Origin of the sequence: Streptococcus oralis subsp. tigurinus, from assembly GCF_002356415.1 — a bacterium.
Lineage (GTDB): Bacteria > Bacillota > Bacilli > Lactobacillales > Streptococcaceae > Streptococcus > Streptococcus oralis_F.
The window spans coordinates 978,367-1,209,052 of record NZ_AP018338.1; the positions used below are offsets into that span (position 1 = coordinate 978,367).

Below are 230,686 nucleotides of genomic sequence, written 5' to 3' on the forward strand. Positions count from 1 at the left end.
AATGATCCTGAGTCAGCCCAATGGCGTAGACAAAGTCAGCGGTCAGAGGCGCAATCAGATCGTAACTCTGCACCAGAACTGTGTCCACTGTCGCTGGAATGGTGCGATACTGGGACAAACTCATTCCAGAATGGAGCAAGGCTAGGAAGTCCTCCAGACTAACTTGTGAACAAGCAAAAACCGTCGCAAATTGTTCTAAAACATGGCAGAAAGCCTTCCAAACTTCGGCTTGTCTTTCCTGTTCTAGAGTTTCCATAGTGGTTGTCAATTCTTGCATCTGCTTGCTTAAAGCAGCATTTTTTAGAAAAGTATTCCACTTTTGCAAGAGATTTTCAGTCTTTTGCTTCCGACTGGCAAATAAGGTTTCAAGTGGCTCCAAAACTCGCAGACGAAGGGCATTCAAGTGTTCCAAATCAAATTTTCCGAGGTGGGATTTGGTAAAGGTCTGCTGAAAAGCTGACAAGCCATTGATGCCAAGATAGCGGAGATATTGTTCAAAAGCATCAATATCAGCCTGACTGAGGTCAGTATACAGACCAGTTCTGAGGAGATTAATCAAATCCTCCTGACGGAAACGGTAACGTTTTAAACGTAAAATAGACTCCACGTACTGGGTCAAGGGATGATGAGCCATGGATTCACTTCTACCAAGATAGAATGGTATCTGGTACTGGTCAAAAATGGTTTTCAACGATAACTGGTAAGAAGCCACATCACCCAGCAAAATACGGAAATTCTTGTAACTCAGTTCTGGATGGTCATGTAATTTCTGACGAATAGCGCGAGCCACCAACTCCAACTCTTCCTTTTGTGTCAAACAAGACCAGATTTGCAGATTTTCACGGTCCTTCTCATCAACATCCAAAGTGAGTTCTGAAAAGTCGTAAGAAGACTCCAGCAAACGAGAGGCCTTGTCAAAACTATCCATATTCTCATGAGTCTGAGAACGGTCTTGAGCAGGCGTTTGGTATTTAGCAGCTAAATGATGGAGAAATTCTACACTGGCTTGGTAGAGATTGCCTTCAGCGAACGGACTGGTATAGGCCTTCTTACTTGCATAAGCACCAATGACAATCTCAACACCTTTACGATGGAGCAGATCCACCACATGCTCTTCCTCGGCGGAAAAACGAGTAAAACCGTCGATAACCAAAGCCAGCTGACTAAAATCACTACTTACCTTATCATTCTCAATAGCCTCAATCAAATGGGATAACTGACTTCCCTGAGCCAACTGGCTTTGATTGAGATAGGCAGTCACTTTTTCAAAAATCAAGAGTAAATCTTCTCTCTTGTCCTCATCGGTCAAACTTTCCAAGTCCAAAAAGCTCATCTGAGCAGTCGTCATCTCGTGATAAAGTTCAATCAACTGCTGGATAAATTGAGGGTCTTGTTTAATAGCACCATAAACTCGTAACTCTTTGGGATCAAGTTCAGCAAGGCATTTATAAAAGGCCATCCCAAGGCCGATGTCATCAAGACTGGTCTTTGTAGGCAAGTCATTTAAAACCAGGTAACGAGCCATTTGGGCAAAGCGCGTGACGGTAATAGCAAAAGAAGCCTGCTGGGACAAGCATTCCAGCACGGCGCGTTCCTTTTCAAAAGAAAGAGAGTTGGGAGCAATGTAGAAAACTCGCTTACCAGCAGCAACCAGCTCTTCCGCCTCTCTGGTTAGGATTTCAGTCAAAGAAGTCCGAATATCAGTATAAAGTAATTTCATCTCTGCCTCGTTGGAATTTTTCATTACCTTTTATTATACCATTTTTTGACTGCTAATCCTATAAATAGAGAGTTCTTAAAACTTCTGAATCATAACCACCCGTCTAACGGGTGGTTTGCACCAGGGCTATAAGCCCAAATCACCAGCCAGCGCCTAAAGACGCTGGCTTTCACGTTGTTCAAGCCTCATTGCTCTTGACTCGTCACTTGCCTCTTAAAGAGACCTTGGTACTACTTACCACTATCCCTAAAGGGATCCTCATATTCTTTTACACTTAATTTATCTAGTGCTATATCATGCTTTTCCTGTTCTTGAATATATTTCTTAATTGTGGCTTCATTAAGCCCTACTGTACTTACATAATAACCTTCTGCCCAGAAATGCCGATTCCCAAACTTGTACTTGAGGTTGGCGTGTTTGTCAAACATCATGAGTGCACTTTTACCTTTTAAATACCCCATGAAACTTGAAACACTTATCCTCGGTGGAATACTGACTAACATATGTACATGGTCTGGCATTAAGTGACCTTCGATAATCTCAACACCTTTATAACTACATAATCGATGGAATATTTCTCCCAAACTGCTTCGATATTGATTATAAATTACTTTTCGTCTATACTTAGGGGTGAACACAATGTGATATTTACACATCCACTTTGTGTGTGATAAACTATGTGCCTTTTGTGCCATATTTTTCTCCTTTCGCTTTACAATTGGCTTGAACACCTTTATTGTATCGCGTTTGGAGTTTTTTGGTATAACCTTCGATGCGCACCCGCATAGCGGGTGGTTTATTTGTCTCGCACCTTGCGGAGCGAGACGGACTAGTAGTCACATAAGAAAAAATGCCGGAAAGTTCCGGCATTGAATGATAAGCACTAACTTGCTGAAAATAGATTTATCCATAAGTACCAAAATGCTGTAATGTTAACCATGAAATGGAGCAAAATGGGATAATAGAGAGAGTGAGTTTTTCGGTAGAGTAATGCTAAAATCGCTCCTCCACTTGCATAGGTGAAAAAGGCGAGTGGTGTTAAACCTGAACTGACATGCACATAGCCAAAGGCGCAGGCCGATAGTAAAACATCTCCATACCAAGGTGAATCTTTCAAAAAAGTATTCATAAGAACTCCCCGATAAACCATTTCTTCTGCAATTGGTCCTAGTAGACAAGTAAGAATCAAAAAATATAGTAACTCTTGTCGACCTGTCATCTCAATCAATTCATTTAAAGCGATTTGATTGGACGTTGCTGGGGTTAAAAAAGAAAACACAGAATCTGAAAGATAATTGACTCCATAAGCAAGAAGCAAATAAACTGGATATCTCCATTTCCATTTCAACTCCAGCATTTTTTTACCTTCGAACACTAGTAAATAAAGTACTGTTAGAAGAGTTACGCTGAGCTCTAAAAAAGCAAGAAGTAAGAAATATTCTCGACTAGCAGGTACAAATCTAGCTGCAAAGTGATTAAAAATCCACCGAAACCAAGTTGATTTGTAAAAAATTAAGGATAATGCTAGTAAAATTTGAATAATTCGTTTTTTCATACTATGCCTCAGCTTTCTCCCCTTGTTTCTTCATATTACTAATAAATTTTACTTAAAATCTCGCAGCACTTCCTTTGCAAAGATGATTGCCTCCGCCAATATATCCTAAATCATAAGTGCCACTGGGACAAAATCCATGAACTGGCATAGTCAATACCGACGCCATTTGCCAACCGTAATAACCATTAGCCTCTTTACCATATCGATTTGCTCCACCTTGTATCATCTCTAATTCTTCATTTGTTAGATTTATATTTTTTTTCATTAAAACCATGATGTATTCCTCCACTATTGTTCAGATTAGTTGAGTAATCTGCTACTCATACCGACTTATAAAAAACTATTTTAAGTTAGTTTTTTTAATATTTGTCTAGTTGCAACTTTGACAACTTTAGTATAGCATATCTTTACAAAATATCCTCTTCAAATCTTGAATTGTCATCCAAACATCCTAAATTGACATAGTAATCCTTATTTCCCTCAAAATATGCTATAATAAAAGCAAAACACCTAGAAAAGGAAGTCTTATGATTAAACTACTAGCCTTGGATATGGACGGAACCCTCCTCAATGAAGCCAAGGAAATCCCGCAAGCCCACATCACTGCCATTCACCAAGCCATTGAAAATGGTGTCAAACTGGTTCTCTGTACAGGTCGCCCGCTTTTCGGTGTCCTCCCCTACTATAAACAACTAGGACTTGACCTACAGAACGAGTACGTCATTGTCAATAATGGTTGCTCAACCCATCAGACCAGTGACTGGAGTCTAGTTGACTGGCAAGAACTCAGTCCATCTGACATTGAATACCTCTATGACTTAGCAGAAAAAAGCGACGTCCAGTTGACTCTTTTTGATGAGAAGCATTATTTTGTCCTCGGTGGCAAGCCTAATCAAATCGTTCAAAATGATGCCAAGCTAGTCTTTTCAGACCTGACTGAAATCTCCCTTGAGGAAGCCACTAGTGGCAAATATCGGATGTTCCAAGGTATGTTTTTAGGAACAAAAGAACAAACAGACGATTTTGAGCAGCGGTTCGCTGAGGAACTCTGCCAACAATTTAGCGGAGTTCGTTCGCAGCCTGTCATTTATGAAGCCATGCCACTTGGAACAACAAAGGCTACTGCTCTTTCTCGACTAGCAGCGATTTTGAAGATCGATCCCTCAGAGATTATGGCCATGGGCGATGCCAATAACGATATCGAAATGCTTCAGTTTGCAGGACTGGGCATTGCTATGGGAAATGCCAGTGACCATGTCAAATCCCTTGCTAATGACGTTACAGCCAGCAATGAAGAAGAAGGCGTTGCGCGTGCGATTGAGAAGTATATTTTATAAAAAGAAAAGCAAATAGACAGTTAATACTGCTATTTGCTTTTTTGCTACTTAACCAAATAAGCAATCAAAGTTATGATCCATAAATGAGCTGGGTAGAAAATATAAAAGAAATACTTATTCCATATAGTTTGTTCGCCACGTTCCCCATTATACAAGGCCATAAAAGGAAAGACGGTGACAAAGAGCCAGTCAGAATTGAAAAGCATCATTTCCAGTGTTTGGTGCCAAGTGTCGTAAATTTGGATGGAAGTCACTAACAAGAAGGCCCACAGAAAGGCATAGAGGAGATTTCGCAATCCCTTGCGATTCCGACAAGAGTAACTAATCAAGAGAAAAGGAAGCATAGTGATACCACCTTCAGTAAAAAGACAACCGAAAATCAAGAGACCTGCAACTCCAATCCGACGCCACAACTTCTCCTTTTTATCCAACTCTTTTCTAGGAAAGCCAATCCAAAGCATGGTGACACCGATTGCCAAAGTCAAGAAAATGTTATTATTAACCATTACTCCCTTGGAGGCAAACAGAGCATTAAGTACGCTATTTCCTGCGAACATGATAAGAGCCCAACTCCAGAGACGGATGAGATAGTCTTTCAGATTTCGAGTATGTATGAATCCTTCCATAGCCATATAGGCAAACCAAACTCCCACACAACGGGTCAAGGCGTGAAAGATACCTTCCCACAGAGGAGAAACGATTCCTGTGATATGGGGGATATGGTCTAAAACCATTATAGCCGCCATCAGGTACTTCAACTGCGTTGCATTCCATTTTTTCATAATAAACCTCTTTCATTTTGATCTACATAGAGTATAGCATACATTTCCACACATAATCGTACACTCATCTTACATTTAAAAAGCCTATCTTACATTTTTGTAAGACAGACTTTTAGCAACTAATTTTTATAAAAGAATATCATTTGATTTTATGCTTATTCATTTTTTCTTGGAAAATATCTGTAATGATTTGGCGCAATTCTTCTCGTTCCTTCTCAGGAATCTCACCATTTCTTTTCGCAATAGCATAAAGTTCTGGATGTTCGATTGAAATGCGTTTAATCATACGTGTCGTAGCATGTTTTAAAAGAAGAAAAGCACAAAACGAACAAGTTCTCTTCTGAATGACAGAAAAAGAGCCTGCTCGTTTTTTGTTGAGTCTAAGTAGACTTTAATTCTATATTAATAATCACTATTCAATCACTATCTCAGAGAGAATGAGAGAGCCATTCATTAATCATACTAGCGATTTCTTTGGGGGCTTCAGTATAAAGCTCATGGCTAACGTTTTCTAGAAAAATAGTATCAAAATAGTCTAGTAATTCTTTTAGGGCTTCCTCTCTCCATGTAGCTTCATTAGAATTGCAAGGACTAATAAACAAGGTATCTCCCACTTCTATCTTAAACGCTTGTATCTTCCTCCATAGGCGGAGTATCGCTTCTATATTTTCATAATTTATAGCTAACTCATATCTATTATACTCAAAATTCCAGTGATAGGACTGTCTTACGGCTTTCTCCATATTTTCTGACCAATGCTTTGCTTCAGATTTTTCTTTAGAAATAAGAACATCTAAGTCCGAAATAATTTGAGATTTGATATAGTTTTTAGTTTCCTCTAATTCCACATCTAAAGTTAAAATCTTATCTAAATCTAGATAGCCACCATCCAAAAGAATTAGTTTCTTCACTTCTTCAAATTCCGATGCAAGATAACGAGCTAAATCTCCTCCAAGAGAATGACCTATCAGACAGATAGATTCTCCCTCTACAATCTCATTTTTGAACCATGATTTCAATTCTGTTTCATCTCGAAGATGCGTTTCATATGGATTGAGAAAATAGACCTGCGAATCTAGTTCTAGAAGAAAATCCTTGCTATGATAGACATTGCTTCCCAAACCGCCAATAAAATATATTTTCATTCTCTAATTCTCTACTTAATACTATGCTTATTCATCTTTTGTTCAAAGATAGTCGTGATAATTTGACGTAATTCTTCTCGTTCCTTCTCAGGAATCTCACCATTTCTTTTAGCAATAGCATAAAGTTCTGGATGTTCGATAGAAATTCGCTTTATTGTCCGAGTTGTTGCATGTTTTCGCACGAAAAAGGGAATGCGTTTGATCCATTCCTGAGGCACTAGGGCAAGAATTTTAGCTGCGGTTTCCTTATCACTAATCTCAGATGTTGTCAATCCTTGCTTAATCATCTCTTGTTCTTTCTCAGTAAAATCTTTTAATTCCATGATTCTTCTCCTAGTTAGTAAATGACTCTATGATAGATTATATACTAATCCTGACCAAAGTACAAATAGAATAATATCAAAAAAACTTAGTAGATCTTTATTTCACTAATCATCACGCGCTATCTCTCCAACTAGCTCAAAGTCTATCATTTGGTAGTTTTCATCCAAGCGAATTAAGGAAAAATATTCATTCCAAAATAGGTGGTCGCTACGACTTTTCCACTGAACTCCATACCATAGTTGGGTCGAGTCTAGAGGTTGGGCAGGAGGGACAGTCCATAATTTATCACCAAAAGTAGTTCGCATATTCCCTTCCTCAAACCTAGCTAGTAAATCCACACCATCCAGCTTGTAAGAAATCGCTTTTGTTTTTGCTGCTGAAATACGGTCTTCATCCAGCTTAAACTGGATAATTTTACAGTCCTCTAAGACAGTTTCTTTTATTTCATCCCCGTATAAGGCAATACTTCCAAGGATTAAACCATCTTTGCCAAGAAGATAGGGAGCATACGACACAGCATTGCTATCTCGATGAAAACCTTTTTCGATAAAAATACTCTTATCAGCCTGATATTTTTTGATTTTCCCTGAAGAAAGAGCCTCATCATAATCGTTACTAAAGCTGTCATTATCCCTGATGTAGATGTCAAAACCTTCTTTTAGAAGATCACTCACACTTGTTTGTGTTAGCGTGATTGGCTTATCATCTATCTTTAGTTCAGGCGCTTTGGGAGGTGAACCGATCTGTCCGTATGCAATCATAACAAATATGGCCACCATAAAAGAAACCACAAGCGCAATCATAGCTTTGCCCGTGCGTTTTCTGGCATTAAAAAGTGCCATAATCGGTGGTAGGATGACAATTCTAGCCAAGATAGCATTACCAGTTCCACCCCTACTCATTATTTGGACTACAAAAACACCAGCAATCGCAATTATCGACAAATAAACCAAAAGCTCGCCAAGCCCCATCTTGTCTGTACGAGTTTGTTCATTTACCGGCTCATCTAAGACGGATTTCCCATTCACTACCAGCCTTTTGAGGAAGAAATACATGCCAAGTCCAATCCCCAAAAATGCCAATGCAAGAAAAGCCAGCGAACTGATTACAACTATTCTACCCATTTCAATTTTCTCCTTAGTTGATACATTCAACCTTTAATTTCTTTTTCAAGGTTCTATTCGCAATCAGTAGCACAAGCAAAAGAAAGGGCGCCCCATTAAGAACAAATATGGGGAAAGCTTTGATAGCAATCCATAATATCGTCCCTTTTTTCTCAATCCAACTACTCCCCCAATCACCATTGATCAATGGAAATAGTGATTCTATATAGCCTTGATACCATAGAAAAAATGGATTTTGGGAGCAATTCGCATTCAACCAGATAATTATCAAGCAAAACAGAATCAAGTAGACCATACCAACAAATACACTAATTCGTCTGGTGGTTTTTGTTGCCTGCTGACAGATTCTTTCTTTAATCTCTTGATTGATCCCTTCCAGACCACTATTCTTGCAAGCCTCCTTTTCAAACCGATAGAGTAAATACCGATTCAAATTGTAGAATGACCGTCGCCCTATCCTCTTTTCGCATGGTAAACTGAACGAAAAAATCCTCGCCCTTTAAATACGAATACTCACTTGGATGGCCATAGGAATTTCTAGGTCCTTTTGAGAAGCATTTTTCGCTTACATGGTCTTCGATGAGTGCCAGATAGCGTTGATGATATTCGTCCATCAGGTCCTTCCACTTGGGATGAATCTGATGTGAGGGTATCTTGAGTACAATCGTTTCAGCATCCAGTTCCTTGTTGCATTCATAGATTTCTTCTTCCAACAAGGTTAATTTCTGTAATAATTCCAATAAAGGGGGTAAGAGTTTCTCTACCATTTTTTTGTATTTTTCTGGGGTATTTTTTAGCGTCAGTTCCATTTCTTCTAACCTCGATATTCATGTGTCAGTTCTGCCAATTCTCTATCAGACAACGTCCCATCAGTATAGAGTTTTGTCAGTAACTGATCATCAAAATCAAAAGAATAATATTCTGTCACAAATTCTTGAAATCGTTCGAACGTATCAAAGATGTAGGCCAATAACCAGGCCCCGTCATTATGATTCTCAATATTATTTTGATGAACGGCACCATCATACCAGATACAAAATGTCGTTTCTTTCCTTTCCTTTGAAGTTAAAAGATTCAGCCATTTATCGTCAATACCTTCATAAATTCTGTCGATAAGGTCCTGTTTCCATTGGTCAGCAGCAAACTGATTGAGACTGCTTTCATGATCAAATCCCTTTATCAAGATGACATCTTTTGTAAAAATCACATCCAAAGAATCCCCAGAACCGTTATCAATACTGTATCGGATAGTAAAGTCCGTTTCTTTCTTTCGTATCAATCTCAAATAATCTTTTGATGAATCCGTTACATAATCATCCAAAACAAACAAGGTCTCTAAGCTTTTCTGTATATTGTCCCAGTCTAAGTGCTTCATAGCTCACCTTTTTACCTATCATTTCCATTACTGGCTAAAATCACATGATTTATAGCGGGAAGAAACAAATCCTGAAATCGAAAACTGAGGGATATTCCATTCATTTGCTAGGTAAATGCTGCATTCAATTTCATCTCCCTTAGAAGTTCTTGCAATAAATTCATATCTTCCTAACTCTTCATTGTTTCTGTTTCTTTCAATCTTTTCGAAATAGCTTTCTTTAAAAAACTTCTGAAATGCTTCCCAGATCAGCTCTGCCTCATTAAGGGATAATTCGACTTTTAGACCATATTTCAATCCTACCTTACAACGCATCTTTCGACCAGCTTCATCGGCTTTGCAAGTTTTTATGCTTCCCTTATTATGTACCCAATCCGTACTGTCTAATTTATTGATTTTTCTGACCAACAAGTTTTTAAAATCGGTCATTTGTCCTAGAAAGTATTTGCTTGCAATTTCAAAAATCTCTAAATTCTCCAAAACACAATTCCTTTCTTATAACCTCGAAACCTTCTTGATTAGCTACTCTAATAACCTAATCTGCATCTACCCAGAGATGGTATTTCTTACAGTGGAGACATCTAAATAAATACCCACAAAGGGAACCATCCTTTACAAGATAATCTTCTACATCTGCAAACTCATCGCGCTCGTGGTATTCTGCTAATACTTCATCAGCAATATCCATTGCCTTCAACTCCTGTGTTCCAACCGTTCCCAAATAGGCACAGTAATCATCACAGCATGAGAGCCAATATTCTCCCTGCCAGCTTAGGTATCCTGGTGTTTGGTAGAAAAGCATATTGTTTTTCTCTTCATCTGGCTCTCCGATCCATTCTGCTTCTTGAACAAATTCTGCATCGAATTTTCTCGCTGCTTCCCCATTTGCGATGCACATCGGACAGAGATAGTCGACATCATCGATACAGTAAGGCCGCATAGCATAATAAACACTTGATTTTTTACCGCAACAAGGACAGATTTTCTCTTCTCCCTCCTCAAAAGCACCCGTAGCCAGCGGATCAGGATGGTAGAGAAACTGAGGTAAATCTTTTAAACATTCCCTTCTCTCAGCCTCCTCTGTCTCTGTTAATGGACGCGGTAAAGCGAAGTCGTTTCCACGCTTTTTGCTCAACTCTTGTAAAGTGGTGAATTTCTTCATTTGTTTTCGGTCTGTTTTATCAACCATAGTCGAGAAGACTTTAAAGGCACTCTCCATCATACCAAGTTTTTGATACACATCCACCAATACCTTCTTCGCCTCTATCTCCTCAATCTGAGAAAGTCTATCCACAAATTGATAGAGAGCTAAAACACTTGATCTGTCACCATCTTGAAGATTGAAATCCTCTTTTAAACGTATCCATTCTGTCAGATATTCTTTCATTTTATCACCTTATTTTATACTTTTAATTTCAGGCAAGTTAGTAAATTTCACAAATAACCTCTCTAGCGGCTTGAAACTGCTTGTCGAATTTCACTAGCAGGTAAAGTGGCCCAGCCAGAGAGTCACCTGCATCATATCCTAGAGCAAATTCGCCATAAGAACCGTTTTTATCAAAGATTAGCTCAGTTAATTCCAGTTCTGAAATAGCTTCATCAGGCCAGTTATCTTGAATAACCTTTTGAGCTTTTTTATCTATCTGCTCCAGATCCCTGTAGAGTCTAGACATCAAATCATCCGATAACAAGAGTAGATCCTGTTCACAATAGCCTGTAAAATGAATATCTACGGCTTTATTGCGACATTGCCCTAAAAAATAGATCCCCGAATCATGTTTTTCCCAGTTTATTCCTTTCCATAATGCCAACAAATCTTCTTTTTTCATTTTTTATCTCATACCATCCTCGATTAATATTGGATCTTGGAACCCTTTATATATAAAAATACTTCTCGTTTTTCCTTCTATTATACCACTTAAACGACAAAAGCCTGTAGTTTCAGTGTACTGCAGGCTTACTATGTAGAAAGAAACAATGATGACCACAACATTCATACATTTCAGGGGCTGATATTGATAATATGTTCCTTTGTAGTTTTAGAGCTGTATTGTTTCTCAATTTGAGAGCTGTTAATACTTATCGGTCAATAAACTTTCCAATGCTTCTATATGGTTATCCCTTAAAACTTACTTAGGAATCTAATAGCAGATTTTTGAGCTTTTTCTATTTTTTCAATCTCCACATTTTCCACTGCAGAAGATGATATCCATCTCTTGCCAAATAATAGTTGAGTTGCTTCTATCATCAAACCACAAGCATAAGGATCTTTTTCTTCAGTAATGGCTTGAATAAAACTGGCCTTTGCTTTTTTGGATATAATTTCTGCTTTTACTCTATGGAAGGATAGTTGCATAAGACTCGTCGCAGACCATGCACGACAAAGGGCGTCTTCATCATCAAGCATTTGTCTTGTTAAAAGTTCAATTTCTTTTGCTGATCCTATCCAACCTAAAGCTATGACCACCTTTTGACGAAGAATAGGATTCTTTATATCTAAAAGTACAGTAAAGATAGGAATCAGTTGGTCACAAAATGAGCTATAAAAATCTCGATGTTTTGATTTAGAAAGGATTTCCGCTATAAGATAGGCAATCAATACACTTTGTTTTTCATCTTTAACTTCATCCAACTGTTCAAATAAAAACTCTAAGCCATCTTTTCCATGTTTATTAAAGCTACCTTCTAAATGCAGATTTCTACCTTCATTCCAATCTTTGCAAATCAGTTCGTAATGATATGCGATTTCTTTGGAACTACCCAGATCAGCTACAAATTTGATTCTTTTGCCAGAAGGAAAGCCTTCTTTTTCCAAGTCAAGGTATGCTTTTTGTAAATCTTCTTTATCCATTTTTAACCTCAAGCTGTTTAATTCTTTGAGATACCTTTGCAAAGCTTTCTAAGAAATAGTAACCATGACATTACCATTGAGCTCTAAAATCTTCTGGTAAAACTCTTTCATCGCTTGGAAATAATCGCAAATTTCTTCTTTAATCTCTTCCTCTTCGTCATCATAATCCCAAATATCGGGGTAAAGGTCTGCCTTTTTACAAGCTTGCATACTAAAATGCGCCATGGCTTCTTCCATATCAAAGTTTTTCAAAGCCGAACAAATCTCTGATACTTTTGATTTTTCTGTATAGGCAATATATTCCGCAACATTTTCAAGTGGCGTCACACCCAAAACAGCCACGCTCAAAGGATCATTCCGACTAGGGTTTGAACTTCCAACCCCTGTAAGCACAAAATGAAGAACATCCCACATTTTATCTATATCAAGTAAAAGTTCTGCTTCCTCTTCTACTACCTCAAATTGATCATCTCCTTCACCATTAAAGGCCTTCAGTTGATGTAAGTACTGATCGTTTATATATTGAAAATTAGCAATCATTCCCATTTGTTTTTCCTCCAAAATTTCTATGTTGAATGATGTTATTTACGTTTTATAAAAGCTTATTATCACTAAAGTGTAATTCTTACTTGATGAATAGTATCTTCAGATGTTTTCCTTATAAAGTGTTATAATGTAGGTGTATCCAAAATGTGGATTATCGCCTAAAAAGGAGAATAGCGATGGGCTTTTTTATATTTGCTTTGACTTTTTATTTTATTTTTTGCCTGTTCTTAGTCTTTACGATTTATCTCTATTTTAAACTGGCAAGTGCCGTCAGCGCTGGCAAAGAAGTTCCTAAGTGGATGTATCAGTTCGGGCAAGGTTTTCAAGGACGCTACCATATTGAATATGAAGATATCACTAATAGGAACGCTCTCAAAGAAGCCAACCTATTTATTTTCTATTTTGTTCTAGCTAATATCTTCACTTTAGTGGCACTGTATGTTAAAATGGACAATTTTCCAGCAGCTCTTTATACTTGTTTAAAGGCTCAATTCGCCATTGTTGTAGGGAGCATGCTGTTTAGACAGTTTGTCAACTTGGTAATATTTATAGTAAGTCGTTCAAAGAAAGATCGTGGTCCCTATTCATCAACCAATGCTATCATCGGGGCTACCTTCTTGACCACCTTAATCTTTATGTTCTGTATCATGATAACTGGTGTCCCCGCTAAACCTATTCCAGTTCAAATCGACAAGACCAGTGTGGTGGTAGGTGAAACAAGAGCTTCAGAACTACTGAATCAGGGGTTCAGTTTTACTGGAAAAAATCCTGAGAGTGAGATTGTGAACAAACGCAATGACCATTTCTACTATGGAGAACTGCTTGAAATTGTCCGAGGTGGTCAATCTTACGGTCTGATGAGCATTACACCAAAGTGGAAAGATTCTGATAAACTCGAGAACTGCGTCGTCACATACTATGAAATCTCAGCAGACAATCCGCAACTATCCCAAGTTAAAATCAGCAACCAAGACCTCTCCAAACTCACAATCACTGATTTTAAAACGAGAAACTTAACAGATATCTTTTCACTAAAACCTGCTGATGCTAAAGAAGTGAAGCACGATACCTACTTCAGTCTGAGGCTGCAAACTGCCGACTATGTACTATGGAACAGCTATCAATTTGTGGCGAATTTCAATAGTGATCAGTCCCCAAATCGATACGGAGTAAGAGCTCAGAATACAATCTGGGAGTGAAAAATCAACTACTCCTGATAGGATAAGGTAACGCTATCTATCTCTTTGAAATAGACCCTCATCTTAAACAAAACTCTTATATTTTTATAGGGAACTCCGTCGCTCTCCTCTTCACTAGTGGAGGGCCTTTTTATTCCAAGCATGTCATATAAATCAGCGGTTAACTCTTTTCTTTTATCAAATTCGTAATAGACATCCCCAATATACATACTTGCCGGATCAGAGATGACAGCCTTTATCAACGTTCCATCTAAAAGAGAACATCCTTTATCGCTTAGGTTTTTCACCTGAATTTTAAATTTTGTATAATAAGATAGACTTCCAACATTATAGACTCTAGATAATATATAGCTTTCACTGACTTCTCCAGGTTGTAAGTAAATCTTTTTGAGTTCCCCTATTGTGGTGGATTCTAATTCAACATCCTTATTTAAACAATCATCAAGCGTATCACTCCCCAGTACAAAAGAAGTCGAGTTTACCACAAATACAAATCCATTAGGATTCTCAGGGTGTGTTCGTAGTTGGGGTTCCAATTCTTGACGAATTTTCTCAAAAGATGTTATGTTTAATTTCCCATTTTCTGCATTACAAACTTGTTGATAAATACTGGTATCAATTGTCCCATCAAGATTTCTCCTCGAGCTCTTTAATCGAATACCACTGATATCCATTCGTACCCCGAAGCAATCAGTTTCAGCTAAAATAGGATACTTCAGGCTAGTATAGTTGATAAAGTCCAACATCTTGTCATAGGATTCTTTTAGTTGATCTAAATTTTCAACCTCAGTAGAATAGACAAAATTTTCAGGATGGAGATAGGAAAGGACATCATCACCTAGATTATGATTTTCCTTATATTCCGCAAGGGCTCTTGTGCAAAATACTTCTTCAAAATCAGAATGAATAAAGGGGGAACCCATTGCGAGCCAATCATGGGACACACTACAAGTAAAAGAAATGTCAGGATAATCCTTCAGGGTCACAAACCAATAATAGGGATGACTAGGATCTTCTTTTATCACATAAGTACTCTCTCCATAGACTTTATTGAGATATCGAACTAGTCTTTCTTTGTCTTCTTTATGCGAGGTACAGGCATTTAGTAGAAGGGCGCCAACTATAATAATAAATAGACAGGAAATTTTTTTAAATAGTTTCATTTTTTTCCTCTTCCTTGCTATCTAATAAATATTCTCTACGATAAAGGTACTTTTATAAGTTGACTTCTTTCCTTCTGATTATTATCATTTCATTACTTTCCTTTATTATACTACATAAATACAAAAAAGACTGGAACGAATGGTTGCCTATCATTACAGTCTTTTACACCTTATTATCTATTTCTCCACAAAAACTACAAAGCCTTTTGGCGAGATGACAAGCTGATTATCCAATTCTTGGCAATGACTGGCTAGCGCTACAGAATCACGATTTACAAGATAGTTTTCAGTTGACTGGTTAAAAATAGCTTGGACTTTTTGTCCATCATAATCCCATTCTAGGGACACTACATCTGGCTTGATTTCTTTCAGGCTATAGGTTCCATGTTGGATAATGTCTGAAACATCCTTGCGAAGCTGAATCAATTTCTTCATGAACATAAGCATCTCATTACTGTCAGAAACACGCTCCCAAGGCATAACACGACGACAATCAGGATCTGGACCTCCGTCTAATTCTAACTCGGTTCCGTAATAGATACACGGTGTTCCCCTTTGTAAAAAGAGGCAAGCAAGGGCAGATTTAACAAGTTGGACATTTCCCTTGGCCGTAGCCAAAATGCGCTCCGTATCATGCGAATCCAGAAGATTGAACATCACTTCCGAAATCTGTTGTCTATAGTACATAGACTGGCTATTGATTTCATCGATAAATTGACTGGTCTTCTTGGCACCACGCAAGAAATAGTCCTTAATGCTATCAGATAATGGATAGTTCATGACCGCGTGAAATTCATCGCCATTTAGCCAAGGCTGAGACGTGTGCCAGACCTCTCCAAGAATATAAAGGTCAGGCTTTTTAGCCAGGACAGCCTTCCGGAACTCTCTCCAAAATTGGTGATCCACTTCATTGGCCACATCCAAGCGCCAAGCATCGATATCAAACTCTTCAATCCAGTAGGTCGCTACGCTCAACAAATAGTCCCTAACTTGAGGATTTGCCGTATTGAGCTTGGGCATATAGCTGGCAAAAGCAAAGGTATGATAAGGGAGCTTTCTTGGGTTCCCCAGCTTATCCTTTGTCACGGGGAATTCTTGAACATGGAACCAATCTTTGTAAACGGAATCTTCACCGTGTTTAAGGACATCCTGCCACTGTGGTGATTTGTCCCCGATATGGTTGAAAACAGCGTCCAGCATGATTTTCATACCTCTCCGATGGGCTTCCTTCACCAGTTGACGGAAGATTTCCTTGTCTCCAAAATGACGGTCAATTTCGAAATAATTCGTCGTATTGTACTTGTGATTGCTTGGAGATTCAAAGATAGGACAGAGATAAAGTCCTGTAATCCCTAAGTCTTGCAGGTAATCCAGATGGTCAATAATACCTTGTAAATCACCACCAAAGAAATCGCTCGTCTTTGGTTTGATAGAGGAATCCCAAGCTAGCGAACCTTCTGGAGAAATCTCAGGATTACCATTGGCAAAACGTTCTGGGAAAATCTGATACCATACCGTCTCAGCCACCCAGTCAGGAACATGGCAAGCATCAATTTCATGGATATACGGAATTTTAAAGCCATTTCCTTCGTAATGAAGGTTTTCTAGCGTATTTTCAACACAACCCTTATCGCCATATAAGATGCTCTGACCTTGCTTATCCTTGAGTTCAAAGAGATACTGAAGTCGTGCATAGCCGACCGTAACATCCACTTGCCAGTAATCAAACAAAGCATCGGAGGTAATTTTGGTCATCTCCTTGATTGCTTCATAACAGTCCTCTATAAAAATAAAAGGATCTCCATAATGCAAGTGGACGCTTTCAGTATCTCCCCTTTTCGTTCGAATGCGAATGTGCATTGTCTTGTCTTTGTAAAGATAGGCGTACTCCGACTCTGGTCTGTGGTAAATGGCTGTTAATTCCATTGAGCTATCTCCTAATTTACTTTGATTCATTTAAAACGCAAACGTTTTCAAAATCGTGATTCTAGTATACTACTTTCGTATTTTATTTGCAAGGCTTGTCCGAAGGCGCGTGGTTCACACCAGCCCGTCCGGCAGGAAGCACATCTTCTCCTGCAATCACTGCTTTGCACAAATCGTTTTCTGCAGTGAGCTTTACCGGCGCGTCCACTGGAACAATCACGGCTGCAAATTCATTGTCTGGCGCTGTATTAGCCGCTTGGAAATCAATCACCCACGCAGAAGTACCCTGTGAGAACCGGATCAAGGAGCTGCAGGACTTCATCGCCAAGCAGAAAACCGACATCACAGAGTTTGATGAGACTCTGGTAAATAAGCTCATCGAGAAGATCGCCGTCTTTTTTGGCCACTTCACCGTGGAATTTAAGTCCGGCCTCACAATCGACATCGAAGCGTAAAAAGGCTCCTCACCACTGAAACTAATCAGTAGTGAGGAAGCCTTGGTTCATTATTCCTCTATGCTGGATGATGCCCACTCCATTTCTTTTTTCATGAGAACCTCCGTGTTTTATTCTTATGAAAATTGTAATGAAAAGTTGTCCGATCATCTACCAATCAAAGATGTCAGAAATTATCGATCTTTGTTATGTTTAGTTGCGTGATTCCCCGCAAAAACCTTGATTTTACCTTGACATCTAACTCACTAACTCCACTTAATGACATCTATCTCTATCAACCTTTCTTGGTTTTGTTCCTTTTACTTGATGGTTTAGCTCTCCTGTTTTCTCTTTTAGCTTTAACCAGCCATAAATAGTATTACGCGAGATTTGGAAAACGTGTGATGCTTCTGTTATACTACCTGTTCGCTCACAATAACCGAGAACTTTTTTACGAAAATCTATTGGATAAGCCATAAGAAGGTTACACCAAATTATGTACTATTTTTTGTTCAGTTTACTATAAATGAATCACTCTTTAAAAATGGTAGCACCAAATCAACCCACTCTTGAGGCAGGTAAGCTGATAAATAGCCGTGATTATAGCCCTTTGCTTCATACAAAATCGTATTTGGATGTAGCTGCTGAAATAATTTCGCCGATGCTTTCACACAGTTTAATTTTTTTTGACCATAGATATACAAAACCTGAGCTTTGCTAGCAGAAATCATATCTTTCAGCTTGTAACACCCCATATAGTTTTTGTAAATGGTTGCCATTGTTTTGACAGGCGTCCTTGGCAGATCCTCCAAATAATAAGCTTTTATTTCCTCTGGATAAGCCAGTTTAGGATAGAGTTTGTTCATCATGCTCAACTGAAGTTTGCAAGAGAATTTATTGAACATCAGTTTACCGAATAGAGACACTAAAAGGATGCTGATTTTAGCTAACCTTGGTTGAGGAATACAGAGGCTTCCGTCTATGATGGTCTTCTCAGCAATTTCACTGTCTAAAGACAAAAGCTCCATGGCAATTTGACCACCAAGTGAAACACCACCGATTGCAAACAATTTCCCACCACAGTTTGCTTTGATATAGTCTAGAATCTCCAAAGCAGAATCTTCAGTAGAAACATAATCAAGTTGATATTCCTCGCCGTGGCCATTCAAAGTGGGTAGAATAACACGGTATTCTTCTGACAAGATTCGTGCTTGACGAAGATAATTCCACCAAGAACTGCCACCACCATGTATCAGTAAGATAGGAGGCAAATTCTTATCACCAAATTCATGGAATTTCATCTTTAAACTCCTTACTTTAGGACTTTCACTAGCTACATCCTTGTTTAATCAGCTCGTACAAGCAAAGCTACACACTCCACGTGATGTATCTGCGGAAAAAGATCAACCGGCTGGACTTTCTGCAGTTCATAACCCATTTCTTGCTAGAGTTTGATACCACGCGCCATAGTAGCGACATTACATGAAATATAAGCAATGCGGTCTGCTTCTGTTTGGCTACTTGCCTTGATAAAGCTTTCGGTCAAGCCCTTGCGTGGAGGATCAACCAAGATAACAGTTGGTTGAATACCTTCCTTGAGCCAGTTCTTCATTTGAACGGTATTCAAAAACCAAAGACCCCATGAGCGTCGGTGTGATTCCGATTTGGTTTAAATGAGAACAAATTGATCGAAATTTATCAAATAAAGAATTGATTCCTCCTCCAATCGTTGATATAAAATCGATTTCGTTGTGAATAATAAACTAATTTTTACCTTCTACTCTTTCGGTTTTGAAAATACTTCTACTCGTTGAGGTAGAACTTTGATTTCTACAGGTAGGTTATCCGATTTATCGCCGTCAACATCTGACTCCAATTCACTATCTGAAGAGATCTTAATATTACGCGCTCTGATATACTCAATATTATCATTGCTGACAACATCTCCTTTTAGTAGATCAGGAATAACGGATAATTTAGAGAATATAGAAGCATCTTTCAGAATCAAAATATTGGCATAGCCGTCCTTGTTTTCTTCAAAGATTTTTTTATCAGCAAAGTAATTTGTCAAGAGAACCAAAACATGGCTAGCTTCACCAACATAATTTCCATTTTCCGTCTCCACCTTAATGTTAAAGACCTGATCCGTCATGACAGATTTCATGGTATTTATAGCATAGGCTAAAATACCGAATTTTGTCTTGTCCTCGATTTCAACATTGTGAATCGCCTCAGGCAGAGAACCGATACTAAAAATATAACCAAAATAGTTGTCATTCGCTTTACCGATATCAATCTTGTTGGTTAAGTTAAAATCGAGTTCATCAATCGCACCATCGATGTCTTGATTGATTTCCAAAAGTTTCGTAATGAGGTTACCCGTACCGCCTGGGATAATCCCTAACTTAGGAATGTAGTCTCTCTCAGTAATACCCGAAATGACTTCATTGACAGTCCCGTCACCACCAAAAACAAGGACAGCATCATACTTCTCTTTAGAAGCTTCTGCTGCAAAGTTTGTCGCATCAAGAGCTTTCTCAGTGATTCTGGTTTCCACATGCTCAAAATAATCTAAGGCTTTATTTTCTAACTTAACTTTATAATCCAAGGCTTTTTCACCACCAGATGTTGGATTAATAATGATCATAATTTTTTTCATTTATAGTTTTCCTGCCATTAGATTTCCTTACTTTAACTAATTATCTCAAGTTTGGTCTAGATAAATTTTGACCGCTTGGTATTCCTGCTCTTTAGCATAGGCAAACACCTCTGAATCTCTAATGTAATCAAAGATATTTTCCTCTAAATCTTCATCCCAGGTCGATTCATGAAACATTTGATTCTCTTGACATGCTTCATAGAAAATATCAAGGTGAACTTGATAAAACTCTTCATCTTCATTTGGGGCTTGCCTTACTAAGGATAGTTGAAACAAGGGCTTATCAGATACAGTTGTAAATGTCCCTGTCTCAAATAAAATCATTTCATCCTCAATAGGATCACTACACAAGTCTTCAAAAATTGCTACCATATCCTCTAAGGGCATCTTATCGGTGATTCTTTCTCTTAAAAATTCAAGTGATTGCTTTATGCTTCTCCTCTTTCTAGATGATTTTTCGTTCTTGGAAAAATCCTATTAATACTCAATGAAAATCAAAGAGCAAACTAGGAAGCTATCCGCATACTGTACTTGAGTACGGAAAGGCGAAGCTGACGTGGTTTGAAGAGATTTTCGAAGAGTATAAAAAATAGAATCCCTACACCCTTTATTATACTACATAAATAGAAAAAAAGACTGAACCAGATGGCTTTCACCCTAGTTTCAGTCTAGATCTTTTTGATAATCGGAATAGCCACTGTAAGGATGTCTATCCCAAAATTAATTCCCTGTACTTGGTAGTGATAGATTGGAACAGAATAAATTTTCTGAACTCTTTTTTTGAGGTGACTATCTAACATTTCAAGTAAAACCCCATCTGAGAAATGAGGAAATTTTGGTCCGCTAATAAAATCTTCTTCGAGCAAATTCAGGTCCAACCCCTCATCGATAGATCTGCAGAATAGAGTCTTACCAAAATCTATACAGTATTTTAGCTTTTGATTCTTTAAACCTTCGAGAAAAATTTGCAGGTGATTTTCTCGAGAAAGTTGACACCGTAATTCATACCAATCATACTTGATTTTCTCACCAATATTAATCCACTTCATTCTTGACCAACCTCTTCTATCCTGATATCACTCTCTTCATTTTTATAGAGAATTAAGTCTATGACTAGATTCTTGGCACAAATACGAAAATGAACCAAATCTTCTTCAGCCAAAACTCCACCCGCCTTATGAATCACTTCTGTAATCAGACTACTAGTATCTAGCTTACAAATAGGGGATTCAAGCTCTGGTAAACTAGGAATCTGATTAAGAGTACCAAAAAAGTCTCTATCTATGATTTGGTAAAAATGACAAAATGGAAATTTCAATCTAATCAGATGTTTCTTGCCCTTCAAAGTTATCGTAGAAATCTCGTAATTACTATTTTTATTAAGAACTGCACTAACTTCATACTCATCTTCTGGTAAAGATTTCCACTCAATCATTAAATCTTTCTCTCCACTATTTTCAATCGTCTCATACGCTTTCTCACTATGAAAATCTATAGTAGTATAACAAGCACATAGCTATAAGTTTCATCTCACATTTTTTAAAAATCTTCAGGAGTAACTTCTTCAAGATAGTCATCCAGATGATGGTAAATTTGCATATCTTCATCTGAACTATCTTGTAAAACGGCAAATACCTTCACTTTCTCATCATTGACAAATACGAAATTCTGTTCACCAAAATAAGCCTGATAACCCTTGTCAACTAAGGTCCAGAGTTCACCTTTTTTTAAACTGAAAATATCATTTTTCACTAGATAGGTTTTCCCAATTTCTATTTTCATAATGCCCTTTCTCCTTAATAAACCGGATAGTGCTAGAAGTTTCCCTTTACTGCTTAATCCGTTCACGCAAGCAGTGGCGTACACTCACAAGGAATTTATTTTGACTATTGCATCTCTTCCATCGCTTCTTTAATATATCCTTCTACATCTTCAATCTCTAAAAACGATGGGTCTAAGTGACACAAGAAGTGCCAATCTTCGGTGCCACGTATTCTGTAGAGAATCGCTTCACCATCTTCACTTCCGAAAAAGCTTCTGTCGACTTCATATCCACTGCCTTCTAAAAAGTCTTTTGCCTTACGGAAGTTTGCTTCTCTGGCTTCGATATAGGCTTTCACTTCATCGTTATTCACTACATAAGCATCGACTTTTGTAGCTCCTTCGACCACTTTATCGTTTTTAACGGATAGATTCGAAATCTCTTTCCAAATAATCTCGACATTTTCCTCAGGTTCAAATGAGAATCTAGATAAAGGGACAATATTCCCATTAAAGACAATTTCCATATAATCCGGCAAGTGTTTAGGGTTAAAATACTCCACTTCAAACCCATCTTCGTTTTCTAGAGTATACCCCGGGATTTGAGCGACAAATGCTTTCCCTTCTTCTAAAGTCTCAAAAATGACTAAATCCTTTGAGTAATCACTTTGATACAATTTCAATATAACCATCGATAATCATCAATCTTTCATTATTGGTCCGCATAACGCCTATCTATTATTTTATTACAACCGTTTCTCCCCATCGTCTAAGCACTTCTTTTAAAGGCTCATCCAAATAAGTATAAACTTTGTCTTGAATCCACTCAGGAATTCCATAAGCCGCCTCTGCTATGCTCCCTGTGATGGCAGCGAGAGTGTCACTATCTCCGCCGAGAGAAATAGCATTTCTGATAGCATCTTCGAAGTCTGTACTTTCAAGAAAGGCAATGATAGCTTGAGGTACCGTATCCTGGCAAGTTTCATTGAAACGATAAGTAGGACGAATTTCATCTAGTGATTGAGAAAGGTTATACCCATACTCCTGCTCTATGTGTTCCTTGATGAATCTCTTACACTCCGTAGGGTTGTCGTTGATCGGTTTTCCATAGTCGCTACTGTAACCTCCAAAGTAATAACGACACATAAAGATAGCATCAGACGTCGCCATAGCTCCTTTGATCCCCTCTGGATGGTTATGAGTCACCTCTGCAGAAAGTCGTGCAAGAGCTCTTCTGGACGGCCAAGCTCCCGTTCGTGCACAGAAACTACAATCCATGGCCCAGGCACATGGAGAAACACGCATTGCCGAGCCATTGCCAAAGCTATTATAAGGTTCTCGATCGTTGCCATCAACCCAATTACCAAATCTTGCACCGTATCCTGCATCAGGATACATTCTACCATACTTCTTCATGGCATCAATGAAGTCATTCTTCTGACCGCCATTCATAATTGCTTCTGCCACAGCACAGGTCATCACCGTATCATCTGTGAAAAAACAATCCTCACGAAATAATGGAAAGTCTTTCGTTTTGATATTATTCCATTCGTAAACAGAACCAACAATGTCTCCAACTATTGCTCCAAGCATAAGATTCCTCCTTATGAACTATTGGTTGAGACTGACATTTCTACTTGCCATACTCTTTTATTTTATCAGCATATTCAGTCAAAAGATTTTTTGAATAAATTTTTTCATTACTTGAATTTCTTACTTCTTTCCAAAGAATAGAAGCTACTTTTAGTTTATTCGAGTAATTGTGACTATTTTCGTCTGCACAGAAATCCTTTAGAAATTGGTTCCACTGACAAACTGAATGATCATACTTGGCATAATCTGAATTTCCATAATAAACTTTTAGCATATCCTGTATTGTGAAACTCAAATCATTGTCACTTTTTACTTTTCTCCAAGCAGTAGCCATATCAGCAGTAAATTTAAACGGTGAAACCTCTGTTAAAGTTGAGAAATATTCTCTAAAGTGTGCATTAAAAGAGAATCCACATTCAAGTAAGGGAGTATTTAAGGTAAGGACTTCGACTCGTTTCTTATTCCTTTTTATTGATGATTTTTTAATCAAATTACCCTTAAAGTACTGCTCAATAATATCATTCAGTTCTTGTTTTGTCCCTCTATATTCAAGTCCTAATGACTTGCATATCTGTGAAAGTTCATCACGGTACCAATAGTACTTATTAAATTCATCAAAGGATACGATTTTGTCAAACTCAGGTCTACTCTCTATCAATATTTTACCTCCTTCCTCAAAAATAGTTTAGGTTTTCATCTTAAAATAATGGAGTTTTAGTTTCTTTGTTTTGAGAATTATCCACGTTTCACTAACAAACTTACACACGGCGGTTCGGACTTACCGTATCATTTCGTTAGATTCCCTCCTAATTCTACGAGTCCTATCGCATGGGCCGAACATCCACTTCTACTTCACTGATGAATTAGTTCGAACAAGCAGTGATACGGCCTCAACATGAAACGAGTGAACACTAAGTATGTTAAGTAAATCTGTTTATATGTAGAAACATGTCTATAACGCTTTTAAGGATAGCACAAGATTGTCGTTAAAAGGTATTACCTAGACAAACTAGAATTTGTTCATTTTATTAAATCAGCTATTTCTTTCTTCCCATACGCTTTTACATTCTGAATTACATTCTGTTTCCTCTTTATTGATTCAAACAATGATATATCTAGTACATTTGCGAATTCTGCAAACTGAACCTGCCCGATTCTTCTTATTTCTTTAAGTTTCTCAGCATCTCTTACCTTTCTCTCTGCCTCACTTTTGGGGTATCCTTGCCCAAATGGCTCCGAGACAAGAGCTTCTATTGTTTTTTCAAGATTTTCAGTACCTGACCATGTATAATCTTCACCTAATGGTAATGATATCGCATTTCCATTATTAATCTGAGCAAATAAATAGGCATCATTCGGTGTAGGTGCATACCCGCAAATGACATCAGGCATACTATTACAAGCAAGCATCATTCCTTGTCCGGAAGAACAGCCCGTAACAACGAAATCAACTGTCCTACTTGCCAACAAGATACCTACAAGAATAGAAATCTCTATATACGAATATTTTTCATTTTCTTCTATCGTACAGCCAAAATTTATAACCTCAGATTTCTTTGGAGCATACTTTAATACAGCATCATAGATTATTTGATTTTTGGTCGCTTGCGAACTTGCTTGAATAACTCCAATTCTCATCATTTCCCCTGTTACTTCTAATTTAATTATTTCTTTTTCTTTGGTTTGGGTGCCGGTAATGTATCATACTTCGAATTGAACAAGCCTTTGTTTTTTACACTTTATTTACTTATCGGGTGCAACTTTTGACATCAATACAACACATTCAACGTGTGGAGTTAGTCAACATCTATATTATATAACGAAAGTGATAGAGTTGTTTTAAAAATTAAACTTTAGAATGAAAATATTTAAAAAAAGTAGATCACTTTTAGAAGTGTCCTACTTGTATTATTTTCATTTAAAAAGGAATAAATCCTCAACAAAAGGGTTTACTCCCGCGCCTGCGGGAAGGACAGAAAAGAAATGGCGCCAAATCAAGGTTTTATTATTGAAATTTACCAGAAAATACCCACTCTTTTTTTACTTACAATTATTTTAATAAAAAGAACTCGCCTGTCAAATAAAACGTTAATGTATATCATCTTTGTCTATCTTAGTTATTATGTTTTTCAAATCTGATTTGAGCATTTCTTTTACTTATCTTAGTTTCACTCATTTTAGAAATAGAATTCTACTAATGTCATGCGTGCAGTATTTGGAATTGATGTAAGTAAGACAAGTTCTGAGGTGGCAATTTTAGTCAACGGTGAGAAGGTTCATGGCTATACCATACTCAATGATGCCATTGGATTCAATCGCCTGTTGGGGGACTTGAAAACAGTTCATAACCCTGAGATTATATTTGAGGCCACAGGCGTCTATTCTCGACGTCTTCAGGCCTTTCTTGAGGAATATGGTTACGCTTACACACGGCTAAATCCTCTGAAAGCTAAGAAGCAATTGGACAGTCTGCGAGTTCGTAAAACAGATAAAATTGACGCTGAAAAGTTAGCTAAATCTCAGCTTGTGCACAATCGTAAACCAACTTACGTGCAGGAAGAAGTTTATCAACACCTTCGTGATTTAAGCCGTTTCTATCAAAATCTGACAGAAGACCTTGTTCGAGCTAAAAACCGTCTGCACAAGGTCCTACAAATCACCTTTCCTGAATTGGAAAATCTCTTATCCACACCAACTGGCGAGCAATATTGGAACTTAGTGATGGCTTTTCCATGCAAAGAGTTTGTATTAAGACTATCTCAAAGTGACTTGTGTGAGATTATCCGTCAATCTACCTCCAAACGCATCTCTGAAAAGCGTATTGCTTACCTGACTGATAAACTTATAAAACTCGCTAAACAATCTTTTTGTGTGGTCAAGAAAACCTCTCCAATGCTTGAAGAGGTTCGTTACTATGCTCAAGAATTGCTTCGTCTTTCTGATCGCAGACAAGTTGTCCTAAACGACATGGTAGCTCTAGCTCAGCCTTTACCAGAGTATGACATCTTACGGTCAATTCCTGGCATCGCAGAAACCATAGCGACTTCTATCATTGGCGAATTGGGAAATTTTCGTCGCTTTCACTCTACCAATCAAATCAACGCTTTTATTGGCATTGACCTGAGACACTATGAATCTGGGAACTTTCTCGCCAAGGAACACATCACTAAACGAGGTAATCCCTATGCCAGAAAAATCTTGTTCAAGTGCATTCACAACATCGCTTCAGCTAGTCATACCAATCCCTGCCATATCGCTGACTTGTATGAGAAACGAAAAAGACAATCGACAATAGCTTCAACTAAGCCACATACGATTGCCTCTATACATCGTCTCATTCGAACAATGTATTACCTCATTACGCATAACAAACTTTACGATTACTCTTTGACCCAAAATCGATAAGACTGTCTATGTCGTATTATTGTAACACCTTGTTTCAAAAAATACCAGATGAGGTGTTTTTTAGCATGCCCTTTTATGGCTCAAAAAGTGTTAAAAATAAGACAGTAACCTCGGAATAGCTACTGTCTTATCTCATTTTTCACTTAAAGCCTTGACAGACTTGACAAATGGTAGAAAATAAGCGATATCTGATTTCTTCCAAAGCCATAATAACAAAGGGACAAGCAAGTAAATAGAGCCAATCATCAAGTCCAATTGGGGCTGTGTTAAATAGCGTGTGGAAGAGCGGTAGATAAGATAGGATAATAAAGAGAACAATTTCTAGAACAATTCCTAAGCTAATAATCCTATTAGCAAAAAGTTTAACTTGGAATATAGAGCCCCTACCCTTACGACTATTCATGGCCATACCAATCTGAGTAAAGATAATCGCTCCCAAAGTCATGGTGGTTGCCTCTCGATAGAGGGGACCTGAGCTAGCCAGATGGTTTAAATTTCCTTGATTTACCCAATAATTAAGGAAGAAAGCACCCATAGCCAAGGTTGCTTCAATCAATCCATACCAGACAAAAGCTTTAAGCAATAGTTGGCGATTAAGTAAGCGGTCCGATAAACGTCTTGGTGGCTTGTCCATCACTCCTTCTTCAGGTGGTTCAACCCCCAATCCCAAAGCAGGTACCATATCTGTTCCTAAGTCAATAGCTAGGATTTGCATAACGGTTAAAGGAAGAGGAATGCGCCCCAAAGAGAACAAGAAGAAGGCAGATGGTACAGCTTCCGGTGTATTGGAATTAAAAATATAGGTCAGGAATTTTTGAATATTTCGATAAACGGCACGTCCCTCTTCAACAGCATGGACAATAGAAGCAAAGTGATCATCCGTTAAAATCATATCGGCAGATTCCTTGGCGACGTCAGTTCCGGATATTCCCATAGCTACCCCGATATCAGCCTTTTTCAGAGCAGGGGCATCATTTACTCCATCACCAGTAACAGCAACAACTTCACCAAGTTCCTGAAGTGCATTGACTACACGATATTTTTGTTCAGGGGCTACACGGGCAAAAACAATCTCACCTTTAAGCGCTTCTTTAAGCTGATCGTCATCCATGTCAGCCAGTTCAAGTCCTGAAACAACACGCGCATCATCACCCTGCACAATTCCGATTTTCTTGGCAATACTAAGAGCCGTCAAGCCATAGTCACCTGTAACCATGATAATACGAATATTAGCTCGGTGACATTTTGCAATAGCTTCACGTACACCCTGACGTGGGGGATCACTCATGGCAACAAGACCCAGAAAAACCATATTTTCTTCCAAAGTCTGCATATCCCACTTGTCTTCTCCAATATGATCACTTTCTAAGGGCCTATAAGCCACAGCTAAAACACGCAAGCCGTCACGAGCAAATTTATCGTTAGCAGCAAGAATAGCCTGACGTTCTGCAGCAGTCATAGATTTGATTGCCCCTTGACCATCATAATAGTCTGAGCAAAGTTCCATCACTTCTTTAGGCGCACCCTTAGTGATGGAAATATGGTGACTGCCATCTAGACCTTTTTCGAGACTATGTACCGTTGTCATTCGTTTACGATCAGAATCAAAGGGAATTTCTTTGATACGAGGAGCCCAAGCGTGATTTTCATTTAAATTAATCCCTGCTTTTTCGGCTAAAACATTAAGACAAGCCTCAGTCGGATCACCTAAAATCGTATAATTGGGATTATCAGCACTAGGTTCCACAACCTGTGCATTACTAGCCAAATGAGAAAAGCGAACCAAACGATTCACGAGGTCATTCTCCTTCAGAGAAACAGGGCGGCCATCCTTCTCAATATGCCCTTCTGGTGCATAACCTAGTCCAGTTACCTCATAATTACCTGACAAGGTCCATAAATGATTAACTGTCATGGCGTTTTGAGTTAGGGTCCCTGTTTTATCTGAGCAAATAACAGAGGTCGCTCCAAGAGTCTCAACCGAAGACAACTTCTTAACCAAAGCATGATCCTTAGCCATGCGCTGAACGGCCATGGCTAGAGATAGGGTAACCGTGGGAAGAAGCCCCTCAGGAATAAAGGCAACAATCATACCCAGGGCAAAGATAAAGGATTGAGACAAAGGTTGGTGAACAAATAGGGTTGCTGCAACCATAAAGAAGAGACCAATAGAGACTGCAATTACTGAAATTTGCTTGGTCAAATGATCTAATTCTTTCTGAAGAGGGCTTTTTTCCTGAGTAAGGTTTTGTGTCAAATCTGCAATTTGTCCAAACTCTGTTTCCATTCCGATAGCAGATACTATAAAACACCCAGACCCAGAAGAAACTGTAGTTCCAGCAAACACCATATTGTCATATTCTAACTCGGTTTTTTCAGGATCTAAATCCGCTTGGTCTGACTTGTAAATAGGGCTAGACTCACCAGTAAGAGCAGACTGATTAACTCGCAAATCTGTCACGGCAATCAAGCGTCCATCTGCAGAAATACGGTCTCCTTCTTCAATGAAAACCAAGTCCCCTGGCACCAAGTCCTGAGCAAGAATCTTATCTTCCTTCCCATCCCGAAGAACCCGTGTGTAAGATGGAAGAAGCTTATTAAGGGCTGCCGTAGCCTGACTTGCTCTATATTCTTGAATAAAACTAAAGAGACCATTAATAATGTTGACCAACCAGATAGCAATCCCCAACTCTAGACTATGAGAAAGCATAGCGATAAAGCCACCAACCCACAATAAGAGGGCCATGAGACTGGTAAAATGTCTGACAAAAGTCAACCAAATAGGTTCTTGTTTACTCTCCTTTAATTGGTTAGGCCCGTAAGTCGCCTGCCTTTTCTGGACTTCTTGTGAGTTTAAGCCTTGAGGACTTGTTTGCAACACCTGATAAACCTGATCAGGGGCACAGGTCCCTAATTTAGCACCTTTCTGACTAGAATTACTCATAATCCTTTCCTCGATTCTAAATCATTAAAACGATTTTATATTTTCGCCCCTATTATACTCCTTTTTCAGAAAAGGTAAAAGAAAAGGGCTCTATAATTTCTGTAGTGGGTAAAACCACCATAGGGATTATGGAGCCTATTTTGCTGTAGAAAACATACTAAGATTAGTAGTGAAGAAATCTCCGACGGGAGAGAGTACTCACTACTTTTTCTTTATGTTAAAGTAGTGGTGTCTTGTAAAGTCGTAGGGCTCTATGGCGCTAGACGTCGCTTGACAAACTGGCAAGACACCTTGTTTTAGGTGGAGTTTGATCAAAGTATGTGGGACGCTAAACGTCGCGTATTGAAAATAAAATCACTAAAACATGGAATTATTCAAGACAAAAGAGGTAATGTCATGCATGCAGTATTTGGAATTGATGTCAGCAAAACAAGTTCTGAGGTGGCAATTTTAGTCAACGGTGAGAAGGTTCATGGCTACACCATACTCAATGATGCCTTTGGTTTCAATCGCCTATTGGGCGACTTGAAAACAGTTCATAACCCTGAGATTATATTTGAGGCCACAGGCGTCTATTCTCGACGTCTTCAGGCCTTTCTTGAGGAATGCGGTTACGCTTATACACGGCTAAATCCACTGGAAGCTAAGAAGCAATTAGACAGTCTGCGAGTTCGTAAAACAGATAAAATTGAAAAAATCAATAACAACCTGGTTTGGATTTCTCTTTTACTACTATTTTTTCTTCTCTTTTCCCATATGCAACCACTCTTGTTTCAATGGAGTTTAATAACACAGTAGCACAAACTTTTTATGGAATAGTTGTTCTTCTGATTTCTTTTACAAATATATGGATATATGAAGAGTTACCTCATCTCAGCAATAGCCAAGTAACTATTAAAAAAGCTAGAGAAGAAAATCGTTACACGGTTTGGGATATTGCTATATGGGATATTGCTATAAAACTAATTGGTTTGATTCTGACTTTAACAATTTTTCCATCAGCAATGGCGTGGGCTGTCGGTATTACAGCAGTCATTGTAATTTTGCCAAGGAGCATTAAGTAATCCGTACAAAAGATTCCAACAAATGACAAATAAGTTTTCAAACCTAGTAAAAAATATGAGAGGTTACCTTAATACTTCCCCATCATACGACAAAAGAGAGTGGGGCAGAAATCAGTAATTCGTTAGAATTCGATTTCGTCGTCCCACCTCCGCACAGTTGAGTAGGGCTGTAAAAGCTGATGAAATCAGCGTAGTAGAGCCCACTCAACCACTGCGTCTTGCTCGACAATCCAAAAACAATTGAGAGGCTAGGACTTTTGTCCCAGCCTCTTTTTACTTTCCCTTTCGTCAAAGGTTTCTAAGCTTTTACAAGCAGTGATACCGCCTCAACGTGTGCTTACATCTTGCTTTCCCTTCTATAAATTGACTAAAGTTAAATTTGAGGTATTAGAGGAATTGATATATTCTCTTTCTAATCTATAGTTATACCTATTCAGTTCGAGTTTCAGCTAAATATATTCCCCATTCAGCTAATTCTCTAGGCAAATCATAAACAGTTTTTCCATTACTTTCATAGATTTCAGAGATTCCTGATGAAGTCTTAGAAAAAGTTTTCCAAGCTGTCACTAGTTCTTCTACAAATTGAATATTATGAGGTTCAAAAAAGTCATTAAATTTCGATAGTTCTTTACTATAAACTGTCACAACATTATAGCTATCAAGCATGATCTCATCATGACTTTTATGCCCACCAAATCCAAACTTACTTAGTCCATCATTAACAAGTAAATCACCGTATCTAATCAACAGTGCTAGGCATTCCTCTCTTGAACAACCATCAATATAATAAACATCCTTATGGGATTCCTTGATAATATTCTTTGCTATCACTTTTTCTCTATCAATACTGACAGGCAATTCTAAAATAAAAAACAAGGGCTCATCATGAATCGCAATAAAGTGTTGAAAAACCTCTAATATTTTTTCTGCGTGTACATTCGCCGTCAAATGATGTTCAGTTAACTTTGTAAATGATTCAAACAGGTTTTCTACCAAGCTAACTTGGTGACCTTTTACTAAATTCAACATTATGCGTCCTCCAGAGAATTTAAACAATATCCACATTTATAATCTCATTATACCATTAAACCCCTAAAAAGACTGCAACTTCCCAGTAACAGTCTCTTATAAATCTACCTCAGTTCCTTATGCTGAATCACATTCGGAACAGAAAATATTGGTGGTAAAAGAAGCATTTCAATAATTTATTCATGGCTGTGTTAGGCACGTTTCTCTAATAAGCTTACACACTCAGCATTTCGAACTTACCGTATCATTTCGTCGGTTTCCCTCTTCATTCTACGAGTCCTATACCATGGGCGGAACATCTGCTTCTACTTCGCTGATGCCTCAGCTCGTACAAGCAGTGATACCGCCTCAACATGATGCGTTTGAGGAAAAAGATCCACCGGCTGGACTTTCTTCAACTCATATCCCAACTCTTGGTAGAGTTTGATATCACGCGCCATGGTTGCAACATTGCAGGAGATATAGGTGATACGTTCTGCTCCTGTTTGACTACTTGCCTTGATAAAGCTTTCTGTAAGGCCTTTTCTTGGTGGGTCGACCAAGATAACGGTTGGTTGAATACCTTCCTTGAGCCAATTCTTCATGGCATTTTCAGCTGTGTCACAGACATAGTGAGCATTTGTAATATTGTTTAATGCAGCATTCTTCTGGCTATTCTCAACCGCTTCTGGAATTACTTCAACACCATAGACTTCCTTAACGTGCTTGGCGACTGATAAACCAATGGTTCCAATTCCTGAATAAGCATCAATAACCACGTCATCTTCTTTTAACTCCGCAAAGTCAATGGCTGTTTGATAGAGTTTCTCTGCCATTTGAGTATTAACTTGGTAGAAGGCTGGTCCAGCGATTTGGAAGTCATTCCCCAACATTTGGTCGGTAATATAGTCTTGACCATAAAGAGTCTTCCACTCCTTACCAAAAATCGCATTGGTATTCTGGTCGTTGATATTTTGCATGACAGACACAATCTCTGGAAACTGCTTGATTAATTGTTCAATCAATTGGTCGACACGAAAAACTTTAGGACGAGTGGTTACCAAAATAACCATAATTTGTCCTGAGTAATGACCACGGCGGACAACGAGGTTCCGAATCAAGCCAGACTGTTCCTTTTCGTCATATGGTTTTAAATCAAAACGACGAAGCAAATCGCGTAGAACTACCACAACTTGGTCAATGACAGGATCCTGAATAAAGAAATCTTCAAGAGGCATGAGGTCATGCGAATTCTTACGGAAAAAGCCAGTTTCCAAGATACCATTCACTCGACGAACGGGCACCTGTGCCTTATTTCGATACTTAACAGGATTCACCATACCAAGTGTTGCAGCAACTTCTACATCCGAAATTCCTGCAATCTTGTAAAGACTATCCTTGACTTGCTTGGTTTTAAACTTGAGCTGCTCTGGATAGGCAAGATGCCCTAAATCAGCGATACCTGAGCGTAGATAAGCTAGGTCAAGGTCTTGGTTACGATGTGGAGAGTAAGTAAGGTATTCTTCAACTTTTCCATAGCCAATCTTTTTATTGATTTTAAGGACACGCATAAGGATTTTCTCAGTTGGTAAAGCATTTTCTACAAAGAAAACCAAACCATCTACCTTAGCAACCCCTGCCCCTTCATGAGTCAAATCAACAATTTCAACTTCTACAATATCATTTTTCTTTAGCATATTTTTCACTTTCTATCGGCCGACAAAAAAAGACGGCAACATTTCTGTTACCATCTATTATATCATGAAATGACCTAAGCACCAAAACTCTTGAAGAAGTTGACAATGGCTTGCCAAAGGGAGCTAAAGAAGTTGCCCCCGTCTTCTAGCGCTTTATTGGCATCAAAGTTGAGGTTGATATTTTTAAAGCTATCTCCAGCTTGAGAGACAATGCTTTCCTTGAGGTCATTTAGGGTTTTAGTGAAATCAGCATTGTTCAAAATGTCACTCTTTGAGAGATTGAGGGCAAAATTGATAATGATATTGACCTGGTTTCCTGTTATAACCTGATCGAGTTTGTAGTTTTTTAGTGTGTCTTCTACAATTTTGCGAACATCTTCTTCTGTCAGATTACCTTTGGCTTCTTTTGCTTTTGCGATTCCTGCCTTGATATCTGCCAAAGCGACATTGAGTTTATTGGCATCGTAGCCTGATTTGTCCTTGTTTTCAGCATTAATATCGGATAAGGCTTTTAGCTCCTCTTGGGCCAAGTCTTTATTGGCTTGCGGTACTTTGGCACCATTGGCCTCTAACGAATAGTAAATCCCTGCTAGGGCGCTCTCTCCTGTAACTGGAATAGGAGCTGCAACTGTGATTTTGGCATGCTCCACTCCCAGCGTCACTGCTGCGTTACGGTACATATCCTGCGTCACCTTGGTGATATTTTCTGGCGTTTCAATCTTGACTTCTAGAGGCGACTTATCACCTAGCTTTTGAATCTTAGCTGAAGAATAGAGCTGTAGACTAGCATCATTAGCCACATTCATAATTTTCGAGTAGATATCAGGTGTCATAGTTTTGATATCTTTGGTGTCTTTTGATGCGTCATAGCCAAGTTTGCTAAGAGTTTGATTTTTCTGGTCTTCAGATAGAGAAGAACCTAGGACATATTCGGGTTGTACATAGGTTTCATCGATTACTTTTTGAACATCGGTTGCTGCGTGGACACTAGTCATAGCTGTTGCGGCCCACACTACTACAGCACTTGTTAGAAAGAATTTCTTTCTCATGGGATATTCCCTCCTTTACCTTTCTAGGGTAATAAAACAATCTTAAAGAAAACTTATAGTGAAAAACACCTGGTCAAACCAGATGTTTAGAAGAAATTAAAGAATTTAATGATATAGAGATTAAAGCGAACCTGTCTTGAGTAGTAATAATTTCCACCATTTTCATAGAGTTCTGCACCATGAAAGATAGAAATTGGGTTGATATAGGTGTAGGTCTTCCCTGTAGTATTACCAAGGATAGGAGCGACCGTTTCTCGGGAGTAACGCTTGGCTAATGCTAGTGTATTTTCCTTGCCATTCTGAGCGATAAAGTCTATATAGGCAGGCCCAAAATTATAGGCTTGAACAGCGGTCCAGATATCTACCCCCTTGCTCTGAGCCAGATAGAGGTTATCTGTTAAAGTCTGTACCCCTTGGCGAATACTAGAGGCATCGTCTTTGATGGTATTGGTAGCGCCACTAGCAGACTCACTAGACTGCATGACATCTCGCTCTTTTCCCTTCGTTTCGGTATAAATCATGGCGAGAACTAACTCTTCATTGGCTGGAGTATCTCTTTCACTGAGGATTTCTCGCACCATGGGTTGGTAGGTCATGACTTGTTTAACATCCTGATGGATATGATAAGCTTTGTATCCTGCGAAAAGGAAGACTGCTAGCACAAGCACTCTTCTTATAAATTTAAACATTATTTACTTTGAATATCCTCGATATTTTTGATTAAGATAGAATAGGTTCCATTGTCATTTTGGATAAACTCAACCGATTCTGCGTCTTGGTAAACATTATTTGGAACGATGAGCTCAATTCCATTTGACAAGGAAAGCTTTTGATTTTCAAATTTCTTGAGCTGACGACTGGCATCAATTTCATCGAACTGGACTGGTTCTGGTACGGCTTCCTTGACTTGATCAATAAAGCTCAAACGAGCTGTCAGATTGTTGTCAAAAAGGTCATTAGCCAATTTTTCAGGTGACAGTTCATTGTTTTCTTCCAGATTGTTGAAAATCGCTGATTTGACCTTGGATTGAAATTGAAAATCATCTGTGTTAAAAGATTCAGCAATTCTCTGGGCCGTTTTTTCCAGTTCCTTGATAGATTTCTTTGGCGAAATCTTTGGGGCAACAGCTAGGAGATTTTCTGAAAAATAGTTCAAGAAAGTCCCATTGTACTTGATGCGTTTTTCGATGAGATGATACTTGCGACTTTGAAGATTGACCACCAGAGCCTCATCAGCCCCCGTTCCAAATCCAGGCAGGTTATTCTGAGTCAACTTGATTGGATTATCAACTTCTCCACCGAGGTGGGTCAAGGTCTCACGTAGAGCAATTCGCAAGAAAGCGAAATGTTCAACGCCTTCTTTAGAAAACTGTACAAAAACCAAGTCATTGGTCTTGAGATTTTCAGAAATGCTGAACTCCTCTTTCCAGAGATTAGCCAGTGTTACTGATGTCTCCAACAAATCGTCTGTGATGTGATTGAAGAAGGGATTTTCTTCTTCGAAAATCCCAGTCTTTGCTTCATCTGAATACACGCGTTCGATTTTTTTGCGTAGGTATTCCTCGATTTTTGGAGTGATATTGAGAAACTTATCCGCTAGAAACAACTCGGTATCATCTGGGCTGAACTGATGGATGATAGCTTTCTTAATATAAATGTCCATAAAAGTATTAGTCCTCGTATAGTGGGAAAGCATCTGTCAATGCTTTGACTTCACTTCTCACTTCTTCTAAGACAGCTTCATTACCTGCATTTTTAAGGGTTTTAATGATGAGTTCAGCCACTTTACGGCTTTCTTCTTCACCAAATCCACGCGCAGTGATGGCTGCAGATCCGATACGAATCCCACTTGTCTTGAATGGTGACAAAGTTTCGTAAGGGATTGAGTTTTTATTTAGGGTAATATTGACTTCATCCAGCAAGTTTTGAGCAACTTTTCCGTTTTCTACAACCTTAGTTACATCCACTAGGAAGAGGTGATTTTCAGTTCCTCCAGAAATGATACGGAAATCAGGGTCTTGCAAGAAGACTTCAACCATAGCCTTGCTGTTTTTGATGACATTAGCAGCGTACTCCTTGAAGGCTGGATCCAAAACTTCTTTGAAGGAAACGGCCTTAGCCGCCACAACATGCTCCAAAGGACCACCTTGAATACCTGGGAAAATAGCTGAGTTGATTTTCTTAGCTAGGTCCTCATCATTTGTCAAGATCAAACCACCACGAGGTCCACGAAGGGTTTTGTGGGTCGTTGTTGTTATAATATGAGCGTATGGCACTGGACTCGGATGTAGACCAGCTGCAACCAAACCAGCGATATGAGCCATGTCCACCATGAGCTTAGCTCCAACAGCGTCTGCAATTTCACGGAATTTTGAGAAGTCGATAATTTGAGAATAGGCTGAAGCACCAGCTACGATTAATTTTGGTTTTACTTCTTGGGCTTGTTTCAAAATGGCATCAAAGTCCAAGAGTTCTGTTTCAGGATCCACACTATAAGAAACAAAGTTGTAGGTTTGACCAGAGAAGCTGACAGGAGCTCCGTGGGTCAAGTGTCCACCTGCAGCCAAATCCATCCCCATAACCGTATCACCTGGTTCAATCAAGGCCATGTAAGCAGCACAGTTTGCTTGGCTTCCTGAGTGGGGTTGGACATTGGCAAATTTTGCACCGAAAATTTCTTTCGCGCGTTCAATAGCCAGAGTCTCTACAACGTCCACCACATCTGTACCACCGTAATAACGGCGTCCTGGGTAACCTTCGGCATATTTGTTCGTCAAGATAGACCCTTGAGCTGCCATAACAGCCTTGGAAACTACGTTTTCCGAAGCAATCAACTCAATGTTGTTTTGTTGGCGTTCTTCTTCTTTGGCAATAGCATTCCAGAGATCAGCATCATATGCTTTAAAATCATCTTTGTCAAAAATCATAGGTCTTCTCCTTTATAATATGACAGGTCTTTTAGTTTAAGAAAATATACTAAAAGATGCGAATAAACCGTTTTTGCACTTTATCACAAGTATAACCAACTTTTTCATAAAATGCATGAGCTCCCAGACGATGATCAGCAGAGTTTAAGCGGATAAACCCATAACCCCGTCTTTTTGCTTCTTGATCCAACCCTTGCAGTAAACTTTTACCGATACCTTGCCCTTGCGCTTGAGGCGAAACCGCTAAGCCTAAGATATTAAATCCTGCTTTGGAATAGAGGGATTCATAAACTTCAGCATGGACATATCCAAGCAAGACATGGCTGACTTCATTCTCATAGCCAAGTAGGAAATGATGGGAATCCTGAGACAGTCTAGCTAGTTGACTAGCTGTGTCCTCTGGACTAAAAGAATAGCCCAAAGCCTCTTGGTTAATCTCACATATAGCATTCACATCTGTTACTTGCAAATCTCTTAGCATCTCATTCCTCCTCAAAAGAAATCTCTGGCAACCGAGCAAGAATATCTTCTCGCTTAATCGCCCCTTGGCGTAAGATTTTCACCTTGTCTCCAGATAAATCCAAAATCGTCGAATCCTGTCCAGTTAGAAAAGCGTCGTCCTCCAAACCCAGAACCTCTTGGTCAAAATCCTCTAGAATTTGAGCAAAGGTCACTCCACTTGCCTGACCTGAAATATTGGCAGACGGACCAATCAAAGGACCTGTCTCGCGAATCAAATCAAGCGTAATGGGGTGACTTGGCATTCGAAATCCAACAGTTGCAAGACCAGAATTGACCCAATAGGGAACTCTGTCATTGGCTTCGAGAATGATGGTCAAGGGACCTGGCAAGAAAGTCTCTACAAGTTTTTGAAGATAGGTTGGCTGATTCTTAGAAAAGTGCAAGATATCCTCTAGAGAAGCGACATTAAGATTGAGCGCCTTGTCTCTAGGACGACCTTTGAGTTGGTAAACATGGTTGACAGCTTTTTCATCTAAGGCCTTAGCAAAAAGACCGTAAACCGTCTCTGTAGGCAGAACAACAGCTCCGCCCTTTTCCAACTCTTGTCTAATCCTGTCCATCATCAACTATAACCATCCTATCTTGACCAAATTGGTCCTTGAGTGTTCGTACTCGTTTTTTAGGAAGATGTTTCCTAAAAAGCGCAGGAACACTTTGACCTTGCTTGTATCCAATTTCAAGGTAAATCTTACCACCATCTGTGAGATAGTCTTTTGCATCTTCCGCAATTCTGCGGTAAATAGCTAGGCCATCCTCATCTGCAAAGAGAGCTAGATGAGGCTCCGAATGCAAAACATTCAAACCGACTTCTAACTCATCTTCTCGAGAGATATAGGGTGGATTGGATACAATTATATCATATTTTTCAGAAATTTCTGCAAAACAATCAGATTTTTTAAAAAATATATTAAGATTTTGATTGCTAGCATTCTCTGATGCAAGCTCTAAGGCATCTTGGGAAATATCTGCTGCTGTTACAGACCAATCTGGTCTGTTTTTAGCTAATCCAAGAGCTATGGCGCCACTTCCAGTCCCAATATCTAGGACATTAAGATTTTCCTCAGGATTTTCTGTGAGGATGAGTTCCACCAACTCTTCTGTTTCTGGACGAGGAATCAAAACTCGCTCATCTACTTTTAACTGCATTCCAAAGAAATCTGTATGACCGATAATGTACTGGGCAGGTATATGTGCTGCTAATTTCTTGTAAATTTCCTCCACAAACTTTTTTTCTTCCTCTGTTACTTCTTTCTGAAGGGCAAAGACAAAGTCTGTAAAAGATAGATTTTTTAGGCTACGATAGACAAAAGAGAGGCTTTCAGCTTCCTCTCCTTGTTTGAACAACTCTTCTTCAAAATCTGAAAATAATTGAGCTAATTTCATTATTTGTTTAATTCTTCTAATTTTTGTGTTTGGTCATAGAGCACCAAGGCATCCACAACTTCATCTAGTTTACCAGACAAAATGGTATCTAGTTTCTGGAGAGTCAAGCCAATACGGTGGTCTGTGACACGGTTTTGTGGGAAATTGTAAGTACGGATTCGTTCTGAACGGTCACCAGTTCCGATAGTAGACTTACGCTCGGCGTCTTGTTCATCTTGGGCAATCTGCGCAAAGTGGTCAGCAACACGCGCACGAATGATCTTCATAGCCTTCTCACGGTTTTTCTGCTGGGTACGTTCTTCCTGCATTTCAACCTTGATATTGGTTGGCAAGTGAACGATACGAACGGCAGTCGCAACCTTATTGACGTTCTGTCCACCAGCACCAGATGCGTGGTAGATATCGACACGAAGGTCTTTTGGATCAATATCGTATTCTACTTCTTCCACTTCAGGCATGACAAGAACTGTGGCAGTTGATGTATGGACACGTCCTTGGCTTTCTGTCACAGGGACACGTTGGACACGGTGGGCACCAGATTCATACTTAAGTTTAGAGTAAACTGACTGACCTGATACCATAGCAACCACTTCTTTAAAACCGCCGACACCATTCATAGAAGCCTCCATGACTTCAAAGCGCCAGCCTTGGGCTTCCGCATACTTTTGATACATGGTTAGAAGGTCTCCAGCGAAAAGTGCTGCTTCGTCTCCACCAGCCGCTCCACGGATTTCAAGGATGATGTTCTTGTCATCATTTGGATCTTTTGGAAGGAGCAAGATTTTTAGTTTTTCTTCGTACTCTTCTTTTTCAACCTTAGCGTCTTTGAGTTCTTGCTTGGCCATTTCTTCCAAGTCCGCATCTCCGCCTGATTCCTTAATCATCTCTTCAGCATCGATGATATTTTGAAGAACTTGCTTGTATTCTCGGTAGGCCGTTACAGTATCACGAATTGAAGCTTCTTCTTTTGAAAGCTCCATGAAACGTTTGGTGTCAGACACTACATCTGGGTCACTAAGCAATTCTCCTAATTCTTCATAACGGTCTTCTACAGCTTGTAGTTGATCATAGATGTTCATTTTTCTTCATTCTCCTTATTGATTTCAGGCGCAAAATAATGTTTACGGCAGACTGAGATATAGGTTTCATTTCCACCGATCTGAATTTGTTCGCCATCATAGACTGGCACACCATCTTGAGTTCGCAACACCATAGTCGCCTTTTTCTTACAGTACTGACAGATGGTCTTTATTTCTTCAATCTTGTCTGCTAAGAGCAAAAGGTGTTTGGAACCTTCGAACAATTCATTGCGAAAGTCATTCTTCAAACCAAATGCCATGACAGGAATGTCTAACTCATCGACAACACGAGCTAGGTCGTAAACATGGTGACGCTTGAGAAACTGGGCCTCATCGACCAACACACAGTAAGGTTTTTCTGGTAAATCACGGATAAATCCAAAGATATCCGTCGTTTCCTCAATCGCAATGGCTGGGCGTTTCATGCCAATCCGACTCGACACATATCCAACACCGTCACGCGTATCCAGAGCAGAGGTCATGATAACAACACCTTTTCCTTGCTCTTCATAGTTATAGGCTACCTTGAGAATCTCAATCGTCTTACCAGAGTTCATGGTCCCATAACGATAATACAACTGTGCCATGCTTCTATTTCACGTCCATTTCTAAATTTTTGCTACATTCTAGTATATCATAATTTTCTGAAGCTTTAAACGGCAAAATGTGGTAAAATAGAAGAAATCAAAAACTAGTGGAGGAAGCTATTATGCCATTTGTACGCATCGATTTATTTGAAGGACGCACGCTCGAGCAAAAGAAAGCTCTGGCTAAGGAAGTAACGGAAGCTATTGTCCGTAACACTGGAGCCCCTCAATCAGCCGTTCATGTCATCATCAATGACATGCCAGAAGGAACTTACTTCCCACAAGGAGAAATGCGCACCAAATAAGCTAGCTTAAGCAGAATTGCTTAGGCTTTTTCAATCTCCAAGTAGCATCCATTGAAGAAATAGTCTAATTTTGTTACAATTTGAAGAGATGCTTGGATACATATCCTAAGAAAAGAAATACAAAAGGAATTAGTATGATTACACGTGAATTTGATACCATCGCTGCTATCTCTACTCCACTAGGTGAAGGAGCCATTGGTATTGTCCGCTTGAGCGGAACTGACAGTTTTGCCATTGCGCAAAAAATTTTCAAAGGAAAAGACTTGAGTAAGGTTGCCAGCCATACCCTCAACTACGGTCACATTATTGACCCGCAGACAGGGAAGGTCATGGACGAAGTTATGGTTGGAGCTATGAAGTCTCCAAAGACCTTCACTCGTGAGGATATTATCGAGATTAACACTCACGGTGGGATTGCGGTGACCAATGAAATTCTCCAGCTAGCTATTCGTGAAGGAGCTCGGTTGGCAGAACCTGGTGAATTTACCAAGCGCGCCTTTCTAAATGGACGTGTGGACTTGACTCAGGCTGAGGCGGTGATGGACATCATTCGTGCCAAGACAGATAAAGCTATGAACATTGCGGTCAAACAACTAGATGGTTCCCTTTCTGACCTCATTAACAATACTCGCCAAGAAATCCTCAATACACTTGCCCAAGTTGAGGTCAATATTGACTATCCTGAGTACGACGATGTTGAGGAAGCTACTACTGCTGTTGTTCGTGAGAAAACTAAGGAGTTTGAACAACTCTTGACCAATCTCCTTAAAACAGCTCGCCGTGGTAAAATCCTTCGTGAGGGTATTTCAACAGCTATCATCGGCCGTCCCAACGTTGGAAAATCCAGCCTTCTCAACAACCTCTTGCGTGAAGATAAGGCTATCGTGACGGATATCGCTGGTACTACACGAGATGTCATCGAAGAATACGTCAACATCAATGGTGTACCTCTCAAATTGATTGATACAGCTGGAATTCGGGAAACAGATGATGTTGTGGAACAAATCGGGGTTGAACGCTCCAAGAAAGCCCTCAAGGAAGCTGACTTGGTACTTCTTGTCTTAAACGCTAGCGAACCACTAACAGCCCAAGACAGACAACTCCTAGAAATCAGTCAGGACACTAATCGCATTATTCTTCTCAATAAAACAGACCTGCCAGAAGCGATTGAAACTTCAGAACTTCCTGAAGATGTCATTCGTATTTCAGTTCTTAAAAATCAAAACATTGATAAAATTGAAGAACGTATCAACAACCTCTTCTTTGAAAATGCTGGTTTGGTTGAGCAAGATGCTACTTACTTGTCAAATGCCCGTCACATTTCCTTGATTGAAAAGGCTGTTGAAAGCTTGCAAGCTGTTAATGAAGGTCTTGAACTGGGGATGCCAGTTGATTTGCTTCAAGTTGACTTGACCCGTACTTGGGAAATCCTTGGAGAAATCACGGGTGATGCGGCTCCAGATGAACTCATTACCCAACTCTTTAGCCAATTCTGTTTAGGAAAATAAGAAATCCATGATCGTTCTTGCGGTCATGGATTTTATTGTCGTTATTAGTAATCTGGTCTTAAGACACCTGTTACAGTTGCCTTAGTTGCTTCGTAGTCGCCATCTACGACGACTTTGATAATGCGTTTGGCATCTTCTTCTGGCGCTGGAACAAGAGGTAGACGAGTTGGTCCAGCTTCAAATCCCATGTAGTTGAGAACAGCCTTAACTGGAGCAGGGCTTGGATAAGAGAAGAGGGCGTTGACCTTAGGAATGAACTGACGCTGAATAGCTGCAGCTTTCTTCATATCGCTTTCTGCAATGGCAGTAAACATCTCATGCATTTCATCCCCATTTGTATGAGAGGCAACAGAGATCACACCATCTGCACCCAAGTTCATAGCATGGAAGGCATCTCCGTCCTCACCTGTATAAATCAAGAATTCCTCTGGCTTATGCTCGATCAAGTAAGCCATATTTGCCAAGCTGGTACATTCTTTAACACCGATGATATTAGGATGGTCAGCCAAACGAAGCATGGTCTCAGGAGTTAATTCGACAACCACACGGCCTGGAATGTTATAGATAATAATTGGTAGGTCAGAAGCATCTGCAATGGCCTTAAAGTGCTGGTACATGCCTTCTTGAGAAGGTTTATTATAGTAAGGCACAATAGCAAGCCCAGCTGCAAAACCACCAAAGTCTGCTACTTCTTTGACAAACTCGATCGAGTCTCGGGTATCATTGGTACCTACACCCGCAATCAAAGGAACGCGCCCATTGACAATCTTTTGTACAGCCGCAAAGAGTTCCAACTCCTCATCGTGGGTCAAAGTTGGACTCTCAGCAGTCGTTCCAGCTAGAAGAATTCCATCTGTATGATGGGCCAATAAATGCTCGATCAAGGCTGGGATAGCATCAAAGTTAATGGAACCATCCTCATGGAAAGGGGTAATAAAGGCCGTGATGATTTTACACTCTTTTAAATCTTGATAAGACATGAGAAACACCTCTCTATTTCAAAGAAGGAGTTCATCTGAACTCCTAAACGATATGACTATTTTAATTCAAATTTCAACTCAGCTGTTGGACGAACCAATCCACGTTCGTGAAGCGTTTCTGCAATCTGAACTGAGTTCCAGGCAGCACCTTTGAGAAGGTTATCTGAAACAACCCACATGTGGATTCCTTTTTCAGCATCCAAATCCTTACGGATACGACCAACAAAAGTATCACGCGAACCCACTGCATTGACGGCTTGAGGATAGATTTGGTGCGCTACGTCATCCTCAAGAACAGCACCTGGAAAGGCTGCGATGGCTGCTTTGACTTCTTCGATTGGAGCCACTTCTTTTGTTTCAATATAAACTGACTCAGAGTGAGCTGACAAGACTGGAATACGCACACATGTTGCAGATACTGAGATGCTATCATCTTCCATGATTTTCTTAGTTTCCTTAGTCATCTTCATCTCTTCGTAAGTGTAATCATTGTCAGTGAAGACATCGATTTGTGGAAGAGCGTTAAAGGCGATAGGGTAGTGTTTCTTGTCACCACCTGAAGGCAAGATTTCCGCATGCAAATCACGTGGATTCACACCATCATTCAAGACTTCACGAAGTTCACGTTGTGTTTCAAGAATCGCACCCATACCAGCACCAGAGACTGCTTGGTAAGTTGAAACGATGATGCGGTCCAAGCCCCATTTTTGGCGGACCGGCTCAAGAGCCACCATCATTTGGATTGTTGAACAGTTAGGGCAGGCAATGATTCCGTTGTGGGCATCAAGTGCATGGGCATTGACCTCTGGGACAACCAATGGTACATCTGGATTTTGACGGAAATAAGATGTATTATCCACTACTACCGCACCAGCTTGAACTGCGTATGGTGCATACTTAGCTGATGTCGAACCACCTGCTGAGAAGAGTGCAATATCAACACCCTCAAAAGCTGTCTCAGTTGTTTCTTCAATCGTAATATCTTGGTCTTTAAATTTCAAAGTCTTGCCTGCTGAACGTGCAGAAGCAAGGTAACGGATTTTATCGATTGGAAGTGTTGATTCTTCCAACATTTTTATCATCTGAGCTCCGACAGCACCTGTCGCGCCGACTACAGCAACTGTATATCCCATAAATAACCTCTTTCGGAATTTTCTAAAAATTTCTATAATAGATGTATTATACTACTTTTTACAGAAATTGAAAAGTATTTTTAGACTATATTTTCTGAAAACTAAAAATCCCTAGTCATTGACTAGGGACTAAGAGGCATCTTCATGTGATGAGCAGGTTCACACAACTCATCAAGGTCCACTCCTGTGTTATGACCTCCTTATGCTCAATAGCAGTCCGAAGACTACCTATCGACTCATCGCATCTACTATTCTACTAAAGAGAATCACTTTTGTCAACAAACAAATTTTGGGGTTCATTCTCCTTGTTGTATAAGAAAAACCTTGGCTTCCCAAGGTTATTTCATTTTATACCATGCTAATTGCCGGGATTGAACCGGCGACCTCATCCTTACCATGGATGCGCTCTGCCAACTGAGCTAAATCAGCTTACCTGAAAAGTATACTATAGTTCTATGTTCTTGTCAAGCGCTCTCTTTTAATTTTATAGAATGGAAAAAGCTAGATCCTGCAAGAATCTAGCCTATAAACTTCTTATTTTGTAAGGTCAATTCGCTGTCCCAGTTTATTGATCAAAATCGCACCTACGATAAGCGATGCAAACTCTCCAATTCCTGTAGAGAACCATGTGAAGAAGAAGGGAGCTTCCGTCAAGATATGAAGTTCTGCTGCAATGGTAACCATTGAAATAGAGAAGAGGATTGAAAAGAAGAAATGATCTTTTCGAATTAAACCATTGAACAAATAGTCTTTCTTGTACTTGCTAAAGAGCCATACACCTAGACTAAGGAAAACTAGAGTAGATCCCCCGCCGACAAAGACATCTATTAGGCCAAAACTACTAAATAAATTAGCAATCATACATCCAATTGTCACACCAATGATGTATTTTGGATTGTAAAATGCCAAGAAATTCAACATTTCTGAAATACGGAACTGATACGCCCCAAAACTAAGAACATTGATTGGTGGTGTAATAGTCAAAACCACATAAATAGCAGCAACAATAGCAATATCTGCCATGTCACGAACAGTTAAATTTTTCATATTTTCTCCTTTGGCGGTTTCCCGCGTAAAATACGCTTGGTGAAAGAAGCTAAGCACCAAGGGTTGAGTGAACCAACCTTACTAGTATAGCACATTATATGACTTTATGCTATACTAAAATCATGAAAAATCAAATAAAAGCTTTTTTTGATAACGAGCTTCTCTCCTACTTATTTTTTGGTGGTACTACTACTTTAGTATCTATTTTATCACGTTTAGCTATCTACCATATCAACCGTCAGGAAATCCTAGCAACCGCAGTCGCTAATATTATCGGTATTCTTTTTGCCTTTATCACTAATGATACTTTTGTCTTTAAACAAGAGAGAAAGAATTGGGCAATCCGTCTGGCTAAATTTTTCTTAGCTCGTCTGTCTACTCTTGGACTGGACGTTCTTTTAACATATATCTTCGTTACATCTTATCCTAATATTATTGGTCAGTTTGTTGAACAAAATATAGATAGGGTTAATACTATTGAGACTATCTTGGCTCAGATATTGATCATTATTTTAAACTATATTCTCAGTAAAATTTACATTTTTAAAAAGGGCAATTCATCTCTAAAACATTAATCTTGCAATTCGTTCGGTTTCAGGATATAATAAGTCAGAAAATTAGGAAAGGAATTTATGAAAATGTTAAAGGATCTTAAAGAATTCTTGCTTCGTGGTAATGTCGTTGACCTTGCTGTCGGTGTGATCATTGCCTCTGCATTTGGTGCTATCGTTACTTCATTTGTTAATGATATCATCACTCCACTTCTATTGAACCCAGCCTTGGAAGCTGCGAAAGTACAAAACATCGCTGAGCTTGCATGGAATGGTGTTACATATGGTAAATTCTTGAGTGCTATTATCAACTTCCTTGTAGTTGGTACTGTTCTCTTCTTCGTTATTAAAGCTATGGAAAAAGCTCAAAGCCTTACTAAAAAAGAAGAAGTTGCTGAGGAAGCTCCAGCTGGTCCAACTGAGTTGGAAGTACTTCAAGAAATCAAAGCTCTTCTTGAGAAAAAATAAGACAAATAAAGGATTTAGTATAAAGCTAAATCCTTTTTTTCTTTACTCTTTTGGTAACTTACCAGCCTTTTCCAGCATTTTCTTAATCAAGTATGGCATCTTCACATTTTCACGGCCTTTTTTCTCAATGAGCTTTTTCACAAATTCTGGCATCTGAAGGTCGTCTGTCTCTTTCATGATGTCCTTGGTAGTTGCTGAAAGCGCTAACTCATCAAAAGTTTCTTCTTCTGGAAGAAAAGCTTTAAATCCTTTGTCTTCATTGGCTCTTACAGTAGCAACTAAGGCGTCAATTAAACGACTATCCGTATTGGGTTTAGGTGGACGATGGTAATGCACCCCCAATTCCTGACATAGCTCATAACATTCCACACATTATCAAACAAGACTTCAATGTGCTCACTGATAAAACTAATAGGTACAAAAATATAATGGTCTGGATGCTCTGTCTGTTCTCTGAGATATTCTAATACATCTGTCTTAATCCATGGAATCCCGATATCACTCTCACTCTGCCAAGTGTTGGTATATTGCTCGGAACTCAAACTCAGTTTTGCAGCAACTAACTTGCTATTTTCAAAAATTTGGTCGATATATGGGTCACCAAAATCCAAGGCAAAAATGGGTACACTGTGGGCTGAAAAGATGACTTTAAAACTATCCTGCTTCACTTCTTCTTTTAAAATCTTAGCAATTTCATCTGCCCAATAGTTTAAGAGCGCTTCTTCCTGATACCAGTCCTTAATGACCAAAAACTGAATTTGCTTGCTTTCTAAAAATTTCTCATAACCCATGACAGAGTAGAAAGAATAATGGGGCTCCAAAATCAAGCAAATACACTGCTCGATTCCGTCTACTTCCATCTGACCAATCACATCTGGAATAAAGGGTTTGGAAAACTTATTAGCAAAATAAACACTATACTCATTCCCCAGCCTAGCTTCTACCAATGCAACCTCTTGACGGGTAATTTTTTGCGGAGGCGTGCCACCAATTCGTACATAATTATCGTAGAGAGTTTGAATTTCGTGGTTTCGAGGTCTCACTCCACGACGAATATTTGTGAAAAAACAGCCACACCTTCAAAAGTAATCTCTTTCTGGCGAACCGAAAGTCATCATTAAAATTGCTTTTTTCATAATCGCTTCCTTGTGATATTTTTATCAAGTTTATTTTACCATTAATTCGTTGATTAGTAAACGCTAACATTGTATATTCCCCTAACTTCTGGCTTTTGTTTTTCTCTTCTTTCTATGATACAATGGAAAAAATGAATTCAAAAGGAGTTTTTTATGACTTATCCAAATCTCTTGGACCGTTTCTTAACCTACGTTAAGGTCAACACGCGCTCTGATGAACACTCTACTACTACTCCAAGTACGCAGAGTCAGGTTGACTTCGCAACCAATGTTCTTATCCCTGAAATGAAACGTGTTGGATTGCAAAATGTTTACTACTTACCAAATGGTTTTGCTATCGGAACACTGCCTGCCAATGATCCAAGTTTGACCCGTAAGATTGGTTTCATCTCTCACATGGATACTGCTGATTTTAATGCTGAAGGCGTAAAACCGCAAGTTATCGAAGACTATGATGGCGGAGTCATCGACTTAGGTACTTCTGGTTTCAGACTCGATCCTGCTGACTTCAAGAGTCTTGAAAAATATCTAGGCCAAACGCTTATCACAACTGACGGAACGACCTTGCTGGGCGCTGATGACAAATCTGGAATTGCTGAGATTATGACCGCTATCGAATACTTGACTGCTCATCCTGAAATCAAGCATTGTGAAATTCGAGTTGGTTTTGGTCCAGATGAAGAAATCGGTGTTGGTGCCAATAAATTTGACGCAGAAGATTTTGATGTGGACTTTGCCTATACTGTTGATGGTGGTCCGCTAGGAGAACTGCAGTACGAGACTTTTTCAGCAGCTGGTGCTGAGCTTCATTTCCAAGGACGTAATGTCCACCCTGGTACTGCCAAAGGACAGATGGTCAATGCCCTTCAGATGGCGATCGATTTTCATAATCAACTTCCTGAGAATGACCGGCCAGAGCTGACAGATGGTTACCAAGGTTTCTATCATCTTATGGATGTGACAGGTAGTGTCGAGGAGGCGCGTGCAAGCTACATCATTCGTGATTTTGAAAAAGATGCCTTTGAAGCGCGTAAAGCAGCCATGCAGTCTATCGCTGATAAGATGAATCAAGAACTTGGTAGCGACCGTGTCACTCTAAACTTGACAGACCAGTACTACAATATGAAGGAAGTCATTGAGAAAGACATGACGCCTGTTACCATTGCTAAAGCTATTATGGAAGATTTAGGCATCACGCCTATTATTGAACCAATTCGTGGAGGAACAGACGGCTCTAAGATTTCCTTTATGGGAATCCCAACTCCAAATATCTTTGCGGGTGGAGAAAATATGCACGGACGTTTTGAGTACGTTAGCCTTCAAACTATGGAACGTGCAGTTGATACCATCATTGGTATCGTAGCTTATAAAGACTAAAAAAGACGAGGTAGCTCAGCTACTTCGCCTTTCTGTTTATTCTGCTGGTTTTTCTTGATTGTCAGCACTTGTTGTAGATTCTATTGTTTCCTTTTCTGAAGTTGATTCAGCATGTTTAGAATCACTTGTGTTGCTTGGTTTGTTTTCGTCGCTTACTGTTTCACTGTTAGATTCTGCAGCTGCTGATGTTTCAGTTTTGGAACTTGTGTTCTCACCATTTGCTTCAGCATTTGTTGCTGGAGTTGCTTTTTCACTTGCGCTTGATTTTGACTTGATTTCTTGATTCAAGACCAGAATAGCTTTTGTCAATTCAAGTAAAGCAGCTTTATCTTTACTCTTAGCAGAAAGTTGATCTAGTAATGCATCCACCTTATCAAAGTCAGCATCAGAACCCTTATTGTTTTCTAAATAAGCATGAAGCGACATGAGAATATCGTAGAGTTTTTGATAGAGTACAAGTGTCTGAGGATCTTGCTCAGCATTTTCTTTCTCTTGTTGAAGGGCGCTAGCGATACGAGTCAAGACATCTTTTACCTGACTGTTTACTTCATCCAAGTCTGCATCAGCCTTATTTGTAGCAGCTTTGAGATTTTCTACTTCTTCTGCCAAGGATTGTCTGATTCCTTCTTCTTGGATTTGTTCCAAGAGTTGATTTGCCTTGCCCAAAAGACTTTCTACTTCTTCCTTGCTAACATGGTTGACATGTTCTTCAGGCATAAAGTCTCCGTACAATTCTTTCAAGAAGGCATAAATAGCTGTCTTGGCAGTTTGGTTATCGACTTTTTCAGTATCTAGAACTGTTTTCGTTGATTTCGCTGTTGTTGGCTGAGCTTTCAAAGCTTCTTCTACTTCTTGTTTTGTTTGATAGATGCTTGGGAATAATTTGTTCAATTCCGCTGCCTTAAGGAAGGATTGAGATTGATACAAGGTCCAAGTCAACTGAGCGACTTTGTTTCGAAGTTCATCACTCAAACGACCATCATTTACGTGTTCGTAGAAATACTTGATGTATTCCACTGTTGTAACACCTGTTCGATCATTAAAGTCTTGAAGAGCTTGAAGTTGTGATTCAACCGCCACTAAAGCAGCCTCATCTTTAGCCAATTTAGCTTCTTGGAGTCGAACGAGAAGGTCTTTCTTAGGAAGGCCATAAGACTCTGTATCCAAGGTATTGATTTTATCAATCAAGGCCTGATATTTCTTATCTAAAGCACTTGTTTCAACTGGTTTAACACTTTCATCAATATGGATATATTGCTTATCAAAGAGATCCAGTGTTGCAAGATAACCTGCTGTAGAGTTAGTTGCCAGTTTCTTCATGTTTTCAGTAAACTGACCTAAAGCTAACTCAATCTGTCTTTGTTCAATAGGCTTGTCTTTGTAGATACTTCTGCTATCAGCTAGAAGTTGATCTACTTTCGCCAAGACTGCTTTCTCATCAAAAGCTCCAGGTTGATAGTTGGATTGTAGGGCTGGAATTTTGTTTTTCAAAGCCACTTCATATCCCTTCGTTTGAACCTTGATGTAGTGATTGTGGTCGCCATGAGGAATCACAAAACTACCATTTTCTACCTGCAAGCTATAAGGAGATACCCCATCTCGCAAAGCAGTGGTATAGAGTTCATTTAGGAAATCAAGTTCTGGATTGCCAGTTTGAAGAGGAATCCGAACGTGTTCTTTACGAACAGCATATGGATGGATATGAGTTGGATCGTAGGCTTGGTCTGGATTTCCAAAGACAAAGAATCCGTTTGAAATTCTAATAGCTTCAAGTGGAACTCCATAGGTCTTAGAAATATAAGCAATTTTTTCTTCATCGCTAGCATCTCTTGAGAAAGACTCTACCGTTTTAGCAAGAGGTTTTACAGGCTCTGCATCATGATGGTTTTTCAAATGATCTTGGGCCAACTTAATCTGCTCTGCTGTCAAATCTTTCTTAAAGAAGTAATGATTGTGGTCACCATGACTCATGACAAAGCCTTGCTCATCCTCACTGATGACACGATTGGCATCAAAACCGTGACCATGGTCTTCATCATGTTTGTGGCCATGATTATTTTTATCGTGTTCATCACGGGCTGGACTTGGTACTGATGGCGTTTTACTTTTCAGATGGTCTTGTGCGGCCTTAATTTGTTCAGCTGTCAAGTCCTTCTTGAAGAAATAATGATTGTGGTCACCGTGACTCATGATAAATCCTGCCGCATCCTCACTGATAACGCGATTGGCATCAAAACCATGATCATGGTCTTCATGGTGATGACCATGTGCATCTTCATCATGATCATCATCGTCATCATGGGCTGGACTTGGTGTTGCTGAGCTTGCACCTTTCAAATGATCTTGCGCCGCCTTGATTTGTTCTGGTGTCAAATCTTTTTTAAAGAAGTAATGATTGTGGTTGCCATGTGACATGACAAAGCCTACCGCATCTTCACTGATAATTCGATTGGCATCAAAATCATGACCATGTTCGTCATGGTGATGACCATGTGCATCTTCATCATGATCGTCATCATGAGATGGAGTTGGTGTTCCTGTTCTTACACCTTTCAAATGATCTTGTGCCGCCTTGATTTGTTCTGCCGTCAAATCTTTCTTAAAGAAGTAATGATTGTGGTCGCCATGAGTCATGACAAAACCTTCTGAATCTTCACTTATAATTCGATTGGCATCGAAACCATGACCATCTTCTTCCTCGTGGTGGACATGTGGTGACGGATTACTTAATACAGAACTAGAAGAACTTCCTCCCTCTTCCGTGTTAGAGTGTGATGGAGGATTGTTTAGAGATGACTTAGGAATATAATGATAGTGGTCACCATGTCTTACTATATAAGCATCACCTGTATCTCTGACAATGTCATTAGGATTAAAGACATAACCATCATCTGCTGCGGTAACACCATTATTCGGTGTCACTGACAAAGGTTGACTGAGAGCTGTAGTATTCCCTGATAAATATGCTTTTGCAGCTGCTAATTCACCTGCCGACAAGTCGCTCTTAGGAATGAAATGATAGTGACCACCATGTGGTACTATATAACCATCACCTGTGTCTTTAATGATATCTGAAGCGTTAAAGACATAACCATCATCTGTTGTATAGCGTCCCTGAGACCTTGCTACAGCAACATTAGAGTTGACCTTCTCATTATCTTTGACATGTTCTTGTTTTTGACGGTTGATTTCATCCTTAGTTCGAACATTATCAGCATGAGCTGCATCTTTCAGGTAGACATAATATTTTCCATCTACCTTGATGATATACCCTCCCTTGACTTCATTGACAATATCTCCATCCTTAAGTTGGTAGTTTGGATCCTTCATCAAAAGTTCTTCACTGAAAATCGCATCAAAAGGAACTTTCCCATTGTAATAATGGAAATGATCACCGTGTGAAGTCACATAACCTTGATCTGTAATTTTCACGACAATTTGTTCTGCCTGAATATCTTCTTTTTTGCTAACTTGATCTGGTGTCTGAGTCTCTGTTTTTTGAGAGTCTTGTTTACCATCAACATAAGATACACGATTTGTATCTTTTTTTTCTTCTACCTGGTGTTGATTCAGCGCATAGATGCAAAGACTTAGGGAAAGGACTAAAGCCGATCCCGCCGCAAGATACTTTTTCTTAATTTTCATAATTTCCTCATTTCAATTCTTCTGCAAGAACATTTATATTTTCTTCTAGATTTTCTAAGTAAGTTTTGTCATTTTTGGGGTCTGCTTCCAAAGGATTCAGTGTTTTCAGACTAACTCCTGTTGATTTGATCAAGGTTTCAGCAACTTTAGAGGAAGCATTGCTCTCAGTAAAGATGGTTTTGACCTTATAGGTTTTTACAAATTCTTGGATTTCTGTCAACTGTCTCGGACTCGGCTCTTGTTCTGGAGAAATACCAGCAATTCCAAGTTGTTTCAATCCAAAACGTTTAGCCATGTAAGAAAAGGCTGTGTGTTGCGTAACAAAGGTCTTTTGACTCGCTTTTTCAAAAATAGGCTGGAATTTCTTAGTCAATTCCTGAGCTTTTTTGATAAAGGCTTGAGCATTTTTTTGGTAAGTTTCTTTGTGCTCACTATCAACCTCTGAAAGTTTGTCCGCAATAATCTGTGCTTCTTCGCCTGCTTTTTCAGGATCTAACCAAGTGTGCGGGTCGTAAAGTGTTTTTTCATCAATACCGTCACCAGCTTCTACATCTTCCAAACCTGGTACACGCTCCAAGGTCATCCCTTCAGACGCTTCTAAAACCTTAACTTTTGAATTTTTCAAGTTAGGATCTAGACTTCCAGCCCAAGATTCGAGCGTATGAGAATGGTAGACAAAAACATCCGCATCATAAATGGCAGCAATGTCATTTGCTGACGGTTCAAAGGAGTGAATCCCACTACTTGACTGAATCATCCGTACGTCATTCAAGTCACCTGATACCTCTTTGACCATGGCATAGATTGGGTAAAAACTTGTTACAATCTTCATTCCTTTTGCTTCTTGTTTTTCTTTTTGGCTACATGCTCCTAAGACAAGAACCAACAGACCTGCCATTAATAATAGAAATGTTCTTTTTTTCATCATTACTCCTTAACTAGTATTTAACCATTTAATTAACTAGTAAATAGTTTATCTTTATTTACATTATATGTCAAGTTATTTTGCACATTTTCATGAAAAAATGAGAACTAGAACTCACATTCTGCTCTCATTTTTCGATTTTATCTTTTCTAGCTCTCCTATCCTGTTTTTAGGAGTTAGAAAATGTTGCTACGACTACTTACTCTCCCTTAACAAAGCCAATAATTTTTCAGCTTCTGCCATAATAGTATTGTTGTCTTGGGCGCCAAATAGCAAGTTATTCTTTAATCCCGTGAGAGTTTCTTTGGCATTAGACTTGATAATTGGATCTTGGATTTTTCCAAGTAAATCTTCAGCCTCTCTCAGTTTTTCTTCAACCTTTTCAGTATCAACCTGAGGTTCTTCTGATTCCTCTGGCGATTCTTTTTCTGGCTCCTCAGTTGGTTTTGGAGACTCTGGTTTCTCACTCTGAGGTTTTTCTTCCTCAGGTTTTTCTGTCCGAGGTTTCTCTACTGATGGTTTTTCCGTATGATTGTTATCAGCTTGACCATTTTGGTTTCTTTGAACATGGTCACTTGCATTTCCCCAACCACTATCTGAATGCGGACGTTCGTTTGGATGTTCGACATAGTACTTCACAGTCGCAAAGAGATCCTCTAAAGTATAGCCCTTAGGAGCCTCATAAAGACCTTCGTCAAACCACTCAAATTTGATGTTATGGTAATGGTCGTAATGAGGTATAATCAAACTTCCATTTTTGACTTCCACAGTATGTTGGAGATTGTAAGGCATACGATCAAGTGGCACCTTCTTAGCTGCTTTTACTCGATTGTAGATAGCTTCTGCTCCCTTAGCCTCAGTATTTCCTGAACCTTGGTGATCTGTTGAAGGAGGTGTCAAACCTTTCTCTTTAGCATAAGCCTTGGCTGCTGCTCTTTCAGCTTCAGACAAACTATCTTTCTTAATCCAATGACTGTGGGTCATATGCGGAGTTACATAGGCATCCCCCTCATCACTGGTGATATCACGAGGATCAAAGATATAACCGTCTTCTGTTGTATACTTGCCCGCCAACTTGGCTACTTGAATCTCATCATCAGTGTAGGCAAGTTGCGCATTTGGTTTTCCTAAACGTTCTGGATGACGAATCGGTGCTAAGAAGGCAAGAATATCATCCACTAACTTGACTTTATCACTTGAGACATCATTGAGACGTTCCAACAGTTTATCCAAAGCCTCAAAATCAACTTGTCGACCTTTATTATCAAGTAAGTCCTGATGAATTCTTGCTAGTAAATCATAAGCCTTATTGTAAAATCCTCGATCACCAGATGGGAGATTGGTTTTCTTAGCTCCGAGCTTATGAGACAAACTTTCTTGCTTGTCTAGTTTACTATCAATAGCTGCAGTAGTTTCAGCTGATAATTCCTTGGCAGGAATATAACGAGATGTTCCATTCTCCTCAAATACATAACCATCATCTACTTTTCGAATCACCTGTTTAACTAATTTTTCATCAATTGGATTGCTTGGAGTTGGTTGAGGAGTTGGTTGAGGAGTTGGTGCAGGTTGCGGGCTTGGACTAGGTTCCGGAGTCGGTTGTGGACTTGGTTGTTCTGGTCTTGAATCTGGCACCCTATGGTCCGAACTGTACTGAAGAGGAATAATACGAGCGATTCGTTCTTCCAATTCAGACATCTGTGAATAAGGGATGAAATGGTAATGATTCCCATGAGGCACAGCAACTCCTCTAGCTGTTCGACTTGTAATCTGTGCTGGGTCGAAAACGAGGCCATCAGATTCCACATGTCGTTGGCTGAGTGGCAAGGCATAAAGTTCTTTCAAGAGACTATCAATGTCATCACTTTGACTTGCTTGGCTATCGTCGCTACCGTTGTTAGCCGTATTCGTGTTCGTATAGCCACTACCTTGATTATTATAGGATGGGGTCCATCTATCTACATCGTAACTAGCACTGTTGTTATTGGTACGGCGATAAGTAGGCGTGTTTGATTGACCACTTCTACCAGATAGGAAGGCTTCTGCGGCAGCCAATTCGCTGGCTGATAACTCACTTTTAGGAATATAATGGTAATGGTCGCCATGAGGAACAATGTAAGCATCACCTGTATCTTCAATGATATCAGAGGCATTAAAGATGTAACCATCATCTGTGGTGTAGCGTCCTTGTGAACGTGCCAAGGCTACCGCACCATCATTTGCTGAAGTTCCTCCTTCACGATGCTGACTATGCTCTTGTTTTTGTCGATTAATTTCTTCTTTTGTACGGACATTATCCGCATGGGCCGCATCCTTAAGGTAGACATAGTATTTTCCGTCCACCTTGATAACATAACCACCCTTGATTTCACTAACAATATCTTCATCTTTTAGTGTATAGTTTGGATCCTTCATCAGCAACTCTTCACTGATGATAGCGTCATAAGGAACCTTACCATTGTAATAATGATAGTGATCGCCGTGTGAAGTGACATATCCCTGGTCAGTTATCTTGATGACGATTTGTTCGGCATTGATGCCTTCTTTTTTACTGACCTCATCAGGAGTGAGATCCTCCGTTTTTTGCGCTGTTTGTTTTCCATCAACATAAGACACACGGTTATTTTCCTTGACCGTTCTAGCTTGATACAGTCCCAACTCGTAAGAACAAACACTTAAAATCAGGGCTGCCGCAGAACAAGCAAGGTATTTCTTATTAATTTTCATTGAAACTCTCTTTCTTTTTGATATTTCTAGTTGCAATTCATTTCTAAATTGCAGAAACTCCTTTCTATTACTTAACTGGTTAACAGTTTACTCTAAAATTTCTACCTTGTCAAGGATTTTATGAACCGGTTAAGTAACTTTTACTATTTTTTTACTTTTTAATAATTATTTCAGATACGAACTATGAAGTCTAACTCTCATTTCTCCAACTAAAAAAAACAAAAAATCCCTGCAACTGAGTTGCAAGGACTTTTCGATTAATCAAAATTAACGTATTCTTTTTGAAGTTCAAGAACTTCTTCCATTGTTGAGCATTCTGTAAGGGCACGGTTAGCGTACTCTTCCATCTTAGCAGTATCCAATTTCTTCATCAAACTACGTGTACGAAGGACTGATGTTGCTGACATAGAGAACTCATCCAAGCCCATTCCGACAAGAAGTGGAACAGCTTTTTGGTCACCAGCCATCTCACCACACATACCAGCCCATTTACCTTCAGTGTGAGCTGCCTTGATCACATTGTTGATCAAGCGTAGGATTGATGGGTTGTATGGTTGGTAAAGGTATGAAACTTGTTCGTTCATACGGTCTGCTGCCATTGTGTATTGGATCAAGTCGTTTGTACCAATTGAGAAGAAGTCAACTTCTTTTGCAAATTGGTCTGCAAGCATGGCTGCTGCAGGGATCTCAATCATAATACCAACTTGGATATCATCCGCAACTGCAACACCTTCAGCAAGAAGATTTGCTTTTTCTTCGTCAAAGACTGCTTTCGCTGCACGGAATTCTTTCAAAAGCGCAACCATTGGGAACATGATACGCAATTGACCGTGAACAGACGCACGAAGAAGAGCACGGATTTGTGTACGGAACATTGCATCTCCAGTTTCAGAAATAGAGATACGAAGGGCACGGAATCCAAGGAATGGGTTCATTTCGTGAGGCATATCGAAGTAAGGAAGTTCCTTATCTCCACCGATATCCATTGTACGAACAACAACAGGTTTACCGTTCATTCCTTCAAGTACAGCCTTGTAAGCTTCATACTGCTCGTCTTCTGTTGGGAAGTCTTGAGAATCCATGTACAAGAACTCTGTACGGTAAAGACCAACAGCTTCGGCACCGTTGGCATTGACACCTTCAACGTCTTTTGGAGTACCGATATTAGCAGCCAATTCAAAGTGTTTACCATCAGCAGTCACTGTTTGAGCATCTTTCAAAAGTGCCCATTCAGCTTTTTGCTTCGCATAAGCTTCACCAGCAGCCTTGAATTCTGCCGCTTGCTCATCAGTTGGGTTGATAATCACTTCACCAGTGATACCGTTAACAGCAAGGATATCACCATCTTTAACAATTTCAGTGATGTTGTTTGTACCCAATACTGCCGCAATTTCAAGTGTACGCGCCATGATAGCTGAGTGGCTTGTACGTCCACCAATGTTGGTTACAAAAGCTTTTACAAAGTTTTTGTCCAATTGAGCTGTATCTGAAGGAGTCAAGTCATGCGCAATCACGATCACTTCTTCATTGATAGAAGCTGGGTTCGGCAATTTTTTACCAAGGAGATTTGCCAATACACGTTTTGTCACGTCGCGGATATCCGCTGCACGTTCTTGCATGTATGGGTTGTCTTCCATGCCTTCAAAGATAGTGATAAACATGTCTGTCACTTCTTTCAGACCTGCTTCTGCATTCACTTTCTTCGCACGGATTGTCTCCTTGATTTGGCTGATCATTTCTGGGTCAGCAAGAACCATTAAGTGAGCGTCAAAAACTTGAGCAGCTTCTTCACCAAGCGTACCTACTGCTTTCTCACGAATAACAGAAAGCTCGTCTTGTGATGCTTTTAGAGCGGCATCAAGGCGAGCTTCTTCTGCGTTTGTATCTTCGACTGTAATAGTCTCAAATGACAAATCCGGTTGAACGAGTAGATATGCTTTTGCAACTGCAACACCGTCAGATGCTGCGATTCCTTTAAGCATTTCTGTCATTTTCCTTATGCCAATCCTTCTTTTTCCATAGTTTCAGTGATAGCAGCGATTGCGTCGTCAGCATCTGCACCTTCAGCTGAAATTGTAACGTCAGCACCTTGGCCAACACCAAGACTCATAACACCCATGATAGATTTAAGGTTTACTGATTTACCTTTGTATTCAAGAGTGATATCTGAAGCAAATTTGCTAGCTGTTTGAACCAACAATGTTGCTGGACGTGCGTGAATACCTGTTTCTGCCACTACGTGGAAATCTTTAGAAGCCATAGTTTGACTCTCCTTTAGTTATTTCTTTTTTGGATTATATGTGATAACCCTTACAAGACTGTATTATATCACCTTCTAGATAATTTTTCAAGTGTTTTATGGACTTTTACTGAAAATGAAATTGCTTCTTTTTCTATCGTACAGGTACTATGGGAAATTTAGGCACTAATTATTAAAAGAATATTACCCTCAAAATTCCAATTATCAAAGCTATTTTTTCTTAATATCAATCAGAAGATAATCCTAGTAAACAATGAAAAAATAATACTATTTAGTCATAATTGATATAACTCAGCAAATCTATTATTTGAAAAGGCTTCATCAAATACTGAGATTCTAAAACCTACTCTTACCATCAACAGTAGAGAATTTATCCAATTTGCTACTTAAAGTAAAATAAGCTTGTAGCACCTAACAGTAAAAAGGTAGATATATCTAAGTGGTATAAGTAGAACTAAAACTTTGATTGATTCCATTCAAATAAAGTATCCAACCAATCAAAAACGACATTATGGGAGAGCCTTAAATTATTGACTTGGCAATGAGCGTCCGCACCACTTTCCGCCTCAAATACTTGAAGTTTAGTTTGCTGATTTTTAGATTTAAGTGATTCATAAATCACCTTGGTTTGATGCTGCAGTTCAGCACCCTCACCCTTTCCCATGATAAACAGGCATGGGCATTGAATTTTTTGATAATCCACAATCTTTGCATGGTTAAATACATCATCAATAGCACTCTTAAAATCAGAAGTACCAAACTGCCATGCATACTTTTTAAGATTCAAATTTGCTGATTCATTCAAATTTCCAGCGAATTTTAAAATGGCATTTATTAACCAACTAGGTGCTTTCAAACTTGATCCAAATTCTTTTCTGAAAAGTTCTGCAACGTCGTAAATAGGGGTACTAGCAATCCAAGCATGAATTCTTGGATCCTTTTCAACAGCTTGTGCGGTAAAATATCCCCCTCCGCTGACACCATAAATGGCTAAATCATTTAGTTTAGGATTTCTATTTTCCAACCAGTCTATGCATAATGAAATTGGAATAGAGGCATCCACATCAAAGACCAGCCCTCTACTAGGATTGCTCCCTTGACCGGGAAGGTCAACCATTAAAACATTATAATTTCGTATCCATCCAGGATATCCTGCAAAGTAAAATAAATCTTCGCGATAAGTATCACCTCCACCAATCATGATTAGCGTTGGGCAATTATCGCCGCTATGAAGATAATAACCAGGCAAGTAAGAACCCTGATAGGTAATAGTTAATTTTTCAATCGGTGCACCTAGTGAATGAATTGCACTAGAAAACACCTTCTCCATTTGACGAACGGTCGGTAAATACTCTTCAGAAAATGGATCGGTAAATTGGATTGCCGAGCGAAGTGAGTAGGTCTGTGCAAGATAATACTGCGCCTTTGTTTGTTCACTCAACCCTGAATTACTTGCTTCTTGTTCAAGGTAGTTTACATGCGATAAAAATACATTTTTCCAGTCATCAGGCTTTGGTGAGTTCCCCAATCTTTGAGCAAGATAATAAAGCTCTCCATGAGAGAAACCAAAAATTTCACCGATTCCTAACAACCAATTGAAGAAAAAATCCGTATCACCATTCTTAAAAAATATTTGAGTCGATTGCCGTTTTAAAATAACATCATTTTCTTTCACCACGCGCCTCCTAATTCTGTATTCTTTCATTCATTTAATCTAATTATAATCTGATAACATTCTCTATCAAACAAAAGTATCCAGATATCCATTTTTTAATCTTATAATCACAGATAGTGTATCACATAAAATGAACTTTTTCAAACATTGTATTTATATACTCCTTATGAAAGGATACGAAACTCATAAGTATCCTATATAAAATTAACCAATGATCCATTTTTATGAATACATCATAATCTGTCATTTCCATTTTGGTTATATTTTATATATTCTAATACAAATATTGGGACATCTTGTGTAGAAAATTTCTTTTTTCGTAAATATTACAGTTTCTATTTTGTTAAAGTATTATCTCAGCTATACTTATTACTGTTCTTACGATTTTTGCTATTTTCTTCGTTTTCCTTTCTGATAACTTGCTGAAAATCTTCTATTTATATTGCCAATATACAGTATGTAGTTTTTTTATTTTGAGAAAGTTTGACAGTTCAACGGAAATCAAAATTTATGTTTTCGAAAACACTATATCTTGTGTTTTGATTTTAAAACCGTAACTTTTTGGCACAAGATTTAGTTTAAAAAGTTTGACAAAGTTTTTTTTTCTGATATACTAAGAAAGTAATCTATTTTGAAAGAGGAGTTACGAAAATGGTAACCGTTTATTCTAAAAATAACTGTGTACAATGTAAAATGACTAAACGTTTCTTGGATAGCAACAATGTCGCTTATCGTGAGATCAATCTCGATGAGCAACCAGAGTACATCGATCAAGTTAAAGAGCTTGGTTTCAGCGCTGCTCCTGTCATCCAAACACCAACTGAGGTCTTTTCAGGTTTCCAACCAGGAAAACTAAAACAGTTAGCATAATTTTAGTGCATCATCCAGAAGAAATTGCTTCTAGGGCTAACTTAGAGGCCTTTCTTTTGTAATCAGGTTAGATAAGGAAAATTTTATGGGATTAAAACATCTTGAAGACGTGACTTACTTCCGTCTCAATAACGAAATCAACCGTCCTGTTAATGGACAAATCATGCTTCATAAAGATAAGGAAGCCTTGGATGCTTTCTTTAAAGAAAATGTAGTTCCAAACACTATGGTTTTTGATTCAATCACCGATAAAATCAACTACCTCATTGAACATAACTACATCGAAACTGCATTTCTCAAGAAATACCGTCCAGAGTTTTTGGAAGAATTGCATCAATTCATCAAAGACCAAAACTTCCAATTCAAGTCGTTTATGGCAGCCTATAAGTTTTACAATCAATATGCCTTAAAGACAAACGACGGTGAATATTACCTCGAAAGTATGGAAGACCGTGTCTTCTTTAATGCGCTTTATTTTGCAGACGGGGATGAAGCGATTGCGACTGATATTGCCAATGAAATCATCCACCAACGCTACCAACCAGCTACTCCTTCCTTTTTGAACGCAGGTCGTGCTCGTCGTGGGGAATTGGTATCTTGTTTCTTGATCCAAGTAACTGATGACATGAACTCTATCGGACGTTCTATCAACTCAGCCCTTCAACTTTCACGTATCGGTGGTGGTGTGGGAATTTCCCTCAGCAACCTTCGTGAAGCTGGAGCTCCTATCAAAGGTTATGAAGGTGCTGCTTCTGGTGTCGTACCAGTTATGAAGCTTTTTGAAGACAGCTTCTCTTACTCAAACCAACTCGGGCAACGTCAAGGTGCTGGGGTTGTCTACCTCAACGTCTTTCACCCAGATATCATCGCTTTCCTTTCCACTAAGAAAGAAAATGCCGATGAAAAAGTTCGTGTTAAGACTCTTTCACTTGGTGTTGTAGTACCCGATAAATTCTACGAATTAGCTCGTAAAAATGAAGAAATGTATCTCTTTAGCCCTTACTCTGTAGAGCTTGAATACGGTGTACCGTTCAACTACATCGACATCACTGAAAAATACGATGAATTGGTCGCAAATCCAAATATCCGCAAGACAAAAATCAAGGCGCGTGATTTGGAAACTGAAATCTCTAAATTGCAACAAGAGTCTGGCTATCCTTATGTAGTCAACATCGATACGGCTAACCGTGCGAATCCTGTTGATGGAAAGATTATCATGAGCAACTTGTGTTCTGAAATCCTTCAAGTTCAAGAACCAAGCTTGATCAACGATGCTCAAGAATTCCTTCAAATGGGAACAGACGTCTCATGTAACCTTGGTTCAACCAACGTGGTCAACATGATGACTTCACCTGACTTTGGTCGTTCTATCCGTGCTATGGTTCGTGCTTTGACTTTCGTTACAGATAGTTCGCACATCGTAGCTGTTCCTACAATCGACCACGGAAATAGTTTGGCTCACACCTTTGGTCTTGGGGCCATGGGGCTTCATAGTTACCTTGCACAACAACTCATCGAATACGGATCTCCTGAGTCAATTGAATTTACAAGCATCTACTTTATGCTTATGAACTACTGGACCTTGGTAGAGTCAAACAATATCGCCCGCGAACGTGGTATCACCTTCCACAACTTTGAAAAATCAGACTATGCTAACGGAAGCTACTTCGACAAGTATGTGACAGGCGAATTTGTTCCAAAATCAGACCGTGTTAAAGAACTCTTCAAAGACGTCTTTATCCCAAGTGCTGCTGACTGGGCTGAACTTCGCGAAAAGGTTCAAGCAGATGGTCTTTATCACCAAAACCGTCTAGCTGTTGCTCCAAATGGTTCGATCAGCTACATCAACGATGTTTCTGCATCTATCCACCCGATTACGCAACGTATCGAAGAACGCCAAGAGAAGAAAATCGGTAAGATCTACTATCCTGCTGCAGGTTTGTCAACAGAAACGATTCCTTACTACACTTCTGCCTACGACATGGATATGCGTAAGGTAATCGATGTATACGCGGCTGCAACTGAGCACGTGGATCAAGGACTTTCACTCACCCTCTTCATGCGTAGCGATATTCCAAAAGGTCTTTACGAATGGAAGAAAGAAAACAAACAAACGACACGTGACTTGTCTATCCTTCGTAACTATGCCTTTAACAAGGGTATCAAGTCTATCTACTACGTCCGTACCTTTACAGACGACGGTGGAGAAGTCGGTGCTAACCAATGTGAAAGCTGTGTGATTTAATTTTAGTCAAAGGCAACCACATTTTCTCAGATTACTGATTAAGTTACCCGCCAGACAAAACTTGATAAGTATCTTAAATACTATGAAAAACCAAAAAGTCGGTCTTCCGACTTTTTGTGCGATACTCTTCTCAGACTATGATAAAATAGAGATGATTCGACAATCGCATTATTACATACAGAAAGAGATTTCAAATGGAAACTTACTACAAAGCCATTAACTGGAACGCCATCGAAGATGTCATCGACAAATCAACTTGGGAAAAGCTGACAGAGCAATTCTGGCTCGATACGCGTATCCCCTTGTCAAATGACCTAGACGACTGGAGAAAACTATCAAACAAAGAAAAAGACTTGGTTGGAAAAGTCTTTGGTGGTTTGACCCTTTTGGATACCATGCAATCTGAAACAGGAGTTCAGGCGCTTCGCGCAGACATCCGTACACCGCATGAGGAAGCTGTTTTTAACAACATCCAATTTATGGAATCTGTCCACGCAAAATCTTATTCTTCTATCTTTTCGACCTTGAACACCAAGGCTGAAATCGAAGAAATCTTTGAATGGACCAACACAAATCCCTACCTACAAAGAAAAGCGGAAATTATCAATGAAATCTATCTCAATGGTAGCCCACTAGAAAAGAAGGTTGCCAGCGTCTTCCTTGAAACCTTCCTCTTCTACTCTGGTTTCTTTACACCGCTTTACTATCTCGGTAACAACAAACTGGCCAACGTTGCGGAAATCATCAAACTGATCATTCGTGATGAGTCTGTTCACGGAACTTATATTGGTTACAAATTCCAACTTGGTTTCAATGAATTACCTGAAGAAGAGCAAGAAAAACTTAAAGAATGGATGTACGACCTGCTCTACACTCTCTACGAGAACGAAGAGGGCTATACAGAAAGCCTCTATGACGGTGTTGGCTGGACTGAGGAAGTTAAAACCTTTCTTCGTTACAATGCCAATAAAGCTCTTATGAACCTAGGACAAGATCCACTCTTCCCAGATTCAGCAGATGATGTCAATCCAATCGTTATGAACGGAATTTCAACAGGAACTTCTAACCACGACTTCTTCTCTCAAGTCGGAAATGGTTACCTCCTTGGTGAAGTTGAAGCCATGCAAGACGAGGATTACAACTACGGTTTAGACTAATTTGACCAAACATTCAAAATATCATGGTTTGTTTAAAACAACCATGATATTTTTGTTTTATGTGACTACTAGTCCGTCTCGCTCCGCAAGGTGCGAGACAAATAAACCACCCGCTATGCGGGTGCGCATCGAAGGTTATACCAAAAAACTCCAAACGCGATACAATAAAGGTGTTCAAGCCAATTGTAAAGCGAAAGGAGAAAAATATGGCACAAAAGGCACATAGTTTATCACACACAAAGTGGATGTGTAAATATCACATTGTGTTCACCCCTAAGTATAGACGAAAAGTAATTTATAATCAATATCGAAGCAGTTTGGGAGAAATATTCCATCGATTATGTAGTTATAAAGGTGTTGAGATTATCGAAGGTCACTTAATGCCAGACCATGTACATATGTTAGTCAGTATTCCACCGAGGATAAGTGTTTCAAGTTTCATGGGGTATTTAAAAGGTAAAAGTGCACTCATGATGTTTGACAAACACGCCAACCTCAAGTACAAGTTTGGGAATCGGCATTTCTGGGCAGAAGGTTATTATGTAAGTACAGTAGGGCTTAATGAAGCCACAATTAAGAAATATATTCAAGAACAGGAAAAGCATGATATAGCACTAGATAAATTAAGTGTAAAAGAATATGAGGATCCCTTTAGGGATAGTGGTAAGTAGTACCAAGGTCTCTTTAAGAGGCAAGTGACGAGTCAAGAGCAATGAGGCTTGAACAACGTGAAAGCCAGCGTCTTTAGGCGCTGGCTGGTGATTTGGGCTTATAGCCCTGGTGCAAACCACCCGTTAGACGGGTGGTTATGATTTTTGTTTTATTTTGTTTTTTTCTATTTGATTGATTGAGCGTTTTATGGTAAGATAATAATAGTAGAAATCGAGGTGATAAGGATGCTAAAGCAAGAAAAACTAGATAGTATTCTAGAAGCAGTAAACACAAAAGGCACTATTACTGTAAAAGAGATTATGGAGAGTCTTGATGTGTCAGATATGACAGCTCGTCGCTACTTACAAGAATTGGCAGATAAGGATTTGCTGGTTCGTGTGCACGGTGGCGCTGAAAAACTTCGTACAGGTTCTCTCTTAAACAACGAACGCTCAAACGTCGAAAAACAAGGCTTGCAGATTGCTGAAAAACAAGAAATCAGTCGTTTTTCTGGTCATTTGATTGACGAAGGTGAAACTATTTTTATCGGGCCAGGAACAACCTTAGAATGTTTTGCTCGTGAGCTCCCTATCGATAATATTCGTGTTGTAACAAACAGCCTTCCTGTTTTTCTCATCCTAAACGAACGAAAACTAACAGATTTGATTTTGATTGGTGGAAATTATCGCTCTATCACTGGAGCTTTTGTGGGAACACTTACCCTGCAGGATTTAGCCAATCTTCAGTTTTCTAAAGCTTTTGTAAGCTGTAATGGTATTAAGGATAAGGCAATTGCTACTTTCAGTGAAGAAGAGGGCGAGGTACAACGAATCGCTCTGAATAATGCCAATAAAAAATACTTACTGGCAGACCACAGCAAGTTTAATAAGTTTGATTTTTACACTTTCTACAATATCTCAGAGATTGATACCATCGTTTCAGATTCCAAACTAAGTCAGGAAACATTTGAAGACCTGTCAAAACAAACAACCATTCTTTTATCAAAATCATAACCACCCGTCTAACGGGTGGTTTGCACCAGGGCTATAAGCCCAAATCACCAGCCAGCGCCTAAAGACGCTGGCTTTCACGTTGTTCAAGCCTCATTGCTCTTGACTCGTCACTTGCCTCTTAAAGAGACCTTGGTACTACTTACCACTATCCCTAAAGGGATCCTCATATTCTTTTACACTTAATTTATCTAGTGCTATATCATGCTTTTCCTGTTCTTGAATATATTTCTTAATTGTGGCTTCATTAAGCCCTACTGTACTTACATAATAACCTTCTGCCCAGAAATGCCGATTCCCAAACTTGTACTTGAGGTTGGCGTGTTTGTCAAACATCATGAGTGCACTTTTACCTTTTAAATACCCCATGAAACTTGAAACACTTATCCTCGGTGGAATACTGACTAACATATGTACATGGTCTGGCATTAAGTGACCTTCGATAATCTCAACACCTTTATAACTACATAATCGATGGAATATTTCTCCCAAACTGCTTCGATATTGATTATAAATTACTTTTCGTCTATACTTAGGGGTGAACACAATGTGATATTTACACATCCACTTTGTGTGTGATAAACTATGTGCCTTTTGTGCCATATTTTTCTCCTTTCGCTTTACAATTGGCTTGAACACCTTTATTGTATCGCGTTTGGAGTTTTTTGGTATAACCTTCGATGCGCACCCGCATAGCGGGTGGTTTATTTGTCTCGCACCTTGCGGAGCGAGACGGACTAGTAGTCACATAATCATAAAAATTCCCCTGCCTTTTGGCGGGGAATTTTTGTTGAATTTTAATCAATAAGTTGTGTCTCAGCTAGTTTCTTGTACCAGTGAGCTGATTTCTTTGGATAGCGCTCCTGGGTTTCAAAATCAACATAGAAGAGGCCGTAACGCTTTTCGTAACCATTTGACCAAGAAAAGACATCCATTAGCGACCAGATAAAATAGCCTTTGACATTGGCTCCATCGGAGATTGCATCTGCTATCACTTCCATGTGTTTCTTAACATAATCAATCCGTCCATCATCGTAGACTGTCCCATCCACAAACTCATCTTTGTATCCGAGACCATTCTCTGTGATGTAGATTTTCTTGTAATTTGGGTAATCTTTCTTCACGCGCATGATTTGATCATACAAACCTTGAGGATAGATAATCCAGTCCCAGTCCGTACGTGGGACATAGTCAGGCGCCACTCGACGTCCAACTCCCTTAATCTGATACTTAGAGCTTCCTTTTTCACCCTTACCGTTATGAATGATTTCTGTTTCGCCATCAAAGGCTTGCATCCAATCACTCATGTAGTAGTTAATTCCAAGGAAGTCATTCAGGTCTTTTGCTGCTTCTAGGACTGCGAAGTCTTCTTCACGCAGATCTAAACTTCCACCATTGACTGCTAGGATATGGTTGACACCTTCCATGGTTTCTTCAGAATATCGTCCTAGATAAGTCGCATCTAGGATAAACTTGTTATGGATAATATCTTCTAACTCGGCTGCACGAACATCTGCTGGATTATCTGGATTCAGAGGATACTTAGTAGGCAGGGCATGAACCACACCAATTTCACCTTTATAACCTTTATCTTTATATAGCTTGACTGCACGCGCATGCGACACCATCATATTGTGATGAGATTGGAAGACTTTGGCAAGGTCGTACTGGACACCTGGAGGGAACTTCCCAACCAAATACTGACCATCTCCTATCGGTCCAATTTCATTGAATGTTGTCCAATAGTTTACTTCTGGAAATTCTTCAAAACAGAAGGCTGCATAATCCACAAAGTGATCAATGTTTTCTCTATTCAGGAAATCTCCGTTTGAATGAAGAGCCTCTGGTGTATCAAAGTGATGGAGTGTCACGAAAGGTTCAACATGCCGCTTGTGACATTCTGCAAACAACTTGTGATAGAACTCAACTCCCTTGGCATTGACTTTCCCGTAACCAGTTGGAAAGATACGTGACCAAGCGATTGAAATACGGATACCATTGACACCATACTCTTCTGCAAGTTTGAGGTCAACTGGGTATTTGTGATAGAAATCACTGGCTGGCTCAGCAGTGTACCAGTAGTTGTCCTTAAGATATTTATCCCAGGCAACTGGCCCTTTACCATCAGTATTGGTTGCACCTTCTGCTTGGTAGGCTGCTGTTGCTCCGCCAAAAATAAAGTCTTTTGGTAATGTTTTTGACATTTGATTCACCTTTCAAGAAATAGAAATGAGATGGAGATATAGTTGGGAGGAGTTCCTCCATCTCACTTCTTCGCTATTTACATTTTAATCTTCGAACTGCGCTTGAACAAAGGCAAGAGCGCCTTTTCCATCGCGAGTCAGTTTAATGTATTGGCCACCTTCTGTCTTAGCAAGTTTGATACCCAGTTTGTCGGTTTCGGCCTTCATGTCTTCAAAGTTTGAAGCTACTTGAGGAGCAAGGATAACCAGATCAAACTCAGGCAACATTTCACGGTGAGCTCCATAGCCACCAGCTGCTGCTTTAACAGGAACCTTGTACTCCGCAGCTGCCTTGTTTAGAGCATTTGCAAGGAGACCACTTGTTCCTCCGCCTGCACAGAGAACGAGAACATTTGTTTCTTCTGTAATTGTGTTTTGCGCTGCTCCTACACCTGCTTTTTCAAGAATCGCATCTGCTTTAGCAGTATTGAAGTTTGAAGCTACTTTTTCTTTCAATTCATCATTGGCTTTACCTGAACGTTCTTCTTCAAGTATTTGTTCATCATAAACCTTGAGGAATGGATAGTAGATGGCTACGTCTACAAGGATTAACAAAGCAGCAAGTACAAATGATAAAAATTGGAAGTTTGTTCCGAGAACAATACCGAGCGGACCTGGTGTTGTCCAAGGAAGGTTGGCAGTGAATGAGTTCATGCCAAGCGTTTCGATAAAGAATTTGAAAATCCAGACGTTTGCGATTGGCGCAAAGATAAAGGGAATAAAGAAGATTGGATTCAAGACAAGTGGTGCACCAAACAGGATTGGTTCGTTTACACCGAAGAAAGTTGGTACTACTGACGCACGACCGATTGCACGGTTTCGTTTTGATTTGGTCAACCACATGAACATGAATGGAACAACCAGTGTCGCACCAGTACCACCCATGGTAACGATAAACATTTGTGTACCAGAAGTAAGAATCTTGTCAGCGTGCATACCTTGTTGGAGAAGGTTCAAATTGACTTCAGCATTTGCATAGGTAATCGCTGCGATTGCAGGTTCGACGATGGAAGGACCGTGGATACCCACAAACCAGAAGAAGGCAAAGGCCCCAAAGATAATGGTAATACCTAGATAACCATCAGCAGCAGAGAATAATGGTGCAAAGAATTTACCGATTGATTCAGCTACGCTTGCACCAACAAAATGACGAGCTAGTAAATCAAGAGCATAAAGAGAAACCACTGATAGAGTGAATGGAATCACATCTTTAAATACTTGTGAGATATTTGGTGGAACTTCGTCAGGCATGCGAATAGTGACGTTGTTCTTAACACAAACCTTATAGATGGCTACAGTAACAAAGGCAGCAAGGAAGGCTGAAAGCAAACCTTTTGTCCCCAAGAATCCAGTAGCTAGGCCATTTTCGATAGGATCAGCTGCCAACATCAACAAACCAACAATTGCTGCCAACAATGTTGACATATAGTTGATTTGATTGGTTTTCTCCATGCTACGGTTTACTGAGTCAGTCAATGACTTAGCTGTTGTACCAGCTACCAAGAGAGCTAGAATCCCCATTGAATAGCTATAAGGTTTCATGAGGAGATTAACAACATCATCAGACCATTTAAAGCCCCATGAGTTAGGAACAAAGGCAATCAAGATAAAGATACTTGAGAAGAGAATGACTGGCATACCAGCAATGAAACCATCACGAATAGCACGAAGGTAGATATTACGAGACAGTTTTTCAAAGAAAGGCTTTCCTTTCTCAATAAATGCAATTAGTTTGTTCATTACTTAACTCCTCTCTTGTAGAGTTCGATTAAATGGTGCATCAAATCTTTTAACAAGATAGTTGTCATCAAGTGGTCTTGGCCATGCATCATGGTCACACTATAGGCCAAATCTTCACCAGCTGCTTCCTTGGTCAATAGACTTGTTTGCGCGTGATGAGCCTCGGCGATACAGCCACCAGCTTCCTCAACTAAGCTATCTGCTTTCGCAAAATCGCCAGCTTCAGCAGCCTTCAAGGCTTCCAATAGTTTTGAACGAGCATCGCCAGCATAGGCTACGATTTCAAAACCTAACAATGTTACTTCTTCTCTATTCATGATAGAATCCTCCTTATGTATTTTTAATTAAATTTTTATGACAATAAACGTTGGATATGTAGAACTAGATAAACTCGTTCACTTTTATACAAATCAAGACCCGTATGTTGCGTAATCACATCATAGATCTTGGAGCCGACCTCAAATGCCTTTGGATAGGATTGTTTGATATGGTCTTCCATATCTAGAAGAGATTGATTATCATCTCTAGATCTGTCTAAATAATCCAAGAAATAATTCAAATGAATCATAAAACGATCATAGAAATGGTTATTCTCTTTGGTTCGTTGAATAGCGTAACTCTTCAGCACTTCTTCAACATTCCTGAGAATTTCTTTCCTCTTATCTATCGACTCAACCACTTGAACTTCGTTCTCACCTTCGGCATTAATGAAATGATAAGCGATCCGAATAATTTCATCCTCAGGGAAATGATCTGTCAACTTCTGACGATAGATTTCAAAGGCTTCCTTTGCGATTTGAAAAGCTACAGGATACTTGGCAGAAATATCTGGCAGATTACTATCCTTGTACCTTCCTTGTGCTAGAGCTTGGTAAGAACAGTAAATATGATCTGTCAAGGTTACGTAGAGATACTCTTGAATCGGATAATGATATTTCTTAGAAAGCTTATCAATAATCTCATAGGTCACTGTGATAAAATCAAGCGGGACATCTTTGAGCAGAGCCATAAAGTTTTCCCTAGACTCTTCTGTCTTCATCCGAAAGATTTTCTCAACTTGTTCTTCAGCAATCAAATCCCCTTTCTTCTTTCCAAATGCAATCCCTTTACCAATTACAATCACCTCTTCTCCTTTATCATTTCTGACAAGTGAAACATTGTGATTCATTGGATTTAGAATTCGATACATGTCAACCTCCTTTTATCTCTTAATGGTATATGAGTATAAAAAATGACCACAAATGAACTAGAAAATCTTTTGATTTCTAATTCACCTGTGATCATGCCTAATATTACTTAGTAACACTCACCTTGTATTAACTTGTGATTTAAGTATAGCACAAGTAAGTTTTTTTGTAAACCTTTACATGTAACTTTTTTTTTAAAATTTTTTTAGATTCATGTTCCTAAACTAGGAGGAAGATTTTACACGCGTTCTTTCCATGAAGTCGCTGTTGTTTGAAGAACCTTGTTGAGTTCGTCAATGTTTTCAAAACCAGTTGTGCGAAGCCATTCGCGAGCTGCTGCTTCACCAACTTTGATGTAAGCTTCAACTGATCCAGCCCATGTAGCACGGCCACAAAGAACGCCGTTGAAGTTTGCACCTGATTCATGGGCAAATACAAGAGTATCTTGGAAGAGTTTAGCTGATACACCAGCACTCAAGTAGATGTATGGAAGATTTGTTGCTTCATCTTGAGCTTTGAAGAAGGCTGCTGCTTCTTCACGTGTATGCACGATTTCACCATCACTAAATCCTTCAACGTATTTGACGTTGACTGGAACCTCCACTTTCAAGACATCGATGTTAAAGCGTGGGTCTGAGAAGACCTTCATAGCACCGATAACCTTGTGTGGTTTTACTTTGGCGTATTCTGCAGAACCTGCGTCAGCAATCTTTTCATCGTAAGCGAGGATTTCAAGGAAGAATGGAATGTCTTCCGCCACACATTCAGAACCGATGCGTTCGATGTAGGCTTGTTTTTGTTGGTTGAGTTCGTCAGAGCTGTCTACGTCATAGTAAAGCAAGAATTTGACTGCATCCGCACCTTGTTCTTTAATGCGTTTTGCAGACCAAACATCCAAGCAGTCAGGCAAGCGTTTGGTGCTTGTTGTGTCGTAACCAGTTTTCTCATAAGCAAGGAGAAGACCAGCATTTGGAGCAAGCGCTTTTGTAGCTGGAAGTCCATACTCAGGGTCGAGAAGCATAGAGGATGCGTATTTTGTCAATTCATCTGCTACCAAGACTTTGAGTTCTTCCATTTGAGCCACTGTTGGCTCTTCTGTTTGGTATTGAGCCATGAGGCGTTTCAAAGCACCACGTTGGTCAAAGGCAAGGGCTGAGATGATTCCATTTTCATCTGAAAGTTTTTCTAAGCGTGCACGTTTTTGTTCTGTTAAAGCCATTTTATACCTCTTTTACTATTAATTGATCATATAGAGCTTGATAGTTGGCCATATTCACATGACCTGTTATCTTTTCTTGAGCATTGAGCATACCAAGGACATTGGCCTTGATGAGGAGTTCTTGATCAGATTCCTTATGAAGAAGTCCTGATGAAATCCCTGCTACAGTAGAATCTCCAGATCCGACAGGATTAACTACCTGAATTCTTGGAATATCTACTTTATAGAAAGTATCCCCTTGTTTTGCAAAAGCACCATTTGCACCAAGTGACACGATAATCCACTCAATCCCTGCAAATAGAGGCTCCTGAAGAACTTCTTTTAATTCATCCAGATCCTCAGAAACTTCTTTCCCAAGAAGCTGAGACAATTCTTCGTTATTTGGTTTAATTACTGTTGGTTTATGTGGTGATTCAAGGACAGCCTGAAGAGCTGCACCTGAGCAGTCTAGAACAACTGGTTTCTCTGCTTGATTAGCAAGCTTCACCAAGTTTGCATAATAGTCAACTGGAAGACCAGCTGGAAGACTACCTGAGATGGTTACTACTTCCACAGTGTCAAGAAGATTTTTGAAATGAGCCAAGAAATCTTGCCCTTCTTGTTCTAGAACTTCAGGCCCTTTCTCAAGAATTTCTGTTTGATTTTCACCATGTAGAATAGCGATACAGTTACGAGTCTCTCCTTGAATTGAGAAGAAATCTTTCGTTACTTTATCATCGATATGTTCTACCAAAAATTCACCAAGTTTACCACCAACTAAACCAGTAGCTACAACAGAATCACCAAATTCTGAAAGAACTCGCGTAACATTGAGACCTTTACCACCAGCTGTCTTGGTCACGTCCACCACACGGTTGACAGTGTCAATTTTTAATTCATCCAAAGGATAAGAAATATCAATGGATGGATTCATTGTGACTGTTAAAATCATGCGTCACCTCTTAGTCGTGGTATTCACCGCGATCCCATTTTTCAAGGAATTCTGTAAAGAAGTTTGCATCTGCTTGATGAGCATTGTGAGTTTCAACGTGCTCAATTTTCGCAATCAATTTTTTGTTTTCTTCTGATGGTTTGTATTCAGCTTTGATGAAAGCTTCAATGATATCGCACATAAGCAATTCACCAGTGATTTTACCACCAAAACCAATAACGTTGGCATTCAATTGTTCTTTTGCATAAAGAGCTGTTGTCATATCACGAACCAAGGCAGAACGAACTCCTGGAACTTTATTTACAGCGTTGTTGATACCAACACCAGTACCACAGATACATACCCCAAGATCAGCTTGACCGCTAGTTACAGCTTCACCAACTTTTTTACCAAAGATTGGGTAGTGAGTACGTGTGTGGTCATAGGTACCAAAGTCGATAACTTCATATCCTTTTGATTTCAAAAATTCTGAAACCGCCATTTTTTCATCTGTTACGATGTGGTCACATCCAATTGCAATTCTCATTTTTAACTTACCTTTCTTACTGTAATCTAATTAGCACATTTTGTTCAACATATCCACACGAATTTGGTGACGACCACCGTCATATTTACCGTTAACAAATCCTTTAGCAATGTTTTTAGCCAATTCATCACCAACAAGTTGTGCACCCATAGTGATCATACGTGAGTTGTTGTGTCCACGAGTCATATAAGCTGAACGTTCATCTGAAACTTCTGCAGCAACCATTCCTTTGATTTTAGTTGCGACCATGAATGGACCAGCACCATAAGCATCAATCACGATACCAAGGTTTTGTTCTTCTTTGTTTACTTCTGAAGCAACAGCAAGAGTCACATCAACAAAATCTTGACCTTCAGCTGTAACATCCACAACGTGGAAGTTTTCTTTTTCCAAGAAGTCTTTCACAACTTCTTTCAATCTCAAACCTGCAGCATCTGCACCGATAACAATAGACATATTGTATACTCCTTTTTATTTTTCTAGGCTAGTAAAGACTTTTATAGTTAGCAGTTTACCTACAAAAGGTTTTCTAGCAGTTTAGTGACAAATTTGATTGAATGAGATGAATATCACCTTATCCAAGTCCAGGAAATCAAGTTCCTAGAAACAAACTTTCTCCTCGAAAGAGAATATAACAAGTGGTTATTTGTTTGTTACAAACATCATTTGTTGCTTACAAACATAATATACTCCTATTTTTATAAAAAGTCAACAGTAAATGTTTGTTTTTGTGTTTTATTTTTTATCTAAAAGACTTCAATATCAAAGCCAATTTGATCCACTTGACCAGGTTCTAAGAGACGAACGTTTTTCTTATCTTCTAAATGATCTCCTTCTTCAAGAGATGTAGATAATCCAGACCAAGGTTCAAACGCAATGAATGGTCCCTTATTCAAAGTTGACCAAATGATGAGATTTGAGAACTCTGCAAAGTGGACTTTCAATCCCTTATCATGTTTACGAGAACGAAGGGCAATTGTTCTAGATTGCAATTCATCCAAGGTGACTGCATCTGTGCTGAAAAGATCATAACTAAGATCTATTTCTTTTTGCCCCTCTAGCCATGGACTTCTATCTTGAAAATCTAGCATACCCGTTTCTGGGAAAGGACGTGGGACAGAGCAAGTCTCTTCTTTCTCAAACTCTAAATAGTAATCTTCATAGACTTCATCATCAAATAGAGGACAATTAAATCCCGGATGGCCTCCGATAAAGTATGGCATAACTTTGCTAGTTTCTTTATTAAAGACTTTGTATTGGGTACGAACGGTCTTGCCAGTAACCCTATAAGTGATTTCAAGTCGAAAATGATAAGGATAGTTTTGATAAGTATTCTCATCATCTTCGATAGCGAAGGTTACACTGTTTTCAGTTTGATCAACTAATTCAAATTCTTTTTTGCGAACCAAACCATGTCGAGGAATAGTTCCTTTCGTCTCCGTTCCATCTCCGTGACTGTAGAAGGCTGTATCCTCTCTTAAAGAGCCACAGATTGGAAAAAGTACTGGAGCTTGCCCACTCCAATAGGTGGCATCTCCTTGCCACAAGTACTCAACGCAATCCCGATCCTTAATAGACGACAAGGCACCACCAAAAGTTTTAAATTGGACCGTCAATTGCTCTGATTTTATTTCAATTACCATTATTTTCTCCGATTTCTTGATAGTTTATAAAAAACTAGGCTGTCACTCCCCATTAGGAAACTGACAACCTAGTTTTCACAATTTACATTTTATAGGAGCGAATTATTTAGCATTTGCTGCGTATTCTTCATTACGTTTAATCATTTGTTTTCTATACCAAGCAAAGATACCTACATAGAATACAAGGAAGACTACTGCGCCAAGGATTGCTTTAATATCACCTGTTGTGGCATTACCAATTGCCCAACCAAGAAGTTTTTCGATTGGTCCTTCAAGAGTTGAATGAGTAATCAATTGAGTTTGACTCACACCTTCTGGGAAGGCACCCACACCTTTAGCAAGTTCAGTTGCAAATGGTGCAATAAGTGTACCTGAAAGAAGGAAGAGTGGCAACAAGAGAGTTCCGAAGATGATCATACGGAGCAATTTACCACGAGTAACAACCAAGAGAGCTGGAGTTACACCCATTGCGATGATACCCGCAAGTGGCAAGATACCATTTCCGACTTTAGAAAGAAGTACAGCTTCTACTAGCATGATTGGAGCAAGTACGTTGGCACAAGCCCAGATTTCAGCACGACCAGCGATGAAAGGCCAGTCAAGACCGATGTTAAATTTACGTCCTTGAAGACGTTTAGTAGCAACGTTTGTAATACCTTGTGAAAGTGGTTCCACGGCTGCGATGAACCAAGATCCGATAAGTGAGAAGAGTTCCAAAGATACACCAGCAGTCAAACCAAGGCTCAACCAACCTTTAATTACAAGTTCCCAAGAAGATGCATCTTCTACTCCAGCAACTGGATGTGGAGTTCCCATTAAACCAATAACGATACCAAGAATGAAACCGATGAAGAATTTAGATCCCCAGAAACCGATTTTCTTGTTCAATTTTGCAGCATCAAAGTCATATTTATCTAGACCTGGCAATACTTTATCAAAAATCTTATCCAAGACCATGATAACTGGGTTCATCATGTAGTTCATGTGAGTTGAAGTCATTGGTGATGAACTTGGTGCATTAAGAAGGTCGTCGAATGTTGGTTTCATCAAGTCAGAGTTGATGATTTTCAAAATACCTACAAGGACAACTGCTGCAGTTGCGATGAAAAGGGAAACCCCTTGGCTAACTCCATTGTTGTCTGCATACCATTTGATCAAAAGACCAGTGATTGACAAGTGCCAGATATCGAAGATATCAACGTCAAGTGTGTCTGTTTTCTTCATTGCAAGCATCACAACGTTGACAATCAACATCACAAGCAAGAAGTAAAGTGTCCAGGCAGAACCCCAAGTGATGGTAGCAAGTGGTGCCCAACCAACGTCAGTGATGTTCAATTGAATACCAGTGTTTTCAACGAATTTTGCAAGTGATGCTGAGAAAGCTCCGTTGAGCATACCGATAATAGCACCGATACCAGTAAGGGCGATGGCAAGTTTGATACCACCTTCAAGCGCTTTGGAGAATTTCACTCCAAAAAGTAGGGCCAATACTGTCAAAATGATCAGCATGATGATAGGGCCACCCATAGCCAAGATAGGTTTGAAGATATCGTTGGCCAGATTGATAATGACATCCATAATAGTTCCTCCCGTTTTTCTAAGTTATATGAATGTTAACAAGATAAAGGATAAATTAGCTTAGTCCATGTTCTTTGATAGCTGCTTCAATATTGTCAAATACTGGAGCACTCATCGCTGGAATACGGAACAAGATTGGTCCAGCTTCAATTACTGGAATTCCTGGTTCAAAACCAAGGTCAGTTGCAGCGATTGGCGTGAAGATATCGTATCCCTTGATAAGGTCTTCGTTTACATCTTTCACCATGACTGCATCACAGTGAACGTCATAACCACGATTTGATAGTTCTTCTTCTAGAGCACTTTTAATTTGGTGACTTGAGTTAACACCTGCACCGCAGGCAGCAAGGATTTTAATCATTTGGATTTCCTCCGATTTTAGATTTTAATAGACAAGATTAAGCTGTTGCTTCAGCAATATAAGCATAAAGTTTTTCTGGTTCAGAAATTTTTGATAGATCTTCTAGATGATCCTTCCCTGTAAAGAAATCCATCAACTGAGCCAGAATATTCGTTTGACTTGAACTTGAATTGTTAATGATAAAGAAGAGCAGTGAAACTTCAACCTCTCTATCAGGAGCAATCATATTGTGAAAAGTTACTGGTTTTTCTAATCGAACAACCACTACTTTCTCAGCTAGATTATGAACAATATCTGTATGAGGAATCGCTACATTTGGCAAATCCTTTCCTAGAAATTCCATATCTAAGCCAGTTGGAAATGACTTCTCACGCGCGATCAAGGCTTCACGATAAGTTGGAGTAACGATTTCTCGTTCTTCCAATAAGGTTGCCACCTGATTAAAAAGTTGTTCTTGATTATCCGCTTCTAAGCAAAACACTAGGTTTTTGTCAAAGAAATGATCTAACCCCATAACCTTTTCCCTTCTTTCAATTATCTTTTATGGTATAAGTATAACACTATATGAAATCGTTGTCAATATTTTTTTGTTTCATTTTGTTCATTTTTTTGTAATTTTTGTTTTGTTTCAAGAATATAATCAATATCAAACATTTCTATTTTAAAATCTACAAAAAAAGAAGGCTCAAGCCTTCTTCTCTTTCCTTACTCAATAGTAGATAAAATCTCTTCTAACTTATGGTAATCTTTTACACTATCAATTTCATAAATGCTATTGTCTTCTAATTCTTCAACATACACATCTAATTCTTTGATATTATCCTTAACCATGTTGTCCCAGTAGAGATCTACAAATTCACCACTTGCATATGCTTTGTCAATAAAGCCAACAATCTTCTCTGCAGTTGGAGCATCCCAGAATGAAACCCCACTCAAAATTCGACCAGCTTTGCTGTCAACAATGATGTCTTGAACCTTATAGTCATCACCATAAACCAAGAACCACTCGTTCGTACAGTCTTCACGATAAACGCTGAAATAGGTAGAACGTTTGAGATCGTTTCTAAACATATTTTTGAAAAGATAGTTATCTGCATCGATGACGTAGCTGTTAGCCAAATCTTCTTTTACTAGATAAAGTGAGTAAAAGTTATTGTAATCAGCATACTTGTCGTTAAAGACTAAACGGACACCATATTTCTCTTTTAGGTAGTCAAATTGTTCTTTTAGGTAACCGACAACTATGATAATCTCATCAATTCCTCTCTCTTTCAAAAACTCGATTTGGTATTCTACCAAAGGTTTTTGATTAACCTTAACCAAAGCTTTTGGGGTATTTTCAGTCATAGGGCGCAGACGAGTTCCTAATCCCGCTGCTAAAATAATCGCTTTCACATGAATCTCCTTTATTCTTTAATAATAATATAAACACCAGCCATAACAATAAGTGAAGTGATAATTGTCAGCATATCTAGCGGTGCACCTAAGAAAATAGCTGCAAATAAGACAGTCCAAACTACATAGCTCACATTCAAACCTGTCGCTTTCGCAGGTTGCAAACGATTAATAGCGATATAATAAGCTAAGTAGGAAATCATATCAAAGGCCGCAAAGACAATCAAGAGGCCGAATAATTGCCCATCTGCCACTTCTGCAAATGAATGGTGAGAAAAGAGCACAATCACAAGATAGGACAAGAATGAGGTTACTTGTCGGATTAACAAGGCTTCAATTTCACTTAATTCACTTTCCATGGCGTAGGAACTAAGAACACTTTCACTCCCCCAGGCAATGGCACAGATAAGGGCACAAAGAATCCCAATGTAAAACGAGTTTACTTGTTCAACCTTGTAAGTCTGAGCAATGATCGCTGCAATAATCAAGAAAACACCGAATACTGTATTCTTTGAAACCTTGTGTTTCAAAATGAAGAAGGCGAGCAAAACTGAAATTGCTGGGTAAATAGCCGATACAGATGAAGCTAGAGAACTACCGATATATTTAACCGCATAAAGATTGGCCTGCATGCCTATTGGTCCTGCTAGTAAAGCTCCGATAATTACACTTACATTTCGAATATTTAAGAAAATCGAGAAGCGAACTTTTCCTTCTTTTACCAAAAGAAAAGCTAACAAGATAAAGATACTCAAGAAATCATGAGCAGCAGCCACCACAAAAGGCGAAAGATTTGTAAAAATTGAAAAGATATAAGCACTAATCGTTAGACCTAATCCCCAGAAGATACCAGAGAGCAGACCAAAGGAAACACCATTTTTATTCTTCATCCTAACCTCCATAATAAGTCAAACCTTCGACAGCTCTTTGGTAACGGTTGATACCATAATCTCCAAAATCAGCTCCTTGAGCTTCTTTATACACTGTCCACAAACTCCAGATAGTATCTTGTAAGATTTTATAGATACGAATCTTCTCACGTGATACAGGCGTTTTATCACTTTCATAGTAGGAAAGGAAATCATCTTCCTCTTGCTTTGTAAATTCAGACTCTAAGAAAAGAGCTGCCAAATCCCACATCGGGTCATTCATAGAAGAGTATTCCCAGTCAATCAAATACAAACGACCTTGTGGTGACTCGATAAAGTTTTCTGGTACCAAATCGATGTGACAGGACTTTCTATCAACACCCAAATCAGCCAATCTCTTTTCTAGTGAAAATACATCTTTTCTTACAGTTTCATAGTTTTCATAAGGGATAGGTCCCTCAATCAAGGATTCATATTTGCTGATTTCCTCAAAAGGAGCAAATTCTCCTCTTAATTCTTTCCCTGAAGCGTGGATGGTTTGTAAAATTGGTGCAATCTTTTCAAACTTGGACTTGATTGATGTTGAATCAAGAGTTACTGCTGATTCGATGTACTCATTTACTTTGATCCCTGACTCAATATCAAAGAGATAATTTTTGACATCTAAATCTAAATCCTCTAAAAGTTCAAGATTGTACTTTTCATTTTGACGATTGATGAGTTTTTCAGTCCCTTTACCAAAAAATTTCACAATATACTGTTTGTTGGTTGTTTTAACCAAATAGTTTTGGTTGGTCATGCCTCCCAGCTGTTCAACACTGAGTACTTCCTCTTCATTAGATAGTAAAGAAGAAATTTTTTCTTTGATGAGTTTCTCCACAATTAACCTCCATCTTCTACACTTCCCACTTAAACACTGTTTTGAAAGCAGTATTTAGGTCTGTAGCAAAGACACGATGAATGTCCTTGATTTCTCTCACAGGTTCTTCAACATAAAGGATATTCTTCAGTCGATTCGCAAACTTTTTAACTTCCATCATTTGAATGGCCTTCTCAAAATCAACGCGTCCTGAGCGAGACGATCCCACTAATAACAATCCTTTTTCCAAAGCATCTCGTGTATTGATATTAACCTTGTATTCGCTCACTCCCATCATGAGAATCGTTCCCTGTGGACGAATATAACGAATCAAGTCATTGATAGCTGGACCTGTACCATCGCCACCACAACACTCAAATCCATGATCAAAGGTCAAATCCTCTGGGATATTATCCGTAATGTAGCACTCTTTTGCAAAAGAGAAGAGCTCCAGCTTTTCCCAATGGCGACCAATGACGATAATCTCTGCTTCTGGCAAGGTATAATTGATAATATTTGCAACCACAAAGGCCAAACTACCATCTCCGATAACTGCGATGCGCTCTCGCTTGCTATGAGCAAGATGTAGGAATCGATCCATGGCATGCATACCGACACTCACAAACTCGGTAATGGCGGCAACTGTGTCCTCGATGTCATTATAAGACACAACACGATCTTTGGGAAGAGAAACAAACTCTCTCATAAAGCCATCATAGCCACTAGATAGGAAGTAGGTTCCTGTCATGTAGTTCTCGTAGAACTCCTTGTCACTCTGCATAGGCGGTTGATTTGGAATCATGACCACCTTTTGACCGACTTCATAAGTCCCAGTCGGATCTGAAATAACAGTTCCACAAGACTCATGAATCATGGCCATAGGAAGCTTTTTAGCCAATATCTTTGGATCGCGTTTCCCTTGATAGTAACGTTGATCCGCATGACAAACCGCCATATAATTTGGACGAATCAGGATATGATTCTCCTGATCAATATCCTCTTCTTGGTATTTTACATTGATAAACTTTGGTTTTGTCAGTTGATAAATTTGATTAATCATAGCCTTAGTCTTTCTCAATCATGCTTTTTGCGATTTTCAAGTCTGTCACAGTTGTGATTTTAAGGTTTGAATATTCCCCTTTAGCTAGAGCAACATCTTTTCCTTTGATAACAAAAATCTTACATGCATCCGTTAGGATTTCCTTTTCTTGATCAGATAGGGAACCATACAAATCCATGAAATCCTTGCAGCGGAAGGTTTGAGGTGTCTGACCTTGATAGAGGTGAGCACGGTTTGGAATATCCGTGATAAACTGACCATTGGTGCTTTCAACAATGGTATCAACTGCTTCTACTACTGTATCAACTGCATCATGATTTTGAGCTAGCTTGATATTGTCCTGGATCATGCGAAGTGTGATAAAGGGACGAACTGAGTCGTGAGTAATCACGATATCTTCTGGAGTGATTGGACGATAGGCATCAATGGCTTCTATTATCTTCTCGATACTAGTATTGCGATCAGCACCACCCTTGGTAATGATGATACGGTCCTTGTGGAGAGAAAGATACTTGTCAACCAAGTCCTCAGCATGAGAGACCCAATCTCCATGAACTCCAACCACAATTTTTTCAATACTTGGTTCTAAAACAAATTTTTCAATTGTGTGAATCAAAATAGGACGATCACCCAACTCCAAGAATTGTTTAGGTAAATTACTGATTCCCATGCGTGTGCCAGTTCCTCCGGCTAGGATTCCTGCATAGATCATTTATATTCTCCTTTAGTTTATTCTAAAAAACTCATTACCATCTATTATATCACAATCTGTCTCCATCATGAAGAAAAGACAGAGTGTCATTTAGTATAATCAACACACCATTTAAGGTAAAAAGTGAACAATGTATTACTAAATCCAGAAAGATCATAACAAATTAAGAAATAAAATTAGGTTATCCTCTATATTAGCCATTCAACGTTCGGTTAATATAGAGTTCTTTAGAATATAATAGGAACCTTAAAGAAAACTTAAACAAAAATTATTTCTTTAGCAAAGGATACTGGATGTCCATAGTATATATCTTAAAAGTTGTTTGAGGGATTCATTATAAAAGCTCATATATCTCATGAATTAAACAAATAATAGACTTTTGCACCTAAAATTGATAAAATAAATAGAAAAATAATAGGAAAAGGAAACTGTAAACCGCCATGATGAATATGCAAAACATGATGCGCCAAGCACAAAAACTTCAAAAACAAATGGAACAAAGCCAAGCAGAACTTGCTGCCATGGAATTTGTTGGAAAATCAGCTCAGGACCTTGTCCAAGCAACTTTGACTGGAGATAAAAAAGTTGTCAGCATTGACTTCAACCCAGCAGTTGTAGATCCAGAAGATCTCGAAACACTTTCAGATATGACTGTTCAAGCAGTTAACGCTGCTCTTGAACAAATTGATGAAACGACTAAGAAGAAACTAGGAGCTTTCGCTGGAAAATTGCCTTTCTAATCCACAAAAAAAGAGAAACAGATGTTTCTCTTTTTTTCTTAGAAATCAAAGAATTCCATTGCTTTCTTTAAGAGTAATTCCGTATATTCCGGATCGTCTTGAGCCATTGTGACTTGTGACTGGACCATTTCAAGATCATCAGTAATCATGCCATCTGCACCGAGACGAACTGCTTTATCAAATGCCTCCGAACCATTTACGGTCCAAACGTAGAGTCTCTGATCAGTAGTCCAGAGTTTATTGACAAAGTATTCATCCAAAGTTGAGTACTCCATAGTGTAACCCGTTGCCTTGGTTCTTGGGAAGATACTGTTATAGGGAAGAATAAAGTAAACTGGAATTTCAGAATCATAAGTCAACACTTTATCAATCACATGGTAGTCTAGTGATTGCATCTGATGTCCATATTTCTTGATAGTCGCCCCATACTTTTCGAGGAAATGGTCCATCATTTGCGGACTATCTTTTTTACTGGTTTTAATCTCAATCAGCAATTTTTGGTTTAAAGCATTTGCACGCTCTAAATAGGCATCAAAGCTTGAAATCTTTGTTTGATAACCATTCTCGTAAATATCTGTATTTGTTAATTCATCCAGAGTCAAATCTTGCGGTGTAGCATTAATACCTGTTAAATTTTTGAGGTTGGCATCGTGCATCATCACGAACTGACCGTCTTTCGTTTCCTGCACATCCATTTCGACGAGGTCTGGTTTTAGTTGGGCTGTCTTTTCTAAAGACTGTACCGTATTTTGAACACCATTTTTATTACTTACTCCTCTGTGTGAAATCACTAAAGGTGTATTGGTATCCGGAGACTCCAGATAGATATAACCTTCTAAAGCAAAAAAGATACTTGCACACCCCATGACTCCCCATCTCATCAGATGGTCTTTCTTTCTCCTTGGCATGATCTCCAACTCTTCTCCCGTCAGGAAGGAAACAAACTTCACTAGGAAATAAGTCAGGGTCATGTAATGGAGGTTTTTAATCAAGATAAAATTAATCACACCAAGAATCAAGGATTCTTTTTGAGTAAAATTATCCATTACAGCCTGAGCAAAGAGCAAGGGAATTAACAAGACAAAGAAGAAGAGATAGGTTTTAATGATAATGAGTAGGAGATGCCAAGAGAAGAAAAGGACGTTTTTCTTCGTCTTTTGGAGACTATATTTCACACTTTCTCTTACTGTCTTTCTTTCAAAGAGAATCTTAGGAAGAGCAAACATGAAACGAACAGAAATGTAGAGAAAGATCCAAGCGGATGCTATGATCAACAGCCCTACCAGCCAGTTCTTATCTTCTAGATATGTAACGATAAAATCGGGGATAATAATTTTATTGAGATAGTAGATTTTTAAAATTTTCCTAATAAAAGGAAAAAGTAGAGCTACATAAAAGAAGACAAAGGCCATCTTACAAAAGCTCAATCGTTTGACAAATAGAAAGCTCTGGTGAAAGACTTTTCGACTATATTCAATCAGGGTTCTCTTTTCATGGTAGAGAAGGTGACGCGCCCCGATGAACAAAAGACAGATTTGAAAATAAGCCACTAAAAGATTGATTGCTATTAAAATGAGAAAGGCTAAACTGACAAAAGGCGAGCCTTGTATAATCGCCCAAAAGTTATTGTAGGAGATAAACAAGTAACCTGTTTGTCTTAGAAGTATGCCAGCTATCCATGAATTCAATGGTAACCAAACAAACTCTACCATCATGAAAATCAAGAAAAATAGAAATAGTATTTTATCTAGGTTATAGTAAATTTTCCTAAAACCTAGCTTTTTAGGTTTTTCAGGTTTCATAGGCACTCCTAATCTAAAAATTGAGATAAGTCTAAGCTATTAAAGGGATTCATAGAAAAACTACTCTGGTCTTCTAATAATAGCTTTCCTTCATCCGATTCCAAAAATGCTTCGTAAACACGCGCCGTCATGCGGGCATCCTCTAAACTATTATGAGACTTCCCATGAAAACCTAAAAAATTCGCTACAGTTTGCAATTTAAGATTGGCTATGCCGTGTAAGTCAGAACTACGCCGTTCAAAAGCCTCATCATATAAATCAACCTTATACTGGTCATGATAGTCCAAGCCATGTTCCAAGAGAATAGGCAGATCACTTTTAGCCGCATTGTATCCAACTATAGGTAAATTGCCAACAAAAATCTGAAAATCCCTTAAAACTTGCTCCACCATTGGCGCATCTTTCAAGGTTTCAGCTGTGATTCCAGTCAAGCCATTGATAAAACTCTTCAAAGGCGCTGTAGTATGAACATAAGAATCAAAGGCACCTATTTCTTGACCATTTTGAAAGCGAACTGCCGATACCTGAATTAAATGGGTAACCCCTTCGTATTGATTGAACTCCAAATCAAAGGCAATATAATCTCTTAATTTTTCCATCTTTTACCTCAGTTCCGACTCAATTTAAACCATAAATAATAAAAGAAGCTATCAGGTTAGTGAATAACTCAAACAGCTTCTTTATTTTCCTCCAAATAAGCGAGCAAAAAAGCCTTTTTTGGTAGCTTGAACTTCTTCTTTTGCTTGATCCAACTCTAGTTTCAAGGTTTCTTGATCCTTCATAGCTTGAAGAGTTAACTGTTGCTGTTGGTCCAACTGTTTGTCCTTTTCTGCAATCTGTCGATCTTTAACACGCATCTGTTCATCTTTTTCTACCAACTGCTGGTCTTTGGCCTTGAGCTGCTCATATAAACGAAGAATTTCAGCATTTTTCTCATCGACTAAGATTTCCATCAGTTCGCGTTGTTTGACATCATCACTGACTGGTTCATCTTCAAAAATCGTTTTTTTATAGATTTCTTCTAGCTTAATCAAGCCACTTCGAGTAACTACAGTTACACCTTTGTCATTTTTTTTCGTGTCCTCTTCTGGAAGTTCTTTGACACGATTGTTGATTGCTTGACGAGAGAGTCCTAAGACCTCTGCAATCTCACTGACGGTCATTTCAATACTCATAATATCCTCTGAAACGTTTTCTAGCTTTTCTTTATTTAAATCTTATCATAAGCTAGATAAACTGTCAAATTTCCGCTTAATCTAAGGCCTTTAAAAAGGCTAGTAAGACTTGGGCAGAACGACGTCCAGCTTCGATAATAAACTCATCAAAAGAGATAGAGGCTTCGTGATTGGCATTGTCACTCATGGCACGAATGACTAGGAAAGGTAGGCCAAGAGCCTGAGCTGCTTGTGCAATAGCAGCCCCTTCCATTTCAACTGCTAAAACATCAGGAAAGTGGGATTTGATACTAGCAATCTTATCATCTCCAGCTATAAAGCTATCTCCTGTAGCAATCAAGCCTAGGTGCCAGGTCTGTTCTAACTGAGATAGACTCTCTTGGATTTTGGCTACAAAGGTTTTGTCTGATTCAAAATAAAGCGGTTGTTGCGCCATTTGGCCATAAGCATAGCCAAAAGCAGTCACATCCACATCATGGTAAGCTAGTCTATCTGCAATCACGACATCACCAACAGCAATCCCATCTGCAAGAGCACCTGCTGATCCTGTGTTGATGATAGCTTCTACTTGGAAATGGTCAGCTAGAATAGCTACACTCATAGCCGACATGACCTTTCCAATCCCACTCTGAACTAGAACGACTTCTGTATTGCCAACAGAGCCAGTGTAGTAGGTGTTTCCCAAGACTTGGATTTCTTGAGTTTTGTCCAAGTTCTGAGTCAAATATAGGAGTTCTTCTGGCATGGCAGCAATGATTCCAATTTTCATTTCAAGTCCTTTCAATTACAAGAGTTTCATCGCTAAAATTAACAAAATCAAAAGTAGGATAACTGCAAACAAGATGCGATTGAGTTTCGAATTAAAAACATTTCTCTTAGTGTTCTCAATGCGGCGACTCTTATGAATTGTTGGTTCTACTTCGATTGTAAGTGTATCTTGACTAAAACCGTGGTCTCTAGAGTGTGAATAACCAAAATGTTGTGAAGATGTTGGTAGGATCTTTGTTTCCTCATCATCTTGAAGAGGTGGTCCTGAGATTTTCTCACCACGATTGGCACGTTCAATCATTTCGTCTGTTAATAAAGGTTTTCCCATGGGTTGCTCCTCTATTTCTTTTGTAGTTCCCAGTACTGGATCGCCATAATGGTCTTGGCATCACAGATATGACCTGACTGGATCAGGTTCTTGGCTTCCTCTAGACCTACTTCTAGGACTTCCAAGGTTTCATCATCATCTTGAGGACGAGGATTTTCCACCTTAACCAAATCACTGGCGAGATAGAGTTTTAGTTTTTCATTACAAAATCCAATCGCAGAATAGAAATCGTACAACAGTTCTAACTTAGCTGTGTAGGCAACTTCTTCTTCCAATTCACGAAGGGCCGCCGCCATTGGATCAGCATTTTCACCAAGTTCAAGTTTACCAGCAGGAATCTCATAAGAAACCGCCTCAATAGCTTTTCGGTATTGCTTAACGAGAACGATTTTGTCTTCAGCTGTCACAGCTAATACACAAACAGCTCCATTGTGAAAAATCAAGTCACGTTGGGCAGTCCCCTTTCCTTCTGGTAGTTCCACCTGGTCTTGTACTAGTTTGAAAATAGGACCTTGATAGATTTCCTTCCGACTAATCGTTTTTTCTTCAAATTCCATGACAAACTCCTACTGGTTCTTTGGATGATGAGGGAGGCGAGTCGCATATTCATCTTTGTTGACCTGACGTCCACGGCCGATAGCAATGGCATCAGCAGGAACATTCTTGGTAATGGTTGATCCCGCTCCAACCAGAGAATTATCCCCAAGTTCTACAGGAGCAATAATAGTTGAGTTTGAGCCAACAAAGACATTATTGCCAATGACAGTTTTGTATTTATTTTTGCCATCGTAGTTGACTGTAATAGTTCCTGCACCGAAATTAACGTTGCTACCCACTTCACAGTTTCCAATATAAGTCAAATGACCCGCCTTGGTATTTTCACCGATTGAAGATCCTTTTACTTCAACAAAATTTCCAATGTGAACTTGAGCAGCCAGACTTGAACCTGGACGAATATGGGCATACGGGCCAACAGTCACGCCGTCTGCAACTGTACTTTCCTCAATCATAGAGTTGGTAATCACAGCTCCAGCTCCGATAGTGCTATCCACTACGTAAGTACCGTTTGTCAAAACAGTCTCAGCACCAATCTTCGTTTGACCTTTCAAGGTAACATTAGCTTCGATTTGGACTTCGGGAGCAATCTCAACATCAATGTCGATGTAAGTTGCTTCCGGATTGACAAAACTAACACCATTAACCATATGCTTTTGGTTGATACGGCGACGCATCACTGCTTCTGCAGTCGCAAGAGCTACACGGTCATTTACGCCAAGACTTTCATCAAAATCCTTGAGAGTATAGGCCCCAACCTTTTCACCCGCATTACGGAAAATACCAATCACGTCAGTAATATAGTACTCACCTTGGGCATTGTTGGTGTTGATGTTTTTAAGGGCTTCAAAAAGACGCTCATTGTCAAATACATAAGTTCCTGTATTGATTTCCTTAATTTGCTTTTCAAAGTCTGTGGCATCTTTCTGCTCAACAATACGAAGAACTTCAGCATTATCGTTACGGACGATACGACCGTATCCGAAAGGATTTGCCGCTTCAGCTGTTAGAATCGTCGCAACATTTTTGTGGTTGATATGGAAATCCAAGAGGTTTTTCAAACTTTCACCTGTAATCAGAGGAGTATCCCCAGCGATAACCAAAGTATGACCAGAGCAATTTTGCAAAATTGGCTCTGCCATCATGACAGCATGCCCAGTTCCTAGTTGTTCTGTTTGGGTAACAAAGTCTGTCTGACCGGCTAATACTTGCTCAACTAGCTCTGCCTTGTGACCAACTACAGTAACTGTTTTTTCAGGTTGAATAGCACCAACACTACGAAAAACATGTTCCAACATCGAAATTCCAGCTACTTTGTGAAGTACCTTTGGAAGATCTGATTTCATGCGAGTACCTTTTCCCGCTGCTAAAATAATGGCATAATTTGACATAATCTTCTCTTTTCTCTAGAAATTCCCTTATATTATACCATAATTTAGTTTCTTAGGAGTAAACAAACAGAGAAATAGGGAAAAGACGCCCATATATTCACTTTTTCCGATGTTTTCTTTGATTTTTTTATCTATTTACGTTAAACTATTTAAATATGAGAAAAAAGATTCATCCAGCTATTATTTTTACTTTATTTACTATATTTATAGCTATTTTGATCCTCAATAGACCAACTTATGAAGACCATCCCGTCAAGTCAAAACCAAATGCTGTCCAGGTTGAAAATCAGGCCTTGCATAATCTTGACAAACCTATTATTGATGTCTCTGGTTGGCAAAGACCTGAGGAAATCAACTACGATACCTTGTCTCAAAATATTTCAGGTGTTATTGTTCGCGTCCACAATGGGGCTCAACATACTGAAAAAAATGATGCCGCTTATGCCAATGGTATTGATAAAGCCTATAAAAGTCATATTACAGAATTTCAAAAGCGCAATGTCCCAGTTGGAGTCTATGCCTATCTAGCTAGCCCCAGCAAGGAAGAAATGGAAAAAGCCGCTGAAGTTTTCTATAATGCTGCTTCTCCTTACAACCCTAGTTACTATTGGTTGGACGTGGAAGAAAAAACAATGTCTGATATGAATGAAGGGGTTGAAGCCTTTCGTGCTAAACTGGAATCTTTAGGTGCTAAAAACATCGGCATCTATATTGGAGTTTACTTCATGCAAGAACACAGTATCAATACAGATAAGTTTACTGCTATTTGGATTCCTTCCTACGGGACAGACTCTGGTTACTTTGAAACAACACCCAATACCAGTTTAGACTACGACCTCCATCAATACACTTCAAAAGGAAGAATTGCTGGATTTGAACATCATTTAGATATTAATCTTATTTCTACCTTGAAGGAAAAAGAAGAAACCTTCAGAAAACTATTTTTAAGACCATAAGACAAGTGAAAATCGCTCTCTTTTTCACTTGTTTTTTCATTTTCTCCTCGTCTGTGTTATAATTGATAGAATAGAGAAAGAATTTTATGAAATTGAGGATTTTATGATGTTTTCATGGATTGCAAGAGTTATTAAAGGAATCGTCATCGCCTTAGGATTTATCTTACCAGGAATTTCAGGCGGTGTTTTGGCAGCTATTTTGGGAATTTACGAGCGAATGATTAGCTTTCTGGCTCATCCCTTTAAGGATTTTAAAGAGAATGTCCTATACTTTATCCCAGTAGCAATCGGGATGTTGCTAGGCATTGGTTTGTTTTCTTATCCAATCGAGTGTCTGCTAGAAAATTACCAGGTCTATGTTTTATGGAGTTTTGCTGGAGCTATCATCGGTACAGTTCCAAGTCTCCTTAAAGAATCTACTCGAGAATCTGATCGTGATAAGATTGACCTAGTCTGGTTCTGGACTACCTTTATCCTTTCGGGTGTCGGGCTATACGCACTAAATTTTGTTGTTGGGTCTCTTAGTGCCAGTTTCGCTAGTTTCATCTTAGCGGGTGCTCTTTTAGCTCTAGGTGTCTTGGTGCCTGGTTTAAGTCCGTCAAATCTACTCTTGATTTTAGGGCTGTACGCTCCAATGCTAACTGGTTTTAAGACCTTTGATTTATTCGGAACCTTCCTTCCTATTGGGATTGGTGCAGGAGCAACCCTCATCATTTTTTCAAAATTAATGGACCATGCCTTGAACAACTACCACTCCCGTGTTTATCACTTTATTATTGGAATTGTGCTATCAAGCACCCTCTTGATTTTGATTCCAAATGCTGGAAGTGCTGAAAGCATCCAATACACTGGACTTTCTATCGTGAGTTATGTTCTCATCGCCTTCTTCTTTGCACTTGGTATTTGGCTTGGTATCTGGATGAGTCAATTGGAGGATAAATATAAATAATGGCAAAGAAAGTGAAGATTAAAAAAACCTTGGTCGAACAAATTTTGACCAAGGCGGGTATTGACCATACTGGTATTCAGATCAACGCGCTTGAGGGTGAACTTCCTTCGGAATATGATCGAACACATATCTTTAAAACCTTGGCTCTGCTGGGTGATAAGACGGGGCCAATCATCGGAATCGTTCCCATAACAGAACACCTCGCTGAGAAAAAACTAGCAAAGGTTTCTGGTAATAAAAAAGTGAGTATGATTCCACAAAAAGATTTGGAAAAAACGACAGGCTATATTCATGGGGCTAATAACCCTGTCGGCATTCGCCAAAAACATAATTATCCCATTTTTATTGATCAGACTGCTTTGGATTTAGACAAAATGATTGTCTCTGCTGGAGAAGTCGGGCATAGTATCATCATCCGACCTCAAGACTTAGCCAGCTTTGTAAAAGCGGACTTTGCTGACATCTTGGAGGAAAATAACTGATGAAACTCTATTTTGTCCGTCATGGTCGGACTGTCTGGAATCTTGAAGGACGTTTTCAAGGTGCTAGCGGCGACTCTCCCCTTCTTCCAGAGTCCATTGACGTTTTAAAACAACTGGGGCAGTATCTCAAGGAGATACCTTTTGATACGATTTATTCTAGTGATTTACCCAGAGCAGTTAAGTCTGCTGAAATTATCCAAAGTCAACTCCAGTCCCCTTGTCCTTTAAAGAGCATTCCTAACCTACGTGAATGGCAACTTGGAAAACTAGAGGGATTAAAAATCGCTACGCTCAATGCCATCTACCCACAGCAAATCAAGGCCTTTCGCTCTAATCTGGCCCAGTTTGATACGAGGATGTTTGAAGCCGAATCTCTCTACTCTACGACTCAGCGAACCATTCAGTTTATCAAATCTCTGAAAGGAAGTCCGGCTGAAAACATTCTGATCGTTGGTCATGGAGCAAATCTTACTGCTAGCCTTCGTACACTTTTAGGCTATAAAGAAGCTCACCTCCGCAAAGATGGAGGCTTGGCCAATGCTAGTCTGACAGTTTTAGAGACCGATGATTTTGAAACCTTCACTCTGGAAAGATGGAATGACACTTCCTATCAAGAAAAATAATGGAACTTGATCTTAATGGTCAAGTTCTTTTTAGTTTTCAAAGAATATCCGTGAATTTCTTTACTATTTATGATAAAATGGGAGTATCGCAAAAAATGACTCATCGTATCAAATTTTGAGTAAAATTAGGAGGAACCCATGTCTACAGAACATATGGAAGAACTAAATGACCAGCAGATCGTTCGCCGTGAAAAAATGGCTGCGCTCCGTGAACAAGGAATCGATCCCTTCGGAAAACGTTTTGAACGTACTGCTAACTCTCAAGAACTAAAAGACAAATTTGCAGAACTTGATAAAGAACAATTACATGAATTAAATGAAACTGCTACTATCGCTGGACGCTTAGTAACTAAACGTGGAAAAGGGAAAGTTGGCTTTGCCCATCTCCAAGACCGTGAAGGTCAAATCCAAATCTACGTTCGTAAAGATGAAGTCGGTGAAGAAAACTACGAAATCTTCAAAAAGGCTGACCTCGGTGACTTCCTCGGTGTCGAAGGTGAAGTCATGCGTACGGATATGGGTGAACTCTCTATCAAGGCAACTCATATCACTCACTTGTCTAAAGCACTTCGCCCACTTCCAGAGAAATTCCACGGTTTGACAGACGTTGAAACCATCTATCGTAAACGTTACCTTGACTTGATTTCTAACCGCGAAAGCTTCGAACGTTTTGTTACTCGTTCAAAAATTATCTCTGAAATCCGTCGTTATCTAGATCAAAAAGGCTTCCTTGAAGTGGAAACACCTGTCCTTCACAATGAAGCTGGTGGTGCTGCTGCTCGTCCATTTATCACTCACCACAACGCCCAAAACATTGACATGGTGCTTCGTATCGCGACCGAGCTTCACTTGAAACGCCTTATCGTTGGTGGTATGGAACGTGTTTATGAAATTGGCCGTATCTTCCGTAACGAAGGAATGGACGCTACTCATAACCCTGAGTTTACTTCTATCGAAGTTTACCAAGCTTATGCTGACTTCCAAGATATCATGGATTTGACCGAAGGCATTATCCAACACGCTGCTAAGGCAGTTAAGGGAGATGGTCCAGTTAACTACCAGGGCACTGAAATTAAGATCAACGAACCATTTAAACGTGTTCACATGGTAGATGCTATCAAGGAAATTACTGGTGTAGACTTCTGGCAAGACATGACTTTCGAGGAAGCTAAAGCTATCGCTGCTGAGAAGAAAGTTCCAGTTGAAAAACACTACACTGAAGTTGGTCACATTATCAACGCCTTCTTTGAAGAGTTCGTTGAAGAAACCTTGATTCAACCAACCTTTGTCTATGGTCATCCAGTAGCTGTCTCTCCACTCGCGAAGAAAAATCCTGAAGACGAACGCTTTACTGACCGTTTCGAGCTCTTCATCATGACTAAGGAGTACGGTAATGCCTTTACTGAGTTGAACGACCCAATCGACCAGCTTAGCCGTTTCGAATCCCAAGCAAAAGCTAAAGAACTTGGTGATGATGAAGCAACAGGTATCGATTACGACTACATTGAAGCTCTTGAATACGGTATGCCACCAACAGGTGGTTTGGGTATCGGTATCGACCGTCTCTGCATGCTCCTCACTGATACAACTACTATCCGTGATGTATTGCTCTTCCCAACAATGAAATAAACTCTTATCCTCTGGTACTTGCCAGAGGATTTTTCGATACAAAAAGAGACTGAGAAAAAACTCAATCTCTTTTCTTATTCTTGATTTTTAACTTGACTGGTGGCTACATCTTCCCCAAACCATTTCTGGCTGATTTCCTGAAATTTTCCTTCTTGGTATAGTGATACAAAAGCTTGATTCAGAGCAGCTAGCAAAGTTTTATCAGCAGGTCTAACACCCACTGCAAAAGCTTCACTTTCAAATCCAACTGAAAAGACATTGTAGTCATTTAATATTCCTTCAGACTGGAGATAATAATTGGCATATACCCGGTCAATCACAAGGGCATCAATCCGATCATTTTTTAAATCAATCAAGGCTTCATTGAAACTTTGGTATTGATTGGCCTTCTGGTCTTTCACTCGGTTCTTGAGTAGTTCGGGTTGTCCTTCAAAATTCAAATAGCCAGAAGATCCTGCCTGGGCCCCTAAAACTTTGTCAGTCATATCCTGAATTGAGTGGATATTTTGAGACTTTTTAGAGACCAAAACTTGTTGATTTTCCATGTAAGGAATGGTAAAGGCAACCTTCTCTTTCCGTTCATTTGTTGCTGTATAGCCATTCCAGATGGCATCAATAGTACCATTTTGTAGTTCGGTTTCTTTCATATCCCAGTCGATGGGTTGAAATTTAATCTGAATTCCTAGCTTTTCAGAAACAGCTTGGGCTAGGTCGATATCAAAGCCCGCATACTGGCCATTCTTTTCCTCAAATCCCATGGGAACAAAGGTATTGTCAAAGCCAATGGTAATGCTTCCCTGTTTTTGATATTTGGCCCAATTATCCTGATTTGGATCACTTGCCTTCTGAGTACAAGCCGTCAGGAAGAAGCTAAAGAACAGAGCAAGTACAAGGGCAATTTTCTTTCTCTTCATAGGCACCTCCTAGTCCTACTTTGGATCAACCTTAAGGATCTGATCAGCAATGTTTTCCGCAAACTGAAGATCGTGGGTCACAACAATCTGGGTCATCCCACGCTCTTTATTTTGAAGGATAAGTTTTTCTACTTCTAATCGCAATTCTGGGTCTAAGGCTGATGTAGGCTCATCATATCCAATAATTTCTGGGTTTATCATCATGGCGCGTGCTAAGGCCACCCGTTGTTTTTGCCCACCTGAAAGTGAGAAAGGAAAGGCATCTGCATGTCCTGCTAACCCAAGCTGTTCTATCAAACCACGCGCCTTCTTCTCAGCAACTTCCTTCTCCATGCTCATTGTTTTTATAGGCGACAGAGTTAAGTTATCTAGAACTGACAAATGCGGAAAGAGTTGAAAATCTTGGAAAACAAATCCCAGAAGATTGCGCTTTTCTAGTTCGTCTATAGCTAGCGCTTCGCCGTTATAGTAGATTTCCCCCGAATCGATGGTTTCCAGTCCAGCTAGCATACGTAATAGGGTTGTCTTGCCGCTTCCTGATGGACCTACGATTGCAAGGATTTGCTTTTCAGGAATTGATAGGCTGAAATTGGTTAAGATTTGTTTGCCACCAAAGGCCTTGTTAATATTTCGTAATTCTAACATAGCAATCCTCCTATCTGTAATAACTGTACTTCTTCTCAAGTTTTTTCGCTACAATGGTTACAAGACCAATCATAATCAAATAAATCGCTCCAGCTAAAAACATAGGAACAAGACTGGCATCTCGATTGGCTGCTGTCCGACTTGCCAAAATCAAATCTGAAATCCCAAGGGCATAAACCAATGAAGTATCCTTGACCAAACTCATAATTTCATTAAAGACGCTCGGTAAGACAATCTTTGTAACCTGAGGCAAAATAATATAGCGCACTGTGTCAAATGGACTAAACTTCAAGACCTTAGCAGCCTCATATTGACCTTTAGGAATGGTTTCAATCCCACCACGAAAGATTTCAGCAAAGTAGGCTGCATAGTTCAATACAAAAGCGATCACAGCAGCAGGCAAACGATCTAAACGTATCCCAATGCTAGGGAGAACATAGTAAATAAAGATTAATTGCAAGAGCAAGGGAGTCCCTCGCATCACCCAAATATAAAGGTCAATCAGATAATGGAGGGGTTTCCAGCGGACTTGTAAAGCAAAGGCAACGACAATACCTAAAGGAATTGAAAATATCAAGACCAGAGCAAAGACTTGAAGAGTCATACTTGCACCGTTCAATAAACTTGGTAATATCTCAAACATATAAGACATACTGCACCTCCTAAAAATTATTGTTCCTATTATAGCATAAATAAACAATTTAGCAAGTCTTTTTGTAAAAAAATTCTATTTTTCAAAAAAACGTATCTGCCAAATTGACGGATACGTTCTTTTAGAGAGATAACTTTTAAAGTGTTTCTAAGAGTTCTTGCATTTGAACATCATCTGGAACGAGTTTTAAATAAGCTTCAGCTTGTACTTTGGCTTCTTCAAAATACCCCAATTCACGCAAAAGATAAGTATACTGCTCCAGAAATTCAGGATTATCCTTGAGATCAAGCGATAGTTGTTGATAGAGTTCATACGCCTTATCTAAATCCTCGATTTCCTGATAAGAACGGGCAATCATCCACTTGGTCAGGAGGTTTTCTGGTTCTTGACTTTGGAGAGCGATGATATCTTCGTACCGCTCTTGTTCCATATAAATCGTTGCAAGGCGAAGGAAAATTTCTTCTGTATCCTCTGCATCTTCTTTTGCAGTAAGGAGAAACTGCTCAGCACCACTAGGATCATGCAATTCATACGAAAACTGAGAAGCAGCCAGTAAGAGCCGAGTTTCAAATGGATTTTTCTCCAAACCTTGTTTAACGATACGAAGGGCCTCTTCCACCTGATGTTCCTTGTGCAATGCTTGACTATAACCATATTCATATCCTTCAAAATCAGGTGAAATGGTATCAATTTGCTTAAAGTAAAGAACAGATTTTTGATACTCTTCTTGGTCAAAGTAAAGGCTAGCCAGTTCAAAGGCAGTTTGGTCATCGTATTCCAATTCTAAAGCTTTTTCTAAGAATTCAGTTGCGGCTTCAAACTTGCCTAACTGGGCATAAGCGTAACCAATTCGTTGATAGGTTGAGACACCCGTTTGCTCATAGATGGAGCGATTGTCTAATTGAGCATAGCCCTGAATAGCTTCCTGATAATTCCCTAACTCGCTATCCAACTCAGCCAAACCAAAAACTAATAAGGCATCATCTGAGTAATTTAAGGCTTCCAGTAACTTTTCACGCGCTACATCTGTCAATCCTTCCAACTGATAGAGGTCAGCCTTCAAGGCCAAAGCCGACACGTACCAGTCACTTTCGGGTGTGATTTCCTCAAGGTAAGCAAAGGCTTCCTCAACATTGCCATCCTCACTAGTAATGCTTGCTAAATTCAGATTCACTTCTGGAAATTCTGAAACGATATGTTGGTAAATTTCTTTTGCTTGAGGATAAAAGCCAATTCCCTCTAGATAGCTTGCTAGTTCATAGAGAACTTCACTTGAATCTGTTTCGAGGGCTTTGTGAAAATACTGATCCGCTTTGGTTAAATCCTGTTCATCCAAAGCCTGGAGCATGCGTTGACTATTGTTCACTCTTGATTTCCTCCCCTTCTTCTTCATACAGACCGCTGACTTTTTTATACCAGTTAAAGATAGCTGAGATAACGACCTTGGCAGAAGCATAGACAGGAATTCCCAGCAAGACTCCCCAAATACCAAACATAGAACCTGAAGTTAGGAGAACAAATAGGACATTTATCGGATGGATGTTTAACTGACTACCTAAAATAAGCGGAGAAACGAAGCGACCTTCAATCGTTTGTTCAACAATAAAGACAATAATTACTTTCAAAAGCATCACAGGTCCTGCTATCAAGCCCAAAACCAAAGCAGGCAACATCGCTAGAAAACTACCTAGATAAGGTACTAGATTAAGGATACCAGCCGTGATCCCTATAGTCACAGCATATCTGAGACCAATAATCTTAAAGAAGATAATAAACATAATTGCCACGATAATAGCAACTGTAACCTGCCCTCTAACATAGTTTGACAACTGTTTATTAACATCTGACAAAACTTGTCCGACAGGTTCTTTTAACTTGTTTGGGATGAATTTAGTCAGGTAATCTCGCAAGCCTTTCCCATCTCTCAAAAGATAAAAGAGCATGAAGGGTACGATAATAACCGCAACAATGACCTGGGAAACGCTACTGATAAAGGCGCTAACCCAGTTAACAGCTTGAGAAGAGATTTTGCTGGCCCACATGGTCGCCTCACTAGAAACATTGGAAAGAACCTGCTCCAACTGTGGTCTAAAATCATCTGGCAAGCGTTTGGTTACAAGGTCATTGATCACCTTATCAGCATCTTCCAGGTATGTCGGCACATTCTTCGCAAAATTTAAGACTTGACGTTGCAGATTAGGAATTGCGACTGCCAGCCCCCAAATGATAAAGAGTCCAATAATAACAAAAACAATACTAATGGCAAGGACACGATTGATCTTGTGCTTCTCCATCCAGTCCACAATCGGATTGAGGAGGTAATAAAGTAAACCAGATAAAATAACTGGCAACATGACAACTCCTAGAAAATCCAAAACTGGTAAAAAGATAAAACTAATCTTACTTAGAATAAAAATGTTTAGCCCCAGTAACAAGGTTACTAAAAATACAGTGATGGCTTTATTATCCAAAAACCACTTGAAGAACCAAGATAGGCTAAAATGTTTCTCTTTATGTTCCATAAATACATCCTTTCTGTCATCCTCTCATTATACCATTTTTAGACTAAAATAACTCTTTTTTAAAGTGCTTACATGAATAGACAAAAAGAAAAATCTCCTCTATTGAACTGCACCCCAAAAGTTAGATTTTTCTGTCTAACTTTTAGGGTGCAAATCAAATTGAGGAGATTTATTTAATCTTTAATATGACTTGATAGTTGTTTTTGGTATTCTTCGTTTGATTTTGCTTTTTCTTCAGCAAATTTCTTGCGGAATTCTTCCATTTCTTTACTTGTCACAATCTTATCTTGAATCTTCAGATATTTATAACTGTTTTCGCCTGTTTTATCGCCGACCCAACCATCTGCTCCTGTTCCTGGAACTTTCTTTGTAACAAGCATTTGGGCACCATCAGAGTTAACAGGGATGATCAAAGCACTGTCTGTCAACCATGCTTGAGCTTTAGCATATTTTGAATAGCGTTTTTCGAGATCTGTTTTCTCACTGTTAGCATCATCAAGTAATTCTTTGTATTTATCCAATCCTACTGCCTTAATGGCTGAACTATCTGATCCTGGTGCAATACCAAGTGCTCCAAGAAGAGTTGGTCCAGATGTTGGATCAAATGCATCAAGATAGGTTGATGGATCTGCATAGTCTGGGCTCCATCCACTGTTTGGATTGATATCCCAGTCGATATTGTCTTTTGAAGTTGCAAGAACGGTCATACTTCCCAATTCATCATCAGAAACTTGTTGGATATCAACCACTACATTTTCAGCTCCAAGAGCTTCCTCTATTGATTGTTTATACGATTGAGCTTGACGTACAAAATCTGTTTGAGTAGAGGATACTGGCAAGTCCAAATGAATAGGGAACTGAACACCGTCGGCTTGAAGAGTTTTCTTAGCCGCTTCAAGTTTAGTTTTAGCTTTCTCTACATTATGAAGTGAATCTTGTGCATCATCTAAGCTAACATCGCTCCAAGCAGTATCCAACTTGTCAAGTTCTGTTTTTGTTACTTGACCAAAAGATTGATCCCCAATTTGAACAAATGTTGGAGGTGTAAAGCTAGTACGTAATTTACGAGGGGCAACTTCATCACCAAATACTTGAGAGACAGCAGCCTTACGATCTGCTCCAAAAGCCAAGGCTTGGCGGAAATCTTTGTTCAACAAAGCTTTCTTAGTAGATGTCTTTTCTTCGTCCGTTGTTTTAGAAGTATGGTTATAGGCTACACGGTCAATATTAGTTGAAATGTAGTAGCTACCTCCTCTTTGTTGACCATACACAATGTTGTCTTTGTATTTTTCTTTGAATCGCTCATAGTTTGCAGAATTCTTAAAGAGGGGAGCTGCTGGGTAGTGGCCTTCATCAAAACCACGACCAAGAGAGTCTGCATCTTGACCATCAAAGAAGGTCAATTTTATATCATCAATGAAGACATTTCCTTTATCCCAATAGTTTTGGTTTTTTGTCATCTCGATTGAAGATTTCGATGTGAGACCTTTCAGAAGGTAAGGACCATTGTATAGAATACTTGTAACATCAGTAGGTTTACCAAAATCATCCCCCTTAGAGGCTAAAAAGTCTTCATTGATTGGTGCTAAAACACCCATCGTTGTCTTGGAATTCCAGAAAGATTCAGGATTATTAAGCGTATAAACAAGAGTATAATCATCTGTCGCCTTAATTCCAACAGTAGAAAAATCATTTGTTTTTCCGTTAATATAATCATCCAACCCTTTGATTGAATCCTGTACGAGATAGAGGGCTTGTGATTTCTTAGCGACAGCATGTTTCAAACCTGTCACGAAATCCTGAGCCTTTACTTCACCATATTCTTCGCCTTCATTAGTGTACCACTTAATCCCTTTCCGGATTTTATAGGTGTAAGTCAAACCATCTTTAGAAACACTCCAGTCCTCTGCTACAGAGGGCACAAGATTTCCATATTGGTCATTCTCAAGCAAACCATCGATGACATTCCCAGTCACCTGTTTGGTACTGGAATTTCCAGAAACTGTATAGTCCAAAGTTGCAGGATCCGATGAGAAGACATAAGTATAAGTCACAGGTTGGTTGGCATTTTTACCACCAGACGAACAAGCTGCTAGTAGTGCTGATGACAACACTGCTACTGCAGCCGTTAGAAAAATACGTTTTTTCATAAGACACTCCTTTAAATCAAATATATGATTATTATATCACTTTGATTTTTGAAAGCAAGGTAAAAACTAAATAAATCTTCCTAAGATGTTTTCTGTAATTTTCAAAAAATGATGAAAGTCAGTTAAGAATTTCATTTTGTGGTATAATAAATTTATCATTATTAAGAGGTATGGACATGAAAGAAACTGTTTATTTTGGAACTTACACTCGTCGCTTATCTAAAGGGATTTACAAAGCTGATTTTAATACAGAAACAGGCCAGCTTGCAAATCTTGAACTCTTTGCTGCTGAACCAAGTCCGACCTACCTTGCCTTTGACCAACAGCAACACTTATACACCGTAGGGAGTCAGGATGGTTTGGGTGGAATCGCTGCTTACAAGGCAGATGGCACTTTGTTAAATCATGTAGTGGAAGAAGGCGCTCCTCATTGTTATGTGGCAGTAGATGAAAAACGTGGTCTCGTTTATGGGGCCAACTATCATAAAGGTCAAGTTCTAGTTTATAAACGTCAATCGGATGGTAGCCTCATCCAAACAGATCTAGATCAGCATAGCGGACAAGGTCCTCATGAAAACCAATCTTCCCCACATATACACTTTACGGATCTAACACCTGACCAATATCTCGTCACATGTGATCTAGGAACGGATGAAGTAACGACCTACGATGTTAGCCCAGAAGGAAAACTAAGTAAACTCTACACTTATCACAGCCAAGCTGGAGCAGGTGCTCGCCACATCGTTTTCCATCATCATTATAAGATTGCCTACCTCATCTGTGAACTCAACAGTACCATTGAAGTCTTGATTTACGATGGTGTTGGTGAATTTGAACGCATGCAAGTCATTTCGACTTTGCCAGATGGATATGAGGGATTTAATGCTACTGCTGCCATTCGTCTTTCAAAAGACGGTAAATACCTCTATGCATCCAACCGAGGTCATGATTCCATTGCAGTATTTAGCATCCTAGCTGATGGTAGTTTGGAATTATTAGAGATCGTTCCAAGTCATGGTAAAACACCACGTGATTTCGACCTAACTCCTGACCAAGAATTTCTAATTGCAGTTCACCAAGACTCAGATAATGCAACCGTCTTTAAACGTAATCCTAAAACTGGTCGATTAGCTGAGCTTTCTAACGATTTCCGAGTTCCCGAAGCCGTTTGCATCACATTTAAACATTAATGTAAAATAAAAATAAACTTGCTTAAGCAAGTTTATTTTTATTTTATAGTTTATTTCCGACATTGATACGGTTAATGGCACGTTGCAAAGCAACCTTAGCTCGCCGTTCTTGGTCAATCAAGTGTTTATCTTGTGCTTCTTCAATCTCACGTTCAGCACGAAGTTTAGCACGTTGGGCACGGCTAATATCGATATCACGAGCACGTTCTGCTGAGTCCGCTACAATAGTAATGATGTCATTGGCAATCTCGATAATCCCTCCGTTCACTGCAATCCAGTTCACATGAGTATCATCATCGATTCGTTTTACCTTTACTTCATCAACCGCTAAAACCGCAATCATATTTTCATGTCGTGGCAAGATCCCCATCTCACCATCCAGAGTTCGTACCGATACAAAGCTGGCATGGTGATCATAGACGAGGCCATCTGGTGTCACGATCTGGACAGTTAAATGAGCCATAGATCACCTCTTAAAATCCCATTTTCTCAGCTTTTGCAATCACATCTTCGATTGAACCGACACCACGGAAGGCATCTTCTGGTAGATGGTCATGTTTTCCTTCAAGGATTTCCTTAAAGCCGCGAACTGTTTCCGCTACTGGTACATAAGAACCAGGTTGGCCAGTAAATTGTTCGGCAACGTTAAAGTTTTGAGACAAGAAGAACTGGATACGACGGGCACGTGCAACCAAAGTCTTTTCTTCATCAGAGAGTTCATCCATACCAAGGATAGCAATGATATCTTGCAATTCATGGTAACGTTGAAGGACACGTTTGACCTCAGCAGCAACTGCATAGTGCTCCTCACCAACAATCTCAGGTGCCAAGGCACGAGAGCTTGAAGCCAGTGGATCAACGGCTGGGTAGATACCCAACTGTACCAACTTACGTTCCAAGTTTGTTGTTGAATCCAAGTGAGCGAAGGCTGTTGCTGGCGCTGGGTCAGTATAGTCATCCGCTGGCACATAGATAGCCTGGATAGAGGTTACAGAACCCTTCTTGGTTGATGTGATACGTTCTTGCAATTGACCCATTTCTGTAGCAAGTGTTGGTTGGTAACCAACGGCTGAAGGCATACGACCCAAAAGGGCAGATACTTCTGAACCAGCTTGAGTGAAACGGAAGATATTATCGATAAAGAGAAGCACATCTTGGCCTTCTACATCACGGAAGTATTCAGCAATTGTCAAACCAGTAAGGGCAACACGCATACGTGCTCCAGGTGGTTCATTCATCTGGCCAAATACCATGGCTGTTTTCTCGATAACGCCTGATTCTTTCATTTCCCAGTAAAGGTCGTTCCCTTCACGAGTACGTTCCCCAACACCAGTAAATACTGAAATACCACCGTGTTCTTGGGCAATGTTGTGAATCAATTCTTGGATCAAGACAGTTTTACCAACTCCGGCACCACCGAAGAGTCCAACTTTCCCACCTTTAAGGTAAGGGGCAAGAAGGTCGATAACCTTGATCCCTGTTTCCAAGATTTCAGATGAGGTAGACAATTCATCAAAAGTTGGAGCTTTCTTATGAATTGGCTGACGCTCAGCGTCTTCAGCGAAAGGAGCATCCAAGTCAATGGTATCTCCCAAAACGTTGAAGACACGTCCCAAAGTTTCTTTACCTACTGGCACGGAGATTGGACGGCCTGTGTCCAAAACTTCCATACCACGAGTCAAACCATCTGTTGATTCCATGGCGATGGTACGAACCATACCATCACCTAACTCCAAGGCTACTTCAAGGACGATTTTTGTTTTTCTTTCGTCATTTTTGTAGACGACAAGTGCATTATTAATCTCAGGAAGTGTTTCCCCTGCTGCGAACAAGACGTCGACAACGGGTCCAATAACCTGAGCAATTTTACCTGAACTCATCTCCTTCTCCTATTCTATATAAGATACTGTCGGTTCCTAGTTCAACTAGGGCCTAAGTTCATTTTGATATGAGGGAGGCAAAGCCTTATTCTAAGGCACTAGCCCCCGCTACAATTTCTGTAATTTCTTGTGTAATCGCCGCCTGTCTGGCACGGTTATACTGGATTGTCAAATCATTGATGACTTTCTTGGCATTATCAGTCGCCGTTTGCATGGCTGTCATACCTGCAGCATTCTCAGCTGTCTTGGCATCAATGATAGCCCCGTATATCATACTTTCTGCAAACTGAGGTAACAACTGCTCTAGAATCTCATCACGACTCGTTTCCAACTCAAATGTCAAGCTATACTCTTCATCCGCTTCATTTGGATCTAAGTCAACGATTGGAAGCATTTGTTCTACACGCATTTGACTTGTGAGAGTATTGACATGATGATTGTAGCAGACGTATAATTCATCAAAAAGTTCGTTTTGATACATTTCAATCGTTTTTGAAATAATTTTACGAACTTCATCAAAACTAGGTTGATCTGCCAAGCCACGTAGTTCATAGATTGGCTGAATACCACGAGCCTTAAAGAAATCAGCTCCCATCCCACCGATACAGATGATCTCAAAACCTTTACCATCTGGATGGTATTCATCTTTCAACTCCATAACGGCTTTAAGGATGGAAGCATTATAACCTCCAACCAAGCCACGGTCTGAAGTGATAACGATATAGCCTGTTTTCTTAACTGGGCGACTGATGAGCATCGGATTGGTTGAACCACCAGATCCGTTACCATGCAGAATATCCGTCAAAAGCTTACGAACTTTCTGAGCGTAAACTTGGAAGTTGCGCGCTGCTTCTTCAGAGCGACCTAGTTTAGCAGCCGATACCATTTGCATGGCATTAGTGATTTGACTAGTATTTTTTGTTGAGGCGATTTTTGTTTTAATATCATTTAGAGATACTGCCATCTGACACCTCTATTCTTATTGGAAGCTGGATTGTTTGAGAAACTCTGTAATCGCAGCATCCAAGACTGCTTCTTCTGGCAAGTCTTTTGTTTCACGAATAGTTTCCAAAATCTCTGGATGTTGTGCATCAAAGAAATCATGAAACTCTTCCTCAAAACGAACAATGTCATCTACAGGAATCGTATCCAAGAAACCATGTGTCAAAGCATAGAGAATGGTTACTTGTTTCTCAACAGGTAGTGGTTTATGAACAGGTTGTTTCAATACTTCTACAGTACGACGTCCACGGTTCAACTTAGCCTGTGTTGCTGCATCCAAGTCAGAACCAAACTTAGTGAAGGCTTCCAACTCACGGTATGAAGCAAGGTCGATACGAAGTGTACCAGCAACCTTTTTCATGGCTTTGATTTGTGCAGAACCACCTACACGGGATACAGATGAACCCGCATCGATGGCTGGACGAATACCCGCATTGAAGAGACCATCACCGAGGAAGATTTGACCATCTGTGATTGAAATCACGTTGGTTGCGATATAAGCAGAGATATCTCCTGCTTGTGTCTCGATAAATGGTAGAGCTGTGATTGAACCACCACCAAGTTCATCAGAAACTTTAGCTGAGCGCTCAAGCAAACGGCTGTGGAGGTAGAAAACATCCCCTGGGAAGGCTTCACGACCTGGTGGACGACGAAGCAAGAGAGAAAGTTCACGATAAGCGACCGCTTGTTTTGAAAGATCATCATAAACGATCAAAACATGCTTCCCTTGGTACATAAACTCTTCTGCCATGGCAACCCCAGCATAAGGAGCTAGGAAGAGCAATGGAGAAGGTTGTGAAGCAGAAGCTGTCACAACGATTGTGTAGTCCAAGGCACCGTACTGACGAAGTGTTTCAACTTGCGTACGAACAGTTGACTCTTTTTGTCCAATCGCTACATAGATACAGATCATATCTTGACCTTTTTGGTTCAAAATAGCATCAATAGCGATGGTTGTTTTCCCTGTCTGACGGTCACCGATAATCAACTCACGTTGACCACGACCAATCGGAACAAGGGCATCAATAGCTTTCAAACCTGTTTGCAATGGTTCTGATACAGACTTACGTTGCATAACACCAGGAGCCGACGCTTCTACTGGACGAGACTTATCAGTATGGATTTCTCCAAGACCGTCAACTGGACGACCAAGTGGATCCACAACACGTCCAATAAGGCTCTCACCAACAGGAACTTCCATGATTTTACCTGTACGACGAATGGTATCGCCTTCACGAATATCTGTAAAGTCACCTAGGATGATAATCCCAACGTCTGTTGACTCCAAGTTTTGCGCCATCCCATAAGAGCCATTTTCAAAAATCAACAGCTCTCCACTCATGGCATTTTCAAGGCCGTGAGCACGCGCAATTCCGTCCCCGATATAGGTTACAACACCTGTTTCAGATACATCAAAATTGGGTTTGAAATTTTCAATTTGTTGCTTAATTAAAGCGCTGATTTCTTGTGCGTTAATTGCCAAAAGAACACCACTTTCTATTTCAAATTTTCTTTAACAACTCGAAGTTGTTGTTTAATACTCACATCAATTGTCTTGTGATTAGCAAAAATGACAAAACCACCAATGAGTCCTTCATCAATTTGTTCTTTGACGCTCCGCACTTTCAGAGACATTTTTTTCTCTATCAATGGGAGCAGACGTTCCTTCTGTTCATCTGTTAAAGGATGGGCTGAAGAAATAGTTACTACAAAACGATTGGTCTCTTTTTCAAGGCGATTCAAACAATCTGCAATTACTTCATAAAAAAGATTTGCTCTGTGATTGTAAACCAGAACTTGAATAAAGTTTTGCATTAAAGGTGAGACAGAGTCTTGAAAGAAACCAACTGTTTTTTCCTTATCAGACTCATCAACTGCCACCTGAGCTAAAAAAGAAGGTAAGCCCGTTTCTTCTGCGACTTGCTTGATTTGATCCAAGTCTGAAAAAATCCGGTCCTCTTCTCCTTTTTCAATCACTAATTGGACAAAAGGCATGCTGTATTTTTCAATTACCTTTGCTGTCTTCTTGTCCATTAGGCTTCTCCTAGCTGATCGATATACTGATCAATGAGTTCCTTATGGGCATGACTGTCAAGGTTTTGTGAGATGATTTTCCCAGCTAGACTAACTGTCAAATCTGCCACCTCGCCCTTAACACTTTGTAAAGCATCAGCTTTATTTTGAGCAATTTCTTGGTTGGCTTTTTCTTTTAAGCGCCCTGCTTCAAGTTTAGCTTCGGCTAAAATATCGGCTTTACTTTTCTCAGCAGTTCCCTTTGCATTCTCGATAATCGTTTTAGCTTCGGTACGGCTACCTGCTAACTCAGCTTCACGTTTGTTAGCTAGTTCCTCAGCCTTTTTACGGGCTTCCTCGGCACCATCAATATCTGAAGAAATCTTTTCAGCACGTTCATCCAAGATGCTGGAAATATTTCCCCAAGCATATTTTTTCACTAAAAAGATCAATAAAAGGAAGGAACCAGCGATAAGAATAAAGTCACCGATAATGGTACTAATAGTTAAATCCATCTTCTAATCCTCCTCTACTTACTCTTCCCCTTCATTTATTTTTTTACCAATGTACATAGATGACAACATGGTAAATACATAAGCCTGAATACATGAAATGAAAATTGAAAAGGCTGTCCATAACATGTTTGCGATAAAGGCAAAAGGATACCAATACAAAGCATTTTGTGACAAGGCTAATAGCAATCCAGCTAAGACCTCACCGGCAAAAATATTTCCGTAGATCCGAATCGCCAAGGAAGCAAAATTGGTGAACTCTTCTAAAATGTTCATCGGAGTCATAAAGCCAGGTGTAACAAATGCTCTCAAATATTCTTTAACGCCTCTACGACGAACTCCTTCTACATGGGCGATCAAAGTGATCAAGAATGATAGGGATAAATCGTATCCAAGGTTGGCTGTTGGGGAAGTCCACAAGTTATAACCGTTTGTTGTTTGTACTTTTGCCATTAAGCCGATATTATTGGCAACCAAGATAAACAGAAATAGAGAAAACAGAAATAAGGAATAATCCTTGATGTATGATTCTCCAATGTTTGGTTTGGTAAAACCAATCACAAAGTCGTAAATCATCTCAAGAGCATTTTGTTTGCCCTTTGGACGGATGGTCATTTTACGACTTGCCCAGTAGACAAAGGCAAAAACCATCAAAACAGTTACAAGAGACATGGCAAGCAGGGTCAAATCAAAGGATATTGGTCCAATATTAACGGTTGGATTCAAACTTTCTTCCATGGTTTGACACCTCCATTTCTAAATAGAGTTGTCTATTTAATGACAAATGACATCGCCAAGGTTACAAAGAATGTTCCTTCGATAAAGGCAATCCCCATGATCATCAAACTACGCAATTGTGGGATGATGTCTGGTTGGCGTGCTGCAGACTTGAACAAACCGTTCATCAAAAATCCTTCTGCAAGAGATACACCCATACAGGCAAGACATAGACCGAAAAATGTTAAATTCATGATGAATTCTCCTTTTATTTAAAATTTACTTACTTAGTTTAGTCCTAAAATTTGTTTTTGTCAACTTTTTACTTACGTTGGAAGCGTTTCAGATGATTTATTTCTATTTTTGCTATTTTTATACCACTGTATAGATAAGTTTCTCATTTTATGATGAAATGTGTTTCCACTTTTTCTATATTTTCCGAAATAAATTGAAAAATCTAAGTTTAGAACTTGGATAGATTCATTTTATTTGAAATGGTAGGAATAGTGTTGTTTACACCCTGGATTAAATGGAGCGCTACAATAAGGACAAGCTATCTGTTCTTGATATTCTTGAAAAGTCATTGTCCTTTTACAGGCCCCACATAAAATCGGTTGATCCTCAGAAAGCGCCAAGGGGTAGGGAGAAAATACATGTGTTTCCAGAGCATTGTGACACTGATAGCATGCGTAATATTTCTTGCATTCATAACACTGGAGTGAAACAATATCCCTTTCACTATGATAATGAACACATCTGCTTTCATCATCTACCAATAAACCTTGAGCTTGAATCATTCCCTTTTCCTTATCTAAGCACGAACTGTGACACTTGTCCCGTCTTCCTTATAGAGGTTGATAAGCCCTTCTTTCAGAGCACGTACCATATCCCCAGCTTGTACAGGTTGCGGAACCTTGATTGTCAAGAGTTCCATTGGATTTGGAGCGCGATCGATTTTATTTCCCTTGGCATCGTGAAGATCCTCGATATAGGTTTCAAAATGACGTAAACCTGGTCCATAAAACTCCACTTGGTCGCCTTCGTTGATGACATTCCGTTGACGAATGGTTGCCGTTTGAGTCGTATCATCGTACGCAACCACTTCAGCGACAAACTTGTATTCAGGGATTTTACGACGTGCACCAAACAACTGTTCATTTTCTGTAGGTGTACTATAGTAGAAACCTGTTGCCAATTCACGTTGGGCAACCTTCCACATCTCATCTACCAGGTCTTGTTTAATAGCTTCAAATTTTTCTGGGCTTTCAAGGTAAGCATCCACAGCCGCCTTGTAACAGTTGGTTACAGTTGAAACATAGTGGATTGACTTCATACGACCTTCAATTTTTAGACTATCCACACCATTTTCAATCATATCTGGAATATGGTCAATCATGGACATGTCAACGGCTGACATCGAAAATTCTTCAGGAATTTCACCTTTAAGACTCTTGCGTTCTTGACCAAAAGGCATGTCGTAAAGGTCGTATTTCCAACGGCAAGACTGCGAACAACCACCACGGTTGGCGTCACGCATACTCATGTGGTTTGAAAGCGTACAGCGACCTGAGTAAGAAATACACATGGCTCCATGGACAAAGGCTTCAATCTCTACGTCTGTGCGTTTGCGAATCTCTGCCAATTCTTCCATTGAAACTTCACGCGCCAAAACGACACGAGTCAAGCCCAGTTCTTTCCAGAACTCTAGCGTTTCATAGTTCGTCGCACTGGCTTGGGTAGAGAGGTGGATTTCAAGACCTGGTGCTTCTGTTGCTGCAATCATAATCAAGGCCGGATCTGACACGATAACTGCCGCAATACCAATGTCACGCAACTTACGGAACCACTCACCAGACCCAGCTTCATTTCCTTCGTGCATAACCATGTTGGCAGCTACATAGACCTTGGCACCATACTTGGCAGCGAATTGCACACCTTCTTCCATCTGTTCAAAGGTGAAGTTTCCTGCACGGCTACGAAGACCATAAGCCTGTCCACCTATAAAAACAGCATCAGCTCCATACCGAACAGCCACTTTTAGTTTCTCTAAAGTCCCTGCAGGCGATAAAACCTCAGGACGTTTTAATGTTTTTGTCATTTTTTCTCCTATTTGCAATATAAAAGTTTGACGTTTTTCCTTCTCATTTTATAGTAAATAAAGGATAAAATCAAGCCTAGACAGATTGTTTTGACAATTCTAATCTTTTAAAAAACAAAAAACTAGCCTTTCTAAACTAGTTATTTTCAAGATAAAATTCAAAGCGTTCGCCCACGTATTGACTCTTTACATATTCGAAAGCTGTCCCATCTTCAAGATAAGAAACCTGAGTCAAAGCTAAAATGGCATGCCCCTTTTCAACTTCCAGATAGTGAGCAATTTTTTCCTTAGCCAATCTCGCATAAATGGTCTGTTGGGATTTGCCAATACGGTAGCCATGTTGCTGCAAGGTTTGAAAGAAGTGACTGGTGATTTCTTCTTTTTTGAAATCCTTAATGAATTTCTCAGGAATGGATGCGACTTCATAGACTAGCGGAACTTGGTCAGCGTAACGCACCCGTTCCATACGAATGATATTATCAGTTGGTGAAATCCCAAGTTTTGCCACTTCCTGCTCGTTGGGAATGGTTCTCCTATAAGAAATCAGCTGACTAGAAGGAACTTTTCCTTGAGCTTTGACAATCTCCGTAAAACTAGTGGTGCCCCGCATTTTTTCTTGAACTCGAGTACTAGAAACAAAGGTTCCGCTTCCTACACGACGCTCCAAAACTCCCTCCTCAACCAAGAGAGAGATAGCCTGGCGTAATGTCATCCGGCTAACTTGAAACTGGTCTGCAAGATCCCGTTCACTAGGAAGCCTTTCTCCTATCATCCAACGATGCTCGTCGATATCTTTTTTTATCTGATCGTGGATTTTCATATAAGCTGGTAACATGCTTTTCACTTCTTTTCTTTATTTTCTCTATTGTACCGTATTTAATTAGGAAAAGTCAAACTTTGCCTTGTTTAGTTGGTAATTCGCTCTCATTTGTGATAAAATATTGAAAAAGATATTTCTTTTGAGAAAGGAAAAAGATGAGCAACATTTCAACTGATTTGCAAGATGTCGAAAAAATCATCGTACTGGACTATGGAAGCCAATACAACCAGCTTATTTCACGCCGTATCCGTGAAATTGGTGTTTTTTCTGAGCTAAAAAGCCATAAAATTTCAGCAGCAGAGGTTCGTGCCATTAACCCTGTAGGAATCATTCTCTCAGGTGGGCCAAATTCTGTTTACGAAGAGGGTTCATTTGATATTGATCCAGAAATTTTTGAACTTGGTATTCCAATTTTGGGAATCTGCTATGGTATGCAACTTTTAACTCATAAACTTGGAGGAAAAGTTGTACCGGCAGGTGATGCTGGTAACCGCGAGTATGGCCAATCACCACTTACCCATACCACTTCTGCCCTCTTTGAAGGGACTCCTGAAGAACAGATTGTTTTGATGAGCCATGGTGATGCAGTTACTGAAATTCCTGCTGACTTTGTCCGTATAGGAACTTCCGCTGACTGTCCTTATGCAGCTATTGAAAATCCAGACAAACACATCTACGGTATCCAATTCCACCCAGAAGTTCGCCATTCTGTATACGGGAATGATATCCTTCGCAACTTTGCCCTTAACATCTGTAAAGCTAAGGGTGACTGGTCAATGGACAACTTCATCGAGATGCAGATTCAAAAAATCCGTGAAACTGTTGGAGACAAACGTGTCCTTCTCGGTCTATCTGGTGGTGTTGACTCTTCTGTCGTTGGCGTTCTTCTCCAGAAAGCAATCGGCGATCAATTAATCTGTATCTTTGTAGATCACGGTCTTCTCCGTAAGGGAGAGGCTGACCAAGTTATGGACATGCTTGGTGGTAAGTTTGGTTTGAATATTGTCAAAGCCGATGCTTCAAAACGCTTCCTTGATAAACTTGCTGGCGTTTCTGATCCTGAGCAAAAACGGAAAATCATTGGTAACGAATTTGTTTATGTCTTTGATGACGAAGCAAGCAAGCTAAAAGATGTAAAATTCCTTGCTCAGGGAACGCTTTACACTGACGTGATTGAGTCTGGTACAGATACAGCCCAAACCATCAAGTCACACCACAACGTTGGTGGTCTTCCAGAAGACATGCAGTTTGAATTGATTGAACCATTGAACACTCTTTATAAAGACGAAGTTCGTGCCCTTGGTACAGAGCTTGGTATGCCAGACCACATCGTATGGCGCCAACCATTCCCAGGACCAGGGCTTGCTATCCGTGTCATGGGTGAAATCACTGAAGAGAAACTAGAAACTGTTCGTGAGTCAGACGCTATTCTTCGTGAGGAAATCGCTAAAGCTGGTCTGGACCGTGATATTTGGCAATACTTCACAGTTAATACAGGTGTTCGTTCAGTCGGTGTTATGGGTGATGGTCGTACTTACGACTACACAATCGCCATTCGTGCCATTACTTCTATCGATGGTATGACAGCTGATTTTGCCAAGATCCCTTGGGAAGTTCTTCAAAAGATTTCTGTCCGTATCGTAAACGAAGTAAACCACGTTAACCGTATCGTCTACGACATTACAAGTAAACCACCCGCAACTGTAGAGTGGGAATAAACCAATCAAACACAAAAGAACTCTGAATCAGATTCAGAGTTCTTTTTTAGGTAAGCGCTTCTGCTTTCCTTTTTTATTTACGTTTCTTCTTCGCTTTTTTCATTTTGTTGGCCATACGTTTCATAGACTGTTTCATGGCAAATTCACCGATTTTACCTTTGAGACCTCCACCAAACATCTGGCTCATATCTGGCATGCCTGCGCCTCCGAGCCCCGACATATCGGGCATTCCACCTTGTCCCATCATGCCTTCGAGGGCAGACATATCCATCCCTCCCATATTTGGCATATTTTTTGGAAGGTTATTTGGATTGATTCCCATCTGCTTCATCATCTTGTTCATATCTCCAGACATGACACCTTGCATGAGCTGTTTGGCCTGGTTAAAGTCTTTGATGAATTTATTGACTTCGACAAAGGTATTTCCAGAACCTGCAGCGATACGACGGCGACGACTTGGATTTAACAAATCAGGATTTTCACGCTCCTCAGGTGTCATGGAAGACACAATGGCACGTTTGCGCGCAATCTGGCGCTCATCCACCTTCATATTTTGAAGGGCTGGATTGTTAGCCATACCTGGGATCATCTTGAGCAAGTCTTCCATTGGCCCCATATTTTGCACCTGATCCAATTGATCGATGAAATCATTGAAATCAAAGGTGTTTTCGCGCATCTTCTCAGCCATTTCAAGGGCTTTTTGCTCATCGTATTCCTGAGAAGCTTTCTCAATCAAGGTCAGCATATCCCCCATACCAAGAATACGACTTGACATGCGGTCTGGGTGGAAGGTTTCAATGTCCGTAATCTTTTCACCTGTACCAGTGAACTTGATTGGTTTTCCAGTGATGTGACGAACAGATAGAGCCGCACCACCACGAGTATCACCATCAATCTTGGTAAGGATAACCCCAGTCACTTCCAACTGAGCATTAAACTCACGCGCAACATTGGCCGCTTCTTGACCAATCATGGCATCAACGACGAGCAGAATTTCATTTGGTTGAGCTAGTGCTTTCACGTCACGAAGCTCATTCATCAAAAGTTCATCAATCTGCAAACGACCTGCCGTATCAATCAAGACATAGTCATTATGATTAGCTTGGGCTTGTTCCAAACCTTGACGAACAATCTCCACAGCTGGAACCTCTGTCCCAAGAGCGAAGACAGGCACATCAATCTGTTGTCCCAAGGTCTTAAGCTGATCAATAGCAGCAGGACGATAAATATCCGCCGCAATCATCAAAGGACGGGCATTTTCTTCCTTCTTGAGTTTGTTGGCCAATTTACCAGCAAAGGTTGTTTTACCAGCCCCCTGCAAACCGACCATCATGATAATCGTCGGAATTTTAGGAGACTTGATAATCTCTGCCGTATCAGAACCTAAAACGGTTGTCAGTTCCTCATCAACGATTTTGATAATCTGTTGCGCGGGATTAAGGGTATCAATGACCTCATGCCCGACTGCACGCTCACGAACTTTCTTGATAAAGTCCTTTACAACGGGCAAGGCAACGTCGGCCTCAAGCAAGGCCAAGCGAATTTCTTTGGTTGCCTCTTGGACATCAGATTCAGAGATTTTTCCTTTTTTACGTAGATTTTTAAAGACGTTTTGCAAACGTTCTGTTAAACTTTCAAATGCCATGTTTCTTCCTCTTATTCTCTATTATCAATGCTTGTTAAAATTTCTATCTGCTCCTGCAGAAAGTCATCCTTGGGATAGCGCTCCAAAATCTGGTCAAAAATCTGACTGCGGACAATGTAGTCCGAATACATGTGCAATTTCATCTCATAATCTTCTAGAATCTTTTCTGTCCGCTTGATATTATCATAAACAGCTTGACGACTGACACCGAACTCTTCAGCAATCTCAGCAAGACTGTAGTCATCAGCATAGTAGAGTTCAATATAGTTCATCTGCTTGTCTGTCAAAAGCGCAGCATAAAATTCAAAAAGCGCATTCATACGATTGGTTTTTTCGATTTCCATAACCTTTATTATACCAAAAAAACGATTATACTGCTAGAGTAGAAGCACTTCAAATAGAACAAGAAGAAAAAAGAACCTTGCAAGGCAAGATTCTTTTAGTGTCTGACTTAAATAATTGTTCTTCTGGGAACTTAATCGAATTAAGCTTCGATTTCTGTAACCATACCTGAACCAACAGTACGTCCACCCTCACGGATAGAGAATGTAGTACCTTGTTCTACGGCGATTGGGTGGATCAACTCAACGTCGATAGTCACGTTATCACCAGGCATTACCATTTCAGTACCTGCTGGAAGTTCGATTGAACCTGTAACGTCAGTAGTACGGAAGTAGAATTGTGGGCGGTAGTTGTTGAAGAATGGAGTGTGACGTCCACCTTCTTCTTTAGTAAGGATGTAGACTTCACCTTTGAATTTAGTGTGTGGGTTGATTGAACCTGGTTTAGCGATAACTTGTCCACGTTCGATTTCGTCACGTTGAATACCACGAAGAAGTACACCTACGTTATCTCCGGCAAGACCTTCATCAAGTTGTTTACGGAACATTTCAACACCAGTAACAACTGCTTTTTTAGTTTCGTCTTTGATACCAACGATTTCGATTTCGTCGTTGACACGAACAGTACCACGGTCGATACGTCCTGAAGCAACAGTACCACGTCCAGTGATTGAGAATACGTCTTCGACTGGGAGAAGCAATGGTTTATCTGTATCACGTTCTGGTTCTGGGATGTACTCATCAACAGTATCCATCAATTCCATGATGATATCTTCGTATTTAGTATCACCTTCAAGTGCTTTAAGAGCTGAACCTTGGATAACTGGAAGATCGTCACCTGGGAAGTCGTATTCTGACAAGAGGTCACGGATTTCCATTTCAACCAATTCAAGCAATTCTTCGTCGTCTACCAAGTCAACTTTGTTCATGAAGACGATAAGGTGTTTAACACCAACTTGACGTGAAAGAAGGATGTGTTCACGAGTTTGTGGCATTGGTCCGTCAGTTGAAGCTACTACAAGGATAGCTCCGTCCATTTGAGCGGCACCAGTGATCATGTTTTTAACGTAGTCCGCGTGTCCTGGAGCGTCGATGTGAGCATAGTGACGTTTTGCAGTTTCATACTCAACGTGCGCAGTGTTGATAGTGATACCGCGTTCGCGTTCTTCTGGAGCAGCATCGATAGACGCATAGTCTTTAGGTTGGTTAACTGCTGAAGGCAAGCGACGTGCCAAAACAGTTGTGATAGCTGCAGTCAAAGTAGTTTTACCGTGGTCAACGTGTCCGATAGTACCAATGTTAACGTGTGGTTTACTACGATCGTATTTTTCTTTTGCCATTTGAGTAAAAGCCTCCAATAAAATATATTTTATAGATAGACAGTAGGCAATACAGTCTAACTTTCCTTACTATTTTATCAAATTTCTGCTAAATTGCAAGTGTTTTACACATATTTTATGAATTAATCTGAATCTTACAAAGTGCTGTTCTTCTGCTTCTTTATACAATTCAAGTTTATTTCATTCTAGCGGTATTATGTTCACAAAAAAATCAGGTTCCCCTGATTCTAAATGGATTCTGATTTTTCCAGTTCTTTAGCTTCCTTATGATTTTCATATAATTTCGCCAAGAATTTAGTGATTTCTTTGAGAATAGAATAGGTTGGCACTGCTACAATCATCCCTATGACGCCGTAGATATTACTTGACAGTAAGAGGAGCACCAAAATCGTAATCGGATGCACTTTCATAACCCCTCCAACGATACGTGGATAGAGAACATTTCCATCGATTTGCTGAATAATAAGCATATAAGCAACCGCAATCAACATACGATGAGGATCCGTGAACACATTGGCAATCACCATTGGAATCAAGCCAATACTTGGACCAACATAAGGAATTAAATTTGCGATTCCAGAGAAAATAGCAAAAACAAGAGCGTACTTTAATCCGATAACGCTATAACCAATATAGGCTAAACATCCGATAATAACCGCATCAATCGCAATTCCACTGATATAGCGCGCTATGGTTGTATTGAGATTGGTTAAAAGGCTAGAAAGATTTAATTTATCATGTTTTAAGACGGTACGTTCCAACATCGGTAGCAACTTATGTCCATCTAACAAGAAATAAATCAAGAAGACGGGAGTCATAATGAGAATCAGAACCGTGCTAAACAAGGCTGAAAGGACGCTTCCTAAACTGTTGCTGACGCTATTAAGAATATTCTGTAGGATATCCACATAGGAGAGATTTAACTGTTGAATTGTTTGTTGAATATCGATATTCTGGAAAATAGGGTTCATCGACAAATCAATAACCAAATCCTGCAATCTGCTATAGATATTTTGACTAGAAATAATCAAGCTAGTCAACTGATTAATCAGAATCGGCAAGAGATAGACGACCCCTACAACGATGGCACCAATTAAAGCACAGAGAGTGACCAAGACACCAATTAGACGATTAATCTTACATCTCTTTTCCAAAAAGGTAACGATTGGATTGGTAATGTAGTAAAAAAATCCACCTAACAAAAATGGAATCATGATGGTATTCACAACCGTCACGAAAGGAGTAATAATCGCTCCCATCTCTCTCCAAAGATAGAAAATCAGTGTTAATAATAAAATTTCAGCTGTCCAAAAAAATAATTTGTTTCTACGGAACATAGGCATCCTCCTCTATTTATTTTATCATATTTCTTCAAAAGATAAGATGGCTTTAGTATAAAAGCGAGAAAAATTTTTTTCTTTATGATAAAATAAAGCTAATATGAAAAAAATAATTCTATCTTTTATAACACTTTTTGTTTTTGGAACAGTTTCTACTGTTTCTGCTCAGGAGTTTGATGTTGCTGCTAAACATGCCATTGCTGTCGAGGCCACAACTGGAAAAATCCTCTACGAGAAAGATGCAAATCAGCCTGTAGAAATTGCTTCTATTACCAAACTTGTTACAGTCTATTTGGTCTATGAAGCTCTGGAACAAGGAACTATCAGCCTATCTACACCTGTCGATATTTCGGACTATCCTTACAAACTTACAACCAATTCTGAGGCGAGTAACGTCCCTATGGAAGCTCGAAATTATACTGTTGAACAACTATTAGAGGCTACAATGGTATCCAGTGCAAACAGCGCTGCGATTGCACTAGCAGAAAAGATTGCTGGTTCTGAGAAAGACTTTGTAGACAAGATGAGAGCTAAACTTCTTGAATGGGGAATTCAAGATGCAACTATTGTAAACACAACTGGTTTAAATAATGAGACCCTTGGCGATAATATCTATCCTGGTTCTAAAAAAGACGATGAAAACAAGTTGAGTGCCTACGACGTTGCAATAGTCGCTCGTAATCTCATCCGAGATTATCCTCAAGTTTTGGAAATCACCAAAAAACCAACTTCTACTTTTGCTGGACTTGAAATCCACTCAACCAACTATATGTTGGAAGGAATGCCAGCCTATCGTGGTGGTGTCGACGGTTTGAAAACAGGTACTACCGACAAAGCTGGTGCTTCTTTCGTTGGAACAACCGTTGAAAAAGGGATGCGTATTATTACGGTTGTTTTAAATGCGGACCAACAAGATAGCAACCCTTATGCACGTTTTACTGCAACTTCTTCACTTTTAGATTATATTTCTGCAAACTTTGCCTTAAAAACTGTCGTTCAGAAAGGCGAAACCTATAAAGATAGCAAAGTGACAGTCCTTGATGGGAAAGAAGATAAGGTAGCTGCAATTGCTAAGTCAGATATTTCAATCGTCCAACGAGTTGGAAGTGAAACAACATCAGCTCTTCAATTCACACCAAAATCAAGATCAGAAACTGCTCCTTTGGAAGAAGGAAAGGTTGTCGGTAGCCTAACCTATGATGACCAGGACTTGATTGGTCAAGGCTACCTCACTTCTGAAAAACCTTCTTTTGAAATGGTCGCTGAAAAGAAAGTAGAAAAAGCCTTCTTTTTGAAGGTTTGGTGGAATCAATTTATCCGCTTTATCAATGAAAAACTATAAAAAAATCGCGAACAATCGCGATTTTTTCTTTATTTTATTTCATTTCTTTAAATGCTGCTTCCGCATCTGCATTGCTAATAGCACCGAACTGAATTTTCCCGATTTTACCTTGACTGTCAATCAAGTATTCCGTTGGAATACTACGAATTTGGTAGGCTTGAAAGGCGGTTGCTTGGGTATCATACAAAACTGGTATATCCTTGTAGCCTTGTTCTTGAAACCATTTTGGAAAGTCTTGAACTGTTTTTTCACCTTGTAGACCTGGTGCAATGACACTCAAGATTTCAAAGTCTCGATCTTGTTTGGCAGCTAATTCCATCAGCTCAGGCATGCTTTTTTTACATGGTCCACACCAAGATGCCCAGAATTTCAAATAGACCTTTTTCCCTTTATAGTCTGATAACTTCACTTCTTTGCCATCCATAGACTGCAAGGTAAAGTCTGGCGCATCCTTACCCACTGCGATTTGTTGTACAGCAGGTTGTTTTGGACTGCTTGTCTGTTTGGTTTCTTTTTCACCACAGGCAATCAACAAGAATAGAGACATGAGGCTCAATCCAGCAAAAATAACTTTTTTCATTTTTTCTCCTTTTATCCAAGAATTCCTGACAAGGCATTTAACTGCCCTAGCATTAATAATAATCCCATCAAAATAATCAAGGCTCCCCCGATTTTCTTTAGTAGAATCATATGGGGTTTTAATTTACTAAAATAGGGCATGATCCAGCCCGAAGCTAAGGCCAAAACAAGGAAAGGAAGAGCCATCCCCAATGTGTATACTAATGTTAACACGGCTCCTTGCCAAGCACCATTCCCTCCTGAAGCCGCTAGAGCTAAGACCGAACTTAAAACTGGTCCGATACAAGGAGTCCATCCAAAACTAAAGGTTATCCCAAGTAAAAAGGCTGATAGATAGTGATTTGACTTTGATTGTTTGAAGGTGACTGTCTTTTGAACTTCCAGTTTATTGAAATGCAAGATTTCCATCTGGTGAAGCCCTAAAAGAATAATGACTGTCCCCATAGCATAACGAAACCAGTCTGCATAGAGCATGTGCCCTAGGAATCCGGCTCCAAATCCTAGAATAAAGAAAATGAGGGAGATTCCTGCAATAAAGCACAAGGTCCGAATTAAGCCTGACCAGGCAACGTCTCTTCCAAAAAAGCGGAAACTTTTCGAATTTCCTTGATCATCCAGTAAAATACCAGCATAGACAGGTAGCAAAGGAAAGATGCAGGGTGAAAAGAAGGACAGAATACCTGCTAAAAAAACGGATACTAGAAATATAATCGACTCCAACGAATTACCTACTTTCTCAAAATTCTAATCCTATTTTACTACAAAAGGATAAATTTGTAAGAAGTCTGCTACGCTTATTTATTTTGATAAAATTTGACACAAAAAAAGGAGCTAAGCTCCTTTTTTTTTAATACGTTCCTTCTTCACCTTGACTAGTCAAGATAACAGGGCCGTCTTTGGTAATCACGAACTGATGTTCATATTGGCAAGACAGGCCGCCATCGATGGTTTTATGAGCCCAGCCAGTTTTCATATCTGTATCAATTTCCCAATCCCCAGTATTGATCATGGGTTCAATGGTCAGGACCATTCCTTCACGGAGACGGAGACCACGACCAGCGACACCATAGTTAGGGACCATTGGCTCCTCGTGCATAGTTGGACCAACTCCGTGACCAACCAAATCACGCACTACACCATAACCACGACTTTCAGCATATTCTTGAATGGCCGCACCGATATCGCCGATACGGTTTCCAACGACTGCTTGCTCAATCCCTACATACATAGCTTTCTTGGTCACGTCCATCAAGTTCTTCACTTCTTCAGACGGTGTACCGACCGCATAAGCCCAACATGAGTCAGCTAAACCGCCAGTATAACTTTGGGTGTATTTTTTCATTTGCTCAACATTATTAAAGTTGAGTTTAGACACATTGAGGTCTGATTTGGCAATTGGACCGCCCAATACCATGTCAACCTTGAGCAAATCGCCATCTTTCAAGATGTAATGACGTGGGAAAGCGTGAGCTACTTCGTCATTAAGAGAGCAACAAGTGGCATAGGGATAATCCATAACTGCACCATCAACGCCAATCTGTAAAGGAAGGAAATTCTCCTCTTTACAACGTCGACGAACGTACTCTTCAACTTCCCACATATCCACGCCTGGCTTAATCAAATCACGTAAGCCAATATGGATACTTGCTAGGAAATCACCAGCCTTGTCCATGGCTTCGATTTCACGTGCTGATTTTAAAGTTATCATTTTTTCTCCTAGATTCTAATTAATTTTAACCGTAACATTTGCTTTTGAAACAATCTGATGCCCATGATAAATATCATAATCAATAATAGCTGAGCGTCTCGTGTGGTGAATAATCCGAGCCTGAATTCGCAGAGTATCATCAATCTGAACAGCCTGCAAGAAATAAATCAACATCTGCTCTATGATAAGATTGCGCCCGCTATTGACAACGAGGTCTTGGGTCATATGGTTGAGGATTTCAGCCAAGACTCCATTAGCAAGGACCCCATTTTTCTCCAACATGAAAGGCTCAACAGTAATGACGACTTCATCATGATGATAAGAGAGTTTTTGTCCGATTTGCTCGGAGAAAGTCGGCAAAGCTGAAACTTGGGAACGGCTCATCTTTTCCATGACATCTCGTCGTGTTACGACACCGAGCAAGGTTTGGTTACTTCGGACAACGGGAACCATCTCAAAGTCTTCTGCGATCATCCGTTGACTAACATTGGCAATATTGGTCGCTAAGCCTGTTACAAAGATACTACGTGTCATCACCTTGTCAATCGTTGTGCTGGGGGATTTATCTCCTGCGTCACGCATAGTAACAACCCCAACAACCACTTGGTGTTGGTTAATGACTGGGAAACGACTACTTCTGTTCTTACGGACCAAGTCTAGATAGTCTTTTACTGTATCCGTTTCTCTCAAAAAACCATACTCATGACTGGGACGATAGAGCTTCTCGACTGTCAGAATATCGGTTTTGATTTGAACATTTGAGAGAGCTTTGTTAATCATGGTTGCTACTGTAAAAGTGTCATGCTTACTTCTTAGAACTGGAATCCCTTTTTTATTGGCCAACTCAAGAACATCGTCCTGAACATAGAAACCACCTGTCACGAGGACCGCATTTTCATTTTCCAAGGCTAGAAGTTGAATACGAGTACGGTCACCTACGATTACAAGACCACCATCATGGAGATAGGATCGGATATTCTGCTCTGTCATGGCCCCAATGGAAAATTTGCTAAATTCTCTCTCCAACCCTTCCTGGCCGGCTAAAACTTCAGAGGAGGTGACTTCAGCAATTTCAGCATAGGTTAGCCGTTCAATAGCCACTTTTTTTGGCTTAACTCGTATGGTTCCACTACGTGGTCGAGTTTCAACGATGCCACGATTTTCAGCTTCTTTGATAGCTCGGTAGGCGGTTCCGTCACTAACACCTAGATGATTAGAGATACTGCGAACACTAACTCTTTTCCCAATTGGCAACTCTTCCAGATAGGACAAGATTTCCTGGTGTTTACTCATTGAATTCTCCTTTTATATATCGAAATTCAAGATAGTCTCTCATTTTTCGTGTATAGCGGTCGCTCCCCTTAAACTGTCGGACGAGACTAAATCCCGATTTTAAGGCTACTTTTTGACTAGCCTGATTCTCCAGATGAGTGATGATGGATAATTGTTTTAAACCAAATTCTTCAAAGGAAAGCTGACAAAGCTTGGTAACTACTTCTGTCATATAACCTTGTGACCAAGAATCTTTTTTTAAGAAGTAACCAATTTCTGCCTCTTTTTTGATTTCATCGATTTTTTCAAATTTAATAGAGCCAATCATTTCCTGATTTCCTTGGAGACAAATTGCCCAAACTCCTAGAGGATTCTTCATAAAATAGTTAGCAAGTGCGTACTGACTTTCTTCCAAACTTGCTTGACTGGGAAAAATAAACTGCAAATTCTCAGGGTTTGAAGCAATGTCGAAAAATGCTTGACTGTCACTAAAAAAGAAAGGACGCAAATACAAGCGCTCCGTTTCAAAAAAAGAAAACATTGCTAATTTGGTCCAAATATTCATAATCACCTCAACGGCTTAGTCTTCAACGAGTGTAATATCTGCTCCAAGACTACGCAATTTTTCAATAATATCTGAGTAGCCACGAAGGATAAACTCAATATTCGTAATTTCAGTCTGGCCTTGAGCCATCAAACCAGCGATGACAAGTGCTGCACCAGCTCGCAAGTCTGTAGCTTTTACACTTGCCCCGTGTAACTTACGACCACCGTTGTAGATAATGTGATCATTTGTAGTCGTAATATCCGCATCCATTTTTGCTAACTCAAAGACATGATTGACACGTTTCTCATAAATCGTATCAATAATGGTTCCACGACCTTGCGCAGTTAGTAAAAGTGGCGTGATGGGCTGTTGCAAATCGGTTGCGAACCCTGGATAGGGAGCTGTTTTAATATTGATAGCCTTCAAATCGGACTGTTCTTCAACGAAGATACTGTCTTCTGAGACCGTCATACGAACCCCCATTTCCTCTAGTTTAGCGATAAAGCCTTCTAAGTGTTCATAGAGAACGTTGTTAATGCGAATTCCTTTTCCTACCGCTGCAGCAAGTGAAATATAGGTTCCAGCTTCGATACGGTCTGGAATGACTTGGTGACGCGTCCCATGAAGTTTCTCAACACCATCAATAATGATAATATCAGTCCCTGCACCACGAATATGGGCCCCCATGTTGTTCAAAAGGGTAGCCACATCGATGATTTCTGGTTCACGGGCCGCATTTTCAATGACAGTACGTCCCTTTGCTTTAACCGCGGCAATCATGGTGTTAATCGTTGCACCAACGCTAACAGTGTCCATGTAAATACTTGCTCCGTGAAGCCCCTTGCCTTGGGCAGATAAATTCATATTATCTCCCTCGTAGCTGACCTTAGCACCCATGGCTTCAAAGGCTTTCAAGTGAAGGTCAATCGGACGAGGCCCCAGATCACATCCACCAGGAAGTCCAACTGTAGCTTCACCAAATCGACCTAAAAGACTTCCGTAGAAATAATAAGAAGCACGCAAGCTATTAATCTTACCATAAGGCATAGGAATGTTTTGAACGCCTCTTGGATCAATCTCCAAGACATCGTCATAACGCTTAACAGTTGCCCCCATAATCTCCATGATTTCGACAAGACTAGCAACGTCTGAAATATCTGGAACACAATCTAAAGTGACAATATCATCTGATAAGATAATAGCTGGAATAAGTGCTACAACACTATTTTTAGCACCACTAATGGTGATCTCACCTTGCAATGGACGTCCACCATTGATGACAATTTTTCTCATGTTTTACTCTTTCAAAATTTACTAAAAAGGTCTTTTCGTTCTATTATACCACAATTTTCAATTTTTTCCCATTCCTATTGATTAAACATTCCATTTCGATAAAAAAACCTATCATTCAAGCTGAACAGCTTGAATGATAGGTTTTAATGTTAGATTAACGTACTGTACGGATGCGCATTGTGTTTGTACGAACAGCTTCTCCAACTGGTACACCTGCAACGATAACGATATCGTCACCAGATTGTACAAGACCTGCTTCAACTGCTTTACGTTCAGCAATTTCGAACATATCGTCAGTTGATGATGGAGCATCTGTCAACATTGGGATAACACCCCAGTTCAACATCAATCCACGTTCTGTCAATTCGTCAAATGTCAATGCCAAGATATCAGCATTTGGACGGTATTTAGAAATCAAACGTGCTGTGTGACCTGTCTTAGTAAGAGTTACAACCAATTTGATATCCATTGAGTTAGTAGCGTCTTTAACAGCTGAAGCCATAACTTCTGTCTTAGAGTTACGTTCGAAAGTATCTGAGTTCAAACGTCCGTATTCGTTAAGAAGAGTTTGTGCGTTCTTGTCAATTGTAGCCATTGTTGTTACTGACTCAAGTGGGTATTTACCATTTGCAGACTCACCTGAAAGCATTGTTGCGTCAGTTCCGTCGATAACAGCGTTAAATACGTCTGATACTTCTGAACGAGTTGCACGTGGTTTTTCAGTCATTGTTTCAAGCATGTTTGTTGCTGTGATAACAACTTTACCTGCTGCGTTCACTTTAGTAATAATCATTTTTTGGTAAACTGGAACCATTTCAAATGGTACTTCGATACCCATGTCACCACGAGCGATCATGATACCGTCAGCAGCTTCAATGATTTCATCCAAGTTGTCGATACCTTGTTGGTTTTCAATTTTAGCGAACAATTGAACGTGGCCGTTACCAGTTTCTTCACAGATTGCACGAACTTCGTTAACGTCTTTTGCAGTACGGACGAATGAAATCGCGATGAAGTTAATACCTTGTTCAAGACCAAAGCGGATATCATCGTTATCACGTTCAGCAAGAGCTGGGAAAGGAATTTTAGTGTTAGGGATGTTTACACCTTTTTGTTTAGCGATCACACCATCATTTTCCACTTCAACTACAAATTCACGAGTTGCATCGTCTTTTTCTACAACGCGAAGACCCAATTTACCATCGTCAACCAATACTTGGCGACCAACTTCAACGTCATCATAGATGTCAAGAGCACCAGCAACGTTCAAAGCAATCACTTCACGAGTTGATTTAATTCCTTGTTTAGTTGCAACACGGATTTTTTCACCAGTTTTGTATGAGTACTCTTTAGCTTCACCTTCGAACAACTCAGTACGGATTTCTGGTCCTTTAGTATCAAGAAGGAAACCAACTTTTTTACCTGCAAGTTTTTCTGCAAGTTTAACAGTTGCCATACGTTCACCTTGTTCTTGGTGGTCACCGTGTGAGAAGTTGAAACGGAAAGTGTTAGCTCCCGCTTCAATCAATTTAGCAATGTTTTTAGCTGAAGCTTCAACATCAAGTTTTTCACCCCAGTATCCGTCATCACCGAATTTCTTTCCACCACGGATTTCAACCGCAGGACCCAAAGTTGCAACGATTTTTACACGTTTATTCATGATTTGTGACTCCTTTATATAATTTGACCTTTTATGGTCATTTTACCAGATTAGTTAAAGTTGATTATGACAAGCTCTTATTCAAGCTAGCAAGTTCAAGGTCAGCTTTGTGAGGGTTGTTAACAACGATTTTACCATCAGCTGTTAAGCTGAACAAGGCTCCTTCTTCTGCTGTTCCAAGAATTGGATTTTCAACCATTTTCTCGTTACGAATACCAACAGCTACACCACCGATTCCTTGTTTAAGAAGTTTAACAGCGTGTGCTCCCATACGTGACGCTAATACACGGTCACGAGCAGTTGGTGATCCACCACGTTGGATATGACCGAGTTCTGTGACACGAAGATCACTTGTGTCTCCAGCTTCTTTCAGCTTTTGACCAAACTCAGCCGCTGACATGACACCTTCAGCTAAGACGATGATGTTGTGTTTTTTACCGCATTCATAACCAGCTTTGATACTAGCTACGATATCTTCCATCTTGAAGCCTTCTTCAGGGATAATGATTTCATCAGCTCCAGTTGCGATACCAGCCCAAAGAGCGATATCACCTGCGTTACGTCCCATTACTTCAACAACGAAAGTACGATGGTGACTTGATGATGTATCACGAATCTTATCGATTGCATCCATTGCAGTAGTAACTGCAGTATCAAATCCGATTGTGAAATCAGTACCTACGATATCGTTATCGATTGTACCTGGAAGCCCAATAGCAGGGAATCCATGCTCAGTCAAGCGCATAGCTCCGTGATAAGAACCATCACCACCGATAACAACGACACCTTCGATACCGTGTTTTTTCAACTGCTCAATCCCTTTAAGTTGACCTTCAAGTTGTGCAAACTCAGGGTAACGAGCAGAATGAAGGAAAGTACCACCACGGGAAATGATGTCTCCTACTGAAGCAGCATCAAGTGGATAAATTTCGCCGGCAACCATACCTGCGTATCCATCGTAGATACCAAATACTTCCATTCCTTCTGAGATTGCTTGACGAACTACCGCACGGATAGCAGCATTCATACCAGGGGCGTCTCCACCACTGGTCAAAACAGCAATACGTTTCATTTGGTTATGCTCCTTTTTCTTTTAACATTCTTACTGATTATACCACATTTAATTGGAAAATTCTTCTATTTTCCGTATTTTTAGCGATAAATCGTTTTCATAACAATTCCCTCTAATTTTTCCTGTAAAAGGGGATCTTTTTTTACAAAATGTTGGGAGGAAACAATGGTTTTCTCTTCCTCAACATACCTGATAATTACAGGAATAGAGCCTTTATGTTGTTCTAAGATAGTTGAAATTTCTTTATCATTGTCGTGATTTTTAACTTGAATCCAGAATCGTTCAGCGACTGCTTCTTTCAAATCTTGTGCAATCATTTGCAGACGACCATCTCGTGATTGAACTTTGCCATTGATGTAGTAGAATTTTCCTTCAGATAAGATGGAAGCGTATTTTCGATACTGATCTGAAAATACAGTCACATCCAGTCGAGACTTACCGTCATGAACCTGTAGAAAGGCCATACTCTCGCCCTTCTTAGTTCGAATGACTTTTATTTTTTGCACTTCAACTAGAAGAGTTACATGACTCCCCTCAGTGATTATAGAAATGGGCGTTGTCGGATAAAGAGCTTGTTTGGCAAGTGTTTGTAAAGGATGGGCACTGATACCAACCCCAATCAATTCCTGCTCCTTGTAAAATTTCTCCGCCTCTGTAAAATCATCAGCCTCCGTCCAACTATAGTTTGTATCCGCAAAGAGTCCTCCCAACTCCTCAACAAAGACAAATAAGTTTGGCAGATTCACTAAAATTTTCTGACGATTCTTATCAAATTCATCAAAGAGACCTAGTTCAACCAAAGGTGTCAAAAGTGACAGTTTCTTGTAATTCTTGGGGAGACGTGTGACGAAATCTTCGATACTTGAGAAGGGACGATTTTCAATAATCCAATAAGAAAAATCTCTTGGCATCCCTTTAATAGCTTTCAAACCAAGATAGATTGTTTTCTGGGTAATTTTATCGTGATAAGGAATACTATTGATTGCTAAAGGAGCCACTTCAAAGCCCATCTGCAATGCATCTACAATGTAATCGCTGCTAGAATAATTCAACATAACTTGAAAGAAAATAGCAGGATAGTGCGTCTTGAAATAAGCTAGCTGGAAAGCCAGTGCTGAGTAGGCATAGGCGTGGGATCTGTTAAATCCATAGCCTGCAAACTTTTCCATCACTGCAAAAACTTGGTTGGCCTTTTCTTCTGTATACCCAAGTTTCATAGCTCCTGTTATAAAATCTTCCTTCATCAAATGCATTTCTTTAGCATTCTTCTTACCCATGGCTCGTCTGAGAATATCGGCTTTACCAAGACTGAATCCTCCAAAGCGCTGAGCCACCTGCATGACCTGCTCTTGATAGAGCATAATACCGTAGGTTGATGACAAAATGTCCTCCAAGGCAGGATCTAGTACCGTCACCTTTTCTTTACCATGCTTACGAGCCACAAAATTATCAATATAATCGCTTGCCCCTGGTCTGTTGAGCGATGTCGTTGCTACCACTTCTTCGAAGACTTGCGGCTTGACTCGTTTTAAGAGTCGAATGGCACCAGATTGTTCAAATTGGAAAATACCTTTCGTATTTCCAGCTGCAAAGAGAGCCAAGGTTTCTTTGTCTTCCAAATCAATCTCTTCGATTTTTAGATGTACGCCCTCTGATTCTGCAAGTAATTCTTGCATTTTTTGTACGAAAGTCAGGTTACGTAATCCTAGGAAATCCATTTTTAGAAGTCCATTGGCTTCAACACCATGAGCATCATACTGGGTGATGAGCATATCCTCACCATATTTTAGAGGAATATAGTCCGTCAAGTCTTGGTCACTCATAACGACTCCTGCCGCATGGATAGATGTCTGACGAGGATAACCTTCAATCTTACGAGCAATCTCAAAAGCTTTTTGGTATTCAATCTTGCTATTGATTATCTGCCTAAATTGCAAATTCTTTTCATAGGCCGTCGTTAGCGTATCTCGGAAACTGATTTTTTTAGTAATGTTTGTTAATTCGTACTCTGGAACACCATAGCGTTTGAAAACATCACGAATTGCTTGTTTGGCTCCAAAAGTCGAATAGGTAACAATCTGTGCCACGTGTTGACTACCATACCGATCACGAACATAGCGAATGAACTCTGGTCTATAGAGGTCAGGGATGTCGATATCGATATCAGGCATGGTGTAACGCTCACGATTTAAAAAGCGCTCGAAAATCAAGTTCTTTTCAACCGGGTCGATTCCTGTAATATCCAGTGAGTAAGCCACCAGGCTACCAACCGCAGAACCACGCCCCATTCCCATATAGTAGCCTTGAGAACGTCCAAAACGGAGCAAATCCCAAACTACAAGGAAATAGTCGTCAAAGCCCATATCATGAATCACAGCCAATTCCTCATTCAGTCGCTCATGATAAATAGCTGAGGTTACCCCCTTATCACTCAAACCTTGCTCAGCTCTCTCTCTAAGTTCTTCGACCGCTGGTCTTTCAGGATTAAAGCGAGGGAGTTTTAAACTTGGGTCGATTTGATAGCTTACGTTCTCTATCAGACCTTGGAGATTAGCAAGCGCCTGAGGGAAGCGATTTTTAAACCGTGCTTCCAAGTCTGAGGCTGGTAAAAAGATTCCTTGTTGTGAATGCAGATCCACTTCTCTCAGACTGACATTATCCTTGATTGCTGACAAGATTTGTAAAACTTGGATATCTTCTTTTTCAAAAGAGTTGACTTGATAGAGTGGAAGAATGGATCTAGTAAAGACTTCTTGAGGAGTATCTGGACTGACACCGATAAAATAATCATGCCCCAAATCTAACTGTTCGATTCCCTCAAAATAGGGAACAATAATAGCAATATCTTCGAGGTGGGAGGTAAAGTCAGACCAATTTTTCCGTCCAGTCATTTTTAAAGTGGATAACTTCATCAACTCTTGGTAGCCTTTAGTGGATAGGGCTAGAAAACGAAGAGAGAGATTCTCCTCATCTTTGACCAAAGTCATTTCTAGACCGACTAAAGGTTGAATGCCATACTTACGAGTCACTTCTAGAAAATGATAGGCTCCATAGAGATTGTCCACATCCATGATAGCAAGGTGAGAATAGCCATATTCTTTAGCCGTTTGTACGTATTTCTCAATCGAAACCACACTTTCCATAAAACTATAAACGGTCTTGGTGTCAAGCTGTGCAATCATTTCTTCTCCTCCTTGCTTTCGTTTTACTACTATTATACCATTTTAAGTTGGATATTGAAGCAACTCGGATGCTTTCTTTTCAACATCAGCATTTACAACCTCTCCGTCTTTCTTCCCTTTAATTTTTAATATTATAAGATGGATTTGAATGTCATTTTAGACATTTTTATACTAAGTAAAGTATAATAAAGCCGGACTCTATATGCAATTTCACATATAAAAAATTCTAAGAAAGAGCTTTTTATTATAGTATTTATTCATCATTTTATAATAACTTACTAAATAGGTATTCCGCTTCACGAAATTTCTTGCATTAAAGTTTATTTATTCCATTTTTCCTTATTTTTTGATATAATAAATTCAGTCTGTTTTCAAAGGAGAGAACCATGCGTTTTAATCAATTTAGCTATCTTCCGACCTCTAGTTCTCAACAATTAGATGAATTAGCAAGTCTTGGTCTGGAATTGTCCCCTCAACTGCCCTTAAAAAAGCAATTTGAAGACTTCATCCGTTGGAGTTTTTTCACTTATTCTAACACGGATTATGCCTTATCCACTTTGGCTGCGGATAACGAAACAGATCTATTAACTTTTTTCCAGTCAGAGCGTGATTTAACTACTGATATTTTCTATACTGTAGTTTTTCAACTTTTAGGCTTCAGCTATCTTGTTGACTTTGAGGATGCCGAACAGTTCCATAAAGAAACTGGTTTTCCTATTGTTTATGGGGATCTCATTGAAAATCTTTATCAATTGCTCAATACGAGAACGAAAAAAGGAAACACGCTCATCGATCAGCTTGTTAGTGATGGACTCATTTCAGAAGATAATCACTACCACTACTTTAACCGTAAGAGCTTGGCAACCTTCTCTACTCATGATGTCATTCGTGAAGTCGTGTATGTCGAGAGTCGTGTGGATACTGATAAAGATGGGCTCCCTGACTTAGTCAAAGTCAGCGTTATTCGCCCACGTTACGATGGTCAAGTACCTACTCTTATGACTGCCAGCCCTTATCACCAAGGGACCAACGACAAAGCTAGTGACAAGGCTCTCTACAAAATGGAGGGAGAGCTTGAGGTCAAACCTGCCCACACCATTGAGCTCGAGGAGCCCAAGCTAAATGTAGTCGAACCCCATGGTCAAGCAGAAGTCGTCTCAGAAGCTGAAGAAAAGCTATCTCATATCAATAGCTCATATACTCTAAATGACTACTTCCTCCCACGTGGATTTGCCAATCTCTATGTATCGGGTCTTGGAACTAAAGATTCTCAAGGACTCATGACCAATGGTGACTACCAGCAGATTGAAGCTTATAAAAATGTCATTGATTGGCTCAATGGTCGTTGTCGTGCCTTTACTGACCACACGCGCAAACGTCAAGTCAAGGCTGACTGGTCAAACGGCAAAGTCGCAACAACAGGAATTTCCTATCTAGGTACCATGTCCAATGGTCTCGCGACAACTGGTGCTGATGGTTTAGAAGTGATTATCGCTGAAGCAGGTATTTCCTCTTGGTATAACTACTATCGTGAAAATGGTCTGGTGACTAGCCCAGGTGGTTATCCAGGTGAGGATTTTGACTCACTTGCTGAATTGACCTACTCCCGTAATCTCCTAGCTGGTGATTATATTCGTGGTAATGGAGCTCATCAGGCAGACTTAGAGAAGGTAAAAGAGAAACTCGATCGCAAGACTGGTGACTACAATCAGTTTTGGCATGACCGCAACTATCTGCTCAATGCTCATAAGGTTCAAGCTGAGGTCGTCTTTACACATGGTTCTCAAGATTGGAACGTCAAACCTCTTCATGTTTACCAGATGTTTCATGCTCTTCCAACTCATATCAATAAGCACCTCTTTTTCCATCATGGTGCCCATGTCTATATGAACAATTGGCAGTCAATTGACTTCCGCGAATCCATGAATGCCTTGTTAAGTAAGAAATTGTTAGGACTTGACTCATGCTATCAACTCCCTGCTGTCATCTGGCAGGACAATACTGCACCGCAAACATGGCAGAGCCTTGACGACTTTGGCAAACAGAATAAACTGCATACTTTCCCACTTGGAACTGAAGAAAAAGTAATTCAAAACCAGTATGATCAAACAAATTTTGAGCGGTATGGCAAGACTTACCAAACCTTCAACACAGAACTTTACCAAGGAAAAGCCAATCAAATCACCATTGACCTTCCAGTAAGTCAAGACATTCACTTAAATGGGCGAGTGGAGCTGAAACTTCGTGTCAAATCAAGTACAAACAAGGGCTTATTATCTGCTCAACTCCTCCAACTAGGACAACAGAAGTACCTTCAACCCTATCCAGCAGTTCAATCAGTCCGAACAATTGATAATGGTCGTTACCACATGTTAGAAAATCTCTGTGAACTGCCATTCAATCCAAGTGCTCAACGTGTCATCACTAAAGGCTACCTCAATCTTCAAAACCGAGATGATCTCTTGACAATCGAAGAAATCCAACCAAATGAATGGATGGACTTCAAGCTAGAGCTTCAACCAACTATTTACAAACTTAAGGAAGGAGACATTCTCCGCTTAGTGCTCTACACAACAGACTTTGAGATTACAATTCGAGATAATACAGACTATCACTTGACTGTTGATTTAGCACAATCTACTATCACTATTCCCTCATAAAAGGAGCTATTAACACTTATGAACAAATCTGAACACAGACACCAACTTATTCGTGCCCTCGTTTCAAAAAATAAAATCCATACCCAAGCGGAATTGCAAGCCTTGTTAGCCGAAAACGATATCCAAGTTACACAGGCTACCTTATCACGCGATATCAAAACCATGAACCTTTCAAAAGTACGAGAAGAAGATCATTCTTACTACGTGTTAAATACAGGCTCTATCTCCAAGTGGGAAAAACGTCTTGAAAATTATATGGAAGATGCTCTTGTTATGTTGCGTCCTGTCCAACACCAAGTTATTTTGAAAACCTTACCCGGTTTAGCTCAATCATTTGGATCTGTAATTGATTCCTTGGACTTTCCAGATGTCATTGCAACGCTTTGTGGAGATGATGTCTGCATGATTATCTGTGAGGATGCTACAAAAGCGCAAGCTTGTTTTGAAAGTCTTAAAAAATATGCACCACCATTTTTCTTTGGTGAATAACACAAATCCCGTGATCAAAAAATCACGGGAATTTTTTATTTCTTGGACTGTGTTTCTTCTTTCTTTGTACGTGCTAATCGAAGGGCACGTTTAGGGTTGAGACGATTAAACAATTCTTCTAGTTTCTTTTCATTCCATACATCTGCTGCAGAAACAAAATTTCCATCTGCATCTCGGAATGATATCGGTTTATCTCCCATATCAATCTCCTAGTCTACAAATTCAAACTCAAATTTACCGATGCGAACCAAATCACCATCTTTGGCTCCACGCGCACGAAGGGCTTCATCAACCCCCATACCACGAAGCTGGCGGGCAAATTTCATAACTGATTCGTCACGGTCAAAGTTGGTCATGTTAAAGAGTTTCATGAGTTTTTCACCAGAAAGTACCCATGTCGCATCATCATCACGACTAATCTCAAAGGCTTTTTCTTCCTCGTGAAAACCGTAGTACGCCTCTTCTTCCATATCAGACTCATCATAGATTGGAAATTCTGGAGTCTTGTCTAACAATTCAGCTGTCGCATCCAAAAGAGTTGACAAACCTTGCTTGGTCAATCCAGAAATAGGGAAGATGGCTGGAAGTTCCTCAAACTCGTCGTAGTTTGCTGCTAACTTTTCCTTGAAAGTTTTAAGATTTTCCTGACTTTCAGGCATATCCATCTTATTGGCTACGATGATCTGCGGACGTTCCATGAGACGAAGGTTGTAGGATTCCAATTCTTTATTGATAGCAAGGTAATCCTCGTAAGGATCACGTCCTTCGCTAGCTGACATATCGATGACATGGAGGATAACTCGTGTACGTTCGATATGACGGAGAAACTGGGTTCCAAGACCAACACCTTGACTAGCCCCTTCAATCAAACCTGGAAGGTCAGCTACTGCAAAAGATTCACCTGACTGTGTACGAACCATACCCAAATTAGGGACAATCGTCGTAAAGTGGTAAGCACCGATTTTGGGTTTAGCTGAAGTAATGACACTGAGCAAAGTTGACTTGCCGACAGATGGGAAACCGACTAGACCAACATCTGCTAAGATTTTCAATTCCAGTTGCAACTCACGTTCTTGACCTGGCTCTCCATTCTCAGAGATTTCAGGCGCAGGATTTTTTGGTGTTGCAAAACGGATATTCCCACGACCACCTCGACCGCCATGAGCCACGATAAATTCTTGACCATGTGCAATCAAGTCTGTAATGACTTTACCTGTTTCTGCGTCACGTACAGTAGTTCCCTGTGGCACACGAACACGAAGGTCTTCTGCACCACGTCCATGCATTCCTTTGGTCATCCCTTTTTCACCGGAATCAGCCTTAAAATGACGGTTATAGCGGAAATCCATCAAGGTACGTAAGCCTTCGTCTACCACGAAAACAACGTTACCTCCACGTCCACCATCACCACCCCACGGACCGCCATTAGGGACATATTTTTCACGACGAAAGGCAACCATGCCATCGCCACCATTACCAGCCTTGACCTTGATCTTGGCTGTATCTAAAAACATACTCATATTTTCTTCTCACTTTAAAAAGGCTGGGGAGAACCCAGTCATTAGTTATTGTTTCTATTCTCGCAGCTTGCTTAGAATCTGCTAAAAGCTCCAAGCGCAGTTGCAAAGATACCAGCAAGGGTTACAAACAACATGATGAGCACGACAACAAGTGTCACTTTCTCAAACAATGTTTTTTTACGTTTTCCATTATCTCCAAAAGCCATAACTTCTCCTTTTCACTTTATAATTCTAAATTAATAGTCTGTTGAAACCGGTGCAACCACCCATAAAATGATGTAAGCAAGGATTCCTGCTCCATAACAAAATGCAAGAACACCCCAAACAACACGAACAATTGTTGGGTCAATATCAAAATAATGGGCAACTCCTGCACAAACTCCACCAATTATTTGATTTTTTCCACTTCGCATTAATTTTTTTATAGTATTTTCCTCTTATTCTATTATTTGAATTCATCTTTCCAATAATCTCTGATGCTGGATAATTGCTTCCGAGAAGCCCGCAAAATACGCTTAGACTCTTTTACTGGACTTGTAACAGCCTGTTGGGGTAGATATAAAATCGTTTTCAAAAAGCGCTGACTAACAGGTTTCCCATCATGTAATTCATGTTCAAAGTTATTTGAGATAATGGCATCGAGGTAAAACTCATGTACTCGTTTCCCAAAGTTCTCAGCCGAAATTTCGTACAACTTATCCGCCAACTTTTGTTCAGACATATCAGGAGTAGCAATCAAGGCTTCAAGGATAGCTCCTGCAAGCTCTCGTTCTCCATAGTAGAGGGTACCAAACATTTTATCACTGATCAGGTTATCAAGATAGGGGTTGCCATGAGCGATAACAGGCGTTCCACTGGCTAGACTTTCTAGATAGGTTAAGCCCTGAGTTTCACTCGTTGAGGCAGAGATGAAGAAATCTGCAGCCTTATAGTATAAGGCTGTCTCGCTTGGAGCAATCATACCTGTAAAAATCACATGTTTTTGCAGGTTTAATTTCACTGCTTGCTCTTTCAGACTGTCCAGATAAGGACCGTCTCCAGCAACGACCAGCTTCACCTTATCTTCTTCTTTTAATACTTCAGCAAAAGCATCTAGGACTGCTTGGATATTCTTCTCATAAGAAATACGCGAAAGGCTCAGTAGCATTTTCTCGTCTTCCTGAATACCTAACTTCGAACGAAGTTCTTGCAAGTTTTCCTCTTTAATCTCAGGTCGTTCAAACTTAGCTAGCTCAATTCCGGTTGGAATGACACGTTTTTCAACCTTGACTTTGTATTTAGATAAAAGGTCCCGAACAATCTCGCTAGGACAGATTACTCCGTCTACATCACGAAGGAAACCACGTACCAGATATTTTACCATACTTGGACGAATCAACATCCCCTTAGCAATATAATGCACATAGTCTTCGTACTGGGTATGGTAGGTATGGATAACAGGAATTCTCAATTCTCGTGCGATCCAAATCCCTAATAATCCAAGTGAAAATTCTGTCTGGGTATGAATGATATCGAGTTGATACTGCTTGGCGATTTCAAGTGCCTTTGTAAAACCTCGATAGGCAAACCGTCGATCTTTAAATGCAAAGAAAGGGACACTTGGAATTCGAATAATTTGCCAATCCTCGTAGCGGTTCACATCTTTATCTGTTGTTGTAAAGATAAAAACTGCATGGCCTTGCTTCTCAAGCTCTGTCTTCAAGGTTCGAATACTGGTCGCAACCCCGGAAACCTGAGGAAAATAGGTGTCTGTAAATAAACCAATTCGCATAGATTACCTCACTTTTTACCTAGAGCAGCCTGTTCCCGATAAAATTTTAACCAAATTCCCAGTAAACGCTCTTCTGAATACTGCTTGGATATCCTTTTAGCTTTTTCTTTCAATTCTTTCAACGCTTCAGGATTTTCTTTATATTCTAGGATTGCTTCTCTCATCTCAGAGACATCACTTGTAGCACGATAATCTCCCTCAAGAATGACCTTATACAGGTCCAAATCCCTTAACATAATAGGAGCCTCGCAACTAGCTGCCTCTAAGATGGTCATAGGGAATAGTTCATTATAGCTAGGTAGTAAGAACAAATCAGCTAAAGCATACAGTTCCCGCATCCTCTCCGGTGACACAATACCTGGGAAAATTAGATTTTTAGGTGGATTGTCCATAATCTTCTTATAGCGTTCATAACCATCTGTTATTCCACCAAATGAAAAACCACCAGCCCAGATAAAGGTAATTTCTGGCAATTCTTCAGCAAGACGGATAAAATCATCTATCCCTTTTCGTTTCTGAACCTGGCCCGCACCAACCACGACAAACTGATCTTTGGCGAGATCCATTTCTTCACGAAGTTGTGCAACTTGTTCAGCTGGTAATGGATGCCATTTTTCTTTGTTTACAAAATTGGGAATATAAGTTATTTTTTCTCGTGGAATACCCGCAGCAACTAGATCCTCGATAAACATGGGATTAACCACCACCAAGTGTTCCATTCGGTTGTAAAAGGAAAAAACATAGCGTTTGACAATTCCTTTTAAGAAAAATGGAATTTTCAAACTCCCTTCGAGTGTCTCAGGTAAGAAATGCACATAACCAACTTTTCTCCCAGAGCGTTTCTTTTGAAATGTGGATAAATAATAAGGGAAATCAATGGTGTGAAAGTGGGTTACATCTGCCTCTACAGGAAGATTCTCCGTAACAATCAACTGATCTTTGGCATCACGATGTAGGAGACTCACCAATTCACGGTAGGCTCCTGACACTCCTTGACCAGCCACTTTTTCACTTGAACTTAGCATATTAATACGCAATTTTTTGTTTTCCATACTACTCATTATACCATTTTATTTCAAGAAAATCAGTAAAAGAAAGAAGAGACCAGAGGAAAATGGAGGAGCCCCTCTCTTTTCCAATCGTCTCTCGCAATTTTCCAATCGATTACTTAATTCCTAGAGCGATACGCGCATAGCGACTCATTTTTTCAACCGTCCAGGCTGGATACCAGACCAATTTGACTTCGATATTGGTTACCTCAGGCACCTCTGTCATCGCATCGTGTATCTGATCTGTTAAGAGGTCAGCCAGTGGGCAACCCATAGTTGTCAAGGTCATATCAATTTCCGTATGACCTGTTTCACCATCAAATCGAATTTCATAAATCAAACCTAGGTTGACAATATCAATCCCCAACTCAGGGTCGATGACTTCTTCCAAGGCATTTAAAATGCGTGTTTTAATCGTTTCAATTTGCTCTTCTGTATAAGCCATGTTCATCCTCACTCTAATCTTCAATAAAATCACGAAGCGGTTTGCTGCGACTTGGTTGACGCAATTTTCTCAAAGCTTTAGCCTCAATCTGACGGATACGTTCACGAGTCACGTTAAAGACTTTACCAACATCTTCAAGGGTACGCATTTTCCCATCGTCCAAACCGAAACGAAGACGCAAAACGTTTTCTTCACGATCTGTGAGAGTATCCAAGACTTCATCCAACTGCTCACGCAAAACGATACGAGTTGTGTAGTCTACTGGATTTTCAATCACTTCGTCTTCGATAAAGTCCCCAAGATGGCTATCGTCCTCTTCACCAATCGGTGTTTCAAGTGATACTGGTTCTTGGGCGATTTTTAGGATTTCACGGACCTTGTCAGGTGTCATATCCATACGTTCAGCGATTTGTTCAGGTGTTGGATCTTGCCCCAATTCTTGAAGGAGATTGCGCTGTTCTCGGACAAGCTTGTTAATGGTTTCAACCATGTGGACAGGGATACGAATAGTGCGGGCCTGGTCAGCGATGGCACGAGTGATTGCCTGACGAATCCACCAAGTTGCATACGTAGAAAACTTAAATCCTTTTGAATAGTCAAACTTGTCAACAGCCTTCATCAAGCCCATGTTTCCTTCTTGGATCAAGTCAAGAAACTGCATGCCACGCCCTACGTAGCGCTTAGCGATAGAAACCACCAAACGAAGGTTGGCTTCCGCAAGGCGTTGTTTGGCTTCAATATCACCAGCCTCAACTGCTAGGGCCAATTCTTTTTCCTCTTCGTTGGTCAAGAGAGGAACAACCCCGATTTCCTTCAAATACATACGGACTGGGTCATTAACCTTGGCTGAAGTTGAGCCAATCAAGTCCTCATCACTGAGTTCTGGTTCTTCTTCTGCACTAAGAACACGCGCACTTGGATTTCCTTCGTTATCTGTGATAGAAATTCCAGCATCCTGAATCCGTTGCAAAAGGTCTTCAATGCCGTCTGCATCGAGGGTAAAAGGAATAACCAGACTTGAATTGATTTCGTCATCTGTTGCTGTTCCTGTTTTTTTGTGGTTACGGATAAAGTCTGCTACTTGCACATCAAATGTGGTTACTTCTTTTTGTTTTGTTGCCATTATTACTCCATTCTTCTCTTTTGGGAAATCAATCGTTGCAATTCTTCCAAGGCTGTGTCAGTATCTCCTACATGACTAGCTTCCTGCACTTTCTTTTTAATTCGTAAGTTGTCCTTGCTGAGGAGGGCACGGTTTCGAGTCGCTTCTACTTCTACTAGCTCTTGAGGCGACATCTCAGCTGGCAAATCCAAGCTAAGCACGTGGTACCAAGCATTTTCAACCTCAGGTGTCTGATGAGAAAGCTCCTCTGAGCCGATTTCTCCCTGCTCACTTAATAATTCGTAAAGAATTTGAAATTCTGGGGTATCAAAGAAAAAATCTTCTCTTAATCTGTAGTCATTTAGAACAACTGGATTCTCAGCCATCCTATAAAGGAGATGAGCCTCTGCTCTCATAACTGCTGTCAGTTGCCGGGTCACAGGCAAACTAATCGCTACTGGCGTAGGATGCTCCTCTTTGACTCTCTCCTGCCTCTGAACAATCCGACTTTCATTTACAATCTGCTCCACCTGCTGGTAATCAAAAGAAGGTAGATTATCCGCCAGAATGTGGATATAAGAATTCTGGGCAGTGATAGACTTTTCTTTAGCGATTAGGGGCGCAATCTTTTCAATGAACTCGATTTGCGCTTGCAGGTTATCACTATTCTCAGGCTTGAGCTGGTGTATATAGAACTCTATAGGACTGATACGAGTCTTTGTTAAGAGGTAAGCCAGGTCTTCAGCAGAATTCTTTTGCAAATACTCATCTGGATCCATGGCATCAGGTACTCGAATAACCTCAACTGAAAAGTCTTTTAACTCCTCTAATGCCTTGGCTGTTGCTGCCTGTCCTGCCTTGTCGCCATCATAGCTGAGAACAATTTTTTTGGTAAAGCGTTTGAGGTGGTCAACATGCTCCTTGCTTAAGGCTGTCCCCATGGAAGCCACAGCATTTTCTATACCAGCACGGTAGGCTGCGATTACATCCATGAAGCCTTCCATCAGATAGAGCTCTGTGATCTTCCCTGTTCCCTTTTTTGCCTTGTCCAAATGATACAATTCATAACTCTTGTTAAAAATTGCAGTCGAACGGCTATTTTTGTACTTGGCAGTCTGACTATCAGTTTCCTGCCAGATACGACCTGAAAAAGCAATAACCTGCCCCTTGTCATTGGTCAAAGGAAAGATGATACGTCCGAAAAAAGTATCATAAAACTGATTGCCATCTGATAAGTAAAACAAGCCCGAATCCAATAAATCCTTTTCCTCGAACTTGTCAGCCAAACGTTGATAGAGATAGGTTCTCTCTGCTGGAGCCAGTCCAATTTGAAAGTGCTTCAGAACATCATCTGTCAATCCACGTTTGTAGAGATAAGCCCTTGCTTCTTCTCCCATCTTGGTCGTCATGAGGATTGCATGGTAAAAACGGGCAGCTTCTTCATGCATATCATATAAAGCTTGATGAGGGGAAGCCTGTTGAGGACGAGACTGGACAGGCATGGCTAATTGAATACCGACGCGCTCCCCTAAGAGCTGAACAGCTTCCATAAAGGACACACCTTGGTACTCTTCGATGAACTTAAAAACATCTCCTGAACGACCACAGCCGAAGCAATGATAAAACTGCTTGTCTTCCACAACGTTGAAAGAGGGGGTCTTTTCACCATGAAAAGGACAGAGACCTAAATAGTTCCGTCCAGCCTTTTGTAAAGAAATCACGTCGCCTATGACTTCCACAATGTTGGCATTGTTTTTGATTTCTTCAATGACTTGCTTGTCAACCATACACAATACCTCCATCTTATCATAGTTTCACGTTAACTAGTATAGCTTATTTCTGAAAAAAAGTAAACCATTTCATACATTTTCCGTCCCTATATTTCATAAAAACTCACTGCTAACATCTTATTGAGAATTTTCTCCAAAACTCCAACAAGTCCTCCTTATATTTTATTTTGAAACCTCTAATCAGGTACACTTATTTAGCTTGGCTTTCAATATTATATTTCAGTATTCGGCTAATATACTGCCCGTCCTTTCTGCTGATACAGGCCGTCGCAAAAGTCATTGGTGCTATATAGGCTTCTCCTCGATAGGAGGGATCTGTCAAAACAGGCATGGAGTAATAAGCGTTCTTTTTATTTTTTAGGTCAATAAACCATTTGCCTCCGAGGTGCTTGCGGAAGGTTTCTCCGATATAGACAGTCAGGTAATCCAAAAGCTTTTTATCCTCCATCAAGACGTGGTGATTGTCATAGTGAGTCAAAAGCCAAGCCTCCAAATCATCCAAGGACTGCATACTGTAGTCTAGTGTTAGATTTTGTTCTTGAGCAAAGTCACTTGTAAAGTAATCCATTTTAAACTCAATTTGGAAAATCCATTCCTGAAAATCTTCTTGTGTGTATGTCATGTTCTACCTCCGTAAAGAATATGTTTATTTAAATTTTTTTCACTTTGAATGACTTATTATTATCCTAGATATCCTTGATTTTGATATTTTCTTAAAAGTATAGGAAAAATAAGTTTGAGTCGGATCCATCCTATTCAGAAAAACTTAGTGGCACAATCTCTACATCCCCAAGATTATCAACTGAGTAACGTTGACTGCCCATTTTAAACCAGCGTTCTAGAACAACATCATAGAGCATGAAGTGAGATTTTTCTTTAATCCAAGCTTCATCAATCCCATAAGGTTTTAAATACTCTAGTTCTTCGTTGGGATTTGTTAGGTAAAAATTGGGTATCGAATCCCCTGTTTTCGACTGACGTGATAATTCTTTATATGCCTCCAAATCTAGTTTTCCCTCATCCTTATGGAGTATATTGTAACTAGCTAAGTCATACGCTATCGACCATTTAGAATCTGAGATTTCGACAGATTGGTTGAGTTTCTTATCATTGTAGTCATATTTAATATAAAGATATCTCCCATCAGATAACAGTTGCTGGTATTCAATAATAAAAGTTTCTTCAAAACCTACAATCACTTTTAAACTTTCATTTTCAGACAAGTCTGCATCAAGTCCTATGGGAATTATCCAGTCTGGATCTCTAAACGACTGACTTCCGTCAACGGCTTTACTGAAATCAGCGAGTCCAGGTAAAACACCACTATTTATCTCTGCATAGTTCATTTCTAAAAAGTCATTACTTAAAGATTCATACACTCCTTTATAATAATACTTTTGATACAAAGGATATAGACCAAATAAAGTTAGAAAAACTAATACAGTTATGACTAGGATTTTTAAAATTTTTTTCATTTATTTTTCCCTTACTAACATTTGGGCCAAGTTAAAAATAGTTGAGATGTAGGTTTCTTTTTCTTTGACACCCTAATTTTTTCAGATTTGAGCATTCAAGTGGGTCGAATGGCTTATCTTTAGAAAATATTTAGCTATTCGAAGCTTCTAATGCCTAAAATACACCTATATTCTAGCAATTCTAAATTTAGAATACTTGATTATTTAAAAATCTTGACTGTTCGAACTGTTTGATAGGCGATTTTAGAATGAAGTTAAGGCGTTCGACGGTTCGAAAAAGTCAAAACTAGCATGCATCCTTTATTTTAATTTCAACTCATAAGACATTTTGCCTATACTCATTATACTATAAATTCTTTGACGTCCGTATTTTACTAATCATATCTGTCAAGATTGTCAGCAAAAAAACTTAGAAACAGGAAACTGGTTTCTAAGTTTTTCTTCTCTATTTTTTGACGAACAATTTTCTACTTTACTCAAATAATTGATAGTAGTCTGAAATCTTCATTTTTGCTTTTTCTTCTTTATTAAGGTCTTGGATGATACGGCCTTCCTTCATGACAATCAGACGATTTCCATACTTCAATGCATCTTCCATATGGTGGGTAATCATCAAGGCTGTCAGATGGTCTTTGCTGACAAATTCATCTGTTAACACCATCAAGGCCACACTGGTCTTTGGGTCAAGAGCTGCTGTGTGTTCATCCAACAAGAGCAACTCTGGTCGCTTTAAGGTTGCCATCAAAAGACTTAGGGCCTGACGTTGACCACCTGATAGAAATTCAATCGGAGTGTCCAGATGTTTTTCAAGACCATTTCCAACCTTTTCAATGGTAGCCTGAAACTCTTCTCTATAGCTTGATAGCCTTCTAGGAAGAAGCCCTCTCTTCTCACCACGAAACTTGGCAATCAAAAGGTTTTCTGCAACGGTCATACGGGGAGCCGTACCCATTTTAGGATCCTGAAAGACACGAGACAAGTACTTAGCTCGCTTTTCTGGTGAAAAATGCGTCACATCCTCGCCCATGATACGGATGCTTCCACTTGTTAAAGGCAAGGTACCTGCAATAGTGTTAAAAAGAGTTGACTTTCCAGCTCCATTTCCACCTAGGATGGTAATGAAATCATGTTCAAAAATCTCAAGAGAAACATCATTAAGAATGATTTTTTCCTCGTCAAAGCCATTTGTGATGACTTTGGTAGCATTTTTTAATTCTACAATTGCTGTCATTTGCTAAACTTGACTCCTTTCAGGTATTTGCTTTTGAAGGTTGGAATCATAAGGCAAACTGCCAAAATCAAGGCGCTATACAAACGCAGATAACTTGTATTAAATCCAAGAGCAATCACTCCCCAAACGAGGAACTGATAAGCGATAGAGCCTACAACGATGGTCATGAGTCGCTCTGCCAAGGTCAAGCTCTTGAACAAAACCTCACCAATAATCAAGCTAGCAAGACCTACGACAATCACTCCAATTCCTCGAGAAACATCTGCGTATCCTTCTTGTTGAGCAATTAAGGCTCCTGCAAGCGCGATAATCCCATTTGAAAGAACCAAACCCATGAGTTCCATACGACCAGTATGAATTCCAAAACTACGAGCCATATCAGGGTTATCACCCGTAGCTATGTAGGCCTGACCTAGTTTGGTATCTAGGAAAAAGAGCATAAGGCCAATAACAAGGGCAACAAAGATAAAGCCAGTCAAGAGTTGATTAAGGTCCGAATCAAAAGGCAAGACATCCTGAATTTGCTTGGTTCCAAGAAGCCCCAGATTGGCACGTCCCATAATCATGAGCATGATGGAATGGCAGGAAGTCATGACCAAAATCCCTGATAAGAGAGTTGGAATTTTTCCTTTGGTATATAAGAGACCTGTCGCCATTCCAGCTAGACAGCCTGCTCCTACTGCAGCCAAGGTCGCTAAAAACGGATTGACTCCTTGTGTTATCAAGGTTACAGCTACTGCTCCCCCTAGTGGGAAAGAGCCTTCAGTCGTCATATCTGGAAAATTCAAAATTCGAAAAGTCATAAAGATTCCCAAACCAAGAATCGCCCAGACCATCCCCTGTGAAATAATGGATACTATCATAATCTTTCACTCATTTCTTTCTTTAGTAAAAATGGGAGGAGATGTGTCCAGCTCCTCCTTTATCTTTATTCAATCACTTGTCCTGCTTCTTTTAGAACAGACTCAGGAATAGTGATTCCAAGTTCTTGCGCTAGTTTTTTGTTGATAACTGACTTACCAGTTGAAAAGACATTAACTGGCGTATCAGCTGGTTTTTCACCTTTCAAAACTTTGGCAATCATTTTACCAGTAGCCACTCCAAGATCGTGTTGGTCAACTACTACAGATGCTAATCCACCTGCTTCTACCATGGCAGTGGCACTTGGATAGATTGGCTTTTTAGCTGTTTGGTTGCTTGAAACAACTGTTGAAAATGCGGATGCGATGGTGTTGTCAATTGGAACCCAGATAGCGTCGACCTTGCTGGTCATAACATTAACAGTTGAAGCAATTTCGTTGGTTGATGGCACGGCAAAGGTTTCGACTTTCAAACCTGCTTTTTCAGCATAAGCCCTGAATTCCTCAACTTGTGATTTTGAGTTATCTTCGCTACTTGAGTAGAGGGCTCCGATTGTTTTAACATCAGGTGTCAAAGCTTTAATGAGTTCTACTTGTTGTTCTGCTGGGTTGTGGTCTGATACTCCTGTAATGTTGCCACCTGGTTTTTTCAAATCTTTGACCAAGTTAGCACCAATTGGATCTGTTACAGCCGCCATGATAACGGGAAGGTCTTTAGTAGCACTTGCAAGTCCTTGAGCAGCTGGTGTTGCAATCCCAACGACAAGATCATTTCCGTTTGCCACCAATTGTTTACTCATGGTAGCAACCTTGCTCTGATCGCCTTCAGAGTTCATAAAGTCGATTTTTACTTGGTTGTCCTTATATCCTTCTTCAGCAAGTCCATCTTGAATTCCTTGGTAAATCAAGTCTAAAGAAGGATGGCTGACAAATTGAAGAACACCAACCTTAGCAGTCTTACTTGCTGTCTCTGTTGTTGTCTTTGTTTCTTGTTTATTTAAACTTGAGTAAATCAAGCTCCCGCTAACTGCAAGTACTAGTGCTGCGATAATTCCAATCAATCGTTTATTTTTCATATTCTTTCTCCTTTTTAATCACTTGTATAATGCTCTTTTCAACAAAACAAGCGACACCATCGTTTAAATTCCATAATCATCCTCCTAAAAGAAAAAGTCCTCACACAAAAACTTGTGTGAGGACGTCGATGCGCGGTGCCACCTCAATTATAGGGAATATCCCTATCGCTCTTTCTCGCATTCACGAGTTGCACTGTAAGGTGTGCTCACCGAATTTTTATGATTTCAAATTCTTTATAACATTCAGCCCAATTTTCATCACTTCCATTTATCTGTTTCCACCAACCACAGACTCTCTAAAAAACTTCAATGATTACTTTCTGAATGTTTAAATTATATCATTTTTCAACTACTTGTCAAGACTATTTTTAGAATTTTTTAAACAATTCAAAAACTTCCTCCTAGTAAAAAGAGGAAGTTTAGAAAATATCAGCCTGAATTACGCAAACCAGTCGCAATTCCGTTAATAGTTGTATGGATTAGTTTTTCTTCGTCAGCTGACAATTCGCCGCGACGTTGACGTTTGATCAACTCCAACTGGATGTAGTTAAGGATATTAAAGTAAGGCATACGATAGTTTAGACTGTCTTTTAGATAAGAGTTTTCTGCCAAGAGTTCGTCATAACCTTCGATAGCTAAAATAACGTCCTTAGTTAATTGCCATTCATCTAAAATAGTGTAGTAGATAGCTTGCACTTCTTCATCTTCACAGAGCTTAGCATATTCAAAAGCAATGTTCATGTTAGACTTAGATAAGACCATGTCTACATTGGAAAGCAAAGATTGGAAGAAAGGCCAGTTTTGGTACATGTCACGAAGAAACTCGATATTCTTCGGATCTTGATCAATAAACTCTTTAAAGCTGGATCCTACTCCATACCATCCAGGGAACATGACACGACTTTGTGACCATGAGAAGACCCAAGGTATGGCACGCAAACCACCGATTTCAGTGATAGTCTTACGAGCTGCAGGACGTGAACCAATGTTGAAGCTTGATATAGCCTTGATTGGGCTTGACTCGAAGAAATAATCATAGAAATGTTCGTTTCCAAAGACCAAATCACGGTAGATATCGTAGCTACGGTCCACTACTTGATCCATAACAGCTTCATAACGATTTGACGTGTTGGTATCGCTCTTCTTCTTGGTAATCATACGGTTAATGGCTGCAGAAACCAACATTTCAAGGTTATAATAGGCAGCGTCTTTGTTTCCGTATTTGTTTCCAATGACTTCTCCTTGCTCAGTCAGACGGATACGGTCCTTGATAGACTTGAGCGGTTGAGATGTGATAGCTTCATAAGTTGGACCACCACCTCGACCAACAGTACCACCACGGCCATGGAAGAAGGTGACTTTAACACCAAATTCATCTCCAATAGCAGTCAGTTGTTGTTGAGCTTTATATAGAGTCCAACATGATGATAAATAACCACCATCTTTGTTACTATCGGAGTAGCCAAGCATGATTTCTTGGTAGTTGTCTTTTGAAGCAATCCATTTTTTAGCCAATGGAAGAGAGAAGTATCTTCTCATGGTTTCTTCCGAGTGATCCAAGTCTTCAATCGTTTCAAAGAGGGGAACAATCTGAACGCGCGCTTTTTGAGCATCAACCAAGCCCACTTCCTTGAGCATGATGGCTAATTCTAGCATATCAGATACACTTGTCGCGTGAGAGATGATGGTTTGGCGAATGACATTTTCACCCAGTTTATCCTTCAACTTGCGAGCAGTTTTGAAGATGGACAATTCTTTCTCAAGCAGTTCTGACTTTTCAGCATAAGTAGCTGAGAGGATACGAGGATCTTCTTCCAACTCTTTTAATAGGAGGGCGCATTTTTCGTCTTCAGAGAGATCGCTATAGTGGTCGTTGATGCCAGCAGATGCTAACAATTCAGCCACACAGGCTTCATGGACGCTAGAGTCTTGGCGCATGTCGATAGAAGCAAGGTAGAAGCCAAAGATTTCAACGGCTTGCATTAACTCGACAAATTCTCCTGAGATCAGGTATTCCCCCTTGTTCTCAAGGAGAGAATCGCGAATGGCCAACAAGTCTTGATAAAATTCATCTGCAGTAGCATATCTAGGCTGAAGATCTTTATCTTCAATGAGATAAGCCTTAGTTGCCTGCATCTTAGCTTGGATATCAAAAAGAGCACGACGATAGAGTTCTTTTTCGCGGTAAATGGAGTTATCTTGTGACTTAAGCGCCATCTCACGAACCTTGTCGCTGACATTCACGATGCTGGTTGAAAGTGAAAATTCACGATAAAGATTATAAATCTTTTCATCGTAGTAATTCATGATGACTTCGCACTGAGTCAAGGCTGATTTGTTGAGGGTTTCCGCTGTTACGAAAGGATTTCCATCACGGTCTCCTCCAATCCACATCCCCATAGTAATTGGTTTTGGATGCTCGAGCTCAATTCCTTGTTCTTTAGCTAGTTTCTTATATTCAGCCGTCAAACGTGGCACAGCATTCAGGAATGAACTTTGATAGTACTCCATCACGTTGGTGATTTCGTTGGTTACCTTCAATTTCTTCTCACGAATCATGTCTGTTTGCATGATAATTTCAATGTAACGACGGAGATCCATGTTCCATTTTTCTTTATTAATCAAACCTAGTTTGACATCACGATACTTGCGCAAAAGAGTATGGATATGGTTGGTCAAGTCCAGCATACTCTTGCGTTGTACTTGCGTTGGATGGGCGGTTAAGACAGGAACGACATTTAACTTTTCTAAAATTTCAGCTGCATTTTCTTTTTCAGCTACCATCTTTATGGTTGTAGACAATTTCCCTAGATAGTCTTGGTCCACATTGTTCTGGTGGTTAATTTTATAGGCTAAGTCCACATCCTCAGATATATTAATCAAGAGTGGAAGGATAGAGAAATAACGAGAAATGTAAATCATTTCTTCATTGGAAAGGCTAGTCACCAGTTCATTGAGCCCTTGATAGTTTTCATTTGTTGATAATTCCTTCAACTGCATGATTTTTTCAAAGGTCTCTGGCGCTAGCATATTTTTTGTGATATCTTCTAGCAGCTCAGTCAAAATCAAGACTTCTTCTTGGATGACGGCTTTATTACTATAGTTTTCTAATTTCTGAAGAGACATATATTTTTCCTTTCCATACAATCCTTACAGACCTTCAACAGTTTGAGATTCGTATTCTCTAATGAGTTTAGCACGTTTCTCGCTGGCATCGATATTTAATACAAGGGCAATGGCTACGGATAATACCAGGAGACTGTTCCCACCTTGTGAAAGGAAGGGGAAGGTCACCCCTGTAGAAGGAATCAAACCAGAAATCCCACCGATATTGACAAAGACCTGAACAAGAATCATCCCTCCGACACCGATAGCAACCATGGAGTTAAAGGGATCCTTAGCTCGAATACCAACCAAGATGATTCGCAAAATTAAGAAGAAGAGTAAAGCCAAAATCATACTCGCTCCTACGAATCCAAACTCTTCGATGACAATCGAAAACACGAAATCCGTATGGGCTTCCGGCAGATAACCACGCTTCTCGATCGAATTTCCCAATCCCAGTCCGAACCAGCCTCCATTAACCATGGCATAGTAAGAATTTGCAAGCTGGTGTCCTGCACCCGCCAAGTCATTAAAGGGATTAAAGAAGGCACTGAAACGTTTAGCAACGTAACCAAATACCGGTATCTGAGAAAATTTTTCAACCCCAACGAGACGAATGACAGACAATACTAAAATTGAACTCCCTGCTAAGAGAGCTAGAATGGTCGAGAACCAACGATAGGCTATTCCACTAACGGTGTACATAATGAGCGCTACCAAGACCAAGATGGTCGCATTTCCCAAGTCGGGGAAAATCCCCAAACTACCAATCAGAACCAGCAGAACAAAACGCCAGTCGTTAAAAGCTCGAGGTAGCCATTGATTTTGGGTCAACACCTGGAAATCATAAACCGCAATCTCATCTTGCTGTTTTGAAAAACGATATGCCAGGTACCAGATGATGATAATCTTAAGGTATTCAGCCGGCTGAATCGTTACAGGTCCTACAGAAATCCATCCATATGCTCCATTGACAGGTGTTCCGACCAGACGCGCTAGGGCTAAAAGAACCATCTCCACAATCATCACGATAAAAATGAGACGTCCATTTCTCAGGAAACCTAATTTTAATTTATAGATTAAGGCAATCAAAACCAAACTAGCTACCCAGAAAATCCCCTGGTTACGTACCAATTGAAAAGCGCTTTTTCCTTCTTCAATTAGGGTTGCACTCGTTGTCGAGTAAACTACAATCAACCCCAAAATTGACAGAAGAAAATAAGGAATCAAAATGGAATAGTTTAGTAGGTGCCTTTTACTAATTTTCATATTTCACCACTCTAATAGGAACAGAGGTGGTTGTCCCTAATTCCGTTTTATTTTCTAGTTTTGATTGTTATTATACCACTTTTTCAGAAAGAAAAAAACTCTTATCCTTTAATCCTTCGAATTTTACTCATTTTCTAGTTTCAAGCAAAAAATACAAACCTCTCTTGAGATTTGTATTTTAAGTTCTTAGTTAGATGAAGAGCTGCTGCTTGAGCTTGAGTCACCACCACCGATGTATTGGGTGAAGATGTTTTGGAAGGCTTGGTCTTTGACTTTGATGTTTGCAGCTTGCAATTCTTTACCAATTACTCCTTGAACAAAAGCTGAATCATTTTGTTTTTGAGTCAAAATGATGGTCTTCAATTTTTCTTTGTAGTCATCCAAGTTAGAAGATTTTTCTGTCTTCTTCGTTACTTTAACGATGTAGAATTGATTGCTGTAGGCTTGTGTTCCAGTAGCCGTAATCACATCAGAAACACCGTTCACATCCAAAGCAAAGGCAGCTTTCTTGACTTGTTCTGGAAGTTCTGTAGAAGCAGAGTCAAAAGTGATTTCTCCACCATTTTCTTTTGTCTTATCGTCGTTAGAGTTGTCTTTCGCCAACTGAGCAAAATCTGCACCTTCTGCCTTGGCTTTCTCAAGCACTTCTTTTGCCTTGTCTTCATTATCCATACGGATGATTTGAGCAGTTACATCTGGTGTGTACGCTTCGAAAGCTTTTTGGTAGGCTTCATCTGTCAATTCACTCTCAGCTGCCTTCTTAACTGCCAATTCAACCAATTTGCTGGTACGGATTTGAGCTTTACGAGCTTCAGGAGTCATACCTGCACGTTGAAGGACGCTGTTATAGCTATCACCGTATTTCTTTTGTTCTTCCGCAACAGAATCATCCACATCTTGTTCAGTCACTTCAGAACCATATTGTTTTTCAAAGACTTTTTGGATAGTCATGTTTAGCAAGACTTGTTGCGCAGTTGGATTGTTCTTTACTTCTTCAAAGAATTGATTTTCTGTAATCACATCACCTTTCATGCTGATCAAATCTTTTCCTTCAGAACTGTTTGAACAAGCTGCAAGTGTTGCTACTGATAAAAGTGTGATGGCTCCTGCCATTAGTTTTTTCTTCATGTTTACTCCTTTTACGGTAAGTGTTACCTTATCTATTTTACTATAATTTCTTAAATTTTTATGAAAATCATTCACTCTCAGGAAGTTGCACATCTGCTACATTCTTACGTAGCATGAGAATGCCATCCCCAAGCGGAACTAGAGTTGCCGTTAAATCTGGATTGTCCAACGTTGCTTCAAAAAGTCTTTGCAAACCACGGTAAATAGTTCTTTGACCACGGCGGACTTCCATGATATCCTTGGCAACATCGCCTCCTTGGAAAATGTCATCCAAGACCACTACTCCACCAACTTCTAATCGTTTGAGGATTTCAGGTAGAAAGACGATGTACTTGGACTTGGCTGAATCCATAAAGACAAAGTCATATGTTTCTGTCAGACTAGATAAAACATCGACTGCATCTCCCTCTATAAGGGTGATTTGCTTACGACTGTCAAACTGGGCAAAGTTTTTCTTGGCAAAGCCGATCATCTCAGGATTACGGTCAATGGTTGTAATCTTTGCATTTGGCGCATGTTCTGCCATCAGGAGGGCTGAAAAACCAATTGCTGTCCCAATTTCCAAAATGTTCTTGGGTTGCAGACTTTCCATGAGAAAACGGAAATAAGCAACTGTTTCATGAGGAATAATGGGAATATTCTCCTTGCGAGCGAAGGTCCCCAATTCTTTCAAGGAACCTGTCACCTGCTTTTGACGCTGGCGCATAAACTCTACGATTTCTTCCTTGACGACGGGACGACGCATATTGTGATTGGCATTTTTACTATAAGACTCTACCATCTTAAGCCAGTCCCAATTTTTCAACAAGGGCTTCAAACTCATTTAAACGGCGTTCAAAGACTGCAAAGGCGTCGTTGAGATAGTCTTCCTTCTCCATATCCACTCCCGCTTTTCTCATAACATTAAGCGGATAGTCAGACTTACCAGCCTTGAGGTAGTCGATATAGCGGTCACGGTCTTCTTGACTTCCATGGACAATCTTCTCAGCCAAGGCTGAAGCAGCTGCAAAACCTGTTGAATACTGATAAACATAGTAGTTATAGTAGAAATGAGGAATGCGTGCCCATTCGTACTGGATTTGAGGATTGTCTTCCTTGCTGAGTCCATAGTACTCTTGGTTCAAGTCAGCGTAGAGTTTATTCAGAAAATCACTTGTCAAGACTTCTCCATTTTGGTCTGCTTGGTGAATGGCATGTTCGAACTCAGCGAATTGAGTTTGGCGGAAGACCGTTCCACGGAAACCGTCCAAGAAGTTATTGAGGATAGCAAAGCGCGTCGCATCGTCTTCTACTTCTTCCAGTAATTTCTCCGTCAAGATATTTTCATTGGTCGTTGAGGCAATCTCAGCCAAGAAAATTGAGTAATCTCCGTAAACATAAGGTTGGGTTTCACGAGTATAGCTGGAGTGCATACTGTGACCTGTCTCATGGACAAGGGTAAAGAGATTATCTAAGTTATCCTGCCAGTTGAGAAGCATGAAGGCATTAGTATCATAAGAACCACCAGAATAAGCACCAGAACGCTTGCCTTGGTTTTCATAAACATCAATCCAACGCTCGCTAAAGGCACGTTTGACACGGCTCAAGTAGTCGTCACCCAAGACTGCCAAGGCTTCTTCTGCCTTTTTCAAGGCTTCTTCGTAGGTAAAGCTGTATTCTACTGAAGATAGTGGTGTGTAAACATCATACATCTTGAGATCTGAAATCCCCAAGATTTTAGAACGAAGTTCAAGGTAACGATGCAAGAGAGGCAAATGCTTGCGAACTGCTGCTACTAGATTGTCATAGACACTCTCTGGGACAAAGTTTGCTGCGAGGGCTGCATGGCGAGCACTCTTATAGTTGCGAACTTTGGCACGGTAGTTTTGCACCTTGACATTTGTCTGCAAAGTCTTAGCATAAGTGTGTTGGAATTGCTCGTAAGTCGCATAGAGGGCTTCATAGGCACTACGACGCACCTCACGATTTTTAGACTCCATCAAACGGATATAAGTGCCGTGTGAGAGTTGCACTTCCTTGCCTTCGTCATCAAGGACATATGGGAAGGTGATATCCGCATTGTCCAAAATAGCAAAGGTTTCACTAGCAGCGCCAAAGATTTCTCCTGCTCCCGCAAGCAATTCTTCCTCACGTTGCGAAAGAACATGGTCTTTCTTTTGCGAGAGCTTGTCAAAAAAGTGCTTGTAAACTTGGAGTTTTGGTTGAGCTTCTAGGAAGGCCTCATACTGCTCCTCACTAATCTCCATAAACTCAGGTTCATAGAATGAAAATGCTTGTTCTAACTGACTGTATAGGGTCATTGCCTTGGCATAGTACTCTTGATACTTGGCTTCACGCGTGTCCTGGTCATTTTTCATATGTGCATAGACATAAAGCTTTTCAACTTGGCGTTCCAAGTCAAGCGAGAATTCTGTAATCTCAAGCAAACTGTCTGCGCTATCCAAGAGATGCCCCTCATACTGAGATGCTGTTTGTACTTTTTCAGTTAAATCTTTCAAGGCTTCTTCCCAAGCCTGGTCTGTTGGGTAGATTGTTGAAAGATCCCATGTATCTTTTTCATTTATTTCATGTCGTTGTAATACCATAAGTTTCCTCCATCCTTTCTATTTTACCACATTTTTTGAGAAATATAAGTGATAAAAGGCTGGTGGATAGAGCTTTTGGCGATTATTTTTCGGATTTTTTTGATAGTAAGCCTGAAAATTTCTATAATAGCTAGTCAAATCCGTTTCAATCTGCAAAAAATCACCCGATTCTATTGGTCTGACTTGGGGATACCAGTCGTCCAGTTGACGGTTTAATAGATTATCCCCTTGCTGATAGGTCTCCTCCTGCTTTTTCATCCAGTAAGGCGTTTGGTAGTACAACTGTTGGCGAATGTAGTGACAGATAGTGGTATCTTGCACAACTGCAAAACAAGACAGTTTTTGTTTCTGATAAGGAAATCGTAAAATTTCCAAGAGATTTCCTTGACCATAGGGAAATTCCTTTACCTGAAAATGAAGCTTGCCACGTAGGTCCTGATGTAAAAGATATTTGAGTCTCAGAACTTGATTTTTGAGATCTAGTTCCCAGGCATAGAAACCCATATTTTGACTAAAATAGAGGAATCCCCTTTGCAGTTGTGTTAATCGCTCTTTTAACCAGAGTTTTTCTCCCAGTAGCCAGATAACCTGATAGCCCTGGCTACGGTATCCTTGGCTTCTATCGCCTAAAAGCTTTTGAGACAAGGGGCTACACTGAACCTCCAGAGCTAGTTTCTCATTTACGAGAACATCTGCTATCTGCTGAATCTCAGGAAGAGCGTACTCTAGGGCAACCTGACAGTCTTTCTTGGCCCAGTGATAAAGGACCTCTTTATTTCCCAAGTGTTCTGGACTTTCATTCTCGAAAATAGCAATACAATCTCTTAACCTTTCATGGGCAAAGTGCGTTCGAATACTCTGTCCTTGGCGTAATCGTAGTCCGCCCCCACAGGCTGGACAAGTATAAGCTTGCTTGGTCACATCTTTTTCGAGAGCATTCACCAAATTTCCCTTGGCATCTCTAGCTACAAACATGGTCTACCTCCTTTTCTTTTCTATTCGAAAAAGAAGTAAAAAAGGCTGGAATTCCAGCCTTTCATGATATTATTTCTTATCTTTTTTGTCTCTTAGAATATTTTTTTAGCATGGGAATGAGATTGGGGATCTGCTCGCTTCTAATGACCAGCACTCCGTATTCCTGGCAGCGATTGGCATAAACAGGATTGATTTTTCCCGTACAAACAATCAACTTGAGGCAACTCTCCCCAGCAAAATGATTGGCGTAGACTTCTAGTTCGTTAATGGCTTCAACTGATAAATCTGTCATCTTGCAAGAGATAAAGGTAATCGAGCGTCCCTTTCTCAGAATGACATCAATCTCATTTTGAACATTGTCCGCCTCTGGAAAGATGCCATTCCAATCAATCTCACCGCCTATCATGCACTCATCAAACAGCTGAGACTCAAGCGCTAAGAGATAGAGATATACCTCTAAAATATGTCCCTTGTTGCGGCAAAAGACTTGAGCTTCTTGACTTGGAAAGCTGTAGCTTACTCGCTCCTTGTCCTCGCTTTCAATACAAAGCATCCCTGCTTCCACAAGTAAAGGAATAAGGGATTTTGGATAGTGATAATACCTGCCATTGTTTTCCAGTATCTTTTCTGTCTCAGCATGCAGGTCATTGGTCTTAGCTAGAGAGAAAAATTGGGTCACTTGATACCAGTGAGCAGGATTGGAAATAGCAGAGCTGGCTAGCTTTTTAATGGCTGCAATTTGCTGATCTGAGTGGATAGGGCGTTTTGATTTGAGCATTTTTCCACCACGCAAGGCTATCAGCTGTTGGATGCTTAGGGTTGGAATGTCCAAGTCTTCTTTTTCTAACTGACCGGCTATCCACTTGTATTGTTTTCCCCGCTCGACATCCATGGCAACGATGGGAAGATGGCGATCCAAGCCGTATTGATAGAGTGATAAGGCTAGTAGCGAATCCCCACCAAAAACATCAAGAAGAACCTGGTCATAGCCTGCTAGAGAATAATCTAACTGGTTTGCTAGTTGTTCTAAGGATAACTGACGAAAGGTCACTCGTTGGATATGAGGTACCTCTTCCATGATAAACTGACGGAGAGAGAGCTTCTCTTCATTGCTTATTTTCGTCAAAGATAGAAAAAGAATCTCGTCACAATCACTGACAAAGGCTTGGTAGACATTCTTTTCCAATACATGCCGATCATACAGTTCCACCAAAAGACTCGTCATTAGATCACCTCCATCATCTACACTTTCTTAAGCCGAGAGAAAAAATAACACAGCTCTACTGCTCATATTTCCTACTTCTAGTATAGCATAAAATCCTGCTTGCCCCAATCAACCAACGCAAACAAAAACGAATAGAAACCTTGCAAAGTGGTTTCTATTCGTTTGTAAATATTTGATTTACTTGACTTTTTTAGCTAACATAGTCGCAAAGCGTAGTTGAATGCGATTACCATTTTCATCACGACGGTGCAGATGTCCTGGGTTTTCATTGTACTTAATCAATTCCCAATCCTTGTAGTAGTCCGCCAGCTCCCCTTCTTTAAAGGTGAATGGGAAGTTGATTGAGCAAGGATAATCCTCTGTATCCATGGCACAGACGATAAGATTGTAACCACCAACCGTGGTGTGCTCCTGCATATTTTGGATAATAGCTGGAATGCGGTCCGCTTGTAGGAACATGAGAACAACAGTTGATACGATAAAATCATAGGCTTGCCCGATGCTGGCTGAATTGATATCATAAAGTCCGACAGGCATGTCTAGATCCTCTTGTTCCACAATGCTTTGCAAGATTTCAAGGGACAATTCATTTTGATCCACAGCTGTCACATCAAAACCATTCTGTGCAAGAAAGAGAGAGTTACGTCCTTGACCACAACCTAAATCCAAGGCTCTTCCGGGTTTTACCGTCTGCATGGCCTCTAGAACCTCTGAATGGACTGGATTGGTATTGTATTTCTTAGGAAAATAATCCTCAGGTTTACAATAAAATTCCAAGTACCATTCTACATCATCTGTGGCTGCCTCTACTCGATGCCAGGCTTGCGGTTGCGCCATGGGATTATCAGCCCCCGATTCAAAGAGGTGCTCAGCTAGAACCTCACCATCCTCTGTCAATTCAATAAACTTGAGAGTTCCTTTCAAAACGGTGATTTTCCCCCAAGTCCCGACTTTAGTATTGTGCTTTTGCTGAACAGCTTCAGGCATGGTCTGTTTATTCCACAAGGGCATGCGTTTATAGGCAATTAGTTTTTCCATTTTACTTCCTCTTCTTATCGCTGGTTAACAGCTTTCATCACACGCGCGATGTCGCGGTTTTGTTCACGTCGCTTGATTGACTCCCGTTTATCATAGTCATGCTTCCCTTTGGCAAGTCCTAAAAGAAGCTTGGCATAGCCATCTTTGAGATAGACTTTGAGGGGAACAAGGGTCATTCCTGTCCCTTTGGTCTCTTGTTCCAATTTTTGAATTTGCTTCTTATGGAGTAGAAGTTTGCGACGGCGTTCAGGTTCCTGGTTCCAGATATTGCCCTCTTCGTAAGGGGCAATATGAACATTGCTCAGCCAGACTTCCCCATTTTTTACTTGGGCAAATCCGTCCTTGAGATTGATACGTGCAGCACGTACACTCTTGATTTCCGTTCCTGTCAGCACTATTCCTGCCTCTAGCGTATCTACGATTGTATAGTCGTGGTGCGCTTTTTTATTTTGTGCGATGACCTTTCCCTCGCCCTTTGCCATGCTTGGCTCCTTTCTTAGCTACTTCTTTGTAAAATGGTTTCTTACCCTTTTTCTTTTTATCTTTTTGTGAATGCTTGTGCTTATCATTCGAGCGCCCTGATTTTCTCTTGTCTTCCTTCTTGTCTGAACGACGACTTGAACTACGACCTCTGTCTTTGCGTCCAGCTTGTTTCAAGCCTTTTTCGATGACATCAAACTCACTTGGGATATAAGAGAAGTCAATCTCACCTGTCATCTTATCCGCTCTTTCTACGCGAATACGAATCTGCTGTCCCACGCGGAAAGTTATTCCTGATTTCTCTCCACGAAGAGTCAAATCACGCTCGTTGAAATGATAAAATTCAGGTAGATTGGTGATGTGAATCAAGCCTTCAACTGTGTTCGGCAATTCGACAAAGAGACCGAATTTGACGATGCTAGACACAACCGCATCGTACTCTTCACCCACGTATTCTTCCATGTACTCAGCCTTTTTCATGGCTTCGACTTCACGCTCCGCCTCGATGGCACGACGTTCACGGTTGGAAGACTGGGTTGCAATCTCTGGAATCACTTGTTCAAAATGCTCTGCTACTTCCTTAGAACGCCCATAGTCCCGAATCATTCGATGGACAAGGAGGTCTGGATAACGGCGAATCGGACTGGTAAAATGAGTGTAATAGTCGGCAGCAAGACCATAGTGACCGTGATTGTGCTCAGAATAGCGAGCCTGCTGCATGGAACGAAGAAGCATCATGGACAATACATCCGCATAGGGTTCTCCCTCAACCGCACGCATGATGTCTTGGAGCGCCTCCTGGCTAATCTCACTGGCAGTCCCATAAATTCGCAATCCAAAGCTCGAAGCATAATCAATAAACTTCTGAACTTTTTCAGCCTTGGGCTCCTCGTGAATCCGATAAATGAAAGGTAGGTCCAGTTTACTAAAGTGCTCGGCAACCGTTTCATTAGCAATCAACATGAAGGACTCAATCATCCGCTCAGCAACACCACGCTGACGAAGAACGATATCCACAGGCTTACCTTTTTTATCCACTAGAATCTTTGCTTCGCTGGTATCAAAGTTAAGGGCGCCACGCTTCTCACGCATGCTTTCTAGAGTTTCATGAAGCTTGGCCATGAGCTCGATACTTGGAACAATTTTCTTAAACTCTCGTCTCTTTTCCTCGTCACCTGCTAGGATATCATTGACAGCGCTATAGGTCATACGAAAGCTAGTCTTGATAACCGTTTGGGTAATGGTGTAATTAACCACACGACCGTGTTTATCAATTTCCATAATAGCAGACTGGGTCAAGCGATCGACTTGAGGATTGAGAGAGCAGATGCCGTTTGACAAACGCTCTGGAAGCATTGGCACCACTCGGTCTGTCACGTAGACAGAAGTCGCGCGGTTAAGAGCTTCCTTGTCAAGGGCAGAACCCTCGGTCACATAGTAGGAAACATCTGCGATGTGAACTCCAAGCTCGATATTGCCATTTTTCAAAGCCTTGATGTGTACTGCGTCGTCCAAGTCCTTGGCATCCGCACCGTCAATGGTAAAGGCGATTTCATCTCTCAGGTCCAGACGACCTTCCATATCCTTTTGAGACGGAGCTTCTGGCACACTTTCTGCTTCCTTGAGAACAGCTTCTGGAAATTCTGAAACAATATCCATGGATTCCAAGACTTCAAGAACGTCAATTCCGACATCCGTTGAATGCCCAACCACATCTAGTACACTCGCAACAAAGAAATCATGTTTCTTGCTTGGGTATTTATCGATAAAGACCTTGAGAACCTCTGTTCCTTCTAGTTTTAGAGCTGGTTTCTTAACATAAACCGGTTGACTGATTTTCTGATTTTTCGAACGGATGTAGCCAGCATACTTGGGCTTTTCCTGATCCAGAACGATTTGCCCGACAACGGTTGTCAGGCTGTGTTCTAAGATATCAATAATTTTGGCTTCTGCAGCAGTTCCCTTGTTGCGGTCAGCGACTTTCTTGATGACCACCTCTACGGTATCACCATCAATGGCATAGTTGACATCGTTTTTTCCTACAAAAAGGTCGTCCTCTTCGCCTTCTATACTGACAAAGCCAAAGCCGTTTTTATGGGCATGAAAAATCCCTTTGAGGGTGATTTCATGTTTCTTCTTTTGGTCCAGACATAAACTGCCATCATCTTCAAAGCGAATCTGGTGCTTTCTTTCCATCAGAGACAGGGTTTTAATCAACTCACGGAAATCCTTGGATCTATCCTTTCCGAGAGCCTGAGCTAGGTCATTTACCGTCACTCGCCCCTTCTCTTGCAAATAATCTTTAATTTTATCTTTCATGTTTTCTTTCTAGATTTTTATAATTTCTTTTTGAGTGATAACTTTCTAAGTGTCATTTAAAATAAAAATAGGCTAAGACCTAGTCTCGCCCATTTCTTATCTACTTGATAATACCGTCAATGCTAAGGCAATGGCTAGCCAGAAAAAGACTAAAATACCTGTCAAACGTTGCATCACAGCTTCAAAACCACGCGCCTTACTACGTTCAAACAAATCACCTGAGCTGGCATCAAATACATTGCTGGATTGGTTCTTAGTTGGTTGCATGAAAATCGCAATCACAATCACAACAGATAATACTAATAAAATGGTTAACAATAGGTTATACATATCAAACTCCTTAAAATCCCTATTATTTTACCATAAAATCTACTTAGATTCAAGATGTAGGGTTACTTTTCTTTCCTTGGGACAATACTTTAACACCTCAATCTTGTCTGGATGAGTTTTGGAGTTCTTACTGGTTAGATAATTCATGCTGCCACAAGAGGAGCACTTGAGATTGATTTTTACTCGCACTAGATTTCCTTTACTTTTAATAACGATCTAAATTGCACTAAGTTACATAAACAACTGAAAGCCACACAAGCTGCTGTCGCATAAAAGACAGCATGGTAGCCCAAATATCCTGCAACTGCGGATCCCGCCATAGGTCCGATCACTCCACCAAGGTAAAAAAAGACTTGGTTGAAGGCGAAAATCCTTGAAATACCTGATTTTGGAGTCATTTTGCTAAGAAGGGCATTGACTCCTGGTATGAGAGCTCCCGTTCCCAAACCAAAGAGAAAACGATACAAGCCAAGTTGAAGGGGGCTGGTTGCATGGGCACAAAGAAGGTAAATGATGACGGAATAAATCTGCGCTGCAACTAACAATCTATGATTCCCTACCTTATCGCCAAGTTTTCCTAGAATTCCTGCACTCATCATGCTAGAAAATCCCATGCTAGATACGATCAATCCTGATACAAAGAGAAGATTCTCAGTCTGCCCTAAGTCCCGCACATAGAGAGCTAGAATGGGACCAATTGATTGAGCTGAAAATTGAATGACAAAGCTAGTCAAAAATAGATTCACTAAAAGCCTAGGATACTTGAAAGAAGAAAATACTTCTTTCGTTGGGATAGCCTTCTCCTTAGCCACTGGCTGAAAATCTTCCTTGATAAAGAAAATGGTTAGGATTGCAGCTAAAAATAAGAAAGCACCTACCAATAAAAAGACATTACGAATGCCAAAAATTTCAGCAATAAAGCCTCCAACAAAGGGACCCGTCAGTGTTCCTGCAACAACACCTGTAGATAGAGTTCCCAGAGCCGCTCCCGACTTATCTTTAGGTACCTGACTGGCAATCAAGGCCGTTGCATTGGGGACAAAACCAGTAAATACACCATTGAGCAAGCGCAGAAAGAGTAGCCAATAGATATTTGGCACGAAGGCCAAACCTCCCATCGTAATGGTCATGGCAAGACCCGCTCGAATCATCATGGGTTTTCGACCATATTTGTCAGCAAGAATACCCCAGATGGGAGAAACTAGAGCTGCTGAAACAGCCGAAACTGAGATGGCTAATCCAGCATAGAAAGCAACTTGGTCTCCTTCAATTCCCAACTGCTCTACAAAGATAGGCATGAAAGGGACGGCCAAGGAAATACTAGCTCCCGTTAAAAAGCTACCGAACCAGGCGACACGAAGATTCTCTTTCCAACTAATCTCTTGCACAGCTATCGCCTCCTTCAAGTAACTTCACTACTTGAGTCACAAGCTGATCGCGACTGCCATTATTATCTAATATATGGCTCGCCAATTTTTTCTTTTTTTCTAAAGACCACTGGGTTGCCAGACGGGACTCTGCTACTTCCTTAGAAAGATAATCCCGTTTCATGAAACGTTCCACCTGAACATCACGGTTCACATAGACCAGCCATGTTTCATCAAACCAGGCACTGTAGTCCTGTTCAAAAAGCAGGGGAATATCCATGAAAAAAATCGTTTCTGTCTGGGCTAACTGTTCTCTCAGTGCAGCCAATTCCTCACGAATAATCTCTCCTTGAGTTATCCTAGACCATTCACGTTCTTCAGGATTTGAAAAGATGAGACTAGCTAGGAGAGAGCGATTGAGTTCTCCATTTTCAAGGATGATTTCCTGCCCAAAGTGCTGAACTAAGAGCTGATAAAGACGACCACCAGGTTTTTGTAGCTGGTGGACGACTGCGTCAGCATCCACCACTTGAAAGCCTTGTTCTCTTAGGAAATTTGTCACAGTTGACTTACCAGAAGCAATTCCTCCTGTAATTCCAATGATTTTTCCCATCAGCCCCTCCTTTGACACTGAGGACAAAAATGAGTTCCCCGTCCACCGAGCTGGAATTTCTCAATCACTGTCCCACAGCGCGAACATGCTTGTCCAGTCTTATCATAGACCTGATGGAAGTCCTGCATGGTTCCGTCTTCCCCAAAGGCATTGGTATAGGTCCGAATGGTGGAACCGCCCTTTTCGACTGCCTGTCCCAAAACAGCAATGGTCTGGTCATGAATAGCTGTCGCTTCTTCTGCTGTCAAAGTCTGGGAAGGTCTTGCTGGATGAATCTGAGCTCGCCAGAGAACCTCATCCACATAGATATTGCCAAGGCCAGCTACCAAGGTCTGGTCTAGGAGATGGGATTTGATAGGCTTTTTGGACTTAGCTAGGGCAGCTTGAAAGACCTGTAAATCAAAGTCTTCTTCGCTTGGTTCAGGCCCTAGTTTTTTAGATACAAAGTAGGCATCCAAAAGGTCGGGTGCCAATAGTTCCATAGTACCAAACTTGCGTACATCCTCATAAACAAGCGTCCCACCATCCTCAAACTGGAAGAAAACATGGGCATGCTTGCGTTCAGGAACCTGATCCGGATAGTAAAAATACTTGCCCTCCATCCGCAGATGGGAAATCAAGACTTTGTCTGTTAGGTAAAAAAGTAGATATTTTCCACGGCGTCCCATTGACTCGATAATCTGACCAGGCAATTCCCTTTGAAACTCTTCCAAATCTGTCTTAATCATCTTGGGATAACGAATTTCTATACTCGAAATCTTCTTTCCCAAAATCAATTTTTCTAAGCCACGACGAACCGTTTCAACCTCTGGTAATTCAGGCATAAGTCCTCCTTCTGTAAAAACAAGAAGCAGGCATGAGCCCACCTCTACTTAGTATTCTTTTTCATTATAGCCAAAGTCAGCCAAATCTAGCTTTTTATCACGCCAGTTTTTCTTGACCTTGACCCAGGTTTCTAGGAAAACCTTGTCCCCTAGCATGAGTTCGATATCACGACGAGCCATACTACCAATTTTCTTAAGCATAGCGCCACCTTTTCCGATGATAATCCCTTTTTGACTATCGCGCTCGACCATGATGGTTGCACGGATATGAACCTTGTCTGTCTCTTCGTCCCGCTTCATAGAGTCAACCACTACAGCAACTGAATGAGGAATCTCTTCTCGAGTTAGGTGCAAGACTTTCTCACGAATCATTTCTGAAACCAAGAAACGCTCAGGGTGGTCAGTGATTTGATCAGCTGGGAAATACTGGAAACCTTCCTCCAGATTTTCACTCAAAATATCCACCAGACGAGATACGTTATTTCCCTGAAGGGCTGAAATAGGAACAATTTCCTTAAAGTCCATCTGGTTACGGAAATCATCAATCTGAGCCAAGAGCTGATCTGGGTGGACCTTGTCAATCTTATTCACCACCAGAATCACAGGAACCTTGGCAGCCTTGAGACGCTCGATAATCATGTCGTCGCCCTTACCACGTGGCTCATCAGCTGGCACCATGAAGAGAACAGTATCCACTTCACGAAGGGTGCTGTAGGCAGATTCCACCATAAAATCGCCAAGGGCTGTTTTAGGCTTGTGAATTCCTGGTGTGTCAATAAAGACGATTTGCTCCTTATCCGTGGTGTAAATCCCCATGATTTTATTGCGCGTTGTCTGCGCCTTGTCACTCATAATGGCAATCTTTTGCCCCATGACGTGATTTAAAAAGGTTGACTTCCCAACATTGGGACGCCCTAAAATGGCTACAAAGCCTGATTTAAATGTCATAATTTCCTCTTATAGTTTAAAATAGTATATCCCAAATGCGTGGGATAAAGATAAGTGCACCAATCACCGCAGCAAGAAGGGAAACCACAAGTACGGCACCAGCCGCCATGTCCTTGGCTTTCTTCGCTAACATAGAAAAGTGATAGTGACTGGCTAAATCCACCACATTTTCAATAGCAGAGTTAATAATCTCAAAGGCTACTACCAAGAAAATGCTCACTAGGAGAAAGAGCCATTCGATTCGTGACACCTGAAAAACAAAACCTGCAAGGATGACTACTAGAGCCGTCACTGCATGTTTTCGCATATTGCGTTCTTCCTTGAAAGCAGTCAGAATTCCTGTAAGGGCAAATTCTAAACTGGATATCAGGTCACGATTTTTCCATTTTCGTTTATTGTCTTGTGAGTCCATAGGCTGTTAAAATTTCTTCTTGTAAACCGAACATCTCCGCTTCTTCTTCCGGAGTGTAGTGATCATAGCCGTTAATGTGTAAAAAGCCGTGTACTGCCAAGAAGCCCATCTCACGCTCAAAGCTGTGGCCGTATTCCTCAGCCTGCTCATGCGCTTTATCGATAGAGATGAACAGTTCCCCAATGTAGGCATCAAACTCAGACATCATCTCTGCTAATTCAGGATTTTCAAGCAAATCTTCTTCATCAAAGGCAATGTTCAACTCTGGTTTATACTCAAGGCTGATGACATCTGTCGGACGGTCCGTGTCACGGTACTCGAGATTGAGTTCATGGCTACGCTCATTGGTCACAAAAGTAACTGCCATCTCCTTGTCTTCTTTTTCTATTTTTTGGGCTGCAAATTCCAAAATTTCTTGGGTTTGTTGCAAGATTTCTTGTGAAACTTGGCCAGTTTCATCTACCATTTCAATATACATGTACTTCTCGATTCTCTTTACTTGGCTTTATTATACCATATTTCCATGATTTTATTCTACCTTTTTGATATAATACTATGGAATACAATCACAAGGAGAGAACGATGTCATTTGACGGATTTTTTTTACACCACATGGTTGAGGAATTACGAAGCGAGTTGGTCAATGGTCGCATTCAGAAAATCAATCAGCCTTTTGAACAAGAGTTGGTCTTGCAAATCCGCAGCAATCGCCAAAGCCATCGTCTGCTCCTCTCTGCTCATCCCGTTTTTGGTCGCATCCAGTTGACCCAAACGACCTTTGAAAATCCAGCCCAACCTTCCACTTTTATCATGGTTTTGAGAAAGTATTTGCAGGGTGCCCTGATTGAGTCAATTGAGCAAATCGAAAATGACCGTATTGTGGAAATCACCGTCTCCAATAAAAACGAGATAGGAGATCATATCCAGGCGACTCTCATTATCGAAATTATGGGCAAACACAGCAATATCCTTCTAGTAGATAAAAGCAGTCATAAGATTCTCGAAGTGATCAAACACGTCGGCTTTTCACAAAATAGCTACCGCACCTTACTGCCAGGCTCAAGCTATATCGCTCCACCAAGTACCGAGTCTCTCAATCCTTTCACTGTCAAGGATGAAAAACTCTTTGAAATCTTGCAAACCAATGAACTAACTGCAAAAAATCTTCAAAGCCTCTTTCAAGGTCTAGGACGTGATACAGCAAACGAACTGGAAAGACTCCTGGTTCGTGATAAGCTTTCTACCTTCCGTCACTTTTTCGAACAAGAAACCAAGCCATGCTTGACTGAGACTTCCTTCAGTCCAGTTCCTTTTGCAAATCGTATAGGAGAGCCTTTTGCCAGTCTTTCTGATCTTCTAGATATCTACTACAAAGATAAGGCAGAGCGCGATCGCGTCAAACAGCAAGCCAGTGAACTCATTCGCCGTGTTGAAAATGAATTGCAAAAAAATCGCCACAAACTCAAAAAACAAGAAAAAGAATTACTGGCAACGGACAACGCTGAGGAATTTCGCCAAAAAGGAGAATTACTGACAACCTTCCTCCACCAAGTTCCCAATGACCAAGACCAGGTTATCTTGGATAACTACTACACGAATCAACCTGTTACCATAACGCTTGATAAGGCCCTGACTCCCAGCCAGAATGCCCAGCGCTACTTTAAACGCTACCAAAAGCTCAAAGAAGCTGTTAAATACCTGACTGAGTTGATTGAAGAAACCAAGGCAACTATTCTCTATCTGGAAAGTGTGGAAACTGTTCTCAATCAAGCTGGACTAGAGGAAATCACTGAAATACGTGAAGAATTGATCCAAACAGGCTTTATCCGTAGAAGACAGCGAGAGAAAATCCATAAGCGCAAAAAACCAGAGCAGTATCTAGCAAGCGATGGCAAAACCATCATTTATGTCGGTCGAAACAACTTGCAAAATGAAGAACTAACCTTTAAAATGGCTCGCAAGGAAGAACTTTGGTTCCACGCCAAGGACATTCCTGGCAGCCACGTCGTCATCTCAGGCAACCTCAACCCTTCTGACGAAGTCAAGACAGACGCTGCAGAACTTGCTGCATATTTCTCTAAAGGACGCTTGTCGAACTTGGTTCAAGTGGATATGATTGAGGTCAAAAAACTCAACAAACCAACTGGTGGAAAACCTGGCTTTGTGACCTATACAGGACAAAAGACCCTCCGTGTCACACCAGACCCAGAAAAAATCGCATCCATGAAAAAATCCTGATTTCACTTGAAATCAGGATTTTCTATTACAAATTTAGTCTGCAATCAAGGTTTCCAATCCAACCTTCATCATATTGGTGAAGGTGTTTTGATTTTCTCAGCCAGTTTTTAACAAGTCTCAAAGAGCGAGATAGTGATCAAAAACTGAGATATCTTCCTCTTTCAAGTAACATGGTTTTGTTACTATCTTCTAAAATTCTTTATTGTCTCAATTTCGAAAATACTTCTCCTATCTTGCCTTCAATGACCAATGTAGCTTGGCTGTCTTGTGGAGTACTGGTTTTATTGATAAGGACCAGATTTGTCCCAGAAAAATAGTTTACTAGGCTAGCTGCAGGATAAACAACCAAGGAAGTCCCACCAATAATCAGCAAGTCTGCTTGCCGAATTGCTTGTGCAGCTTGACTAAAAACATCCATGTCAAGTGATTCTTCATACAAGGTCACGTCAGGCTTGACCACCTTGCCACAGTATAGGCAGTGGGGAACAGGTCCCTCGAGGGCCAGAAAACCAGTTAAGTTATAGAAACGTTGGCAACCTAGGCAGTAATTGCGGTCCGCACTCCCATGCAATTTAAAGACCTTTTGGGAGCCAGCCATTTCATGAAGACTATCGATATTTTGTGTCACAACAGCCTTTAGCTTACCTGTCTTTTCCAAAGCAGCCAGATAAGTGTGAGCAGCATTAGGCTTTGCTTCTGGATAAATCAGGTATTTCTTATAAAAGTCAAAAAAATCTTCTGGATAGCGCTCAAACATGGTCCGAGAAACGAGTTGCTCTGCCGTAAAATGACGGCCTAACTGATGACTATAAACACCATCTGAACTACGAAAATCTGGGATATTAGACTCGGTTGACACTCCTGCCCCTCCGAAAAAGACTATTCTGTGGCTTTTATCAATCAAATCTTGTAATAGTTCTATTTTATCCATCACATCTCTCCTTAAGCTGGGTTCTAAAAAAGTTGAAAATCAATAGTTCCAGCAATCTGATTTTCAACTCTTCCTTTATCATTACTGATATATTTGAGATTAAAGCATTTGAATCAATCTTAGAAATAACCTTATCTCAAAGTAATACGATGTTTAGTCTGCAATCAAGGTTTCCAATCCAACCTTCATCATATCGGTGAAGGTGTTTTGGCGTTCTTCAGCTGTTGTGTCTTCTTCTGGATTGACCAAACTATCAGAAATGGTCATGATAGCAAGTGCATCAACGTGGTGTTGGGCAGCAAGATAGTAAAGAGCTGCTGCTTCCATTTCCACAGCCTTGACTCCCCATTTACCAAGCTCGATGTTCTTTTCAAAGTAGTTTGAGTAAAAGACATCTGATGACAAAACGTTCCCAACGTGGGTGGTCATACCAAGTTCTTTGGCGATATGATAGGCCTTATCCAGCAAATCAAAGCTAGCGATTTGTGGGAAATCGTACTGTGGCCAGTCATTACGGATGATGTTTGAGTTAGTCGCAGCAGCTTGCGCCAAGACCAATTCACGGACATGGACATCCTCGTTTAAGGAACCAGCAGTTCCGACACGGATCAATTTTTTCACTCCGTAGTCCACAATCAACTCACGCGCATAGATAGAAATTGATGGCATTCCCATACCAGTTCCCATGACAGATACATGGTGACCCTTGTAAGTCCCAGTGTAACCAAACATGTTACGCACTTCGTTAAAACATACAGCGTCTTCAAGGAAATTCTCAGCAATAAATTTCGCACGAAGAGGATCCCCAGGAAGAAGAATTTTATCAGCAATTTCACCTTGCTTAGCAGCAATATGGATAGACATAGTTAAGATATAAAGGGCGACAGAGAACAAAGTAAAAATAGGAAACTGACGACGCATCGCAGATGCTAGACAGTTTATCTTTTTTACATAGTTCTCCGCCCGTATTCAGTTCAGCAAATACGGTTTACCCATCCTTTCTTTTATTGTTGTTATGAAAAGTTTTCCGCTCGTGTTCAAATAAAAACACACGCTCTGCCTTTCTTTTTTATTTAGTTTGTTAATGAATCCAAAAATGCGTACAATTTTGCATTCATTTCTTGATAATCGTAAGCACGAATAGCTTCAGGTTTTTCGACAAATGGCAATTGTTTACTTTGCTCTTCCAAAGCAGCTGCTCCATCAGCCGCAATCAAGAGATCGACTGCTTCTGGATCGAATTCCAAGTGGGCTTGGAAGGCATAGTGCTTGGGAGAAAAACGGACAATCTGACGTGGACAACCTCGACTGGTCGCAAGGACAACGGCATCATCCGTCAATCCCGGCATATCACCATGCCAGTGACCAGAATCAAAGCTGGCGCCAAACAAGCTGACATGCGGATCCGCCAATCCTTCAGGCGTTAAATCCACAGGATACACTCCAATTTCCCGCTCTGGACTGTGTTCATACTCCGCGCCATAAGCAACAGACAGGAGCTGCGCACCCAGACAGACACCAACGATGTAGCAATCCGCCTTCATTGCTTTTTGAATAAGTTTAATCTCAGCTTGCGGATCATAGTAAGGGAAGGTTGCGCGATCCTCATCTGGTGATTGTGGTCCTCCCATGACAATCAAAAAATCGATCTCATCCACTGTCTCAAGTAGAGCTTCTCGCTCGTAGACCTTGGACATCGTCACCTGATGACCACGCTCCTGCGCCCACTTTAGATAAGCACCCGGTACTTCAAAAGTTTCGTGCAAGACAAAATGCACTCTCATCGTTTATTCTCCCATCTATTTTGAATCACATAAGACATACTAGCAGCTAGTGCTAGTGGTAGAATCAAAGCCCAGCTCTGTCCTGTAAAACCAAGACTTAGGGCAATGGCAGTCAAGGGAGCTTGTAAGGTCGTCCCTAAAAAGACGGTCGCTCCAAGCAACATTCCTAGAGCAGGATCTAGGTGAATGCCAACGACTGTCAAAAGCAAACTCGCTAAGTAGCCAGATCCAATCCCCAAGGCAAATGACGGTGTCAAGGTCCCTCCGTAAGCCCCATTTCGTAAGAGGAGATAGGTTAGGAACCCTTTTACGGCCAAGGTCAAGGCTAGACTAGAAAGTGGCTGGCCTGATAAGAGGGTTTGGGCTAGAACCTGTCCATTTCCCATAAAAATCGGGTAAAAGATCACAATGCCAGCGAACACCACAAATGCTAAAGGCAGAGCCAAAAGAATGGTCCAATCCTTCCGCCGTTTGCGACTAGCCCGATTGGCTAGAAAACGAAAGGCCAGTGCCAAAGGAGTAAGCAATAGAGCCACTATGACAGCCTGGATAAAACTACTGGCTGACCAATGAACTGGCGACATATGATATATAGCACCATGTCCAACGATTGGCTGGGCAATCCAAGTCGCCAAATAAGAACTAGACAAGACCAGTAAGATATTTTTCCAGTGATAGGCCAACCCTAATGTCTCAAATACAAACAAGCTACTTGCAAAGGGAACCTGATAAACCGCAGCCAAACCTGCTCCAGCTCCACAAGCAATCAAAACTCTTCGCTCTTTGATCGTCAAGGACAAGACTTTCCCCAAACGACCAGCTAGAAGAGCCCCAACCTCACGTGGGGCTCCTTCTTTTCCGACCGAAGCGCCAGCTCCAACAATCGCAACCTGCATAGTTGCATGAAGGAGGTGGGCTAGGGGCGCTGGATCTCTATCTCCAACCAGGTCGATTTGCCTGCGAATAGAGAGAATTTTATAACGCTCTTGTAGAATATACCAAAAACCAGCTGCCAAAGTCCCTGTCACACATAAGACAAGAAATCTACGAAGTCCTCCAGCTTCTTGAAATTGCTGGAGCAGATCAGATCTCTCTTGGCCAAAAGCCAACATTTGCACGCCTTCTAGCAGATAATGACAGGCAATTCCGACTAGACCCGTACCTACTCCCAAAGCAAGAGTTGCAAAAAGCAAACGCCATTCGTAGGGCAGTCTTTGGAGTCGTGCTTTCATCATCTTACAATTCAGCAAGAATAGCTTTCAGCAAACCTTTGAAATCACCCTTGACACGTTCAGTCACTTCCACAACTTCTTCGTGGTTGAGTTCTTCTTGGAAACCAGCCGCAAAGTTAGTAATACATGAAATTCCTAGAACTTTCAAGCCAGAGTGGGCTGCCACGATAACTTCAGGAACAGTAGACATACCAACTGCATCTGCTCCAAGGGTCTTATAGGCACGAATCTCTGCTGGTGTTTCATAAGTTGGACCAGTTACACCGATATAGACACCTTCATCAAGCTTGATACCAAGTTTTTTAGCTACTTGATGAGCTACAGCACGGTATTCAGGTGTGTAAGCTTTAGACATATCAGGGAAACGAGGACCGAAATCATCCAAGTTTTCACCCATCAACGGATTTTGACCCGTAAAGTTGATATGGTCTGAGATAGCCATCAAAGTACCAGGACCATAACCAATACCTCCTGCAGCATTGGTTACAATGACACCTTCGCATCCGAGAACTTTCATCACACGTACTGGGAAAGTCACGACTTCCAGAGGATTTCCTTCGTAGAAATGGAAACGACCTTGAAGAGCCAAGACCTTGCGACCTGCAAGTTCTCCATATACCAATTTACCAGCGTGACCGACTACTGTCGAACGGCCCCAGTTTGGAATATCTGCATAGTCTACTACAACTGGATTTCCAATTTCTTCTGCCAATTCTCCAAGACCTGATCCAAGGATTAAACCAAATTCAGGCGCTTTGATTCCTTTATCTTTCAGAAAAGCAGCTGTTTCCTTGATTTTATCTAAGAATGTCATTCTGTGTCTCCTTTATTATTTTTTAGCATTTGACCGATTTTGTCAAAGGTTTTTGCGTTGCGAATGGTGATGTTGCGATAGAAAGGCATCTTGAGCAAGTACTTGTGATAAGCAGTCTTAGAGTAGGATTCTTCAGAGAATTTTCCCCAGAAAATACCAAGTTTTCCAAAATGAACGACTTCATCTTCCAGTACCAAGCTATCCACTTTCTCAATGACTTGAGCCACATCCAAGCCCTCTGTGTAGAAGAGCACATCTTTTCTAGCCAGGTCTTTGGTCCACCAATCTGGCAGATTCTCCAGCTCTGCTTCATAATCTTCCTGACTCAGCAAAGAAAAACTCTGAATAAATGGATAATGGGCTTCAAAGAAAGCCTCTAACTTTTCAACCAATTGAGATTTTGAGTCTGTCGAAGTAAAGAAAACATTGCCACTGTTGATGTAGGTTTCAACATTTTCCAGCCCCAACTCTGTCAGTTCTTGACGAAGTTGCGCCATGACAACCTTATTTTTCCCACCGACATTAATGCCTCGTACCAGTAAAGCATACCGCGTCATCTTATACCAATTTATCTAAGAAACTTTCCCCAATCATAGCAGTTTCCACACCAAAGTTATCGGCAACAGTCGCTGAGATATCTGCGAAATGTCCAACTGGAATGACACCATTTCCTTTAAAGGCAGGACTGTAAGCCAAAAGTGGGATATATTCACGAGTGTGGTCAGTTCCAGCATAGGTTGGGTCATTTCCATGGTCCGCAGTAATCAAGAGAAGGTCATTCTCTCTCATGGCTGCGATAATTTCAGGCAAGCGTTCATCGAACTCATGCAAGCAATCACGGTAACCATGAGCATTGCGACGGTGGCCGTAAAGGGCATCAAAGTCAACCAAGTTTGTGAAGGAGAATCCTTTTTCAAACTCAGCAAGCCCCATAGTCTTCAATAGTGTATCAATTCCATGGCTATTTGACTTGTTGTGTCCCATGTCATGATTGATTCCTGCCCCATTAAAGATATCGTTGATTTTACCAACAGCATAAGTATCGATACCTGCTTCATTGAGTTTATCGAGAACAGTTGGAGCAAATGGTGAAACTGCCAAGTCACGACGATTTGCAGTACGAGTGAAGTTACCTGGCTCACCTACATAAGGACGGGCAATGATGCGGCCTAGAAGGGCTGGGCGCTCAAGGGTGATCGAACGAGCGTATTCACAGATACGGTACAATTCATCCAAAGGAATGATGTCTTCGTGGGCAGCAATTTGCAAGACTGGGTCAGCTGAAGTATAGATAATCAACTCCCCAGTTTCCATTTGACGTGGTCCAAAGTCATCGATAACAGCTGTTCCTGAGTACGGTTTGTTGGCTTCACGAATGACCTTGCGTCCTGAGAATTCTTCGATTTTCGTCAAAATTTCTTCTGGGAATCCGTTCCAGAAAGTATCGAAAGGTTCCGTAATGTTAAGTCCCATGATTTCCCAGTGTCCAGTCATAGTATCCTTACCAAGGGATACTTCTTCCAATTTTGTTGCATACCCTGTTGGATTGCTTTCAGCTGGTACAGTCTTAAGAGGAGTTTCACGTGGAATATTTCCTAGACCGATTTTGGCCATATTTGGCACATTCAAACCAACTGTTTTTGAAATGTGCCCCAGTGTGTCAGAAGCTCCATCTGGAACCCCTGCATTGACAAAGTTATTAGCATCTGGTGCTGCACCGATTCCTACAGAATCCAATACCACCAAGTGAATACGATTAAATTTTGACATAGTATGTCTCCTTATTACTTTGATTAGTTTGCTTTTGTTGAAGTTAAAACCTGAACTCCTTCTCGTCCAGCTACGATGACCTTATCCACCATTTGATTGAATAAACCGTGCTCTACAACACCAACGACATGGTCCAATTCTTGCCCAAAGGCAATTGGATCTTCAATGACATCCAAGGCTAGGTCAATGATAAAATTCTGCATATCGGTTACAAAACGCTGACCGTCTTTTTCACGAAAACTTGGTTTGTAGCCAGCTCGCTCAAAACGACGAAAAACTTGTTCTGCGCCATACCGAACCACTTCCACAGGCAATTTAAAAGCACCTAGTTTGTCTACCAGTTTGCTTTCATCCACCACCCAAATGTATTCTTTTGATGGTGTCGCTACAACCTTCTCCATGAGAAGGGCACCCCCACCACCTTTGATTCCATTAAACTGGCTATCCACTTCATCTGCTCCATCGACTGTCAGATCGACAAAGTCTACTTGGTCAATAGACTTGAGCGGAATATTGAGTCCTTCTGCCTGTTTACTGGTCACACTAGAAGTCGTTACAGCTGTAATCTGTAATCCTTCTTCCTTAGTCCGACGACCTATCTCTTCTACGAAATAGTAGGCAGTTGATCCAGTCCCCAGTCCGACAACCATACCATCGTTGACAAACTCAGCAGCCTTGATTCCTGCCATTTTTTTCAGATTTTCCACTTTAACACCTCCAATATAGAGCTACATTTATTATAACATGTATCCGTTTTTATTTCATGAATACACTTGAAAAACCCGAACATTTTTATTTCGGGTTTTTGTGACCTATTTAACCATATCAGGATCGTAGTCATAAAATCCTGTATCAAGGAAACGATTTTTTGGATGGAGCTTGCGCACTTCTTCGTCTAGCAAGAAGGCTTGATCATGGCTGAATTTGCCCTCTTGGATCAAACTGCGAGCTTGGATAAAGAGTTTAGCAATCTCAACAAAGTTCTGACCTGGAGTATAGAGTCCTTCTAACTTCCAATGGGTAAAACCATGCTCCACCAATTCTGTCAATTTGGTCATCAAATCAAGGTCATTGTTGGCAAAGATATGGGTACCATGATTGTCTTCAAATATAGAGTAATGACTCTCTGGGTCACTTGGTTCTGCCAAGAAGAGGTCACGTTTACGCGTCTTTTCATCATCGATATGCGTAAAGTTATAGTAGTTTTGCAAGAGCGGACGCTTAGAATGGTGAATGACACTAGCTCCATAAACCAACACTTCAGCAGGAATTTCCAAAATCTCTGGCATCTTGAAGAGCTCAGCAGATGGAATTTCACGTGCCAAGACAGCCTCAGATGCGCCAGCCTTTTGACTCCAGAAGTTAATCTGACGGCTACTTGTCACCATGGTTGAAGCATCGTAGATGGTCTTAAAGGAATAGTCATCACGGTTGACCACGTAAAAGACACCCGCATCTCCTACTGTGATGTAATCTGTCTTGATTTCTTCCAAGAAGTCTAGGAAGGGCTTGATACGGTCCATCATATCTTGGTGCATGAGGGCATTAACCGCAACAATCAATTCTTTGCCTGCTTCATGAACGAGCTTAGCGATGGTGCGTAAGTCTTCATAACTAAAGGTTGTTGGCAGACGAAGACCAAAATCTTTCTCACCGACATAGATACGGTCTACGCCAGCTTCAAGTAGTTGTTCAACTTGTTCAATACTTTCAGCAGTTGCTGTAATGATAATCTTTTCCATAAGGAAAATTATACCACAATTCTCAGAAATCAGCTATGAATACTAAGAGTTTTATAAAAAGTCAAAGTCATTTTTAAAGTTTTCATTCAAAAAGTGGACAGTAACCAGTACCGTCCACTTTCTTTTTTATGCATGTGTTTCTTCAACTAGGTGGCCATCATTCATAACATAGATACGATCAACCTTATCAAGAAGACGAGTATCATGCGTAATCATAACAACTCCTCTACCTTGTTCATGGGCAATAGCAGCCAGCATCTCCGTTACTTGGTAAGCACGCTCGGTGTCTAGACTGGCTGTCGGCTCATCTGCAAGCACAATGCTTGGATTGTTATAGAGCGCTCTAGCAATCGCGGCACGTTGACGTTCGCCACCCGATAGAGCTTTGGGATAATGATTTTGAACTTTTTCCAAATCCAACAAGTCAAAGAGCTCTTTTCGGTCACTTTTGCTATTTTTTCCCTTATCCAGTTTGTCAATCAAATCCAGCTGTTCCTTGACCGTTAGAAAAGGAATTAAGTTTGAAGCCTGGAGAATGAAACCAAACTCTCTAAAACGGAGATCTGTTTTTTCTTTCTCCGTCAAACTGCCTGTTTCCTTCCCTTTGACCAGAATCTTTCCACTCGAAGCTTCCTGTAGTTGTCCTAGAGTTGTTAGAAAGGTCGTCTTTCCAGAACCTGAAGGCCCAACAATAGCTACGAACTCTCCCGCATTTAGCTGAAAATTCGTCTCATGCAGGGCTACAACTTTCATCTTTCCTTCCCCGTAGGTTTTTGTAACTTGAGTCATTTCAATCAATGCTGTCATACTATTCTCCTTATCACTCTGCAATCGCAGTAATCGGGTCCACCTTTAGCAAGCGTGGAAGTGAAATGACACCACCTAGAAGGGCCATCAAGGAAATTACCAAGCTTAGGACGGAGTAAGCTATCCAACTTGGATAGAAAAAGAAGGTAGCTGGTAAGACTAAAATCACTCCTCCGATAGCTAGCAAGGCTAGAGCAATTCCCATACCAGACAAAAGGAAGATTTGACAGAAAAGGGACCATACAATGATTTTGATCTGTATTCCTTGAGCTCGCATTATTCCATAAAGTCCAAGTTTTTGGATGGTAATGATATAAACAAAAATCCCCACAATCAAGCCTGTGATAACAATCATAGCAAGAATCATTCCTGAAAATACATTCACCTGAGGTGTGTAACCAGGAATTTTCGAAATCATTTTTGGAATGGAAATCTGTTTCAGTCTGTCTCCAGCCACTTCTATATCATTTTTCAATACCAAGGCAGAGACGGAACGATTGGCTTTCAAGGTTCCTTGTAAGGTCCAATAAGTTGTCAGACTCGTAAAGACAACAGGCTCGGTGAAAAATTTATTTCCTTGAGTCAAGCCTACAATCTTGTAACTTGTCTCACTTCCATTGAGCTGAATGGCATCACCTAGCCTAATCCCATAATTCTCAAAGGACTGATCCACGACAACCTCATCATTCCCTTCAGGATAACGGCCCTCAATCAGACTCGGAGAGATAAAAGAGTCCCACTCTTGAGCAAAGATGGAAACATTGACCTTTTCACTATCATCGACTAGATTAGTCACAGCGAACATATAGCCCAGGGGAGCAGCCTCTTTAGAACTCTTCTCCTTGTAGTCCTTTTCAGGAATAAAAGATGCCGTCAAATTATCATTTGCGTAGTCAGATAAAACCACACCCGTCGCTTGCCAGTTATCAATAGCGGCTCGGTTGTTACGTACAAGACCAAGAGCTAAACTGGTCATAAAAAAGACCATAAAAGCGATAAGAAAAATGGTAGTGAGAATCAAACTATATCGAAGTTTGTTTCGTAATAATTCTTTGATAGCAAGATACATGCTTATCTCCTTTAACTTTTCCCCAGAGGTAGCAAAATGCTACCCAGTCCAATAGACAGCATCTCTGTCTTATCATCCATTCAAAACAACTCCTACCTCTTTTACAAAGAATCACGGTAGCAACTCAACAAATTATCTTAGGAAAAGCACTTGCTTGCTATCAATTTATATAAGTTATCCCTTCCTCAGTATATTTATAATAGAGAAGGTCAGGTCATCTGTTTCAAGTGTAACATCCATGCTATCACTTTCCCTAGTGGGTGTCAAGAAAAGCAACTTAGAAGATGATATAAGACTTTAGTAGTTTTGTAACAATTCTGTAATAATTCTCTACATAAAAAATGATAAAATAGTTATGTACTGTTAAGGAGAGAATTATGCCCGCAAGAAAATTAGAAGCCTATGAGTTTGAACAAACTCCCGAATCGAATCAAGCTCCGCTTTATCAAGATTATACACCAGAAGCCCCAGTCGGCCCTAACCTAAAAGAGATTTTATTTTTTGTAAATATTGCTTGTTTTTGTATTTTTATGGTACTTTTTAGCTTTATCTTTTTAGCTTTAAAATTAAATACAGCTTTATCATTTATTGCTGCTATGGGGGCAAGCTTGACACTCCTCCAACTCCAACGAAAGATTATTAAACGAAAAATTTCAAAATAAAGGTTGGTACCACTACCAACCTCTTTTCTAGTTAACAAAAAAGACAGTTTTAAAACTGTCTTTTTATTTATTCTTACGTTTGGGAGGAGATTGAATAGCAATCTTAACTTCAAAAATTGTTCCTCTAGGCTTGTTATCTTTAACGGTAATCGTTCCTCGTAAGGCATCTACGATCTGCTTGGCCAAAGATAGTCCCAGACCAAACCCACCTTTCTGACGGGTTCTCGCCTTGTCTACACGGTAAAAACGGTCAAAGATTTTCTTCTTATCGGCAGCTGAGATCCCAATTCCATTATCCGTTACGGATAGATAGAGGTGGCGATCCGTAGCATGGACCACAAACTCAATCTTTCCATCTTCTTCGGTATACTTGATGGCATTATCAAACAAGATGGTCATGAGCTGTTTTAGGAGCAACTGATCGGTCATGAATGGACGATAAATTCGATTTTCATAGTTGAAAACACGATCATTTTCAGAAGCAATCAACTCATAGTTGGCAAAGGTTGTTTTAAAGAATTGTGGAGAAACTTCTGCTATTTCTGGTTTGATTCCATCATCTCGACGTGCAAGGTTGAGAAGATTGGTCGTGAGGAAGCGCATATTGCGAACTTCTTCAAGACTAGAAGCAATGCTTTCGCTGGATTCCATAATCGTTGCCTCTGGTTTTCGAAAGAGAGTCTCTAAACGATTTTGTAAAACGGCCAAAGGCGTTCTCAGTTCGTGACTCGCATTTTCAACAAAGGACTTCTGCTTTTGCATACTTTCCAGCAGAGGTTTGACACTGACACGTGCCAGGTAAACACTGGCAATTAAAGACAGGAGCCAGAAACTAGCCATAACTACAACAATTAAATGCTCGTGGTTTTGGCTGATTTGCTCAAGCTGGCTGGTATTGATTAAAACCGCCGCATATTTGACATTACTTGAAACAGTGGATGAATTGGTTTCCATCAAGACCATTCGGTAGGTTTCTTCCTGACCATAGCTATTGACAACTTGGATTTGGCGAATGTGATTCAACTCTTTCTTGTCCAGCTTGATCTTGTCCAAGCCTAAAAAGCGATTGCCCAGTAAGAGTTGGTTAAAATCCTTATCAAAAAGCAAAACTTCTGTATTAGAGCTAACATTGGTCTTGATTTCAGCCTTGCTGGCATCCGCTGTTGCGGGTTGAATATCCTTGACCTCTTCGGTGGCCCGATTCAGGGCTAACTGGATAACCGCTTGAGGACTACTACTAAGGGCTTGTAGTTTTTCATCTACAGAGGTGTAGAGACTCGAGTGCATGACCTGAAGGATAATCAAGGTCATAGCAGAGAAAATCAGGGTGAACACTCCGAAGTTTCGAATGAAATAGCTGAAATCATCCGCATACCATGTTTTTTTTAGTTTATTGAACATCTTTTAATATATACCCGACACTACGCAAGGTTTGAAGATTTTCAGCAAAGGCTGTCCCCTTCAATTTCTTACGAACTTTTGAAACATAGACTTCTACAACGGAAATCGTCGTATCGCTATCAAATCCCCATAGACGGTCAAAAATTTGCGTCTTAGGAAGAATAACATTTTGATTTTGAAGGAAATAAACCAATAACTCAAACTCTTTTCCGAGTAGTTCCACAGGCGTGTCTTCCACCTTAACCTCATTCGTTGAAAGGTTGACGACAATATCCCCATAGGTCAAGGTGTTTTCGTTAAACTTACCTGAACGTTTGAGAAGGGCTTGGATCCGCATTTTGAGTTCTTCTAGATAGAAAGGTTTGGTGAGGTAGTCATCCGCACCCAATTCAAATCCATGACCCTTGTCATCCAAACTTTCCTTAGCGGTCATGATAAGGACAGGGGTTGTAATTCCTTTTTCACGTAATTCTTTCAAGACTTGGAAGCCATTTTTTTCAGGTAACATGAGGTCAAGCAGAATCAAGTCATAGACGCCACTTTCAGCTTCGTAGAGACCTTCTTCTCCATCAAAGACCTGCATGACATCTGCAAAATCATCTAAAAAGTCAAATACTGAGTTTGACAGACCTAGGTCATCTTCTACTAATAAGATTTTTATCATCAGAAACTCCTCCTTATTATGATTATTATACCAAAATTGCCTTAAAAAAAACTCAACTCTCTCTTCTTTTCAGATAGAAAGTTGAGTTTTTGTTTACATTTTGAACGAATTAAGCTTTGGCATATTGGGCTACAACAGTTTCGACTGCTGCTTTCTCACGCTTAATCAAGTCAACACGCGCTGCGATATCCTTGATTCCCATACGGATGTTTCGGCTAAGAGCAAGGTCAGAGAGTTGTGGTTCAAAGAATTCCTTGTACTCTGCCAAGCGTTGCTCTGTCTTAAATACATGGGCAGGTAGGATAACAAAGCTATCAAAGCTCATGTCCCCACCAAGAGCTGCCTTGATCCAATCCCAGTTTTCACGCGCCCATACCCAAACAGTTTCTTGAGTTGTTTGATGATCTAGGAACTGGTAATACCAAGCAGACAAGTCTTGTGGTTTCACCACAAATTTATCTTTCCATGAGCCGATCAAGGTTTGGATATTGTCCGCATCTGTACTGTATGCAAGAGCTCCTGCCAACTGGCGTTTGAAGACCGCATCCGTCGCATGAGTGTAGAGGTCCAGATAAGTTGCGACCAAGTCCTTAGTCTCATGGTGTTTCATTTCATTGATGAGCACTTGAGCACGAATTGCTGCTGGAAGTCCTGCAAGATTTTCCTTGTGAGCTGCAAAGATTTGACTAGCGACTTGACTAGCTTCTGCATCATTTGAGCGAATCATCATAGAAACAGCCAACTGACGAACCAATTCGTCTTCATCCGATTCACCATCTTTGGCTTCAAAACCAAGACGGGCATAGTTATGACGAGCCAATTTAGCAACCAGACGGTTAAAGGCTTTCTCAGTTTCTGTTCCTTCATCAATAAAGCGCTCAAGGGCAGAAATCACTTGAGAAACAGCTGAAACCACCAGATAAGACTCTTCCTTAGCAAGTTTATCAAGGACTGGAAGCAAGTCTGCATAAGAAATGTGTCCTGCTTCAGCAAGTAAACGACGTTCTTGGACGATTTGCAGTTTGCTTGTGTTATCTAGTGTCTCTAGCTCAGCAAGAACAGCTTCTAACAAGTCTCCTTGATAGTCTGTAATGTAGTGGGCAGTATTTTCAGTGTTGAGACGAAGAGCTCCGTCATTTTCAGTAAGAAGAGCTGCGTAGCCAGGGATTTCGATACTTTCAGTTTCGAGTGTATCTGGCAGGCCTTTCCAGTTGCTGTTGAGTGGCACCACCCAGAGACGGTTCTTATCTTCGTGCTCACCGATAAAGAATTGTTTTTGCGAAATCTTCAAGACATCATTTTCAACTTTGACAGTGAGAACTGGGTAACCAGGCTGTTCCAACCAAGAATCCATGAAAGCTGCAACATCACGACCTGAAGCTTGACCAAGGGCATTCCATAGGTCACGACCAATGGTATTTCCATATTGGTGCTTTTCAAAGTAGGCATGCAAACCTTTAGCAAAATCAGCATCGCCGAGCCAACGACGAAGCATGTGCATGAGACGGCTTCCTTTGGCATAGACGATAGCTCCGTCAAAGAGAGTATTGATTTCATCCGGGTGTTTGACTTCAACGTGAACAGACTGAACGCCATCAGTCGCATCGCGTTTAAGTGCCGCTGGAACACCACCTGTTTGGAAGTCTTCAAAGATATTCCAAGTTGGCTCAATGGCATCGACACAGACATATTCCATCATGTTAGCAAAGCTTTCATTGAGCCAGAGGTCATCCCACCATTTCATAGTCACGAGGTTACCAAACCATTGGTGAGCCAACTCATGTGCTACAACTAGGGCAACTTGTTGACGGCTGGCAAAGGTTGAGTTCTCATCGACAATCAAGTAAACTTCACGGTAAGTGACAAGACCCCAGTTTTCCATAGCACCTGCTGAGAAGTCAGGAAGGGCGATGTGGAGAGATTGAGGAATTGGATATTTAACTCCGTAGTAATCTTCGTAGAACTCGATTGAGCGAACTGCGATGTCCAAAGAGAAATCAAGGTTAGAAAGTGGATGAGCTTTGGTTGAGTAGACACCTACGAGAGTACCATTCTTCGTTTTAGCGGTTACCCCTTGCAAATCACCAGCGACAAAAGCCAACAAATAAGATGACATGCGAGGTGTTGTCTCAAACTTCCAGATACCTGTTTCCTTACGGTTTTCCACATCGATTTCTGGCATGTTCGACAAGGCCACTTCACCTTCCGCTTGGTCAAAACGTAGAGAAAGGTCAAAAGTTGCTTTAGCTTCTGGCTCATCCACACATGGGAAGGCTTCGCGCGCAAAGTGGCTCTCGAACTGAGTAGACAAGACTTCCTTCTTCACTCCATCAACAGTGTAATAAGAAGGGTAAATCCCTGTCATGTTGTCTGTAATTTTTCCTGAAAAAGCAATGACTAATTCAACTTGACCTGCCTCAGTCAGTTCGATATGAAGGGCTTCATTTTCATGGTCAACAGTAAATGGACGCGCTTGACCCACAACTTCTACAGAAGCGATTCCCAAGTCTTTTTGGTGAAGGGAAATACGGTCGCTCTGCGCTTGACCAGTGATGGTCACCTTACCAGAAAACGTCTTGGTCTCACGACTCAAGTCTAAAAATAAATCATAATGTTCAGGAACAAATTTGCTAATAAAATGTTCAACTGCTTGCATAGTTTTCTCCTATCTAAGTTTAAGAGCTAGAGCTCTTCTTCAAACAAACTTATTATATCATGTTTTGCTTAAGAAAAAAGGATTGGACGGCGATTTCCAAAACTTTCTTCCTTCTAGTAGTCTACTGAGGGTAGACCTTGCGAAATTCTTCTAATACAACCTTACTATCAGGTGTAAAAGTCAGACCTGCTTCTCTCAGCCACTCGACGAAACAGTCCTCATGAACCTGACGCCAATAGGCTAAAGATTTGTCACCTTCCCCTTCCTTGAAGGCATGGTCAGCTGACACTTGATGAAAAGGCTGAACGGAAACCTTTGTAATTTCGATAATACAGACAGCCCGATCTTGACTATCTAAAATGACATCAAAGGTCCCTTCTTGTGGCAGGAGTTCGTTATCAACTGCATAAAGATCATAGGCTGATGCAGTTGCCGTCTTTTCACCTTTTAAAACCAAATCTGCCAAGAGATCGGCTTCCACTCCAAAAGTCCAGGCATCGATTTCATCTCCGATCAAGGGATTGATTTGTTTGTATTTATTCCACATTTCTTGCGGTGTCATTTCTTCTCCTGCTTTTCTTTTACCTTCCAATTCATGTAAGAGGTCTTGTCCAATTCTGGAAATCCTCCTAACTCTGCCTTAACTTTTAATACTAGGGGTGAGGCATTTTCTTCGGTCATCTGCTCGATAGGAAGCCAAATTGCATTTACTGAATCATTACTTCCATCAAGAACTTCATGAGGAAGAGATTTTTGAGAGCTCCCGAAATCGAGCACCACATCATAAAAAGCCATGATATGGTGTACTGCGAAATCTTGCCCTTCTTCTTGAACCAACACATCATAGATTCTAGGGTTTGAATAATCGCTAAGAGCATATCCTGTCTCTTCCAGAACTTCTCTCTTGAGAGTTTCTGTCAACCCCTCACCTAGTTCTTGACTACCACCAGGTAAATCAAAACGATGTTGATAAGGTCCTCTTGTTTTCTCAATGCAAAGCAATTTCCCATTCTCAAGGCAAACGCCATAAACACCAAAGTGTTTTTTGATTTCCATTTCCTACTCTTTCTAACAATCCAAGATTGCTACCTCACCTTATCCTTTAAAAGGAAAGAGGCTATAGATTTCATGCTCCTTGATATACTTCTTTAGTATCTCCATATTCTCTTCGATTTTTGTCTGGATATCTGTCTCTTCACAAGTTGACTCATCAATAAAAAGGTGAATCTTCAATAAATCTGCCAAGTATAGCAGACGACGTTCCATTTCTGATTCAGGACTTAGAGCTTGCTCGATTTTTTCAAGCTTTTGCTCTAAGCTATCGCCATTCAAAAATCTCTGATGAACTCTCCTTCTTATTTTTTGAGTGGATTCCTCCCCTTGTTCTAGCGGAGATAAAAGAAGTTTTTTATAGACAAGTACCTGATTTTCTTTTTCTCTTTCCAGATAGGCCAATAAAACCAGAGAACTGTCAACAAAGGTCCAGGTGTTATGATTCCCTTCAAATGGAACCTGTATGATCCTATCTAATAATTCATTAGCCGTTTCCTCTTGACCATCCAGATAAAGTAAATAGGCCAGATGACTCAGTGATTCGAGATAGCCAGCTTGAGTCTTTTTACGCTTTTTTAAAATTTTATCTATATAGAGATGTAGGTCTGGATGATTTTCCACTAGCTCAACTACTTCTGATAGCTTCATCTGAATTCCTTTCTATTATCTTCTCAAAAATTTTAAAACTATTTTAGTTAATTAATCCAACTCTGCTCTACTGAACAAGTCTTTCATAGCTTCAATATCATCGCAAAACTCTTTAAAACCCTGAGCAAATTTAGACAAGGCATCTACCTTGGAAGAATAGGCACAAAACATACTTCCTTCAGGATCAAAGTCGATAGCATCGCTTAATTCCGGCATTTTTTCCTCCAAAAATACCAAAGCCAAGGATGCCCAATCGTAGCCATTTCCTTCAAATCCCTCCTCTTCTCGAGTGTCAAACACTTCCTGTCTATATTCTCCATCAGGGTAATAAATGAGCGATCCGCGAACATTTTGAGGATCCTCATCATATACAAGCAAGTTAAAGGGGGAAATTTTTTCATTTATGTTTTCGTAATCTATCATTTCTTAACTTCTTTTTATATTGTCAATGGACTGCAACATTCTATGTTTGTAACTAGGGTTCAAATGGCATGAAACTATCGTGCTGATGATAATAATTCAAAGCCTCAACCAAGTCTTGGAGACTTGCATCTGGCTTTTCCTCAAGTGCAACCGAGAGAACATCGAACAACTGCTCTCCATAGTAGACTAGTTGAAGACTTTGCTCCACTACATCCGTCGGGTAGACATCACGGTCTTCTACGACATCCGGATAATCTGATACCAAATAGAGCCTATCTAGTGCTAGCTCTCCATCCTCCTTGCCATAGAGGCAAAAATCATCTGAAGAAGACTCGTCCACGCGCATTTGCTCGATTATCTGCTCTAGTGAAAGTTCTTGGTATTTCCGCATCCCTTCTCCTTTTTTCGTATCACTCTTCAACAAAGGAATTCAAAAAATCCTCAAAAGATGGCCATTGACCATACAACTCAGCTTTTTCTTCTAAAACATAGAAGTAAACCTTTCCATAATCCTCTTCCCTTAAGGAAAGAGCATAGTTGCCAGATCCAGGATCATAGGCAAAATGGAGAAGGTCTATTGCCTTAAATCCTTCAGGCACAACCTCATCGTCAAACCATGTAAGAGAATTTCTCATCTCCCCTACTGAATTAAAGGAATTGAAAGGAAAGAGATGACGGTCATCGTGGACACCTATTACCTGGGGTTGCCCACCGTTGTACTTGAGATAAAAATCCTTCATAGCTTCCGGCAATTTCTTTCCAAGAAACTCCTCAAATTGTAAAAGTTCTTCTTTTGAAATCGGCGAATCTGCATCTAGCACCCTAAACATGATTTCTCCCTCCCATTTTTACAATCCTTCCTCTAAAATCTTGTCAATAAAGTCATAGACGTTTGTAGCAACTTTTTGTATTTCCAAGGAGCCAAAAGCACCCAAGTCATTTTCATAAATGCAATCATCAGCATTTTTCTCGATAAAGCAGGCCAAATCTCCTTCCTGTCCAATCATAAAATAATCTGGCTCTACTTCCTCAATCTGATAAGTCTCATTACGCTCTTGAAGATCCTCCTTAGCATACAAACAGATACCTGTATCTCCAATTTCAAAGGGGTCAATCTCTTTCCACTCCGTTAAAAACTGATAGTAGAGATTGGGCAAGACAAATCCAAATTCATCTCTTTTCATAGTTTACCTCCACATATTTACAGAATAGCAACTATGCTACTTCAAGCTCCATCCTCCATCAATCGTTAGGATTTGTCCCTGCATGGCGCTTGCTTTTCCACTTGCTAAAAAGAGACTAACTTCAGCAATTTCACTTGGCTCAATCCAACGTTTGATGGGTGTCTCACTAGCTACCCAGTCAGCTAGTCCACCTGGCTCAAAGTCAGCTGCGGTCATTCCAGTTTTTACTGCTCCTGGAGCGATACCAAAGACCTGAATCCCAGTTTCAGCATAGTCTAGTGCCAACTGCTTGGTAAAGCCAGCCAGGGCATGCTTAGAGGAAGTATAGGCGTGACCACCACCTCCTGCTAGGCTTGAGGCAATCGAACACATATTGATTATGATTCCTTTTTTATTTTCCAACATTTGTGTCAAATAATGCCGTGTCATCTCAACTGGAGTCACATAGTTGATTTCAAAAATCTCTTGAATTTCCTTCGCTGATTGTTCTAGTAAAGGCTTGTAGTCATCCAACACTCCCGCTGTATTACAAAGAATATCAACTTGAGGACACCAGTCAAAAATTGGTTCCAAGTCAAGAGTTAAATCTCTCTGTAAAAAGTGGAAATCACCCTGTAGGAGTGGATTTTCTCTTTGGTCTACACCATAAACTTGATAGTCATTCTCTAAAAAGAGGCGAACTTGAGCTAGACCGATCCCTGAACTTACTCCCGTAATCAATACACGTTTAGTCATGCACTTCTACCCAATCCGTCGCCAAAACATCACAAGGTGTCGGACTCCACATCGAAAACCCTTCCCCTTCTCCAGACACGTTGATGAGGAAATAAGGTGTCACTTCAAGTGCAACCCCGTTTTGCTCGATGGTATCAAAAAGCTGCACATAGTTTTCAGCCCCTCCCCAACCAGTTCGTACATATTTTTTCTTAGCCTTTAATCCAGGCAAGATTTCTTCAAATGTCATGTTCTTCTCCTTTAATGCTACATTCTTAATTTAATTATAACAAAAAACCGTTTTCCAACGGCTTTTTGACTGTATATCCACTAAATTCTTCCTACCACTGCAATCCGGCTTCTCTAATTTCTTTCTTGGAAGCAAATTTACCATTTGGTCTGTGCCATCTTCCGTTTCTATCCCTAAAGTAGCCACCTGAATTTTTTGATTGCGAGTTTGATTTCTGACTTTCTTCTTTTTCTTGTGCAGCCTGACGTGCTTTTTCTTCTTCCTCTTTCGCTTTCTTTTCAGCTGCTTCTTTTTCTTTAGCCTCTTTCTTGGATTTTTCCTCAGCTTCCTTCTTAGCCTTTTCTTTTTCTTCTTTTATCTTTGCATCTTCAACTGTATTTTTAGCAGTACCATCCAAATAATTGATTTCCGCATTAGCTGAAACATTGTCTAGAATAACATGCGTCACAGAATACTGATCAACCTTTTCCTTACTACCACCTAACTTGATTTCCAAGAGTTTGCCATTTTCATCAATTCCCACATACTGCAACTCAATCTGTCTTGGAATCAATTCGTCCTTTTGATAAATCGGGGTCACCTTGTAGTCAAGATAGTAGTTTGGGTGATTGGCCAACCAAGAGTCCAACCGATTTTCATAATAAAGCATACCACTTTGGTTTTGGTCATCTGTTCCAGAATAATTTCCAGCATTGAGCCAGTTAGTCATCGGAACCAAGTTTTTCTTTTCATCATTCAATCCACTAAATTGGTACCCAATCAAATGGCCTCGATTCATTAACCAAGCCTTTTTAGAACCATCTCCATAGTAAAAGCCAACCAACTGGGTTATAACTTATCTTAGGCTCTCTCTTCTCAGTTGGCTCATCGCTGTCCTTGAGTTGAATATGAGCAAACGTCGCGCGTGATTTGGAATCCAATTCTCCAAGTTCTAGCTGCTTTTCATTTTTAAAAGGCAAGAGTCCAGCTTCTTTAAACAACTTTTCATCGAATTTGACTTGCTTCTGTTCGACTTTTTCTTCTGGAACCGCTTGTTCTACCTTATGACCAGAACAAGCAACAAGTGTTGTTACTGAAAGTAAGGCAAGTGAAAGGGTGAGCAACTTTTTCATAATAAACTCCTTTATTTTGTATAATAACTATACTAATACTTCCTTCTACATTTTACTATCATTTTGCTAATTATTCAACAATAAAGAAACTGTTATTATACTATTTTTCTCGCGTGTCCAAAACAAAAACGATAACCACTTTTTCAGTAGTTACCGTTGATTTTTTTGATTAGTCTTTCCCACCAAGTCTACTATTGATGGTCATCATGATGCTGGCTATTTTCTCTCCCCAGTAAGGATCGGAAGCATAGCGAACATTCATTCCTGTTGCCTTGTTTCCAAGGTGGTCTCTGCCGTAGTCGATATAATTCTCACGAATCCACTTGGCCGCACCGAGAATTCCTTTGTCCACATCATCAAAGCTCTTGGCTGAGAGATAAGGGCTAGTATCATAAGCCGCAATACCAAAGAAATTGTTCTTATCTCTGGCAATTTGACTGCGACCCCAAGCACTTTCAAGGGCACTATGAGCCATCAAGTAAAGGGCATTGACACCGTAACGTTCTTCAGCCTCTTTGAAAGTCGCTCCTTTCCCCGCTAGAGGACTATTTTGAATATTCATAACAGAATAAACTTTATCCAACTCAGCTGCACTATAATTACTTGGCTCTCTCAAGTTTTTAAAGAGGAAAGGATTTTTAACCGTAAAGCCATCAAAATGCTCTCCATCAGTTGAGTAGTACTTCTTACCAATAACCATAGCAGATGTATGTGGAGCTACTTTGATACTCGTATAAGGAGAGAGTTCATGGTAGAGGAATTTCCCATCACTAGTATAATGAGGGATAAACTCGCTTCCTTCATCCACTGCTGTCAAATCACTTTTATTCATGAAACCCGAAAGTCCAGAAATATTCACTGGTATTTGGGTGTTTTTCGTAGATTGAGTATCTCCAAGCGAGACAATTGTTCCTTTTGATACATAGCTTAATTTTTCTCCCGAACTACTATATACATATGCAGTGATAGGTTTCACTTTGTAATATTTAGATTCTGAAATCCACTTTCCATTGTTTTGAAAAGAATACTCTTTACCTTTAATATTAAAAGTACCTGTCACATACATACCATCTTCTTTTAGATAGTACCAAGCATCATAATCTTTATCAAAAATCCACTCATTTTTGGCCATATATCCACCTGTTTTAAGGTAATATGAGCCACTCCATTCTCGAGAAGCATAAGCCCCTCCTGTTTTTAAATAAAACCAACTATTGTATGAATTATCAAATATCCATTCTTTTTCTGCCATGGCACCACTGTCTTTTAGATAGTAATCTGTTTTCCACTGATTACTTAGCATTACACCATCAGTATCAAAATAGTACCATATCCCTTTGATTTTTTCCCATTTATTACGAGAAATTTTCCCAGAAGCTGTAGCATAGTACCACTTGTTAGAAATCTTTACCCATGTATTTTCTGCAAGAGCACCACTATTTTGGATAAGATAATCACCAACTAAAGTATTAGTTACCATGATGCCTTCTTTATCAAAGTAATACCAAATACCAGCGATTTTTTCCCATTTATTACGGAGAATTTTTCCAGAAGCTGTAGCATAGTACCACTTGTCAGAAATTTTTACCCATGTATTTTCTGCCAAAGCACCATTGTCTTGAATAAGATAATCATCGATTATAATATTACTAATCATAACACCTTCTTTATTGAAGTAATACCATTTGTTATCGATTTGTTTCCAGTCTAAGACAGGTTGATTATTTTCATAAAAGCGCCAACTTCCCTGCTCCTTCAGCCAACCTTCTTTTTTGCTTTCCCTATCTTTTTCCTTATTTGATAAATCTTCTTTAGCGGGATCTTTCTCTTTTACAACTGACTCTTTCCTAGTATCAACTCGGGGAACTTCTTTTTTCGGAGCAGACTCTTCTTTATTCGGAGCAGACTCTTCTTTTTTCTCAACTACATCTGTTGTCTGAGTTTTTTTTGTAACTTGAGACTCTTCGGCATACACTGCCGATTTTGCAAATCCTGCTATAGAGAGAGCAACAGTACTTGCAAGTAGTATCTTCTTCATTTTATTCTCCTTAGTAAAAAACTATATACATTTTCTAAACCCTATTGTAACATAGTTAACCAACGGAAATATTACAAATTGATGAAGATTCTATTTCTTGTTGACGATAAGGAAGACCTAGCTTATCTCAGACTGGCTTTGACTTCCTGACGGAGATCTTCCAAACTGCTAATGCCATATTTGTCCATGACTTTTGGTAAATGTTCGATGATATCAGGACAGGCATAAGGATTGGTAAAGTTAGCTGTTCCAACTCCGATGGCAGAGGCACCAGCCAGATACATTTCTAAAGCGGCTTCAGCCGAATCCACTCCCCCCATTCCAATGATGGGCAGGTCTGTTGTTTGGGTGACTTGACGGATGAGTTTGAGGGCTACTGGAAAAACTGCTGGACCAGACATCCCACCCGTTCCATTGGCTAGGATTGGTTTTCTGGTTTTAAGGTCAAAGCGCATACCGACAAGGGTATTGATCATGGTTAAGCCACTTGCTCCTGCATCTTCTGCGGCTTTAGCAATAGTGACAACATCCGTTACACTAGGGGTTAACTTAACATAAACTGGCACATCAGAGGCTTCCACAGCTGCTTTTACCACTTCGTAGGCCAAATCAGGATCTTGCCCAATCAAAAGTCCATGATTGCCGTGATCCACATTCGGACAAGAGATATTGAGCTCGATCGCTTTTACATTTGCTGCCTTGGAAATTCCTCGAGAAACGGCAGCGTACTCTTGTTTTGAAAAGCCTGCAACATTTGCGATGATGGGAAGCGTAGGATACTCTCTTTCCAGCCAAGGCAACTTCTCAGCTAAAACAGCTTCTAAACCAGGATTTTGCAGACCGATTGCATTGAGCATACCGGCAGGTGTTTCTGCCACCCTGGGAGTTGGATTTCCAAAACGGGGTTCTAGTGTCGTCGCCTTGATCATAATGGAGCCTAAAAGGTCTAAATCATAGTACTTGGCATACTCCTGTCCAAAACCAAAACAGCCAGATGCTGGTATGATAGGATTTTTCAAGTCCAAGCCCGGGAGAGAAACTTGTAAACGATTTGTAGTCATGACTTTCTCCTTATAATACAACTGTTCCTGTACGGAAAACAGGACCATCTTCACAGACGCGTTGGCTGACCGTCTCACTATCTGGCACTTTTAGAACGCAGGCATAGCAGGCCCCCATCCCGCAAGCCATACGAGACTCTAGAGATAGATAGGCTCTTGGGTGGTCATAAAATCTTTGATTGATGTACTTCATCATTCCTGGAGCCCCACATGAGTAAACAGCATCAAACTGATTTTCTAATTCATTGATGACAACTGACACATTTCCCTTAATACCATACGAACCATCATCTGTCGTAACAAAGACCTGACCATATTGGGCCAATTCGGTTTCGAGAATAACAGCATCCTTAGTCGCAAAACCGAGGACTGTCACTACTGTCACCCCACGCGCATGCAATTCCTTGGCCACCTCAAGCAAGGGTGGAACACCAATCCCCCCACCAACGAGGAGAACTTGGCTCTGATTGTCTAAATCAGACAAGTCAAACCCATTTCCCTGAGGCCCCATCACATCAAGAGTATCTCCCTGACCTAATGTTGAAAAAATAGCTGTCCCAGCCCCCTCAATCCGATAAATAAGGTGACACTGCTTGTTTGCCTTATCGATAGACGAAATTGAAATAGGACGGCGTAAGAGATGGGCATCATCAGGCACACGCAAATGTAGAAATTGGCCTGCTCGCATCGCTTCAACCATTTCTCCTTCTAAGACTAATTCAAAGATTGCTGGCGCAATTTCCTCCTGTGCAACCACCTTCATGGTTTCTAAACGAATCGCACCCAAACGCTTCTTACATGTGGGATTCATGATTTTCCTCCTTAAATTTTAAGGGGATCAGATAAAGAAAAAACCTTGCTAATGCAAGGTCTCAGTCGAGATAGGACAGAACTCATGTGCACACTTAAAAAGTCTCCATAGAGAGTCCCCTATCCCTTTTATCTGACACCTTGTGAGTCTCTCTGGACTCCCCTTAAAGGTTAAATTTGTATTAGTATACTCTTTCAAAGAAAAAAAGTCAAGTAGAAAACGAACATTCTACTTGACCTTACTGGATTATTTTTCACGAATGACTTCGACCTTGTAACCGTCAGGATCTTTGACAAAGTAATAGTTTGGTTGAGTTCCTGGAAGTCCATTAGGGGCTGTCACCTCATAGCCCTTCTCGCTATGTTCTTGATGTAAGGCCTCAAGGTCAGGTGTACTGAGGGCGATATGGGCGAAGCCATCTCCTACCACATAAGGACCGTGATCATAATTATAGGTTAACTCCAACTCGTAGTCATCCCCCTCAAGTCCTAGATAGACAATCGTGAAGGCATGGTCTGGAAAATCTCTGCGACGCAATTCTTTAAAACCAAAAGCATCTTGATAGAATTCGATTGATTTTTCAAGGTTTTCTACTCGTAAGCAAGTGTGTAGCATTTTTGAAGCCATTTTCATTACCTCTTTCATTTGAATAGTTCTATTATACCTTTATTCAGGAAAATTTACTAGAAACTTGAACTAGAGTCCTCTTCTCTACGCTTTCATTCTAAGAAGCACTTTTACGATTTTCCTTGCGTATATTGCCAATAAGGAAAAGTATGATAAGGATAAAAAGTCCCTCGAGGAAGTAGAAAGCAAATTCGCTGTTTATGATTAGTAAGTCTTTGTAATGATAGTTATTACCGAAAACTGAATTTGGTGCGAATAGGATTCGGAACAGTCTTCTTAGGAAAATAAAGATCTGCAATCCATAAATCATAAAGACCTTCTTCACACCAATCATGAAGCCTTGATCCTTTGTAAAATAAGACAAGGCAACTCCATTTAACAAGAGGATAACAGTTATAGCCAGAGTTTCATTTCGTAGAATAGTTGGATCAAAGATATCTAAACGGCTGTGAATGTAAGGCAACGTTTGAAAGAGTAGGAGCCCCAAGATTGCTGGTATGAAAATTTTCTTAAGAGATGGTGGAAATCCAGGACTAAATCTTGTAAAAGATAAGCAAATCACAAGGATTGCAAAAATATGGAAGTAAGCTATGGCAACTCCTGAAATAGTCTGGCTTTGATTTACCAAAGCAGAAAGAAAGCCAGCAGAAAGAAAGATACCGATAGGAATCAGCTTATCCAAAGAATAATCCCACTTCAGCCCCTGACTCACTTGGAAACCATCGATGAAGCTGAAAAATGTAATGAACATAAGGGCACCAATGAGACCAAACGGTAAGGATGGAATGACGAGGGTCAATAACAAGATTAATAGGAACCATGGATGGGGGCTGTAGTAGAATTTCCGTTTTTCCCCCCTAGCAGTCACTCCCTCCTCAATCGGTGTTTGCCTTAATTTTAGCATATAGACGTAAAAGAGTGAAAACATACCCGCATGAACCCATGAATTATAACCCGGTCGCTCTAGAACACTAAGTAGCAAACTTACAATCGTAAAGAGGCCAAAGAAAACCTGAAGAAACTTATTTTTAAAGACCTGTCTTTTTTTCCAATCCAAATAAGAGAGCTTGGCCTTCGGATGACTAAGTTCATAGGCATAAGTCGTCATCTCTTCTAGTTTCTGGTCTGTCTCCTCCGTCATCATTTGGGGAGCCATTTTAGAAGTAGGAAAAGGAGCCAAAACATATCTCAAGAGCTTGCCATCTGTAAACCGATGGTACTCCTTATAGATTTGTTGAAGCAAAATCGTTAGAATGCGTGGTCTTCCTTTAAAGTAGCTTCTCCACTTTTCCCAATCATTGATATCTTCATCGTTCTTAGTGAGTTTATCTATATAAAGATAACCTTCATTGTACCAGTAATCAAAATTTTCTTTTTTGTTAAGTGCATACTCCTCTACCACTGAAGGATAAGAATGGATACTCTTCCAGAAATGGAGTTTTTTCAGGTAAGGATTTGATTCCTCATCACTGTAACGCTCTACAAATTGAAGAACGAGAGCTAACACTTTCGCATTGGTTAAAGGATAGACGTCCACCTTTTCTAACAAATCAAGTAGGAGAGTGTGATCTTTGACTGATTCAAAAAGATATTGCCAATCACGTAAAAGATTGTATTCATCTTGATATGGACTATAGACTAAGAGATATAGTTTTTCCTCAACCTCCGATGGATCTAGAAGATTATAACGGTGAATATCGAATGGTTCATCTGTATTTGAATTTAATTCATCTAAGTAAACCACAAGCTCATCATAGGCTTTTTTATCCTCCTCTCTCATCTCTGGTTCAATCTTCTCCAAGATAAAGGTTAAAACTGGAACGCTAGTAATTATTTGTTTACTGCTATTCAAGAGAAAAAGGACAGTATTAGGAGAAAATGATTGACTGAAAAAATTTATCCAAGTCCCCATCTGATTAGCTCTTTGGGAATCTTCAAGGATTGCTTGACATAAACGATAAGAAGCATACAATTTAGCAGTTTCTTTTTTCGCAGCTTCTAGAGGTTCTCCATTTTTGTTTGCAGTAGCTCTTTTAACCTTCCAATGCTTCAGTTTATAGTAATATCCCCAGTATCGAAAGTCGGGTACATAGTCTTCCAGCAAAGGAATGACGATAGAAAATTGTTCCGATTTGTTGAAAATATAAACATCCATTTCCTCTAAAACGGATTGAACAATGTCCATATCATATTGATACTGATGAAAGAACTGACGCCACAGATGCTCTTGTTCCTCTTGGTTATAACCGTCATTCCCAACAATACTTTCAATCGCATTTCGAATCAAATAGGTTGCGTCATTATAACCGCTAAAATCAAGGGTAGACTTGCTTGTTTCTTCTTGCCTTTTGCCCTCATCATCACCAAAAGTTTCAAAGTTGAGAGTACTCTTAGCACTCTCTTCAGAGTTACCGTTTAACCTAGTTTCCTCATCATAGTCAGTAAAATTATGGGTAGACTTTGGCTCATCCTCTTCTGCTTTAAAGGTTTCAAAGTTAAAGGAATCGCTGGTTTTATCAGTTGATTGCTGATAATCACTGAATTCAAGACTAGATCTTTCAGACTCTTCGTTCTCAGTCTTCGTTTCTTCAGTCAAGTTTTCAAAATTGAGACTAGAGTTAGGCTTTTCATTCGCCTCTTCTTCAAGTTCAGCAGCTTCTTGAGAGTCACTCGCTTTTCTTAGACTATTTTCTGGTCTTGTGTTTCTAGACCTCGCATAAGTCAAGGCTTTTTGGTACGCTTCGACAATTTCTTGGTAAATTTCTGGTTGGTCTTCTGGGTGATAGAGCCGAACCAGTTCAGCATAACGCCTTCTAATAAGCTTGACGTCAGTCGTTGGCTCTATCCCTAAAGTTTCCCATATATTCATAAGGTCTCCTCTTTTACAGTCCTCGCTCTAGGAAGTCTAAATAGTTTGAAAATGATTGATAGAGTTTTGGCAAATGATAAACAGATGCTTGACTGACCTCTTCTTCAAATCGTCTAGTTTCAGCCATTAGCTCATCTCTTCTTCTCCCCAAGAGCATACTGTACACACGATTTGCTTTCTCCATCAAGAAACGATAAACCTCTGTTTCTTGAGCATTGATCTTATAGCGAGTCAACTCTGCTTGCTTAGCCTTGATTTCCTTTTCTGTCAGAGTAACACTATCTTGGAGAATAACATGACTAAAGACTTCCTGTGTTGAATCAATTTTGACTTCTACATCCAAGATTCCATTTAAATCATAGGTAAAACGAACTGTGAAACTTTCATTTACTCTAGTATTCACAGGGACGGGAACTTCTAATTCTCCTAGAAACAGGTTTTGTGATGCCTTCATCATCTCACCTTGATAGACCTTTATCTTGACTTGGCTCTGTCCCAGTTCAGCCGTATAGTACTGCTCGATGCGTGAAGCAGGTAGGGTTGAATTTCGCTCAATAATCGGCGAAAAACGGTCTCCAACTATCTCAATCCCCAGTGTAAAAGGGCAAATATCAGACAGTAATAAATCTCGTATCTCACCCTGACGTTCTTTGATTCCTGCTAGGAGGGCACAACCTCTCGCAATCATCCGATCAGGATCATCAGATACCTGAACCGTTTGATTGATACAGTAGGATAAAAAGTCCTGAACCAAGCGGAGTTTAGAAGTCCCACCAACAAGAACAAAATTATCAGATGACACATAGCTATAGCGTGCATCCATCAAGGCACGGTCCAAAACAGCCTTAACACGAGCCAGCAGCGGTTGACAAAGCTCGTAAAAGCGCTGGTAGCTCAAGTCTAAAAAGTATTCCTGATCTTGGTCCATCACTGTCATCTTCACTTCTTCTTTATCATTCAGTTCCAGCTTTGTCTTTTCAGCCTGTACCAAAATTTTGCTATAAAATTCACGGGAAATAGTATCCTTGGTTAATTGATTGGAGGCTAAAAATTCCTCTGCAATAGCCGCAGTAAAGTCTTCTCCCCCCAAGCGATTGTCCCCTGCGATTGACACGATTTCAACGATGTTATCAAATAGCTCTACAACTGAAATATCCAGAGTGCCACCACCAAAATCGACTACAATAAAAGATTGATCTTCTTGATTGGCCATAGATCTTTTAGCAAGTGCAGCTGCAGAGGGTTCATTGATAATCCGATCAATCTGAACTCCAGCAAATTTCCCTGCTAGTTTGGTCGCATAGCGTTGAGCATCGTTGAAATAGGCTGGTACACTGACAATCACTTCCTCGACCTTTTCTCCAAGATAGGTCTCTGCATCATCTACCAACTTTCGAATGATAAAAGAGCTTAATTCTTCAGCCTTATATGCTCGATTTCCTAGGGTCAATTCATGTTTAGTCCCCATAAAACGCTTGAACTGAGAAACCGTCTTGTCTGGATGAGTCACCAAACGTTCCTTGGCAATTTTCCCAACTATAATCTCATCATTGTCATCCAAGGCCACAACAGAAGGCGTCAAATACTCACTAAAAGCGTTGGGGATCAGCTTGACTTGACCATCTTGATAAACTCCTACCAAAGAATTCGTCGTTCCTAAATCAATACCTACTATCATCTTCTTCTAACTCCAAATCTTTTTAGTTATTCCTATTATACAAGAAATATCCTATTTTCTTTGAAAAAATCTGTGATTTACTCTATAAAATAGAAAATCATTTAAGGAAAACAAAAAAGTTCCACCTTACTCAAGCGGTAAAAACCACAAGAGTAAGAATGAAACAGTTTGTTATTATTTACCAAGTTTTGCTTTCGCTGCATCTGCAAGAGCTGTGAAAGCTGCTGCATCGTTAACAGCCAAGTCAGCAAGCATTTTACGGTTTACTTCGATCTCAGCCAATTTCAAACCATGCATCAATTGTGAGTATGAAAGTCCGTTCATACGAGCTGCCGCGTTGATACGAGTGATCCACAATTTGCGGAAGTCACGTTTTTTCTGACGACGGTCACGGTATGCATAGTAGTAAGAGTTCATTACTTGTTCTTTTGCAGTACGGAACAAGATGTGTTTAGCTCCATAGTAACCTTTTGCTAATTTAAGAATACGTTTACGACGTTTGCGTGATACAACGCCACCTTTAACACGTGCCATGTTTTATTTCCTCCAAATATTTCCTAGAATTGTTTACTTACTGTCAGGCTATTATTTCAAGCGAGTAAGCATTGCTTTGATACGTTTGAAATCTCCTGAATGCACCATAGATGCTTTACGAAGATGACGACGTTGTTTCTTAGTTTTTCCGTGGAAACGGTGAGAAGTGTAAGCACGGAAACGTTTAAGTCCACCAGAACCTGTACGTTTGAAACGTTTAGCTGATGCGCGGTGTGTTTTTTGTTTTGGCATGATTTTTTCTCCTTTATTTAACTTTCTGACAATTATTTTTTGTCAGTTGCTGGCGCCAACTGCATGAACATTTGGCGTCCATCCATCTTAGCTCGTTGTTCGATGATCGCAATATCTTGTGTTGCTTCAGCAAACTCGGCTAAAACTTTTGCACCAATCTCTTTATGGGTGATCATACGCCCTTTAAAGCGAATGGATACCTTAACTTTGTTCCCTTTTTCAAGGAACTTGCGAGCATTGCGAAGTTTCGTTTCGAAATCACCCTTATCGATAACTGGGCTCAAACGAACTTCTTTCACGGTCACAACGCTTTGTTTTTTGCGTTGCTCTTTTTGTTTCTTCTGGTACTCAAATTTGAACTTACCGTAGTCCATAATTTTAGCAACAGGCGGTTTTGCTTGGGGTTGAATCAATACTAAGTCAACATTTGCACTATCAGCCAATGCTTGCGCTTCGCTGAGTGGCTTAATGCCTAGCTGTTCTCCCTCAAGACCGATCAAGCGAACTTCACGTACACGAATTTCATCATTGATGAATAAGTCTTGCTTTGCTATGGTTTTCACCTCTTTTTTATTATTAGAGAAAAACAAGAGCGGACTCGTAATGATACAAGCCCGCACGTTATGATAGCGTTTCTTAGAAACTTTTCATCCGTAGGGCCAGGCAACTTGATGTCACAAGGCGAGAAGCTCTCACTTCTGCTTTTCTCAACTTTTATATGATACCAAGTTTTCTATCCCTTGTCAAGATAAAAAGTCATTTTTTCGAAAAACTTTCTGTTTTATTCTTGATTCTTCTTGATGTCCGCATCAAAAAGAGAGAACCTACTTGGTTCCCTCCTTGTGTTAGTTTTTTCCTCACCTTCCGTATAGGAATGCTAAGACCTATTAAAATCTTCCTTTTTACGTGAACTTCCCCATCTTTCGATAAATAGAATACCCACTAACAAAAGGATAATCAGGCAAGGAAGTAAGACCATCCCCATGCTCCAATTTAGATCTACATTATCAATCTGCTTAGGTAATCTTCCAGATAAAATCTCTACTGAACGCAAGTAAGTAAAGGGAATCAGATGTGCAATACTCTGAAGAGGCTGGATCGTTTGGATACCAAACAATAAGCCAACAATCCCAATGAGAGAAAGAAAGAGGACAGGCATTTTTTGCTTGAAAAAGTAAGCAATCAAGTAGACGACTTCCACAATGACGATAAAGGCTAAGAAAGCTAAGAGCAAGCTAGGAAATAACACATCTTGTATTTTTCCAATAGTTACCTCTTGATTCGTTAAGCTATAGATTGGGTAGGGATAATCTAACTGTCCAAAACCACTTATCAGACTTCCCGCTAAAAAAGAAAATCCACAGATTCCGATAAACAGCACGGTTACATAGCTCATCCCAACTCCAAGAGAGGACATGGCAAATGTCACTTTTGAAAAAGGATATAACTGAGCTGTATCCAGATTATTTTGATATCTTTCTGCGAACAATTGTGTTAGCATGAAAATAATAGCAATCACAAACAAGCTTGGAATGATAGCCTCTAAAATCCAGACAATCTGATCAATCCCATGTGTCGGATAATCTAAACTGTGTGCCTTTATATTCAAGGGATACAAGGCCTGGTAAATCTTTCGTTCGCGGTCAACCGCCATTTTTAAGTCAGAGCTAGAAGTCGGTTCCTTTGATACAATTTCATAACTCTTTTCTTCAGCTTGCCACTGCAAATAATAGGCTTCTTTCCAGCGTCCTTCTTTTAATAGAGTCAGAATTTCTTTCTTTTGCGTCAAAAGATTTTTTGCAAGTCTAAATTTTCTTTAGCAAACTGGTATTCCTCCGAGCTGGTGTCAGACATTTGGGAGAGCTTCTCTTCATTTTCATTGATAGCTCTCTCGTTGGCTACAAGATGAGTTTCCAACCTAGTCTCCAAGCTGACTGAGTTTGCAGTCCGACTATTGAAATAAAAGGTAATACCAAGAGCTGAAACAAATAAAACTAAGATAATCCAGTTTAAGCGACTTTTGAAAACTTTCTTTAACAAAAATAGGCTAATATCTTTCATAACGGAACCTCTTCTATCTGACCCTGACGAATGGTTACCATGCTATCGCAAATCTCCACTAACTCCTCTTTGTAGTGAGAACTCAAAAGAACCAGCTGTTCTTGCCTATTGATTTGTGCCAATCTATCAAAAAACTTCTGTCGATAATACTCGTCTAAACCATTTGTTACCTCATCCATGAGCCAGCATTTCGCCTGACTGAGGAAATACATGGCAATCACCAAGCGTTGCTTCATGCCTAAGGAATACTTACGGATGGGAAGGCTGATATAGTCAGACATTTCCCAGTAATTAATTTCATCCATCAAGTTCAGTTCTGACTTCCAGATGTTTTTGATAAGACGAAGGTAGTCCATCCCACTTAAGTTTCCATCCAGCCATTCAACACTTTCATAATAAAATAAAGAAGGAGGGACTGCGATATTTCCACTACTTATTGGAATTAAGTTGCTAATGGCGCGGAACAGGGTTGTCTTTCCTGAGCCATTGATAGCAAGAAGGCCATAAATCCTACCCTTTTTAAAGGTAAAATCCGCATCTTGCAAGATGACTTGTCGCGTTTTTAAGGTAACATGAGTAAGAGTTATCATATACAGCCCTCCTTTTTTTACTCTTTAACGATTAATAACCTCCGCTGTAGTAGTTTATGACTTCATAACGATAGTAATTCCATCCTTCGCCAATTTTATACTCATCGTAGCCTTTATAACGAGACCATGATGGGATAGAAATGTATTGATGGTTGTGATAATTCATACTATTCTCCAAAGCGGTATTCCAATCATACCGGTAACTTTTAGTGACTGTTACAGCAGATGCACTTGACTGAAAAAGACCAATAGATAACAAACTAGCAAATAAAGCGACTTTTACTGATTTTTCATGGTTATCATTGCATTTGTATCATTAGTATCGAAGACGCTTTCATTATATCGTTTTTATTGCTATAATGCAACAGATTTTAGTTTATTTTACTAATATATAACACTTTTCTTCCTAACGAACACTTTCGATTTGCCAACTTTTCCAACCTTTAAAGCGAATAGCTCCGTTCTGGTCAGTTCGGTAAATTTTACTATTGATAGTTTCCAGTCGTGTCAAGGCTTCCTGATGGGGTAGCTTCGTACGATTGTTCTTTCCAACTGAAATGAGAGTAATTTCTGGTTTGAGTTTTTCTAGGAAAGCTAGATTTGATGAGGTTTTAGAACCATGTTGACCGACTTTTAAGACATCCACCTCTAAGGTAGAGTATTGCTTTAGAAGATCCTTTTCTCCCTTCTCCTTCAAGTTTCCAGTAAAGAGAAAGTGCTTATCCAAAAGCCTCCCATAAAGAAAAAGAGAATCATCATGACTTCCATCTCCCATCTTCCTTGTAGATAGGACTTCTAAGTAACTGCCAAAAATCGGTAAATTCTCCCCCCCTGTCACACTGCGTACCTTGGTTTGAGTCGCTTGTAGTTCTGCCACAAATTCTTTCTGTGTCAAACTTCCTTTTGATACTAAAATCTCCCCGACTTGGAAAGCCCTGGTCACCTCTAGTAAATCTCCAACATGCTCTTTCTCTGTGTTGGTCAAAATCAGCTGGTCAATCTTGTCTACTCCACGACTTTTAAGATAGGGAATCAAGGTTCGCTGGGCATTGCTAGCCGTCGACTTTTGCTGCCAAGCTTGGATTTTTTTGTCGGATTCTGCCTTTCCACCCACATCTATGAGAATGGTTTTCCCAGTTACATCCCTTAGAAAAATGCTTTCTCCCTGCCCTACATCCAGCATGGTGATTTCATTTTCCAGCGGATGCTTGGTCAAGAAAAAGAGTCCTACGATAAAGAGACTGAATCCTGCTAGTCTTTTGATGTTTTTCCTCATGTCATAGACCAAGGCTAATGAAACTAAGAGAAGAATCAAAAGCCATGCGTTGGGTTGTCCAAAGACCAAGGGCCTAGTTGCTAGCTGTGAAACCAAGCGAATGACGCCCTCCAACCACTCAAAGATAAGGTTAAATTGAACGGCAGGATAGACAAAAGAAAAGGCAAACAAGATAGACAAAAGTGGTAAGAAAACCAAGTCAAAAAGAAAGGAAAAGACAAATGTTAAAAGAATTGACCAAGGCTGAAATTCTGCAAAATAAAAGGAAAGAATGGGCAATATTCCCAAGGAAATGACCAGACTTTCTCTGGCAACAGCCTTGAGCCCCTCGCCTTCTTTACTAGTCATGGTCAAGATAAAGGCGTAGGCGCAGGACAAGACTCCTCCTGCAGTTAGGAAAAAGTTGGGCATGATGATAAAGAGAACAAGCACCGTCAAGGCAAAATTGTCCAAACCCTTGTAGCCATGTTGGGCCAGTAACTTTTGGAAGAGACTACGAATGACCGATGCTGAAAATCCTGTCAGACCTGCATAGATAAGGGAAAAGGGATAGGTCAGCCACTTCAACTTTTCTTGAGTCAAGCCCAATCGCAAGAGGTGTTTCTTAAAACCATCCATAAAGAAACCCACCTGCATACCCGACAAGGCAAAGAGATGGATAATTCCAAGACTGGAATAGAGCTCATTCATCTCCTCGAAGTCCGTATCCAGATGTCCCAGCAAGAGCCCCGTCATGTAGTTACGCATAGGGTCGGGAAAATGGCTCTTAATCCAAACAATAGCCTTTCTACGTAGACTCGATAGGTTTTCACCTATATCCCAACTGCTAACTTTTTTAAGTGACTGGATGCTCTTGATAGTCAGTGTCTGGTAAATCCCTTGAGTTTTCAGATAGGCTTGGTAGTCAAATCCACCAAAATTTCTCTGGCCTTCTGGCTCTGACAGTTTTCCTTCCAGTTCTATCTCATAGAGGTCTGTCAAGGCTTGAAATTGCTCTTTCTCTTCCTCGGACTGGAGTTTATAGTAAATTTGGAAGGTACGGCCGTCAGCCTTGCCCCGAAAGGACAGACTATCTCCATTGACTTTGATAGTATCCGGTAAAATCCGTACCCTCTCAACAGAATCCATTAGGTTTTGATTAGCTTGTGTCTGTTGCCAGTTATGAAACAAAAACCAAAATCCAAAAACTCCACAAATCGCTAAAATTTTACCAGCCGATTTCCAAGAAAATTGGAAAAAGAGACAGATGAGCAAAAAAACAAAACCTAGCAGTGCTAGATAGGACACTCCAAAAATGGCATAGTAAAGCCAGAGCAACAGAAAGCTCAGGTAGATTAGGGGGATAGGAAAATTCTTAATCCACTGTGACATAATCTTTTAGCTTTTCTATGGTCTTTGCGCCAATGCCAGAAACTTTCTTTAGTTCATCAACCGACTTGAACTTGCCATTTGCCTCGCGATGGTCGATAATATCCTGAGCTCGTTTTCCTCCCAAGCCTTTGACCTGCTTGAGTTCTTCCAGACTAGCTCTATTGAGGTTGACCTTCTTTTCTTTACTTGTTGAAGGAGTCGTTCCAGAGGCAGCCTGCTGACTAGCTGCTTCTTCTCCCTTAGTTGGAACATAGACAAGAGCCTCGTCACTGACTTTCTGAGCGAGATTTAGCGATTTGCTATCTGCCTCCTCTGTCAATCCACCAGCTTTCTGAACAGCATCATGAACTCGACTGCCAACTGGCAAATCATAAATTCCTGGCGATTTAACGGCACCTTTGACATCCACTGTGATTAGATCTTGTTCAGTAGATTCTTCCTTTTCCTCCTTCTTCACTTCTTTTTCAGACGATGAATCCTTTGAAACGGCTGCAACTTCAGCCTGCAAATTCGTTTCTTTCATAGATGTTTGTGAACTTGGCTTTAGCAGGAAAAAGCCTCCTAAGCCCATACCCAAACAAGCACAGATGGCAATGATTTTATATTCTTTGATTTTCTCGATAATTGCTTCCATATTTTCTCCTCTCTTAAGTTATTCGTAAGAGAAAGAAAAAACAGTCGAAAATTTCTTTTCAACTGCTTATTTATTTGCAAAATAGTCTTCCTTAGTCAAGACATAATAAACTCTTGTGATAATTCGACCTGGTTCTTTATTATCCATTCTGGCATAGGGTTCTTCGTGGGAAAAACGCATACCTGATTTCTCCATGACCTTGCCAGATGCGGGATTGTCTTTGTCGTGAAGAGCGGTCAACTTGTTCATTCCAATCTTCTCAAAAGCCAGTTCAATCACGGCACGATTGGCTTCTGTCGTCAATCCTTGATTCCAATATTTTTGGTTAATAATGTAACCAATAGCTGCTTTTTTGAGAATGGGGTCAATCTTATGCAAATCAATAGTTCCGATAAACTGGCCATTGCTTTTTAGTTCAATCCCCCAACGTCCCAAGGGATTAGCCAAGTAAAACTGAGCAATGTTACTCTTAGTTTCTTCTAAGCTTTGATTTGTTGGAAAAGTGTAGCGTGTATTTTCTCTGTCTGAAGCATACTCAAACATAGCTTCTGCATCATCCAAGGTTACAGGTCGGAGCAATAAACGCTTCGTTTCTATAGATGGATACTGGGCAAATTTAACAAATATTGATTCCATACTTTCCCCTCCATTAGAGCTTGATTCTCACTAGTCTAGCATAAATAAATTTTAATGACAAGTTTTCCTTGATTTTTGAAGCGGTTTCATATACAATAAAATCATCACATTTTTGATTTATGAACTGAAATGTGACAACTAAAACAATCCCGTCAATTGAAAGGTAAGTTATCTCTATGTTAATCGGAATCCCAAAAGAAATTAAAAATAACGAAAACCGTGTCGCCCTCACTCCTGCTGGCGTCCACAGTTTAGTCAGTCGTGGACATCGTGTTCTCATCGAAACAAATGCTGGTCTCGGTTCAGGATTTACTGATGCAGACTATCAAAAGCAAGGAGCTGAGATTGTCGCAACTGCTGCTGAAGCCTGGGCTGCCGAGTTAGTCGTGAAAGTAAAAGAACCACTAGCTTCTGAATACGGTTATTTGCGCGACGACCTTCTCCTCTTCACCTATTTGCACATGGCTGCTGCGCCAGAATTAGCAGATGCTATGTTAGCAGCCAAAACAACAGGAATTGCCTATGAAACTGTTCGTGACAATCAAGGACAACTACCGCTCCTCGTTCCTATGAGTGAGGTTGCAGGTCGTATGGCTGTTCAAATCGGAGCTCACTTCCTTACCAAGCAAGCTGGTGGCTCTGGTGTTCTACTTGGTGGTGTACCAGGTGTTCCAAAAGGAAAAGTAACCATCATCGGTGGTGGTGTCGTCGGTACACATGCTGCCCGCATCGCCCTTGGTCTTGGTGCTCAAGTGACTATTTTAGATATCAGTGCCAAGCGTCTCTCAGTTCTAGAAGAAGTCTTTGGAAACCAAATTCAAACTCTTATGTCTAATTCATTCAACATCGAAGCAAGTGTGAGAGATGCTGATGTGGTGATTGGTGCAGTTCTCATCCCTGGTGCCAAAGCACCAAAATTGGTGACAGATGAGATGGTCAAACAAATGCGTCCAGGCTCTGTCATTGTTGACGTTGCCGTTGACCAAGGTGGCGTTATCGAGACAGCTGACCGTGTGACAACGCACGATGAACCTGTCTATGAAAAACACGGTGTTCTCCACTATGCCGTTGCCAATATCCCTGGTGCGGTTGCTCGTACTTCAACCATCGCCCTAACCAATGTCACTCTTCCTTATATCGAAGCATTGGCTGACAAAGGTTTTGCACAAGCAATTGCTGAAGATGAGGGCTTGCGTCAAGGTGTGACCACTTATAAAGGTTACTTAACTAGCCTCCCAGTTGCTCAAGGCCTCGATAAAGATTATACGTCTATCGACGAACTTGTTTAAAACTAGACACTCATTAAAAAAAGCAGTTCACATCTGAACTGCTTTTTTGCTATTCTGTTTCTTGGTTCTTTTCTTCAACCTTAACTGGAGCTGGTTCATAGGCTCGGATAATCTGAGCAACAACAGGATGGCGAACCACATCCTTAGCTGAAAAATGAACAAAGTCGATTTGGTGAATGTTCTTAAGTTTTTCTTGAGCATCAATCAAACCGGACTTGACATTACGTGGTAGGTCAATCTGGCTGATATCTCCATTGACAATCATCTTCGAATTAAAGCCTAAACGAGTCAGGAACATCTTCATCTGCATGATGGTCGTATTTTGTGCCTCATCGAGAATGACAAAGGCATCATCCAAGGTCCGCCCACGCATGTAGGCAAGGGGCGCGATTTCGATAATTTCACGCTCCATGAGACGGGTCGTCTGATCTTTGCCGAGAATCTGATACAAGGCATCGTAAACAGGTCGAAGGTAAGGATCGACCTTCTCTTTGAGATCACCCGGAAGAAATCCTAGACTCTCACCTGCTTCCACTGCTGGACGAGTGAGGATAATCCTCTTGACTTGCCCACGTTTAAGGGCAGTCACTGCCAAGGTCACTGCAAGAAAGGTCTTCCCTGTCCCTGCAGGTCCGATTCCAAAGGTCACATCATGCTGTTTGACACTATCCACATAAAGCTTTTGACCCAAGGTTTTGACACGGATAGGCTTCCCAGTATTGTCTTTGATAATTTCTTCTTCGTAAAGGGCGACAAACTTGTCGATTTCATCGTTTTTGACCATGCTAATCGCAGTCACCACATCTGGCGTGCCAACGGTCATCCCCCGATTCACCAAGACCATCAAGGCTTGGATAACCTGACGGGCTTCTTCACAGGCAGTCTCTTCTCCCAAAACCTGGACAATCTCCGTACGGGCATGAATCACCACATCGAGCTCTTCTTCCATCAAACGAAGATGGCGCTCATTGGAACCAAAAAGATGGAACAAGTCATCTGGGTGACTTAGTTGAATGTCTATTGAATGTTCCTTCAAATAAAGAACCTCTCTAATCCGTTTATTTCTTTTTATTATAGCAAAGAGAACAATAAAATACTAGCCTCATCTCATTGTCTCTAGTGTTCTAAGTATTCTTGCCAGATGGCGTCAAAGTCTCCTAGGTTAAAAGAGAAGCTGGCATGCTCCTCCAAAAAGCGACTCACCTCATCAAAATCATCCGTGTGTTTTGGAAAAGCTGACTCCTCAAAAGCGAGGTCTGCCAAGATAGCTTTAGGACTGTTACTTTTAGGATTGCGCTCGGTCATGAGCCAAGTGTAAAATGATTTTCTCAATTCTTTCTCCTATCAAGAGTTTTTTAATGACACTTTTCTGATTCTTGAAAATTACTAGACTTAGCCTCTGAAACGTAGTGGTTTATAAAATCTGTTTTCGCATCTGTATAGGCGTCTCGGTTGTGTTCAAATTTTTTCCACAAACTTAGTTTTAATTCCTGATACGCTTGGGCAATATCTGGATGCTGGCAGAGATAATCTCTAAAATAAATCTCGTCATGATCTCCCGTCATTCGCAAATGTAAATGAAAAACTTTCTCGGCAAAGCCCTGCTCTGTATAGCCTTTATTTAGCGAAATCCTGTTAGGACTCTCCGACATCACTAGCCACCCATTCTTCACCAATAAATCCCTAACTCTTGCTAAATCCTCTATTTTACCTACTTCTAGCAGAATATCAACGATATTTTTAGCCCAAATATTAGGGATAGCAGTGCTACCGATATGTTCTATTCTTTTAATAACATTTGCACCCAATATTTTTTTCAGATTTGCTTTTTCCGATTCATACCAGTCTTTCCACTCTGACTTGTGCTCTACTAGAAAAATAGGAAAAAGTTGCCAGAGTTCCTCTAAACTCATTTCTTCAAGTTTCTTTATCATGTCTATAAGGTTTAAATCAACTCTGTCCCAAACTGATCTTGCTTGATTTTACCAGCCTTCATCAAGCCACCGAGTGCTTTCTTGAACTGACCTTTAGAAATGCCAAAGGTTGCCTTGATGTCCTCAGGAGATGACTTATCATTTAAGGTCATGAAACCGCCATTGCTTTCCAAGTAGGTCAAAATCATCTGAGCATCATTTTCCAACATTTCAAAGGAACGTGGTTTGAGGGATAGGTTCAAAGTACGATCCACTTCACGGAAACCAATGACACGCACATCTAACACTTGCCCCAAACGTGGCTCTGCGTAGCGTTCACTTGGGTGAATGAAACCAAGCATGTTATTCTCTGGCAGATAGACAAAGGTCCCTGACAGCTTGAGACGGTAAACAATAGCTGGCCAGTTTTGGTTCTGCATGTTGTTGTAGGCAGGACGAGCCAGACGTTGGAAATCTTCTTGATAAGCCAAGAGTCCCCAGATACGGTCTTTCTTGTCCACTTCAAGGCGGATGTAGAGTTTGTCCCCCTTCTTAGGCCAGAGTTCCTTGAGCTCAGGGAGAATATCAAGCGAAACCACAATTTCCTTATCGGGTAGACTTGTATCCACAAAGACACCCAAGTCCTTACGAACTTCTGTTACGGTTCCCCAACCAAATTGGTCCTGAGTCGCAGTCACTTCTAAGGTTGTCAGGCGAAGTTTTTGCTTCATGTCCGTGTAGGCAAAACCTTTGACCGTATCCCCTACTGTATGTTGACCTTCTTCCTTGGCAAGTGCATAGGTTTGACCATCCTTTTGCACAAAGTAAAAACGGTCATTTTCATCGATGATAAGTCCAACGATAAAACTTGCAAGATTTGTATTCATATTTCCTTCTTTCGAATAAAACTCAGCCAGCAATGCCAACTGAGTTTTTCTGTTTATTTCTTAGACTTCCAAAAGTTCTTTTTCCTTGTTGGCAGTCATATCGTCGATGTGTTTCACAGCATCGTCTGTTACTTTTTGAATATCTTTTTCAAGGGTCTTCAATTCATCTTCAGTGATTTCTTTTGCTTTTTCTTGTTTCTTAGCTTCGTCCATAGCATCACGACGGATGTTACGAATAGCTACTTTGGCATTTTCACCGACCTTCTTCACTTCTTTAGCAAGGTCACGACGAGTTTCTTCTGTAAGAGCTGGAATAACCAAGCGAATCACAGAACCGTCATTAGCTGGTGTGATACCAAGGTCAGAAGCGTTCAAGGCGCGTTCGATGTTTTTCAATGAAGACTTGTCAAATGGCGTTACTAACAAAACACGCGCTTCTGGAATAGTGATAGAAGCGATTTGATTAAGAGGTGTTTCGACACCATAGTATTCAACAGTAATACGGTCAAGCAAGCTTGCATTAGCACGACCTGCACGGATACCTCCAAATTCACGAGCAAGTGAGTGGTGAGACTGAGTCATTCTCTCTTTCGCTTTTTCAATAATTGCGTTAGCCATAATCTTTCTTATTCCTTTTCTTCGATATTATTTGAAACTGTTGTTCCGATATTTTCACCAAATACGACACGTTTGATGTTGCCTGGTTGGTTCATATTGAAGACAACCAAGTCAATGTCGTTATCCATTGAGAGGGTTGAAGCTGTTGAGTCCATGATACGAAGACCTTTGTTGATAACATCACGGTGAGTCAATTCTTCAAACTTAACGGCTGTCTTATCTTTCTTAGGATCGGCATTGTAAACACCATCTACGCCATTTTTAGCCATCAGAATGGCATCTGCTTCGATTTCAGCTGCACGAAGAGCCGCTGTTGTATCTGTTGAGAAGTAAGGTGAACCAATTCCGGCACCAAAGATAACGATACGGCCTTTTTCAAGATGACGAAGGGCACGTCCACGTACATAAGGTTCTGCCACTTGTTGCATAGCAATGGCAGTTTGCACACGCGTATCTACGCCAACTTGCTGCAATGAATCTGCCATCACAAGAGCATTCATAACGGTCCCAAGCATTCCAGTGTAATCTGCCTGAACACGGTCCATTCCTGCTTCTGCAGCAGGCTCTCCACGCCAGAGATTCCCTCCACCAATAACAAGGGCAATTTCAATACCTAAGCTATGAACTTCTTGAATCTCTTTTGCGATTGTTTGAACTGTTTGGATATCAATCCCTACGCCACGTTCACCAGCAAGGGCTTCACCTGATAACTTGATTAAAATACGTTTATACTTGGGGTTCGCCATTTTTACTCTCCTTTTTTCATCCTACCTATTTTATCACAATTTCTAAGATTTTTATAGTACCATGAGCAATTCTTTCAAAAAAATTAGACAGTTAAAAATTCCTCTAAGTCGGTAAGGGCACGCTCTGCAATTTTTTCATAACGAGCCTTCTTATCACGGATACTCTCGCCTTCCAACTCCTTGATAATGCCAAAGTTGACATTCATGGGTTGGAAATGTTTGCTATCTGCATGAGTGATGTAATGAGCCAGACTTCCAATCGCTGTTGTCTCTGGGAAAATAGCCTCGCTTTCTCCTTTAAAGAGTCGAGCTGCGTTAATACCTGCAACCAAGCCTGAGGCTGCTGACTCAACATAGCCTTCCACACCCGTCATTTGACCAGCAAAGAAAAGGTTTGGTTGTTTCTTAGAACGGTAAGTCTGTTCAAGAAGATTTGGTGAATCCATATAAGAATTGCGATGCATGACCCCATAGCGAACAAACTCCGCATTTTCAAGACCTGGAATCATTTGGAAGACACGTTTTTGTTCTCCCCATTTGAGGTGGGTCTGGAAACCAACGATATTGTAGAGACTACCAGCCGCATTATCCTGACGAAGCTGGACGACCGCATAAGGTGTTTTAAATTCTCCATCACGAGGGCCTGTGTAGTCCTCTGGGTACTCCAGACCAACTGGTTTCATAGGGCCATAAAGCATGGTTTTAATGCCACGTTTTGCCATGACTTCAATCGGCATACAACCTTCAAAGTACTTTTCTTTTTCAAAAGAATTGAGCGGAGCTTCCTCCGCATTGACCAAGGCTTCATGGAAATCCATAAACTCTTGCTTGGTCATCGGAGCATTGAGGTAGGCTGCCTCTCCCTTATCATAACGAGATTTGAGATAAACTTTGCTCATATCGATAGTATTGACATCGATAATAGGTGCTGCAGCGTCGTAGAAATAGAAACCATCACCGTCATTGAGGGCATGAATCTTCTCAGCTAGGGTATCACTAGTCAAAGGACCAGTAGCGACAACTGTAATAACATCAGTCGGCAACTCTGTAATTTCATCACGCACCACTTCAATCAAGGGATGATTAGCTACTTTTTCGGTCACCATTTGAGAGAAGCCATCGCGGTCCACCGCAAGGGCCCCGCCTGCAGGAACACGTGTAGCTTCTGCTGATTCCAAGATAACAGAACCCAAGCGACGCATTTCTTCCTTGAGAAGCCCAACAGCATTTGTCAGAGCATCTCCACGAAGAGAATTGGAACAAACTAACTCAGCAAAATTGTCTGTTTTGTGCTGGGGTGTTGACTTGACACCACGCATTTCATAGAGTTTAACTGGAATACCACGCTCTGCGATTTGGTAGGCAGCTTCAGACCCTGCTAAACCTGCTCCGATAACATTGATATAAGATTGAGACACGACACTAATACCTCTTTGGGTGGAATATCAGTCCATATTCAAACAAGCCACTGGATTGTTTGACACCCACAAATCTTTCTAATTTTTCTTTTACTAGTATAACAAAAAAAGGGAAGAAGGCAAACTTCCCTGTTTAGTCGTTGGATTGTTTCTCTTCCCAATCGTGGTAGGCAGCATAGAGCTGACTTTTATTCCACTGGTAGAGTTTCGCAACTTCCTTAATGGCTTGATTTTTCTTCATTCCTTGCTGGATACGAGCTTGGATTTCTGAAAACAAGTCCTCCTCGTCCTTTTCCTCCACATCCTGACTGGCACCTTCAACGATGAGAAGGCACTCACCCTTGAGTGGCGTTTCAGCCACGCTTTCAAGCAATTCAGAGATCTTTCCTCGTTGGTATTCTTCATAGATTTTGGTCAATTCCCTGACCAAGACAACCGAGCGGTCGCCGTAGACTTCTAGCATATTTTCCAATGTATCTGCCACACGATGGGGCGATTCGTAGAAAATCTGAGTTTCTGGATAGTCTTTTTTTGAGTCGAAAAATTGCTTCTGCTGGCCTGATTTTCTCGGTAAGAATCCGTAAAAAATATGTGGTTGTGGCGCCAATCCGCTAGCAATCAAGGCAGAAATCCCTGCAGAGGCACCTGGAACTGTGACAACTGCAATCTCTTCCTCGATGGCTGCCTTGACTAAATCGTGACCAGGATCCGAGATGCTGGGCAGACCCGCATCAGAAACCTGAGCAATACTTTGTCCCGCCTTCAGAAAACCAATCAGATCAGAAATTTTTTCCTTGGCATTGTGCTCATGAAAACTGATCTGTTTGGTCGAAATATCAAAATGCTTGAGTAAGAGACCTGTATTGCGCGTGTCCTCAGCAGCAATCCAGTCCACCTCTTTCAATGTCTGGATGGCACGAAAGGTCATATCATCTAGATTACCAATCGGCGTTGCCACTAGATATAGCTTGCCATAGGGAGACTGCCCCTTAAAACTTTTTTGAATCTGCATGCCTACTCCCTGTACAACAACTCGTCACAGAACATACATTCCTCGTCCTGCTCTCGACGTTGTCCATAAAAATCATTACAAACGTGAAATCCGTCTTTATAGATCCTACGGACGCTTTCACGAACATGCTTGGCCTTGACAGGTGTATCTGCTTCTACCTCGCCCAAGCGTTCACGCAACTTACTGTTTTCCAAGCGAAGAGCTGTATTTTCCTCTACCAGGCTCTTGAGATTTTTCTTGATGGCTTCCACATCGGCTAAGGTCACCAATAACTGTTGGGAAAAATCGTCCAGCGCATCAAATAATTCTTTTTTGTCCATAAACCAGCCCTTTCCTTTCTTTATCCTTCATTGAGTTTATATTTCTTTCAAGACCAGATATTCCATGGCATTTTGAAAGCTGACATTAGCCTGCCACATTTTTCTAGCTTCTAGCAAATCTTGTAAAATCTGTCGGATCCTTGCTTGCAAGAGGTCCTGCCCACAGAGAACTTCAAGGATTCGCAAGACCTGATCCTGCTTTTCCTTATCATCAGCTAAGCTGGCTAATTTAGCCACTTGCAAATAACTCTCTTTTTTCTTGGCTACTAACCAAGTCAGTAAGCGCTCGCTTTCATCAACTATAGTCCAAAAGCTTGCCTGATTGACCAACTTTTCAGCTTCAGCTTGTGATTGACAAAACTGGGCTAAAAGAGTCGCCTTTTTCTTAACCAGTCCCATTTGTTCTAAGAGCAAGATGAGCTTTTCTTCTTGCTTTTTAAAGTGGAAAATCTGGGTCCGACTACGGATAGTCGGCAACACCTTTTCCTCATCACTAGTTAAGAAGAAAATGTAAACTTCACTCTGGGGTTCTTCGATGACCTTGAGCAGAGAATTAGCCGCGTTAGGATGCATTTTCTCCGCCTGCTCGATAATAAAAACCTGCTGCTGACTTTCAATCCCTGCTTGAGAAAACTGACCCACCAATTCCCGAATGCGTTCTGTCTTGATGACCTGATTAACAGGCTTAATCAAGGTGACATCTGGAAATTCTTCCTGCTCAATCAGCTTACAGTTTCGGCATTTCTCACATGGTAGAACGCCTACTTTATCCGTACAAAAGAGGCTCTTAGCCAAAAACTGCGCCATTTCCAAGCTTCCAAAGAAACCTGAAAAGAGATAGGCGTGATTGAGCTGATCTTGTTCTAGGATACGGACAAAGCGGTCAAACTGGTCTGGTTGCCAAGCCTTTAGTTGATCTTGTTTCATTTAGCCAAGCCCATTCTGTCAAATAAGACTGCCTTGGTAGTTTCCACAACTTGGTCCAAGGGAAGACTGGCATCAATCTTAACAATACGATTTCCTTCTTTGTCCAGAAGAGAAAGGTAGCCTTGGCGGACTTTTTTGTGCAAGTCTAAGCCTTCCAAATCCAAACGATTGACCTCGCGATCACTATTAGCAGCAATGCGAGCCAGCCCTTCTTCCACCTCAATGTCAAAATAAAGGGTCAAATCGGGTTTGAGGCCATCTGTCGCAAAGTGATTGAGCCAATCAATGGCATCAATATCCAAGCCACGACCAAATCCCTGATAAGCAACAGAACTATCGATGAAGCGGTCCATAATGACCAACTTGCCAGCTTCAAGGGCTGGAAGAACTTTTTCTACCAAATGCTGCCTACGACTGGCGATATAGAGAAGGAGTTCCGTTTTAGGATCCATCTGCGTATGACTTGGATCCAAAATCACTTGACGAATCTTCTCCCCAATCAAGACTCCACCTGGCTCACGGGTCGTCAACACCTCTATTCCTTTTTCCTCTAAAATTGGGAGAAGAGCCTCTAAAACGCTGGTCTTCCCTGCTCCCTCCGGTCCCTCAAGAGAAACTAAAAATCCTTTTGACATGTCTAACTCATTTCTTTTTTTCTACCTTCTATTCTATCAAAAAAATAGAGGTTTGTGACAATCTTTTTATCTTCTCATTCCATGCACCATAAAAGAGGCAGGCAAAGCCACCTCTTATTTACCTAGTTCTTGTGTTCGTTTATAGGCTTGACCAACTGCATCCATGACTATACCTCTAAAGGCATGTTCTTCCAGACTCGCTACACCAGCAATAGTCGAACCTCCTGGGCTGCAAACTTGGTCTTTCAAAACTCCAGGATGTTGCTGGCTTTCGAGAACCATTTGTCCAGCGCCGACTACTGTTTGGGCTGCCATTTTCAAAGCCCTTTCTCGGGGCAATCCTGTCTGCACACCCGCATCTGCTAAAGCCTCGATAAAAAGGTAGACAAAGGCTGGTCCACAACCTGCAAGACCTGTCGCAGCATCGATTAAGCCATCCCCAAGTTCAACCAAGAGGCCAGCCTTGGCTAATAACTGACAAAAGAGTTCCCTGTCCTCAGCACGACAGTTTGCTGACATGGAATAACTAATCACTCCTTGGCCGATAGCCACTGGTGTATTGGGCATGATGCGAATAATCCGGTGTTGACTTGGCAGAAGACTTGCCAGTTTTTCCAAAGTCAATCCAGCCGCCATAGAAATCAAAAGAAGACTCTCTCTTTTTTCAAGGATGGTCTGGTATTGAGAAAGCAAGTCTGAGAACTGAGCAGGCTTAACTCCTAGAAAAATCACATCTGCTTCTGCAAAAATTTCTTCATTGCTGGAAGCCTGACCACCGAAATTAGTGATGAAAGCATCTACTTTCGCTTGACTACGATTGGCAAGGAGAATCTGAGCACCCGTCTTGGCCTGCAAAACAGCCTTAGCCAAGCTAGCTCCCATATTTCCCAAACCGATAAATCCAATCTTCATCTCTTACTCCCTTATCTGTCCGTCACCAGTAACCACATACTTGTAGCTGGTCAACTCTTTCAAGCCCATAGGCCCACGCGCATGCAGTTTCTGAGTAGAAATCCCCATCTCACATCCAAGACCAAATTGCCCACCATCAGTGAAACGCGTTGAGGCATTGACATAAACTGCTGCAGAGTCCACTTGATCTGTAAAGTAAGCTGCAGCTTCAGCATTTTCCGTCACAATGGCATCCGAATGATGGGTACTGTGAGCTTCAATATGGGAAACTGCTTCTTCTAAACTGCTCACAACCTTAACTGCTAGGATATAATCTAAAAACTCGGTATCAAAGTCTTGAGTCTCAGCTGCTCGACCTGAAAGAAACTGACTTGCTTTGCTATCTAGGCGGAATTGAATCGGTTCCAGCCCAGCTTCTTCCCGACTTGTAACCAGAACTTGCTCCAAGCGAGGAAGGAAATCCGCTGCCTTGTCTTCATGAACCAGCAAAACCTCCATGGCATTGCAGACAGAAGGACGACTAGTTTTAGCATTGTTGATGATCGATAGAGCCTTGTCTTCGTCTGCATCCTTATCTACATAGACATGGACAATCCCAGTCCCTGTCTCAATAACAGGTACGATAGCATTCTGAACCACGGCATTTATCAAACCAGCCCCTCCACGAGGAATGAGGAGGTCTAGATAGCCCTTGGCCTTCATCATGGCATAGCTGCTTTCACGGCTAGTATCTTCCACCAGTTGAATCACATCTGGGTGAATGGTAGTCGTCTCCAAGCCCTTCTTCAAGGCTGTGACAATGGCATGGGCTGTTTGATAGGCATCCTTACCACTACGAAGAACAACCGCATTTCCACTCTTGAGAGCCAAAGCAGCCGCGTCAGACGTCACATTTGGACGACTTTCGTAGATAATACCAATAACCCCCATGGCCACACGTTTTTTGGTGATAAGCAAGCCATTTTCAAGATGACTTGTTTCTAAGACTTCACCAATGGGATCTGGTAAAGCAACCACTTCACGAATCCCTCTTGCCATCGCTTCTATACGTCCCGCATCCAAATAAAGACGGTCTAGCATAACATCTGAGATTTTACCTTTGGCCGCTGCCATATCAAGGGCATTGGCCGCTAAAATCTCCTCAGTAGCTGCCAATAAATAATCAGCCATGGCTAGCAAGGCTTGGTTTTTTACTGCTTCACTGGCAGTATTGATTGATTTTTTAACAGCCTGTACCTGTTCAAATTGTTCTTGTGTACTTACCATCGTTCACCTCTAAAATTCTGTAAAGAGCAGCTGGATTTCAGGAGTGATGGAAATCCAGTCATCACGGTGAATCAAGCCTCCCTTAGCTTTTTGAGAACGGAGCATATCTTCTAGAGCTGAGACGCCAAATTGGACACGTCCCTTTCCAAGAGATTGACCTGTTTCTTTATCTGCTACTGTTACAATATCGTGGTAAGAGAAGTTTCCTTCCACTTCTACCACACCCGATAAAAGGAGACTTTTCCCGTTTTTTGAAAGTGCCTCTGCAGCTCCACCATCTACCCAAATCGTTCCCTGACTTTGTGCATAGAAAGCCAGCCATTGTTTCTGGGTACGAAGTCCCTTCTCTTGCGCAACAAAGAAGGAACCATCCCTAGTTTCTTCCGCTGCCTCAATCAAGGCATCTGATTTCAAGGAAGAGCAGATATAGACTGGCACACCCGACTCCGTCGCAATCGTAGCCGCCTTGATTTTTGTCAGCATACCCCCAGTTCCGTTTGACGAACCTGCTCCACCAGCCATATCAATAATCTCATGATTGATGGTCTCAATTCTCTCCAAACGCTTAGCTGTTGGATCCAAATTAGGATTTCCAGTATAGAGGCCGTCCACATCAGTCAAGAGAACCAAAAGATCCGCCTGAACCATCGCCGCTACCTGGGCACTCAGGGTGTCATTATCACCCACCTTGAGTTCGTCAATGACGACACTGTCATTTTCATTGATGATGGGAATGGCACCACGATGAAGCAATACAGACAAGGCCTGATGGGCATTCTTATAGCGACGTTTATCTACAAAATCATCCTGTGTCAGCAAGATTTGTGCAGAAACGATCTGGCGCATGAGGAGGTTGGTTGTGTATTCCTCCAACAAAAGTCCCTGACCAACTGCAGCCGAAGCTTGTTTATCTGCAATCTTGGTCGGACGTTTTTTAAAACCCAAAGCCCCAAATCCAGCGGCAACTGCCCCAGATGACACTAAAATCAACTCATGTCCAGCCTCATGCAGCATAGCCAATTGCTGGGTAATTGCCTTTACTTTACTTCTTAATAAACTCCCGTCTTCATTTGTCAAGGAGGAGGTCCCCACCTTAAAGACGATTCGTTTGTACTTCATATTCTCACTCCGATTCTTCATATTTATCCATTATAACATGAATACTTTAAAATAGAAAAGACTTGAAATAAAAAAGGTTGAGACAAGACATCTCAACTCTTTTATCTATTCTCAGTTTTACGCAATCTTTCCAGCGTTTCTTTAAAAATCTCTGGAATATCTGCTGTGAATTCCAAGGTCTCACCTGTTCTCGGATGGGTAAAACCTAGAGTCTTGGCATGGAGGAATTGTCCATGTCCTTTCAGTGTTTTTCGAGGACCATAGACTTCATCACCAGCGACCGGATGGCCAATATAAGCCATATGAACACGAATCTGGTGGGTACGCCCTGTTTCCAGTTGAAACTCCACTAAGCTATAATCTCCAAAGCGTTCCAAGACGTGAAAACGTGTTACTGCAGGCTTTCCTTTAGCAGTCACAGCCTGTTTCTTACGGTCTTTTTCACTACGACCAATCGGCGCTTCAATGACACCACGATCATTGGGAAGATTGCCATGAACAATCGCCCAGTATTTGCGGAGAGACTTCTTGTCCTTGAGTTCTTGAGCGAGTGCTAAGTGGGCCTCATCATTTTTTGCAATCATGAGAAGTCCAGATGTGTCCTTGTCAATGCGGTGAACGATACCCGGTCGGAGAACCCCATTGATACCTGACAAGTCTTTGATATGGTACATGAGGGCATTGACCAAGGTTCCGCTAGTATGACCAGCACTCGGATGCACCACCATTCCCTGAGGTTTGTTAACAACGGCTACATCCTCATCTTGGTAGATGATATCTAGTGGCAGATTCTCAGCCACATACTCTAAAACCTCTGGTTCTGGCACATGGTAGGTGACGATATCTCCCTCTTGGACAGTGTATTTTGCTTTCTTGGCTTGCCCATTAACCAAAACTTGTCCAGCCTTGATTTGTTCATTCGCGAGACTGCGTGACAATTCTGTCAGATCCGACAGAGCCTTGTCTAGACGTTGCCCACTAGTTTCAATTTTTATTTCCATTTACTTCCTCTTTAAGCATTGCAATCAATAAAACGATAACACCAACTGTCAAATAGCTGTCAGCAACATTGAAAATCGCAAAGTTGATAAAGTCTAGGTGAAACATATCCACCACAAAACCTTGACTCATTCTGTCGATAAAGTTGCCCAGACCTCCAGCAATTATCAAAATCAGTCCAAAAACCAACCATAGAGAATCCTCCATGTGTTTATGTAGATACCAAATGGCACCTACCATGACGACCAGTGTAATAACAGCAAATAACCACTGCTGATCTTGCAGCATGGAGAAGGCTGCCCCACGATTTTGCAGGTAGGTCAAGCTAACGAGATTGGGGATCCACGAACGAACTTCACCCAGTGGAATCTGCTGGACAACATAATTTTTGACCAACTGATCCAACCCAATCAAAAGCAGTACAATGACTGCTACTATTCCTCTTTTTTTCATGATTTCCTCTTTTGATCAAAATATTCTTGCATGACTTCTACGAAGAGAGTCCCAGCTTGGCTAAGCTCCACTTCCTCACGTTTGACGTAGACCATGCGGTTATCTAGATTATCCTTGAGACGAATGACTGTGATTCCATTGACACTGTCACTATCTAAAAATCCTGAACCTGTCGCATAGGCATCCGTCCGCTCCAAAATACCATTCAAAGTAGCACGGTCGGTCACATTGAACATCTGTGAGCTCGCGCTGGTGTCGACAAAGTTCTCTGAATAGTATAGATACTCATCCTTTTCCTGGGTGAAACGAACTGTTGGTAAATCCGCTAGGTCCTCCATGACCAATTCCTCTTTCTGTGCTAAAGGATGCCCTTCACGAAGATAAATGTGAGTCTGGAAAGGAATTAGTTCAATAACTTCTAAACCAAGCTTTTCAACCCGTTGCATAATTCCTTTTTGATTTTGATTGTTGAGGTAGATAATCCCAATCTCACTGTGTCCTTGGGCTACTTCGTCTAAGATTTGAACAGTAGTTGATTCAAAAATACGGAAGTTTTTGTAGTCAGGATAACGTTCTGAGAAGGCCGTAATGGTTGGTGGCAAGAAGTCATAGTGCTGACTGGCAATGGAAAATTCATCCTTTTCTTCCTCAGGATTGGCATACTGATTTTGAAAAACATCAAAGCCTTTGACCAACTCCTGCGCTTTTTCATAAAATTCCATACCACGACGGGTCAAAAACGTTCCCGAACTCGTCCGACGGAAAATCTTAAAGCCTAACTCTTTTTCCAAATCGCGCACAGAAATAGATAGACTTGGCTGACTAACATACATCTTTTCAGCAGCTTCACGGAAAGTACCACTATTGGCAATAGCCACAACATAGCGTAATTGTTGAATGTTCATCTTTTACCCCCAACTTCTCTATCTGTTCATTATACCATATTTTAGAAGTTTTCCAAAAAGGAAAAAAGTGGCCATCGCAAGTTTAAATCCAACTATTCTCTATTACATTCAAAATGGGTATCAAAACAAAAAATAGGCTCTCCGAAAACTCGGAAAGCCTTATTTTATGCTACTTCTAGCTTCCTCGCCTTTTCATTTTAAGGCTCGGGATAAAAAGGTTCACTGAACCTTTTTATTTAGCGATTGGGTAAACAGAAACCTGCTTCTTATCGCGACCTTTACGTTCAAAGCGTACTACGCCTTCAACTTTAGCGAACAAAGTATCGTCTCCACCACGTCCAACGTTTACACCTGGGTAGATGTGTGTACCACGTTGACGGTAAAGGATTGATCCACCTGTTACAGTTTGTCCGTCAGCTGCTTTAGCTCCAAGACGTTTCGCTTGTGAATCGCGTCCGTTTGATGTAGAACCTCCACCTTTTTTGTGGGCGAAAAGTTGCAAGTTGTTAAGAGTCATTTTTAACATAATGTTTTCCTCCGTGTTAGTTTTCTGTGATAACTCTGGTTTGGACGAACTCAGAAGAGTTCTCCGATAAGTTTGCCATACCTAAGAAAAATGATTCAAAGAATAACTGGGTCATTTCTCTCTGGTGCGAAGGAAGATCCTCTGGTATTTCAACCTTTAGATAGCCACCTTCATCTTCGTTTAATTCTAGGATTGGTTCGTAGCCTGCAAATTTCTCAATGGAATTGATAAAGTTAATGGCAAGCGTAGAAACCGATGCACACACGACATCTAAGCCGTATTCGCCACTTTCGGCGTGTCCAGTAATTTCCGCACTCCTCAGCTCGCCATCTTCGGCTCTCTCAAAGACTGCTTGTATCATGTGTTCTCCTTAAAAATTAAGCGTTGATCGCGTTGATGACAACTTTTGTATATGGTTGACGATGACCTTGTTTGCGGTGGCTACCTTTCTTAGGTTTGTACTTGTAAGTAACAACTTTCTTTTGTTTTCCTTGTTTTTCAACAGTTCCAACTACAGTAGCTCCAGCAACAAGTGGAGTTCCGACAACAGTGTTTTCACCACCAACAAGAACAACTTCGTTAAAAGTAACTTCTTGACCAGCTTCAACGTTCAATTTTTCAACGTAAACTGCTTGACCAACTTCAACTTTAACTTGTTTTCCGCCAGTTTTGATAATTGCGTATGTGCTCATTATGCACCTCCTATGATTTTTAGGGTTTCCCCGTATTTTTGTGAAGACTCGCCTAGCATCGTGGGACGAACCACTTAAAAGAAGAGCTCTAAGTATAACAAAGTTTAAATTTTGTATACGATGAGCAACGATGTTCGTGCGGTTGCACAGGACTGTGCATAGTCAACTCTTCGATTATAGCATATCTTCTTTTTTCTTACAAGCAAAATCAATTAAAATTCAGTTTTTTCTCTCCTTTTTTTCTCCAAGAAGCAAAAAGCATACTGAAGTAAAAGATACTCATCATAAGAGGAACACCTAGAATTGTCTTCTCCTGATAGTAAATCGTCAAATAAGCTGAAAAAACAACTCCGAAGACAAAACTGCTAAGCAAGCTAACAAAAATCAAGCCCTCTCGTAGGAAAGGCGTATGCTTAGTCCGAAAATAATCTCCAAAAGCCAACATGGTTCGTTTGATATTCCCGGTCATAAAAGCATTATTATAGGCAATCCCTGATACTTCTCCAAAAGCAGTTGTCACCAGTCCCATACAGAAGGCCAATGGCGGTACGAGATAGATATTCTCTACAGTTTGCGGCACAAAGCCAATAATTAGGGACAAGACTGCAAGTGGAATTACGGACAAAATTGGCTTTTTAACAATTCTCAATTTTTCCTTATAGACAGTTAATAAAAGGACCCCCATCATAAAAGCTAGCAAGGTCATTACTTTGGCACTGGCATCTGACACATTGTGTTGAATGAGTCCTACTGATAGAAAAACCACATTTCCAGTCTGTCCTGCCACAAGGGTATTTCCTCGCACGATAAAGGTATAGGCATCTACATATCCTGCGCAAAAAGTCAAAAAAAGCGCTAGCCTCTTAGACTGACGTGATATTTTTCTTATTGGTAATAATCTCATTTTCTCCCCCTTTTCATTTTATCTACCTATCTAAATATTGTACCACTTTCTTTGAGAAAAGCGTAGTCCATTTGAAAATTTTTACCATCTGTTGGATAGTCCTTCTTTTCTATGTTATAATGAAGGAAGGATCTAAAATCGGAAAAGGAGTATCTATGCTTAAATTAGGTGTCATCGGAACAGGAGCTATCAGCCATCATTTCATAGAGGCAGCCCATGCCAGTGGTGAGTACCAGCTGGTCGCTGTCTACTCTAGAAAGATAGAGACAGCGGCAACCTTTGCTTCTCGCTATCAAGATATCCAGCTCTTTGATCAATTAGAAAACTTCTTTAAGTCTTCCTTTGATGTAGTTTATATCGCCAGTCCAAATTCCTTGCATTTTGTTCAAGCCAAGACTGCCTTGTCTTTTGGGAAACACGTCATTCTTGAAAAGCCAGCTGTCACTCAGCCACATGAATGGCTAGATTTGAGGCAAACAGCTGAGAAAAATCACTGTTTTATCTTTGAAGCAGCTCGTAATTACCACGAAGAAGCTTTTACCACTATCAAAAACTTTTTAGCAGACAAGCAAGTGCTGGGAGCAGATTTCAACTATGCCAAGTATTCTTCCAAGATGCCTGACTTGTTGGCTGGGCATACGCCCAATGTCTTTTCAGACCGTTTTGCTGGTGGAGCTCTTATGGACTTGGGGATCTATCCTATCTACGCTGCTATTCGTCTCTTTGGAAAGGCTCATGACGCGACCTACCAGGCTCAACAGCTTGACAATAGCATTGACCTAAATGGTGATGGTATCCTCTTCTACCCTGACTTTCAAGTTCATATCAAGGCAGGAAAAAACATCACTTCCAATCTTCCTTGCGAGATCTACACAGCAGATGGTACCTTGACACTCAACACGATTGAGCATGTACGCTCAGCTATTTTTACCGACCACCAAGGAAATCAAGTCCAGCTCCCTATCCAACAGGCTCCTCATACGATGGCTGAGGAAGCCGCTGCATTTGCACACATGATTCAGCAACCAGACCAGACACTTTACCAGAACTGGCTGGATGATGCAGGTTCTGTTCATGACCTATTATATACCATGCGCCAGACTGCTGGCATTAGATTTGAGGCAGAAAAATGAAAACCAAACTACCTACTGAATGGCAAGAACTAAGTGACCAACTTGGTTTCCAAGAATTCACCCCCATTCAAACTCAACTATTTGAGCCTATACTTGCTAGAGAAAACCTTCTGGGAGTGAGCCCAACAGGAACTGGTAAGACCCTCGCTTACCTCCTGCCAAGTCTTCTCAGACTACAAAAGAAAAAAGCCCAACAACTCTTGATTCTAGCACCGAATACAGAACTTGCTGGACAGATTTTTGATGTATGTAAAACGTGGTCAGAGGCTATCGGCTTGACTGCTCAGCTCTTCTTATCAGGTTCGAGTCAGAAACGCCAGATTGAACGCCTAAAAAAAGGACCAGAAATTCTGATTGGAACTCCTGGCCGTATCTTTGAGTTGATTAAATTGAAAAAAATCAAGATGATGAATGTGGAAACTGTCATTCTGGATGAATTTGACCAATTGCTCGATGATTCTCAGATTCACTTTGTAGAGAAAATTACCCACTACGCACCTCGTGACCACCAACTCATCTACATGAGTGCGACGACCAAGTTTGACCAAGAAAAGATTGCTCCAAACACGCGCACCATCGACCTTTCTGACCAAAAGTTAGACAACATCCAACACTTCTACATGCAGGTTGACCAACGTCACCGAGTGGATATGCTACGAAAACTAGCTCATGTTGAGGATTTCCGCGGTCTGATCTTCTTTAATGGCCTCTCAGACCTTGGAAGTGCTGAGGAAAAACTACAGTATCGGGATATCTTGGCTGTTTCCCTCGCTAGTGATGTCAATGTCAAGTTTAGAAAAGTTATCTTGGAAAAGTTTAAGGACAAGCAGCTAACCTTGCTCCTTGCAACAGACCTTCTGGCTCGTGGAATTGATATTGATAGCCTAGAATGCGTCGTAAACTTTGATATTCCTAGAGACATCGAAACTTACACCCACCGCGCTGGCCGTACAGGTCGCATGGGCAAAGAGGGCTACGTAATCACTCTCGTAACCCATCCTGAAGAACTTAAAAAACTCAAGAAATTCGCAAGTGTACGTGAAATTGTTCTAAAAAATCAAGAACTCTATATCAAATAAGGTTGGCATTTGCCAACCTTTTTCTTATCCCCAAGTAATTTCTAATTGATAGCTGGCAAAAAGATGTCCCTCTTGGTTTTGCAGTTGGTAGGCGAGCTCAATCTTTTGCCCATCCAGTTTGTAGTGATTCGTTTGAATGATAAACTCCTGCATCCCCATTGGAGTAGGAATATAGGCCAAACTATCACTATCTTTTAGAAAACGCATGATGGTTTTGGGACTCGAGAAACGGGTCATCACCAGTTCTTGACTATGAAACTTGAGAACCACTTTTTCCTTTTCCTCATTGTAGAAAAGCAGATAGCTATAATCTCCCTTTTCACGCACTTCCACGTTATAGAGCTGGTCTATGACTTCCAACTGTTCATCAAACTGAATCGTATTTCGCATCCGAATCTTCACATCAGGTCCTCTTTCTTGTCTCTTGTCCTACTATTTTACCAAAAACTCTAGCTTTTTGCTATAATGGTCATATGAACGAAAAAGTATTCCGTGACCCAGTTCACAACTACATCCATGTAAACAACCAGGTCATCTATGACTTGATCAATACAAAGGAATTTCAACGTCTACGCCGTATTAAGCAACTAGGAACTTCCAGTTATACCTTCCACGGTGGGGAGCACAGTCGCTTCTCCCATTGTCTTGGAGTGTATGAGATTGCACGACGTATCACGGAGATTTTTGAAGAAAAATATCCTGAAGAATGGGATCCTGCTGAGTCTCTCTTGACCATGACCGCTGCGCTCCTACATGACCTTGGACATGGGGCCTACTCCCATACTTTTGAGCATCTCTTTGATACAGATCATGAAGCCATTACCCAGGAAATCATCCAAAGTCCTGAGACAGAGATTCACAAAGTCCTGCTACAAGTGGCACCTGATTTCCCCAAAAAGGTGGCTAGCGTCATCGACCATACCTATCCTAACAAGCAGGTCGTACAGCTCATTTCTAGTCAGATTGATGCAGACCGCATGGACTATCTCTTGCGTGACTCCTATTTTACAGGAGCATCATATGGGGAATTTGACCTGACACGGATCCTTCGAGTGATTCGTCCTGTCGAAAATGGCATCGCCTTTCAGCGCAATGGCATGCACGCTATTGAAGACTATGTCCTCAGTCGCTACCAAATGTATATGCAGGTTTATTTCCACCCAGCAACTCGGGCCATGGAAGTCCTCCTACAGAATCTCCTCAAACGCGCCAAGGAACTCTATCCTGAAGATAAGGACTTCTTTGCACGCACTTCTCCTCATTTGCTACCTTTTTTTGAAAAGAAAGTTACTCTATCTGACTACCTGGCACTTGATGACGGTGTGATGAATACCTACTTCCAGCTCTGGATGACTAGTCCTGATAAGATACTAGCAGACCTGTCGCAACGCTTTGTCAACCGCAAGGTCTTTAAATCCATTACTTTTTCACAAGAAGACCAAGACCAACTCGCAACCATGAGACAACTGGTTGAAGAAATCGGTTTTGATCCAGACTACTATACTGCTATTCATAAGAACTTTGACCTCCCTTATGATATCTATCGTCCCGAATCTGAAAACCCGCGGACACAGATTGAGATTTTACAAAAAAATGGTGAACTGGCAGAACTCTCTAGCCTGTCTCCTATCGTCCAATCCCTTGCTGGCAGTCGCCACGGAGACAATCGTTTCTATTTTCCAAAAGAAATGTTGGACCAAAACAGTATCTTTGCAAGTATCACCCAGCAATTTTTACACTTGATTGAGAACGATCATTTTACCCCAAATAAGAAGGAATAGAGGAAATATATGAGTATTAAACTAATCGCCGTCGATATCGATGGTACCCTGGTTAACAGTAAAAAGGAAATCACTCCGGAAGTCTTTTCGGCCATCCAAGATGCCAAACAAGCTGGTGTCAAAGTCGTGATTGCAACGGGTCGTCCTATCGCAGGTGTTGCCAAATTGCTGGACGACTTGCAGTTGAGAGACGAGGGTGACTATGTGGTAACCTTCAACGGTGCCCTTGTCCAAGAAACTGCTACTGGCCATGAGATTATCAGCGAATCTTTAGCCTATGAGGATTATCTCGATATGGAATTTCTCAGTCGCAAGCTTGGTGTCCACATGCACGCCATTACCAAGGACGGTATCTATACTGCCAATCGCAATATCGGAAAATACACGGTGCACGAATCAACCCTCGTCAACATGCCCATTTTCTACCGTACTCCCGAAGAAATGGCTGACAAGGAAATCGTCAAGTGTATGTTTATCGATGAACCAGAAATCCTCGATGCTGCGATTGAAAAGATTCCAGCCGAATTTTACGAGCGCTACTCTATTAACAAATCAGCTCCCTTTTACCTCGAACTCCTTAAAAAGAATGTAGACAAGGGTTCAGCCATCACTCACCTAGCTGAAAAACTCGGATTGACCACAGATGAAACCATGGCGATTGGTGACGAGGAAAATGATCGTGCCATGCTGGAAGTCGTTGGTAATCCTGTTGTCATGGAAAATGGAAATCCAGAACTCAAAAAAATCGCCAAATACATCACTAAAACAAATGATGAATCCGGCGTTGCTCATGCTATTCGTACGTGGGTATTGTAAAGTATGATAAAATATGAAAACCGCTCAGCTGAGCGGTTTTTATCTATTTCATCTTAGAATTAGCAATAGTTTCAAAAAATAAATCAGTTTTCTTTGATAACTCGATTGAGTGATCTGTCCATCCCACCAGATTATCATCAAATGATTCTATCGCAAATAAAAGTAGATTTCTTGCAAGTTCTTGAGTAATTAAATCTTTTGGTGTCACAATATTGTTATTTTTTCTATCACAATAAATTGCTTTTTCTCTTAAATCTTTTAATTCACCAGAATAAATAAATTTAAAAATCTTCTCCAAATTTTCATTAGAAATTGAATTTTTAATCCTTTCGCCAATACAAATAGTGTGACTCGCACCTACAATTTGTTTAGACTTATGATCTCTTAATTTATCTTTTCTCATATAGGAATCTGAACCTTTAATAAATATTCCCATTTGAATTTTTCCAACCTCTTCCAACACACTAATAGCTAAAAAAGATGAGGAGGTATATGAATCATTTATATATAAAACATATGAATCCGAAATCAACTGAACAACATGATCTAAACATTTATTCAATTGTTCAGTTGAAGAAATATAAAAATTGCTAGATCCGTTTAAGATAGATTCTATCTTATCAAAATAACAATCTTTATCAACCATTATTACTCCAAATTTTATAATCCATGATATTTTGTTAAAGTACTTCTAGCAGTTGCTTATCGATTCTACATCGACACTTTATATAATTCTTGTAATTTAGGGGCGGATTTGGGGCGAAACACCTCAAACCCCTAGTAAAATCAATAATTTATATGCCCCCTGCAGGAATCGAACCTGCAACTACTCCTTAGGAGGGAGTTGTTATATCCATTGAACTAAGGGAGCTAGAGAAAAACCCTGCTGGGTAAGCAGAGTTTTTTAGTCGAATTAACGACGGATTTCTTTGATACGAGCTGCCTTACCTTGAAGTGCACGCAAGTAGTACAATTTCGCACGACGTACTTTACCGTAACGAACAACTTCGATCTTTTCAACACGTGGAGTGTGGATTGGGAAGATACGCTCAACACCTACACCGTTAGAGATTTTACGAACTGTGTAGTTTTCTGAGATGCCAGCACCTTTACGTGCAATAACAACACCTTCAAAAATCTGGATACGTTCACGGTTACCTTCGACAACTTTCGCGTGTACACGAACAGTGTCACCAGGACGGAATGATGGGATATCTGTACGAAGTTGACCTTCAGTCAAGCTTTGGATTAATGGATTCATTTTATTCTCCTATCTTTGTCAATCTTGAGGAACCTTCCTCAGCGGATAAACTGTATTTTTGTGCGTCCATTACACACAAGATACAGTTTACCAAATTTCCACCTAAAAGTAAAGAAATTTATAGCAGAATTCCTAAAAAGATCGCTAGAAAACCGCCTATGTAGGTTAAGAATAAATAGCTATAAAATACCTTCTTATTGCTTAACAGTCTTTGTAGCTCGTCATTCAAGGTTGAAAAGGTCGTCAACCCACCACAAAAACCTGTTGCTAGGGTGGCATAGACTTCCTTGGACTCCACATGATTGTAGAGTAAGCCAATCAAAAAACAACCTAGAAGATTGGCAATGAGAGTGCCCAGCGGCAATTTAGAAGCTTGATTGTAGCGGGAAAAAAAATAGCGCACTAGGGCTCCAAGCCCGCAGGCGATTGCAAGATAAACGATTACCATTTCTTCCTCCCTAGAACATAAGCCAAGAGCAGACCTCCACCAATGCTCAAAAATAAGTAGATGCCTAAACTAAGATAACGCCCGGTATCGAGCAATTTCACAGCATCAAGCATTAAGCTAGAAAAGGTTGTTAAACCTCCGCAAAAACCCGTCCCCAGCGCCAAAACCAAACCTTTACTGCTTTCCTTATAGACCAGATAGCCTTTCACCAGATAGACCAGGCAGAAAATGCCCAGATAGTTGACAAGGAGGGTACTCCATGGAAAGTCTGGACTGGCTGGTAACCAAGTGGAAATGAGATAGCGGACAAGGCCTCCCACCATTGCAGCCAGAAAAATTCCTAGCGGATAGAATTGCTCTTTTTTCATTTGATGTTTTGATCCTGATATTCACGCGAACGTTTGAGTATGTCCGAAAAAGTTGCGACAATAGTCTCCTGATAGCGCTTATCTTCTACACGACTTCTGACTTTTTCAAAAATAACTTCTTCTCTCTTAGTATCTAAGATTGGCATACCAGATGCTTTCTTATAAGCGACAACCCCTTCAACTAAGTGCATCCGTTCTTCTAGGAGCTTGACGATTTGGTCGTCTATTTGATCAATTTCTTGCCGAATACTATTTAAATCCATAGTGTCTCCTCCTTTATTTGAATTATTGTATCAAAAAGCCACCAAATAGGCTAGTAAAATCCCAAAATAACTAATAAAAAAACTGCATCGACTCCTTCCAGTCAGCGCAGTTTGATTCTTATCCTACTTTTGCAGCCAATTCTTCTGCGAATTGTTCCAAGCGTTCGATGTCTTCTTCTTCGGCAGAGAGGTCCACTTTAACACACTCTGAACCTTTTTCTGCTCCTGTCGCTACAAATACACGATCAAAGTCATCAACAGCCTTACAGAATTCGTCGTAGAAGGTGTCACCTGAACCAACAACTCCATAGATTTTCCCATTCAAGTTGAGATCTGCTAGGTCTTCGTAGAAGTCCATCATCTCATCTGGCAATTCTCCATCTCCGTAAGTGTAAGTCGCAACGATTGCGATGTCTGCTTCCAAAAAGTCTGAAGCGTCAACAGTCGTACATTCATCAACATCGACATCCAAACCCAAGTCACGCAATTTATCTGCAACAATATCTGCAATCTCTTCGGTATTACCGGTCATACTGGCAAATACAATTTTTGCTAATGCCATATCGTCCTCCTCAATTTATCTTTCTCCATTATATCATATCTTTTTCATTTTAAAAATAAAAATTCTTGTGCTACAATAAAATGAGAAAGAATTGAGGTTACTTATGGAAATTTGCCAGCAAATTTTAGAACAAATTAAAAAATACGATACAATTATTATCCACCGCCACATGAGAGCGGATCCCGATGCGTTGGGGAGTCAAGTAGGACTTAAAGAGTTGCTCCAATATAATTTTCCTGAAAAAAAGATCAAGGTTGTTGGTTATGATTTACCGACTTTAACTTGGCTAGCCACAATGGATCAAGTTGAAAATGATGAATTCGAGGGTTCTCTTGCGATTGTTTGTGATACGGCTAATACTGCTCGTATTGATGATAAGCGCTATCTTAAGGCAGAGACCATCATTAAGATTGACCACCATCCAAACGATGAGGAATACGGCGATTTGGTCTGGATTGATACCAGCTCTAGTAGTGCTAGTGAAATGATCGCAATCTTTGCTGAAGAGAACAATCTTGAACTCTCTGACAATGCAGCTTATCTTTTGACTGCTGGAATCATTGGTGATACAGGCCGTTTTCTCTATCCTTCCACTTCTGCAAGAACACTTCGTATCGCCAGTCATCTGAGAGCATTTGATTTTGATTATGCTGGTTTGACACGCAAGATGGATACCATTAGCTATAAGATTGCAAAACTTCAAGGCTACATCTACGACCATCTAGAAGTTGATGAAAACGGAGTTGCTCGCGTTCTTCTAAGTCAAGAAGTCTTGAAACAATTCAATGTTACCGATGCTGAAACTGCAGCCATTGTCGGTGCACCTGGACGCATTGACAGTGTGAGTCTATGGGGAATTTTTGTGGAGCAGACTGATGGCCACTACCGTGTTCGCTTACGCAGTAAAATCCATCCTATCAATGAAATTGCCAAGGAACATGATGGTGGAGGCCACCCTCTAGCAAGTGGTGCCAATTCCTATAGCCTAGAGGAAAACGAAATCATCTACCAAAAGTTAAAAAACTTACTTAAAAACTGATAAAATACTTGCC

General features: G+C 40.4%; 235 protein-coding genes, 2 tRNA genes, 8 pseudogenes, 1 riboswitch and 3 other annotated features (1 of these 249 cut by a window edge). Of the genes and pseudogenes, 36 read left to right on the forward strand and 209 right to left on the reverse strand.

What is annotated here, in order from left to right; genetic code table 11:
• The 4 genes from rexB to STO1_RS04940 all read right to left on the reverse strand — a co-directional run.
• On the reverse strand, positions 1-1,720 hold the 5' portion of the coding sequence (rexB, locus tag STO1_RS04925) for an ATP-dependent nuclease subunit B (protein WP_096422992.1). Its footprint begins 1,556 nt before the window's first position; the window shows 1,720 of its 3,276 coding nt (coding positions 1-1,720); it begins with the start codon at positions 1,718-1,720; the stop codon falls past the left edge of the window.
• A gap of 230 nt (positions 1,721-1,950) precedes the next feature.
• On the reverse strand, positions 1,951-2,415 hold the full coding sequence (gene tnpA / locus STO1_RS04930) for an IS200/IS605 family transposase (RefSeq protein WP_000057440.1): 465 nt from the start codon (positions 2,413-2,415) through the stop codon (positions 1,951-1,953).
• Positions 2,416-2,603: 188 nt separating this feature from the next.
• Positions 2,604-3,275 (reverse strand): CPBP family intramembrane glutamic endopeptidase, encoded by a 672-nt coding sequence (locus STO1_RS04935; protein ID WP_007521929.1) that lies wholly within the window; start codon positions 3,273-3,275, stop codon positions 2,604-2,606.
• A 52-nt stretch (positions 3,276-3,327) separates the two neighbouring features.
• Positions 3,328-3,549, reverse strand: a complete 222-nt coding sequence (locus tag STO1_RS04940; RefSeq protein ID WP_007521927.1) for a hypothetical protein — start codon at positions 3,547-3,549, stop codon at positions 3,328-3,330.
• Positions 3,550-3,802: 253 nt separating this feature from the next.
• Between STO1_RS04940 and STO1_RS04945 the strand changes: the two genes are divergently transcribed.
• Entirely contained in the window at positions 3,803-4,612 is an 810-nt protein-coding gene (locus STO1_RS04945; RefSeq protein ID WP_007521925.1) for a Cof-type HAD-IIB family hydrolase, read from the forward strand.
• 44 nt (positions 4,613-4,656) lie between these two features.
• Here STO1_RS04945 and STO1_RS04950 read toward each other — a convergent pair whose 3' ends face one another.
• The 12 genes from STO1_RS04950 to STO1_RS05010 form a co-directional block, all read right to left on the reverse strand.
• Positions 4,657-5,394, reverse strand: coding sequence for a TraX family protein (locus STO1_RS04950; RefSeq protein ID WP_096422224.1), 738 nt, complete (start codon positions 5,392-5,394; stop codon positions 4,657-4,659).
• A 139-nt stretch (positions 5,395-5,533) separates the two neighbouring features.
• Positions 5,534-5,680: a hypothetical protein gene (locus STO1_RS04955; RefSeq protein ID WP_007521921.1), complete on the reverse strand. Its 147-nt coding sequence runs from the start codon at positions 5,678-5,680 to the stop codon at positions 5,534-5,536.
• 142 nt (positions 5,681-5,822) lie between these two features.
• On the reverse strand, positions 5,823-6,539 hold the full coding sequence (locus tag STO1_RS04960) for an alpha/beta hydrolase (protein ID WP_096422226.1): 717 nt from the start codon (positions 6,537-6,539) through the stop codon (positions 5,823-5,825).
• A gap of 11 nt (positions 6,540-6,550) precedes the next feature.
• Positions 6,551-6,862, reverse strand: coding sequence for a hypothetical protein (locus tag STO1_RS04965; RefSeq protein ID WP_007521917.1), 312 nt, complete (start codon positions 6,860-6,862; stop codon positions 6,551-6,553).
• A 105-nt stretch (positions 6,863-6,967) separates the two neighbouring features.
• On the reverse strand, positions 6,968-7,987 hold the full coding sequence (locus STO1_RS04970) for a hypothetical protein (RefSeq protein WP_096422228.1): 1,020 nt from the start codon (positions 7,985-7,987) through the stop codon (positions 6,968-6,970).
• A gap of 404 nt (positions 7,988-8,391) precedes the next feature.
• Complete coding sequence (locus STO1_RS04980; protein ID WP_231869995.1) at positions 8,392-8,796, reverse strand: hypothetical protein; 405 nt, start codon at positions 8,794-8,796, stop codon at positions 8,392-8,394.
• 5 nt (positions 8,797-8,801) lie between these two features.
• Complete coding sequence (locus STO1_RS04985; RefSeq protein WP_096422232.1) at positions 8,802-9,362, reverse strand: hypothetical protein; 561 nt, start codon at positions 9,360-9,362, stop codon at positions 8,802-8,804.
• Positions 9,363-9,389: 27 nt separating this feature from the next.
• Positions 9,390-9,842: a hypothetical protein gene (locus STO1_RS04990; RefSeq protein ID WP_061588170.1), complete on the reverse strand. Its 453-nt coding sequence runs from the start codon at positions 9,840-9,842 to the stop codon at positions 9,390-9,392.
• 55 nt (positions 9,843-9,897) lie between these two features.
• The gene (locus STO1_RS04995; RefSeq protein WP_096422234.1) at positions 9,898-10,749 is read right to left on the reverse strand and encodes a CbrC family protein; all 852 of its coding nucleotides are present in this window, start codon (positions 10,747-10,749) and stop codon (positions 9,898-9,900) included.
• Between the two features lie 37 nt (positions 10,750-10,786).
• On the reverse strand, positions 10,787-11,191 hold the full coding sequence (locus STO1_RS05000; protein ID WP_007521909.1) for a hypothetical protein: 405 nt from the start codon (positions 11,189-11,191) through the stop codon (positions 10,787-10,789).
• Between the two features lie 293 nt (positions 11,192-11,484).
• The gene (locus tag STO1_RS05005) at positions 11,485-12,213 is read right to left on the reverse strand and encodes a HEAT repeat domain-containing protein (RefSeq protein WP_096422235.1); all 729 of its coding nucleotides are present in this window, start codon (positions 12,211-12,213) and stop codon (positions 11,485-11,487) included.
• Positions 12,214-12,261: 48 nt separating this feature from the next.
• Positions 12,262-12,759, reverse strand: a complete 498-nt coding sequence (locus STO1_RS05010) for a YfbM family protein (RefSeq protein ID WP_096422237.1) — start codon at positions 12,757-12,759, stop codon at positions 12,262-12,264.
• Between the two features lie 176 nt (positions 12,760-12,935).
• On the opposite strand from STO1_RS05010, the gene STO1_RS05015 reads away from it, so the two are divergent.
• Positions 12,936-13,958, forward strand: a complete 1,023-nt coding sequence (locus tag STO1_RS05015; protein WP_096422239.1) for a hypothetical protein — start codon at positions 12,936-12,938, stop codon at positions 13,956-13,958.
• An 8-nt stretch (positions 13,959-13,966) separates the two neighbouring features.
• Here STO1_RS05015 and STO1_RS05020 read toward each other — a convergent pair whose 3' ends face one another.
• Both STO1_RS05020 and STO1_RS05025 read right to left on the reverse strand, forming a co-directional pair.
• Positions 13,967-15,121, reverse strand: coding sequence for a hypothetical protein (locus tag STO1_RS05020; RefSeq protein ID WP_007521904.1), 1,155 nt, complete (start codon positions 15,119-15,121; stop codon positions 13,967-13,969).
• Positions 15,122-15,298: 177 nt separating this feature from the next.
• Positions 15,299-17,047, reverse strand: coding sequence for a glycoside hydrolase family 13 protein (locus STO1_RS05025; protein ID WP_096422241.1), 1,749 nt, complete (start codon positions 17,045-17,047; stop codon positions 15,299-15,301).
• Positions 17,048-17,142: 95 nt separating this feature from the next.
• Here STO1_RS05025 and STO1_RS09905 point away from each other — a divergent pair, with 95 nt between their 5' ends.
• Positions 17,143-17,502, forward strand: coding sequence for a hypothetical protein (locus STO1_RS09905; protein ID WP_231869996.1), 360 nt, complete (start codon positions 17,143-17,145; stop codon positions 17,500-17,502).
• A gap of 264 nt (positions 17,503-17,766) precedes the next feature.
• Here STO1_RS09905 and STO1_RS05035 read toward each other — a convergent pair.
• The 13 genes and pseudogenes from STO1_RS05035 to STO1_RS05095 form a co-directional block, all read right to left on the reverse strand.
• Positions 17,767-17,958 (reverse strand): annotated as a pseudogene (locus STO1_RS05035) (IS630 transposase-related protein); the annotation flags it as partial.
• Positions 17,959-17,993: 35 nt separating this feature from the next.
• A complete protein-coding gene (locus STO1_RS05040) occupies positions 17,994-18,782 on the reverse strand; it encodes an alpha/beta hydrolase (protein ID WP_096422243.1) in 789 nt (262 codons plus the stop codon).
• A 44-nt stretch (positions 18,783-18,826) separates the two neighbouring features.
• A pseudogene (locus STO1_RS05045) lies at positions 18,827-19,093 on the reverse strand (23S rRNA (uracil-5-)-methyltransferase RumA); the annotation flags it as partial.
• Positions 19,086-19,196: pseudogene (locus tag STO1_RS09910) on the reverse strand (phosphoribosylanthranilate isomerase); the annotation flags it as partial. The pseudogenes STO1_RS09910 and STO1_RS05045, both read right to left, overlap by 8 nt.
• 62 nt (positions 19,197-19,258) lie before the next feature.
• Entirely contained in the window at positions 19,259-20,140 is an 882-nt protein-coding gene (locus STO1_RS05055; protein ID WP_096422245.1) for a diacylglycerol/lipid kinase family protein, read from the reverse strand.
• 45 nt (positions 20,141-20,185) lie between these two features.
• Positions 20,186-20,572, reverse strand: a complete 387-nt coding sequence (locus STO1_RS05060) for a hypothetical protein (protein ID WP_007521898.1) — start codon at positions 20,570-20,572, stop codon at positions 20,186-20,188.
• A gap of 236 nt (positions 20,573-20,808) precedes the next feature.
• Positions 20,809-21,189: a hypothetical protein gene (locus STO1_RS05065; protein ID WP_096422247.1), complete on the reverse strand. Its 381-nt coding sequence runs from the start codon at positions 21,187-21,189 to the stop codon at positions 20,809-20,811.
• Positions 21,186-21,575: a hypothetical protein gene (locus STO1_RS05070; protein WP_096422249.1), complete on the reverse strand. Its 390-nt coding sequence runs from the start codon at positions 21,573-21,575 to the stop codon at positions 21,186-21,188. The genes STO1_RS05065 and STO1_RS05070 overlap by 4 nt, the downstream gene beginning before the upstream one ends.
• Before the next feature lie 104 nt (positions 21,576-21,679).
• Entirely contained in the window at positions 21,680-21,922 is a 243-nt protein-coding gene (locus STO1_RS05075; RefSeq protein WP_007521894.1) for a hypothetical protein, read from the reverse strand.
• A gap of 104 nt (positions 21,923-22,026) precedes the next feature.
• Positions 22,027-22,593, reverse strand: a complete 567-nt coding sequence (locus tag STO1_RS05080) for a hypothetical protein (RefSeq protein ID WP_096422251.1) — start codon at positions 22,591-22,593, stop codon at positions 22,027-22,029.
• A gap of 46 nt (positions 22,594-22,639) precedes the next feature.
• Positions 22,640-23,494: an ADP-ribosylglycohydrolase family protein gene (locus tag STO1_RS05085; protein WP_007521891.1), complete on the reverse strand. Its 855-nt coding sequence runs from the start codon at positions 23,492-23,494 to the stop codon at positions 22,640-22,642.
• 40 nt (positions 23,495-23,534) lie between these two features.
• Positions 23,535-24,152: an SAP domain-containing protein gene (locus tag STO1_RS05090; RefSeq protein ID WP_096422253.1), complete on the reverse strand. Its 618-nt coding sequence runs from the start codon at positions 24,150-24,152 to the stop codon at positions 23,535-23,537.
• A 362-nt stretch (positions 24,153-24,514) separates the two neighbouring features.
• A complete protein-coding gene (locus STO1_RS05095; protein ID WP_096422255.1) occupies positions 24,515-25,132 on the reverse strand; it encodes an RpiB/LacA/LacB family sugar-phosphate isomerase in 618 nt (205 codons plus the stop codon).
• A gap of 564 nt (positions 25,133-25,696) precedes the next feature.
• Here STO1_RS05095 and STO1_RS05100 point away from each other — a divergent pair.
• Positions 25,697-26,899 carry an IS110 family RNA-guided transposase gene (locus STO1_RS05100; RefSeq protein WP_096422257.1) on the forward strand — a complete coding sequence of 401 codons (1,203 nt, stop codon included), beginning with the start codon at positions 25,697-25,699 and terminating at the stop codon, positions 26,897-26,899.
• A gap of 139 nt (positions 26,900-27,038) precedes the next feature.
• On the opposite strand, the gene STO1_RS05105 is transcribed toward STO1_RS05100, so the two are convergent.
• Positions 27,039-29,843 carry a cation-translocating P-type ATPase gene (locus tag STO1_RS05105; RefSeq protein WP_096422259.1) on the reverse strand — a complete coding sequence of 935 codons (2,805 nt, stop codon included), beginning with the start codon at positions 29,841-29,843 and terminating at the stop codon, positions 27,039-27,041.
• 396 nt (positions 29,844-30,239) lie between these two features.
• Between STO1_RS05105 and STO1_RS05115 the strand changes: the two are divergent.
• Positions 30,240-30,536, forward strand: a pseudogene (locus STO1_RS05115) (IS110 family transposase); the annotation flags it as partial.
• Positions 30,516-30,716: pseudogene (locus STO1_RS10000) on the forward strand (hypothetical protein); the annotation flags it as partial. The pseudogenes STO1_RS05115 and STO1_RS10000, both read left to right, overlap by 21 nt.
• 620 nt (positions 30,717-31,336) lie before the next feature.
• On the opposite strand, the gene STO1_RS05125 reads toward STO1_RS10000, so the two are convergent.
• The 11 genes from STO1_RS05125 to STO1_RS05175 all read right to left on the reverse strand — a co-directional run bounded on the left by STO1_RS05125 (position 31,337) and on the right by STO1_RS05175 (position 41,159).
• Positions 31,337-31,936 carry a hypothetical protein gene (locus tag STO1_RS05125; RefSeq protein WP_096422261.1) on the reverse strand — a complete coding sequence of 200 codons (600 nt, stop codon included), beginning with the start codon at positions 31,934-31,936 and terminating at the stop codon, positions 31,337-31,339.
• A 305-nt stretch (positions 31,937-32,241) separates the two neighbouring features.
• Positions 32,242-33,612, reverse strand: a complete 1,371-nt coding sequence (gene rlmD / locus STO1_RS05130) for a 23S rRNA (uracil(1939)-C(5))-methyltransferase RlmD (RefSeq protein WP_096422263.1) — start codon at positions 33,610-33,612, stop codon at positions 32,242-32,244.
• Positions 33,613-33,686: 74 nt separating this feature from the next.
• Positions 33,687-34,661: a DUF1002 domain-containing protein gene (locus tag STO1_RS05135; RefSeq protein WP_096422265.1), complete on the reverse strand. Its 975-nt coding sequence runs from the start codon at positions 34,659-34,661 to the stop codon at positions 33,687-33,689.
• Between the two features lie 86 nt (positions 34,662-34,747).
• Positions 34,748-35,350: a lysozyme family protein gene (locus STO1_RS05140; protein WP_096422267.1), complete on the reverse strand. Its 603-nt coding sequence runs from the start codon at positions 35,348-35,350 to the stop codon at positions 34,748-34,750.
• A complete protein-coding gene (locus STO1_RS05145; RefSeq protein WP_049505781.1) occupies positions 35,350-36,324 on the reverse strand; it encodes a nucleoid-associated protein in 975 nt (324 codons plus the stop codon). The genes STO1_RS05140 and STO1_RS05145 overlap by 1 nt, the downstream gene beginning before the upstream one ends.
• A 7-nt stretch (positions 36,325-36,331) precedes the next feature.
• The gene (gene glyA, locus STO1_RS05150; protein WP_096422271.1) at positions 36,332-37,588 is read right to left on the reverse strand and encodes a serine hydroxymethyltransferase; all 1,257 of its coding nucleotides are present in this window, start codon (positions 37,586-37,588) and stop codon (positions 36,332-36,334) included.
• Between the two features lie 49 nt (positions 37,589-37,637).
• Positions 37,638-38,069, reverse strand: a complete 432-nt coding sequence (locus tag STO1_RS05155) for a GNAT family N-acetyltransferase (RefSeq protein WP_096422273.1) — start codon at positions 38,067-38,069, stop codon at positions 37,638-37,640.
• 1 nt (position 38,070) lies between these two features.
• A complete protein-coding gene (locus STO1_RS05160; protein ID WP_096422275.1) occupies positions 38,071-38,673 on the reverse strand; it encodes an L-threonylcarbamoyladenylate synthase in 603 nt (200 codons plus the stop codon).
• Entirely contained in the window at positions 38,657-39,493 is an 837-nt protein-coding gene (gene prmC / locus STO1_RS05165; protein WP_096422277.1) for a peptide chain release factor N(5)-glutamine methyltransferase, read from the reverse strand. Before prmC ends, STO1_RS05160 begins: the two co-directional genes overlap by 17 nt.
• A complete protein-coding gene (prfA, locus tag STO1_RS05170; protein ID WP_096422279.1) occupies positions 39,493-40,572 on the reverse strand; it encodes a peptide chain release factor 1 in 1,080 nt (359 codons plus the stop codon). Before prfA ends, prmC begins: the two co-directional genes overlap by 1 nt.
• The gene (locus STO1_RS05175) at positions 40,569-41,159 is read right to left on the reverse strand and encodes a thymidine kinase (RefSeq protein WP_096422281.1); all 591 of its coding nucleotides are present in this window, start codon (positions 41,157-41,159) and stop codon (positions 40,569-40,571) included. Before STO1_RS05175 ends, prfA begins: the two co-directional genes overlap by 4 nt.
• Before the next feature lie 122 nt (positions 41,160-41,281).
• Between STO1_RS05175 and STO1_RS05180 the strand changes: the two genes are divergently transcribed.
• Positions 41,282-41,464: a 4-oxalocrotonate tautomerase gene (locus STO1_RS05180; RefSeq protein WP_001117397.1), complete on the forward strand. Its 183-nt coding sequence runs from the start codon at positions 41,282-41,284 to the stop codon at positions 41,462-41,464.
• A 134-nt stretch (positions 41,465-41,598) separates the two neighbouring features.
• Positions 41,599-42,972 carry a tRNA uridine-5-carboxymethylaminomethyl(34) synthesis GTPase MnmE gene (mnmE, locus tag STO1_RS05185; protein ID WP_096422283.1) on the forward strand — a complete coding sequence of 458 codons (1,374 nt, stop codon included), beginning with the start codon at positions 41,599-41,601 and terminating at the stop codon, positions 42,970-42,972.
• Positions 42,973-43,016: 44 nt separating this feature from the next.
• Here mnmE and dapA read toward each other — a convergent pair whose 3' ends face one another.
• The 4 genes from dapA to STO1_RS05205 all read right to left on the reverse strand — a co-directional run bounded on the left by dapA (position 43,017) and on the right by STO1_RS05205 (position 46,132).
• Positions 43,017-43,952: a 4-hydroxy-tetrahydrodipicolinate synthase gene (dapA, locus tag STO1_RS05190; RefSeq protein ID WP_007521849.1), complete on the reverse strand. Its 936-nt coding sequence runs from the start codon at positions 43,950-43,952 to the stop codon at positions 43,017-43,019.
• Positions 43,953-44,008: 56 nt separating this feature from the next.
• Entirely contained in the window at positions 44,009-45,085 is a 1,077-nt protein-coding gene (locus STO1_RS05195) for an aspartate-semialdehyde dehydrogenase (RefSeq protein WP_084875251.1), read from the reverse strand.
• A gap of 356 nt (positions 45,086-45,441) precedes the next feature.
• Positions 45,442-45,514: transfer RNA gene (locus tag STO1_RS05200), tRNA-Thr, on the reverse strand.
• Between the two features lie 105 nt (positions 45,515-45,619).
• The gene (locus STO1_RS05205; protein ID WP_096422285.1) at positions 45,620-46,132 is read right to left on the reverse strand and encodes a QueT transporter family protein; all 513 of its coding nucleotides are present in this window, start codon (positions 46,130-46,132) and stop codon (positions 45,620-45,622) included.
• Positions 46,130-46,226, reverse strand: a riboswitch (PreQ1 riboswitch). (Overlaps the previous gene by 3 nt.)
• 28 nt (positions 46,227-46,254) lie before the next feature.
• On the opposite strand from STO1_RS05205, the gene STO1_RS05210 reads away from it, so the two are divergent.
• Both STO1_RS05210 and mscL read left to right on the forward strand, forming a co-directional pair.
• Positions 46,255-46,707, forward strand: coding sequence for a GtrA family protein (locus STO1_RS05210; RefSeq protein WP_096422994.1), 453 nt, complete (start codon positions 46,255-46,257; stop codon positions 46,705-46,707).
• Between the two features lie 63 nt (positions 46,708-46,770).
• Positions 46,771-47,151, forward strand: coding sequence for a large conductance mechanosensitive channel protein MscL (gene mscL, locus STO1_RS05215; protein WP_096422287.1), 381 nt, complete (start codon positions 46,771-46,773; stop codon positions 47,149-47,151).
• A 42-nt stretch (positions 47,152-47,193) separates the two neighbouring features.
• On the opposite strand, the pseudogene hemH reads toward mscL, so the two are convergent.
• Positions 47,194-48,287: pseudogene (gene hemH / locus STO1_RS05220) on the reverse strand (ferrochelatase).
• Between the two features lie 153 nt (positions 48,288-48,440).
• Between hemH and pepT the strand changes: the two are divergent.
• Positions 48,441-49,664, forward strand: coding sequence for a peptidase T (gene pepT / locus STO1_RS05225; protein ID WP_096422289.1), 1,224 nt, complete (start codon positions 48,441-48,443; stop codon positions 49,662-49,664).
• A gap of 36 nt (positions 49,665-49,700) precedes the next feature.
• Here pepT and STO1_RS05230 read toward each other — a convergent pair whose 3' ends face one another.
• The 6 genes from STO1_RS05230 to STO1_RS05255 form a co-directional block, all read right to left on the reverse strand.
• Positions 49,701-53,309, reverse strand: a complete 3,609-nt coding sequence (locus STO1_RS05230; RefSeq protein ID WP_096422291.1) for a pneumococcal-type histidine triad protein — start codon at positions 53,307-53,309, stop codon at positions 49,701-49,703.
• 7 nt (positions 53,310-53,316) lie between these two features.
• Positions 53,317-54,234 carry a metal ABC transporter substrate-binding protein gene (locus STO1_RS05235; protein ID WP_096422293.1) on the reverse strand — a complete coding sequence of 306 codons (918 nt, stop codon included), beginning with the start codon at positions 54,232-54,234 and terminating at the stop codon, positions 53,317-53,319.
• 195 nt (positions 54,235-54,429) lie between these two features.
• Complete coding sequence (locus STO1_RS05240; protein ID WP_096422295.1) at positions 54,430-56,961, reverse strand: pneumococcal-type histidine triad protein; 2,532 nt, start codon at positions 56,959-56,961, stop codon at positions 54,430-54,432.
• A gap of 257 nt (positions 56,962-57,218) precedes the next feature.
• Entirely contained in the window at positions 57,219-58,952 is a 1,734-nt protein-coding gene (ptsP, locus tag STO1_RS05245) for a phosphoenolpyruvate--protein phosphotransferase (protein WP_096422297.1), read from the reverse strand.
• 5 nt (positions 58,953-58,957) lie between these two features.
• Positions 58,958-59,221 carry a phosphocarrier protein HPr gene (locus STO1_RS05250; RefSeq protein ID WP_000146948.1) on the reverse strand — a complete coding sequence of 88 codons (264 nt, stop codon included), beginning with the start codon at positions 59,219-59,221 and terminating at the stop codon, positions 58,958-58,960.
• Positions 59,222-59,675: 454 nt separating this feature from the next.
• Positions 59,676-60,896 (reverse strand): alpha/beta hydrolase family protein, encoded by a 1,221-nt coding sequence (locus STO1_RS05255; RefSeq protein WP_007521825.1) that lies wholly within the window; start codon positions 60,894-60,896, stop codon positions 59,676-59,678.
• 651 nt (positions 60,897-61,547) lie between these two features.
• On the opposite strand from STO1_RS05255, the gene nrdH reads away from it, so the two are divergent.
• From nrdH to STO1_RS05280, 5 genes are all read left to right on the forward strand, one after another.
• Positions 61,548-61,766 carry a glutaredoxin-like protein NrdH gene (gene nrdH / locus STO1_RS05260; RefSeq protein WP_000259240.1) on the forward strand — a complete coding sequence of 73 codons (219 nt, stop codon included), beginning with the start codon at positions 61,548-61,550 and terminating at the stop codon, positions 61,764-61,766.
• A gap of 85 nt (positions 61,767-61,851) precedes the next feature.
• Positions 61,852-64,011 carry a class 1b ribonucleoside-diphosphate reductase subunit alpha gene (gene nrdE, locus STO1_RS05265; RefSeq protein WP_007519763.1) on the forward strand — a complete coding sequence of 720 codons (2,160 nt, stop codon included), beginning with the start codon at positions 61,852-61,854 and terminating at the stop codon, positions 64,009-64,011.
• A gap of 194 nt (positions 64,012-64,205) precedes the next feature.
• A complete protein-coding gene (nrdF, locus tag STO1_RS05270) occupies positions 64,206-65,168 on the forward strand; it encodes a class 1b ribonucleoside-diphosphate reductase subunit beta (RefSeq protein WP_000451372.1) in 963 nt (320 codons plus the stop codon).
• A gap of 206 nt (positions 65,169-65,374) precedes the next feature.
• Positions 65,375-65,839: an IS200/IS605 family transposase gene (gene tnpA / locus STO1_RS05275; protein ID WP_000057440.1), complete on the forward strand. Its 465-nt coding sequence runs from the start codon at positions 65,375-65,377 to the stop codon at positions 65,837-65,839.
• A 225-nt stretch (positions 65,840-66,064) separates the two neighbouring features.
• Positions 66,065-66,832, forward strand: coding sequence for a DeoR/GlpR family DNA-binding transcription regulator (locus tag STO1_RS05280; RefSeq protein WP_096422299.1), 768 nt, complete (start codon positions 66,065-66,067; stop codon positions 66,830-66,832).
• A gap of 135 nt (positions 66,833-66,967) precedes the next feature.
• On the opposite strand, the gene tnpA (STO1_RS05285) is transcribed toward STO1_RS05280, so the two are convergent.
• The 18 genes from tnpA (STO1_RS05285) to STO1_RS05370 form a co-directional block, all read right to left on the reverse strand.
• Positions 66,968-67,432, reverse strand: coding sequence for an IS200/IS605 family transposase (gene tnpA, locus STO1_RS05285; RefSeq protein WP_000057440.1), 465 nt, complete (start codon positions 67,430-67,432; stop codon positions 66,968-66,970).
• Positions 67,433-67,626: 194 nt separating this feature from the next.
• Complete coding sequence (gene lacG, locus STO1_RS05290) at positions 67,627-69,033, reverse strand: 6-phospho-beta-galactosidase (RefSeq protein WP_096422301.1); 1,407 nt, start codon at positions 69,031-69,033, stop codon at positions 67,627-67,629.
• An 84-nt stretch (positions 69,034-69,117) separates the two neighbouring features.
• Positions 69,118-70,812: a lactose-specific PTS transporter subunit EIIC gene (locus tag STO1_RS05295; RefSeq protein WP_096422303.1), complete on the reverse strand. Its 1,695-nt coding sequence runs from the start codon at positions 70,810-70,812 to the stop codon at positions 69,118-69,120.
• The gene (locus STO1_RS05300; protein ID WP_001078319.1) at positions 70,812-71,129 is read right to left on the reverse strand and encodes a PTS lactose/cellobiose transporter subunit IIA; all 318 of its coding nucleotides are present in this window, start codon (positions 71,127-71,129) and stop codon (positions 70,812-70,814) included. The genes STO1_RS05295 and STO1_RS05300 overlap by 1 nt, the downstream gene beginning before the upstream one ends.
• Before the next feature lie 35 nt (positions 71,130-71,164).
• Positions 71,165-72,001 (reverse strand): PRD domain-containing protein, encoded by an 837-nt coding sequence (locus tag STO1_RS05305; RefSeq protein WP_096422305.1) that lies wholly within the window; start codon positions 71,999-72,001, stop codon positions 71,165-71,167.
• A 236-nt stretch (positions 72,002-72,237) separates the two neighbouring features.
• Entirely contained in the window at positions 72,238-73,218 is a 981-nt protein-coding gene (gene lacD, locus STO1_RS05310; protein ID WP_096422308.1) for a tagatose-bisphosphate aldolase, read from the reverse strand.
• 1 nt (position 73,219) lies between these two features.
• The gene (locus STO1_RS05315; RefSeq protein WP_096422310.1) at positions 73,220-74,149 is read right to left on the reverse strand and encodes a tagatose-6-phosphate kinase; all 930 of its coding nucleotides are present in this window, start codon (positions 74,147-74,149) and stop codon (positions 73,220-73,222) included.
• Between the two features lie 10 nt (positions 74,150-74,159).
• Positions 74,160-74,675: a galactose-6-phosphate isomerase subunit LacB gene (gene lacB, locus STO1_RS05320; protein WP_001216920.1), complete on the reverse strand. Its 516-nt coding sequence runs from the start codon at positions 74,673-74,675 to the stop codon at positions 74,160-74,162.
• A gap of 30 nt (positions 74,676-74,705) precedes the next feature.
• Positions 74,706-75,131 (reverse strand): galactose-6-phosphate isomerase subunit LacA, encoded by a 426-nt coding sequence (lacA, locus tag STO1_RS05325; RefSeq protein WP_000029281.1) that lies wholly within the window; start codon positions 75,129-75,131, stop codon positions 74,706-74,708.
• Between the two features lie 290 nt (positions 75,132-75,421).
• Positions 75,422-76,318 (reverse strand): aldose 1-epimerase family protein, encoded by an 897-nt coding sequence (locus STO1_RS05330; RefSeq protein WP_096422312.1) that lies wholly within the window; start codon positions 76,316-76,318, stop codon positions 75,422-75,424.
• Between the two features lie 102 nt (positions 76,319-76,420).
• Positions 76,421-77,896: a PTS galactitol transporter subunit IIC gene (locus STO1_RS05335; RefSeq protein ID WP_096422314.1), complete on the reverse strand. Its 1,476-nt coding sequence runs from the start codon at positions 77,894-77,896 to the stop codon at positions 76,421-76,423.
• 55 nt (positions 77,897-77,951) lie between these two features.
• The gene (locus tag STO1_RS05340) at positions 77,952-78,257 is read right to left on the reverse strand and encodes a PTS sugar transporter subunit IIB (protein WP_000590551.1); all 306 of its coding nucleotides are present in this window, start codon (positions 78,255-78,257) and stop codon (positions 77,952-77,954) included.
• Between the two features lie 37 nt (positions 78,258-78,294).
• Positions 78,295-78,771: a PTS sugar transporter subunit IIA gene (locus tag STO1_RS05345; protein ID WP_000521983.1), complete on the reverse strand. Its 477-nt coding sequence runs from the start codon at positions 78,769-78,771 to the stop codon at positions 78,295-78,297.
• A gap of 191 nt (positions 78,772-78,962) precedes the next feature.
• A complete protein-coding gene (locus STO1_RS05350; RefSeq protein WP_000643949.1) occupies positions 78,963-79,652 on the reverse strand; it encodes a sugar phosphate nucleotidyltransferase in 690 nt (229 codons plus the stop codon).
• An 11-nt stretch (positions 79,653-79,663) separates the two neighbouring features.
• The gene (locus tag STO1_RS05355) at positions 79,664-80,542 is read right to left on the reverse strand and encodes a DMT family transporter (protein ID WP_096422316.1); all 879 of its coding nucleotides are present in this window, start codon (positions 80,540-80,542) and stop codon (positions 79,664-79,666) included.
• 1 nt (position 80,543) lies between these two features.
• Positions 80,544-81,401, reverse strand: coding sequence for a phosphotransferase family protein (locus STO1_RS05360; protein WP_096422318.1), 858 nt, complete (start codon positions 81,399-81,401; stop codon positions 80,544-80,546).
• Positions 81,402-81,417: 16 nt separating this feature from the next.
• Positions 81,418-82,440, reverse strand: coding sequence for a ribitol-5-phosphate dehydrogenase (locus STO1_RS05365; protein WP_000609901.1), 1,023 nt, complete (start codon positions 82,438-82,440; stop codon positions 81,418-81,420).
• Positions 82,441-82,444: 4 nt separating this feature from the next.
• Positions 82,445-83,152: an IspD/TarI family cytidylyltransferase gene (locus STO1_RS05370; protein WP_000638514.1), complete on the reverse strand. Its 708-nt coding sequence runs from the start codon at positions 83,150-83,152 to the stop codon at positions 82,445-82,447.
• A gap of 440 nt (positions 83,153-83,592) precedes the next feature.
• Between STO1_RS05370 and STO1_RS05375 the strand changes: the two genes are divergently transcribed.
• Entirely contained in the window at positions 83,593-83,892 is a 300-nt protein-coding gene (locus tag STO1_RS05375; protein WP_070838646.1) for a YbaB/EbfC family nucleoid-associated protein, read from the forward strand.
• A gap of 38 nt (positions 83,893-83,930) precedes the next feature.
• Here STO1_RS05375 and STO1_RS05380 read toward each other — a convergent pair whose 3' ends face one another.
• The 7 genes from STO1_RS05380 to glmU all read right to left on the reverse strand — a co-directional run bounded on the left by STO1_RS05380 (position 83,931) and on the right by glmU (position 89,911).
• Positions 83,931-85,694, reverse strand: a complete 1,764-nt coding sequence (locus STO1_RS05380) for a glycerophosphoryl diester phosphodiesterase membrane domain-containing protein (RefSeq protein WP_096422320.1) — start codon at positions 85,692-85,694, stop codon at positions 83,931-83,933.
• 8 nt (positions 85,695-85,702) lie between these two features.
• A complete protein-coding gene (locus STO1_RS05385; protein WP_096422322.1) occupies positions 85,703-86,293 on the reverse strand; it encodes a 3'-5' exonuclease in 591 nt (196 codons plus the stop codon).
• An 81-nt stretch (positions 86,294-86,374) separates the two neighbouring features.
• Positions 86,375-86,869 carry a chromosome segregation protein RocS gene (rocS, locus tag STO1_RS05390; protein ID WP_096422324.1) on the reverse strand — a complete coding sequence of 165 codons (495 nt, stop codon included), beginning with the start codon at positions 86,867-86,869 and terminating at the stop codon, positions 86,375-86,377.
• A gap of 76 nt (positions 86,870-86,945) precedes the next feature.
• Entirely contained in the window at positions 86,946-87,638 is a 693-nt protein-coding gene (locus STO1_RS05395) for a 5'-methylthioadenosine/adenosylhomocysteine nucleosidase (protein WP_096422326.1), read from the reverse strand.
• Between the two features lie 15 nt (positions 87,639-87,653).
• Entirely contained in the window at positions 87,654-87,965 is a 312-nt protein-coding gene (gene macP / locus STO1_RS05400; protein ID WP_070800289.1) for a cell wall synthase accessory phosphoprotein MacP, read from the reverse strand.
• An 11-nt stretch (positions 87,966-87,976) separates the two neighbouring features.
• The gene (locus tag STO1_RS05405; protein ID WP_096422328.1) at positions 87,977-88,522 is read right to left on the reverse strand and encodes an NUDIX hydrolase; all 546 of its coding nucleotides are present in this window, start codon (positions 88,520-88,522) and stop codon (positions 87,977-87,979) included.
• 9 nt (positions 88,523-88,531) lie between these two features.
• The gene (gene glmU, locus STO1_RS05410) at positions 88,532-89,911 is read right to left on the reverse strand and encodes a bifunctional UDP-N-acetylglucosamine diphosphorylase/glucosamine-1-phosphate N-acetyltransferase GlmU (protein WP_070800288.1); all 1,380 of its coding nucleotides are present in this window, start codon (positions 89,909-89,911) and stop codon (positions 88,532-88,534) included.
• Between the two features lie 155 nt (positions 89,912-90,066).
• Here glmU and STO1_RS05415 point away from each other — a divergent pair, with 155 nt between their 5' ends.
• The 5 genes from STO1_RS05415 to lysS all read left to right on the forward strand — a co-directional run bounded on the left by STO1_RS05415 (position 90,067) and on the right by lysS (position 94,550).
• A complete protein-coding gene (locus STO1_RS05415) occupies positions 90,067-90,867 on the forward strand; it encodes a glycoside hydrolase family 25 protein (protein ID WP_001227574.1) in 801 nt (266 codons plus the stop codon).
• Positions 90,868-90,973: 106 nt separating this feature from the next.
• On the forward strand, positions 90,974-91,816 hold the full coding sequence (locus tag STO1_RS05420; protein WP_096422996.1) for a DUF368 domain-containing protein: 843 nt from the start codon (positions 90,974-90,976) through the stop codon (positions 91,814-91,816).
• A complete protein-coding gene (locus tag STO1_RS05425) occupies positions 91,816-92,298 on the forward strand; it encodes an aminoacyl-tRNA deacylase (protein ID WP_049479415.1) in 483 nt (160 codons plus the stop codon). The genes STO1_RS05420 and STO1_RS05425 overlap by 1 nt, the downstream gene beginning before the upstream one ends.
• Entirely contained in the window at positions 92,298-92,921 is a 624-nt protein-coding gene (locus STO1_RS05430; protein WP_096422330.1) for a histidine phosphatase family protein, read from the forward strand. The genes STO1_RS05425 and STO1_RS05430 overlap by 1 nt, the downstream gene beginning before the upstream one ends.
• Positions 92,922-93,059: 138 nt before the next feature.
• Complete coding sequence (gene lysS, locus STO1_RS05435; RefSeq protein WP_096422332.1) at positions 93,060-94,550, forward strand: lysine--tRNA ligase; 1,491 nt, start codon at positions 93,060-93,062, stop codon at positions 94,548-94,550.
• A 74-nt stretch (positions 94,551-94,624) separates the two neighbouring features.
• Here the strand turns inward: lysS and STO1_RS05440 are convergent, their stop codons facing one another.
• The 6 genes from STO1_RS05440 to STO1_RS05465 all read right to left on the reverse strand — a co-directional run bounded on the left by STO1_RS05440 (position 94,625) and on the right by STO1_RS05465 (position 101,433).
• A complete protein-coding gene (locus STO1_RS05440) occupies positions 94,625-95,464 on the reverse strand; it encodes an amino acid ABC transporter substrate-binding protein (RefSeq protein ID WP_096422334.1) in 840 nt (279 codons plus the stop codon).
• A gap of 15 nt (positions 95,465-95,479) precedes the next feature.
• Positions 95,480-96,109: an amino acid ABC transporter ATP-binding protein gene (locus STO1_RS05445; RefSeq protein ID WP_096422336.1), complete on the reverse strand. Its 630-nt coding sequence runs from the start codon at positions 96,107-96,109 to the stop codon at positions 95,480-95,482.
• A 10-nt stretch (positions 96,110-96,119) separates the two neighbouring features.
• Positions 96,120-96,761 carry an amino acid ABC transporter permease gene (locus tag STO1_RS05450; RefSeq protein WP_000121156.1) on the reverse strand — a complete coding sequence of 214 codons (642 nt, stop codon included), beginning with the start codon at positions 96,759-96,761 and terminating at the stop codon, positions 96,120-96,122.
• Positions 96,762-96,897: 136 nt separating this feature from the next.
• The gene (locus tag STO1_RS05455; RefSeq protein WP_172843642.1) at positions 96,898-98,127 is read right to left on the reverse strand and encodes a tetratricopeptide repeat protein; all 1,230 of its coding nucleotides are present in this window, start codon (positions 98,125-98,127) and stop codon (positions 96,898-96,900) included.
• On the reverse strand, positions 98,117-99,283 hold the full coding sequence (locus STO1_RS05460) for an AI-2E family transporter (protein WP_096422338.1): 1,167 nt from the start codon (positions 99,281-99,283) through the stop codon (positions 98,117-98,119). The genes STO1_RS05455 and STO1_RS05460 overlap by 11 nt, the downstream gene beginning before the upstream one ends.
• 173 nt (positions 99,284-99,456) lie before the next feature.
• Positions 99,457-101,433 carry a peptide ABC transporter substrate-binding protein gene (locus STO1_RS05465; protein WP_033584148.1) on the reverse strand — a complete coding sequence of 659 codons (1,977 nt, stop codon included), beginning with the start codon at positions 101,431-101,433 and terminating at the stop codon, positions 99,457-99,459.
• A gap of 176 nt (positions 101,434-101,609) precedes the next feature.
• On the opposite strand from STO1_RS05465, the gene STO1_RS05470 reads away from it, so the two are divergent.
• A complete protein-coding gene (locus tag STO1_RS05470) occupies positions 101,610-102,623 on the forward strand; it encodes a lactonase family protein (protein WP_096422340.1) in 1,014 nt (337 codons plus the stop codon).
• Between the two features lie 43 nt (positions 102,624-102,666).
• Here the strand turns inward: STO1_RS05470 and STO1_RS05475 are convergent, their stop codons facing one another.
• The 11 genes from STO1_RS05475 to STO1_RS05525 all read right to left on the reverse strand — a co-directional run bounded on the left by STO1_RS05475 (position 102,667) and on the right by STO1_RS05525 (position 111,680).
• Complete coding sequence (locus STO1_RS05475) at positions 102,667-103,086, reverse strand: F0F1 ATP synthase subunit epsilon (RefSeq protein WP_000940837.1); 420 nt, start codon at positions 103,084-103,086, stop codon at positions 102,667-102,669.
• Between the two features lie 10 nt (positions 103,087-103,096).
• On the reverse strand, positions 103,097-104,503 hold the full coding sequence (gene atpD / locus STO1_RS05480; protein ID WP_000094371.1) for a F0F1 ATP synthase subunit beta: 1,407 nt from the start codon (positions 104,501-104,503) through the stop codon (positions 103,097-103,099).
• 85 nt (positions 104,504-104,588) lie between these two features.
• Complete coding sequence (locus STO1_RS05485; RefSeq protein ID WP_000301227.1) at positions 104,589-105,467, reverse strand: F0F1 ATP synthase subunit gamma; 879 nt, start codon at positions 105,465-105,467, stop codon at positions 104,589-104,591.
• A 15-nt stretch (positions 105,468-105,482) separates the two neighbouring features.
• On the reverse strand, positions 105,483-106,988 hold the full coding sequence (gene atpA, locus STO1_RS05490; RefSeq protein WP_033584144.1) for a F0F1 ATP synthase subunit alpha: 1,506 nt from the start codon (positions 106,986-106,988) through the stop codon (positions 105,483-105,485).
• Positions 106,989-107,002: 14 nt separating this feature from the next.
• A complete protein-coding gene (locus STO1_RS05495; RefSeq protein WP_033584142.1) occupies positions 107,003-107,539 on the reverse strand; it encodes a F0F1 ATP synthase subunit delta in 537 nt (178 codons plus the stop codon).
• A complete protein-coding gene (gene atpF, locus STO1_RS05500) occupies positions 107,539-108,033 on the reverse strand; it encodes a F0F1 ATP synthase subunit B (protein ID WP_033584140.1) in 495 nt (164 codons plus the stop codon). The genes STO1_RS05495 and atpF overlap by 1 nt, the downstream gene beginning before the upstream one ends.
• Before the next feature lie 18 nt (positions 108,034-108,051).
• Positions 108,052-108,768: a F0F1 ATP synthase subunit A gene (gene atpB, locus STO1_RS05505; protein WP_000392938.1), complete on the reverse strand. Its 717-nt coding sequence runs from the start codon at positions 108,766-108,768 to the stop codon at positions 108,052-108,054.
• 32 nt (positions 108,769-108,800) lie between these two features.
• Positions 108,801-109,001: a F0F1 ATP synthase subunit C gene (locus tag STO1_RS05510; RefSeq protein WP_001054551.1), complete on the reverse strand. Its 201-nt coding sequence runs from the start codon at positions 108,999-109,001 to the stop codon at positions 108,801-108,803.
• A gap of 231 nt (positions 109,002-109,232) precedes the next feature.
• Entirely contained in the window at positions 109,233-109,544 is a 312-nt protein-coding gene (locus STO1_RS05515) for a CHY zinc finger protein (RefSeq protein ID WP_081730795.1), read from the reverse strand.
• Between the two features lie 14 nt (positions 109,545-109,558).
• Positions 109,559-110,845, reverse strand: a complete 1,287-nt coding sequence (locus STO1_RS05520) for a peptidase U32 family protein (protein WP_096422342.1) — start codon at positions 110,843-110,845, stop codon at positions 109,559-109,561.
• A 136-nt stretch (positions 110,846-110,981) separates the two neighbouring features.
• Positions 110,982-111,680 carry a GntR family transcriptional regulator gene (locus STO1_RS05525; RefSeq protein ID WP_096422344.1) on the reverse strand — a complete coding sequence of 233 codons (699 nt, stop codon included), beginning with the start codon at positions 111,678-111,680 and terminating at the stop codon, positions 110,982-110,984.
• Between the two features lie 140 nt (positions 111,681-111,820).
• Between STO1_RS05525 and guaA the strand changes: the two genes are divergently transcribed.
• Positions 111,821-113,383, forward strand: coding sequence for a glutamine-hydrolyzing GMP synthase (gene guaA, locus STO1_RS05530; RefSeq protein WP_096422346.1), 1,563 nt, complete (start codon positions 111,821-111,823; stop codon positions 113,381-113,383).
• A gap of 73 nt (positions 113,384-113,456) precedes the next feature.
• On the opposite strand, the gene ffh is transcribed toward guaA, so the two are convergent.
• From ffh to STO1_RS05550, 4 genes are all read right to left on the reverse strand, one after another.
• On the reverse strand, positions 113,457-115,028 hold the full coding sequence (gene ffh, locus STO1_RS05535; protein WP_000863639.1) for a signal recognition particle protein: 1,572 nt from the start codon (positions 115,026-115,028) through the stop codon (positions 113,457-113,459).
• 11 nt (positions 115,029-115,039) lie between these two features.
• Entirely contained in the window at positions 115,040-115,372 is a 333-nt protein-coding gene (locus STO1_RS05540; protein WP_000402066.1) for a putative DNA-binding protein, read from the reverse strand.
• Between the two features lie 140 nt (positions 115,373-115,512).
• On the reverse strand, positions 115,513-116,709 hold the full coding sequence (gene tuf, locus STO1_RS05545; RefSeq protein WP_007521701.1) for an elongation factor Tu: 1,197 nt from the start codon (positions 116,707-116,709) through the stop codon (positions 115,513-115,515).
• A 227-nt stretch (positions 116,710-116,936) separates the two neighbouring features.
• Positions 116,937-118,046: an AI-2E family transporter gene (locus tag STO1_RS05550; RefSeq protein ID WP_000489825.1), complete on the reverse strand. Its 1,110-nt coding sequence runs from the start codon at positions 118,044-118,046 to the stop codon at positions 116,937-116,939.
• A gap of 103 nt (positions 118,047-118,149) precedes the next feature.
• Between STO1_RS05550 and pbp3 the strand changes: the two genes are divergently transcribed.
• Complete coding sequence (gene pbp3, locus STO1_RS05555) at positions 118,150-119,391, forward strand: D-alanyl-D-alanine carboxypeptidase PBP3 (RefSeq protein ID WP_096422348.1); 1,242 nt, start codon at positions 118,150-118,152, stop codon at positions 119,389-119,391.
• Positions 119,392-119,425: 34 nt separating this feature from the next.
• On the opposite strand, the gene sdbB is transcribed toward pbp3, so the two are convergent.
• The 9 genes from sdbB to STO1_RS05600 all read right to left on the reverse strand — a co-directional run bounded on the left by sdbB (position 119,426) and on the right by STO1_RS05600 (position 130,704).
• Positions 119,426-119,971 carry a thiol-disulfide oxidoreductase-associated lipoprotein SdbB gene (gene sdbB, locus STO1_RS05560; protein WP_000755589.1) on the reverse strand — a complete coding sequence of 182 codons (546 nt, stop codon included), beginning with the start codon at positions 119,969-119,971 and terminating at the stop codon, positions 119,426-119,428.
• Between the two features lie 11 nt (positions 119,972-119,982).
• Positions 119,983-120,690: a thiol-disulfide oxidoreductase-associated membrane protein CcdA2 gene (gene ccdA2 / locus STO1_RS05565; protein ID WP_000443812.1), complete on the reverse strand. Its 708-nt coding sequence runs from the start codon at positions 120,688-120,690 to the stop codon at positions 119,983-119,985.
• Between the two features lie 127 nt (positions 120,691-120,817).
• Positions 120,818-121,678 carry a methionyl aminopeptidase gene (locus STO1_RS05570; protein WP_007521691.1) on the reverse strand — a complete coding sequence of 287 codons (861 nt, stop codon included), beginning with the start codon at positions 121,676-121,678 and terminating at the stop codon, positions 120,818-120,820.
• Between the two features lie 15 nt (positions 121,679-121,693).
• Positions 121,694-122,971 carry a CBS-HotDog domain-containing transcription factor SpxR gene (gene spxR, locus STO1_RS05575; protein ID WP_007521689.1) on the reverse strand — a complete coding sequence of 426 codons (1,278 nt, stop codon included), beginning with the start codon at positions 122,969-122,971 and terminating at the stop codon, positions 121,694-121,696.
• On the reverse strand, positions 122,964-123,515 hold the full coding sequence (locus STO1_RS05580; RefSeq protein ID WP_007521687.1) for a GNAT family N-acetyltransferase: 552 nt from the start codon (positions 123,513-123,515) through the stop codon (positions 122,964-122,966). Before STO1_RS05580 ends, spxR begins: the two co-directional genes overlap by 8 nt.
• Positions 123,516-123,530: 15 nt before the next feature.
• Positions 123,531-124,790 (reverse strand): UDP-N-acetylglucosamine 1-carboxyvinyltransferase, encoded by a 1,260-nt coding sequence (locus STO1_RS05585; protein ID WP_001227106.1) that lies wholly within the window; start codon positions 124,788-124,790, stop codon positions 123,531-123,533.
• 154 nt (positions 124,791-124,944) lie between these two features.
• Positions 124,945-126,450 (reverse strand): pyruvate kinase, encoded by a 1,506-nt coding sequence (gene pyk, locus STO1_RS05590; protein WP_007521685.1) that lies wholly within the window; start codon positions 126,448-126,450, stop codon positions 124,945-124,947.
• A 64-nt stretch (positions 126,451-126,514) separates the two neighbouring features.
• On the reverse strand, positions 126,515-127,522 hold the full coding sequence (gene pfkA, locus STO1_RS05595; RefSeq protein ID WP_096422350.1) for a 6-phosphofructokinase: 1,008 nt from the start codon (positions 127,520-127,522) through the stop codon (positions 126,515-126,517).
• Between the two features lie 80 nt (positions 127,523-127,602).
• Positions 127,603-130,704 carry a DNA polymerase III subunit alpha gene (locus STO1_RS05600; protein WP_096422352.1) on the reverse strand — a complete coding sequence of 1,034 codons (3,102 nt, stop codon included), beginning with the start codon at positions 130,702-130,704 and terminating at the stop codon, positions 127,603-127,605.
• A gap of 386 nt (positions 130,705-131,090) precedes the next feature.
• On the opposite strand from STO1_RS05600, the gene STO1_RS05605 reads away from it, so the two are divergent.
• Entirely contained in the window at positions 131,091-133,364 is a 2,274-nt protein-coding gene (locus STO1_RS05605; protein ID WP_096422354.1) for a Xaa-Pro dipeptidyl-peptidase, read from the forward strand.
• An 18-nt stretch (positions 133,365-133,382) separates the two neighbouring features.
• Positions 133,383-133,853: an arginine repressor gene (locus tag STO1_RS05610; protein WP_001043015.1), complete on the forward strand. Its 471-nt coding sequence runs from the start codon at positions 133,383-133,385 to the stop codon at positions 133,851-133,853.
• Between the two features lie 35 nt (positions 133,854-133,888).
• On the opposite strand, the gene STO1_RS05615 is transcribed toward STO1_RS05610, so the two are convergent.
• From STO1_RS05615 to ybeY, 32 genes are all read right to left on the reverse strand, one after another.
• Positions 133,889-134,053: a hypothetical protein gene (locus tag STO1_RS05615; protein ID WP_000502578.1), complete on the reverse strand. Its 165-nt coding sequence runs from the start codon at positions 134,051-134,053 to the stop codon at positions 133,889-133,891.
• Positions 134,054-134,062: 9 nt separating this feature from the next.
• On the reverse strand, positions 134,063-135,373 hold the full coding sequence (gene obgE / locus STO1_RS05620; RefSeq protein ID WP_009730069.1) for a GTPase ObgE: 1,311 nt from the start codon (positions 135,371-135,373) through the stop codon (positions 134,063-134,065).
• A gap of 71 nt (positions 135,374-135,444) precedes the next feature.
• Positions 135,445-135,579: a DUF4044 domain-containing protein gene (locus tag STO1_RS05625; RefSeq protein ID WP_000863851.1), complete on the reverse strand. Its 135-nt coding sequence runs from the start codon at positions 135,577-135,579 to the stop codon at positions 135,445-135,447.
• 30 nt (positions 135,580-135,609) lie between these two features.
• Positions 135,610-135,786, reverse strand: coding sequence for a PspC domain-containing protein (locus tag STO1_RS05630; RefSeq protein WP_007519479.1), 177 nt, complete (start codon positions 135,784-135,786; stop codon positions 135,610-135,612).
• 32 nt (positions 135,787-135,818) lie between these two features.
• Positions 135,819-137,144, reverse strand: coding sequence for a glycosyltransferase family 4 protein (locus STO1_RS05635; protein ID WP_001219468.1), 1,326 nt, complete (start codon positions 137,142-137,144; stop codon positions 135,819-135,821).
• Positions 137,145-137,152: 8 nt separating this feature from the next.
• Positions 137,153-138,196 carry a glycosyltransferase family 4 protein gene (locus STO1_RS05640; RefSeq protein ID WP_000428259.1) on the reverse strand — a complete coding sequence of 348 codons (1,044 nt, stop codon included), beginning with the start codon at positions 138,194-138,196 and terminating at the stop codon, positions 137,153-137,155.
• A gap of 112 nt (positions 138,197-138,308) precedes the next feature.
• Positions 138,309-138,638 carry a metal-sulfur cluster assembly factor gene (locus STO1_RS05645; RefSeq protein WP_000331931.1) on the reverse strand — a complete coding sequence of 110 codons (330 nt, stop codon included), beginning with the start codon at positions 138,636-138,638 and terminating at the stop codon, positions 138,309-138,311.
• A gap of 13 nt (positions 138,639-138,651) precedes the next feature.
• Positions 138,652-139,761: an RNA polymerase sigma factor RpoD gene (rpoD, locus tag STO1_RS05650; RefSeq protein WP_000201892.1), complete on the reverse strand. Its 1,110-nt coding sequence runs from the start codon at positions 139,759-139,761 to the stop codon at positions 138,652-138,654.
• 2 nt (positions 139,762-139,763) lie between these two features.
• Positions 139,764-141,527, reverse strand: a complete 1,764-nt coding sequence (gene dnaG, locus STO1_RS05655) for a DNA primase (protein ID WP_096422356.1) — start codon at positions 141,525-141,527, stop codon at positions 139,764-139,766.
• 193 nt (positions 141,528-141,720) lie between these two features.
• Positions 141,721-142,152 carry a hypothetical protein gene (locus STO1_RS05660; protein WP_096422358.1) on the reverse strand — a complete coding sequence of 144 codons (432 nt, stop codon included), beginning with the start codon at positions 142,150-142,152 and terminating at the stop codon, positions 141,721-141,723.
• 130 nt (positions 142,153-142,282) lie between these two features.
• Positions 142,283-143,005, reverse strand: coding sequence for a TipC family immunity protein (locus STO1_RS05665; RefSeq protein WP_096422360.1), 723 nt, complete (start codon positions 143,003-143,005; stop codon positions 142,283-142,285).
• Between the two features lie 472 nt (positions 143,006-143,477).
• Positions 143,478-144,236, reverse strand: coding sequence for an ABC transporter ATP-binding protein (locus STO1_RS05670; protein ID WP_096422362.1), 759 nt, complete (start codon positions 144,234-144,236; stop codon positions 143,478-143,480).
• On the reverse strand, positions 144,233-145,099 hold the full coding sequence (locus STO1_RS05675) for an ABC transporter permease (RefSeq protein WP_061409118.1): 867 nt from the start codon (positions 145,097-145,099) through the stop codon (positions 144,233-144,235). The genes STO1_RS05670 and STO1_RS05675 overlap by 4 nt, the downstream gene beginning before the upstream one ends.
• Before the next feature lie 65 nt (positions 145,100-145,164).
• Positions 145,165-146,172: a tryptophan ABC transporter substrate-binding protein gene (gene trpX, locus STO1_RS05680; protein WP_096422364.1), complete on the reverse strand. Its 1,008-nt coding sequence runs from the start codon at positions 146,170-146,172 to the stop codon at positions 145,165-145,167.
• 115 nt (positions 146,173-146,287) lie between these two features.
• Positions 146,288-146,504, reverse strand: a binding site (T-box leader).
• A 97-nt stretch (positions 146,505-146,601) separates the two neighbouring features.
• A complete protein-coding gene (gene ppc / locus STO1_RS05685; RefSeq protein ID WP_096422366.1) occupies positions 146,602-149,298 on the reverse strand; it encodes a phosphoenolpyruvate carboxylase in 2,697 nt (898 codons plus the stop codon).
• Positions 149,299-149,322: 24 nt separating this feature from the next.
• Positions 149,323-150,546, reverse strand: coding sequence for a cell division peptidoglycan polymerase FtsW (gene ftsW / locus STO1_RS05690; RefSeq protein ID WP_000703351.1), 1,224 nt, complete (start codon positions 150,544-150,546; stop codon positions 149,323-149,325).
• Between the two features lie 186 nt (positions 150,547-150,732).
• Positions 150,733-151,674: a peptidylprolyl isomerase PrsA gene (gene prsA, locus STO1_RS05695; protein ID WP_096422368.1), complete on the reverse strand. Its 942-nt coding sequence runs from the start codon at positions 151,672-151,674 to the stop codon at positions 150,733-150,735.
• Between the two features lie 67 nt (positions 151,675-151,741).
• Positions 151,742-152,455, reverse strand: a complete 714-nt coding sequence (locus STO1_RS05700) for an O-methyltransferase (protein ID WP_096423000.1) — start codon at positions 152,453-152,455, stop codon at positions 151,742-151,744.
• A 1-nt stretch (position 152,456) separates the two neighbouring features.
• Positions 152,457-154,259 carry an oligoendopeptidase F gene (gene pepF, locus STO1_RS05705; protein ID WP_096422370.1) on the reverse strand — a complete coding sequence of 601 codons (1,803 nt, stop codon included), beginning with the start codon at positions 154,257-154,259 and terminating at the stop codon, positions 152,457-152,459.
• 18 nt (positions 154,260-154,277) lie between these two features.
• Positions 154,278-155,234, reverse strand: coding sequence for a competence protein CoiA (locus tag STO1_RS05710; protein ID WP_096422372.1), 957 nt, complete (start codon positions 155,232-155,234; stop codon positions 154,278-154,280).
• Positions 155,235-155,310: 76 nt separating this feature from the next.
• Positions 155,311-156,459 carry a PDDEXK family nuclease gene (locus tag STO1_RS05715; RefSeq protein ID WP_096422374.1) on the reverse strand — a complete coding sequence of 383 codons (1,149 nt, stop codon included), beginning with the start codon at positions 156,457-156,459 and terminating at the stop codon, positions 155,311-155,313.
• A 177-nt stretch (positions 156,460-156,636) separates the two neighbouring features.
• Positions 156,637-157,497 (reverse strand): SAM-dependent methyltransferase TehB, encoded by an 861-nt coding sequence (gene tehB / locus STO1_RS05720; RefSeq protein WP_096422376.1) that lies wholly within the window; start codon positions 157,495-157,497, stop codon positions 156,637-156,639.
• A gap of 14 nt (positions 157,498-157,511) precedes the next feature.
• Positions 157,512-157,979, reverse strand: a complete 468-nt coding sequence (smpB, locus tag STO1_RS05725; RefSeq protein ID WP_084938555.1) for an SsrA-binding protein SmpB — start codon at positions 157,977-157,979, stop codon at positions 157,512-157,514.
• The gene (gene rnr, locus STO1_RS05730) at positions 157,942-160,296 is read right to left on the reverse strand and encodes a ribonuclease R (RefSeq protein ID WP_096422378.1); all 2,355 of its coding nucleotides are present in this window, start codon (positions 160,294-160,296) and stop codon (positions 157,942-157,944) included. Before rnr ends, smpB begins: the two co-directional genes overlap by 38 nt.
• Positions 160,297-160,392: 96 nt before the next feature.
• A complete protein-coding gene (gene secG, locus STO1_RS05735) occupies positions 160,393-160,626 on the reverse strand; it encodes a preprotein translocase subunit SecG (protein ID WP_000282517.1) in 234 nt (77 codons plus the stop codon).
• 39 nt (positions 160,627-160,665) lie between these two features.
• On the reverse strand, positions 160,666-160,815 hold the full coding sequence (gene rpmG, locus STO1_RS05740; RefSeq protein WP_007519517.1) for a 50S ribosomal protein L33: 150 nt from the start codon (positions 160,813-160,815) through the stop codon (positions 160,666-160,668).
• Positions 160,815-162,014, reverse strand: coding sequence for a multidrug efflux MFS transporter PmrA (locus STO1_RS05745; protein WP_033605679.1), 1,200 nt, complete (start codon positions 162,012-162,014; stop codon positions 160,815-160,817). Before STO1_RS05745 ends, rpmG begins: the two co-directional genes overlap by 1 nt.
• Positions 162,001-162,606 carry a dephospho-CoA kinase gene (gene coaE / locus STO1_RS05750; protein WP_033605680.1) on the reverse strand — a complete coding sequence of 202 codons (606 nt, stop codon included), beginning with the start codon at positions 162,604-162,606 and terminating at the stop codon, positions 162,001-162,003. The genes STO1_RS05745 and coaE overlap by 14 nt, the downstream gene beginning before the upstream one ends.
• Positions 162,606-163,430 carry a DNA-formamidopyrimidine glycosylase gene (gene mutM, locus STO1_RS05755; RefSeq protein WP_096422380.1) on the reverse strand — a complete coding sequence of 275 codons (825 nt, stop codon included), beginning with the start codon at positions 163,428-163,430 and terminating at the stop codon, positions 162,606-162,608. The genes coaE and mutM overlap by 1 nt, the downstream gene beginning before the upstream one ends.
• A 48-nt stretch (positions 163,431-163,478) precedes the next feature.
• Positions 163,479-164,378: a GTPase Era gene (gene era, locus STO1_RS05760; RefSeq protein ID WP_096422382.1), complete on the reverse strand. Its 900-nt coding sequence runs from the start codon at positions 164,376-164,378 to the stop codon at positions 163,479-163,481.
• 16 nt (positions 164,379-164,394) lie between these two features.
• Positions 164,395-164,790, reverse strand: coding sequence for a diacylglycerol kinase family protein (locus STO1_RS05765; RefSeq protein WP_084938560.1), 396 nt, complete (start codon positions 164,788-164,790; stop codon positions 164,395-164,397).
• Positions 164,771-165,268, reverse strand: a complete 498-nt coding sequence (gene ybeY, locus STO1_RS05770) for an rRNA maturation RNase YbeY (RefSeq protein ID WP_084938561.1) — start codon at positions 165,266-165,268, stop codon at positions 164,771-164,773. Before ybeY ends, STO1_RS05765 begins: the two co-directional genes overlap by 20 nt.
• A 104-nt stretch (positions 165,269-165,372) precedes the next feature.
• Here ybeY and pavA point away from each other — a divergent pair, with 104 nt between their 5' ends.
• A complete protein-coding gene (gene pavA / locus STO1_RS05775) occupies positions 165,373-167,028 on the forward strand; it encodes an Rqc2 family fibronectin-binding protein PavA (protein ID WP_096422384.1) in 1,656 nt (551 codons plus the stop codon).
• A 199-nt stretch (positions 167,029-167,227) separates the two neighbouring features.
• Here the strand turns inward: pavA and STO1_RS05780 are convergent, their stop codons facing one another.
• The 11 genes from STO1_RS05780 to STO1_RS05830 all read right to left on the reverse strand — a co-directional run bounded on the left by STO1_RS05780 (position 167,228) and on the right by STO1_RS05830 (position 177,177).
• Positions 167,228-167,959, reverse strand: coding sequence for an NAD-dependent protein deacylase (locus STO1_RS05780; protein WP_096422386.1), 732 nt, complete (start codon positions 167,957-167,959; stop codon positions 167,228-167,230).
• 153 nt (positions 167,960-168,112) lie between these two features.
• On the reverse strand, positions 168,113-168,823 hold the full coding sequence (gene deoD / locus STO1_RS05785) for a purine-nucleoside phosphorylase (protein WP_007521620.1): 711 nt from the start codon (positions 168,821-168,823) through the stop codon (positions 168,113-168,115).
• Between the two features lie 209 nt (positions 168,824-169,032).
• Positions 169,033-169,743 carry a glutamine amidotransferase-related protein gene (locus STO1_RS05790; protein ID WP_045616969.1) on the reverse strand — a complete coding sequence of 237 codons (711 nt, stop codon included), beginning with the start codon at positions 169,741-169,743 and terminating at the stop codon, positions 169,033-169,035.
• Positions 169,740-170,975: a chloride channel protein gene (locus tag STO1_RS05795; protein ID WP_000647567.1), complete on the reverse strand. Its 1,236-nt coding sequence runs from the start codon at positions 170,973-170,975 to the stop codon at positions 169,740-169,742. Before STO1_RS05795 ends, STO1_RS05790 begins: the two co-directional genes overlap by 4 nt.
• Before the next feature lie 4 nt (positions 170,976-170,979).
• A complete protein-coding gene (locus tag STO1_RS05800; RefSeq protein ID WP_033584080.1) occupies positions 170,980-171,789 on the reverse strand; it encodes a purine-nucleoside phosphorylase in 810 nt (269 codons plus the stop codon).
• The gene (locus tag STO1_RS05805; protein ID WP_096422388.1) at positions 171,786-172,346 is read right to left on the reverse strand and encodes a DUF1697 domain-containing protein; all 561 of its coding nucleotides are present in this window, start codon (positions 172,344-172,346) and stop codon (positions 171,786-171,788) included. Before STO1_RS05805 ends, STO1_RS05800 begins: the two co-directional genes overlap by 4 nt.
• A gap of 1 nt (position 172,347) precedes the next feature.
• Positions 172,348-173,559 carry a phosphopentomutase gene (locus STO1_RS05810; protein ID WP_000033118.1) on the reverse strand — a complete coding sequence of 404 codons (1,212 nt, stop codon included), beginning with the start codon at positions 173,557-173,559 and terminating at the stop codon, positions 172,348-172,350.
• A 23-nt stretch (positions 173,560-173,582) separates the two neighbouring features.
• Entirely contained in the window at positions 173,583-174,266 is a 684-nt protein-coding gene (gene rpiA / locus STO1_RS05815) for a ribose-5-phosphate isomerase RpiA (protein WP_096422390.1), read from the reverse strand.
• Positions 174,267-174,371: 105 nt separating this feature from the next.
• Positions 174,372-175,301: a peptidase U32 family protein gene (locus STO1_RS05820; protein WP_096422392.1), complete on the reverse strand. Its 930-nt coding sequence runs from the start codon at positions 175,299-175,301 to the stop codon at positions 174,372-174,374.
• A gap of 126 nt (positions 175,302-175,427) precedes the next feature.
• Positions 175,428-176,108, reverse strand: coding sequence for an ABC transporter ATP-binding protein (locus STO1_RS05825; protein ID WP_096422394.1), 681 nt, complete (start codon positions 176,106-176,108; stop codon positions 175,428-175,430).
• Between the two features lie 13 nt (positions 176,109-176,121).
• Positions 176,122-177,177: an ABC transporter permease gene (locus STO1_RS05830; RefSeq protein WP_096422396.1), complete on the reverse strand. Its 1,056-nt coding sequence runs from the start codon at positions 177,175-177,177 to the stop codon at positions 176,122-176,124.
• Positions 177,178-177,554: 377 nt separating this feature from the next.
• On the opposite strand from STO1_RS05830, the gene STO1_RS05835 reads away from it, so the two are divergent.
• Positions 177,555-177,839: a DUF3270 domain-containing protein gene (locus tag STO1_RS05835; protein WP_007521610.1), complete on the forward strand. Its 285-nt coding sequence runs from the start codon at positions 177,555-177,557 to the stop codon at positions 177,837-177,839.
• A 63-nt stretch (positions 177,840-177,902) separates the two neighbouring features.
• On the opposite strand, the gene STO1_RS05840 is transcribed toward STO1_RS05835, so the two are convergent.
• From STO1_RS05840 to STO1_RS05975, 28 genes and pseudogenes are all read right to left on the reverse strand, one after another.
• Complete coding sequence (locus STO1_RS05840) at positions 177,903-179,240, reverse strand: sensor histidine kinase (protein WP_007521609.1); 1,338 nt, start codon at positions 179,238-179,240, stop codon at positions 177,903-177,905.
• Positions 179,230-179,904 carry a two-component system response regulator CiaR gene (gene ciaR, locus STO1_RS05845; RefSeq protein WP_000590630.1) on the reverse strand — a complete coding sequence of 225 codons (675 nt, stop codon included), beginning with the start codon at positions 179,902-179,904 and terminating at the stop codon, positions 179,230-179,232. Before ciaR ends, STO1_RS05840 begins: the two co-directional genes overlap by 11 nt.
• Before the next feature lie 109 nt (positions 179,905-180,013).
• Entirely contained in the window at positions 180,014-182,560 is a 2,547-nt protein-coding gene (locus tag STO1_RS05850; protein ID WP_096422398.1) for a M1 family metallopeptidase, read from the reverse strand.
• Between the two features lie 121 nt (positions 182,561-182,681).
• Positions 182,682-183,122: an ASCH domain-containing protein gene (locus STO1_RS05855; protein ID WP_061588106.1), complete on the reverse strand. Its 441-nt coding sequence runs from the start codon at positions 183,120-183,122 to the stop codon at positions 182,682-182,684.
• Positions 183,119-183,616 (reverse strand): NUDIX hydrolase, encoded by a 498-nt coding sequence (locus STO1_RS05860; protein ID WP_007521606.1) that lies wholly within the window; start codon positions 183,614-183,616, stop codon positions 183,119-183,121. The genes STO1_RS05855 and STO1_RS05860 overlap by 4 nt, the downstream gene beginning before the upstream one ends.
• Positions 183,617-183,655: 39 nt before the next feature.
• Positions 183,656-184,261 carry a DUF6707 family protein gene (locus STO1_RS05865; protein ID WP_096422400.1) on the reverse strand — a complete coding sequence of 202 codons (606 nt, stop codon included), beginning with the start codon at positions 184,259-184,261 and terminating at the stop codon, positions 183,656-183,658.
• A gap of 51 nt (positions 184,262-184,312) precedes the next feature.
• On the reverse strand, positions 184,313-184,684 hold the full coding sequence (locus STO1_RS05870) for an Imm51 family immunity protein (RefSeq protein ID WP_007521602.1): 372 nt from the start codon (positions 184,682-184,684) through the stop codon (positions 184,313-184,315).
• A gap of 52 nt (positions 184,685-184,736) precedes the next feature.
• Positions 184,737-185,075, reverse strand: a complete 339-nt coding sequence (locus STO1_RS05875; protein ID WP_007521599.1) for a DUF7716 domain-containing protein — start codon at positions 185,073-185,075, stop codon at positions 184,737-184,739.
• 19 nt (positions 185,076-185,094) lie between these two features.
• Positions 185,095-185,514: an SMI1/KNR4 family protein gene (locus STO1_RS05880; protein ID WP_061588103.1), complete on the reverse strand. Its 420-nt coding sequence runs from the start codon at positions 185,512-185,514 to the stop codon at positions 185,095-185,097.
• An 18-nt stretch (positions 185,515-185,532) separates the two neighbouring features.
• Positions 185,533-185,868 carry a hypothetical protein gene (locus STO1_RS05885; protein WP_045616953.1) on the reverse strand — a complete coding sequence of 112 codons (336 nt, stop codon included), beginning with the start codon at positions 185,866-185,868 and terminating at the stop codon, positions 185,533-185,535.
• A 36-nt stretch (positions 185,869-185,904) separates the two neighbouring features.
• Positions 185,905-186,603 carry a 3-oxoacyl-ACP reductase gene (locus STO1_RS05890; RefSeq protein WP_007521593.1) on the reverse strand — a complete coding sequence of 233 codons (699 nt, stop codon included), beginning with the start codon at positions 186,601-186,603 and terminating at the stop codon, positions 185,905-185,907.
• Positions 186,596-186,832 carry a DUF2829 domain-containing protein gene (locus tag STO1_RS05895; protein WP_000141913.1) on the reverse strand — a complete coding sequence of 79 codons (237 nt, stop codon included), beginning with the start codon at positions 186,830-186,832 and terminating at the stop codon, positions 186,596-186,598. Before STO1_RS05895 ends, STO1_RS05890 begins: the two co-directional genes overlap by 8 nt.
• Before the next feature lie 91 nt (positions 186,833-186,923).
• A pseudogene (locus tag STO1_RS09965) lies at positions 186,924-187,944 on the reverse strand (DNA/RNA non-specific endonuclease).
• Positions 187,945-188,113: 169 nt separating this feature from the next.
• Positions 188,114-189,982, reverse strand: a complete 1,869-nt coding sequence (locus tag STO1_RS05905) for a glucosaminidase domain-containing protein (RefSeq protein WP_045616951.1) — start codon at positions 189,980-189,982, stop codon at positions 188,114-188,116.
• A gap of 122 nt (positions 189,983-190,104) precedes the next feature.
• Positions 190,105-191,091 carry a dihydroorotate dehydrogenase gene (locus STO1_RS05910; protein ID WP_172843644.1) on the reverse strand — a complete coding sequence of 329 codons (987 nt, stop codon included), beginning with the start codon at positions 191,089-191,091 and terminating at the stop codon, positions 190,105-190,107.
• Positions 191,054-191,854, reverse strand: coding sequence for a dihydroorotate dehydrogenase electron transfer subunit (locus STO1_RS05915; protein WP_096422404.1), 801 nt, complete (start codon positions 191,852-191,854; stop codon positions 191,054-191,056). The genes STO1_RS05910 and STO1_RS05915 overlap by 38 nt, the downstream gene beginning before the upstream one ends.
• A 246-nt stretch (positions 191,855-192,100) precedes the next feature.
• Positions 192,101-192,481 (reverse strand): lactoylglutathione lyase, encoded by a 381-nt coding sequence (locus tag STO1_RS05920; protein ID WP_007521580.1) that lies wholly within the window; start codon positions 192,479-192,481, stop codon positions 192,101-192,103.
• Between the two features lie 97 nt (positions 192,482-192,578).
• Positions 192,579-195,350 carry a J domain-containing protein gene (locus STO1_RS05925; RefSeq protein ID WP_096422406.1) on the reverse strand — a complete coding sequence of 924 codons (2,772 nt, stop codon included), beginning with the start codon at positions 195,348-195,350 and terminating at the stop codon, positions 192,579-192,581.
• Between the two features lie 13 nt (positions 195,351-195,363).
• Positions 195,364-197,028, reverse strand: a complete 1,665-nt coding sequence (locus STO1_RS05930; RefSeq protein ID WP_045616949.1) for a molecular chaperone HscC — start codon at positions 197,026-197,028, stop codon at positions 195,364-195,366.
• Positions 197,029-197,202: 174 nt separating this feature from the next.
• Positions 197,203-197,562: a 50S ribosomal protein L20 gene (rplT, locus tag STO1_RS05935; protein ID WP_000124834.1), complete on the reverse strand. Its 360-nt coding sequence runs from the start codon at positions 197,560-197,562 to the stop codon at positions 197,203-197,205.
• 51 nt (positions 197,563-197,613) lie between these two features.
• A complete protein-coding gene (gene rpmI / locus STO1_RS05940) occupies positions 197,614-197,814 on the reverse strand; it encodes a 50S ribosomal protein L35 (RefSeq protein ID WP_001125942.1) in 201 nt (66 codons plus the stop codon).
• 32 nt (positions 197,815-197,846) lie between these two features.
• Complete coding sequence (infC, locus tag STO1_RS05945; RefSeq protein WP_007521573.1) at positions 197,847-198,377, reverse strand: translation initiation factor IF-3; 531 nt, start codon at positions 198,375-198,377, stop codon at positions 197,847-197,849.
• A 15-nt stretch (positions 198,378-198,392) separates the two neighbouring features.
• Positions 198,393-198,524 (reverse strand) — a sequence feature (ribosomal protein L20 leader region).
• A 167-nt stretch (positions 198,525-198,691) separates the two neighbouring features.
• A pseudogene (locus STO1_RS05950) lies at positions 198,692-199,875 on the reverse strand (hypothetical protein).
• Entirely contained in the window at positions 199,872-200,465 is a 594-nt protein-coding gene (locus STO1_RS05955) for an ABC transporter ATP-binding protein (RefSeq protein WP_061588100.1), read from the reverse strand. Before STO1_RS05955 ends, STO1_RS05950 begins: the two are co-directional and overlap by 4 nt.
• A gap of 31 nt (positions 200,466-200,496) precedes the next feature.
• Entirely contained in the window at positions 200,497-200,724 is a 228-nt protein-coding gene (locus STO1_RS09920) for a hypothetical protein (protein ID WP_061588099.1), read from the reverse strand.
• A gap of 147 nt (positions 200,725-200,871) precedes the next feature.
• Entirely contained in the window at positions 200,872-203,112 is a 2,241-nt protein-coding gene (locus STO1_RS05965; protein WP_096422408.1) for a DNA internalization-related competence protein ComEC/Rec2, read from the reverse strand.
• Complete coding sequence (locus STO1_RS05970) at positions 203,096-203,746, reverse strand: helix-hairpin-helix domain-containing protein (RefSeq protein WP_061587623.1); 651 nt, start codon at positions 203,744-203,746, stop codon at positions 203,096-203,098. The genes STO1_RS05965 and STO1_RS05970 overlap by 17 nt, the downstream gene beginning before the upstream one ends.
• A gap of 66 nt (positions 203,747-203,812) precedes the next feature.
• Positions 203,813-204,382, reverse strand: coding sequence for a GNAT family N-acetyltransferase (locus tag STO1_RS05975; protein WP_084939084.1), 570 nt, complete (start codon positions 204,380-204,382; stop codon positions 203,813-203,815).
• A 176-nt stretch (positions 204,383-204,558) separates the two neighbouring features.
• Between STO1_RS05975 and ald the strand changes: the two genes are divergently transcribed.
• Positions 204,559-205,671, forward strand: a complete 1,113-nt coding sequence (ald, locus tag STO1_RS05985; protein ID WP_045616943.1) for an alanine dehydrogenase — start codon at positions 204,559-204,561, stop codon at positions 205,669-205,671.
• A 49-nt stretch (positions 205,672-205,720) separates the two neighbouring features.
• Here ald and STO1_RS05990 read toward each other — a convergent pair whose 3' ends face one another.
• The 17 genes from STO1_RS05990 to STO1_RS06070 all read right to left on the reverse strand — a co-directional run bounded on the left by STO1_RS05990 (position 205,721) and on the right by STO1_RS06070 (position 219,801).
• A complete protein-coding gene (locus STO1_RS05990) occupies positions 205,721-206,707 on the reverse strand; it encodes a PhoH family protein (protein WP_000658201.1) in 987 nt (328 codons plus the stop codon).
• An 80-nt stretch (positions 206,708-206,787) separates the two neighbouring features.
• Complete coding sequence (locus STO1_RS05995) at positions 206,788-207,003, reverse strand: YozE family protein (RefSeq protein WP_001232084.1); 216 nt, start codon at positions 207,001-207,003, stop codon at positions 206,788-206,790.
• A 23-nt stretch (positions 207,004-207,026) separates the two neighbouring features.
• On the reverse strand, positions 207,027-207,605 hold the full coding sequence (locus tag STO1_RS06000; protein ID WP_061588095.1) for a GrpB family protein: 579 nt from the start codon (positions 207,603-207,605) through the stop codon (positions 207,027-207,029).
• Positions 207,606-207,616: 11 nt separating this feature from the next.
• Positions 207,617-208,471 (reverse strand): RNA-binding virulence regulatory protein CvfB, encoded by an 855-nt coding sequence (cvfB, locus tag STO1_RS06005; protein ID WP_096422410.1) that lies wholly within the window; start codon positions 208,469-208,471, stop codon positions 207,617-207,619.
• Positions 208,472-208,531: 60 nt separating this feature from the next.
• A complete protein-coding gene (frr, locus tag STO1_RS06010) occupies positions 208,532-209,089 on the reverse strand; it encodes a ribosome recycling factor (protein WP_096422412.1) in 558 nt (185 codons plus the stop codon).
• Between the two features lie 8 nt (positions 209,090-209,097).
• Positions 209,098-209,835: a UMP kinase gene (gene pyrH / locus STO1_RS06015; RefSeq protein ID WP_000002996.1), complete on the reverse strand. Its 738-nt coding sequence runs from the start codon at positions 209,833-209,835 to the stop codon at positions 209,098-209,100.
• Positions 209,836-209,918: 83 nt separating this feature from the next.
• The gene (gene trmFO, locus STO1_RS06020) at positions 209,919-211,253 is read right to left on the reverse strand and encodes a methylenetetrahydrofolate--tRNA-(uracil(54)-C(5))-methyltransferase (FADH(2)-oxidizing) TrmFO (protein ID WP_007521552.1); all 1,335 of its coding nucleotides are present in this window, start codon (positions 211,251-211,253) and stop codon (positions 209,919-209,921) included.
• A 133-nt stretch (positions 211,254-211,386) separates the two neighbouring features.
• A complete protein-coding gene (gene rsmI / locus STO1_RS06025) occupies positions 211,387-212,265 on the reverse strand; it encodes a 16S rRNA (cytidine(1402)-2'-O)-methyltransferase (protein WP_096422414.1) in 879 nt (292 codons plus the stop codon).
• A 2-nt stretch (positions 212,266-212,267) separates the two neighbouring features.
• Positions 212,268-212,585, reverse strand: coding sequence for a DNA replication initiation control protein YabA (yabA, locus tag STO1_RS06030; protein ID WP_000358229.1), 318 nt, complete (start codon positions 212,583-212,585; stop codon positions 212,268-212,270).
• Between the two features lie 36 nt (positions 212,586-212,621).
• Positions 212,622-213,512, reverse strand: a complete 891-nt coding sequence (locus STO1_RS06035; protein WP_096422416.1) for a DNA polymerase III subunit delta' — start codon at positions 213,510-213,512, stop codon at positions 212,622-212,624.
• A complete protein-coding gene (gene tmk, locus STO1_RS06040) occupies positions 213,509-214,147 on the reverse strand; it encodes a dTMP kinase (protein ID WP_007521549.1) in 639 nt (212 codons plus the stop codon). Before tmk ends, STO1_RS06035 begins: the two co-directional genes overlap by 4 nt.
• Before the next feature lie 114 nt (positions 214,148-214,261).
• Complete coding sequence (gene proC, locus STO1_RS06045; protein WP_007521548.1) at positions 214,262-215,059, reverse strand: pyrroline-5-carboxylate reductase; 798 nt, start codon at positions 215,057-215,059, stop codon at positions 214,262-214,264.
• A 3-nt stretch (positions 215,060-215,062) separates the two neighbouring features.
• Positions 215,063-216,325 (reverse strand): glutamate-5-semialdehyde dehydrogenase, encoded by a 1,263-nt coding sequence (locus STO1_RS06050; protein WP_007521547.1) that lies wholly within the window; start codon positions 216,323-216,325, stop codon positions 215,063-215,065.
• A gap of 9 nt (positions 216,326-216,334) precedes the next feature.
• On the reverse strand, positions 216,335-217,444 hold the full coding sequence (proB, locus tag STO1_RS06055; protein ID WP_231869997.1) for a glutamate 5-kinase: 1,110 nt from the start codon (positions 217,442-217,444) through the stop codon (positions 216,335-216,337).
• A 101-nt stretch (positions 217,445-217,545) separates the two neighbouring features.
• The gene (locus STO1_RS06060) at positions 217,546-218,445 is read right to left on the reverse strand and encodes an RluA family pseudouridine synthase (RefSeq protein WP_096422420.1); all 900 of its coding nucleotides are present in this window, start codon (positions 218,443-218,445) and stop codon (positions 217,546-217,548) included.
• Positions 218,429-218,896 carry a signal peptidase II gene (gene lspA / locus STO1_RS06065; protein ID WP_084944455.1) on the reverse strand — a complete coding sequence of 156 codons (468 nt, stop codon included), beginning with the start codon at positions 218,894-218,896 and terminating at the stop codon, positions 218,429-218,431. The genes STO1_RS06060 and lspA overlap by 17 nt, the downstream gene beginning before the upstream one ends.
• Complete coding sequence (locus STO1_RS06070) at positions 218,893-219,801, reverse strand: LysR family transcriptional regulator (RefSeq protein ID WP_001025723.1); 909 nt, start codon at positions 219,799-219,801, stop codon at positions 218,893-218,895. Before STO1_RS06070 ends, lspA begins: the two co-directional genes overlap by 4 nt.
• Between STO1_RS06070 and STO1_RS09980 the strand changes: the two genes are divergently transcribed.
• On the forward strand, positions 219,794-219,937 hold the full coding sequence (locus tag STO1_RS09980) for an AraC family transcriptional regulator (protein ID WP_096422422.1): 144 nt from the start codon (positions 219,794-219,796) through the stop codon (positions 219,935-219,937). The two genes, STO1_RS06070 and STO1_RS09980, sit on opposite strands and share 8 nt — an antisense overlap.
• 96 nt (positions 219,938-220,033) lie before the next feature.
• Here the strand turns inward: STO1_RS09980 and rpmA are convergent, their stop codons facing one another.
• From rpmA to STO1_RS06095, 4 genes are all read right to left on the reverse strand, one after another.
• The gene (gene rpmA, locus STO1_RS06080; RefSeq protein ID WP_000916509.1) at positions 220,034-220,327 is read right to left on the reverse strand and encodes a 50S ribosomal protein L27; all 294 of its coding nucleotides are present in this window, start codon (positions 220,325-220,327) and stop codon (positions 220,034-220,036) included.
• 16 nt (positions 220,328-220,343) lie between these two features.
• Positions 220,344-220,688 (reverse strand): ribosomal-processing cysteine protease Prp, encoded by a 345-nt coding sequence (locus STO1_RS06085; RefSeq protein WP_033584014.1) that lies wholly within the window; start codon positions 220,686-220,688, stop codon positions 220,344-220,346.
• Between the two features lie 16 nt (positions 220,689-220,704).
• Positions 220,705-221,019, reverse strand: a complete 315-nt coding sequence (gene rplU / locus STO1_RS06090; RefSeq protein WP_000109141.1) for a 50S ribosomal protein L21 — start codon at positions 221,017-221,019, stop codon at positions 220,705-220,707.
• Between the two features lie 34 nt (positions 221,020-221,053).
• Positions 221,054-221,173, reverse strand: a sequence feature (ribosomal protein L21 leader region).
• A gap of 54 nt (positions 221,174-221,227) precedes the next feature.
• The gene (locus tag STO1_RS06095) at positions 221,228-221,923 is read right to left on the reverse strand and encodes a YoaK family protein (RefSeq protein ID WP_025172575.1); all 696 of its coding nucleotides are present in this window, start codon (positions 221,921-221,923) and stop codon (positions 221,228-221,230) included.
• A 155-nt stretch (positions 221,924-222,078) separates the two neighbouring features.
• On the opposite strand from STO1_RS06095, the gene STO1_RS06100 reads away from it, so the two are divergent.
• Together STO1_RS06100 and STO1_RS06105 are read left to right on the forward strand one after the other, a co-directional pair.
• Positions 222,079-223,056, forward strand: coding sequence for a Gfo/Idh/MocA family protein (locus STO1_RS06100; RefSeq protein ID WP_007521534.1), 978 nt, complete (start codon positions 222,079-222,081; stop codon positions 223,054-223,056).
• Positions 223,053-224,135 carry a DEAD/DEAH box helicase gene (locus STO1_RS06105; RefSeq protein WP_007521532.1) on the forward strand — a complete coding sequence of 361 codons (1,083 nt, stop codon included), beginning with the start codon at positions 223,053-223,055 and terminating at the stop codon, positions 224,133-224,135. The genes STO1_RS06100 and STO1_RS06105 overlap by 4 nt, the downstream gene beginning before the upstream one ends.
• A 24-nt stretch (positions 224,136-224,159) precedes the next feature.
• On the opposite strand, the gene STO1_RS06110 is transcribed toward STO1_RS06105, so the two are convergent.
• Entirely contained in the window at positions 224,160-224,537 is a 378-nt protein-coding gene (locus STO1_RS06110) for a YwiB family protein (protein WP_007521529.1), read from the reverse strand.
• 71 nt (positions 224,538-224,608) lie between these two features.
• Here STO1_RS06110 and STO1_RS06115 point away from each other — a divergent pair, with 71 nt between their 5' ends.
• Together STO1_RS06115 and yidA are read left to right on the forward strand one after the other, a co-directional pair.
• A complete protein-coding gene (locus STO1_RS06115) occupies positions 224,609-225,916 on the forward strand; it encodes an HD domain-containing protein (RefSeq protein WP_061588094.1) in 1,308 nt (435 codons plus the stop codon).
• A 9-nt stretch (positions 225,917-225,925) separates the two neighbouring features.
• Complete coding sequence (gene yidA / locus STO1_RS06120) at positions 225,926-226,732, forward strand: sugar-phosphatase (RefSeq protein WP_007521524.1); 807 nt, start codon at positions 225,926-225,928, stop codon at positions 226,730-226,732.
• A 43-nt stretch (positions 226,733-226,775) separates the two neighbouring features.
• Here yidA and STO1_RS06125 read toward each other — a convergent pair whose 3' ends face one another.
• The 7 genes from STO1_RS06125 to STO1_RS06155 all read right to left on the reverse strand — a co-directional run bounded on the left by STO1_RS06125 (position 226,776) and on the right by STO1_RS06155 (position 229,634).
• Positions 226,776-227,378, reverse strand: coding sequence for an AbiV family abortive infection protein (locus STO1_RS06125; RefSeq protein ID WP_061588093.1), 603 nt, complete (start codon positions 227,376-227,378; stop codon positions 226,776-226,778).
• A 153-nt stretch (positions 227,379-227,531) separates the two neighbouring features.
• Positions 227,532-227,603 (reverse strand) — tRNA-Arg (locus tag STO1_RS06130).
• A 42-nt stretch (positions 227,604-227,645) separates the two neighbouring features.
• Positions 227,646-227,993, reverse strand: coding sequence for a 50S ribosomal protein L19 (gene rplS, locus STO1_RS06135; protein WP_001068669.1), 348 nt, complete (start codon positions 227,991-227,993; stop codon positions 227,646-227,648).
• 118 nt (positions 227,994-228,111) lie between these two features.
• Positions 228,112-228,441, reverse strand: coding sequence for a fluoride efflux transporter CrcB (crcB, locus tag STO1_RS06140; protein ID WP_007521520.1), 330 nt, complete (start codon positions 228,439-228,441; stop codon positions 228,112-228,114).
• Positions 228,435-228,809: a fluoride efflux transporter CrcB gene (gene crcB / locus STO1_RS06145; protein ID WP_007521518.1), complete on the reverse strand. Its 375-nt coding sequence runs from the start codon at positions 228,807-228,809 to the stop codon at positions 228,435-228,437. The genes crcB (STO1_RS06140) and crcB (STO1_RS06145) overlap by 7 nt, the downstream gene beginning before the upstream one ends.
• Complete coding sequence (locus STO1_RS06150; RefSeq protein WP_096422424.1) at positions 228,806-229,072, reverse strand: chorismate mutase; 267 nt, start codon at positions 229,070-229,072, stop codon at positions 228,806-228,808. The genes crcB (STO1_RS06145) and STO1_RS06150 overlap by 4 nt, the downstream gene beginning before the upstream one ends.
• Positions 229,073-229,190: 118 nt before the next feature.
• Complete coding sequence (locus STO1_RS06155) at positions 229,191-229,634, reverse strand: flavodoxin (protein ID WP_001162125.1); 444 nt, start codon at positions 229,632-229,634, stop codon at positions 229,191-229,193.
• Between the two features lie 103 nt (positions 229,635-229,737).
• On the opposite strand from STO1_RS06155, the gene STO1_RS06160 reads away from it, so the two are divergent.
• Positions 229,738-230,673, forward strand: coding sequence for a DHH family phosphoesterase (locus tag STO1_RS06160; protein WP_096422426.1), 936 nt, complete (start codon positions 229,738-229,740; stop codon positions 230,671-230,673).
• The last annotated feature ends 13 nt before the right edge of the window (positions 230,674-230,686 follow it).

What these genes read in the sequence shown, in the direction of transcription:
- ffh (WP_000863639.1), bottom strand. Translation starts at nt 115,028, where the DNA reads ATGGCATTTGAAAGTTTAACAGAACGTTTGCAAAACGTCTTTAAAAAT.
- STO1_RS05340 (WP_000590551.1), bottom strand. Translation starts at nt 78,257, where the DNA reads ATGATTAAAATCCTTGCTGCCTGCGGTGCAGGTGTTAACTCAAGTCAC.
- tnpA (WP_000057440.1), top strand. Translation starts at nt 65,375, where the DNA reads ATGGCACAAAAGGCACATAGTTTATCACACACAAAGTGGATGTGTAAA.
- nrdF (WP_000451372.1), top strand. Translation starts at nt 64,206, where the DNA reads ATGGAAACTTACTACAAAGCCATTAACTGGAACGCCATCGAAGATGTC.
- rpmA (WP_000916509.1), bottom strand. Translation starts at nt 220,327, where the DNA reads ATGTTAAAAATGACTCTTAACAACTTGCAACTTTTCGCCCACAAAAAA.
- rsmI (WP_096422414.1), bottom strand. Translation starts at nt 212,265, where the DNA reads ATGCAGATTCAAAAAAGTTTTAAGGGGCAGTCTCCCTATGGCAAGCTA.
- ybeY (WP_084938561.1), bottom strand. Translation starts at nt 165,268, where the DNA reads ATGTATATTGAAATGGTAGATGAAACTGGCCAAGTTTCACAAGAAATC.
- STO1_RS05550 (WP_000489825.1), bottom strand. Translation starts at nt 118,046, where the DNA reads ATGTTCCGTAGAAACAAATTATTTTTTTGGACAGCTGAAATTTTATTA.
- STO1_RS05145 (WP_049505781.1), bottom strand. Translation starts at nt 36,324, where the DNA reads ATGGACATTTATATTAAGAAAGCTATCATCCATCAGTTCAGCCCAGAT.
- lacB (WP_001216920.1), bottom strand. Translation starts at nt 74,675, where the DNA reads ATGAGAATTGCAATTGGATGTGACCACATCGTAACAGATGAAAAAATG.
- STO1_RS05445 (WP_096422336.1), bottom strand. Translation starts at nt 96,109, where the DNA reads ATGTTAGAATTACGAAATATTAACAAGGCCTTTGGTGGCAAACAAATC.
- prsA (WP_096422368.1), bottom strand. Translation starts at nt 151,674, where the DNA reads ATGAAGAAAAAACTAATGGCAGGAGCCATCACACTTTTATCAGTAGCA.
- STO1_RS05975 (WP_084939084.1), bottom strand. Translation starts at nt 204,382, where the DNA reads ATGGAATCAATATTTGTTAAATTTGCCCAGTATCCATCTATAGAAACG.
- STO1_RS05610 (WP_001043015.1), top strand. Translation starts at nt 133,383, where the DNA reads ATGAACAAATCTGAACACAGACACCAACTTATTCGTGCCCTCGTTTCA.
- STO1_RS05795 (WP_000647567.1), bottom strand. Translation starts at nt 170,975, where the DNA reads ATGAAAGCACGACTCCAAAGACTGCCCTACGAATGGCGTTTGCTTTTT.
- dapA (WP_007521849.1), bottom strand. Translation starts at nt 43,952, where the DNA reads ATGTCTTATCAAGATTTAAAAGAGTGTAAAATCATCACGGCCTTTATT.
- STO1_RS05820 (WP_096422392.1), bottom strand. Translation starts at nt 175,301, where the DNA reads ATGGAAAAGATTATCATTACAGCAACTGCTGAAAGTATTGAACAAGTT.
- STO1_RS05905 (WP_045616951.1), bottom strand. Translation starts at nt 189,982, where the DNA reads ATGAAGAAGATACTACTTGCAAGTACTGTTGCTCTCTCTATAGCAGGA.
- STO1_RS05070 (WP_096422249.1), bottom strand. Translation starts at nt 21,575, where the DNA reads ATGATTGAGTGGAAATCTTTACCAGAAGATGAGTATGAAGTTAGTGCA.
- STO1_RS05665 (WP_096422360.1), bottom strand. Translation starts at nt 143,005, where the DNA reads ATGAAAAAAATTTTAAAAATCCTAGTCATAACTGTATTAGTTTTTCTA.
- STO1_RS04980 (WP_231869995.1), bottom strand. Translation starts at nt 8,796, where the DNA reads ATGGAACTGACGCTAAAAAATACCCCAGAAAAATACAAAAAAATGGTA.
- STO1_RS06035 (WP_096422416.1), bottom strand. Translation starts at nt 213,512, where the DNA reads ATGAAACAAGATCAACTAAAGGCTTGGCAACCAGACCAGTTTGACCGC.
- STO1_RS05055 (WP_096422245.1), bottom strand. Translation starts at nt 20,140, where the DNA reads ATGAAAAAAATTATGATCATTATTAATCCAACATCTGGTGGTGAAAAA.
- proC (WP_007521548.1), bottom strand. Translation starts at nt 215,059, where the DNA reads ATGAAGATTGGATTTATCGGTTTGGGAAATATGGGAGCTAGCTTGGCT.
- STO1_RS05250 (WP_000146948.1), bottom strand. Translation starts at nt 59,221, where the DNA reads ATGGCTTCTAAAGATTTCCACGTAGTGGCAGAAACAGGTATTCACGCA.
- STO1_RS06095 (WP_025172575.1), bottom strand. Translation starts at nt 221,923, where the DNA reads ATGAGATTATTACCAATAAGAAAAATATCACGTCAGTCTAAGAGGCTA.
- STO1_RS05895 (WP_000141913.1), bottom strand. Translation starts at nt 186,832, where the DNA reads ATGACATTTGAAGAAATCTTGCCTGGATTAAAGGCTAAGAAAAAATAT.
- STO1_RS05800 (WP_033584080.1), bottom strand. Translation starts at nt 171,789, where the DNA reads ATGACATTCTTAGATAAAATCAAGGAAACAGCTGCTTTTCTGAAAGAT.
- STO1_RS05930 (WP_045616949.1), bottom strand. Translation starts at nt 197,028, where the DNA reads ATGATAGTAGGTATTGATTTAGGAACGACGAATTCTTTGGTAGGAGTT.
- STO1_RS05450 (WP_000121156.1), bottom strand. Translation starts at nt 96,761, where the DNA reads ATGTCTTATATGTTTGAGATATTACCAAGTTTATTGAACGGTGCAAGT.
- lspA (WP_084944455.1), bottom strand. Translation starts at nt 218,896, where the DNA reads ATGAAAAAAAGAGGAATAGTAGCAGTCATTGTACTGCTTTTGATTGGG.
- pepT (WP_096422289.1), top strand. Translation starts at nt 48,441, where the DNA reads ATGACTTATCCAAATCTCTTGGACCGTTTCTTAACCTACGTTAAGGTC.
- STO1_RS05440 (WP_096422334.1), bottom strand. Translation starts at nt 95,464, where the DNA reads ATGAAGAGAAAGAAAATTGCCCTTGTACTTGCTCTGTTCTTTAGCTTC.
- rpmI (WP_001125942.1), bottom strand. Translation starts at nt 197,814, where the DNA reads ATGCCAAAACAAAAAACACACCGCGCATCAGCTAAACGTTTCAAACGT.
- STO1_RS05135 (WP_096422265.1), bottom strand. Translation starts at nt 34,661, where the DNA reads ATGAGAAAGAAATTCTTTCTAACAAGTGCTGTAGTAGTGTGGGCCGCA.
- rocS (WP_096422324.1), bottom strand. Translation starts at nt 86,869, where the DNA reads ATGAGTATTGAAATGACCGTCAGTGAGATTGCAGAGGTCTTAGGACTC.
- cvfB (WP_096422410.1), bottom strand. Translation starts at nt 208,471, where the DNA reads ATGAATACAAATCTTGCAAGTTTTATCGTTGGACTTATCATCGATGAA.
- STO1_RS05210 (WP_096422994.1), top strand. Translation starts at nt 46,255, where the DNA reads ATGAAAAATCAAATAAAAGCTTTTTTTGATAACGAGCTTCTCTCCTAC.
- STO1_RS04950 (WP_096422224.1), bottom strand. Translation starts at nt 5,394, where the DNA reads ATGAAAAAATGGAATGCAACGCAGTTGAAGTACCTGATGGCGGCTATA.
- rplU (WP_000109141.1), bottom strand. Translation starts at nt 221,019, where the DNA reads ATGAGCACATACGCAATTATCAAAACTGGCGGAAAACAAGTTAAAGTT.
- STO1_RS04945 (WP_007521925.1), top strand. Translation starts at nt 3,803, where the DNA reads ATGATTAAACTACTAGCCTTGGATATGGACGGAACCCTCCTCAATGAA.
- STO1_RS05100 (WP_096422257.1), top strand. Translation starts at nt 25,697, where the DNA reads ATGCGTGCAGTATTTGGAATTGATGTAAGTAAGACAAGTTCTGAGGTG.
- STO1_RS04985 (WP_096422232.1), bottom strand. Translation starts at nt 9,362, where the DNA reads ATGAAGCACTTAGACTGGGACAATATACAGAAAAGCTTAGAGACCTTG.
- STO1_RS05235 (WP_096422293.1), bottom strand. Translation starts at nt 54,234, where the DNA reads ATGAAAAAAAGAACATTTCTATTATTAATGGCAGGTCTGTTGGTTCTT.
- atpB (WP_000392938.1), bottom strand. Translation starts at nt 108,768, where the DNA reads ATGGAAGAAAGTTTGAATCCAACCGTTAATATTGGACCAATATCCTTT.
- STO1_RS05835 (WP_007521610.1), top strand. Translation starts at nt 177,555, where the DNA reads ATGCCCGCAAGAAAATTAGAAGCCTATGAGTTTGAACAAACTCCCGAA.
- STO1_RS05495 (WP_033584142.1), bottom strand. Translation starts at nt 107,539, where the DNA reads ATGGACAAGAAGACAGCAAAGGTAATTGAAAAATACAGCATGCCTTTT.
- STO1_RS05850 (WP_096422398.1), bottom strand. Translation starts at nt 182,560, where the DNA reads ATGCAAGCAGTTGAACATTTTATTAGCAAATTTGTTCCTGAACATTAT.
- mscL (WP_096422287.1), top strand. Translation starts at nt 46,771, where the DNA reads ATGTTAAAGGATCTTAAAGAATTCTTGCTTCGTGGTAATGTCGTTGAC.
- STO1_RS05240 (WP_096422295.1), bottom strand. Translation starts at nt 56,961, where the DNA reads ATGAAAATTAATAAGAAATACCTTGCTTGTTCTGCGGCAGCCCTGATT.
- lysS (WP_096422332.1), top strand. Translation starts at nt 93,060, where the DNA reads ATGTCTACAGAACATATGGAAGAACTAAATGACCAGCAGATCGTTCGC.
- STO1_RS05355 (WP_096422316.1), bottom strand. Translation starts at nt 80,542, where the DNA reads ATGAAGAATAAAAATGGTGTTTCCTTTGGTCTGCTCTCTGGTATCTTC.
- STO1_RS05080 (WP_096422251.1), bottom strand. Translation starts at nt 22,593, where the DNA reads ATGGTTATATTGAAATTGTATCAAAGTGATTACTCAAAGGATTTAGTC.
- lacA (WP_000029281.1), bottom strand. Translation starts at nt 75,131, where the DNA reads ATGTCTATTGTTATCGGTGCAGATGCTGCAGGTTTGAGATTGAAAGAA.
- STO1_RS05875 (WP_007521599.1), bottom strand. Translation starts at nt 185,075, where the DNA reads ATGCGGAAATACCAAGAACTTTCACTAGAGCAGATAATCGAGCAAATG.
- STO1_RS05605 (WP_096422354.1), top strand. Translation starts at nt 131,091, where the DNA reads ATGCGTTTTAATCAATTTAGCTATCTTCCGACCTCTAGTTCTCAACAA.
- STO1_RS05890 (WP_007521593.1), bottom strand. Translation starts at nt 186,603, where the DNA reads ATGACTAAACGTGTATTGATTACGGGAGTAAGTTCAGGGATCGGTCTA.
- STO1_RS05925 (WP_096422406.1), bottom strand. Translation starts at nt 195,350, where the DNA reads ATGAATATATGGGAAACTTTAGGGATAGAGCCAACGACTGACGTCAAG.
- STO1_RS05625 (WP_000863851.1), bottom strand. Translation starts at nt 135,579, where the DNA reads ATGGCTTTTGGAGATAATGGAAAACGTAAAAAAACATTGTTTGAGAAA.
- tehB (WP_096422376.1), bottom strand. Translation starts at nt 157,497, where the DNA reads ATGGAAAAACTAATTGCCTATAAACGCATGCCCTTGTGGAATAAACAG.
- prfA (WP_096422279.1), bottom strand. Translation starts at nt 40,572, where the DNA reads ATGAACATCTATGATCAACTACAAGCTGTAGAAGACCGTTATGAAGAA.
- STO1_RS05075 (WP_007521894.1), bottom strand. Translation starts at nt 21,922, where the DNA reads ATGAAAATAGAAATTGGGAAAACCTATCTAGTGAAAAATGATATTTTC.
- STO1_RS05405 (WP_096422328.1), bottom strand. Translation starts at nt 88,522, where the DNA reads ATGGAATTTGAAGAAAAAACGATTAGTCGGAAGGAAATCTATCAAGGT.
- nrdE (WP_007519763.1), top strand. Translation starts at nt 61,852, where the DNA reads ATGGGATTAAAACATCTTGAAGACGTGACTTACTTCCGTCTCAATAAC.
- STO1_RS05640 (WP_000428259.1), bottom strand. Translation starts at nt 138,196, where the DNA reads ATGGAAAACAAAAAATTGCGTATTAATATGCTAAGTTCAAGTGAAAAA.
- STO1_RS05085 (WP_007521891.1), bottom strand. Translation starts at nt 23,494, where the DNA reads ATGCTTGGAGCAATAGTTGGAGACATTGTTGGTTCTGTTTACGAATGG.
- crcB (WP_007521518.1), bottom strand. Translation starts at nt 228,809, where the DNA reads ATGAAAAAAGAGCAATTCTATCCGCTAGGAATTTTTCTGGCTGCAATG.
- STO1_RS05855 (WP_061588106.1), bottom strand. Translation starts at nt 183,122, where the DNA reads ATGACACCGCAAGAAATGTGGAATAAATACAAACAAATCAATCCCTTG.
- STO1_RS05965 (WP_096422408.1), bottom strand. Translation starts at nt 203,112, where the DNA reads ATGTCACAGTGGATTAAGAATTTTCCTATCCCCCTAATCTACCTGAGC.
- STO1_RS05180 (WP_001117397.1), top strand. Translation starts at nt 41,282, where the DNA reads ATGCCATTTGTACGCATCGATTTATTTGAAGGACGCACGCTCGAGCAA.
- STO1_RS05810 (WP_000033118.1), bottom strand. Translation starts at nt 173,559, where the DNA reads ATGTCAAAATTTAATCGTATTCACTTGGTGGTATTGGATTCTGTAGGA.
- macP (WP_070800289.1), bottom strand. Translation starts at nt 87,965, where the DNA reads ATGGGAAAACCTTTATTAACAGACGAAATGATTGAACGTGCCAATCGT.
- STO1_RS05370 (WP_000638514.1), bottom strand. Translation starts at nt 83,152, where the DNA reads ATGATCTATGCAGGAATCCTAGCCGGAGGAACTGGCACACGCATGGGA.
- STO1_RS05790 (WP_045616969.1), bottom strand. Translation starts at nt 169,743, where the DNA reads ATGAGAGTGCATTTTGTCTTGCACGAAACTTTTGAAGTACCGGGTGCT.
- STO1_RS05415 (WP_001227574.1), top strand. Translation starts at nt 90,067, where the DNA reads ATGAGAAAAAAGATTCATCCAGCTATTATTTTTACTTTATTTACTATA.
- STO1_RS05920 (WP_007521580.1), bottom strand. Translation starts at nt 192,481, where the DNA reads ATGGCTTCAAAAATGCTACACACTTGCTTACGAGTAGAAAACCTTGAA.
- STO1_RS05520 (WP_096422342.1), bottom strand. Translation starts at nt 110,845, where the DNA reads ATGACAAAAACATTAAAACGTCCTGAGGTTTTATCGCCTGCAGGGACT.
- STO1_RS05335 (WP_096422314.1), bottom strand. Translation starts at nt 77,896, where the DNA reads ATGGATGTCATTATCAATCTGGCCAACGATATCTTCAAACCTATCTTG.
- deoD (WP_007521620.1), bottom strand. Translation starts at nt 168,823, where the DNA reads ATGTCTATCCATATTGCTGCTAAGCAAGGTGAAATTGCTGATAAAATT.
- spxR (WP_007521689.1), bottom strand. Translation starts at nt 122,971, where the DNA reads ATGAGTAAACACCAGGAAATCTTGTCCTATCTGGAAGAGTTGCCAATT.
- STO1_RS05715 (WP_096422374.1), bottom strand. Translation starts at nt 156,459, where the DNA reads ATGACGAGTCTTTTGGTGGAACTGTATGATCGGCATGTATTGGAAAAG.
- STO1_RS04965 (WP_007521917.1), bottom strand. Translation starts at nt 6,862, where the DNA reads ATGGAATTAAAAGATTTTACTGAGAAAGAACAAGAGATGATTAAGCAA.
- rpoD (WP_000201892.1), bottom strand. Translation starts at nt 139,761, where the DNA reads ATGGCAACAAAACAAAAAGAAGTAACCACATTTGATGTGCAAGTAGCA.
- STO1_RS05615 (WP_000502578.1), bottom strand. Translation starts at nt 134,053, where the DNA reads ATGGGAGATAAACCGATATCATTCCGAGATGCAGATGGAAATTTTGTT.
- STO1_RS05510 (WP_001054551.1), bottom strand. Translation starts at nt 109,001, where the DNA reads ATGAATTTAACATTTTTCGGTCTATGTCTTGCCTGTATGGGTGTATCT.
- STO1_RS05485 (WP_000301227.1), bottom strand. Translation starts at nt 105,467, where the DNA reads ATGGCAGTATCTCTAAATGATATTAAAACAAAAATCGCCTCAACAAAA.
- guaA (WP_096422346.1), top strand. Translation starts at nt 111,821, where the DNA reads ATGAGCAACATTTCAACTGATTTGCAAGATGTCGAAAAAATCATCGTA.
- lacD (WP_096422308.1), bottom strand. Translation starts at nt 73,218, where the DNA reads ATGGCTTTAACAGAACAAAAACGTGCACGCTTAGAAAAACTTTCAGAT.
- STO1_RS06150 (WP_096422424.1), bottom strand. Translation starts at nt 229,072, where the DNA reads ATGGATTTAAATAGTATTCGGCAAGAAATTGATCAAATAGACGACCAA.
- tuf (WP_007521701.1), bottom strand. Translation starts at nt 116,709, where the DNA reads ATGGCAAAAGAAAAATACGATCGTAGTAAACCACACGTTAACATTGGT.
- STO1_RS05295 (WP_096422303.1), bottom strand. Translation starts at nt 70,812, where the DNA reads ATGAACAAACTAATTGCATTTATTGAGAAAGGAAAGCCTTTCTTTGAA.
- STO1_RS05630 (WP_007519479.1), bottom strand. Translation starts at nt 135,786, where the DNA reads ATGCGAAGTGGAAAAAATCAAATAATTGGTGGAGTTTGTGCAGGAGTT.
- STO1_RS05670 (WP_096422362.1), bottom strand. Translation starts at nt 144,236, where the DNA reads ATGACAGCAATTGTAGAATTAAAAAATGCTACCAAAGTCATCACAAAT.
- STO1_RS05465 (WP_033584148.1), bottom strand. Translation starts at nt 101,433, where the DNA reads ATGAAAAAACGTATTTTTCTAACGGCTGCAGTAGCAGTGTTGTCATCA.
- prmC (WP_096422277.1), bottom strand. Translation starts at nt 39,493, where the DNA reads ATGAAATTAGCTCAATTATTTTCAGATTTTGAAGAAGAGTTGTTCAAA.
- glmU (WP_070800288.1), bottom strand. Translation starts at nt 89,911, where the DNA reads ATGTCAAATTATGCCATTATTTTAGCAGCGGGAAAAGGTACTCGCATG.
- STO1_RS05700 (WP_096423000.1), bottom strand. Translation starts at nt 152,455, where the DNA reads ATGGTAGAGTCTTATAGTAAAAATGCCAATCACAATATGCGTCGTCCC.
- STO1_RS04955 (WP_007521921.1), bottom strand. Translation starts at nt 5,680, where the DNA reads ATGATTAAACGCATTTCAATCGAACATCCAGAACTTTATGCTATTGCG.
- STO1_RS05825 (WP_096422394.1), bottom strand. Translation starts at nt 176,108, where the DNA reads ATGACAGCATTGATTGAAATGACTCAAGTTACAAAAACCTACGGGGAA.
- STO1_RS05140 (WP_096422267.1), bottom strand. Translation starts at nt 35,350, where the DNA reads ATGTTTAAATTTATAAGAAGAGTGCTTGTGCTAGCAGTCTTCCTTTTC.
- pfkA (WP_096422350.1), bottom strand. Translation starts at nt 127,522, where the DNA reads ATGAAACGTATTGCTGTTTTGACCAGTGGTGGAGACGCCCCTGGTATG.
- STO1_RS05885 (WP_045616953.1), bottom strand. Translation starts at nt 185,868, where the DNA reads ATGAAAAGAGATGAATTTGGATTTGTCTTGCCCAATCTCTACTATCAG.
- STO1_RS05010 (WP_096422237.1), bottom strand. Translation starts at nt 12,759, where the DNA reads ATGGGAATGATTGCTAATTTTCAATATATAAACGATCAGTACTTACAT.
- STO1_RS05015 (WP_096422239.1), top strand. Translation starts at nt 12,936, where the DNA reads ATGGGCTTTTTTATATTTGCTTTGACTTTTTATTTTATTTTTTGCCTG.
- STO1_RS04940 (WP_007521927.1), bottom strand. Translation starts at nt 3,549, where the DNA reads ATGGTTTTAATGAAAAAAAATATAAATCTAACAAATGAAGAATTAGAG.
- dnaG (WP_096422356.1), bottom strand. Translation starts at nt 141,527, where the DNA reads ATGGTTGACAAGCAAGTCATTGAAGAAATCAAAAACAATGCCAACATT.
- STO1_RS05475 (WP_000940837.1), bottom strand. Translation starts at nt 103,086, where the DNA reads ATGGCTCATTTAACTGTCCAGATCGTGACACCAGATGGCCTCGTCTAT.
- STO1_RS05600 (WP_096422352.1), bottom strand. Translation starts at nt 130,704, where the DNA reads ATGATTGCACAGCTTGACACCAAGACCGTTTATAGTTTTATGGAAAGT.
- STO1_RS05645 (WP_000331931.1), bottom strand. Translation starts at nt 138,638, where the DNA reads ATGGCTTATACAGAAGAGCAAATTGAAACGATTAAAACACGCATTTTA.
- STO1_RS05675 (WP_061409118.1), bottom strand. Translation starts at nt 145,099, where the DNA reads ATGATAGTATCCATTATTTCACAGGGGATGGTCTGGGCGATTCTTGGT.
- STO1_RS06085 (WP_033584014.1), bottom strand. Translation starts at nt 220,688, where the DNA reads ATGATACAAGCAGTCTTTGAGAGAGCCGAAGATGGCGAGCTGAGGAGT.
- atpF (WP_033584140.1), bottom strand. Translation starts at nt 108,033, where the DNA reads ATGGATTTAACTATTAGTACCATTATCGGTGACTTTATTCTTATCGCT.
- STO1_RS05105 (WP_096422259.1), bottom strand. Translation starts at nt 29,843, where the DNA reads ATGAGTAATTCTAGTCAGAAAGGTGCTAAATTAGGGACCTGTGCCCCT.
- STO1_RS05005 (WP_096422235.1), bottom strand. Translation starts at nt 12,213, where the DNA reads ATGGATAAAGAAGATTTACAAAAAGCATACCTTGACTTGGAAAAAGAA.
- ald (WP_045616943.1), top strand. Translation starts at nt 204,559, where the DNA reads ATGTTAATCGGAATCCCAAAAGAAATTAAAAATAACGAAAACCGTGTC.
- STO1_RS05025 (WP_096422241.1), bottom strand. Translation starts at nt 17,047, where the DNA reads ATGGAATTAACAGCCATTTACCACAGACCAGAGTCGGAGTACGCCTAT.
- yidA (WP_007521524.1), top strand. Translation starts at nt 225,926, where the DNA reads ATGAGTATTAAACTAATCGCCGTCGATATCGATGGTACCCTGGTTAAC.
- rplS (WP_001068669.1), bottom strand. Translation starts at nt 227,993, where the DNA reads ATGAATCCATTAATCCAAAGCTTGACTGAAGGTCAACTTCGTACAGAT.
- STO1_RS05525 (WP_096422344.1), bottom strand. Translation starts at nt 111,680, where the DNA reads ATGTTACCAGCTTATATGAAAATCCACGATCAGATAAAAAAAGATATC.
- STO1_RS05160 (WP_096422275.1), bottom strand. Translation starts at nt 38,673, where the DNA reads ATGATGGACAGGATTAGACAAGAGTTGGAAAAGGGCGGAGCTGTTGTT.
- STO1_RS05460 (WP_096422338.1), bottom strand. Translation starts at nt 99,283, where the DNA reads ATGGAACATAAAGAGAAACATTTTAGCCTATCTTGGTTCTTCAAGTGG.
- STO1_RS05395 (WP_096422326.1), bottom strand. Translation starts at nt 87,638, where the DNA reads ATGAAAATTGGAATCATTGCTGCCATGCCAGAAGAACTCCTATATTTG.
- STO1_RS06060 (WP_096422420.1), bottom strand. Translation starts at nt 218,445, where the DNA reads ATGGAAATAAAAATTGAAACTAGTGGGCAACGTCTAGACAAGGCTCTG.
- tnpA (WP_000057440.1), bottom strand. Translation starts at nt 67,432, where the DNA reads ATGGCACAAAAGGCACATAGTTTATCACACACAAAGTGGATGTGTAAA.
- yabA (WP_000358229.1), bottom strand. Translation starts at nt 212,585, where the DNA reads ATGGACAAAAAAGAATTATTTGATGCGCTGGACGATTTTTCCCAACAG.
- STO1_RS05095 (WP_096422255.1), bottom strand. Translation starts at nt 25,132, where the DNA reads ATGAGAATTGGAGTTATTCAAGCAAGTTCGCAAGCGACCAAAAATCAA.
- STO1_RS05865 (WP_096422400.1), bottom strand. Translation starts at nt 184,261, where the DNA reads ATGAAGCTATCAGAAGTAGTTGAGCTAGTGGAAAATCATCCAGACCTA.
- STO1_RS05880 (WP_061588103.1), bottom strand. Translation starts at nt 185,514, where the DNA reads ATGTTTAGGGTGCTAGATGCAGATTCGCCGATTTCAAAAGAAGAACTT.
- STO1_RS05175 (WP_096422281.1), bottom strand. Translation starts at nt 41,159, where the DNA reads ATGGCACAGTTGTATTATCGTTATGGGACCATGAACTCTGGTAAGACG.
- ppc (WP_096422366.1), bottom strand. Translation starts at nt 149,298, where the DNA reads ATGTCTCTTCAGAAATTAGAAAACTATAGTAATAAAGCCGTCATCCAA.
- STO1_RS05515 (WP_081730795.1), bottom strand. Translation starts at nt 109,544, where the DNA reads ATGATTCAAGCTCAAGGTTTATTGGTAGATGATGAAAGCAGATGTGTT.
- trpX (WP_096422364.1), bottom strand. Translation starts at nt 146,172, where the DNA reads ATGAAAAATAAACGATTGATTGGAATTATCGCAGCACTAGTACTTGCA.
- STO1_RS05065 (WP_096422247.1), bottom strand. Translation starts at nt 21,189, where the DNA reads ATGAAGTGGATTAATATTGGTGAGAAAATCAAGTATGATTGGTATGAA.
- STO1_RS06050 (WP_007521547.1), bottom strand. Translation starts at nt 216,325, where the DNA reads ATGGTAAGTACACAAGAACAATTTGAACAGGTACAGGCTGTTAAAAAA.
- STO1_RS05385 (WP_096422322.1), bottom strand. Translation starts at nt 86,293, where the DNA reads ATGGAAAAATTAAGAGATTATATTGCCTTTGATTTGGAGTTCAATCAA.
- STO1_RS04995 (WP_096422234.1), bottom strand. Translation starts at nt 10,749, where the DNA reads ATGAAAGAATATCTGACAGAATGGATACGTTTAAAAGAGGATTTCAAT.
- STO1_RS05040 (WP_096422243.1), bottom strand. Translation starts at nt 18,782, where the DNA reads ATGAAATTCCATGAATTTGGTGATAAGAATTTGCCTCCTATCTTACTG.
- STO1_RS05830 (WP_096422396.1), bottom strand. Translation starts at nt 177,177, where the DNA reads ATGTATCTTGCTATCAAAGAATTATTACGAAACAAACTTCGATATAGT.
- sdbB (WP_000755589.1), bottom strand. Translation starts at nt 119,971, where the DNA reads ATGAAAAAAGTTATTTTTGCTGGATTGAGCCTCATGTCTCTATTCTTG.
- STO1_RS06115 (WP_061588094.1), top strand. Translation starts at nt 224,609, where the DNA reads ATGAACGAAAAAGTATTCCGTGACCCAGTTCACAACTACATCCATGTA.
- STO1_RS05710 (WP_096422372.1), bottom strand. Translation starts at nt 155,234, where the DNA reads ATGTTTGTAGCTAGAGATGCCAAGGGAAATTTGGTGAATGCTCTCGAA.
- STO1_RS06125 (WP_061588093.1), bottom strand. Translation starts at nt 227,378, where the DNA reads ATGGTTGATAAAGATTGTTATTTTGATAAGATAGAATCTATCTTAAAC.
- STO1_RS09980 (WP_096422422.1), top strand. Translation starts at nt 219,794, where the DNA reads ATGTTCATCTTTTACCCCCAACTTCTCTATCTGTTCATTATACCATAT.
- glyA (WP_096422271.1), bottom strand. Translation starts at nt 37,588, where the DNA reads ATGATTTTTGACAAAGATGATTTTAAAGCATATGATGCTGATCTCTGG.
- STO1_RS05570 (WP_007521691.1), bottom strand. Translation starts at nt 121,678, where the DNA reads ATGATAACTTTAAAATCAGCACGTGAAATCGAAGCCATGGACAAGGCT.
- STO1_RS05970 (WP_061587623.1), bottom strand. Translation starts at nt 203,746, where the DNA reads ATGGAAGCAATTATCGAGAAAATCAAAGAATATAAAATCATTGCCATC.
- atpD (WP_000094371.1), bottom strand. Translation starts at nt 104,503, where the DNA reads ATGAGTTCAGGTAAAATTGCTCAGGTTATTGGACCCGTTGTCGACGTC.
- pyrH (WP_000002996.1), bottom strand. Translation starts at nt 209,835, where the DNA reads ATGGCGAACCCCAAGTATAAACGTATTTTAATCAAGTTATCAGGTGAA.
- STO1_RS05305 (WP_096422305.1), bottom strand. Translation starts at nt 72,001, where the DNA reads ATGTATCGAATTCTAAATCCAATGAATCACAATGTTTCACTTGTCAGA.
- mnmE (WP_096422283.1), top strand. Translation starts at nt 41,599, where the DNA reads ATGATTACACGTGAATTTGATACCATCGCTGCTATCTCTACTCCACTA.
- STO1_RS05280 (WP_096422299.1), top strand. Translation starts at nt 66,065, where the DNA reads ATGCTAAAGCAAGAAAAACTAGATAGTATTCTAGAAGCAGTAAACACA.
- STO1_RS06070 (WP_001025723.1), bottom strand. Translation starts at nt 219,801, where the DNA reads ATGAACATTCAACAATTACGCTATGTTGTGGCTATTGCCAATAGTGGT.
- STO1_RS05380 (WP_096422320.1), bottom strand. Translation starts at nt 85,694, where the DNA reads ATGAAACCTGAAAAACCTAAAAAGCTAGGTTTTAGGAAAATTTACTAT.
- STO1_RS06000 (WP_061588095.1), bottom strand. Translation starts at nt 207,605, where the DNA reads ATGATAAAGAAACTTGAAGAAATGAGTTTAGAGGAACTCTGGCAACTT.
- STO1_RS06105 (WP_007521532.1), top strand. Translation starts at nt 223,053, where the DNA reads ATGAAAACCAAACTACCTACTGAATGGCAAGAACTAAGTGACCAACTT.
- proB (WP_231869997.1), bottom strand. Translation starts at nt 217,444, where the DNA reads ATGAAGTACAAACGAATCGTCTTTAAGGTGGGGACCTCCTCCTTGACA.
- STO1_RS05425 (WP_049479415.1), top strand. Translation starts at nt 91,816, where the DNA reads ATGGCAAAGAAAGTGAAGATTAAAAAAACCTTGGTCGAACAAATTTTG.
- STO1_RS05860 (WP_007521606.1), bottom strand. Translation starts at nt 183,616, where the DNA reads ATGGAAATCAAAAAACACTTTGGTGTTTATGGCGTTTGCCTTGAGAAT.
- nrdH (WP_000259240.1), top strand. Translation starts at nt 61,548, where the DNA reads ATGGTAACCGTTTATTCTAAAAATAACTGTGTACAATGTAAAATGACT.
- STO1_RS05345 (WP_000521983.1), bottom strand. Translation starts at nt 78,771, where the DNA reads ATGGGGTTAGATCATTTCTTTGACAAAAACCTAGTGTTTTGCTTAGAA.
- STO1_RS04970 (WP_096422228.1), bottom strand. Translation starts at nt 7,987, where the DNA reads ATGGGTAGAATAGTTGTAATCAGTTCGCTGGCTTTTCTTGCATTGGCA.
- STO1_RS05430 (WP_096422330.1), top strand. Translation starts at nt 92,298, where the DNA reads ATGAAACTCTATTTTGTCCGTCATGGTCGGACTGTCTGGAATCTTGAA.
- STO1_RS06160 (WP_096422426.1), top strand. Translation starts at nt 229,738, where the DNA reads ATGGAAATTTGCCAGCAAATTTTAGAACAAATTAAAAAATACGATACA.
- STO1_RS05840 (WP_007521609.1), bottom strand. Translation starts at nt 179,240, where the DNA reads ATGTTCAATAAACTAAAAAAAACATGGTATGCGGATGATTTCAGCTAT.
- STO1_RS05470 (WP_096422340.1), top strand. Translation starts at nt 101,610, where the DNA reads ATGAAAGAAACTGTTTATTTTGGAACTTACACTCGTCGCTTATCTAAA.
- STO1_RS04935 (WP_007521929.1), bottom strand. Translation starts at nt 3,275, where the DNA reads ATGAAAAAACGAATTATTCAAATTTTACTAGCATTATCCTTAATTTTT.
- ciaR (WP_000590630.1), bottom strand. Translation starts at nt 179,904, where the DNA reads ATGATAAAAATCTTATTAGTAGAAGATGACCTAGGTCTGTCAAACTCA.
- secG (WP_000282517.1), bottom strand. Translation starts at nt 160,626, where the DNA reads ATGTATAACCTATTGTTAACCATTTTATTAGTATTATCTGTTGTGATT.
- STO1_RS05330 (WP_096422312.1), bottom strand. Translation starts at nt 76,318, where the DNA reads ATGGTAATTGAAATAAAATCAGAGCAATTGACGGTCCAATTTAAAACT.
- STO1_RS06100 (WP_007521534.1), top strand. Translation starts at nt 222,079, where the DNA reads ATGCTTAAATTAGGTGTCATCGGAACAGGAGCTATCAGCCATCATTTC.
- rnr (WP_096422378.1), bottom strand. Translation starts at nt 160,296, where the DNA reads ATGAAAGATAAAATTAAAGATTATTTGCAAGAGAAGGGGCGAGTGACG.
- STO1_RS05765 (WP_084938560.1), bottom strand. Translation starts at nt 164,790, where the DNA reads ATGGACTCACAAGACAATAAACGAAAATGGAAAAATCGTGACCTGATA.
- rlmD (WP_096422263.1), bottom strand. Translation starts at nt 33,612, where the DNA reads ATGCTAAAGAAAAATGATATTGTAGAAGTTGAAATTGTTGATTTGACT.
- STO1_RS05915 (WP_096422404.1), bottom strand. Translation starts at nt 191,854, where the DNA reads ATGAATCCCACATGTAAGAAGCGTTTGGGTGCGATTCGTTTAGAAACC.
- STO1_RS05300 (WP_001078319.1), bottom strand. Translation starts at nt 71,129, where the DNA reads ATGAATAGAGAAGAAGTAACATTGTTAGGTTTTGAAATCGTAGCCTAT.
- tmk (WP_007521549.1), bottom strand. Translation starts at nt 214,147, where the DNA reads ATGTCAAAAGGATTTTTAGTTTCTCTTGAGGGACCGGAGGGAGCAGGG.
- STO1_RS06155 (WP_001162125.1), bottom strand. Translation starts at nt 229,634, where the DNA reads ATGGCATTAGCAAAAATTGTATTTGCCAGTATGACCGGTAATACCGAA.
- STO1_RS05230 (WP_096422291.1), bottom strand. Translation starts at nt 53,309, where the DNA reads ATGAAAATTAAGAAAAAGTATCTTGCGGCGGGATCGGCTTTAGTCCTT.
- STO1_RS05420 (WP_096422996.1), top strand. Translation starts at nt 90,974, where the DNA reads ATGTTTTCATGGATTGCAAGAGTTATTAAAGGAATCGTCATCGCCTTA.
- lacG (WP_096422301.1), bottom strand. Translation starts at nt 69,033, where the DNA reads ATGTCAAAAACATTACCAAAAGACTTTATTTTTGGCGGAGCAACAGCA.
- rplT (WP_000124834.1), bottom strand. Translation starts at nt 197,562, where the DNA reads ATGGCACGTGTTAAAGGTGGCGTTGTATCACGCAAACGTCGTAAACGT.
- STO1_RS05780 (WP_096422386.1), bottom strand. Translation starts at nt 167,959, where the DNA reads ATGGATAAAATAGAACTATTACAAGATTTGATTGATAAAAGCCACAGA.
- STO1_RS05805 (WP_096422388.1), bottom strand. Translation starts at nt 172,346, where the DNA reads ATGACGCGGTATGCTTTACTGGTACGAGGCATTAATGTCGGTGGGAAA.
- STO1_RS05635 (WP_001219468.1), bottom strand. Translation starts at nt 137,144, where the DNA reads ATGCGAATTGGTTTATTTACAGACACCTATTTTCCTCAGGTTTCCGGG.
- STO1_RS05195 (WP_084875251.1), bottom strand. Translation starts at nt 45,085, where the DNA reads ATGGGATATACAGTTGCTGTAGTCGGCGCGACAGGTGCTGTCGGAGCT.
- STO1_RS05020 (WP_007521904.1), bottom strand. Translation starts at nt 15,121, where the DNA reads ATGAAACTATTTAAAAAAATTTCCTGTCTATTTATTATTATAGTTGGC.
- STO1_RS05870 (WP_007521602.1), bottom strand. Translation starts at nt 184,684, where the DNA reads ATGATAGATTACGAAAACATAAATGAAAAAATTTCCCCCTTTAACTTG.
- crcB (WP_007521520.1), bottom strand. Translation starts at nt 228,441, where the DNA reads ATGGTAATCGTTTATCTTGCAATCGCCTGCGGGCTTGGAGCCCTAGTG.
- pepF (WP_096422370.1), bottom strand. Translation starts at nt 154,259, where the DNA reads ATGGTATTACAACGACATGAAATAAATGAAAAAGATACATGGGATCTT.
- smpB (WP_084938555.1), bottom strand. Translation starts at nt 157,979, where the DNA reads ATGGCAAAGGGCGAGGGAAAGGTCATCGCACAAAATAAAAAAGCGCAC.
- coaE (WP_033605680.1), bottom strand. Translation starts at nt 162,606, where the DNA reads ATGGGAAAAATCATTGGAATTACAGGAGGAATTGCTTCTGGTAAGTCA.
- pavA (WP_096422384.1), top strand. Translation starts at nt 165,373, where the DNA reads ATGTCATTTGACGGATTTTTTTTACACCACATGGTTGAGGAATTACGA.
- STO1_RS05540 (WP_000402066.1), bottom strand. Translation starts at nt 115,372, where the DNA reads ATGGAAATCGAAAAAACCAATCGTATGAATGCGCTTTTTGAATTTTAT.
- STO1_RS05000 (WP_007521909.1), bottom strand. Translation starts at nt 11,191, where the DNA reads ATGAAAAAAGAAGATTTGTTGGCATTATGGAAAGGAATAAACTGGGAA.
- tnpA (WP_000057440.1), bottom strand. Translation starts at nt 2,415, where the DNA reads ATGGCACAAAAGGCACATAGTTTATCACACACAAAGTGGATGTGTAAA.
- ftsW (WP_000703351.1), bottom strand. Translation starts at nt 150,546, where the DNA reads ATGAAAATTAGTAAAAGGCACCTACTAAACTATTCCATTTTGATTCCT.
- mutM (WP_096422380.1), bottom strand. Translation starts at nt 163,430, where the DNA reads ATGCCTGAATTACCAGAGGTTGAAACGGTTCGTCGTGGCTTAGAAAAA.
- STO1_RS05585 (WP_001227106.1), bottom strand. Translation starts at nt 124,790, where the DNA reads ATGAGAAAAATTGTCATCAATGGTGGACGTCCATTGCAAGGTGAGATC.
- STO1_RS05660 (WP_096422358.1), bottom strand. Translation starts at nt 142,152, where the DNA reads ATGACATACACACAAGAAGATTTTCAGGAATGGATTTTCCAAATTGAG.
- frr (WP_096422412.1), bottom strand. Translation starts at nt 209,089, where the DNA reads ATGGCTAACGCAATTATTGAAAAAGCGAAAGAGAGAATGACTCAGTCT.
- STO1_RS05955 (WP_061588100.1), bottom strand. Translation starts at nt 200,465, where the DNA reads ATGATAACTCTTACTCATGTTACCTTAAAAACGCGACAAGTCATCTTG.
- STO1_RS05125 (WP_096422261.1), bottom strand. Translation starts at nt 31,936, where the DNA reads ATGTTGAATTTAGTAAAAGGTCACCAAGTTAGCTTGGTAGAAAACCTG.
- STO1_RS05580 (WP_007521687.1), bottom strand. Translation starts at nt 123,515, where the DNA reads ATGAATATTTGGACCAAATTAGCAATGTTTTCTTTTTTTGAAACGGAG.
- obgE (WP_009730069.1), bottom strand. Translation starts at nt 135,373, where the DNA reads ATGAGTATGTTTTTAGATACAGCCAAGATCAAGGTCAAGGCTGGTAAT.
- pyk (WP_007521685.1), bottom strand. Translation starts at nt 126,450, where the DNA reads ATGAATAAACGTGTAAAAATCGTTGCAACTTTGGGTCCTGCGGTTGAA.
- era (WP_096422382.1), bottom strand. Translation starts at nt 164,378, where the DNA reads ATGACATTTAAATCAGGCTTTGTAGCCATTTTAGGGCGTCCCAATGTT.
- STO1_RS05205 (WP_096422285.1), bottom strand. Translation starts at nt 46,132, where the DNA reads ATGAAAAATTTAACTGTTCGTGACATGGCAGATATTGCTATTGTTGCT.
- STO1_RS05315 (WP_096422310.1), bottom strand. Translation starts at nt 74,149, where the DNA reads ATGATTTTAACAGTCACAATGAATCCATCCATTGATATTTCTTATCCT.
- STO1_RS05365 (WP_000609901.1), bottom strand. Translation starts at nt 82,440, where the DNA reads ATGATTAATCAAATTTATCAACTGACAAAACCAAAGTTTATCAATGTA.
- STO1_RS04960 (WP_096422226.1), bottom strand. Translation starts at nt 6,539, where the DNA reads ATGAAAATATATTTTATTGGCGGTTTGGGAAGCAATGTCTATCATAGC.
- STO1_RS05375 (WP_070838646.1), top strand. Translation starts at nt 83,593, where the DNA reads ATGATGAATATGCAAAACATGATGCGCCAAGCACAAAAACTTCAAAAA.
- ptsP (WP_096422297.1), bottom strand. Translation starts at nt 58,952, where the DNA reads ATGACAGAAATGCTTAAAGGAATCGCAGCATCTGACGGTGTTGCAGTT.
- STO1_RS05910 (WP_172843644.1), bottom strand. Translation starts at nt 191,091, where the DNA reads ATGGTCCTGTTTTCCGTACAGGAACAGTTGTATTATAAGGAGAAAGTC.
- STO1_RS05155 (WP_096422273.1), bottom strand. Translation starts at nt 38,069, where the DNA reads ATGCTAAGAGATTTGCAAGTAACAGATGTGAATGCTATATGTGAGATT.
- pbp3 (WP_096422348.1), top strand. Translation starts at nt 118,150, where the DNA reads ATGAAAAAAATAATTCTATCTTTTATAACACTTTTTGTTTTTGGAACA.